This window comes from Brevibacterium linens (genome assembly GCF_003999335.1).
Lineage (GTDB): Bacteria > Actinomycetota > Actinomycetes > Actinomycetales > Brevibacteriaceae > Brevibacterium > Brevibacterium linens.
The window spans coordinates 3,100,293-3,330,978 of record NZ_CP026734.1 but is presented as its reverse complement, the minus strand read 5'-3'; the positions used below and the strand labels follow the sequence as shown (position 1 = coordinate 3,330,978).

The 230,686-nt window shown below is 65.6% G+C and carries 208 protein-coding genes, 3 tRNA genes and 1 pseudogene (2 of these 212 only partly in view); 130 read left to right on the top strand and 82 right to left on the bottom strand.

Translation table 11 applies throughout. From position 1 onward, the window contains the following. From CXR29_RS15090 to CXR29_RS15065, 6 genes are all read left to right on the top strand, one after another. On the top strand, positions 1 to 908 hold the 3' portion of the coding sequence (locus CXR29_RS15090; RefSeq protein ID WP_241241489.1) for a CPBP family intramembrane glutamic endopeptidase. The gene continues 259 nt to the left of window position 1, outside the view; the window shows 908 of its 1,167 coding nt (coding positions 260-1,167); its start codon lies beyond the left edge, outside the window; its stop codon occupies positions 906 to 908. A gap of 136 nt (positions 909 to 1,044) precedes the next feature. Continuing rightward, a complete protein-coding gene (locus CXR29_RS15085; RefSeq protein WP_241241488.1) occupies positions 1,045 to 1,482 on the top strand; it encodes a DoxX family protein in 438 nt (145 codons plus the stop codon). A gap of 188 nt (positions 1,483 to 1,670) precedes the next feature. Next, positions 1,671 to 2,237: an isochorismatase family protein gene (locus CXR29_RS15080; protein WP_127364982.1), complete on the top strand. Its 567-nt coding sequence runs from the start codon at positions 1,671 to 1,673 to the stop codon at positions 2,235 to 2,237. A gap of 139 nt (positions 2,238 to 2,376) precedes the next feature. Beyond that, a complete protein-coding gene (locus CXR29_RS15075; RefSeq protein WP_127364981.1) occupies positions 2,377 to 4,686 on the top strand; it encodes an MMPL family transporter in 2,310 nt (769 codons plus the stop codon). Between the two features lie 205 nt (positions 4,687 to 4,891). Further along, positions 4,892 to 6,259: a sensor histidine kinase gene (locus CXR29_RS15070; protein WP_241241487.1), complete on the top strand. Its 1,368-nt coding sequence runs from the start codon at positions 4,892 to 4,894 to the stop codon at positions 6,257 to 6,259. Beyond that, positions 6,256 to 6,876, top strand: coding sequence for a response regulator (locus CXR29_RS15065; RefSeq protein WP_101554544.1), 621 nt, complete (start codon positions 6,256 to 6,258; stop codon positions 6,874 to 6,876). The genes CXR29_RS15070 and CXR29_RS15065 overlap by 4 nt, the downstream gene beginning before the upstream one ends. A 121-nt stretch (positions 6,877 to 6,997) precedes the next feature. Here CXR29_RS15065 and CXR29_RS15060 read toward each other — a convergent pair whose 3' ends face one another. Together CXR29_RS15060 and CXR29_RS15055 are read right to left on the bottom strand one after the other, a co-directional pair. Continuing rightward, on the bottom strand, positions 6,998 to 7,459 hold the full coding sequence (locus tag CXR29_RS15060; RefSeq protein ID WP_127364980.1) for a VOC family protein: 462 nt from the start codon (positions 7,457 to 7,459) through the stop codon (positions 6,998 to 7,000). Then, complete coding sequence (locus tag CXR29_RS15055; RefSeq protein WP_127364979.1) at positions 7,449 to 7,865, bottom strand: hypothetical protein; 417 nt, start codon at positions 7,863 to 7,865, stop codon at positions 7,449 to 7,451. Before CXR29_RS15055 ends, CXR29_RS15060 begins: the two co-directional genes overlap by 11 nt. A gap of 314 nt (positions 7,866 to 8,179) precedes the next feature. Between CXR29_RS15055 and CXR29_RS15050 the strand changes: the two genes are divergently transcribed. The 4 genes from CXR29_RS15050 (at position 8,180) to gap (ending at position 13,039) form a co-directional block, all read left to right on the top strand. Beyond that, entirely contained in the window at positions 8,180 to 10,147 is a 1,968-nt protein-coding gene (locus tag CXR29_RS15050) for a serine hydrolase domain-containing protein (protein ID WP_127364978.1), read from the top strand. Between the two features lie 176 nt (positions 10,148 to 10,323). Continuing rightward, entirely contained in the window at positions 10,324 to 10,665 is a 342-nt protein-coding gene (locus tag CXR29_RS15045; protein WP_101554588.1) for a carboxymuconolactone decarboxylase family protein, read from the top strand. 44 nt (positions 10,666 to 10,709) lie between these two features. Then, on the top strand, positions 10,710 to 11,807 hold the full coding sequence (locus tag CXR29_RS15040) for a GlxA family transcriptional regulator (RefSeq protein ID WP_127364977.1): 1,098 nt from the start codon (positions 10,710 to 10,712) through the stop codon (positions 11,805 to 11,807). A gap of 236 nt (positions 11,808 to 12,043) precedes the next feature. Next, complete coding sequence (gap, locus tag CXR29_RS15035) at positions 12,044 to 13,039, top strand: type I glyceraldehyde-3-phosphate dehydrogenase (protein ID WP_127364976.1); 996 nt, start codon at positions 12,044 to 12,046, stop codon at positions 13,037 to 13,039. 213 nt (positions 13,040 to 13,252) lie between these two features. Here gap and CXR29_RS15030 read toward each other — a convergent pair whose 3' ends face one another. After that, the gene (locus CXR29_RS15030) at positions 13,253 to 13,570 is read right to left on the bottom strand and encodes an XRE family transcriptional regulator (RefSeq protein WP_180956951.1); all 318 of its coding nucleotides are present in this window, start codon (positions 13,568 to 13,570) and stop codon (positions 13,253 to 13,255) included. 203 nt (positions 13,571 to 13,773) lie between these two features. Here CXR29_RS15030 and CXR29_RS15025 point away from each other — a divergent pair, with 203 nt between their 5' ends. Then, complete coding sequence (locus tag CXR29_RS15025; protein ID WP_127364975.1) at positions 13,774 to 14,571, top strand: hypothetical protein; 798 nt, start codon at positions 13,774 to 13,776, stop codon at positions 14,569 to 14,571. A 24-nt stretch (positions 14,572 to 14,595) separates the two neighbouring features. On the opposite strand, the gene CXR29_RS15020 is transcribed toward CXR29_RS15025, so the two are convergent. Together CXR29_RS15020 and CXR29_RS15015 are read right to left on the bottom strand one after the other, a co-directional pair. After that, a complete protein-coding gene (locus tag CXR29_RS15020) occupies positions 14,596 to 16,563 on the bottom strand; it encodes a bifunctional sugar phosphate isomerase/epimerase/4-hydroxyphenylpyruvate dioxygenase family protein (RefSeq protein WP_101554551.1) in 1,968 nt (655 codons plus the stop codon). Then, positions 16,560 to 16,934: an MFS transporter gene (locus tag CXR29_RS15015; protein ID WP_241241486.1), complete on the bottom strand. Its 375-nt coding sequence runs from the start codon at positions 16,932 to 16,934 to the stop codon at positions 16,560 to 16,562. Before CXR29_RS15015 ends, CXR29_RS15020 begins: the two co-directional genes overlap by 4 nt. Positions 16,935 to 16,967: 33 nt before the next feature. Between CXR29_RS15015 and CXR29_RS15010 the strand changes: the two genes are divergently transcribed. From CXR29_RS15010 to CXR29_RS15000, 3 genes are read left to right on the top strand one after another with little or no spacing between them, the layout of a single operon-like run. After that, positions 16,968 to 17,114: a hypothetical protein gene (locus CXR29_RS15010; protein WP_206516228.1), complete on the top strand. Its 147-nt coding sequence runs from the start codon at positions 16,968 to 16,970 to the stop codon at positions 17,112 to 17,114. Further along, positions 17,111 to 17,587 (top strand): type II 3-dehydroquinate dehydratase, encoded by a 477-nt coding sequence (gene aroQ / locus CXR29_RS15005; protein WP_241241485.1) that lies wholly within the window; start codon positions 17,111 to 17,113, stop codon positions 17,585 to 17,587. Before CXR29_RS15010 ends, aroQ begins: the two co-directional genes overlap by 4 nt. Further along, a complete protein-coding gene (locus tag CXR29_RS15000; protein WP_127364974.1) occupies positions 17,584 to 18,444 on the top strand; it encodes a shikimate dehydrogenase in 861 nt (286 codons plus the stop codon). The genes aroQ and CXR29_RS15000 overlap by 4 nt, the downstream gene beginning before the upstream one ends. 3 nt (positions 18,445 to 18,447) lie before the next feature. On the opposite strand, the gene CXR29_RS14995 is transcribed toward CXR29_RS15000, so the two are convergent. Continuing rightward, positions 18,448 to 19,278 carry a DedA family protein gene (locus CXR29_RS14995; RefSeq protein WP_127364973.1) on the bottom strand — a complete coding sequence of 277 codons (831 nt, stop codon included), beginning with the start codon at positions 19,276 to 19,278 and terminating at the stop codon, positions 18,448 to 18,450. A gap of 129 nt (positions 19,279 to 19,407) precedes the next feature. On the opposite strand from CXR29_RS14995, the gene CXR29_RS14990 reads away from it, so the two are divergent. The 10 genes from CXR29_RS14990 to CXR29_RS14945 all read left to right on the top strand — a co-directional run bounded on the left by CXR29_RS14990 (position 19,408) and on the right by CXR29_RS14945 (position 31,299). Further along, on the top strand, positions 19,408 to 19,800 hold the full coding sequence (locus tag CXR29_RS14990; RefSeq protein ID WP_127364972.1) for a hypothetical protein: 393 nt from the start codon (positions 19,408 to 19,410) through the stop codon (positions 19,798 to 19,800). Further along, a complete protein-coding gene (locus CXR29_RS14985; RefSeq protein WP_241241484.1) occupies positions 19,736 to 21,289 on the top strand; it encodes a sensor histidine kinase in 1,554 nt (517 codons plus the stop codon). Before CXR29_RS14990 ends, CXR29_RS14985 begins: the two co-directional genes overlap by 65 nt. After that, a complete protein-coding gene (locus CXR29_RS14980; RefSeq protein ID WP_101554556.1) occupies positions 21,286 to 21,945 on the top strand; it encodes a response regulator transcription factor in 660 nt (219 codons plus the stop codon). Before CXR29_RS14985 ends, CXR29_RS14980 begins: the two co-directional genes overlap by 4 nt. 63 nt (positions 21,946 to 22,008) lie before the next feature. Then, positions 22,009 to 23,370 carry a glycosyltransferase family protein gene (locus CXR29_RS14975; protein WP_127364970.1) on the top strand — a complete coding sequence of 454 codons (1,362 nt, stop codon included), beginning with the start codon at positions 22,009 to 22,011 and terminating at the stop codon, positions 23,368 to 23,370. Positions 23,371 to 23,476: 106 nt separating this feature from the next. Then, on the top strand, positions 23,477 to 24,724 hold the full coding sequence (locus CXR29_RS14970; protein WP_420897599.1) for a glycosyltransferase family 4 protein: 1,248 nt from the start codon (positions 23,477 to 23,479) through the stop codon (positions 24,722 to 24,724). Continuing rightward, positions 24,721 to 26,055, top strand: coding sequence for a glycosyltransferase family 4 protein (locus CXR29_RS14965; RefSeq protein WP_127364968.1), 1,335 nt, complete (start codon positions 24,721 to 24,723; stop codon positions 26,053 to 26,055). Before CXR29_RS14970 ends, CXR29_RS14965 begins: the two co-directional genes overlap by 4 nt. After that, the gene (locus CXR29_RS14960) at positions 26,052 to 28,034 is read left to right on the top strand and encodes an ABC transporter ATP-binding protein (RefSeq protein ID WP_127364967.1); all 1,983 of its coding nucleotides are present in this window, start codon (positions 26,052 to 26,054) and stop codon (positions 28,032 to 28,034) included. The genes CXR29_RS14965 and CXR29_RS14960 overlap by 4 nt, the downstream gene beginning before the upstream one ends. Next, a complete protein-coding gene (locus CXR29_RS14955; protein ID WP_127364966.1) occupies positions 28,031 to 29,404 on the top strand; it encodes a phosphotransferase family protein in 1,374 nt (457 codons plus the stop codon). Before CXR29_RS14960 ends, CXR29_RS14955 begins: the two co-directional genes overlap by 4 nt. Continuing rightward, entirely contained in the window at positions 29,401 to 30,654 is a 1,254-nt protein-coding gene (locus CXR29_RS14950) for a phosphotransferase family protein (protein ID WP_127364965.1), read from the top strand. The genes CXR29_RS14955 and CXR29_RS14950 overlap by 4 nt, the downstream gene beginning before the upstream one ends. A gap of 9 nt (positions 30,655 to 30,663) precedes the next feature. Then, positions 30,664 to 31,299 carry a hypothetical protein gene (locus CXR29_RS14945; protein ID WP_127364964.1) on the top strand — a complete coding sequence of 212 codons (636 nt, stop codon included), beginning with the start codon at positions 30,664 to 30,666 and terminating at the stop codon, positions 31,297 to 31,299. Positions 31,300 to 31,406: 107 nt separating this feature from the next. Here CXR29_RS14945 and mgrA read toward each other — a convergent pair whose 3' ends face one another. Then, the gene (gene mgrA, locus CXR29_RS14940; RefSeq protein WP_127364963.1) at positions 31,407 to 32,447 is read right to left on the bottom strand and encodes an L-glyceraldehyde 3-phosphate reductase; all 1,041 of its coding nucleotides are present in this window, start codon (positions 32,445 to 32,447) and stop codon (positions 31,407 to 31,409) included. 188 nt (positions 32,448 to 32,635) lie between these two features. After that, on the bottom strand, positions 32,636 to 32,956 hold the full coding sequence (locus CXR29_RS14935) for a 4a-hydroxytetrahydrobiopterin dehydratase (protein WP_127364962.1): 321 nt from the start codon (positions 32,954 to 32,956) through the stop codon (positions 32,636 to 32,638). Between the two features lie 314 nt (positions 32,957 to 33,270). On the opposite strand from CXR29_RS14935, the gene CXR29_RS14930 reads away from it, so the two are divergent. From CXR29_RS14930 to CXR29_RS14910, 5 genes are all read left to right on the top strand, one after another. Beyond that, positions 33,271 to 34,062: a GntR family transcriptional regulator gene (locus tag CXR29_RS14930; protein ID WP_127364961.1), complete on the top strand. Its 792-nt coding sequence runs from the start codon at positions 33,271 to 33,273 to the stop codon at positions 34,060 to 34,062. Continuing rightward, positions 34,059 to 35,282 carry an anhydro-N-acetylmuramic acid kinase gene (locus CXR29_RS14925; protein WP_127364960.1) on the top strand — a complete coding sequence of 408 codons (1,224 nt, stop codon included), beginning with the start codon at positions 34,059 to 34,061 and terminating at the stop codon, positions 35,280 to 35,282. Before CXR29_RS14930 ends, CXR29_RS14925 begins: the two co-directional genes overlap by 4 nt. Positions 35,283 to 35,421: 139 nt before the next feature. Further along, complete coding sequence (locus tag CXR29_RS14920; protein WP_127364959.1) at positions 35,422 to 36,933, top strand: sodium:solute symporter; 1,512 nt, start codon at positions 35,422 to 35,424, stop codon at positions 36,931 to 36,933. Further along, entirely contained in the window at positions 36,930 to 37,934 is a 1,005-nt protein-coding gene (gene murQ / locus CXR29_RS14915; RefSeq protein ID WP_127364958.1) for an N-acetylmuramic acid 6-phosphate etherase, read from the top strand. The genes CXR29_RS14920 and murQ overlap by 4 nt, the downstream gene beginning before the upstream one ends. Then, positions 37,931 to 39,040: a BadF/BadG/BcrA/BcrD ATPase family protein gene (locus tag CXR29_RS14910; protein ID WP_127364957.1), complete on the top strand. Its 1,110-nt coding sequence runs from the start codon at positions 37,931 to 37,933 to the stop codon at positions 39,038 to 39,040. Before murQ ends, CXR29_RS14910 begins: the two co-directional genes overlap by 4 nt. A 7-nt stretch (positions 39,041 to 39,047) precedes the next feature. On the opposite strand, the gene CXR29_RS14905 is transcribed toward CXR29_RS14910, so the two are convergent. Further along, entirely contained in the window at positions 39,048 to 39,566 is a 519-nt protein-coding gene (locus CXR29_RS14905; protein ID WP_206516227.1) for a GNAT family N-acetyltransferase, read from the bottom strand. A gap of 654 nt (positions 39,567 to 40,220) precedes the next feature. Between CXR29_RS14905 and CXR29_RS18080 the strand changes: the two genes are divergently transcribed. Both CXR29_RS18080 and CXR29_RS14895 read left to right on the top strand, forming a co-directional pair. Further along, on the top strand, positions 40,221 to 40,586 hold the full coding sequence (locus tag CXR29_RS18080) for a GNAT family N-acetyltransferase (RefSeq protein WP_241241483.1): 366 nt from the start codon (positions 40,221 to 40,223) through the stop codon (positions 40,584 to 40,586). A gap of 10 nt (positions 40,587 to 40,596) precedes the next feature. After that, positions 40,597 to 40,848 carry a PspC domain-containing protein gene (locus tag CXR29_RS14895; RefSeq protein WP_101554697.1) on the top strand — a complete coding sequence of 84 codons (252 nt, stop codon included), beginning with the start codon at positions 40,597 to 40,599 and terminating at the stop codon, positions 40,846 to 40,848. Positions 40,849 to 40,863: 15 nt separating this feature from the next. On the opposite strand, the gene CXR29_RS14890 is transcribed toward CXR29_RS14895, so the two are convergent. Then, positions 40,864 to 41,865, bottom strand: coding sequence for an aldo/keto reductase (locus CXR29_RS14890; protein WP_206516226.1), 1,002 nt, complete (start codon positions 41,863 to 41,865; stop codon positions 40,864 to 40,866). A gap of 101 nt (positions 41,866 to 41,966) precedes the next feature. Here CXR29_RS14890 and CXR29_RS14885 point away from each other — a divergent pair, with 101 nt between their 5' ends. Beyond that, positions 41,967 to 42,806, top strand: a complete 840-nt coding sequence (locus CXR29_RS14885) for a helix-turn-helix transcriptional regulator (RefSeq protein ID WP_127364955.1) — start codon at positions 41,967 to 41,969, stop codon at positions 42,804 to 42,806. A 137-nt stretch (positions 42,807 to 42,943) separates the two neighbouring features. Here CXR29_RS14885 and CXR29_RS14880 read toward each other — a convergent pair whose 3' ends face one another. The 4 genes from CXR29_RS14880 to CXR29_RS14865 all read right to left on the bottom strand — a co-directional run bounded on the left by CXR29_RS14880 (position 42,944) and on the right by CXR29_RS14865 (position 45,561). After that, on the bottom strand, positions 42,944 to 43,342 hold the full coding sequence (locus CXR29_RS14880) for a hypothetical protein (protein WP_127364954.1): 399 nt from the start codon (positions 43,340 to 43,342) through the stop codon (positions 42,944 to 42,946). A 65-nt stretch (positions 43,343 to 43,407) separates the two neighbouring features. Further along, positions 43,408 to 44,082: a hypothetical protein gene (locus tag CXR29_RS14875; RefSeq protein WP_127364953.1), complete on the bottom strand. Its 675-nt coding sequence runs from the start codon at positions 44,080 to 44,082 to the stop codon at positions 43,408 to 43,410. 281 nt (positions 44,083 to 44,363) lie between these two features. After that, positions 44,364 to 44,436, bottom strand: a tRNA-Lys gene (locus tag CXR29_RS14870). Between the two features lie 186 nt (positions 44,437 to 44,622). Then, complete coding sequence (locus tag CXR29_RS14865; protein ID WP_240812065.1) at positions 44,623 to 45,561, bottom strand: hypothetical protein; 939 nt, start codon at positions 45,559 to 45,561, stop codon at positions 44,623 to 44,625. Between the two features lie 175 nt (positions 45,562 to 45,736). On the opposite strand from CXR29_RS14865, the gene CXR29_RS14860 reads away from it, so the two are divergent. From CXR29_RS14860 to CXR29_RS14850, 3 genes are all read left to right on the top strand, one after another. Beyond that, on the top strand, positions 45,737 to 46,324 hold the full coding sequence (locus CXR29_RS14860; RefSeq protein WP_240812066.1) for a hypothetical protein: 588 nt from the start codon (positions 45,737 to 45,739) through the stop codon (positions 46,322 to 46,324). Positions 46,325 to 46,665: 341 nt separating this feature from the next. After that, positions 46,666 to 47,286: a phosphate transport regulator gene (locus CXR29_RS14855; protein WP_025777585.1), complete on the top strand. Its 621-nt coding sequence runs from the start codon at positions 46,666 to 46,668 to the stop codon at positions 47,284 to 47,286. A gap of 3 nt (positions 47,287 to 47,289) precedes the next feature. After that, the gene (locus CXR29_RS14850; RefSeq protein WP_101554681.1) at positions 47,290 to 48,303 is read left to right on the top strand and encodes an inorganic phosphate transporter; all 1,014 of its coding nucleotides are present in this window, start codon (positions 47,290 to 47,292) and stop codon (positions 48,301 to 48,303) included. A gap of 60 nt (positions 48,304 to 48,363) precedes the next feature. On the opposite strand, the gene CXR29_RS14845 is transcribed toward CXR29_RS14850, so the two are convergent. Next, a complete protein-coding gene (locus CXR29_RS14845) occupies positions 48,364 to 48,834 on the bottom strand; it encodes a DUF4383 domain-containing protein (RefSeq protein WP_127364952.1) in 471 nt (156 codons plus the stop codon). A gap of 125 nt (positions 48,835 to 48,959) precedes the next feature. Further along, complete coding sequence (locus tag CXR29_RS14840) at positions 48,960 to 49,520, bottom strand: dihydrofolate reductase family protein (RefSeq protein WP_127364951.1); 561 nt, start codon at positions 49,518 to 49,520, stop codon at positions 48,960 to 48,962. 127 nt (positions 49,521 to 49,647) lie between these two features. Between CXR29_RS14840 and CXR29_RS14835 the strand changes: the two genes are divergently transcribed. After that, positions 49,648 to 50,301 (top strand): winged helix-turn-helix transcriptional regulator, encoded by a 654-nt coding sequence (locus tag CXR29_RS14835; RefSeq protein ID WP_127364950.1) that lies wholly within the window; start codon positions 49,648 to 49,650, stop codon positions 50,299 to 50,301. 178 nt (positions 50,302 to 50,479) lie between these two features. On the opposite strand, the gene pstB is transcribed toward CXR29_RS14835, so the two are convergent. The 8 genes from pstB to CXR29_RS17865 form a co-directional block, all read right to left on the bottom strand. Next, positions 50,480 to 51,259 (bottom strand): phosphate ABC transporter ATP-binding protein PstB, encoded by a 780-nt coding sequence (gene pstB / locus CXR29_RS14830; protein ID WP_101554677.1) that lies wholly within the window; start codon positions 51,257 to 51,259, stop codon positions 50,480 to 50,482. 55 nt (positions 51,260 to 51,314) lie between these two features. Next, positions 51,315 to 52,454, bottom strand: coding sequence for a phosphate ABC transporter permease PstA (pstA, locus tag CXR29_RS14825; RefSeq protein WP_127364949.1), 1,140 nt, complete (start codon positions 52,452 to 52,454; stop codon positions 51,315 to 51,317). Between the two features lie 14 nt (positions 52,455 to 52,468). Continuing rightward, a complete protein-coding gene (pstC, locus tag CXR29_RS14820; protein ID WP_101554715.1) occupies positions 52,469 to 53,359 on the bottom strand; it encodes a phosphate ABC transporter permease subunit PstC in 891 nt (296 codons plus the stop codon). Between the two features lie 244 nt (positions 53,360 to 53,603). Then, positions 53,604 to 54,719, bottom strand: coding sequence for a phosphate ABC transporter substrate-binding protein PstS (gene pstS, locus CXR29_RS14815; RefSeq protein ID WP_164742892.1), 1,116 nt, complete (start codon positions 54,717 to 54,719; stop codon positions 53,604 to 53,606). Positions 54,720 to 54,939: 220 nt separating this feature from the next. After that, positions 54,940 to 55,914: an NUDIX hydrolase gene (locus CXR29_RS14810; protein WP_127364948.1), complete on the bottom strand. Its 975-nt coding sequence runs from the start codon at positions 55,912 to 55,914 to the stop codon at positions 54,940 to 54,942. After that, a complete protein-coding gene (locus tag CXR29_RS14805; protein ID WP_241241481.1) occupies positions 55,911 to 58,055 on the bottom strand; it encodes an RNA degradosome polyphosphate kinase in 2,145 nt (714 codons plus the stop codon). Before CXR29_RS14805 ends, CXR29_RS14810 begins: the two co-directional genes overlap by 4 nt. Positions 58,056 to 58,059: 4 nt before the next feature. Continuing rightward, a complete protein-coding gene (mshD, locus tag CXR29_RS14800; protein WP_101554674.1) occupies positions 58,060 to 59,061 on the bottom strand; it encodes a mycothiol synthase in 1,002 nt (333 codons plus the stop codon). After that, the gene (locus CXR29_RS17865; RefSeq protein ID WP_101554673.1) at positions 59,058 to 59,948 is read right to left on the bottom strand and encodes a winged helix-turn-helix domain-containing protein; all 891 of its coding nucleotides are present in this window, start codon (positions 59,946 to 59,948) and stop codon (positions 59,058 to 59,060) included. The genes mshD and CXR29_RS17865 overlap by 4 nt, the downstream gene beginning before the upstream one ends. A 140-nt stretch (positions 59,949 to 60,088) precedes the next feature. Between CXR29_RS17865 and CXR29_RS14790 the strand changes: the two genes are divergently transcribed. The 20 genes from CXR29_RS14790 to CXR29_RS14695 all read left to right on the top strand — a co-directional run bounded on the left by CXR29_RS14790 (position 60,089) and on the right by CXR29_RS14695 (position 82,268). Continuing rightward, positions 60,089 to 60,892, top strand: coding sequence for an ammonia permease (locus CXR29_RS14790; protein ID WP_241241480.1), 804 nt, complete (start codon positions 60,089 to 60,091; stop codon positions 60,890 to 60,892). Between the two features lie 274 nt (positions 60,893 to 61,166). Then, on the top strand, positions 61,167 to 61,769 hold the full coding sequence (locus CXR29_RS14785) for a heme-binding beta-barrel domain-containing protein (RefSeq protein WP_206516224.1): 603 nt from the start codon (positions 61,167 to 61,169) through the stop codon (positions 61,767 to 61,769). Position 61,770: 1 nt separating this feature from the next. Further along, positions 61,771 to 62,976, top strand: coding sequence for a CAF17-like 4Fe-4S cluster assembly/insertion protein YgfZ (gene ygfZ, locus CXR29_RS14780; protein WP_127364946.1), 1,206 nt, complete (start codon positions 61,771 to 61,773; stop codon positions 62,974 to 62,976). Positions 62,977 to 63,206: 230 nt separating this feature from the next. Continuing rightward, complete coding sequence (gene gabT / locus CXR29_RS14775) at positions 63,207 to 64,571, top strand: 4-aminobutyrate--2-oxoglutarate transaminase (RefSeq protein WP_164742843.1); 1,365 nt, start codon at positions 63,207 to 63,209, stop codon at positions 64,569 to 64,571. Positions 64,572 to 64,675: 104 nt separating this feature from the next. Then, on the top strand, positions 64,676 to 66,247 hold the full coding sequence (locus CXR29_RS14770) for a sensor histidine kinase (RefSeq protein ID WP_127364945.1): 1,572 nt from the start codon (positions 64,676 to 64,678) through the stop codon (positions 66,245 to 66,247). Further along, positions 66,247 to 67,008 (top strand): response regulator transcription factor, encoded by a 762-nt coding sequence (locus CXR29_RS14765; RefSeq protein WP_240812070.1) that lies wholly within the window; start codon positions 66,247 to 66,249, stop codon positions 67,006 to 67,008. The genes CXR29_RS14770 and CXR29_RS14765 overlap by 1 nt, the downstream gene beginning before the upstream one ends. Positions 67,009 to 67,126: 118 nt before the next feature. Further along, on the top strand, positions 67,127 to 68,908 hold the full coding sequence (locus CXR29_RS14760; protein WP_127364944.1) for a PucR family transcriptional regulator: 1,782 nt from the start codon (positions 67,127 to 67,129) through the stop codon (positions 68,906 to 68,908). 121 nt (positions 68,909 to 69,029) lie between these two features. Beyond that, the gene (locus tag CXR29_RS14755) at positions 69,030 to 70,529 is read left to right on the top strand and encodes a type III PLP-dependent enzyme domain-containing protein (protein ID WP_127364943.1); all 1,500 of its coding nucleotides are present in this window, start codon (positions 69,030 to 69,032) and stop codon (positions 70,527 to 70,529) included. A 172-nt stretch (positions 70,530 to 70,701) separates the two neighbouring features. Beyond that, positions 70,702 to 71,694 carry a TAXI family TRAP transporter solute-binding subunit gene (locus CXR29_RS14750; protein WP_164742842.1) on the top strand — a complete coding sequence of 331 codons (993 nt, stop codon included), beginning with the start codon at positions 70,702 to 70,704 and terminating at the stop codon, positions 71,692 to 71,694. Then, a complete protein-coding gene (locus CXR29_RS14745) occupies positions 71,691 to 73,763 on the top strand; it encodes a TRAP transporter permease (RefSeq protein ID WP_127364942.1) in 2,073 nt (690 codons plus the stop codon). Before CXR29_RS14750 ends, CXR29_RS14745 begins: the two co-directional genes overlap by 4 nt. A 308-nt stretch (positions 73,764 to 74,071) precedes the next feature. Next, on the top strand, positions 74,072 to 74,188 hold the full coding sequence (locus CXR29_RS17860; protein ID WP_127365357.1) for an ABC transporter ATP-binding protein: 117 nt from the start codon (positions 74,072 to 74,074) through the stop codon (positions 74,186 to 74,188). Beyond that, complete coding sequence (locus CXR29_RS14735) at positions 74,181 to 75,377, top strand: S66 peptidase family protein (protein ID WP_127364941.1); 1,197 nt, start codon at positions 74,181 to 74,183, stop codon at positions 75,375 to 75,377. Before CXR29_RS17860 ends, CXR29_RS14735 begins: the two co-directional genes overlap by 8 nt. A gap of 28 nt (positions 75,378 to 75,405) precedes the next feature. Continuing rightward, the gene (locus CXR29_RS14730; RefSeq protein ID WP_241241479.1) at positions 75,406 to 76,206 is read left to right on the top strand and encodes a serine hydrolase; all 801 of its coding nucleotides are present in this window, start codon (positions 75,406 to 75,408) and stop codon (positions 76,204 to 76,206) included. Between the two features lie 59 nt (positions 76,207 to 76,265). Beyond that, positions 76,266 to 76,574: a DUF3870 domain-containing protein gene (locus CXR29_RS14725; protein ID WP_101554661.1), complete on the top strand. Its 309-nt coding sequence runs from the start codon at positions 76,266 to 76,268 to the stop codon at positions 76,572 to 76,574. A gap of 129 nt (positions 76,575 to 76,703) precedes the next feature. Continuing rightward, on the top strand, positions 76,704 to 77,861 hold the full coding sequence (locus CXR29_RS14720; RefSeq protein WP_127365356.1) for a DUF819 family protein: 1,158 nt from the start codon (positions 76,704 to 76,706) through the stop codon (positions 77,859 to 77,861). A gap of 217 nt (positions 77,862 to 78,078) precedes the next feature. Then, positions 78,079 to 79,335, top strand: a complete 1,257-nt coding sequence (locus CXR29_RS14715) for a dipeptidase (protein WP_127364939.1) — start codon at positions 78,079 to 78,081, stop codon at positions 79,333 to 79,335. After that, the gene (locus tag CXR29_RS14710) at positions 79,332 to 80,033 is read left to right on the top strand and encodes a type 1 glutamine amidotransferase (protein WP_127364938.1); all 702 of its coding nucleotides are present in this window, start codon (positions 79,332 to 79,334) and stop codon (positions 80,031 to 80,033) included. Before CXR29_RS14715 ends, CXR29_RS14710 begins: the two co-directional genes overlap by 4 nt. Before the next feature lie 126 nt (positions 80,034 to 80,159). After that, the gene (locus tag CXR29_RS14705) at positions 80,160 to 81,593 is read left to right on the top strand and encodes an APC family permease (RefSeq protein ID WP_241241478.1); all 1,434 of its coding nucleotides are present in this window, start codon (positions 80,160 to 80,162) and stop codon (positions 81,591 to 81,593) included. 67 nt (positions 81,594 to 81,660) lie between these two features. Beyond that, positions 81,661 to 81,876 carry a hypothetical protein gene (locus tag CXR29_RS14700; protein WP_101554656.1) on the top strand — a complete coding sequence of 72 codons (216 nt, stop codon included), beginning with the start codon at positions 81,661 to 81,663 and terminating at the stop codon, positions 81,874 to 81,876. Then, positions 81,873 to 82,268 (top strand): universal stress protein, encoded by a 396-nt coding sequence (locus CXR29_RS14695; protein WP_101554655.1) that lies wholly within the window; start codon positions 81,873 to 81,875, stop codon positions 82,266 to 82,268. Before CXR29_RS14700 ends, CXR29_RS14695 begins: the two co-directional genes overlap by 4 nt. 103 nt (positions 82,269 to 82,371) lie before the next feature. On the opposite strand, the gene CXR29_RS14690 is transcribed toward CXR29_RS14695, so the two are convergent. After that, complete coding sequence (locus CXR29_RS14690) at positions 82,372 to 83,457, bottom strand: NAD(P)/FAD-dependent oxidoreductase (RefSeq protein ID WP_101596339.1); 1,086 nt, start codon at positions 83,455 to 83,457, stop codon at positions 82,372 to 82,374. A gap of 222 nt (positions 83,458 to 83,679) precedes the next feature. On the opposite strand from CXR29_RS14690, the gene CXR29_RS14685 reads away from it, so the two are divergent. The 4 genes from CXR29_RS14685 (at position 83,680) to CXR29_RS14670 (ending at position 89,720) form a co-directional block, all read left to right on the top strand. Further along, positions 83,680 to 84,279: a helix-turn-helix domain-containing protein gene (locus CXR29_RS14685; protein WP_127364936.1), complete on the top strand. Its 600-nt coding sequence runs from the start codon at positions 83,680 to 83,682 to the stop codon at positions 84,277 to 84,279. 444 nt (positions 84,280 to 84,723) lie between these two features. Continuing rightward, positions 84,724 to 86,997 carry an HNH endonuclease signature motif containing protein gene (locus tag CXR29_RS14680; RefSeq protein WP_127364935.1) on the top strand — a complete coding sequence of 758 codons (2,274 nt, stop codon included), beginning with the start codon at positions 84,724 to 84,726 and terminating at the stop codon, positions 86,995 to 86,997. Between the two features lie 173 nt (positions 86,998 to 87,170). Beyond that, entirely contained in the window at positions 87,171 to 88,286 is a 1,116-nt protein-coding gene (locus CXR29_RS14675; protein ID WP_127364934.1) for an LLM class flavin-dependent oxidoreductase, read from the top strand. A gap of 345 nt (positions 88,287 to 88,631) precedes the next feature. After that, positions 88,632 to 89,720: a C40 family peptidase gene (locus CXR29_RS14670; RefSeq protein WP_101554651.1), complete on the top strand. Its 1,089-nt coding sequence runs from the start codon at positions 88,632 to 88,634 to the stop codon at positions 89,718 to 89,720. A 410-nt stretch (positions 89,721 to 90,130) separates the two neighbouring features. Here the strand turns inward: CXR29_RS14670 and pepN are convergent, their stop codons facing one another. Next, entirely contained in the window at positions 90,131 to 93,397 is a 3,267-nt protein-coding gene (gene pepN, locus CXR29_RS17735) for an aminopeptidase N (RefSeq protein ID WP_241241477.1), read from the bottom strand. 85 nt (positions 93,398 to 93,482) lie between these two features. Between pepN and CXR29_RS14655 the strand changes: the two genes are divergently transcribed. Beyond that, positions 93,483 to 94,631, top strand: coding sequence for an FUSC family protein (locus CXR29_RS14655; protein WP_101554650.1), 1,149 nt, complete (start codon positions 93,483 to 93,485; stop codon positions 94,629 to 94,631). A gap of 156 nt (positions 94,632 to 94,787) precedes the next feature. Here the strand turns inward: CXR29_RS14655 and CXR29_RS14650 are convergent, their stop codons facing one another. Further along, positions 94,788 to 95,441, bottom strand: coding sequence for a helix-turn-helix domain-containing protein (locus CXR29_RS14650; RefSeq protein WP_127364933.1), 654 nt, complete (start codon positions 95,439 to 95,441; stop codon positions 94,788 to 94,790). Between the two features lie 66 nt (positions 95,442 to 95,507). Between CXR29_RS14650 and CXR29_RS14645 the strand changes: the two genes are divergently transcribed. The 6 genes from CXR29_RS14645 (at position 95,508) to CXR29_RS14620 (ending at position 100,283) form a co-directional block, all read left to right on the top strand. Then, the gene (locus CXR29_RS14645; RefSeq protein ID WP_127364932.1) at positions 95,508 to 96,359 is read left to right on the top strand and encodes an AzlC family ABC transporter permease; all 852 of its coding nucleotides are present in this window, start codon (positions 95,508 to 95,510) and stop codon (positions 96,357 to 96,359) included. After that, positions 96,356 to 96,832 (top strand): AzlD domain-containing protein, encoded by a 477-nt coding sequence (locus tag CXR29_RS14640; protein WP_127364931.1) that lies wholly within the window; start codon positions 96,356 to 96,358, stop codon positions 96,830 to 96,832. Before CXR29_RS14645 ends, CXR29_RS14640 begins: the two co-directional genes overlap by 4 nt. A gap of 193 nt (positions 96,833 to 97,025) precedes the next feature. Next, a complete protein-coding gene (locus tag CXR29_RS14635) occupies positions 97,026 to 97,337 on the top strand; it encodes a DUF2516 family protein (RefSeq protein ID WP_101554646.1) in 312 nt (103 codons plus the stop codon). A 73-nt stretch (positions 97,338 to 97,410) separates the two neighbouring features. Beyond that, entirely contained in the window at positions 97,411 to 98,220 is an 810-nt protein-coding gene (locus tag CXR29_RS14630) for an alpha/beta fold hydrolase (RefSeq protein WP_127364930.1), read from the top strand. A 102-nt stretch (positions 98,221 to 98,322) separates the two neighbouring features. Beyond that, positions 98,323 to 99,657 (top strand): glycosyltransferase, encoded by a 1,335-nt coding sequence (locus tag CXR29_RS14625; RefSeq protein ID WP_241241476.1) that lies wholly within the window; start codon positions 98,323 to 98,325, stop codon positions 99,655 to 99,657. A 50-nt stretch (positions 99,658 to 99,707) separates the two neighbouring features. Then, a complete protein-coding gene (locus CXR29_RS14620; protein WP_127364929.1) occupies positions 99,708 to 100,283 on the top strand; it encodes a YbjN domain-containing protein in 576 nt (191 codons plus the stop codon). A gap of 27 nt (positions 100,284 to 100,310) precedes the next feature. On the opposite strand, the gene CXR29_RS14615 is transcribed toward CXR29_RS14620, so the two are convergent. Both CXR29_RS14615 and CXR29_RS14610 read right to left on the bottom strand, forming a co-directional pair. Further along, positions 100,311 to 100,946: a GNAT family N-acetyltransferase gene (locus tag CXR29_RS14615; protein ID WP_127364928.1), complete on the bottom strand. Its 636-nt coding sequence runs from the start codon at positions 100,944 to 100,946 to the stop codon at positions 100,311 to 100,313. After that, positions 100,943 to 101,986: a bile acid:sodium symporter family protein gene (locus CXR29_RS14610; RefSeq protein WP_241241475.1), complete on the bottom strand. Its 1,044-nt coding sequence runs from the start codon at positions 101,984 to 101,986 to the stop codon at positions 100,943 to 100,945. The genes CXR29_RS14615 and CXR29_RS14610 overlap by 4 nt, the downstream gene beginning before the upstream one ends. Positions 101,987 to 102,189: 203 nt before the next feature. Here CXR29_RS14610 and CXR29_RS14605 point away from each other — a divergent pair, with 203 nt between their 5' ends. Continuing rightward, entirely contained in the window at positions 102,190 to 102,933 is a 744-nt protein-coding gene (locus CXR29_RS14605) for a phosphoglyceromutase (protein WP_062241266.1), read from the top strand. A 108-nt stretch (positions 102,934 to 103,041) separates the two neighbouring features. Here the strand turns inward: CXR29_RS14605 and phoU are convergent, their stop codons facing one another. Then, positions 103,042 to 103,704, bottom strand: a complete 663-nt coding sequence (phoU, locus tag CXR29_RS14600; protein WP_127364927.1) for a phosphate signaling complex protein PhoU — start codon at positions 103,702 to 103,704, stop codon at positions 103,042 to 103,044. A 267-nt stretch (positions 103,705 to 103,971) separates the two neighbouring features. Here phoU and CXR29_RS14595 point away from each other — a divergent pair, with 267 nt between their 5' ends. Together CXR29_RS14595 and CXR29_RS14590 are read left to right on the top strand one after the other, a co-directional pair. Beyond that, a complete protein-coding gene (locus CXR29_RS14595) occupies positions 103,972 to 105,384 on the top strand; it encodes a sensor histidine kinase (RefSeq protein WP_240812079.1) in 1,413 nt (470 codons plus the stop codon). Beyond that, positions 105,381 to 106,064, top strand: coding sequence for a response regulator transcription factor (locus CXR29_RS14590; protein WP_025779031.1), 684 nt, complete (start codon positions 105,381 to 105,383; stop codon positions 106,062 to 106,064). The genes CXR29_RS14595 and CXR29_RS14590 overlap by 4 nt, the downstream gene beginning before the upstream one ends. A gap of 150 nt (positions 106,065 to 106,214) precedes the next feature. Here the strand turns inward: CXR29_RS14590 and CXR29_RS14585 are convergent, their stop codons facing one another. Beyond that, entirely contained in the window at positions 106,215 to 106,778 is a 564-nt protein-coding gene (locus tag CXR29_RS14585; RefSeq protein ID WP_127364926.1) for a hypothetical protein, read from the bottom strand. Between the two features lie 352 nt (positions 106,779 to 107,130). Here CXR29_RS14585 and CXR29_RS14580 point away from each other — a divergent pair, with 352 nt between their 5' ends. The 4 genes from CXR29_RS14580 (at position 107,131) to CXR29_RS14565 (ending at position 110,183) form a co-directional block, all read left to right on the top strand. Beyond that, positions 107,131 to 107,613 carry a CarD family transcriptional regulator gene (locus CXR29_RS14580; RefSeq protein WP_025779034.1) on the top strand — a complete coding sequence of 161 codons (483 nt, stop codon included), beginning with the start codon at positions 107,131 to 107,133 and terminating at the stop codon, positions 107,611 to 107,613. Next, positions 107,607 to 108,470 (top strand): 2-C-methyl-D-erythritol 4-phosphate cytidylyltransferase, encoded by an 864-nt coding sequence (locus CXR29_RS14575; protein WP_206516286.1) that lies wholly within the window; start codon positions 107,607 to 107,609, stop codon positions 108,468 to 108,470. The genes CXR29_RS14580 and CXR29_RS14575 overlap by 7 nt, the downstream gene beginning before the upstream one ends. Continuing rightward, on the top strand, positions 108,467 to 108,952 hold the full coding sequence (gene ispF / locus CXR29_RS14570) for a 2-C-methyl-D-erythritol 2,4-cyclodiphosphate synthase (RefSeq protein ID WP_127364924.1): 486 nt from the start codon (positions 108,467 to 108,469) through the stop codon (positions 108,950 to 108,952). The genes CXR29_RS14575 and ispF overlap by 4 nt, the downstream gene beginning before the upstream one ends. A gap of 100 nt (positions 108,953 to 109,052) precedes the next feature. Further along, positions 109,053 to 110,183, top strand: coding sequence for a hypothetical protein (locus CXR29_RS14565; protein ID WP_127364923.1), 1,131 nt, complete (start codon positions 109,053 to 109,055; stop codon positions 110,181 to 110,183). A gap of 120 nt (positions 110,184 to 110,303) precedes the next feature. On the opposite strand, the gene CXR29_RS14560 is transcribed toward CXR29_RS14565, so the two are convergent. From CXR29_RS14560 to CXR29_RS14540, 5 genes are all read right to left on the bottom strand, one after another. Beyond that, positions 110,304 to 111,722 carry an amino acid permease gene (locus tag CXR29_RS14560; protein WP_241241474.1) on the bottom strand — a complete coding sequence of 473 codons (1,419 nt, stop codon included), beginning with the start codon at positions 111,720 to 111,722 and terminating at the stop codon, positions 110,304 to 110,306. Positions 111,723 to 111,852: 130 nt separating this feature from the next. After that, positions 111,853 to 112,524 (bottom strand): MBL fold metallo-hydrolase, encoded by a 672-nt coding sequence (locus CXR29_RS14555; protein WP_127364922.1) that lies wholly within the window; start codon positions 112,522 to 112,524, stop codon positions 111,853 to 111,855. Beyond that, complete coding sequence (locus tag CXR29_RS14550) at positions 112,524 to 113,615, bottom strand: S-(hydroxymethyl)mycothiol dehydrogenase (protein ID WP_127364921.1); 1,092 nt, start codon at positions 113,613 to 113,615, stop codon at positions 112,524 to 112,526. The genes CXR29_RS14555 and CXR29_RS14550 overlap by 1 nt, the downstream gene beginning before the upstream one ends. A gap of 309 nt (positions 113,616 to 113,924) precedes the next feature. Then, complete coding sequence (locus tag CXR29_RS14545) at positions 113,925 to 114,038, bottom strand: methionine/alanine import family NSS transporter small subunit (protein WP_081770452.1); 114 nt, start codon at positions 114,036 to 114,038, stop codon at positions 113,925 to 113,927. A gap of 1 nt (position 114,039) precedes the next feature. Beyond that, a complete protein-coding gene (locus CXR29_RS14540) occupies positions 114,040 to 115,599 on the bottom strand; it encodes a sodium-dependent transporter (protein ID WP_127364920.1) in 1,560 nt (519 codons plus the stop codon). Between the two features lie 249 nt (positions 115,600 to 115,848). Between CXR29_RS14540 and cysS the strand changes: the two genes are divergently transcribed. Continuing rightward, positions 115,849 to 117,300, top strand: a complete 1,452-nt coding sequence (cysS, locus tag CXR29_RS14535; RefSeq protein WP_127364919.1) for a cysteine--tRNA ligase — start codon at positions 115,849 to 115,851, stop codon at positions 117,298 to 117,300. A 61-nt stretch (positions 117,301 to 117,361) separates the two neighbouring features. Then, positions 117,362 to 118,300 carry a 23S rRNA (guanosine(2251)-2'-O)-methyltransferase RlmB gene (gene rlmB / locus CXR29_RS14530; RefSeq protein WP_127364918.1) on the top strand — a complete coding sequence of 313 codons (939 nt, stop codon included), beginning with the start codon at positions 117,362 to 117,364 and terminating at the stop codon, positions 118,298 to 118,300. A gap of 72 nt (positions 118,301 to 118,372) precedes the next feature. Here the strand turns inward: rlmB and CXR29_RS14525 are convergent, their stop codons facing one another. The 4 genes from CXR29_RS14525 to CXR29_RS14510 all read right to left on the bottom strand — a co-directional run bounded on the left by CXR29_RS14525 (position 118,373) and on the right by CXR29_RS14510 (position 123,011). Then, the gene (locus tag CXR29_RS14525) at positions 118,373 to 119,872 is read right to left on the bottom strand and encodes an amino acid permease (RefSeq protein ID WP_127364917.1); all 1,500 of its coding nucleotides are present in this window, start codon (positions 119,870 to 119,872) and stop codon (positions 118,373 to 118,375) included. A gap of 100 nt (positions 119,873 to 119,972) precedes the next feature. Next, positions 119,973 to 120,836 carry an SDR family NAD(P)-dependent oxidoreductase gene (locus CXR29_RS14520; RefSeq protein ID WP_241241473.1) on the bottom strand — a complete coding sequence of 288 codons (864 nt, stop codon included), beginning with the start codon at positions 120,834 to 120,836 and terminating at the stop codon, positions 119,973 to 119,975. Between the two features lie 132 nt (positions 120,837 to 120,968). Next, complete coding sequence (locus CXR29_RS14515) at positions 120,969 to 122,300, bottom strand: DUF4032 domain-containing protein (protein ID WP_241241472.1); 1,332 nt, start codon at positions 122,298 to 122,300, stop codon at positions 120,969 to 120,971. A 3-nt stretch (positions 122,301 to 122,303) separates the two neighbouring features. Beyond that, on the bottom strand, positions 122,304 to 123,011 hold the full coding sequence (locus CXR29_RS14510) for an ABC transporter ATP-binding protein (RefSeq protein WP_241241471.1): 708 nt from the start codon (positions 123,009 to 123,011) through the stop codon (positions 122,304 to 122,306). Positions 123,012 to 123,238: 227 nt separating this feature from the next. Here CXR29_RS14510 and CXR29_RS14505 point away from each other — a divergent pair, with 227 nt between their 5' ends. Then, entirely contained in the window at positions 123,239 to 124,267 is a 1,029-nt protein-coding gene (locus tag CXR29_RS14505; protein WP_127364916.1) for a LacI family DNA-binding transcriptional regulator, read from the top strand. Then, positions 124,264 to 125,319: a substrate-binding domain-containing protein gene (locus CXR29_RS14500; protein WP_127364915.1), complete on the top strand. Its 1,056-nt coding sequence runs from the start codon at positions 124,264 to 124,266 to the stop codon at positions 125,317 to 125,319. Before CXR29_RS14505 ends, CXR29_RS14500 begins: the two co-directional genes overlap by 4 nt. A 119-nt stretch (positions 125,320 to 125,438) precedes the next feature. Here the strand turns inward: CXR29_RS14500 and CXR29_RS14495 are convergent, their stop codons facing one another. Together CXR29_RS14495 and CXR29_RS14490 are read right to left on the bottom strand one after the other, a co-directional pair. Next, positions 125,439 to 126,341, bottom strand: a complete 903-nt coding sequence (locus CXR29_RS14495; protein ID WP_164742841.1) for a trehalose-phosphatase — start codon at positions 126,339 to 126,341, stop codon at positions 125,439 to 125,441. A 10-nt stretch (positions 126,342 to 126,351) separates the two neighbouring features. Then, positions 126,352 to 127,941: an alpha,alpha-trehalose-phosphate synthase (UDP-forming) gene (locus CXR29_RS14490; protein WP_101554628.1), complete on the bottom strand. Its 1,590-nt coding sequence runs from the start codon at positions 127,939 to 127,941 to the stop codon at positions 126,352 to 126,354. 65 nt (positions 127,942 to 128,006) lie between these two features. Between CXR29_RS14490 and CXR29_RS14485 the strand changes: the two genes are divergently transcribed. The 3 genes from CXR29_RS14485 to CXR29_RS14475 all read left to right on the top strand — a co-directional run bounded on the left by CXR29_RS14485 (position 128,007) and on the right by CXR29_RS14475 (position 131,389). After that, positions 128,007 to 130,082: a serine/threonine protein kinase gene (locus tag CXR29_RS14485; protein WP_127365348.1), complete on the top strand. Its 2,076-nt coding sequence runs from the start codon at positions 128,007 to 128,009 to the stop codon at positions 130,080 to 130,082. A gap of 209 nt (positions 130,083 to 130,291) precedes the next feature. Continuing rightward, entirely contained in the window at positions 130,292 to 131,152 is an 861-nt protein-coding gene (locus tag CXR29_RS14480) for a DsbA family protein (RefSeq protein ID WP_127364913.1), read from the top strand. A 164-nt stretch (positions 131,153 to 131,316) separates the two neighbouring features. Next, positions 131,317 to 131,389: transfer RNA gene (locus CXR29_RS14475), tRNA-Thr, on the top strand. Between the two features lie 521 nt (positions 131,390 to 131,910). On the opposite strand, the gene CXR29_RS14470 is transcribed toward CXR29_RS14475, so the two are convergent. Further along, a complete protein-coding gene (locus CXR29_RS14470) occupies positions 131,911 to 133,923 on the bottom strand; it encodes an ABC1 kinase family protein (protein ID WP_101554625.1) in 2,013 nt (670 codons plus the stop codon). A 236-nt stretch (positions 133,924 to 134,159) separates the two neighbouring features. After that, the gene (locus CXR29_RS14465; protein ID WP_127364912.1) at positions 134,160 to 135,509 is read right to left on the bottom strand and encodes an MFS transporter; all 1,350 of its coding nucleotides are present in this window, start codon (positions 135,507 to 135,509) and stop codon (positions 134,160 to 134,162) included. Between the two features lie 92 nt (positions 135,510 to 135,601). On the opposite strand from CXR29_RS14465, the gene CXR29_RS14460 reads away from it, so the two are divergent. Genes CXR29_RS14460 through CXR29_RS14450 form a run of 3 tightly spaced genes read left to right on the top strand, consistent with a single transcriptional unit; the run spans position 135,602 to position 137,987 of the window. Next, positions 135,602 to 136,726, top strand: coding sequence for a M4 family metallopeptidase (locus CXR29_RS14460; RefSeq protein WP_127364911.1), 1,125 nt, complete (start codon positions 135,602 to 135,604; stop codon positions 136,724 to 136,726). Next, on the top strand, positions 136,723 to 137,049 hold the full coding sequence (locus tag CXR29_RS14455; RefSeq protein ID WP_127364910.1) for a protealysin inhibitor emfourin: 327 nt from the start codon (positions 136,723 to 136,725) through the stop codon (positions 137,047 to 137,049). The genes CXR29_RS14460 and CXR29_RS14455 overlap by 4 nt, the downstream gene beginning before the upstream one ends. A gap of 17 nt (positions 137,050 to 137,066) precedes the next feature. Then, positions 137,067 to 137,987, top strand: coding sequence for a tryptophan 2,3-dioxygenase (locus CXR29_RS14450; protein ID WP_127364909.1), 921 nt, complete (start codon positions 137,067 to 137,069; stop codon positions 137,985 to 137,987). A gap of 11 nt (positions 137,988 to 137,998) precedes the next feature. On the opposite strand, the gene CXR29_RS14445 is transcribed toward CXR29_RS14450, so the two are convergent. Next, entirely contained in the window at positions 137,999 to 138,763 is a 765-nt protein-coding gene (locus CXR29_RS14445; protein ID WP_101554622.1) for an alpha/beta hydrolase, read from the bottom strand. Continuing rightward, positions 138,760 to 139,695, bottom strand: coding sequence for an SGNH/GDSL hydrolase family protein (locus CXR29_RS14440; protein WP_101554621.1), 936 nt, complete (start codon positions 139,693 to 139,695; stop codon positions 138,760 to 138,762). The genes CXR29_RS14445 and CXR29_RS14440 overlap by 4 nt, the downstream gene beginning before the upstream one ends. 285 nt (positions 139,696 to 139,980) lie before the next feature. Here CXR29_RS14440 and CXR29_RS14435 point away from each other — a divergent pair, with 285 nt between their 5' ends. Beyond that, on the top strand, positions 139,981 to 141,261 hold the full coding sequence (locus CXR29_RS14435; RefSeq protein WP_025780440.1) for an amidohydrolase: 1,281 nt from the start codon (positions 139,981 to 139,983) through the stop codon (positions 141,259 to 141,261). Further along, on the top strand, positions 141,258 to 143,135 hold the full coding sequence (locus CXR29_RS14430; protein ID WP_127364908.1) for a threonine/serine exporter family protein: 1,878 nt from the start codon (positions 141,258 to 141,260) through the stop codon (positions 143,133 to 143,135). Before CXR29_RS14435 ends, CXR29_RS14430 begins: the two co-directional genes overlap by 4 nt. 41 nt (positions 143,136 to 143,176) lie before the next feature. Here the strand turns inward: CXR29_RS14430 and CXR29_RS14425 are convergent, their stop codons facing one another. Continuing rightward, complete coding sequence (locus CXR29_RS14425; protein ID WP_127364907.1) at positions 143,177 to 143,878, bottom strand: uracil-DNA glycosylase; 702 nt, start codon at positions 143,876 to 143,878, stop codon at positions 143,177 to 143,179. Between the two features lie 289 nt (positions 143,879 to 144,167). Between CXR29_RS14425 and CXR29_RS14420 the strand changes: the two genes are divergently transcribed. From CXR29_RS14420 to CXR29_RS14395, 6 genes are all read left to right on the top strand, one after another. Beyond that, the gene (locus CXR29_RS14420; protein WP_101594705.1) at positions 144,168 to 145,634 is read left to right on the top strand and encodes an aldehyde dehydrogenase family protein; all 1,467 of its coding nucleotides are present in this window, start codon (positions 144,168 to 144,170) and stop codon (positions 145,632 to 145,634) included. Between the two features lie 296 nt (positions 145,635 to 145,930). Then, on the top strand, positions 145,931 to 146,197 hold the full coding sequence (locus CXR29_RS14415; RefSeq protein WP_025780444.1) for a DUF3263 domain-containing protein: 267 nt from the start codon (positions 145,931 to 145,933) through the stop codon (positions 146,195 to 146,197). Positions 146,198 to 146,199: 2 nt separating this feature from the next. Further along, complete coding sequence (locus tag CXR29_RS14410; RefSeq protein WP_101554616.1) at positions 146,200 to 146,763, top strand: LytR C-terminal domain-containing protein; 564 nt, start codon at positions 146,200 to 146,202, stop codon at positions 146,761 to 146,763. Positions 146,764 to 147,214: 451 nt separating this feature from the next. Next, positions 147,215 to 147,418, top strand: a complete 204-nt coding sequence (locus CXR29_RS14405) for a cold-shock protein (protein WP_025780447.1) — start codon at positions 147,215 to 147,217, stop codon at positions 147,416 to 147,418. A 493-nt stretch (positions 147,419 to 147,911) separates the two neighbouring features. After that, the gene (groL, locus tag CXR29_RS14400; RefSeq protein ID WP_025780449.1) at positions 147,912 to 149,555 is read left to right on the top strand and encodes a chaperonin GroEL; all 1,644 of its coding nucleotides are present in this window, start codon (positions 147,912 to 147,914) and stop codon (positions 149,553 to 149,555) included. 202 nt (positions 149,556 to 149,757) lie between these two features. After that, entirely contained in the window at positions 149,758 to 150,141 is a 384-nt protein-coding gene (locus CXR29_RS14395; RefSeq protein ID WP_127364906.1) for a nuclear transport factor 2-like protein, read from the top strand. A gap of 84 nt (positions 150,142 to 150,225) precedes the next feature. Here CXR29_RS14395 and CXR29_RS14390 read toward each other — a convergent pair whose 3' ends face one another. Then, positions 150,226 to 150,993, bottom strand: a complete 768-nt coding sequence (locus CXR29_RS14390) for a DUF1707 SHOCT-like domain-containing protein (RefSeq protein WP_127364905.1) — start codon at positions 150,991 to 150,993, stop codon at positions 150,226 to 150,228. Positions 150,994 to 151,069: 76 nt separating this feature from the next. On the opposite strand from CXR29_RS14390, the gene CXR29_RS14385 reads away from it, so the two are divergent. The 3 genes from CXR29_RS14385 (at position 151,070) to CXR29_RS14375 (ending at position 153,117) form a co-directional block, all read left to right on the top strand. Further along, positions 151,070 to 151,819 (top strand): sulfite exporter TauE/SafE family protein, encoded by a 750-nt coding sequence (locus CXR29_RS14385; protein ID WP_127364904.1) that lies wholly within the window; start codon positions 151,070 to 151,072, stop codon positions 151,817 to 151,819. Between the two features lie 261 nt (positions 151,820 to 152,080). Continuing rightward, complete coding sequence (locus CXR29_RS14380) at positions 152,081 to 152,899, top strand: hypothetical protein (protein ID WP_127364903.1); 819 nt, start codon at positions 152,081 to 152,083, stop codon at positions 152,897 to 152,899. Then, on the top strand, positions 152,899 to 153,117 hold the full coding sequence (locus CXR29_RS14375; protein ID WP_025780455.1) for an RNA-binding S4 domain-containing protein: 219 nt from the start codon (positions 152,899 to 152,901) through the stop codon (positions 153,115 to 153,117). The genes CXR29_RS14380 and CXR29_RS14375 overlap by 1 nt, the downstream gene beginning before the upstream one ends. Before the next feature lie 90 nt (positions 153,118 to 153,207). Here the strand turns inward: CXR29_RS14375 and pspAB are convergent, their stop codons facing one another. The 10 genes from pspAB to CXR29_RS14325 form a co-directional block, all read right to left on the bottom strand. Next, entirely contained in the window at positions 153,208 to 153,807 is a 600-nt protein-coding gene (pspAB, locus tag CXR29_RS14370; protein ID WP_127364902.1) for a PspA-associated protein PspAB, read from the bottom strand. Between the two features lie 47 nt (positions 153,808 to 153,854). Beyond that, entirely contained in the window at positions 153,855 to 154,766 is a 912-nt protein-coding gene (gene htpX, locus CXR29_RS14365) for a zinc metalloprotease HtpX (RefSeq protein ID WP_127364901.1), read from the bottom strand. A 79-nt stretch (positions 154,767 to 154,845) separates the two neighbouring features. Next, the gene (gene pspAA / locus CXR29_RS14360; RefSeq protein ID WP_025780459.1) at positions 154,846 to 155,130 is read right to left on the bottom strand and encodes a PspA-associated protein PspAA; all 285 of its coding nucleotides are present in this window, start codon (positions 155,128 to 155,130) and stop codon (positions 154,846 to 154,848) included. Next, entirely contained in the window at positions 155,127 to 155,876 is a 750-nt protein-coding gene (locus CXR29_RS14355; protein WP_025780460.1) for a PspA/IM30 family protein, read from the bottom strand. Before CXR29_RS14355 ends, pspAA begins: the two co-directional genes overlap by 4 nt. Before the next feature lie 224 nt (positions 155,877 to 156,100). Beyond that, positions 156,101 to 156,388 carry a WXG100 family type VII secretion target gene (locus CXR29_RS14350; RefSeq protein ID WP_035321190.1) on the bottom strand — a complete coding sequence of 96 codons (288 nt, stop codon included), beginning with the start codon at positions 156,386 to 156,388 and terminating at the stop codon, positions 156,101 to 156,103. A gap of 259 nt (positions 156,389 to 156,647) precedes the next feature. Then, positions 156,648 to 158,735 (bottom strand): trypsin-like peptidase domain-containing protein, encoded by a 2,088-nt coding sequence (locus CXR29_RS14345; protein WP_127364900.1) that lies wholly within the window; start codon positions 158,733 to 158,735, stop codon positions 156,648 to 156,650. After that, positions 158,732 to 160,675 (bottom strand): HAMP domain-containing sensor histidine kinase, encoded by a 1,944-nt coding sequence (locus CXR29_RS14340; RefSeq protein ID WP_127364899.1) that lies wholly within the window; start codon positions 160,673 to 160,675, stop codon positions 158,732 to 158,734. Before CXR29_RS14340 ends, CXR29_RS14345 begins: the two co-directional genes overlap by 4 nt. Positions 160,676 to 160,705: 30 nt before the next feature. Further along, positions 160,706 to 161,464: a response regulator transcription factor gene (locus tag CXR29_RS14335; RefSeq protein ID WP_025780466.1), complete on the bottom strand. Its 759-nt coding sequence runs from the start codon at positions 161,462 to 161,464 to the stop codon at positions 160,706 to 160,708. Between the two features lie 216 nt (positions 161,465 to 161,680). After that, entirely contained in the window at positions 161,681 to 162,442 is a 762-nt protein-coding gene (locus CXR29_RS14330; RefSeq protein WP_127364898.1) for a hypothetical protein, read from the bottom strand. Between the two features lie 30 nt (positions 162,443 to 162,472). Beyond that, the gene (locus CXR29_RS14325) at positions 162,473 to 163,084 is read right to left on the bottom strand and encodes a CGNR zinc finger domain-containing protein (RefSeq protein WP_231488723.1); all 612 of its coding nucleotides are present in this window, start codon (positions 163,082 to 163,084) and stop codon (positions 162,473 to 162,475) included. A 310-nt stretch (positions 163,085 to 163,394) separates the two neighbouring features. Here CXR29_RS14325 and CXR29_RS14320 point away from each other — a divergent pair, with 310 nt between their 5' ends. Beyond that, complete coding sequence (locus tag CXR29_RS14320; protein WP_101554605.1) at positions 163,395 to 164,360, top strand: EamA family transporter; 966 nt, start codon at positions 163,395 to 163,397, stop codon at positions 164,358 to 164,360. A 61-nt stretch (positions 164,361 to 164,421) separates the two neighbouring features. Here CXR29_RS14320 and CXR29_RS14315 read toward each other — a convergent pair whose 3' ends face one another. Both CXR29_RS14315 and CXR29_RS14310 read right to left on the bottom strand, forming a co-directional pair. Then, positions 164,422 to 166,056 carry a DNA repair helicase XPB gene (locus tag CXR29_RS14315; RefSeq protein WP_127364897.1) on the bottom strand — a complete coding sequence of 545 codons (1,635 nt, stop codon included), beginning with the start codon at positions 166,054 to 166,056 and terminating at the stop codon, positions 164,422 to 164,424. A gap of 136 nt (positions 166,057 to 166,192) precedes the next feature. Further along, positions 166,193 to 168,337 (bottom strand): helicase-associated domain-containing protein, encoded by a 2,145-nt coding sequence (locus tag CXR29_RS14310; RefSeq protein WP_127364896.1) that lies wholly within the window; start codon positions 168,335 to 168,337, stop codon positions 166,193 to 166,195. Positions 168,338 to 168,411: 74 nt separating this feature from the next. Between CXR29_RS14310 and CXR29_RS14305 the strand changes: the two genes are divergently transcribed. From CXR29_RS14305 to CXR29_RS14285, 5 genes are all read left to right on the top strand, one after another. Continuing rightward, entirely contained in the window at positions 168,412 to 168,642 is a 231-nt protein-coding gene (locus CXR29_RS14305; protein WP_025780328.1) for a hypothetical protein, read from the top strand. A 434-nt stretch (positions 168,643 to 169,076) separates the two neighbouring features. After that, positions 169,077 to 169,457 (top strand): cold-shock protein, encoded by a 381-nt coding sequence (locus CXR29_RS14300; protein WP_101594737.1) that lies wholly within the window; start codon positions 169,077 to 169,079, stop codon positions 169,455 to 169,457. Further along, entirely contained in the window at positions 169,457 to 170,416 is a 960-nt protein-coding gene (locus CXR29_RS14295) for a DUF3027 domain-containing protein (protein WP_101594740.1), read from the top strand. The genes CXR29_RS14300 and CXR29_RS14295 overlap by 1 nt, the downstream gene beginning before the upstream one ends. An 8-nt stretch (positions 170,417 to 170,424) precedes the next feature. After that, the gene (locus tag CXR29_RS14290; RefSeq protein ID WP_127364895.1) at positions 170,425 to 171,702 is read left to right on the top strand and encodes an MFS transporter; all 1,278 of its coding nucleotides are present in this window, start codon (positions 170,425 to 170,427) and stop codon (positions 171,700 to 171,702) included. Between the two features lie 142 nt (positions 171,703 to 171,844). Further along, positions 171,845 to 172,342: a DUF456 domain-containing protein gene (locus CXR29_RS14285; protein ID WP_127364894.1), complete on the top strand. Its 498-nt coding sequence runs from the start codon at positions 171,845 to 171,847 to the stop codon at positions 172,340 to 172,342. 40 nt (positions 172,343 to 172,382) lie between these two features. Here the strand turns inward: CXR29_RS14285 and CXR29_RS14280 are convergent, their stop codons facing one another. Together CXR29_RS14280 and serC are read right to left on the bottom strand one after the other, a co-directional pair. After that, positions 172,383 to 173,513 (bottom strand): NAD(P)/FAD-dependent oxidoreductase, encoded by a 1,131-nt coding sequence (locus CXR29_RS14280; RefSeq protein WP_164742840.1) that lies wholly within the window; start codon positions 173,511 to 173,513, stop codon positions 172,383 to 172,385. A 10-nt stretch (positions 173,514 to 173,523) separates the two neighbouring features. Beyond that, positions 173,524 to 174,705, bottom strand: coding sequence for a phosphoserine transaminase (gene serC / locus CXR29_RS14275; protein WP_127364892.1), 1,182 nt, complete (start codon positions 174,703 to 174,705; stop codon positions 173,524 to 173,526). Between the two features lie 174 nt (positions 174,706 to 174,879). Between serC and pdxH the strand changes: the two genes are divergently transcribed. From pdxH to CXR29_RS14245, 7 genes are all read left to right on the top strand, one after another. Next, positions 174,880 to 175,551, top strand: coding sequence for a pyridoxamine 5'-phosphate oxidase (gene pdxH, locus CXR29_RS14270; protein ID WP_127364891.1), 672 nt, complete (start codon positions 174,880 to 174,882; stop codon positions 175,549 to 175,551). Between the two features lie 75 nt (positions 175,552 to 175,626). Further along, a complete protein-coding gene (locus CXR29_RS14265; protein ID WP_127364890.1) occupies positions 175,627 to 177,099 on the top strand; it encodes an aldehyde dehydrogenase family protein in 1,473 nt (490 codons plus the stop codon). Positions 177,100 to 177,363: 264 nt separating this feature from the next. Then, positions 177,364 to 178,050 carry an iron-dependent transcriptional repressor DtxR gene (locus CXR29_RS14260; RefSeq protein ID WP_025780343.1) on the top strand — a complete coding sequence of 229 codons (687 nt, stop codon included), beginning with the start codon at positions 177,364 to 177,366 and terminating at the stop codon, positions 178,048 to 178,050. A 434-nt stretch (positions 178,051 to 178,484) separates the two neighbouring features. Next, complete coding sequence (locus CXR29_RS14255) at positions 178,485 to 179,303, top strand: C40 family peptidase (protein WP_127364889.1); 819 nt, start codon at positions 178,485 to 178,487, stop codon at positions 179,301 to 179,303. 150 nt (positions 179,304 to 179,453) lie between these two features. Then, positions 179,454 to 179,621, top strand: coding sequence for a hypothetical protein (locus CXR29_RS17375; protein ID WP_164742839.1), 168 nt, complete (start codon positions 179,454 to 179,456; stop codon positions 179,619 to 179,621). 285 nt (positions 179,622 to 179,906) lie between these two features. Continuing rightward, positions 179,907 to 180,407 (top strand): HNH endonuclease, encoded by a 501-nt coding sequence (locus CXR29_RS14250; protein ID WP_127364888.1) that lies wholly within the window; start codon positions 179,907 to 179,909, stop codon positions 180,405 to 180,407. A 145-nt stretch (positions 180,408 to 180,552) separates the two neighbouring features. After that, complete coding sequence (locus tag CXR29_RS14245; RefSeq protein WP_101556099.1) at positions 180,553 to 181,617, top strand: universal stress protein; 1,065 nt, start codon at positions 180,553 to 180,555, stop codon at positions 181,615 to 181,617. A 659-nt stretch (positions 181,618 to 182,276) separates the two neighbouring features. Here the strand turns inward: CXR29_RS14245 and CXR29_RS14240 are convergent. The 3 genes from CXR29_RS14240 to CXR29_RS18075 all read right to left on the bottom strand — a co-directional run bounded on the left by CXR29_RS14240 (position 182,277) and on the right by CXR29_RS18075 (position 184,815). Then, positions 182,277 to 182,813: a hypothetical protein gene (locus tag CXR29_RS14240; RefSeq protein WP_096159710.1), complete on the bottom strand. Its 537-nt coding sequence runs from the start codon at positions 182,811 to 182,813 to the stop codon at positions 182,277 to 182,279. A gap of 86 nt (positions 182,814 to 182,899) precedes the next feature. Beyond that, positions 182,900 to 183,466: a DUF2510 domain-containing protein gene (locus tag CXR29_RS17370; protein ID WP_164742838.1), complete on the bottom strand. Its 567-nt coding sequence runs from the start codon at positions 183,464 to 183,466 to the stop codon at positions 182,900 to 182,902. 71 nt (positions 183,467 to 183,537) lie between these two features. Further along, positions 183,538 to 184,815, bottom strand: a complete 1,278-nt coding sequence (locus CXR29_RS18075) for a DUF4126 domain-containing protein (protein ID WP_420897598.1) — start codon at positions 184,813 to 184,815, stop codon at positions 183,538 to 183,540. A gap of 654 nt (positions 184,816 to 185,469) precedes the next feature. Here CXR29_RS18075 and CXR29_RS14225 point away from each other — a divergent pair. From CXR29_RS14225 to CXR29_RS14205, 5 genes are all read left to right on the top strand, one after another. Continuing rightward, positions 185,470 to 186,186: a hypothetical protein gene (locus tag CXR29_RS14225; protein WP_127364885.1), complete on the top strand. Its 717-nt coding sequence runs from the start codon at positions 185,470 to 185,472 to the stop codon at positions 186,184 to 186,186. A gap of 244 nt (positions 186,187 to 186,430) precedes the next feature. Beyond that, entirely contained in the window at positions 186,431 to 187,021 is a 591-nt protein-coding gene (locus CXR29_RS14220; RefSeq protein ID WP_127364884.1) for a recombinase family protein, read from the top strand. 16 nt (positions 187,022 to 187,037) lie between these two features. Next, the gene (locus CXR29_RS14215; RefSeq protein WP_127364883.1) at positions 187,038 to 187,610 is read left to right on the top strand and encodes a hypothetical protein; all 573 of its coding nucleotides are present in this window, start codon (positions 187,038 to 187,040) and stop codon (positions 187,608 to 187,610) included. A gap of 83 nt (positions 187,611 to 187,693) precedes the next feature. Continuing rightward, complete coding sequence (locus tag CXR29_RS14210) at positions 187,694 to 188,599, top strand: hypothetical protein (RefSeq protein ID WP_096159703.1); 906 nt, start codon at positions 187,694 to 187,696, stop codon at positions 188,597 to 188,599. Between the two features lie 11 nt (positions 188,600 to 188,610). Beyond that, on the top strand, positions 188,611 to 189,987 hold the full coding sequence (locus CXR29_RS14205; RefSeq protein WP_096159701.1) for a class I SAM-dependent methyltransferase: 1,377 nt from the start codon (positions 188,611 to 188,613) through the stop codon (positions 189,985 to 189,987). A gap of 483 nt (positions 189,988 to 190,470) precedes the next feature. Here the strand turns inward: CXR29_RS14205 and CXR29_RS14200 are convergent, their stop codons facing one another. The 3 genes from CXR29_RS14200 to CXR29_RS14190 all read right to left on the bottom strand — a co-directional run bounded on the left by CXR29_RS14200 (position 190,471) and on the right by CXR29_RS14190 (position 194,235). Then, on the bottom strand, positions 190,471 to 191,217 hold the full coding sequence (locus tag CXR29_RS14200) for an ATP-binding protein (protein WP_009883781.1): 747 nt from the start codon (positions 191,215 to 191,217) through the stop codon (positions 190,471 to 190,473). Beyond that, a complete protein-coding gene (gene istA, locus CXR29_RS14195) occupies positions 191,214 to 192,764 on the bottom strand; it encodes an IS21 family transposase (RefSeq protein ID WP_009884100.1) in 1,551 nt (516 codons plus the stop codon). Before istA ends, CXR29_RS14200 begins: the two co-directional genes overlap by 4 nt. Positions 192,765 to 192,933: 169 nt before the next feature. Then, positions 192,934 to 194,235: an ISL3 family transposase gene (locus tag CXR29_RS14190; protein WP_127364882.1), complete on the bottom strand. Its 1,302-nt coding sequence runs from the start codon at positions 194,233 to 194,235 to the stop codon at positions 192,934 to 192,936. A 2,080-nt stretch (positions 194,236 to 196,315) separates the two neighbouring features. Between CXR29_RS14190 and CXR29_RS14185 the strand changes: the two genes are divergently transcribed. Next, positions 196,316 to 197,362 carry a tyrosine-type recombinase/integrase gene (locus CXR29_RS14185; protein WP_096159699.1) on the top strand — a complete coding sequence of 349 codons (1,047 nt, stop codon included), beginning with the start codon at positions 196,316 to 196,318 and terminating at the stop codon, positions 197,360 to 197,362. A 48-nt stretch (positions 197,363 to 197,410) separates the two neighbouring features. On the opposite strand, the gene CXR29_RS14180 is transcribed toward CXR29_RS14185, so the two are convergent. After that, positions 197,411 to 197,483, bottom strand: a tRNA-Arg gene (locus CXR29_RS14180). A 107-nt stretch (positions 197,484 to 197,590) separates the two neighbouring features. Between CXR29_RS14180 and CXR29_RS14175 the strand changes: the two genes are divergently transcribed. Both CXR29_RS14175 and CXR29_RS14170 read left to right on the top strand, forming a co-directional pair. After that, positions 197,591 to 202,621, top strand: a complete 5,031-nt coding sequence (locus CXR29_RS14175; RefSeq protein ID WP_127364881.1) for a DUF4011 domain-containing protein — start codon at positions 197,591 to 197,593, stop codon at positions 202,619 to 202,621. Beyond that, positions 202,614 to 202,898, top strand: a complete 285-nt coding sequence (locus tag CXR29_RS14170) for a hypothetical protein (protein WP_127364880.1) — start codon at positions 202,614 to 202,616, stop codon at positions 202,896 to 202,898. The genes CXR29_RS14175 and CXR29_RS14170 overlap by 8 nt, the downstream gene beginning before the upstream one ends. A 136-nt stretch (positions 202,899 to 203,034) precedes the next feature. Here the strand turns inward: CXR29_RS14170 and mscL are convergent, their stop codons facing one another. Together mscL and CXR29_RS14160 are read right to left on the bottom strand one after the other, a co-directional pair. Then, on the bottom strand, positions 203,035 to 203,496 hold the full coding sequence (gene mscL / locus CXR29_RS14165) for a large conductance mechanosensitive channel protein MscL (RefSeq protein WP_101594760.1): 462 nt from the start codon (positions 203,494 to 203,496) through the stop codon (positions 203,035 to 203,037). A 239-nt stretch (positions 203,497 to 203,735) separates the two neighbouring features. Then, positions 203,736 to 204,251: an SAF domain-containing protein gene (locus CXR29_RS14160; protein ID WP_241241470.1), complete on the bottom strand. Its 516-nt coding sequence runs from the start codon at positions 204,249 to 204,251 to the stop codon at positions 203,736 to 203,738. A gap of 252 nt (positions 204,252 to 204,503) precedes the next feature. Here CXR29_RS14160 and CXR29_RS17950 point away from each other — a divergent pair, with 252 nt between their 5' ends. Next, entirely contained in the window at positions 204,504 to 204,644 is a 141-nt protein-coding gene (locus CXR29_RS17950) for a hypothetical protein (RefSeq protein ID WP_338142548.1), read from the top strand. Positions 204,645 to 204,706: 62 nt separating this feature from the next. Here the strand turns inward: CXR29_RS17950 and CXR29_RS17945 are convergent. Together CXR29_RS17945 and CXR29_RS14150 are read right to left on the bottom strand one after the other, a co-directional pair. Next, a pseudogene (locus tag CXR29_RS17945) lies at positions 204,707 to 204,799 on the bottom strand (FmdB family zinc ribbon protein); the annotation flags it as partial. 123 nt (positions 204,800 to 204,922) lie between these two features. After that, positions 204,923 to 205,690, bottom strand: coding sequence for a 5-formyltetrahydrofolate cyclo-ligase (locus CXR29_RS14150; protein ID WP_241241469.1), 768 nt, complete (start codon positions 205,688 to 205,690; stop codon positions 204,923 to 204,925). A gap of 45 nt (positions 205,691 to 205,735) precedes the next feature. Between CXR29_RS14150 and galU the strand changes: the two genes are divergently transcribed. The 3 genes from galU (at position 205,736) to CXR29_RS17365 (ending at position 209,674) form a co-directional block, all read left to right on the top strand. Further along, positions 205,736 to 206,638 (top strand): UTP--glucose-1-phosphate uridylyltransferase GalU, encoded by a 903-nt coding sequence (galU, locus tag CXR29_RS14145; RefSeq protein WP_101556104.1) that lies wholly within the window; start codon positions 205,736 to 205,738, stop codon positions 206,636 to 206,638. Positions 206,639 to 206,775: 137 nt separating this feature from the next. Further along, positions 206,776 to 207,372 (top strand): GNAT family N-acetyltransferase, encoded by a 597-nt coding sequence (locus CXR29_RS14140; RefSeq protein WP_101556105.1) that lies wholly within the window; start codon positions 206,776 to 206,778, stop codon positions 207,370 to 207,372. Positions 207,373 to 207,490: 118 nt separating this feature from the next. Then, complete coding sequence (locus CXR29_RS17365; RefSeq protein WP_164742837.1) at positions 207,491 to 209,674, top strand: hypothetical protein; 2,184 nt, start codon at positions 207,491 to 207,493, stop codon at positions 209,672 to 209,674. Between the two features lie 189 nt (positions 209,675 to 209,863). Here CXR29_RS17365 and CXR29_RS14130 read toward each other — a convergent pair whose 3' ends face one another. Beyond that, complete coding sequence (locus CXR29_RS14130) at positions 209,864 to 210,373, bottom strand: putative immunity protein (protein WP_127364877.1); 510 nt, start codon at positions 210,371 to 210,373, stop codon at positions 209,864 to 209,866. Positions 210,374 to 210,624: 251 nt separating this feature from the next. On the opposite strand from CXR29_RS14130, the gene shiA reads away from it, so the two are divergent. Next, a complete protein-coding gene (shiA, locus tag CXR29_RS14125) occupies positions 210,625 to 211,989 on the top strand; it encodes a shikimate transporter (RefSeq protein ID WP_101556107.1) in 1,365 nt (454 codons plus the stop codon). A gap of 42 nt (positions 211,990 to 212,031) precedes the next feature. On the opposite strand, the gene CXR29_RS14120 is transcribed toward shiA, so the two are convergent. The 3 genes from CXR29_RS14120 to CXR29_RS14110 form a co-directional block, all read right to left on the bottom strand. Beyond that, positions 212,032 to 213,489: an NAD-dependent succinate-semialdehyde dehydrogenase gene (locus CXR29_RS14120; protein WP_101556108.1), complete on the bottom strand. Its 1,458-nt coding sequence runs from the start codon at positions 213,487 to 213,489 to the stop codon at positions 212,032 to 212,034. 173 nt (positions 213,490 to 213,662) lie between these two features. Beyond that, positions 213,663 to 213,935, bottom strand: coding sequence for a hypothetical protein (locus CXR29_RS14115; protein WP_101555937.1), 273 nt, complete (start codon positions 213,933 to 213,935; stop codon positions 213,663 to 213,665). 201 nt (positions 213,936 to 214,136) lie between these two features. Continuing rightward, positions 214,137 to 214,463, bottom strand: a complete 327-nt coding sequence (locus CXR29_RS14110) for a GNAT family N-acetyltransferase (RefSeq protein ID WP_101555936.1) — start codon at positions 214,461 to 214,463, stop codon at positions 214,137 to 214,139. Between the two features lie 197 nt (positions 214,464 to 214,660). On the opposite strand from CXR29_RS14110, the gene CXR29_RS14105 reads away from it, so the two are divergent. After that, a complete protein-coding gene (locus CXR29_RS14105; protein WP_127364876.1) occupies positions 214,661 to 215,248 on the top strand; it encodes a GNAT family N-acetyltransferase in 588 nt (195 codons plus the stop codon). A gap of 93 nt (positions 215,249 to 215,341) precedes the next feature. On the opposite strand, the gene CXR29_RS14100 is transcribed toward CXR29_RS14105, so the two are convergent. Together CXR29_RS14100 and CXR29_RS14095 are read right to left on the bottom strand one after the other, a co-directional pair. Continuing rightward, positions 215,342 to 216,727: an SLC13 family permease gene (locus CXR29_RS14100; protein WP_127364875.1), complete on the bottom strand. Its 1,386-nt coding sequence runs from the start codon at positions 216,725 to 216,727 to the stop codon at positions 215,342 to 215,344. Between the two features lie 237 nt (positions 216,728 to 216,964). Next, positions 216,965 to 218,143 (bottom strand): YeiH family protein, encoded by a 1,179-nt coding sequence (locus tag CXR29_RS14095; RefSeq protein ID WP_127364874.1) that lies wholly within the window; start codon positions 218,141 to 218,143, stop codon positions 216,965 to 216,967. 104 nt (positions 218,144 to 218,247) lie between these two features. Here CXR29_RS14095 and CXR29_RS14090 point away from each other — a divergent pair, with 104 nt between their 5' ends. The 5 genes from CXR29_RS14090 to CXR29_RS14070 all read left to right on the top strand — a co-directional run bounded on the left by CXR29_RS14090 (position 218,248) and on the right by CXR29_RS14070 (position 224,056). Continuing rightward, a complete protein-coding gene (locus tag CXR29_RS14090; protein WP_241241468.1) occupies positions 218,248 to 219,147 on the top strand; it encodes a LysR family transcriptional regulator in 900 nt (299 codons plus the stop codon). Positions 219,148 to 219,296: 149 nt separating this feature from the next. Beyond that, entirely contained in the window at positions 219,297 to 220,544 is a 1,248-nt protein-coding gene (locus tag CXR29_RS14085; protein ID WP_127364872.1) for a trans-sulfuration enzyme family protein, read from the top strand. Next, positions 220,544 to 221,116 (top strand): GNAT family N-acetyltransferase, encoded by a 573-nt coding sequence (locus tag CXR29_RS14080; RefSeq protein ID WP_127364871.1) that lies wholly within the window; start codon positions 220,544 to 220,546, stop codon positions 221,114 to 221,116. Before CXR29_RS14085 ends, CXR29_RS14080 begins: the two co-directional genes overlap by 1 nt. A gap of 283 nt (positions 221,117 to 221,399) precedes the next feature. Then, the gene (locus tag CXR29_RS14075; RefSeq protein WP_127364870.1) at positions 221,400 to 222,161 is read left to right on the top strand and encodes an enoyl-CoA hydratase; all 762 of its coding nucleotides are present in this window, start codon (positions 221,400 to 221,402) and stop codon (positions 222,159 to 222,161) included. A 263-nt stretch (positions 222,162 to 222,424) separates the two neighbouring features. Continuing rightward, positions 222,425 to 224,056 carry a long-chain-fatty-acid--CoA ligase gene (locus CXR29_RS14070; RefSeq protein WP_127364869.1) on the top strand — a complete coding sequence of 544 codons (1,632 nt, stop codon included), beginning with the start codon at positions 222,425 to 222,427 and terminating at the stop codon, positions 224,054 to 224,056. A 73-nt stretch (positions 224,057 to 224,129) separates the two neighbouring features. Here CXR29_RS14070 and chrA read toward each other — a convergent pair whose 3' ends face one another. Together chrA and CXR29_RS14060 are read right to left on the bottom strand one after the other, a co-directional pair. Further along, positions 224,130 to 225,353, bottom strand: coding sequence for a chromate efflux transporter (gene chrA, locus CXR29_RS14065; RefSeq protein WP_127364868.1), 1,224 nt, complete (start codon positions 225,351 to 225,353; stop codon positions 224,130 to 224,132). 44 nt (positions 225,354 to 225,397) lie between these two features. Further along, entirely contained in the window at positions 225,398 to 226,261 is an 864-nt protein-coding gene (locus CXR29_RS14060; protein ID WP_127364867.1) for a hypothetical protein, read from the bottom strand. Between the two features lie 175 nt (positions 226,262 to 226,436). Here CXR29_RS14060 and CXR29_RS14055 point away from each other — a divergent pair, with 175 nt between their 5' ends. Beyond that, a complete protein-coding gene (locus CXR29_RS14055) occupies positions 226,437 to 227,357 on the top strand; it encodes a 3-hydroxyacyl-CoA dehydrogenase NAD-binding domain-containing protein (protein WP_127364866.1) in 921 nt (306 codons plus the stop codon). Between the two features lie 89 nt (positions 227,358 to 227,446). Here the strand turns inward: CXR29_RS14055 and CXR29_RS14050 are convergent, their stop codons facing one another. Continuing rightward, positions 227,447 to 227,800, bottom strand: a complete 354-nt coding sequence (locus CXR29_RS14050; RefSeq protein WP_127364865.1) for a nuclear transport factor 2 family protein — start codon at positions 227,798 to 227,800, stop codon at positions 227,447 to 227,449. 182 nt (positions 227,801 to 227,982) lie between these two features. Between CXR29_RS14050 and aztD the strand changes: the two genes are divergently transcribed. Continuing rightward, positions 227,983 to 229,245 carry a zinc metallochaperone AztD gene (gene aztD / locus CXR29_RS14045; RefSeq protein ID WP_206516223.1) on the top strand — a complete coding sequence of 421 codons (1,263 nt, stop codon included), beginning with the start codon at positions 227,983 to 227,985 and terminating at the stop codon, positions 229,243 to 229,245. Between the two features lie 228 nt (positions 229,246 to 229,473). Then, positions 229,474 to 230,686, top strand: the 5' portion of a protein-coding gene (locus CXR29_RS14040; RefSeq protein WP_127364864.1) for an NAD-dependent succinate-semialdehyde dehydrogenase. The gene runs 167 nt beyond the window's last position; only the first 1,213 of its 1,380 coding nucleotides appear in the window; it begins with the start codon at positions 229,474 to 229,476; the stop codon falls past the right edge of the window.

Here is a 230,686-nt window from a genome sequence, read left to right as displayed (position 1 = left end):
TGGCCTGCCTGCCGCTGTGGACTTCGGGCGAGGGCATCAACGACCCTCTCGCCGTGACGGTCTTCGGCGGACTCATGATGTTCACACCTCTGGTCGCCAGCATCATCGCCTCCATCGTCCAGCGCCGCCGCGCCCGTGCCAGGGGGGAGGTCTTGGCCAGCGCTCCGCGCTACTTCGGCTTCTGGCCGTTGCGTCCCTTCGGTCGAGTCATCGGGGTGACCGTCGCGGCCTTCTTCGGCATCATGGTTCTCGTCGTCCTCGGCTATCTGGTCAGCGCTGCGTTCGGTTGGCTCACGCTCGACCTCACCGGGCTGTCCGCGTTCAAGGAACAATTGGCCACACTCCCGGGTATGGAGTCGGTGCCGATTGCGGTCGCTATCCTCGGTTATCTGCTGCTCATGCTCGCAGGCTCGATATCCAATTGCTTCGTCACGATCGGTGAGGAATTCGGCTGGAGAGGATGGCTGCTCACCAGCCTCCGCCCCCTGGGCGCCTGGCCGGCTCTGCTCATCGTCGGTGTCGTCTGGGGTCTGTGGCACGCACCGCTCATCCTGCTCGGCTACAACTTCAACCGCCCCGACATCACCGGCCTGGGACTCATGGTCGGCGGCTGCATCATGGTCGGCATCCTCTTCGGCTGGTTGCGCCTGCGCACCGGATCCGTCTGGCCGGCGGTCTTCGCTCACGCGGCACTCAACGGATCCACCGGCATGTTGTTGGCCTTGGTCATCGATGCGGGGGCCTCGATTCCCGACCCGGCGCTCATGACTCTCCTCGGGGCTTCGGGCTGGATCGTCTCCGCTGTCGTCATCGCCGCACTCGTTCTGACGGGGCAGTTCCGGAGGCAGCCGGAGCTGGGAATCAAGAAGGCCGCCCCCGCCGCACCTGTTCCCCGGCAGACCGTCTGATCACCATCGAAATATGACGCCGGGGCCGGCCTCGAAATTGAGGCCCGGGCCCGGCGTCCGTTAGGCTCAGAAACCCCATAGACCTAAGGAGTCTCTTGTGATTTTTGGCCCATCATTGCTGCAGACGGCAGGACGCATGCTCACCGCACCGATCTTCATCACCGGCGGACTCTCGGCTGTGAAGGATCCCGCGGGTAAGGCGGCGATGGCCGAATCGACCCTGGACTCCATCCGCGAATACGTGCCCGGACTTCCCGATGACAATGAGCTGCTCGTGCGCGTCAACGGCGGCGTGCAGATCCTCGCCGGTGCCACCCTGCTGCTCGGCATCAAGCCGCGACTCTCGGCACTGGCGCTCGCAGGCTCCCTCATCCCGACCACTCTGGCCGGACACTCCTTCTGGGAGATGGAAGGCGGCGACGCGAAGGCCCACCAGACCCAGTTCTCGAAGAACCTCGCGGCCCTCGGCGGACTGCTCCTCATTGCCGGAGACGGCGACAACAGCAAGGCCATCGAGAAGGCCGCGAGGAAGGCAGCGAAGAAGGCCGAGAAGCGCGCCCTCAAGCAGGCCTGAGGTCAGTGATGGTCTGTGCGCTCGAAGTTGCGGACGATCCGTGCGGGCAAACCCGGTGAATTTCAGCACAGATCGTCCGCATCTCGGCGTTCGCCCATCGCCTGACGCGCCCACCACCAGTCGCACCAGCCTTCAACCGAATCCAACGCACCCCTGGAAATCGGCCGGGAAACGCCTATGCTCGAGGCATGGCCAAGGCACTTCTCATCGTCGATGTCCAGAATGATTTCACCGAAGGCGGCGCGCTCGGCGTGACCGGCGGCGACACCGTCGCCGAAGGCATCACCGCTCACCTCGCCGCGCATGCCGGCGACTATGACGCCGTCATCGCCTCCCGCGACTGGCACGATGCCGACAATGACAACGGCGGCCACTTCAGCGACACTCCGGACTTCGTCGACAGTTGGCCCGTCCACTGCGTCGCCGGCACCGATGGTGCGGCCTTCGACCCGCTGCTCGTCACCGCGGCCATCACCCACGAGGTCCGCAAGGGGCAGGGCAAACCCGACTATTCGGCGTTCCAGGGGATCACGGACACGGGGAGCCGCCTCGGCGAGCTTCTCACCGAACTCACCATCACCGAGGTGGACGTCGTCGGCATCGCCACCGACCACTGCGTACGTGCTTCCGCCCTCGATGCGCTGAGCGCGGGACTGAGCGTTCGAGTGCTCACCGACCTCATCGCGGGCGTCGGAGAAGACTCGAGCACGGCGGCACTCGCGGAGGTCGAAAAGGCAGGGGTCGAGCTCGCCTGAGCCGCTGACTCTCCACCCGTGCCGTAACCTCAGCCGCAAGCATCACTCCAGGTCAGTGCGCTTTCTCCATCGAAAGTTGCAGACCGAATCCGAACTCTTCGGCGATGTGTGTGACTCCTGAGATTGATGGACTGGAGTCATGAACTCACCACTGGCGAAAACCGCACATACGCTGACATCGAAGCGCGGTTCGTGGCTCGTCCTCGGCGGGGTCGTCGTCCTCGTCGCTCTGCTCTTCGGACTCCTGTCCGGGGCAGGGGAGGACCGACCCAGCGAAACCGCTCCGGCCGACTCCGAATCCACTCAAGCACATCAGATCCTCGACAAGTTCCCCGAGGCGGACAAACAGTCCGTCATGGTCGTGGCGTCGAACGAGGACGGATCGGAACTCTCCGCCGACGACCAGGCCGAGCTGGAGAAGCTCGGCGGCTCGCTCGGCGATTCCGGCGGCGATGAATCCACTGCGGCCGTGACCGGGCCGATCCTCAGCGACGACAGACAGGCCGCGCTGCTCATGGTGCCCATCACGGTGGGCCTGACGAACTCCGACACAGCCGATACCGTCGACGAGCTGCGCACCGCCATCGCCGACGACCCGACCGCCCAGTCGCTCACCGACGACGGTATGTCTCTGCTGGTCACGGGCGGTCCCGCGATCGGTGCCGATATCGCCTCGGCGTTCAACGGTGCGGACTTCACCCTGCTCATCGTCACCATCGTCATCGTCGCCCTGCTGCTCATCATCACCTACCGCTCGCCGGTCCTGTGGCTGCTGCCGCTCATCGTCATCGGCACCGCCGACGGACTCGCCTCGACCGTGACCGCGGCCGTGGGCGACTTGCTCGACCTGCAGTTCGATGCGGGCATCATCAGCGTCCTCGTCTTCGGCGCGGGAGCGAACTACGCACTGCTGTTCATCTCCCGATACCGCGAGGAGCTGCGCCGAATCGCCGACCACCGCACCGCCCTCGCCGAGGCCTGGACCCACACCGCGTCGACGATCCTCGCCTCGAACCTCACCGTCGTCCTGTCCCTGCTCAGCCTCGTCTTCGCGATCATCCCCGGCACCCGCGGACTGGGCATCACAGCGGCAGTGGGCCTGCTCATCTCCGCAGCCGCCGTCCTCTTCGCGCTGCCGCCCGTGCTCGCGATCTGCGGCAAGACGATGTTCTGGCCCTTCATCCCGAAGGCAGAAGCGACCGCGGATGAAGAGCTCACCCCCGCCGAGGCGGCCGCCGCCACTCGTGCCACCGCACCTGCGAGTGCGGCCAAACCTTCGATCTGGCGCACGATCGCCACTCGGGTGGTGCGCAGACCGGGGCTCCACCTCGGTGCCGGGATCGTCATCCTCGGTGTCTTGGCCACCGGTTTTATCGGATCGTCGATCGGTCTCGATCAGACCGAGAAGTTCCGGGTCCAGTCCGAATCGGCGCAGGGACTCGACGTCCTCGCTGACCATTTCCCACCCGGGGAATCCCAGCCGATCTGGATCGTCGCCGATACCGACCATGCGGATGACGTCGTCGATTCGGTCAGCGATATGGACGGCGTCGTGCGCGCCTCGGCGATCGAGGAAACGACAATCGACGGCACCTCAGTCACGAAGATCATGGTCACCGGAGAGCTCGAACCCGACAGCGCGAAGGGACTCGAGCTCGTCGAGGACATCCGCACCGATGTCCACGCCATCGACGGAGCGAACGCCCAGGTGGGTGGTGCCGCGGCCACGGAGCTCGACGCCCGCGACGGTAACCGGACGGACTTCGTCACGATCGTTCCGATGGTGCTGGCGATCAGCTTCATCATCCTGCTCGGCATCCTCCGCGCACCGATCGCAGCGTTCACTCTGTTGCTCGTCAACGTGGTGTCCTCGGCGGCGGCGATCGGACTCGGTGCGTTCCTGTCACGGACGATCTTCGGCCAGTCCGCGCTCGATGCTCAGGTGCCGATCCTCGCGTTCCTCTTCCTCGTGGCGCTCGGCATCGACTATTCGATCTTCCTCGCCCACCGCGCGAAGAAGGAGTCCGTCCTCCACGGCGGACGCCAGGGAATGGTCGAAGCCGTCGCGCACACCGGTGGAGTCATCACCAGCGCCGGCATCGTCCTGGCCGGAGTGTTCGCGGCACTGGGCATGCTGCCGCTGATGGTCCTCGGCCAGCTCGGCCTCATCGTCGGAGTCGGCGTGCTCGTCGACACGATCATCGTCCGCACCGTCATCGTGCCCTCGATCTTCGGGCTCGTGGGCGACAAGATGTGGTGGCCGAACAAGGTGATCACTCATTTCGATGAGGGTGGTGCTGATGGTGGGACCGGTGGCGCTGTCCGCGCTGCCGGTTCCGGTCAGGCGGACGACGCCGACGATTCCGCCGTCGACTCGGTGCCGACTCACCTGCTCGCCGAGCAGGAGCACGTAAACAGTGGTTCCGGCTCACACCACGGTCGGCACTGAGCTCGCGGGCCGAGCCTCGATCACATGTCAATGTGACTTGCCGGGCCCGGGTGGAGGGGAGACTCATCGCCCGGGCCCGGCTCGCCTGAGCCGCACCGCCGGCGGAGGCCCGGCCTACGCACCACTTCGTCGCCCGGCGTGCCACCGACCGCGGGCATTCACACGACTTCGCCACCGGGATGTGGTTGAGTTGGCAGGGAGAATCGTGAGTACGGAACAACGTACGCAACAGCATCGCCTCGGCACCAACGCCTACGAGGCGGATCTGCAGGAAGGTGGCAGCGTGGGCGCACGCAAGTGGACGGAACGCACGATGGAGATCGGCCAGCATGCCATCGCGCTCGTCCTCATGCTCATCTCCTGCATCCGCGCGATCACCACCGGCGCCCCGATGCTCGCCGCGATCGCAGTGAGCATCGTCTTCCTCGCCTGGTACGCCCTGGGCGCGGTCCGCGCCGCCCGAACCGGTGCGCTGGTGCTGGCGAAATGGTGGCTCATCGTCCTCGCCGCAGCGTGGCTGTGCACCCTGCTCGTCTCCGCCGAGTTCATCTGGGTCGCCTTCCTCCTCTGGCTGCTCGCCGGCCACCTCTTCTCCCTGCGCATCGCCATCGTCTTCACTGCCCTGACCTATATCGCGACCATCGTCGCGCCGCTGGCCCACTATGGTCAGGTGCTCCCGCCGAGCATCATCGGCTCCCTCATCGGTGCCGTTTTCGCCCTCGGGCTCTCCCGCGGCTACATCGAACTCCTCCGTGAAGGTCGTCGCCGGGAGGAGCTGCTGCGCTCCCTCGAACTCGCCCACCAGAACCTGCTCGACCTCCAGGACGAACTCGCCCTGACTCAGCGGCATGCCGGCGAGATCCAGGAGCGGACCCGCGTCTCCCGCGACATCCACGACACGATCGCGCAGTCGATCTCGTCGATCCGCCTCATCGCCCACGCCGAGGCGGAGCGCACCACCGATGACCACGCCGGGCAGGTCCTCGCCCAAGTCGAGGGCCTCGCCGCGCAGAGCTCCCGCGACGTCCGCCGCATCATCGCCGCTCTCGCCCCGGCCGAACTCGAGGACGGTGCGCTGACTGCGGCGATCCGCCGGCTGCTCGCCCGCCTCGAGGCGGACAGCTCGATCACGGGCCGGCTCGACGTCGACGAGACCCTGCCGACCCTGTCCGCCGAGGTGGAGGTGGCGCTGCTGCGTACCGCGCAATCGGCTCTGGCCAACGTTCGCCAGCATTCGCAGGCCACACGAGTGATGGTCAGCCTCATGGACCTCGACGGGGCGATCAGAATGGACATCGTCGACGACGGGGTCGGAATGGCCGATCCGCACAACCGACAGCGGAACCCCGATTCGGGATTCGGCCTCGACTTCATCGGCTCGAGGATGCGCGAACTCGGCGGGGAACTCGTCATCGAGTCGAGCCCGGGCTCCGGGTTCGCGATCTCCGCGACCCTGCCCAGCCAATCCCAGCTGCACACTCGGGGTGCGGGGCTCAACCCCGCCGTCGAGGGCACGGATGCGGACTCGGACCGCCGCCTCGGCGAGGGTGAGGGCACAGGAGAGAACGCATGAGCATTCGAGTCATCCTCGTCGACGACCACCCGGTCGTGCGGGCCGGTCTGAAGTCCGTCATCGACGCTCCGGACCACATCGCTGTGATCGGCGAGGCCGGCAGCGGAGAGGAAGCGCTGATGATCGTCGACGAACTCGACCCCGACGTCGTCCTGTGCGACCTGCGGCTGGGGGAGGGGATCGACGGCATCGAGGTGACGAAGCGGTTGCGCGCGAAGTCGAACCCGCCGGCGGTGCTCATCCTCACCACCTTCGACCTCGACTCGGAGATCATCGCCGCGATCAACGCCGGGGCCTCGGGGTACCTGCTCAAGGACATCGACCCGGGGGACATCTCGACGGCGATCGAGAAGGCGGCGAAGGGGGAGACCTATATGCCTCCGGAGATCTCGTCGAAGGTCTTCGCCGCGATGCGCAATCCCAGCCCGAAACTCACCCGGCGTGAGCGTGACGTCGTGAAACTGCTGGCCACGGGAGCGTCGAACGCGCAGATCGCTCAGGAGCTCTTCGTCACCGAGGCGACGGTGAAGAGTCACCTCGTCAATGTGTTCACGAAGCTCGGCGTGGATTCCCGTGCCCGCGCCATCCGCGTCGCCGAGGACCAGGGGCTGGTGTAGAGGCCGCGCCTCTCGCGGTCTCCGCCGAGAAACGGGCTGAGTGTCGAAAAACGGGTGTGCACATGCGTTTCTCGACACTCAGCCCGTTTCTCGGCGATTCTCACGCGCCGGCCGAGCTCGCTTACTCGTTCGCGAACCGGGTGAACTGCGCTTCATACTTGACCGAGGTGCCTCTGTACTCCTGTTGCTGCCCACTCGGCACCAGGTCTTGGTAGTAGCCGAGTCGGTTGTCCCAAGGATCTGTGAAGTCAACAAAAGCGACGTCACCAGGCAGCTGTGACGGTTCGGACCGTTCTATCCCGGAGGAATCGAGAAACGACAACGCCTCGGCCAGATCGAGAACGCGAAAGCGGACTCGGTTGAGCAATGGGGATGCTGGGTCCTTCCCTGACACCTGAAACCAGCATTCTTGACCGGGGATCGGAGCCCATTCGAAGAAGTCGTCGTGCGGCTCGAACTTCGGCTCGCGACCGGACAGCGAGCTGGAGAACGATCGCGCTGCGGCGGTCTCGTCGGTCGGCACGTAGACCTGCAACGTGAAACCCGTAGTCTTCACAGCAGAAACTCCCGCATCATTTCCCATGGCTCTTGCCCTCCTCGCAATCAGCTGTCTCGTGCGGGTCTCCGAACCACGCGCGCGGAACGCTGTCCTCCAGCTTCGTCAGATCGAGGTAGCGGAGAACGGTACCCTCTCGGCTCAATGCGGCATAATTGCCGACCGGCACCACTACTGGCGAAATGATCCAAGAAGAAGAGTCATCCAGGCCGAACCATGTCACATCGTCGACCAGCAGCACCGGACCGGGCCCGAGTGCACGTTCAGCCGGATCGTCTTCGACCATCACGCAGGCGCGGTCGTTGACTCCTAACAACGCAGTCCGCGGATCGGGCCGCCAATAGACGTGGAGCCCGCCCGCCACGTGGGCGGAGACTGCTCCGGCGAGATCATCTGTGGGGACCATGGTGAATGCGTGCGCGAGTATCGTCATACTCAGCTCTCATTCTGTTGAGCATCGAATCGGCATTGATGTCGCGGTTCTGACAGTCAGTGTACTTCGAGGCTATCTGTCAGGAGGTTATCTGCCCGGTTCCGAACCCAACTGTCAGGTGAATAACTGATTGGTAATGATTCGTGGCATCGTAGCTGGTGACGGCTTCAGGATGCCGGCGTGAGTCGAGTGATCTCGCCCGGACCCGCTTCTTTCGGCTACGGAGTCTCACCTCGTACCGGTAGTGTGTTCCCTGCGCAACGGGACAGCCCGAGCGCGCGCAGGATCATTCGGATCGAGACAGCGGAGGTGACATGGCAGGCGAAGACGAGACTCTTCCGCCCCGCCCGGCGGCCCCTCCGAACCGTCGCATCGGCGCCCTGTCCGGCAACACCAAGGGCATTTCCACCACTGCAGATACCTCCGCCGAGGCGGCGCCGGACGTATCGACGAACGCGAACTCCGACCAGAATCCCGACCCTCGGTCCGCACCAGCCGGACCGTCGGAGGAGAACGCCGCAGCCGCCTCGGCGCCGGACATCACCCTCCCGCATGTCGGGGAACTCGAATCGGCGAGTGACGACGCCATCGTCGACCCCTCGGAAGCGGTGCTCGAGAGCATCGACCTCGACACCTGGAAGTGGCCCGAGTTCTTCGCCTTCGCGCTCACCCGCATGCAGGAGATCTTCCCGACCGGCGGCATCCCGCGCGGCATCGGGCCTGTGCGCGAATACGTGACCGGTGACAACGACTTCCGCCCGCTGACCATCGACCGCGAGAAGTGGCCGGCGATCGACGAGGACTGGACCACCGTCGGCGACGTCCTGGCCAACACCCACACCGACGCCTGGCTCGTCACCCGAGGCGGGGTGGCGCTGGTCGAGGAATACGCGTGGCCGATGAAGCCGGCCCGCCAGCACATGCTCTTCTCCGTGAGCAAGTCCATCGTCGCCACCGTCATCGGAGCGCTCGCCGACGCCGGACTCCTGCGCACGACCGATCTCGTCACCACGCATGTGCCCGCACTCGCCAAGAGCGGATACGTGGGAGCGACGATCCGTGACCTGCTCGACATGCGCTCGGGCATCAAGTTCTCCGAGGAATACCTCAAGGAGGGCTCCGAGATCCGAGCCCTGTTCGAAGCGGTCGATTTCGCGCCGCGGACGGCCACCTCGGCGAAGGGGATCAAGAATTTCCTCACCCGGCTGACCAGCGACCGCGAACACGGATCGGCGTTCGTCTACCGCAGCTGCGAGACCGACGTGCTCGCCTGGATCGCCGAGGCGGTCACCGGGCAGCCGTTCTCCATCGTCGCCAGCGAATACGTGTGGTCGCGCATCGGCGCCGCCCATGCCGCCCAGGTCTGTCAGGACCGGTGGGGCGGGTCGATCGCCGACGGTGCCATCAGCGCCACCCTGCGCGACCTCGCCCGCTTCGGCGAGATGATCGCCCGCGGCGGCACCACTGACAACGGCGAACGGGTGCTGTCATCCGAATGGGTCGACGACGTCTTCACCGGTACCGAGGACTCGGCGAAGATCTTCGCCGCGTCCCCGTCGGGGCGCTCCTATCCGGGCGGCATGTACCGCAGCCAGTTCTGGCTGCCTTCGGCCAGCCGAGACGTCGTCATCGGCATCGGCATCCACAGCCAGATGCTCTACATCGACCGCGCCACGCAGACCGTCGGAGTCAAACTCTCGAGCGACCCCGAGCCGGTGAGCCTGGCCGCCCAGCACGGCACCCTGGCCATGTTCGAAGCCATCGCCGAGGCGGTCCCGACCACCGGTCGGACGCCTGCCGATCCTGCCCCCACCGAGGCGGCTGCCCGGAATGCTGCACAAAGTGCCTCGCCTGTGGTGCCGACAGCAGCTGCTTCCGCCAGACCGACAGCGGCCGCTTCCGCCGACCCGAGCATCGGCAGTCCCGAGGCCGAGAGCGCAGAGGCCCTGGCCGCGGAGGCCGGCCCGGCCGCCGTAGCACCGGCCGACGCTGTGGCGGCAGCCGCGACATCCGTCGAATCGGTTCCTGCGGACACCCTGCCCGCACCGGCAGAGGCCGCACCGGTGGCACCGGCTCCCGCAGACCCGGCTCCGGCAGCCCCTGCCGCTGCAGACCCTGCATCTGGAGACCCTGCATCGGCAGCGCCCGTGCCTCCGGCGAGTGATTCCGCGCCTCCCGCCGCCGCACCTCCTGAGGCCACGACTTCCGCGGCCGCGCCCCAGACACCACCTCTGCCAGGAACTCAGGCGGCTCCTCTCGTCGGCCAGAACACTCTCTACTGAGTCCACGCGATTCGAGTGCCTCCTGCGGGTGGATCCGCCTCGAAACAGCGTGCGGAATCGAGGCGGATCCAGCCGCAGGAGACATTCCGCGTCACCATATGACGAAACAGGTGCGACCGGAGAACGGGATCGGTAGCGTGTGGAACGGAACGACGCCGATCACAGGAGGCAACACGATGTCAGACTTCTTCGACCGCGAGACCGACGGCAAGTACGACAGGGCCTACAAAGAGACCACTCCCGACATTCTCAAGGCCTTCGGCGAGTTCAACAACGCCGTCTTCGCTTCCGAAGGTCGTGAGATCCCGCTGAAGTACCGTGAACTGATCGCCTACGCCGTCGGCTTGACCACCCAGTGCGCCTACTGCATCGATGCGCATTCGAATGCCGCCGTCAAAGCCGGTGCCACGGAGACCGAGCTGGCCGAGACCGCCTGGACCGCCTCGGCGATCCGCGCCGGCGGAGCCTTCACCCACGGTCGTCTGGGCTTCAAGCTCACCGGAGTCCACGAGCACTGAGTCCGCCCCGGGACGAGCCCTGATCGCTAAACTGAGAGGCGATCATGAGTGACGAGCCCCGCACCCTTCCGCGCAGAACACCCCGTTCCCGCCCGCACCGCATCCTCGTGCTGGCGTTGGACGGGGTGTCTGCTATGGATCTCGGCGTCCCCGTCCAGGTCTTCGGGCGCGAGTCGAACGCCGCCACCGACCGCACCCGCACCGAGGCGGCTCCGCGCTCCCAGCCGAACCCGAGCGGTGAGGCGGCTTCCGCCGTCCCCGGTGCACGAACGACGACCGTGCCCGCGGGCAGCTGGCCCTATGAGGTCGAGGTCTGCGGCATCACCGCAGGCAAAGTGGTTGGATCGGACGGCCTTGACTATTCCGTCGATCGAGGTCTCGAAGCGTTGGAGACCGCGGACACGGTCATCCTGCCCGGCGCCACCTCGGCCGTGGCAGACGAACCACCCGCTTCGGTCATCGGGGCCCTGCTCTCGGCGTTCGAGCGCGGCGCGCGGATCGCCGCGATCTCCACCGGCACGTTCGTCCTCGCGCGCACGGGGCTGCTCGTCGGGCGACGCGCCACCACGCACTGGTCGACGGCGAAAGAGCTTGCTCGACGGTTCCCCTCGATCAAGGTCGACGAGAACGTCCTCTTCATCGACGAAGGACAGCTGCTGACCTCGGCCGGAGCCGCCTCGGCGATCGATCTCTGCCTCCATCTCATCCGCAGCGACCACGGGGTCGGCCTGTCCAATCAGGTCGCCCGACGCCTGGTCGCCGCCGCCTACCGCAGCGCGGGCCAGGCACAGTACGTGCCGCGCAGCGTGCCCGACCCTCTCGGCGACGACTTCGCCGATACCCGCGAATGGGCGCTTCAGCACATCGGCGAGAAGATCACCTTGCGGGATCTCGCCGCCCATGCCGGAGTCTCCGTGCGCACCTTCTCTCGCCGCTTCGTCGAAGACACCGGCTACACCCCGATGCAGTGGGTTCTCAGGGCCCGAGTCGATGTCGCCCGAGAGCTGCTGGAGAATTCCGACCTGGGCATCGAGCAGATCGCTGACCAGGTGGGACTCGGGACGGGGGCGAATCTGCGGATGCACTTCCAACGCATCCTCTCGACCTCACCGAACGACTACCGCCACTCCTTTCAGGGTTGAAAAGGCACTCTTCCCAGGGCTGAGTACAGGCCGCTTCCAGTGGTGAGGGCTGGGCGCTTTTCGGTGCATTCCAGCGACCCGGATCACACGTCAACGGCCATGGCCAGAAACTTTCGGCATCTGGCAATACGACTGGCGAAAACCTTGCGCAGATTGACTGTCTGGCCACTGTTGTCACGCGTGGAAGTCGCCCATGATGGAGATATCAAGACGAATCCCGTGTAAAAGGAGTGACATTGACTCGCATCGCCATCAATGGTTTCGGTCGCATCGGACGCAGCACCCTGCGGGCCCTGATCGAGCGCGGCAGCGAGCTCGAGATCGTGGCCATCAACGACCTCGGCGCCGTCGACGATCTCGCTCGGCTGCTGAAGTTCGACACCACCCTCGGACGCTTCAATCACGACGTCGAGGCCACCGAGGATTCCCTCATCATCGACGGCAAGACCATCAAAGTCTTCGCCGAGAAGGATCCGGCCAAGCTGCCCTGGGGCGAGCTCGGCATCGACATCGCCCTCGAATCGACCGGCCGCTTCACCAAGGCCGACAAGGCCAGCGCCCACATCACTGCCGGCGCGAAGAAGGTCCTCGTCTCCGCTCCCTCGAAGGGTGCCGACGTCACCCTCGCCTATGGTGTGAACAGCGAGGCGTACAAGCCCGAGCACACCGTCATCTCCAACGCCTCGTGCACGACGAACGCCCTGGCTCCGCTGGCCAAGGTCCTCGATGACCTCGCCGGAATCGAGCAGGGCTTCATGACCACCGTCCACGCCTACACCGGTGACCAGATGGTTCAGGACGGCCCGCACAAGGATCCCCGTCGTGCCCGTGCCGCTGCCGAGAACATCATCCCCACTTCGACGGGTGCGGCCAAGGCCATCGGCCTCGTCCTCCCGCAGCTCGACGGAAAGCTGTCCGGCGACGCCATCCGCGTTCCCGTTCCGGTCGGCTCGATCGTCGAGATCAACACGACCGTGTCCCGCGAGGTCACCCGCGACGAGGTGCTCGACGCCTACAAGAAGGCGTCGGAGGGCGAACTCAAAGGCATCCTCGAGTACGAGGACGAGCCCATCGTCTCCTCCGATATCGTCGGTCAGCCCGCTTCGTCGATCTTCGACTCCGCGCTCACCCGCGTCGTCGGCAACCACGTCAAGGTCGTTGCCTGGTACGACAACGAGTGGGGCTTCTCCAATCGTGTCGTCGACAACCTCGAGTTCATCGGCAAGAACTGACGTTCTCCGCTGATGTTTCCCGGCGCTCGTCGCCGGCGACATTTTCGGCACCGAGGTGGTCCCTCGGAGTCAACGGATGCACCTGTGGCCTCGAATCCGCTCAATGCGGATTCGAGGCCACAGCCTTGTGATGACTCAGCCGCCCTTGTGATGACTCAGCCGCCGGATCTTCACTGACGACGCCTGGTCGCTCGGCATCCTTTAGCGGAGGGCTCAGACGTCATCGGAGCCGGGGGTGCCGCCTTCGTCTTCCCAGCGTTCGATCGCGCGGACTTTTGCGCGGCTGAACTTCAGACGGACGCCGTAGCCACCCTCTGCGCCGTCGGGAATGAACCGTGCACCATACTCCTCGAGGGCGAGGATGAGGCGACGTTCCTGCTCGGCGGTGATGTCCGCGATTCCCTTTTCGTAGTCCTTGAGTTCGGACTTCTTGATCTCAGCCTTGTCTGCCACATGCTTGGCTGACACCTGGCAGAGGATCCGCGATGCGCGTGCCAGGGGACCGTCGATGATGATCTCTGCTGTGCTCATGGCTCCACCATGCCAGAGCCCACCATCCCTGCCAAGGCCAGTCGCCTGAGACATTTCGCAGGTGGGAGCGGATTATATATATGTTCGATTCATGACCGAGCATGTTGTGTCAGTGCCGGTGTCTAGTGTTCTCCTCAAGCTTCCGACATCGGAGTCGGCGGCATCGCGTCGCAAGGTGCGGCGCATGACGGAAGGTCAGAACAATGATGATCACGACCAACAGCGTCGCTCGATTGGCGCAGAGGTGCGGAGAGTTCCTCGGCGACTTCGGTCAGGCGATGACACCGAGCTACCCGAGTAGCCTCGCTCTGTGCATTCTTGACGCGATCTATTCGACGGGCTCCCACCCGACAGCGGTGGATAACATCGTCGCCCGGTACATCGCCCGACACGGGAGCAGTGACGGTGCGAAATCGCTTCGCTATTCGATCGCCGCGGCTGGAGGGGCGGACGTATGGGCGCGGGAGGTGATCTGCAACCTCAAACCGGCCAGTACCCGCCCCGGGGCAGTTCTCAAGGCTGAGGTCGTCGACAGCGCCGTCCGAGTCATGGCCGACCATGGAATCGATGATGTCGGTGATCTGCGGGAGGCGGTCGGTGAGGGAGTCGGCAGCATTGCGTTCTCCAGCGACGTGTCGAAGGGGTGGCGAGCTCTGCCCAGCCAGAGCTCGGGCATCACCTGGCTCCACCTGTTGATGCTCGCCGGGTCCACCCATTTCGAAGTCGACCACAAGGTGGTCGGATACCTCGCCGAGGTGGCCGACCCCGCAGCCGATCTCACCGTCGACTACGTGCACGCTGAGATCGACGCGGTCGCCCGCGTGCTCGATGCCGAGGTGCCGACCGTCGAAAGGATCGTGTGGCAGGCCTCACACGGTCGCATCCTCTCACAGCTCAAGGACGAGGACCTGCTACCGGTCAGCGGTCCAGTTGAAGGGCCTGAGACGTCCAGTGCGGTCTGGGAGTTCTGTCCGGAACCGCTGGTGAGCAGACCCGTCTGAACCGTGTCGAGCGGTGCGCTCGGCTCAACTCTCCGTATTGCGCCGGTGCTGAGCGGCCAGCCGCACCGGCGCGTTCGGGGCACCGTAGCCCTGGTAATCTCCTCGGCGCTCAACCATCTCGAAGAAGACCGAACCGATCGTCGACGTATAGAAATGGAGGAACTCGCCCCGGTCGTCACGGTCGTAGAGGATATTGTGCTCACGCAGCCGGCCAAGCAGCTCAGGTTCGAGGTCGAAGCGCGCGGCAAGGTCCTCATAGTAGTTCTGCGGCACTGCCAGGAACTTCAAACCACGAGCGACCGCGGCCATTGCGGCAGTGAAGATGTCATCGCAGACGATAGCCACATGCTCCGGGTAGGTCTCTGCGGGTGAGCCGGCGCCTCGGCTCAGTGGGTTGGGGCTGTGGTCGGGAGAGACGTTGAGCGGCATCCTCACTGCCCCATCGGCACTCGACATCACTTGGGAGCGCACAAGACCGGAGGGGCTCGGCACGTCCTGGGACGGCAGAGCGGTCAGGGCGAGCAGGGAGGTGTAGAAAAGCACTGCTTCGTCGTAGTGATGAGCAGGCTGAGCGAGGTTGATGTGGTCGATCGCCGACTGCCGCTCGTCCGGGACGGTGCCGAATTCGTCGGTCCACTGCGGATCCACGCCGTTTCCGTCACCGAAGAAGACCTCCGATCCGTCGGGCGCGAAGACTCCACGCAGCACCTCTTCGTCGTGTGCCTGATCGCGGGGGACTTCGGTAGCCGAGAGCAAGAGCGCACGTTCCATTGCGGCGTCGGCATCGTCGACGGCGAAGCCGATGCCGCGCAGGAATGTTCCGGATCCGGGGGAGTCTGCTGCCACGGCGGCGGCTTCGTCAGCCGGGTCGGTGCTGTCGATGGTCACGGCGGTGGATTCGTCGTGCCGACTGGTGGGTTCGGTGACGACGATTCGAGCCTGACCGCGTCGCCACAGCTGCACATGCGGTTTCGTGCGATGGAAGCCGACGAACCGGAAGCCGAGCTGGTGGAGCTGCCGGGTGAGCGCGCCCAGATCATCGGTGCTCAGTTCGACGTAGTCGATGCCGCGAGGCTCCGAGACCTGGGGCAGAGGGCGCAGACTCAGCCGCGCGCGATTGCTTTCCGGCCCAGCACCGGGCGCCTCGGCCTCACCAGCGGCAGATGCCTTGGCCCCACTGGCAGCCGACACGTTGGCTTCGAGCCACCGCAGGGAACGCAGTCCGTCGACAGCGGTGCGCTGAGTGTCGGCCTGCCGGAAGGAATCGTTGAAGACCTCGAGCGACACCGGTCCGGCATAACCGGTCCCAGCGACGCGAGCGAGGAAGTCGGTGAGATCCCACGAGCCTTCGCCGGGGAAGACTCGGTGGTGACGGGACCAGCTGAGCACGTCCATCGACAGGGCCGGGGCATCGGCGAGCTGGAGGAAGAAGATCTTCTCTCCCGGGATCTCGGCGATGCGTGACAGGTCCGTGTCACGGGAGAGGATGTGGAAGCTGTCCAGGCAGGTGCCGATGCGCGGATGATCGGCGGCCTTGACGAGGTCCCAGGCGCGATCGTATTCGGAGACGAACCGCCCCCAGGCCAGCGCCTCGTAGGCGACGTCGATGCCGTATCTCTCGGCCAGATCGCCGAGGCGGCGCAGCTGATCGACGACGACCTGATCATCGTCGACGGTTGCGGTGGCGACGTTCGAGCACAGCAGCATCGTGGTCATGCCGAGCCGCTTCATCAGCTGGAACTTCGCCTCGGCGCGGGCCAGGTTGGCGGCGAACAGCTCGTCCTCGACGCCTTCGAAATCGCGGAAGGGCTGATAGAGATCAAGACTCAACCCGAGTTCTGCAGCCAGTCCGGCGATCACCTCGGGGGAACTGGGCGAGACGATGAGATCCTGCTCGAAGATCTCGACTCCGTCGAACCCGGCCGTCGCGGCAGCCTGCAGCTTCTCCTCAAGCGTGCCGGACAGACACACGGTGGCAATCGAGGTTCTCATCGTGACCTTTCCTCGTGGACGACATCGATCTCTTCCAGACTCAGTCCCTTCGTCTCCTTCGCCGTCATGGCGACCAGGCCGACGACGATGCAGACACCCGCGGTGAATGCGGCCCCCGAGACCCAATTCTCTCCTCCGGCGCCGGCGACAGCGGACGCGAGGACCGGAGCCAGACCGCCGGAGACCGCGAAGCCGACCTGAGTGCCCAGGGCCAGACCTGTCACGCGTGCCGTCGTCGGGAACATCTCGGCGTAGAACGAGGGCCAGATGGAGTTGGCCAGCGAGTACGCACAGCCGGACATGATGGCGCCGAAGACGAAAATGAGCGGCCAGTTCCCGGCCGAAACCGCACCCAGGTACGGGAACATCATCAGACCCGACCCGACGGCCCCGGTGCCCTGGCCGTGCCCGTCTTCGACCTCGACGGCACACTGTTGGCCTCGCTCGCTCTCGCCGCACCGGTCTTCCGCAGCAGCCTCGACGCGCTCATCGAATTCGTTCCCCAGTTGACCGAGACCGCGACATCCATCGCCGCCCGATTCCCGAGGTGACCATCGTCGAACCGCACACCGAGCCCGAGATCCTCATCCTCAACGGCCCCAATCTCAACCTCCTCGGCGAGCGCGAACCGGAGATCTACGGCCGCACCACCTTGGCCGATATCGAGGCCATGTGCGCCGACACCGCCGCCGAGGCGGGGCTGAGCGTCCGCTGCATCCAGTCCAACCATGAGGGCGGGCTCATCGACGCCGTCCACGACGCCCGGCACTCCACGGTCGGCGCGGTCATCAACGCCGGAGCGTACACGCACACCTCCCTGGCCCTGCACGATGCGCTCAAATCCTACGACCACCCGATCATCGAGGTGCACCTGAGCAACCCGCATGCCCGGGAGGCCGTGCGCCACCATTCCTACCTCTCACCCGTGGCCGCGGCCGTCATCGCCGGAGCCGGCGCACAAGGCTACGTCCACGCGGGCGAGATCCTCATCGACCTCCTCACGAATGCGAAAGCGAAACTATGACCTCATCCCTCCTCCTCGGCCTCATCGGCGACGGCATCTCCGCCTCCCGCACCCCGCGGATGCACGAGAACGAAGGCGCCGCGCACTCCATCCCCACGATCTACCGCACCATCGACATCAGCAGCCCCCGCCTCGCCGAGGCGACGCTGACGGAGCTGCTCACCGCAGCGGTCCGGCTCGGCTTCGACGGACTCAACATCACCCACCCGTTCAAGCAGCAGGTCATCGGCCTCCTCGATGAGGTCGATCCGGTGGCTGCGCGCATCAACTCGGTCAACACCGTCGTCATCGGCGATGGCGGACGAACGACCGGATACAACACCGACGTCACCGGTTTCTCCGCCGGATTCCGTGCCGGACTGGACGGTGCCGCCACCGAGGCGGTCGTGCAGATCGGTGCGGGCGGTGCCGGCCGTGCGGTCGGATTCGCTCTTGCCGAACTCGGGATCGGCGACCTCATCATCGCCGACACCGATGTGCGGCGTGCCGAAGGACTCGCCGCGGACATCGTCGAAACGTCATCGGTCGGGACCCGGGCGCGAGCGATCGGGCTCGATGAGCTGGACGGGGCGGCCGCCTCGGCGCAGGGGATCGTCAATGCCACCCCGATGGGGATGAAGGCGTACCCGGGAACTCCGGTCGACACCTCGGTGTTCGGGTCGGAGACCTGGGTGGCCGACGTCGTGTACTTCCCGCTCGAGACGCAGCTGCTCGCCGAAGCCAGGGCCAAGGGGTGCCGCATGCTCGACGGATCGGGGATGGCGGTCAATCAGGCCATCGACGCGTTCGAGCTCTTCAGCGGCCGGAAGGCGAACCCCCAGCGTATGCGCGAGACTTTCCTGTCCTTCGGAGCCTGATGCTCAGACCTGTTCCTTCTTCTGCTTGCGGTATTCCTTGAAGAAGCTGAAGGCGAAGATACCGACGATGAGGGCCAAGGTCAGCCACAGGGCGTACTTGTCGATGACCTTGAGGATGTCGACGGCGGCCTCTCCGAGCTGATAGCCCAGGAATGTCCAGATGAGCGTGAAGATGAGGCAGCCGAGGAGATCGGCGACGAGGAACAGCGACAGCCGCATCCGCGTCCATCCCGCGACGAGATAGACGAGGGTGCCCGGGATACCCGGGCAACGCGAGATCAGCGTCATGAGGAACAGCGCCCAGCTCGGGATCTTCTTCAGCTGGTTGATGCGTTTGAGCTGGCGCTCGTTCTGCGCGAAGAGCCGCAGCACACCGTCGCCCCAGCGGCGACCGGCCAGCCAGAACGCCCAATCGAGTTTGGCCATGCCGACGAAGCCTGCGACGACGACCAGCCACAGCGGAATCTCACCGACCCGGGCATAGGCGGCGGCAGCGACGATCGAGGTCTTCGCGCCGTTGATGAATTCCTGGACGACCGGAGCATGGACGAGCATCCACGGTCGCAGCGGCATGAGGCCGAGGTAGATGAGCGGGACGCCGATGATGATGAACAGCAGCAGCTTGTCGAGGCCGGCAGCCTTGCCCTGCCAGGGTTTGATCGCCGCCCACGGATTCTCCTTGGGGTCAGTCTCGGAGCCGGCATCCGGCTCGGTAGTCGCGGAACCGTCTGTCCATGCGGAACCGGTGTCCGGCTCGGTGGGCTCGGACGTCGTCGATGAGGAGTCTGCGGATACGGGCTCTGCCTCGTCGCGGTCCGCGCGATCGTCGCTCATCGGTGGGCTCCTGCGGGTCGTCGGTGCGGTCGGCGCTTACGGTATCACAGGCGCCCGAACATCCCGCTTAAGAAGACTCTCATCGCCTCCGGCTCGACTTTGCCGCAGGCCTTGGGCAATGTGGTCGGTATGGGTGGGCGATCGAAGATCCTCGGCTGGGTTGTGGCCGGTCTCGTCATCATGCTCGCACTGCTGACCGTCCTCATCGTGCGCAATACCGCCCAATCCGAACCGCCGGATCTCAGCCCGGTGGAAGTCACCCCCGAACCGACGGAGACCTCCGAGCCGACGATGCCCGATCCAGACGCCGACAGCTCTGCCGAGGCAGACTCCGGTGGCAGCGCCACCGACGGCCGCACATCGGACGGCAGAGAGTCCGGAGATGCGGACCCGCAGGAGATCGAGCACTCCTACGAACCGGTGCCCAACCCACCTCGCGAAGTCCCCGACGACGACGATGACGATGACGGCGACGATGATGACGATGACGATGACGATGACGGGGACGACGATGACGACTGAGCGGCGCGTCGGGCTGACCGTTCAGAACCGGCTGACCATCACCGTCGCCGCGCTGTCCGTGCTCACACTCTCTATCGTCGGCCTCATCCTCTACACCGTGGAGTCGAACAACGTGTCCAGCCGGACCACCGCCTCGATGTCCCAAGAGATCGACGAGATGCGGACGTTCTCCGAGAACGGAATCGACCCGCAGACCGGCAGACCATTCGCCTCCGTCGACGAGATCCTCAGCAATTTCCTCGCCCAGAACAGGCCGGACGAGGACGAGGTGCTCTTCGCCTTCCTCACCGACGGCAGAGTGCTCTATCAGGGCGAACCGGAGGACCTCCTCGGCAGTTCGAGCGCCTTCGAGAAGGCCGTGGCTGGTGCGGCCGAGAAAGGCGGGGAGATCCGCCTGACCGTCGGCGACGTCGAGTACGAAGGCTTCGTTCTGCCCATCACCGGCGCCGAGGCGGGAGCCGCCACGACCACGGACACCCAGACCGCGCCCACCGACTCGACGACCCGGACGAAGGGCGTCGGCGAAGTCGCGGGCGGAGCGGCCGCGACGAACGGGGCGGGAGCCTTCGTCGTCGTCCACAACGTCTCGGCCAGCCACGCCGACCTCGTGCAGATCATGCAGATCTATGTCGTCGTCGCGCTCGCCGCCACCCTGCTCATCGCCGGTCTCTCCTCACTTCTGGCGCGACGGCTGCTGTCACCGGTGACCGAGCTGAGGCGGACCGCACAGTCGATCTCCGGCGGTGACCTCAGCAGTCGCCTGAAGACGAAGGGCCATGACGACATTGCCGAACTCGGGCACACCTTCAATGACATGCTCGACCGTCTCGAGGCGGCTTTCGAAGCTCAGCGGCGGTTCCTCGACGATGTCGGGCATGAGCTGCGCACCCCGCTGACCATCCTCGGCGGTCACCTCGAGACGATGAATGCAGAGGACGTCGGTGACGTCGAGGAGACGCGGGCGATGCTGCTCGATGAGACGGATCGGATGGGCCGCCTCGTCGAAGAGCTGCTCCTGCTGGCCCGTGCCCGACGCCCTGATTTCGTGCGTTTCGCCGAGGTGGATATCACTGTGGTCGTGTCCGATTCCTTGGCGAAGGCCAAAGGACTGGGAGATCGGGAGTGGGGCCTCGAGGTGCCCGAAACGCTGAGTTTCCACGGAGACAGACAGCGCCTGACACAGGCGCTTCTCCAGCTGGCGTCCAATGCCGTCGAGCACACCGAGGACGGTCAGGTGATCGTCTTCGGTGCCCGCGACGACTCCGAATCCGTGCACATCTGGGTCCGCGACGAAGGCAAGGGCGTGCCCGACGAGATCGCCGAGGACATCTTCGATCGTTTCTGCCGCCGGTCGACCGACGGGGCCGGCTTCGGGCTGGGGTTGTCAATCATCACGGCCATCGCCGAGGCGCACGGAGGCACGGTCGTGCTCGACCCGACCACCATCGGTGCACAGTTCCGCATGATCCTGCCGAAAGGACAGAAGTGAAGAGCATTCTCGTGATCGAGGACGAACAGCGGATCTCCGCCTTCATCTCGAAGGGCCTGACCGCCGCCGGATTCGGTCCGCAGACCGCCGCCGACGGCCTCACCGGGCGAGACTTGGCCTTGACGGGAGACTTCGCACTCGTCATCCTCGACATCGGTCTGCCCGGACTCGACGGATTCAGCGTGCTGAGACATCTGCGCGAGCGACGACCCGAACTGCCGGTGCTCGTGCTCACCGCCCGGGACAACCCGGACGACACGATCTACGCTCTTGAGTCAGGGGCGGTCGACTATATGATCAAGCCCTTCCGGTTCGCGGAACTGCTGGCTCGGGTCCGTCTGCGGCTCAAGGAGAGTCCGCAGGAGCAGGAGGTCACGGAGCTCATTCGCGACGAGGTGCGCATCGACCTGCTCAAGAGACAGGTGTGGGTCAAAGACCGTCTCGTCGAGCTCTCCGCTCGGGAACTGTCCCTGGCCGAGATCCTGCTGCGCAACCGCGGCAACGTCCTCTCCCGCGGACAGCTGCTCTCCCATGTGTGGGGATTCGACTTCGACCCCGGCTCGAACGTCGTCGACGTCTATATCGGGTACCTGCGCAAGAAACTCGGCTCCGATTTCGTCACTACCGTGAGGGGCTTCGGATACCGCGTGGACTGAACCTAAGATCTTTCTCATCCGCGTCTTAACTTCATCTTAAGCACAGCCGACAAGCTGAGATGTATGAGAAGACGCTTGAGAGTCGCACTGTTCTCCCACGACTCGCTGGGACTGGGCCACATCCGCCGCAACCGGGCACTGGCTTTTGCGCTGGCCCGGGACCTGCCGGCACTGACCGGCCGTGAGGTCTCCGGTCTGCTCATCGCCAGCAGTCCCGAGGCCGCGCGATTCGACCTGCCGGATGGGTGGGACTGGGTGATCCTGCCCGGAGTCACTCCCGCACCCGGCGGCTACGTGCCCCGGGCGCTCGCCTCCTCGATGCAGGGGCTGAGGGCACTGCGGGCGGCGGCGATCTCGGCGATCCTCGATCAGCAGCGGCCCGAGCTCTTCATCGTCGACCGGCACCCCTTCGGCATCGGCGGCGAACTCGCCGAGGCCATAGACCGGGTTCGGGGCCACGGCTGCCGCACCGTCCTCGGCCTGCGCGAAGTCCTCGACACCCCGTCCGTCATCGCTGCCGAATGGGAGAAGGTCGGAGGGCCCGCACGCGTGGCCGAATCCTTCGACACGGTCTGGATCTACGGTGACCCGGACGTCTACGATCCCCGGTCCACCGGGGAAGTGCCGGCTCCGCTTGCGTCCAAGGCCGTGACCACCGGCTACCTGTCACAGGGCCGCCCCGCTGACGGCGGCCCACTGCCAGTGGGCGCCGACGCAGCGAGCGCGCAGCCGGTCGGTGCCGAAGCAGCCGACACCGCGGAGGCAGAGTTCGGTTCCGAGCGGTTCCTCCTCACCTGCCTCGGCGGGGGATCCGACGGCGGAAGCCTCGCCTCCATCGCCGTCGACGCCGATCCGCCCGACGGCCACCGTCACCTCATCGTCACAGGTCCGCAGATGGCCACCGAGGAGTTCGACCGACTGCGTGCACGTGCCGGTGGGGCCACCACCGTCATCCGCCACTGCGACGACATCCCCGGACTCGTCGCCTCCGCCGAGGCGGTCGTGTGCATGGGCGGCTACAACACTCTGGCCGAGCTCATGGCCACCGATACTCCCGCGCTTGTCGTCCCCCGCAAGGGTCATCGGGCCGAGCAGCCCAGGCGGGCATTCGCCCTCTCCGCAGCCGGAGCGGTCGATGCCCATACGATCGAGCGCCTCGACGCCGATGTGCTCAGCGAATGGTTCGCCGGCCGGGTCGGGCGACCCACAGACCGCTCCCATATCGATCTCACCGGATTGGCCACCGTTCCCCGCCTGGCAGCGGACCTCATCGCAGATGACCGCGCCGAGGCAACGGCACTCGCATCCGAACCGGCACCGACGACGGCGGCCCTGCCGATCTCTGCGACCGCACCGACCGTGACCGACACAGCACCGTCCGCCCGTCTGTCCATCGCTCTGGAGGAGACCAGCCATGCTGTCTGAACAGACACCAACCATTTCGACGCCGGCCACGCCGACACCGCGTCCACCGGCAACCACGACCGCTCCGACGGAAAGACATCCCGGCCGCCGTGCCTATGTACTCAAGATGTACCCGCGGTTCTCCGAGACCTTCATCGTCTCCGAGATCCTCGCCCGCGAAGCCGCCGGAGAGGACCTCGTCATCTTCTCCCTGCGCCCGAGCACGGACACCCGCTTCCACCCCGAACTCGCCCGCGTCCGCGCCGAGGTCATCCACATCGACCGGCCCTCGAGTGCCCGCAGCTTCTGGCAGACCTTCGCCGAGGCGGCAGCGGAACCGCGCATGGCCGCGGCAGTGCCCGGCCGCCTCGGCGAGCTCATGGAATTGGGCCACGATGATGCGATCCAAGCTCTCACCCTCGCCCGGTTGGCCCTCGACCACGAGGTCACCCACCTGCACGCGCACTTCGCATCGGTGTCGACAACCGTGGCCCGGGCCGCCTCGGCGCTGACGGGGATTCCCTACTCCTTCACCACGCATGCGAAGGACATCTTCCACGAGGATGTCGTGCTCACAGATCTGGCCCGCAAGACCGCGGACGCCGACCATGTCGTCGCGATCAGCGAATACAACCGCCGCTATCTGTCCACGGTGCTCGGCCCCGAGCTGGCCGACCGGATCCTCGTTGTGCGCAACGGCCTCGAACTCGACCGATTCCCGTACCGGCCCAGGCAGGAAACGACGGGGGAGGTGCCCTCACTGCTGGCCGTCGGCCGCCTCGTCGAGAAGAAGGGGTTCGCCCATCTCCTCGACGCGCTCGCCCGCCTCCGCAGGGAAGGAACGGATTGCCGCCTCGACCTCGTGGGCACCGGCCCCCTCGAGGAGGATCTGCGGTCCCAGTCCCACGCACTCGGACTCGACGACCTCGTCACCTTCCACGGAGCGCTGACTCAGGCCGAGGTCCGCGACATGCTCACCGACCATGACATCCTCGTCTCCCCGTTCGTCATCGGCTCCGACGGCAACGCCGACGGCCTGCCCACCGTGCTGCTCGAGGGCATGGCCACCGGAATTCCCTGCATCGCCGGGGCCGTCACCGCCGTGCCCGAGGTCATCGACCATGGCGGGACCGGGTGGCTCGTCGACGGCACCGATGAGGCGAACATCGCCTCCACCATCGCCGAGGTGGCCGCCGCCCTCCGCACGGATCCCGCCCGCATCCGTGCGGTCACCGATGCCGCCCGCGACCGGGTATGCCGTTTGCACGACTCGGCCGTCCAAGCGGGGCAGCTCGCGAGCCTGGCCGACGCTGCGGCGGTGCCTGGGGCAGTCCCTGCCGTTCCGACCGTCCGTGAAATGGAGTCAGTGTCATGAGAATCGCCTATGTCCTCCTCGACCCCGGCATCGGAGTCTTCGGCACGAAAGGTGCCAGCGTCCACGTCCAGGAAGTCGTGCGCACCTTCCGAACACTCGGTCATGAGGTCAGCGTCTTCTGCACCCGCACCGATGACGACGTGCCCGCCGATCTCGCCGACCTCGATGTCACCCGGCTCGAGGTGCCGCGCGGTCTCGACCGCTCCCAGCGTGAGATCGCTCTGCTGCGACTGTCCGATATGCTCGCCGACCTGGTCACGGACACGGCGGTCGCCCCGGGGCAGGGGTTCGACCTCGTCTACGAACGGTATTCGCTGCTCTCCACGGCCGGGGCTCGGATCGGTCAGCGCCTCGACGTGCCTTTGATCATGGAGGTCAATGCGCCTCTGCTCGACGAGCAGCGGACCCACCGCGGACTCGTCCACGCCGAACACGCCGCCCGTGCCACCGCGGCGAGCTTTGCCGGAGCCGCACGCATCGTGTGCGTGAGCGAACTCGTCGCCGACTGGGTCCGCACCGACTATCCCGGCCTCGACGACGTCAGCGTCGTCCCGAACGGAGTGAACACGCAACGCATCACCCCACGGTCAGATCACGGCCGCCTCGGCGGGGAAGGATGCGGGTCGCCCAGCGGTGACGCGATACGAGAGGACCGCCCCGGTGGGGGACCTGCGAATGTTCACGGTCCGGTGCGGATCGGGTTCGTCGGCACGCTCAAACCCTGGCACGGCACGGATCGGCTCATCGCCGCCTGCGCCGGACTGGTCGGGGATTTTCACGTCGACATCGTCGGCCACGGCCCCGAATCCGAGGCGCTCGAGAACCGGGTGCGTACGCTCGGGTTGGACGGACGTGTGCACTTCCACGGTGCCATCGCCCCCGAAGCCGTGCCGGAGGCGCTGCGAGAATTCGACATCGCGGTCGCCCCCTACCCGGCGGGGGAGAACTACTTCTCGCCACTCAAGGTCTACGAATACCTGGCCGCCGGACTGCCCGTCGTTGCCTCGTCGGTCGGCGCGATCCCCGGCGTGCTCGCAGGAACCGGAGCCGCGATCCTCACCGACCCGGCCGACACCGCTGATCTCACCCGCGCCCTGCAGAGACTCATCGACGACGCCGAACTGCGCACGACGATGGGAGCACGCGCCCGCGCAGAGGCCCTGACCCGCCATTCCTGGACCCGTCGGTGCCAACAGATCCTCGCACCGGTGACGGGAACCGCCGGCGACACAGCCGCCGGAGAAACCGCCGCCGTCGATGCCGGTGCCGCCCCCATCGACATGAGGATGCCGGTGTCAGGACGGCACCCCGCCTCGGCGGTGATCTCATGAGCGGCAAGAAGCTCACGGCCTCGGCGCTGCGGCGGACCCTGCGGATCATCCGTCCGCACCTGCGCCGGCACACGTGGCTGATCATCGGCGGGATGGCCGCACTGCTGGCCGACGTCGTCTTCCGCATCCTCGAACCCTGGCCGATCAAGATCGCCGTCGACGCCGTCACCGCGGCCCTGGGCGCCCAGATCGCCCCGACGTTCGGTCTCGACGCCGGAGTCGGCACGACGCTCGCGGTCGTGGCCATCGGCCTGGCCGTCATCGTCGGCGGACGGGCCGCGGCGAACTACGCCTCGACGATCTGCTTCGCCCTCGCCGGCGCACGCGTGGCCACCCAACTGCGCTCACGCGTGTTCGACCACGTCCAGTCCCTGTCGCTGCGCTACCACTCGAAGGCCTCGATCGGAGACACCTCACAGCGACTCGTCGGTGACATCGGACGGCTGCAGGAGGTCGCCGTCACCGCGGGCCTGCCCCTGGTCGGCAATGTCATCACCCTCGCCGTCCTGCTCGTCGTCATGGTCATCCTCGACCCGGTGCTCAGCGCCATCGTGCTCGTCACGGCGGCGGTCTACGGACTGCTGTCGAAGGCGGCGACCCCGAAGATCACGAAGGCCTCCCGGTCCACCCGCAAGGGCGAGGGCCGACTCGTCGGATCCGCCGCCGAGGCGCTCGGTGCCATCCGCGTCGTCCAGGCCTACGGACTCGAGAAGACCGTGGCCCGCGACTTCGCCGACGGCAACGAACGCGCACTCAAAGCTGGGGTGCGGGCACGCCGTCTGGCCGCCGGGCTCGAACGCTCCACGGATGTCCTCGTCGGCATCTCGCAGGCCCTCGTTCTCGCCTTCGGCGGGTGGCAGGTGCTGCGCGGGGCGATGTCCCCGGGTGACCTCGTCCTCTTCCTCCTCTACCTCAAGATCGCGATGAAGCCGCTGCGGGACATGGCCAAATACACCGGCCGGATCGCCCGCGCGGCCGCCTCGGGGGAGAGGATCGCCGACCTCCTCGACGAACCCGTCGAGATCGCCGACGCCCCCGACGCCGTGTCCATGGGCCCGGTCTGCGGCGACGTCGTCTTCAACCGCATCACCTCGACCGATGGGCACGGCAGGCCGCTGTTCGACGAGCTCGATCTGCTCATTCCAGCAGGACAGAAGATCGGCATACTCGGTGCCTCCGGGGCCGGAAAATCGACCCTGATGAGCTACCTGATGCGGCTGTCTCAACCGGACTCCGGTTCGATCTACCTCGACGGCTACGACACCCACAACGTCACCCGCGCCTCCCTGCGGCAGAACGTGTCCGTCCTCCTCCAGGAGTCCGTGCTCTTCGCCGCGAGCGTGCGTGAGAACATCCGGTACGGCCGGCTCGACGCCACCGACGCCGAGGTGGTCGCCGCCGCCCGTGCGGCCCGTGCCGATGAGTTCATCCGCTCTCTTCCCGACGGCTACGACACCGAGCTCGGCAACCGCGGAGACACGCTCTCCGGCGGGCAGCGGCAGCGCCTGGCCATCGCCCGGGCCCTGGTCCGCGACGCCCCGGTCGTCGTCTTCGACGAAGCGACGACGGGGCTCGACCCGCAGACCCGCGCCGAGGTGGCCGACTCCGTGACCGCGCTGACACGGGGGCGCACGAGCATCGTCATCAGCCACGACGTGGCGATGATCCGCGACCTTGACCGGGCGGTGTGGCTCGAGAACGGGCGGATCGTCGAAGACGGTACGCCGAGCGAACTCGCGGCGGCCGAGGGCAGCCGGTTCGCGCGGTGGATCCGCTCGCAGGCCGACGAGGCCGACAGCGTGCCCGGTGGGATGTCCGACCCGATGTCCGCGGGACCGCCAGCGCCCGCGGCGTCCGACGCCCCGGTTCAGGCCCCGGTGCTCGACTCGGTTCCGGTCGCGGCTCCTGACGTGGTGCCGCGACCGGCAGAGCCGCCGACCATCGGCAGAGCATCCGTCCAGGTAGGAGCCGCATCATGACCGCATCGGCAGTCGACACCGTGGACACGCGGTTCGCGCAGCTGCCCTTTATCGACCAGCTGCGATCCGGGGAGGAGCTGTCCCGGCAGCTGGGCTTCGCGGTTCGGCCTCTTCGGATCCGCGTGAAGCCGGGGCGCGGCGCCATCGTCGCATGGCGGCGAGAGGTGGCCGGCCACCTCGGCGAGTTCGCCGACTGGGGGTTCACCGCGGTGCTGACGAGCCCGGACAAACTCGCCAATGCGCGGCGGCGTGCCGCCCGGAACAAACAGGAGCTGACCATCCACGAGGCGGCCGAACCGCAGTCGGCGGGTGCGACGGGCGCCGTGCTGGTCAGCGGTGGGGTGCTTGCCGACCCCAGGCTCGGCAAGCCCGTCGCGCGGGCGCTCGACCACCTCGGCGGGGATTTGGAGATCATCGGCTACAACCCCGCGCGGCGGCTGCTGCTCAAACACACCCCGGTCGGCGAGGCGCCGGAATTCGTGCGGATCAGTGCGGAATCCCAGACCCACCTCGCCGAGGCGGCCCAACGGTGGCAGAGGGCCCAGCTGCCGAGCCTGCCGGTCGAGTTCGTCGGCCGTCGCCGCACCGCCACCCGTTCGCCGTGGTGGGGGACCGGTGACCTGCACGGACACCCGAACCCGACTGTCGCCGAAGAGGTCGGCGTGATCGTCGCCGAGCTGCACCGAGGTGGTCCGGCAGAGGAGGACGGGCGCGCGACTGGCAACCCGATCGATCAGGGCGAGGCCGTCGAACAGGGCGAGACAGTCTGCCGGTCACTCGTTCGGCTGCTGCCGGAACGAGAGGCGGATGTCGCCGGGTTGCTCGACGGACTGCGACCGCGCGTCGGAGCGGAGCCGGATCTGCGGGAGATCCACGGAGACCTCAGCCCCGACCAGGTGCTCATCGGCCATTCCGAATGCCGGATCATCGACCTCGACCGAGCCGGAAGCGGGCCGATCGGGATGGACCTGGGCCGGTGGATCGCCGCCTGCCGCGGCAACACCGAGCTGCACGAGCTCGAGCAGCCCTTCCTCGACGGCTACCGTGCGGCCGGCGGAGAGGAGACCGACCTCGGCGCGTGGGCGGCCTGGGCGATGCTGGTGTCCGCCCTCGAACCGTGGCGCAGCTGCTCTGCGACCTGGAAGGCCGAGACGATGCGGATCATCGACTCTGCGATCGGCGCACTTGCGAGCGGGACGCACAGTCCGTGTGGTGGGACGTGCAACCCGGAGGGCGGGACGCATAACTCGGCGGGCGGGGCTCGCAGTCAAGCTGACGGGACACACAGTCCGGAGGGCAGGACGCACAGCGCGGGCGACGGGCCCGTCAGTCCGAGTGGCGGCGCTTGCCGGGAAGGAGCGACGGCATGAGCACGGAGGATGCCGACACCGCTGTGCACATCCCTGACACGGTCACGATCGACGGGCTGGACTGGCCGGTGCGACGTGCTTGGCCGGCGAGTCGAGGTCGCATTGCGTGGGAAGCGGTGCATCCGAGTCACGGGATCCGGGTCGGTTACCTCGACGAACAACGCGTGAGGGTCCTCGACGCGGCCCGCGACCCGAAACTGCCCGGACTCACCGGGCAGCTCGAGCGGGGAGGCCGACTGGTCTCGCACCGGCCGGGCAAGCGTGCCGTCGTCCGACTGCCCGACGGCACCTTCGCGAAATGCGTACGCGACGGCAGGGCCTCTGATGTCATCGCCGGGCAGCGCCGCGCAGCGGGATTCCTCCCCGGTTTCACACTCCCGCAGGTCCTGCGGTCCGACACCTCGACGGTGGTGCTCAGCGGGGTGCCCGGAGTCGAACTCCACGATCCTGCCGAGCTCGGTGGAAACTGGTCGCGAGCCTGGGCCGAGTCCCTCGGCGCCTGGGCGAAGGCGACGCCCCCGACTGCGACGATGCCCGTCCACGACGCCGCTGCCGAGGCCGATGTCCTCCGCACCTGGCGCGACCGTGTCCGGTCCGTGCTCGGCGCCGACTCCGTGCCCTGGACGGGCGCTCGCAGGACTGCCACAGACCGGACGAGTACTGATCGGACGGGCACCGATCGGACGGCCAGACGTAGGACTGGCACTGACCGGACGGACACAGACCGGGCTGGCACTGACCTGGAAGCGATCGACGAGCTCATCGCCGAGGTCACGAACGAGCTCACCGCTGGGGCTGCGGCTGAACCTGATGGCCAGGCCACGGTCGAACGAAATGGCGGGGCCGCCTCGGCGAGGGACGGATCTTTCGGACTCATCCACAGGGACCTGCACGACAAACAGATCATGTGGGATCCGGTCGCCGGACCGGGGCTGCTCGATGTCGACACGGCCTGTATGGGCGAACGTGCACTCGATCTCGGCAACCTTCTAGCCCACGCGCGGTGGCGCACCGACCAGGGTCTGTGGACCCCCGCCGAGGCGGCCGTGGTCATCGAAGAAATCGCCAGGGTCGCCTCGGCGATAGGGATCGATCCGGGCAGGGTGAGCGTGTATGAGCGGGCCACCCTTATCCGACTCGCGTGCGTCTATGCGTTCAGACCGCGGTGGCGCGATCACACGGGGGCGCTGCTCGACGCTGTCGAGGCCAGCTGGTCCGAGGCGGTGGGGCGGCAGGCGTCGACACGCTAGTCTGGACGCATGTTGGTGCGTGACCGGAACGCGTGGGTGCTGCCGGCGAATCCCCGCGCCGTGTCCAGGATCTCAGGGTATTCGCGGATCGTCGGGATCGTCTGCGCGATCATCGGTGGGTGGGCGCTGCTCTGCGGTCTCGGTTTCCTGCTGTTCGGAGGCTTCCTCCTCGACGCGATCTCCACAGCTGATTCGGGCAACAAGGCCATCGCCCGATGGGCGATCGGCGGAGGGGTCACGGTATGCGGAGTCGTCTTCACGACTGTCGCCGTCGTCATTCTCCGGCGGGTCCGATCCCTGCGCAAGGTCGCGCGGCAACCGGTGCTCACCGTCGACGTGCACGGGATCTCGGTGGTTGGTATGGGCTCGGTGGCCTACGCAGATCTCGTCTCGATCCACGCTCGCATCGGGCCCCGGCCGATCCTGTGGTCGACGACCATGGGCAAGACCGCAGGCAATGAGCTGGCAGCCACGCTGGTCGGCAGATCGCGCATCATCCACGAGCTCGTCATCCGTCGGCGCGACGGCCCGGACATTCGGGGCGACCTGTCCATGCACACGAGCCCAGCAAGCTTCACGCAGCTTATCGATCAGCTGCGGGGGCTCCTCGCTCCGTACTCGATCCCCGTCGAATTTCACCGCTGAACGCGGCCGCGCCTCATTCCGCTGTGCTGCGGCCGCGTCTCACTCTGCGGTGCTGCGGTCGCGCTTGACTCCGGCCGCGCCACACTCCGGGGTGGTGCGGCCGCGCTTCATTCCGCTGTGCTGCGACGGGCATCGCCCCAGATGTCGACACCCGAGTCGACAGCGAACTCGTCGATCGCCTTCTCTTCATCGGCTCTCAGCGGCGCGGCATCGAGGGCCGCGACATTGTGCTCGAGCTGTTCGACCCGGCTGGCCCCGATGACCAGCGAGGACACCCGTTCGTCGCGCAGCGCCCAGGCCAGTGCCATCTGCGCCAGGGACTGTCCGCGGGCGGCGGCGATGTCGCCCAGCGACCGGATGCGGGCGAGGTTGCCCTCACTGAGGAACCCGTCCCTGAACGACGGCGTGGACCTGCCGGCACGCGAATCCGCAGGCACGCCTCCGAGATACTTGCCCGTGAGCAGACCCTGCGCCAAAGGGGAGAAGCAGATGACGCCGAGACCTTCGTCGTCGGTGGTCTCGAGCAGCCCGTCGTCTTCGATCCACCGGTTGATCATCGAGTAGGAGGGCTGGTGGATGAGCAGCGGGGTGCCGAGGTCGCGCGCGATCTGTGAGGCACGGGCAGTGTCGGCCGCGGAGTATGAGGAGATGCCAGCGTAGAGGGCGCGACCCGATCGCACCGCGGTGTCGAGAGCACCGATGGTCTCCTCGAGAGGAGTCGTCGCATCGGGACGGTGGGAGTAGAAGATGTCGACATAGTCGAGGCCGAGCCGGCGCAACGAGGCATCGAGGCTGGCCAGCAGGTATTTGCGGCTGCCTCCCGGACCTCCATAGGGACCCGGATGCATGTTCCAGCCGGCCTTCGTCGAGATGATGAGCTCATCGCGGTAGGGGCGGAGGTCCTCGCGCAGCAGCCGACCGAAGTTCGTCTCCGCCGAACCCGGAGGAGGGCCGTAGTTGTTCGCCAGGTCGAAGTGCGTGATGCCCAGGTCGAAGGCTCGGCGGACGATGTCGCGCTGGTTCTGGAACGCGACGTCGTCGCCGAAGTTGTGCCACAGGCCCAACGACAGGGCGGGCAGGACGAGCCCGGACCGGCCGACTGGGCGATAGGTCATCGAGTCGTAGCGGTTCTCGGCGGCTTGGTACACGCTGTCTCCCGGGATACGCAGGGTTGGTCGGTCTCAGGTTAGTACAGTCCGTGTCCGCAGGCATGGAGCGTGTGCGACGGCAGTCTCCGCGTTGTGATCCGCCCGGTGCTTGGACCCGTCCGGTGAACGAACGGTCGGCTGACCGGCAATAAGGAGCGGTCGGTCAGGCGGCGATGGGGAGCGGTCGGTCAGTCGGCGATGGGGTCCGCCTTCACCCCTGCCGAGGCGGCCAGCTTGCTGATCGTCACGGCGAGGTCGAGGTCGCGTTCGGTCACGGCGTCGGTGTCGTGGCTGGTCAGCTGAATGTCGACGTGCGGGAACGTCAGGGTGATGTCGGGGTGGTGGCCGGCCTCCTCGGCGGCGGCACCGATCTTGTTGACGAGGTCGAGGCCGGTGGCGAAGTCGCCGGTGAGCAGCCGCGTTCCGATCGAGTCATTGCGGGCCTGCCAGTCGGCCAGGCCCTTGTCGTTGAGTGTGTCGAGCAGTTCCTGTCCGGTATATGCAGTCATATCCCCATGCTAGGAACCTCAACGGCATTCGTGAACCCCTCTCCCCTCCAGCCTTGCGCAGGCCGACAGCGCCTCAGGTAACGCGAAACTCGAAAAAGGCGTCACTGGCGACGACATTTTCGAGTTTCGCGTTACCTGAGCAGGAGCGCACGGAGGCGGGCGCGCACGGAGGCGGGCGCGCACGGAAGCGGGCGCGCACGGAGGCGGGCGCGCACGGAATTCGCGAGCGCGGCGATAGGTCGAACTCCCCGCTCCCGACATAAAATAGACCAGTGGTCTTGAAATCAGGGTGTGTCCTGTGCCTCAATGGTGGTGTGACGAAATTCCACGCCATCCGCGACCAGCTCCTCGACCGCCTCGAGAGCATGGCCGCCGGTGAGCAGTTCCCTCCGGAACGACAGCTCGCCGAGACTCTCGGCATCTCGCGGATGACCCTGCGCCGCGCCATCGACGAACTCGTCGCCAAAGGCATGGTCCGCAGGCGTCACGGCACGGGAGTCTTCGCACTCGGTCCGAAACTCGACCAACCGCTTGCGGCGAGCTCCTTCACCGAGGACATGCTCGCCCGCGGAATGCGTCCCGGGTCCCATATCCTCAGCTTCGACACCGCCGAGGCGGGCGCGCACGTCGCTCGCCGACTCCACATCGCCGAAGGCGACGAGGTCATCGCGATCCTGCGCCTGCGCCTGGCCGACGACGAACCGATCGCCCTCGAAGAACTCCATGTCCCCTCGGTTCTCGTGCCGGGGCTGAGCGCCGACGACCTCGAGGACCAGTCCTTCTACGAACTGCTGCGCCGGAACTTCGGCATCCGCCTCAACCACAGTGTGCAGACGATCGAACCGACCCTCCTCGACGCCGCTGAAGCGAAGCACCTCGGCGTCGAAGAGCTCTCACCGGCGCTGCTGTTCGAACGCATCTCCCGCGGAGCCGATGACCGCCCCTTCGAGTTCGTCCGCTCCGTCTACAGAGGCGACCGTTACAAGGTCCGCACCGAACTCACCGTCCCCGCCCCGGCCGCAGCCGAAGCCGTTCCCACCGACACCGTCCCAACCGGCACCGCTCCGGCCGCCGTTCCCGACCACACAGGAGGATTGCAGCCATGATCATCGCCGGACTCATGACCGGAACCTCCGCCGACGGCCTCGACCTCGTCATCGTCGAATTCCGGCCCGACCCCATCAGCGACACGGAACCCACCCCCACCTTCGACCTCGTCGGCGCCGACCCCACCACCCTGACCGTGCGGATCCTCGCCGAACGCGAAACCCCGTTCGACGACCGGCTCTCCGCCGACATCCTTCGCCTTCTCGAACCGGCAGAGCTGCCGTTGTCGCTGGTCAGCAGCGTCGACGCCCGGCTCGGACGCTTCTGCGCCGACGCCCTGTCCGAACTCTGCACCGACCACGACCTGACTCCCGACCTCATCGTCAGCCACGGTCAGACGGTCCGCCACGACATCTCCGACGGACACGTCACGTCGACCCTCCAGCTCGGACAGCCGGCGTTCATCGCCGAACGCCTCGGCGTGCCCGTGCTCTCCGACGTCCGTTCCCGTGACGTCGCTGCTGGGGGACAGGGCGCCCCGCTCGTCGGGCTGCTCGATTCCCTTCTGCTCTCCGACGCCGAGGCGCCGGCCGCGGTGCTCAACCTCGGCGGAATCGCGAACATCACCGTCATCGCGCCAGGCCAGGATCCCATCGCCTTCGACACGGGACCGGCCAACGCCCTCATCGACATCCTCGCCCGCCGCATCACCGACGGTCGGCAGGGCTATGACCGCGACGGCACGCTCGCCGCGGCCGGCGCCGTCGACGAGGATCTGCTCGCCGCACTCCTCACCGAACCCTTCTACGCACGTCCCGCCCCGAAATCGACGGGCAAGGAACTCTTCCACGCCGCCTACCTCGACTCATACCTCGAAGCCCACCCCCACCTCGGCGAGCATGATCAGATCGCCACGGTCACCGCGCTGACCGCGCGCACCATCGCCGAGGCGGTCCGAGACCACAATGTCACCACCGTCATCGCCTCGGGAGGTGGGACGAGGAATCCGGAGCTGATGCGCCGCCTCGGCGAGGAATTGGGTGACGGTGTCACCCTCACGAGCACCGACCAAGCCTTCGGGCTGCCCGAAGGCAGCAAGGAAGCCCTGCTCATGGCACTCCTCGGATGGCTGAGCTGGCACGGACTCGACGGCACACAGCCCAGCCTGACCGGGGCGATCGGGCCGCGCATCGCGGGTCGGTTCACCCCCGGTGACGGACCGCTGCGGCTGCCCGAACCCCTCCACCGACGACCCGCTCGGCTGAGACTGACCGACTGAACCGCGGCCGGACTGAACCGCAGCCGGCACCGTCCGCGCGATCTCACCGGCACACCGACCACGACTGACCAACCCAACCCGACACACTCCACCACCACCAAGACACCCCCAACACAACACCCCCAACAAGGAGAGACCAATGCAGATCATCGACCTCCTGGTGATCGTCGCCTATCTCGTCGCAACGGCGTGGCTGGGACTGGCACTGAGCGGAAAGCAGAGCAGCCTCAAGGGCTACTTCCTCGGCGGGCGCGACCTGCCGTGGTGGGCCGTCTGCCTGTCCGTCGTCGCCACCGAGACGAGCGCGCTGACCGTCATCGGCATCCCCGTCATGAGCTACCTCGGCGACCTCAACTACCTGCAGCTCGGACTCGGCTACATCGTCGGCCGCGTCATCGTCGCCTACTTCATGCTGCCGCGCTACTACGACGGTGAGATGATCACCGCCTATGCCTACCTGGGCAAACGTTTCGGCCAGTCGACGCAGACCACGGCCGGCGTGACCTTCCTCTTCACCCGACTGCTCGCCGACGGCATCCGCGTGCTCGCCGCGGCCATCCCGCTCAAGGTCATCCTCGACGGGCTCGGCGTGCACACGAACTACTTCGTCATCATCGTCGTCCTCTCCCTGGTCACGATCGTCTACACGTTCATCGGCGGCATCAAGGCCGTCATCTGGGTCGATGTGGCACAGATGATCCTCTACGTCCTCGGCGGGATCCTCGCGATCATCATCATCTCCGCCTCGGTCGGAGGCGGCTGGTTCGCCGAGGCGGTCGAGGCCGGGAAGACGAACATCTTCGTCTTCGAGGGCAATCCGATCAACGCGGCGAACTCGTTCATCCCCTCCCTGCTCGGCGGCGCCGTGTTCGCGATGGCCTCACACGGTTCCGATCAGCTCATCGTCCAGCGACTCCTGTCCTGCCGATCGAAGGTCGAGGCGCAGAAGGCGCTCATCACCTCCGGATTCGTCGTGGTCGTCCAGTTCGCGATCTTCCTGCTCGTCGGACTGGCGCTGTGGGCCTACTACGATCGCGCGCTGCCGGCCGATCTCGGCCTGACTCGCGACGACGAGATCTTCCCGCTGTTCATCATCGAGGGCCTGCCCGCCGGTATCTCCGGGCTGCTGTTGGCCGGTATCCTCGCCGCGGCGATGTCGACCCTGTCCTCGTCCCTGTCGGCGCTGTCGTCGTCGACGGTCAACGACGTCTACGCGAAGCTCAAGCGCACGCCGATGACCGACGAACAGGGCTTCAAGGTCGGACGTTGGGCGACGATCGGCTGGGGCATCGCGTTCATCCTGCCGGCGACGATCTTCGAGTCCGACTCCGGCAACATCGTCATCCTCGCACTCGGAATCGCGGGCATCACGTACGGCGGTCTGCTCGGGGCGTTCGTCTTCGGCATCGTCAACAAGCGGGCCCGGGCGCTGGATGCGAACATCGCTTTCGCCCTGGCCGTGGCCGGCAACGCGTTCTTCTTCGTCATGGAGAAGTACGTCACCGGTGAGGTGTGGGTCGCCTGGCAGTGGTACCCGCTGCTCGGCGTCATCGTCACCTTCATCGTCGGCGGCCTGCTCAGCCTGCGCCACAAGACGAAGGTCGTCGAAGAGCCGATCCTCGCCGAGGCGGAAGGAAGCCCCCGTCCATGACCTCCTCCCAGCGGCCGCTGTCCCCGACCGAGCAGCGCAATCCGGCCAGCTCCGGACTCGACGACCTCGACACCCTCGGGGTGCTGCGAGTCCTCAACGCCGAAGACCACGCCGTCATCGACGCGGTCGCCACCGCCCTCCCGCAGCTGGCCGAGCTCGTCGACATCGCGGCAGAACGCATGCGCCGAGGCGGCCGCGTCCACTACTTCGGCGCAGGCACCTCCGGGAGGTTGGGCGTCCTCGATGCGAGCGAACTCTTACCGACGTTCAACCTCGAACCGGGCCGGGTCATCGGGCACATCGCCGGCGGCCAGGCGGCATTGGTCAACGCGGTGGAGAACGCCGAGGACTCCGGGGCCGACGGATCCGCGGCCGGTGCGGAGCTCGGACCCGACGATGTGGCCATCGGCATCGCCGCGAGCGGGTCGACCCCGTACGTCGGTGGGGCGCTCGAGGCGGCGCGGGTGAATGGTGCTCACGCCGTGCTCATCTCGAACAACCCGCACGCCTCTCTGGCGGAGAAAGCCGATGACCACATCGTCCTCGACACCGGGCCCGAGGTGATCACCGGATCGACCAGGCTCAAGGCCGGCACCGCGCAGAAGCTCACCCTCAACGGGTTCTCGACCGCGCTCATGGTCGCTCTGGGCCGCACCTGGGACAACCTCATGGTCTCGGTCGTCGCGACGAACGCGAAGCTGCGCGAACGCACCGTGCGCATCCTCCGCGAGGCCGCGGACCTCACCGATGCCGACGCCAGGGTCCTGCTCGAGCGCTGCGACGGCGATCTCAAAACCGCCATCGTCGTCTCCTTCACCGAGGCGGCCCCCGCCCTGGCAGCTTCGACCCTGGAGTCCCATGACGGAACTGTCAGGGCCGCGATCGCCGAGCTCGTCCGGACGGGCGGATCGTCCGATGACGGATCCGGCTCCGGTCCGGACGACTCCGGACCGGACGATTCCGCCCAGGACAACCCCGGGCCGGGTACCGTGGGCGCATGAGCCTGATCCTCGGCATCGACATCGGCGGCACCGGCAGTCGGGCCGCACTCGGTGACGTCGGCGATGCTGCTGACCATCGTGGCAATGCCGTTAGCAGACCGGTCATCGCTGACAGCGCGGGCTTCGTCCCACGCATCGTCGACCAGATCGCCGGACCGCGCATCGAGATCGGGCCGGGCGGCAGCACCGTTCTGCACGTCGTCCGGGACCTCCTGCGATCGGCCGCCGATATCTGGTCGGAGCGCTTCTCCGAGGTGGGCGGCATCGGCATCGGCGCGACCGGTATCGCTTCTCTTGCCGAGGATCCTGCCGAAGCTCTCGCCGAGATCTCGTCCGAGTTCGGCGTGCCGGCAGTCGCCGCCATCGATGCCGTGACCGCCCACCTCGGTGCTCTCGGTGGGACCGGTGGGGCGATCAGCGTGCTCGGGACAGGGGCGATCGCCATCGCCCATCCGGGTCCGGACGAGGCTGGCCATTGGTCAGCTGAATGGTCACGAGCCGATGGCTGGGGTCACCTCTTCGGCGATCGCGGGGGAGGAGCATGGCTGGGACGTCTTGGTCTCGAACTCGCTCTGCGCACTCATGACGGTGTCGACGAACGAGGTCGTGCGCTGCTCGAGGCTGCCATAAGACGATTCGGCCCACCCGCCTCGTGGCCGGGTCAGTTCTATACCCGCAGCGACCGGGCCGGACTCCTCGCCGAATTCGCCGTCGACATCGCCGCTGCGGCCGGCGGCGGAGACCCGGCATCGGCCGATCTGCTCCGCGAAGCAGGGATGGAAGCCGCCCGCAGCGCCGTGGCCGCGCGAGCAGCCCACCGTGGCGACGCTTCGTCGACCTCGGCTCCTGCCGACGCTGTCCCGCGCTCTGTCGCCACACGTGCGGATAACCGAGCCGCGGATAAGCCCGTACGCATCGCGCTCACCGGGGGAGTCGCGGCCGCGGGGAGCCACCTCGTCGAGGGATTCCGCACCGAAGCCGCACGACTGGATCCGACCATCACCATCGTCGAGCCCGCAGGCGGACCGTTGGATGGGGCACTCACGCTCGGCCACCTCGGTGCCGGTGGGAAACTCAGCGCGCAGGACCGGGTCATCTGGGCCTGACAGGCCGTCAGGTGGCGCGATCCACAGCCCGGGCCTCTCGCACCATCCGCACCTCGCACACCCCGTCGTAGTCGTCGGTCTTGACCGTGCCGTCGGCGACGAAGCCATTCTTCGCATAGAACGCCTGAGCACGCGGATTCGGATCGGCCACCCACAGCGCAGTCGTCACGGTCGGATCGACGACCGCATCGAGGAGGTCCTGGCCGACGCCCCTGCCGTGCATGGATCGATAGGCGTAGAGAACATAGAGGTGCCGATCTTCGACGCTTCCGTCGGTTTCCGGCGGTCCGGACATCGCAATGCCGACGATCCGGCCATCCTGTTCGGCAACGGCGCTGACGTATTTCTGCGGGGCCGTCTCGGCGAGGATCTGCGTCCACATCTGTCGGCGTCGATCGATGAGGTCGGGAGCATCGAGGAATTCGTCGGGCATGATCCCGCGGTAGGTCTCTTCCCAGCTGTCGACGTGGACTCGCGCCATTCCGGCGACGTCGGCGATGACTGCGGGGCGGACAGCAGATGTCATGAACCGACTCTACCTCGGGTGCCGATCGTTCACCTGACCTGCGACGTTTCAGAACTGATGGTGGAGGAACGGCTCCGGCACGAATTATTCACCTGACCTGCATCTGCACACAAACAGCTGTCCAGTCGGGGCACCCAGGATCAAGAGAGTGAGAGCGAACCGCGAAGCAGCCACCGCCGTCGAATCACCACCCTCAGCACACCCACTTCATCGCCCGTCCCGACCGTCGCCGCCCAGTCCTCGGAACTCGGGAACAGGAGACGTCTCGTTCGGGCCGGTGGCACCACCGCCCGCCGACCTCGAACTGCCGAGGGGCTCGCGCACCCGGCCGTACCGATTCTTCGAGGCCCTACCGGCGGCGATCAGCTTCACTGCGGTCGGGCTCGTGTTCATCCTCCCGTTCGTCGATGTGATGCTCGGGGTGGTCTACGTGCTCTCCATCGTCGGGCTGATGTTCGTCCGCGCCATGCTCGGGGCGATCGACGTCGCTCGCGGCTTCGTCCGCTTTCGCCGCAGCGCTCGGGTCGACTGGGCGGCACGCCTGACCGACCTGGAACGGGCCCTGGACGGGCGCCCCTCCTTGGCACACCCGCGCGGCGGATTCCGCGCCGCCGACCACTCCGCCCCCGTCGTGCGGAGTTCCTTGTCGCCGAGGTGGACGGCCGACCCGTCGGTCGCACCTCCATCCGGTACGAACTCAACGATTTTCTGTTCACCCTGGGTGGTCACGTCGGGTATGCGGTCGCTCCTGAATTCCGTCGCCGAGGATACGCCCGGCAGATCCTGTCACTTTCGATCGAACGACTGCGCTCGGCCGGTGTCGAGAGCGTGCTCGTCACCTGCGATGAGACGAACACCGCCTCGGCGAGTGTGATCGAACAGTGCGGGGGAGTCCTCGAGGACGTGCGCGAGAACGGTGACGGACCACCCAAACGCCGCTACTGGATCGGCGTAGATTCCGGTTTTCCTCAATCGGCCTCGACGGCCAACACCAGTGCCGCGGTGACGGCGGATCCGTAGAGTCGAAGACATGAACTCACTCTTCGACTCCATCCGCAAACTCGGTTTCCGTCGCGGTCCCGACCGCATCCTCGGCGGTATCGCCGGAGGCCTCGCCGAGTTGACCGGCATCAACGTCTGGATCATGCGACTCATCGTCCTCGCCTCGTTCCTGCTGCCCGTGCTCGGAATCGGCGCCTATCTCGTCGCATGGATCCTCACCCCGTGGCAGGACGAATCGATCCCGCTGCAGCAGATCTTCGGCGGTCGCTCGATCGAGTGACGACGCCTGAGCCGATCAGCGTTCGCTGTCCAGCTGCGCCATGAGTGCGCTCGGGTAGCGATCGCCGCGCACCTCGGTGCCGGTCAGCACCTCGTCGATCTCGGCGAGATCATTCGGACTCAGCACCACCTCGGTGCTGGTCAAAGTCGCACGCACCTGCTGGACGGTCCGCGAACCGACGACGGGGACGATGTCCTCGCCTTGGGCCGCGACCCAGGCGATCGCCAGCTGGGGCAGTGTGATCCCCTTCGCCGAGGCGACCTCACCCAAGGCCGTGACGATCGTTTCGTTGTGGGCGAGGTTCTCCCCTTGGAAGCGGGGGAACATCGCCCGATTGCCGCCGGTCTTGCCGGCGAACAGCCCCTTCGCCAGCGCCCCGTAGGCAGTGATGCCGATGCCGAGGTCGCGGCAGGCGGCAAGGATCCCATTGGACTCGATGGAGCGGGTGAGCAGGGAGTACTCGATCTGCAGGTCGCTGATCGGCGCGACGGCTGCCGCCCTGCGGATCGTCTCCGCCCCGACCTCGCTCAAACCGATCGACCGGACATATCCGGCCTCGACGAGTTCGGCAATCGCGCCCACAGTTTCCTCGATCGGGACATCCGGGTCCAGCCGGGCGGGCCGGCAGACGTCGACATAATCCGTTCCGAGACGGCGCAGGGAATAGGCCAGGGAGTTGCGGACTGCGTCGGGGCGTCCGTCGAATCCGATGAACGCGCCGTCCGGGGAGAGCACGGCACCGAACTTCACCGACAGGACGACATCCTCGCGGCTGCGAGTCCGCAGAGCCCTGCCGATGAGCATCTCGTTGTGTCCGGCTCCGTAGAAGTCCCCGGTGTCGATGAGGGTTCCCCCGGCATCGAGGTACGCGAGGATCGCGGAGACTCCTTCGTCATCGGTCGTCGGTCCATAGGCGCCGGACATGCTCATGGCTCCGAGCCCCGGTGACGTGACAAGGGGTCCGGACGCTCCGAGTCGGCGGTGGTCGATGGTCTGTGCTTCGCTGTGTGTGGTCATGACTGAGAGTCTGGTCGCAACGGTCTCCATCGGGAAGGGCCGATCGAACCAGGGACAACCTATGCCTGGAAACTCAGCGTCCGCGGGCGGACAATGGGCGGATGACCGATCGTTCTGAGCTCGCCGATTTCCTCCGCCGACGCCGTGAGCAGCTGCGACCCGAGGAGATCGGTGTGGGCGGCACGGTCCGTCGGCGCACGCCCGGGCTCAGGCGTGAGGAGGTGGCGATGCTCGCGGGCGTCTCCGTCGACTACTACGCACGCCTGGAACAGGGCAGGGGAGCGACACCGTCCGCCGGTGTCGTCAACGCTGTCGCCCGGGCTCTTCAGTGCGACCGGGATCAGAGGGATCATCTGCTCCATCTCGCAGGGCATCCGGTGCCGCCGCACAGTTCGGACGGGCACATCCGACCCGGACTCATCGCCGTGGCCAACCGGCTCGTCGATGTGCCGGCCGTGATCGTCACCGATCTCGGCGAGGTCGTCTGGCAGAATCCGCTGGGGCGAATTCTGTTGGCTGACCTGCCGGAGGAGCCTGGACGAGGACGGAACCTCATCTGGAGATGGTTCGAGGACCCCCGGTCACGACCGATGCCGGAAGAGGCCTGGTCACGGATCTCGGCATCACATGTGAGTGACCTGCGGGCGACGTACGCCCGCAGGTCCAGAGACCGACGAGTGAGAGAATTCGTTGCCGACCTCATCGCCATCAGCGATGAATTCGCAGGCCTGTGGGCACAGCACGAAGTCGCGGTGCGGCGTTCCGACATCAAGGTCTTCACCAGCAGGGAACTCGGTCGGCTCGAATTCCGGTGCGAAGTGCTGCTCACCGCGGACGACGACATCTCGCTGCTCGTGTTCTTGCCGCTCGAAGGCACCGAGACCGCGAGTCGGTTGGAGCTGCTCAGCGTCGTCGGGACGCAGAAGCTGACTTCGGAATGAGCCGCGCGACGAGTGGGCCGATCGCGGTTTGCAGTCGACGCGCAGAATCTATCTGGCCTGCGGTGTTCTGCGGAAGACCTTGATCGGAACGGAGTCGAAGGTTGGTGCGTCGAGAAACGTCCAGATGACGAGGATGATCACGATCGGGAAGAACGCGACAGCGAGGTAGCGGCCCATGCCTCTCCAGAAGCCGACGCGTCGACCGAAGTCGGCCTGCAGCGACACGACCCCGCACAGTGCCTGGCCGGGGGGGAGACGGTGCAGCCGTAGAGGGCACCGAAGACGAGAGCCATGAGCGGGTAGCTGGCGAGGCAGACGCCGGTCGCGGCATCGAGTGAGATCACACCTACTGCCGAGAGTGCCAGAGCGATGCCGATGACGACCCCGGTGAAGACGAGGACGAAGACGGCGTCGAGGATCCTCGCCCACCAGCGCCTGCTCGTCGACGCCGGCTGCAGGAGCACGCCGTTGCGCAGTGTCCCATTCGCGTGGTCGTACATCCTGGCACGGACGTGGGAGCCGTAGTTTGCACTCATGATTCGATTAGACCAGCAATTCTTCCCGACTGCGAGCCGCGGGGCTCGGCCATCGGCTCGTCGGATCAGGACGCGGGAACGTCGAACTCGGAGCGGAACTCAGGAACCTTCTTGTCCTCGCCGATGACTTTCGCTTCGGGACGGACGTAGGCGCCCTTGAGGGAATCGGCAGTCTCGCTGATGTAGATCGGCACGTATCCGGTGTGCTCTCCCTCGCGACGCGGATCCGAGTCGAAGTACTCGTACCCGGCCTCTTCGACCTCGTCGTCTGCGCTCGCCGCATAGTTGACCTCGTCCCCGCCGTCGTCGAGGTAGAAGTCCGAGGCACTGATCGTTCCGCCGTATTCCTTGCCGGGAACGACCTTCACCTCGAGGTAGACCATCTCTCCATCGGGGTTGTCGCTCGCCTCATAGTATTCGGTGGGGTTGTTGCGCACGGCCGAGACGATGGTGATGACGTCGCCTGTCTCGTCGTCGGTGAACTCGGTTCCGACCTTGACCTCGGTGCCCTCACCGGACGTTGTTGCGTCCTCGGTGGCTGCCGCCTCCTCGGCTTCTTCGGTCTCCTGCTCGAGCGGAGCCGAATCGGTCTCCTCGGTCTGTTCCTGCTCGCTGGAGTCTGCCTCTTCGGCGGTGTCCGGCTCGTTCGTTCCGCAGGCTGAGAGAGCGAGCACCGAGGCGACCGCGACCGCGGCTGAACGGGTGAGCAGTGTGGTCGGGCGGAGTCGGATGCGGTTCATGGTTCTTCCCTGCTTTCGAGTGGCGGAGCCGACCGCGAACAGTGTCGTCGGCGTCCGTGGGTAGCTGACGACCTCGACTCTATGCGGGTCCCAGCCCGCAGATGGTGCTCGTTAGGGCACATGATGTGTCAGTTCTGCGACAACTGCTGTATTGAACCCGGCTCGGTCGACGCCGAGGGGCCCGTCCCTGATCCTGTGCTCGTTGGAAATCTCGTGAAAACAGCGCAGCCCCGAAGCGATGAGCTTCGGGGCTGCGGCGTATTGTGCCTGGTCAGGCTGGGTGGGCCCCGTGGGGATCGAACCCACGACCCGCGGATTAAAAGTCCGCTGCTCTACCAACTGAGCTAGAGGCCCCGCCCCATCACCACTGCAGGACACCGGCCTGCTGACACATGATGGAGACGAACTAATAGTAGAGGTTTGCGCCCGATTTACTCAAACCCGCAGCCCGCTCTAGACGGGCCTTGGCCGGCAACCGGAAGTCGGAACCGGCACCCGGAAGCCGGAACCGGCAACGGGCTGATCGGCTCCGGGCCGACCCTACTTCTCCAGTCCGCGACGATCCTCTGCGGTGTACGTGCGAGGCGGACCGTCCGGCGATTCGAGCTCTTCGTGATCAATGGGTTCGATGACCTCGGACTCGATGGCTCTGTCCTTCTTCAGCTTCCCGGCCAGCGCACGGACATTGCGCAGCCCTGCGAGCAGCTTCCGGTCCTTCTTCGGCGCCACGTATTCGGGATCTGTCTCGATGGGGAAGATCGTCGGCGCAGCACCGAAGGCCTCTTTCGATTCCGCAGCGACCTTCCGCGCCATCTGCGCATTCACCACGGCACCGATGACCGCCCCGACGCCGAAGGGCAGCAGCCGACCGACGAACGACCCACCGGCACGGGCGGCGAACTTGCGGATGAAGGTCTTGCGCAGCTTGCGCACGAGCAGATCGACAAGAGGGGTAGGCAGCTGCTTCGTCACGGTGGCGCCCCAGCTGCCGAACATCGACTCGACGCCGCCGTTCTGCTTGCTGAACTTCTGGACGAGGTTCTTCCCGTCCTTGCCCAGCATGAGGCCGAGGACCAGGGCGTTCGCCCGCTTGGCGTCGGCCACGGGCAGACCATGGATCTCCGAGATCGCCTGCGCGAACAGCGCTGTGCCCTCGAGGAATCCGGCGGTCTCCGCCCCAGCCACTCCGAGTGCCGCCGTTGTGCCCAGTCCCGGAACGGCGGCAGTCGCACCGACTGCCGCACCTCCCGAGGTTGTCAGGGCCAGGTAGTGCCGACGAATGATCGTGATGAGCTCTTCCGGGGTCGCGTCAGGGTGCCGGCGGCGCAGACTGCGCACATAGGCCAACGCGACGGGCCGCTGCACGGACAGCAGACGCGACAAAATCGACTGGGCGCGGGGATTGAGGGTGCCGTCGTCATTGACTGCCAACTTCGCAGCCTTGTCGAGGCCCTTCTTCGCCACTGATGATTGTGCCACGAGAGTTCCTCCTCGTTTCGGTCACTCGCGACTGCGGGTCGCAGTCACGAATCATCCTCAAGTTTAATGGCGTCCGTTGTGAGTCCCGGGAGCAGAACCTGACCGTGCGGAGAAAACCCGAATGTGCTCCACGTCCTAGTCCGCGCACCCCGGCAGGGACTAAACTGCCCTGACCATGTCACAGCGCGCTTTTCACCGTCCCGTTCCCCTGGCCGACCTCGACTCCGTCGGTGCCGTCGACGATCCAGTCGCCCGGTCGGAGACCTCGCACGCGACCGCAGCATTGCTGCTCGGCGATTCAGACGGCAACCGCGACGAGGCTGCCACCAGGCGCTTCGTCGAACTCGCCGATGACATCGGCTTCGAGGTCATCGCCGAGATGTGGTCCGCCGCTCCCGCCGTCTCCGCACCCGGCGCACTGTGGCGCCTCTACGCCCTGCGCCAATGGATCAAGTCCGCACCCCGCGAACTCGCCGAGATGTTCTCCGACGGCCAACGCCGCACCACCGAGGGCATCGGCTACGACGAAATCCTCGCCGGCGTCGAACTGCCCGCCGGCCCCGACGAGGTGGCCCACGCCATCGACGAGATCCTCGTCGGCGCCTTCCGCGGCGACGTCGTCATCGCGCTGCTGCGCGCCGCCGCCTTCGTCGGCATCTGCGCGGCGGGCACCGATGACCACGACACCGCCGTCCGCCTGCGCCAGCTGTCCCAGGACCTGTCCGACGCGGCCGTCGCCCATCGCCGAGGCGGTCTCGACTGATCCTCAGCCCGCCGGCAATCCCCTCGCCGAGGCGGCCGTCGCCCAATGAAATGAGCGCGGTCCCCGTCGGGACCGGATATTCCCTTCCGACCACGACATCGACTGTGAGATTCTCAACGGACGAAGAGCCGCCTCGGCGGTGGACTCATGAGCACGAACGAGTATCGTAGGGGGTGGCCTTCGGGCCACCGGACGCTGGATCGCTGAAGCCCCGGGCTCCAAATTCAGCCGCTTCGAGCGGCCTTCCGCCGAGAGGCGCTCTCGGTCCAGTGTCCGGCACATATCATTGAGACATCATGCATATTCGTCCGGCTTGTCCGGGCCCCGGGCAGGAGGATCGCATGCGGCTCAAGCGGGTACCGCAGGACAAGGTGTTCTATGAGCGGCTGTCCGATCTCGTCTCTCAGATGCGTCAGTGCAACCTGGTTCTCGCCGAACTCTCCGGGATCGAAATCAGCGAACGACGCGACGTCGCCGACCGCCTCCGCGAGATCGGGGACAGGGCCGATGAGGACATGGGCGCGATGCTGCGTGCGCTGCGCGAGAACTACATCACCCCGTTCGACCGCAACGACCTCTACCTGCTCAGCCACCATATGCGCGAGATCTGCCACCGGCTGCACGGAGTCGGATACGTTCTCGCCTCCGGAGCCTTCGACCCGTTGCCGTCCGGCGTCCCCGAGACCCTGGCCGTGCTGTCGAACCAGACGGACCACACCTCGCGGATGATCACCCGACTGCCGGGCAAGCTCGACCAGTGGGACTACGTCGACTCGATCAACCGGCTGACCTACCAGGTCGAGAGCCTGCAGTGGCGGATGTCGGACGCGGTGCCGAACTCCAAACGGGGACTGACCTATATGGCGGCGGTGTCTCAACTCGGGCAAGCCTTCGTCCGGGCCGCACATGGGTTCACCGAGCTCGGCAAGGTGGTCGCGGCTATCGCGATCAAGGAGTCGTAGTCCGTGGAGCTGCTCTTGGCGGCAGTCATCGTCGCCGCGGTGATCTTCGCCGGCTCGAACGGATTCCACGACGCTGCCCTGACCGTCGGCAATGCGGTCATCGGGCGGGCGATGCGACCCGGGTGGGCGCTCAGCCTGGCCGTCGTCTTCAACTTCATCGGCGCGCTCCTCGGTGAGGGAATCGCCATCGTGGTGGCCAACCAGATCGTGCTGTTCTCCGGTTCGACCGACCTCATTCTCACCACCTTGATCATCGCCTTTGTGGCGGCGACGACGTGGAGTCTGTTCACCTACTACCTTGCGCTGCCGGTGTCGTCGACTCACTGTCTCATCGGCGGCCTGCTCGGTGCGGGAATCGTCTTCGGCTTCTCCGTCAACGCCGAGCATGCGATGAACAACGTCGTGTGGCCGCTGGTGCTCTCACCCATCCTCGGTTTCATCCTCGCGTGGGTGCTCACGCTCATCCTGTCGAAGTCACTCGCGTCCACCCCGCCGAAGCCGTTGTTCCGGGGCGCACGCATGGTCGATTCGGTGCTCACCGCGTCTCTGTCGCTCGTCCACGGAGTCCAGGACGCGCAGAAGGTCGCGGCTTTGGTCATGGTCGGCATTCTCGCGGTCGACACTCAACCGCACGATGTCCTCTCCGTGGTCGAGATCTCCTGGCCGGTGCGCCTCCTCATCGCCGCGGCACTGGCTCTGGGTACCGGACTGAGCGGATGGCGAGTGGTCCAGACGCTGTCCGTGCGCATGGTCGGCCTCGACCCACTCAAATCCTCCATCGCCGATGGCGCGGCCGCGATCCTCATGTACACCGCAGCCCTGATCATGCGTGTTCCTGTGTCGTTGACCTTCGTGCTCGGCTCATCGATCCTCGGCACCCAATACGCCGGACGCAAGGGCCACGCCAGAGCGAGATACTTCCTGCCGATGTTCGGCGTTTGGCTGCTGACGATCCCGGCCGCCGCACTGTTGGCCGTGCTGCTCGGGTGGATCGTCAAGGCGGCCGCCGGGCTCTGAGCCCCTCAGCTGGAGCCCAGAGCCCGGCGACCGCCGACGACGGATCGATTCAGCGCGGGTTCACGGACGCGAGCGGCGACCGAACACGATGCCGGTCGTCACCATTGCCACCGCGAGCACGAAGTGCAGCCAGTTGTCAGCGGTGTTGAGCGGCACGAAGTTGCCCATCGATTCCATCGGCACGATGAGACCGTAGATCCACAGCACCGCATAGATGATGCCGCCGACGATGAGATAGCTCTTCGCCAGTCCGCGCGATCGCAGAGCCAGCAGACCGACGACTCCGAAGAGCAGGTGGACGACATTGTGGAGCACGGAGACCTGGAAGATCCCCAGCAGTGCCGCTTCGGAATGATGCCCGGCGAACATGATGGTGTCGAAGTTCGCTGTGATTCCCGGAACGAAGCCCAAGATTCCGACCAGGAGGAACACGGCGCCGAAGACGCCGGCGACGAGTTGGACCGGGGTGCGTCCGGCATGGGACTTCGCGAGCAGCGGCTCGGAATGAGAGGCGGAGTCTGGCGTGGTCATGACAGTCCTTTCGACGAGATGTTCTCTGTACTCGTCGATTCGGAGCCGGGCCGTCGCCGGATGGGTGAGCGGGCAGAAAGTCTTCGCGGCAGGCACGCTCGGTGCCGTTCCGGGGCGCCGTGAGGTCAGTCTGCGAACGGACCGTAGGTGGCCAGCAGGTTGCCCTTGCTGGTGCGCTGTACGTCTGTGAGAGTCAATCTCGTCGTCGTTCCTCCCTCGAAGAGGGACCTTCCGCTGCCGGCGACGACCGGGTGGATGGCCACGGTCAGTTCGTCGACGAGGTTCGCTTCGACGAGCTGCCGGACGATCGACATCGACCCTTCGACGGCGATCTTGCCGCCGTCGCCCGCTTTGAGGTCGCGAGCGACGTCAACGAGGTCGCCCTGAATGAGCATCGAGTTCTCCCACCGGAGGTCGGCCTGCGACAGCGTTGTCGAGGCGATGTGCTTGGGAGTCGAGTTGATGAAGTCGGCGAACGGTGCGTCCTCGCCTTCTGTGTGTTTCGGCCAGTAGCCCTCCCACTCCTGATAGGTGACACGGCCGAGAATGCAGTCGTCGACTCCTCCGATGGCAGTGGTCATCCACTCGCCCATCTCTTGGTCGAAGGAGTCGAATTGGAAGTTGAACGGATCGGATGCGATCCCGTCGAGTGACTGGAACAGTGCGGCGATGACGGTGCGGGGCATGGTGATCTCCTCATTGAGTGCAGTGTGGGCCGTTGAGTTTCGTGCGGGCCTGGCCCTCGTCGTCCACAACAGTTCAAAAAGTGAACTGTAGTTTCAATAGTGAACTGCAATTGCTAAGCTGTCAACCATGAAGTCGTACGGACAGTACTGCGGGCTGGCTCGGGCAGCCGAGGTGTTGGGGGAGCGGTGGTCACTCATCCTCCTCCGCGATCTCCTCGTCGGTCCGAAGCGCTTCAACGACCTTCGGCAGGGAAACCCCGGCATCCCCTCGAACCTCCTGACCACGCGACTGCGCGAACTCGAATCTGCCGAGATCGTCGAACGCAGTATCGATGGGCGCAGCGTCGTCTATCGCCTCAGCGACTACGGATCGGATCTCGGTCCGGTGCTCATCGAGCTCGGCCGCTGGGGCTCACGCCGCATGCACGCTCCGAGGGAAGGCGAGATCCCGACAGACAGTTCCTTGGCGGCCGCGCTTCTCACCTCTCGAACCGAGGTTGAAGTGCGCCCGTTCAGTGTCGAAGTGACGGCAGGCCCGGCAGTCGCTCACGCTGAGGTGAACGAGCCGGGAGTGAGCGTGGGCGAAGGCGCCGATCCGACCGCGCAGCTCTTCATCGGTGGGCCGGGCCTGCGTGGACTTCTTTCCGACGGCGACGCGGAGGCGGCCATTGCAGCCGGGGCAGTGACGGTCGACGGCGACGAGTCCCTGGTGCCGGAGTTCGTCCTCGCTTTCCGTGCTCCCCTCGATGACAGCGTCGGCGGTGCACCGCCCGGGATCTGAACAGTCCGAGCGGCCTGCCTCGCCTTTCGATGACATGGCGAAGGGCAGGACGCTTCCAGTCAGGCGCCTCCGGCGGGAGACCTGACCACGGACCTTCAGTCGACAGGGAGTCCAGCCAACGACATAGCCCCGGCGTACCCACTCAAGGGTTCGCCGGGGCGTTCGCCGCGCGGTCAGATCATCCGAAGCGACCGGAGATGTAGTTCTCGGTCTCTTCCTTGTCCGGGTTCGAGAAGATCGTCGAGGTCTCGCTGAACTCGATGAGCTTTCCGGGTTTGCCGGTGCCGGCGATGTTGAAGAACGCGGTCTTGTCGGACACGCGAGCGGCCTGCTGCATGTTGTGCGTGACGATGACGACCGTGTACTTGTCCTTGAGGTCGTTGATGAGATCCTCGATCGCCAGGGTCGAAATCGGGTCGAGGGCCGAGCACGGTTCGTCCATGAGCAGGACCTCGGGCTCGACGGCGATGGCACGAGCGATGCACAGACGCTGCTGCTGACCGCCGGAGAGACCCGAACCGGGCAGGTTGAGACGGTCCTTGACCTCGTTCCACAGATTCGCGCCACGCAGGGCGCGCTCGGTGAGATCGTCGGCTTCGGTCTTCGACAGGCGCCGGTTGTTCAGACGCACGCCTGCCAGCACGTTCTCTTTGATGCTCATCGTCGGGAACGGGTTCGCCCGCTGGAAGACCATACCCACCTCGCGGCGGACGTTGACCGGGTCGACGCCGGCGCCGTAGATGTCAGTGCCGTCCATGAGGACCTCACCGGAGACGCTGGCGCCGGGGATGACTTCGTGCATGCGGTTGAGCGTGCGCAGCACCGTGGACTTGCCGCAGCCGGACGGGCCGATGAAGGCAGTGACGGAGCGCGGCTTGATCTGCATCTCCACTCCGTCGACGGCGCGGAAGTCGCCGTAGAAGATGTCGAGATCCTTGATGTCGATCTGCTTGGACATTGTGTTTCCTATCCGTGGAAATGGGTGAGTCTGGAAGTCTGCGGGCAGTCGCCGGTCAGCGGCCGGCCTTCGGCGCGAGCACCTTCGCGATGATGCGGGCGAGCAGGTTGAGGACCATGACCAGGGCGACGAGCACGAGGGCTGCTGCCCAAGCGCGCTCCGAGCTGGCCAGGGCAGCGGCTCCCGGGGAGACCGGGCGCAGCTGCGAGTCGTAGATGAACGTCGGCAGCGTCGACATCCAACCGGAGAAGAGGTTCCAGTTGAGTGTCTTCGCGAACCCGGCGGTGACCATGATGGGGGCGGTCTCACCGATGACGCGGGCGATGGCGATGGTGACACCGGAGAGGATTCCCGACACCGAGGTGGGCAGAACGATCTTCACGATCGTCTTCCACTTCGGCACGCCCAGAGCGTAGGAGGCCTCGCGCAGGTCCATCGGCACCAGGCGGAGGATCTCCTCCGTATTGCGCACGACGATCGGAATCATCAGCACCGACAACGCCACCGCCGCAGTGAAGCCGGTCTTCGCGCTGCCGACGGAGTCCGGTGAGAAGAATCCGGCGATGGTCGAGAACAGAGCGAAGGCGAAGAGACCGGCGACGATTGAGGGGATGCCGGTCATCACATCGACGAGGAAGGTGATGGCCTTGCCCAGGCGGTTCTTGCCGGCGTATTCGACGAGGTAGATGGCGGTGAGCACGCCGATGGGGATCGAGATGATGCAGGCGGCGAGCGTGATGAGCACGGTGCCGACGATGGCGTGATAGAAACCACCGGCCAGAGAGGCCTCACCGGCGACGTACTGCTGGTCGAGGACGCCCTTCATGCCGAGCATGGTGCGGGTGAGCAGATCGCCGCTGATGGCGGACCCGCCCTTGGACACCGTCAGCCACAGCAGCGATGCGAGGGGAACACATGCGAGGACGAATGTCGAGGTCACGACGGTGGTCGCGATCCGGTCGACGGCCTTGCGGCGACCTTCGTAGGACGCGGAGACCGCAAAGACGGCGACCGCGTTGATGAGTCCGGCGACGACGGCCACGACGGGGATGTTGAAGCCGCCGAACGCGATGAAACTGATGACGATCGCCACAAGGATCGACGCGATGGCGACGATCCACGGGGTCGCCTTCGGCAGCTGTTTGGAGGTCAGCTTCGCGGGTTTCGAAGCAGCCGCCTCGGTGGTGGTGTTCATGGTGGTCATTGGTCTCAACTTCCCTTCACCGAGGTGCGGGCGACGATCGCGCGGGCTCCCATGTTCACCAACAGGGTGATGACGAAGAGCACGAGGCCGACCGTGATGAGTTCGGACAGGCGCAGACCCGCGGCCTCGGGGAAGTTCTGCGCGATCTCGGAGGCGATGGTCTGGTTGCCGCTGACGACGAGCGACGCGGTGAGGACGCCGGGTGAGAGGATCATGGCCACGGCCATGGTCTCGCCGAGCGCGCGGCCGAGCCCGAGCATGGTGGCCGAGACGATGCCGGACTTGCCGAAGGGCAGCACGGCCATGCGGATCATCTCCCAGCGGGTGGCGCCGAGTGCCAGGGCCGCCTCTTCCTGCAGCCGCGGGGTCTGGAGGAAGATCTCGCGCGTGAGGGAGGTGATGATCGGCAGGATCATGATCGAGAGCACGAGCGAGGCGGTGAGCATTGTGCGTCCGGTCTGCGACACCGACCCGTCCGCCCCGGGAGCGAAGATCGGAATCCAGCCGAACCAGGTCGACAGCCACAGGTAGAAGCCGGTGAGGTTGCCGGCCAGGGCGATGCCCCACAGACCGTAGACGACCGAGGGGATGGCCGCGAGGAGGTCGATGACGTACCCGAGCATCGGGGCGAGCCTGCGCGGGGCCATGTGCGTGGTGAACAACGCGATGCCGAGAGCGAAGGGAGTGGCAACGAGCAGTGCGATGGCTGCGGAGATGAGCGTGCCGATGACCAGCGGCCAGACGTAGGAGAAGAATCCCTTGCCGCCCGTGATCTGTGAGGGATCGCTGATCTGGGCGGCGATGGTGTCCTTCGACTGCGCCAGAAGGAACAGGGCGACTCCGGCGAGGATCACCAGGATCAGAATGCCGGCGATGAGTGTGGCGGCGGAGAAGATGCGGTCGCCGGGCCGGACGACGGCCTTCTGCTGCCGAGAGGCGGGGGGCTGCGACGGCTTCTGCCCGGACTCGGACGTGGAGCCCGGCCCTGTGGGGCCCGACTCAGTGGTCTGTGTGCTGATCGGCACAAGTACTCCTCATGTGACTTGTGGTGAAACCGGGACGGTTCCACAGGCGCGGAAAAGCGGCGCAGGGATTCTGCGCCGCTCCCGACTGGCTATTTCTCCAGGTCAGAGGCTGAAATCAGCCTTCGACCTTGATCGAGTCGATGACTTCTTCGATCTGCGTGCGCAGGTCATCCGACAGAGGTGCGGACCCGGCGGAATCGGCAGCGGACTGCTGTCCCTCTTCCGAGACCACGAACTTCTCCCACGCCTTGACCATGTCCACGGTCTCCTGATCGGAGTAGGACGAGCAGACGAGGTGGTAGGACACGAGCACGATCGGGTAGGCGCCCGACTCGGTGGTGTCGCGAGCCAGGTCGAAGGCGAGGTCGCCTTCGCTGCGGCCTTCGACCTTCTCGGAGGCGTCGACGACCTTCGCAGCGGCTTCGGGGGAGAGCTCGACGAACTCTTCGCCGACCTTGACCTTGGCGGTGGAGAGTTCACCGACGGCCGAGGCGTCCGCGTAGCCGATTGCTCCGTCGGTGTCCGAAACGGTCTGGATGACACCGTCGGTGCCCTGCGCGGCCTCGCCGCCGAACTCCTTCGGGAAGTTGCCGCTGACCTCGGCGTCCCAGTCCTTCTCGGCGGCGGCCTTGAGGTACTCGGTGAAGTTCTCCGTGGTGCCCGAGTCGTCGGCACGGTGAACCGCGGTGATCTTGAGGTCAGGCAGGTCGGCGTCCGGATTGTCGGACTTGATGGCGTCGTCGTTCCAGTTCGTGACGTCGCCCTTGAAGATCTTCGCGATCGTTGCGGGGGAGAGGTTGAGTTCGTCGACTCCCTCGACGTTGAAAGTCACGGCGATGGGGGAGATGTAGACGGGGAACTCGTAGGCTCCGTCGGCGCCGCAGGCTTCCTCTCCGGCCTTGACCTCTTCATCGTCGAGGTGGGCATCGGATCCGGCGAACTGCGCGTTGCCGGCGAGGAACTGTTCACGGCCGGCACCCGATCCGTCGGGGGAGTAGTTGACGGTCACACCGGAGTTCTGCGAGGTGAAGTCCGCAGTCCAGGCATCCATGGCGGCCTTCTGCGAGGAGGCGCCGATGCCGGTCAGGGTGCCCTGCAGGTCGCTGTTGCCGCCGGAGGCCTCTTCACCGGTGGCGGACTGACCGCCGCAGGCCGAGAGGGTGATGGCGCCGACCGCGAGGATCGCAGCGGAGGGGGCGAGATGCTTCATCTTCACGTAGATGCCTTTCATGTTTGTGGACACAGCTCGAGAGTTCTCGATTGCTCGTCATCCACGCTAAGGATCACGCGTGAAGTGCAAGGAGTTGGAACGTGAATGGCAGGTGAACGAGCGGCGAAGGGTTGGAACCGCCGTGAGTGCTCGATCACAGCCCGCGCCGTTTTCATGAAAGGATCATTGTCGGGACCGGCAGTCCCTCACCGAGGCGGCCCGCCGTGGCTGCGAACCCCGATCAACTGTCGATGGGGCGGACGCGTTCGATCTCGACGATGCGCGGCACCGGTCCGGGGCGCACATAGGCGATGAGGACCTCGCCGGGTTTGAGGTACGGATCGTCCTTCGGCAGCTTCGCCTCGACACGTTTCGGGGAATGGGCGGCGTAGACGGAGAAGATCGTCGGCAGCACCGGCCGGTGCGTGCAGTAGATGATCGGTTTGCCCTTTGCCAGCAGCTTCTCGATATAGCGGACGGTCTTGTCCGGATTCGCAGCGGTCGCCTTCTCGCTGAGCGTCGACACCTTCTTGATCGATTTTCCCGTCGCCGCGGACAGCGGGGTCAGCGTCGCCATGCACCTCTTCCACGGACTCGAGACCAGCTTGCGTACGCCCCAGGCTCCCAGCAGTCCGGTCAGCGCCATGGCCTGTCGGGTGCCGAGTTTCAGCAGCGGACGCACATGCTCGGTCTCGTACCACTTCGCCCGCGGGAACGCCTTCCCATGGCGGACGAGGATGAGCGGCCACGCCCGCAGCGCGTCCGTCTCAGCGAACTTCTCCAAAGCGTCGAGCTGCTCCCGATCCGAGTACGACGTCAGCTTCGCCCGCGCCTTGTCGACCGGGAACCACGCGGCAGTGTCGACCTCCCGAGCGTTCAGCGGGGCGAAGTCAGCCTCGTCCTTGACTTCGGCCGACCAGTAGAAGACCTTCTTCAGCGTGTTCCTGCCGACCGTGTATTCGGCAGAGGGGAGCGGGATGCCGAGGTGGATGTCGAAGCCCGTCTCCTCCTTGACCTCGCGGATCGCGGCCTCCGGCAGTGTCTCGCCCGGGTCGACCTTGCCTTTGGGCCACGACCAGTCGTTGTACTTCGGGCGGTGGATGAGTGCCACCTCGAGTCCTTTCGGGCCCTGCCTCCAGCACACGGCCCCGGCCGCAAGGACATCGGCGCTCACGCGCGATGACGCCTGTGCCGAGGCGACCTCGGACTGACTCACGCCTCATCCCCGATTCGCCGGCGTATCCGGTGCCGACGGATGAGCTCCGTCTGATAGTCGCCGAGGAGGTTGCCCTCGTCGTCGTGGGTCCGCCGTGCCCATCGGCCGTCGCCGGCTAGGTCGAACGCCGAGGTGGTCGGGGCGAAGGCGAGATCGAAGAGTGCGATGATCTCCGCCCGGTGACCGTCGTCGACGATCTGCACGAGTGCTTCGACCCGTCGGTCGAGGTTGCGGTGCATCATATCGGCCGAACCGATGTAGACGATCGGGTCGCCGCCGTTGCCGAAGACGAAGGCGCGGGAGTGTTCGAGGAAGCGTCCGAGCACGGAACGCACGGTGATGTTCTCGCTCAGACCTGCGATGCCCGGGCGCAGGGCACAGATCCCGCGGACGAAGACTTCGACGGTGACCCCGGCCTGCGACGCCCGGTAGAGGGCATCGATGACGGCCTCGTCGACGATCGAGTTGACCTTGATCCGCACCTGTCCCTGTCCGCCGGACTGTGCGATCGCGATCTCGGATTCGATGAGGTCGATGAGTCCGGTGCGCACATTGCTGGGGGCGACGAGGAACCGGGAGTATTCGGACTTGGGTGCGTAGCCGGAGAGCTGGTTGAACAGCTTCGTCAGATCATCTGCGACGGCCCGATCGCGCGTCAGCAGTCCGAAGTCCTCATAGCCGCGGGCGGTCTTCGGATGGTAGTTGCCGGTGCCGACGTGGCAGTACCGGGCCAGCCCGTCGGCCTCCTGGCGGACAACGAGGGAGAGCTTCGCATGCGTCTTGAGCCCGACTATTCCGTAGACGACGTGGACGCCGGCGCGCTCCAGTTTGCGGGCCCACGTGATGTTGGCCTCCTCGTCGAACCGAGCCTTGATCTCGACGACGGCGAGCACCTGGATTCCGGACTGCGCGGCATCGACGAGGGCGTCGATGATCGGCGAATCTCCGGAGGTGCGGTAGAGCGTCTGCTTGATCGCCAGCACGTTCTTGTCCGACGCGGCCTGCTCGAGGAAGGCCTGCACGCTCGTGGAGAACGAATCGTAGGGGTGATGCAGCAGGATATCCCGGCTGGCGACGGCGTCGAAGACGTCGACCTGGTCGCTGGACTCCCGCAGCGACAGGTCCTTGTTCATCTGCGGGACCATCTTCGGATAGTGCAGGTCATCGCGCGGCACATCGGCGATATCGGACATGCCCGACAGGTCCAAGGGGCTGGGCAGGTGGTAGATCTCCGAATCGTGGATGCCCAGTTCGTCCTTGAGCATCTCGAGGACCCGGGGGTGGATGTTCTCCGTGATCTCCATCCGCACGGCAGGACCGAAGCGCCTGCGCAGGAGCTCCTTCTCCAGTGCCTTGAGCAGGTTCTCCGCATCGTCCTCCTCGACCTCGAGGTCCTCGTTGCGGGTGACGCGGAACGTCGAATGGTGGACGATCTCCATGCCGTCGAAGAGGGTGCCGAGGTGCTCGGCGATGATGTCCTCGAGGGCGACGAAGCGGGCGGGGACGTCGCGTCCGGCGGGTCGGTCGGTCGCCTCGGCGACGTTGAAGAACCGGGGCAGACGCGGGGGAACCTTGACGCGGGCGAAGAACTCCTTGCCCGTCTCCGGCGCGCGCAGGAGCACACCGAGGTTGAGCGAGAGGCCCGAGATATAGGGGAACGGGTGGGCCGGGTCGACGGCCAGCGGGGTGAGGACGGGATAGACGTGGCCGAAGAAGAATTCGTCGACGCGGTGCCGCTCATCCTCGGTGAGGTCTTCGACCTGGACCTTCGTGATCGATTCCGCGTCGAGGCGGGGCCCGATATCGTCTTTGAGCAGGGCGGCGTGCCGGCTCATCAGTTCGAATGCGCGCACTCCGATATCGTGCATGACCTGCGCGGGCATGCGGCCGGTGACGCTGGGCACGGCCAGTCCGGTGTTGATGCGGCGTTTGAGGCCGGCGACGCGGACCATGAAGAACTCGTCGAGGTTGGTCGCGAAGATCGAGAGGAACCGGACGCGTTCGAGCAGCGGGATCTCCGGATCCGAGGCGAGGTCGAGGAGGCGTTCGTTGAAGGCCAGCCAGCTGAGTTCGCGATCGAGGAAACGATCTGCCGGTGCGGGCAGACCCAGTTCCCTGCCCGAGGCTGCGATGTCGTACAACGCTCTACTCCTTCTCGTTCGGCGCGGTGCCGGAATCGGTGCCGGTGGACTCCGCGGAGGCCGGTGCATAGGCCACGTGCGCGACCGCGACATGGAATCCCAGCCGCTCGTACAAGCCTAGCGCCGGGGCGTTGTCCGATTCGACGTAGAGTTCGATTGTCTGAGCTCCGGCGGCCACCATCCGTCGCATGCCCTCGACCGTCAGCGCCTTGCCCACGCCCTTGGCGTGAATGCGCGGATCGACACCGACCACATAGACCTCGCCGAGGCGGCCCTCGGTCTCCGTATCCGTGATCTTCGTCTGGTGGAATCCGATCACCTCACCGTCGCGGGCGGCGATGATGAAGGTGTCGGGTTCGAAGTCCGCGGCGGTGACGACGGCGTCGATATCGGCGCGGGTCTGGCCGCCCTGTTCGGGATGCCAGTCGAATGCGGAGTTGTTCACCGACAACCAGCCGTCCTCGTCGCCGGGAGCGAAGGAGCGGATCTCGACTCCCTCTGGACTCTGGGTCTCGGGCAGGGCGTCGAGGCTCAGTCCGGTGTCGGTGCGCATCTGATAGAGCACCCGGTCACGGCCGAGCCCGTGCTTCTGCGCGAGGTGCTTGGCCGCTGGATGGTCACCGTGCGACCAGCACCAGGCGTCGGGTTCTTCGTCGAGGATCGTCGCCAGCAGCCGCTCGCCGAGGCCCTGGCCGCGGTGGTCGGGGGCGATGAGGAATTCGGCGGCGTGACGATCGCCTTGCAGGGCGCGGATTCCGAAGCCGATGAGGTCGCCGGCGCTGTTACCGGAGCTGTCGCGAGTGTCGTCGCCGGCATAGAAGCGCCACACGCTCGAGGCGGTCTGTGCTTCGTGGGCGGTGTCCTCACCGGTGGCGATGGCCATGAGTCCGCCGGAGATCTCGGGAGCGCCATCGGTCGCCGCCACATCGTCGAGGAATTTGAGCTCATCCTCGGTGAGGGTGTCGATCGGTGTGGAGGTAATTGCCCCGCTGGCCTGGATTCTCATGCCGTCACGTCCTCTGAATCTGTGTCCGTGACGCTGTCGGCGCTGAAGCGGTAGCCGACGTTGCGTACGGTGTGGATGGCGTTCTCAAGGTCTTTGCCGAGTTTCGCACGGAGGCGGCGAACATGCACGTCAACGGTGCGGGTGCCGCCGAAGTAGTCATCGCCCCACACCGTGAGCAGGATGTCGTCGCGGGTGAAGACGCGTTCGGGGTGCATGGCGAAGAACTTCAGCAGGGCGAACTCTCGGTAGGTGAGATCGAGGCTGCGTCCGCCGAGTTCGGCGGTGAAGGCGGTCTCGTCGATGCGGAGGTCTCCGGTGACGACGACCATCGGCTCGCCGTCGGCGTTCAACAGCTCCTCACCCGCTTCGCCGAGGCGGCCGGACAGTCCGAGTCCGCTCTGCCTGGTCGTGCCGACGGGCCCGCGGCCCGTGCGGACCGGTCCCCAGCCCACTGCCCCGCCCTTCGCTCCCGGACGGCCGGATCCGGCCGTCCCGCCGGGGAAGCCGCTGGCGTGGGCGGCAGATGACGCTGTGTGACGGTCACGCGCCACGCGCAGCCGCGCTTCCACCTCGGCGGGGCCGGCCGTGGTGAGGATGAGGTCGGCCACCTGCCATTTCGCCGAGGCCGTCGCCAGTCCGCCCTCGCCGAGGACGACGATGACGGGTGCGCTGATCCGCGCCTCGGCGAGGAGCTCGGCGATGCGCGGGGCCAGGGACAGATCGAGACAGGCATCGGCGATGACGACATCGACCGCAGCGGCGTCGGCCTTGCGGTCGGGCAGATCCTCGGTGCCGCAGCGGTCGATCCGGTGGCCGAGGTACTGCAGGGATTCGGGAGCCAGGGGTGCATCGAGCCTGGCCGTGGGGCAGATGTGCAGGATCCGCATGTGCTGCCTCCACCTCCTCGGCGCCCGTCGTCTCAGCCTGTTGTCTGAGGAAGATTATAGCGATGCCTCAGCCGGGGCCGCTCCGCCGCACAACCGCCGATGGTTACCGCGGGTGCCATCCGATAAGGCACGATAGTGCTGTGATCAGATGGATTCGAGTAGCCGTCGCCCTGGTGTTGGTGCTGGCCCTGAGCGCCTCCGTGTACTGGGGCTATACGCTGTTCCTGCTGGCGACCGGGCTCATCGTCTTCGGCGTCGCCTACGGTTGGCCGCGCCTGACGGACTCCCCGCAGCCGCGGGCGACGTCGATCATGCTCGCCCTCTTCGGAATCGGCGGACTCTACGCCGCCTGGCACGACTCCACGGCGCCCTACCTCGACTGGCTGCCCGTGCTCGCGGGCCTGGGACTGCTGTGGACCTTCGTACAGAACCTCACCCGCGGAATCGGCGCCTCCTATGCCGTGGCGAACGTGTCCGCGCAGGTCTCCGGCCTCGTCATCGTCCTGTCGGCGAGCACCTGGGTCGCTGCGATCACGATCCCCGGTGACAAGGAGGCCATCGTCATCGGCCTCGCCTCACTCATCGTGGCGCAGTGCATGACCGCGATGCCGTGGCCGGCGATCTACACCTCGCCGCTGGCCATCGTCATGTCCACGGCCGTAGCGGGAATCCTGTCGGTGCTCGTGTTCGCACCGGCGCTCTCCCTGGCCTCGGCGCTCAGCCTCGGTGTCGTCATGGGGCTGCTCGTCGCGGCGGTCGATCGGATGCTCGGGCTCGTCGCCTATGCGAAGTTCCAGGCCGCCAACCTCGAGGCCTCGCAGAACATCGAGGTGAAGAAGAACGTCGAGAAGGCGCGCAGCTTCGCCGTGCAGCTCGCCCTCGGTGCCGCTCCGATCGCCCTCGGCGGAGTCGTCGTCTACGCTCTCGAACGCCTCGCCTCCTGATCTGCACGCCGATCTGCACGGCCGGGGTCAGTGTCGCTGCACGGCCGAGGACTGCCTCGCCGCACGGCCAGAGTCAGCGTCGCCGCACGACCGGGGCCAGCGGCCCTGGGCTGGATGCACATCACTTTGTCAGGAACTGTAGACTGGGAGCATGGAAAATCTTGTTGCTCTCGAAATCGTCTTCACCAGCCTCGTCGGCGTTGCCGCTCTCGGTGCCCTGGGTGTGGGGATCAAGGTCGTCACGGCGCTGTTCAAAGACAACCGCTGATCCCTTATGGTGATCGAACTCGATACCTCGGTCCATCCCGAGCTCGTCCCGCTGTCCTGGCTGATCGGGTCGTGGGAAGGCGTCGGTGTCGTCGGCTATGCGGACACTCCTGAGAAGCAGTTCGGCCAGCGCATCGACTTCGTCGCCCATGAGGGCACGCCCTTCCTGCAGTACACCGCGCATGCGTGGCTGCTCAGCGAATCCGGTGAACTCGAGTCGACTCTGACTCTCGAGACCGGAATCTGGCAGCTCGTGCGCCAGCACGACGACGGCGACGTCGGCCCGGGGATGATGGTGCCGACCGAACCGCAGAGCTTCACCTCGGCCGCCGCGGTCGAGACCCTGCGCACGAACGATGACGCCTTCGAGATCGAAGCCGAGATCGTCCATCCGCACGGTGTCATGGAACTCTATGCCGGCACCGTCAAGGGCCCGCGCATCGACCTGGCCACCGATGTGGTGGCGCGCACGAAGACCGCGAAGGAGTACACCGCTTCGACGCGGATGTACGGCCTCGTCGGCGGCGAACTCATGTGGGCCTGGGACATGGCAGCCATGGGCCACGAACTCGCCTCCCATTCCTCTGCCAGATTGAAGAAGCTGTCGTAAGATGACTGATCCCGTGTCGCCGAATTCTGAAACCTCCGATTCGCCGTCGCCGGAGAACACCCCCACTCAGCCGGTGCGGCGCTCGTCGCTGGCTCGCGGACTGAGCTCGACCGCGGTGCTCGGGGCCGGCGACCTCGCCGAGACGCCCATCCACTACGGAGCCTCCCTGCGTGAGCAGCGGGTGCTCGCGGAGAAGGACGGTCTCGTCGACCTCGCCCACCTCCGCGTGCTGCGTCTGAACGGACCCGACCGTCTGACCTGGCTGAACTCGATCACCACGCAGAAGATCGACAACCTGGCGCCCGGTGTGTCCACCGAAACCCTCGTGCTCGACCCGAACGGTCGCATCGAGGGCTGGCTCAGGCTCGTCGACGACGGTGAGGCCCTGTGGGCGATCAGCGATCTCGACACCGACGCAACCCTGGACTTCCTGCGCAAGATGGTCTTCATGATGCGTGTTGAGATCGAGGACCTCAGCGACGACTACCAGTGCTTCGGCGCCATCACCTCACTGCCGGAAGCTCTGCCCGTCACCCGGACCTGGTCCGACCCATGGCCGCATATCGGCAGCGGTTCGGCCTCCTATGCGCAGATCGACATCGGCAAGGACGTCGCCGGCACCGACCACCCCGGGCTCGAGACTCCGTTCGTCATCGGCATCGTCAAGCGCTCCGACCTGCAGGGGCTGTCTGCGAACAGCTTCGACATGGCCGGCTTCGACGCTTGGGAGGCGCTGCGAATCGCCGCGTGGCGGCCGGGCCGGAACGAGATCGACCACAAAGCCCTCGTCGGCGAACTCGACCTGCTGCGCACGGCCGTGCACCTGGCCAAGGGCTGCTACCGGGGTCAGGAAGCGGTGGCCCGCGTTCACAATCTCGGTCAGCCGCCTCGGCGATTGACCTTCGTTCATCTTGACGGGTCCGGGCATATCGCCCCGGATCCCGGCACCGAGGCGCTCGCCGAGGTCCGCGGGTCCGAACGCTCCGTGGGCGCTCTGACCTCGGTGACCGTGCATTGGGAGCTCGGACCGATCGGTCTGGCCGTGGTCAAGCGGAACCTGGCCCCCGAGGCGCAGCTGAGCTTCGAAATCGGCGACGGCGAACGCGTCATCGGTGCTCAGGAGACGATCGTCGTGCCGATGCGCGAACACGAGAGCGTGCTTCCGGCACGTAACAAGGACGTCGACGCCCGCAGCCAGAACCGCTGATTCCAGGCGTGCGACCGCAGTTCTAGGCGACCGTCGGGCGCGGTTCGAAACGACGATTCGAGGGCCGATTTCCGCGGCCCGAGACGAGGAATCTGAGGTTGCGGAACGGCAACGGATTCCGTACCCGATCGGTGCCGAATCAACGGGTTCGTCTCGCCGCGGAGAGCGGTTGTGCTCAGCCCTCGGACGGCAGGTGACAAAAACCGTCGTTTGCCCCTATTCTTCCCCTTATGACAGCTTTGGAGATTGGCGGCGAAGCTCTGCCGCAGGAACGTAAGATCGTCACCGAGATTCCGGGACCGAAGTCCCGTGAGATCGAGGAACGTCGCAAGTCAGCAGTGGCGACCGGTGTCGGCTCGAGCCTGCCCGCCTACGTGGTGGCGGCCGGCGGCGGCATCCTCAAGGACGCCGACGGCAACCAGCTCATCGACCTCGGATCGGGAATCGCCGTGACCACGGCCGGCAACTCGAACCCCCGCGTGGTCGAGGCCGCGAAGGCCCAGCTCGAGGCCTTCACCCACACCTGCTTCATGGTCAACCCGTACGAGAGCTACGTCGAGGTCGCCGAAGCTCTCAACCGTCTGACCCCCGGTGATCACGAGAAGCGCACCGTGCTGCTCAACTCCGGTGCCGAGGCTGTCGAGAACGCCGTGAAGATCGCTCGCGCCCACACCGGCCGCGATGCCGTCGTCGTCTTCGACCACGCCTACCACGGCCGGACGAATCTGACCATGGCGATGACCGCGAAGGCCGCCCCCTACAAGGCCGGCTTCGGTCCCTTTGCCGGTGAGGTCTACCGTGCACCCATGTCCTACCCGTACCGCGACAACGACGCGGCCGGCACGAAGATCAGCGGTGAGGACGCGGCCAAGCGCGTCATCACGATGATCGAGAAGCAGATCGGCTCCGAGTACGTCGCCGCGATCGTCATCGAACCCATCCAGGGTGAGGGCGGCTTCATCGTCCCGGCCGAGGGCTTCCTGCCCACGCTCGTCGACTACGCCCGTGAAAAGGGCATCGTCTTCGTCGCCGATGAGGTGCAGGCCGGATTCGCGCGCACCGGCAAGATGTTCGCCTCCGAATGGGAGGGCATCGTGCCCGACCTCATCACCACGGCCAAGGGCATCGCCGGCGGTCTGCCGCTGTCGGCCGTGACCGGTCGCGCGGACATCATGGACTCGGTCGGACCGGGTCGCCTCGGCGGAACCTACGGCGGCAACCCCACGGCCTGTGCCGCTGCCCTCGGTGCGATCGCCGCGTACGAAGAGGACGGACTGGCCGATCGGGCCGGGCACATCGGTGAGATCCTCGTCGACCGTCTGACGAAGCTGCAGTCGAAGTACCCCGAGGTCGGCGACATCCGCGGCCGCGGGGCCATGATCGCCGCCGAGTTCGTCGAGCGCGACTCGATCGAACCGAACGCGGACCTGGTGAAGAAGATCGCGGACTACTGTGCGAAGAACGGCGTCCTCGTGCTCGTCACGGGAACCTTCAGCAACATCCTGCGCTTCCTGCCGCCGCTGACGATCTCCGACGAGCTGCTGAACGACGCCTTCGACGTCATCGAGGCCGGCCTCGCCGACCTCCTCAGCTGAGAAAACCCCCAATTACTACCTGACGGCGGCCCAGCAACCTCGCGCAAGGTTGCTGGGCCGCCGTCAGGTAGTTCGGGGGGTGCAGTTGTAGCACAATAGGGGCCATGACATCAGAGATCGACGGCGCGACCGGCACGTCAGCGAGCGTCCCGGCCCGACTGTGGCACTTCCTCCGGGGACCGCGCTTCATCGATCTGCCGATCCGTCTGCTCGCCCTCATCATGGGCCTGACGATCCTTGTGCCCGGCTCCTTCGAGATCACCGAACCCCGCTATTCGACGCTGCTCATCCTCGCCTACGCACTTATCGTCTTAGCCAGCTTCCTGCCGCTGAGCATCGTCATCGCAACGACCGGTCTGGGCATCGCGTTCTCCATGCTCTACCCGGACCTGGAGAACATGTTCCCCGAGGCGCTCATTCTCGCCACCGCGGTCCTCATCAGCCGCCGCCGCTGGATCGGCTTCGCCCTCGGCACCATCGGACTGGCCGTCTACCTCGGCGCCTCGACCCGGCTCGGATCCTATGACGCCGGCTTCGAAGGACTCACAGACTTAGGCTACGGCTGGCTGACCTACTCGATCCTCGGTCTGTGCGCATCCTTCGTCGAGGCCCGTATCCGCAGCGAGATCGACCGCCGCGAACGTGCCGCAGTCGAACACCAGAAGTCCCTCGATGCCATGCGTGCCCGCTTCACCAGCGACATGCACGACACCATCTCGCACTCGCTGACCACCGAGTCCGCGATCATCCGCACCCTGGCGAGGGAAAGCGATTCCGAGACCGCGGACCGCCTCCTCGCCGAGCTGGCGCTGGTCAACGCCGAAGCCACCAAGCGACTCCGGCAGCTGGTGACGAGCCTGAGCAAGTGGGAGACCGAAGGCTGCACCGGGGACTCCGCGACCTCCCGGATCCGATTCCGCGCCGAGGCGGAGCAGCTGACGACCGCGATCGAAGACGGGTGCGCGGCCGGTTCCGTTCCGCTGACCACTGAACTCTCCCCGCTGCCGACCCATGCGACCGGCACCCTGTCGCACCATTTCCGAGCCGTTATGCTCGAGCTCGCCACGAACGTCATCCGCCACTCCGTCCCGGGCACCCCGTCCACCCTCGCCGTCGAAATGCGAGACGGCAGCGGCAGCCGAGCCGAACTGCTCTGCCGCAGCACGAACGCATCCCCGACCGCGCTGACCCGGGCCCCGCGGTCTCTGTCCCGCCGTGCCACGGCCATGGGCGGCGTCTGCCGGGTGGACGAGGATGAACGGAGGAGAGCCGTCGTCGAGGTGGCCCTGCCGATCCGTTTCATCACCCATTCCGCATCGGCTTCCTCGAAATCGGATACCGCGCGGTCTTCCTCGAACGCGGACACGATCGACGTCGTCGATGACGACTTCGACACCAGCGCTGTGTCGTCAAGTGCAGAGAATCCTGGTGCCACCTCGGCTGAGGCACCGGGAGCCGATCACAGTGCCGATTCGGCCTCAGGCGCAGGCGGGGTGGGCGCGTTGGAGGCGACCGGTGCCGAGGCTCCCGATCGACTCACGGGCACGGACACCGCTGGATCCGGCATCTCGGGCGAGGCGACCTACCGCCTCAGTAACGGCAGCCACAGCCACGGCAGCCACAGCAGCGGCAATGCCCGCCGTACGAAGGGCGGCCGGGGCAAGGTCGACGCCTGATGACGGCGCACACTTACCCGGCCCCGCACCGGATCTCGGAGGCGACCCCTCACGTGAGACCGGAGGCGACCATGCCGCAGGCCGACCAAGACGTGAGCCCTGAACCCGCCGCACGCACCTCCGTCCTCGTCGTCGATGACGATTCGTGGACGACACGAGCGGTGGCCGCGACGCTGGAGGATGCGGGTTCCTTCCGTGTGCTCGACCCCGTCCACTCCGGCGAGGAGGCCATCGCCGCCTTCGCCGCCGAGCGTCCCGACCTCGTCCTCATGGACGTCAACATGCCGCCGGGAATGAGCGGCGTCGATGCAACGGCAGCGATCATCGACCTCGACCTCGACGCCCGAGTCGTGCTCCTGACGACCGTGTCGCCCGGGCCCGGAATCGCCCGCGGACTCGAGGCCGGCGCACTCGCCGTGGTCAACAAGACGGCAGGGGAGAGGGAACTCGTCTCGATCGTGGGGGCCGCCTCGGCAGGCGAGAGCCCCGAACTGCTCAAAGGCTTGGCCGAGGACATCGTCATCAGCGGTGACCAGCTGCCCGACGCCCCCGGCGCGGCCCCGCAGCTGACCGCGCGCGAGATGGATCTGCTCACCCTGCTCTGCCAGGGACACGGCTACGAAGAGATCGCCGACGCCCAATCGGTGGCCATGTCCACCGTGAAATCGCACGCCCGCAACCTCCGCCTCAAACTGGGCGCACGCAACCTCGCCCAACTCGTCGTCCGTGCCCTCCAGTTCAAGTTCTTCTCCCCGGAATGACCCATCCCGCCGAGGCGGCTCGTCCGGTTCCTTCCGCATCGCCGAGGCGCGCGGTCCTGACGACGCAGACCCTCCCGGCCGCAGCCGACCATGGTCGGCCGTTGACTACAGTGGGAGCATGACCGACACCGCGAGTCCGCGACTGTCCCGACTGATCCGGGACACGGAGGGGTTCCTCCTGCCGCTGACCGAGATGGCCGGCGACGCCGTAGTCGCTCGAGTCGAATTCGGCTTCGACCTGCCGACGACTCCCACGCAGACGTCGGCTGCACTGCACGCCGGCTCGCCTGCCGGCCCGCCCACCGCTTCGCCCACCGAGGCGGCCGGCCGCGCTTCCCTGGCCGGCACCGTCGTCCTCGCCACCGAACCGGTGAGCAGTCCTGCCGGACTCGACGCGGTGCTGGCAGGCTATGCGGGCGCCGCCGCCCTCGTCGTTCCGCCCGGAACGCACGGCCACCTCGGCGACGGGATCGAACTGAGGGGGAGTGAGGGCCGGGTTCCGGTCCTCCTCGAACGCTCGCCGCATGTGACCTGGTCGGAGATCCTCGTGCATCTGCGGCAGCTCACGGAGGGCGCGACGAGCGCCCTGGCCCGGCCCGATGTCGACGACCTCAGCGCACTGGCCGCCGTCATCGCCGAGACCACGGGCGCATCGATCACGATCGAGGACCCGGCCTCGCGTGTGCTCGCGCATGCCAACCTCGGCGGCGAACTCGACGAGATCCGACGCGAGACGATCCTGTCCGGAGCCATTCCCGACTGGCGGATCGCCGAGCTCGAGGCATCGGGGTTCCTCGACACGATCCGCCGTTCGACCGACGTCGTCGAACGGCCCGCCGAAGGCACATCACCGGCCCGGTCGGTCATCGCGCTGCGCAGCGAAGGCGAGCTCATCGGCACGATCTGGGCGGCCTACCCGGCGGAGGTCGACCCCGAACCGCTGCGCGAGGTGCTGCGCGACGCCGCCCGCGCGGCCCTGCCCGTGATGCTGCGGACCCTGCGCCGGTCGCCGTTCGAGAAGCGCCTTCGTCGGGAGGCGCTCGGTGCGATCCTCGCCGGTTCGGCCGACCTCGGTCCGTCGGCGACCCTGCTGTCACTGCCGTTCTCCGGCAGCTTCTGCGTCCTCGCCTTCACCGAGGCGGCCCCCGACCGAGAGCCCGTCCTGCGGTTCCATCTCCGGGCCGCTTTCGCCGATGCCGTGGTCTCTCGGATCGAGTCGAGCACAGGGGCATATCTCGCAGCGCTCGTGCAGATGAGCGAGCCGACGGATGCGGCGCAGATCCGCGACCACGTGCTCTCTGCCCTGCGGCGATCGCTGCCGAGCGACGAGGCGCTCAGCTTCGGTGTCGGCTCTCCCGTCGACCGCCTCGACGAAGTGCATCGCTCGTGGTCCGAGGCCGTATACGTCGTCGACGCCGTGCACGGCAGGAGGCGCGGCCTCGGCTGCCGAGGACGGGGTGCCATGAGCGGAGGCCCTGCGAGCGGCGGCGACGAGGAAGCCCCGACCATCGTCGGAGCGATCGTCGGAGCGACCGTCGAGGATGCGGCGGCCGAAGTCATCGGACTGCGCGTGGCCGATACGCTGCTGGCCGTCGAGCGCGATGCGCACGGCGGAGAACCCGCTGGTCGCAGCGGCGATATCGGCAGCATCGCACGGCCGGCTCGGGCGCTGGCCGGGCATGACGCGCAGCACAACGGCAGCCTGCTCGAGACGCTGCGGGTCTATTTCGCCACGGTCGGCAACTCCGCCGAGGCGTCCCGTCGGCTGCACGTGCATACGAATTCGCTGCGGCACCGCCTGGGGCGGATCGAGGAGATCACGGGTCTGTCGACGGCCGAGCCGGCCGAGAGGCTGTGGCTCGAGCTCTCGGTGCTCGCCCACGATCGCGCGGGCGGCTGAAGGCTTGAGGAGTCGTGTCGTGGGAAACCGACAATCGATCCCCGGGAAGTTTGGTGAATTATTGTTCGTTCGTCGAGGTCGACCGTCCTAGAGTGACAGCAGATCACAAACAGAGGACGTCATGCCCAACAGTCACCACTCGATCGCCGACGGTCGAGCACAGGCGATCAGAGCGATCGCCGAGAACAGCCAGCCCCTCACCGACCGCACCCCTGCCGTGGCGGGGCGAGCCAACCGCACCGACGACACCCCTGCCGAGACGCGCGGAGTCGATCGCACCACCGCAAGCGGTTCCGCTCCCGCGGGCGTGCCCTCCCTGTCGGACGGCGTGCCTGCCCTATCGGAGGGCGTGCCGGCCCTGCCGGATGGTGTGCCGGCGCTCTCGGATCGGGAGCCCGTGCTCGGGCTCATGGATCTCGATGCCATCGATACCGCGTTCGAGCGGCTCACTTCGGCGTTCGATTCGGACCATGAGGTGCTCCACGCGGTGGCCTGCAAAGCCGTGCCGCTGCGTTCGCTGCTCGAGCGCTATGCACAGCAGGGCGCCGGATGCGAAGTCGCCAGCCCCGGCGAACTCGAACTCGCCCTGGCCGCCGGGTTCGCTCCCGAACGGATCGTCTTCGACTCCCCGGCCAAGACCTGGACGGAACTGCGTCGGGCCGTCGACCTGGGCGTGTCGATCAACGTCGACAACTTCGACGAACTCGCCCGCCTCGACCTGCTTCTGGAAGACAGACGACCGACCGTCGACGAAGTACGGATCGGAATCAGGATCAATCCGCAGTCGGGCACCGGCACGATCGGGGCGCTGAGCACCGCCACAGAGACGTCGAAATTCGGCATCGGACTCGCCGATCCCGGAGCCCGCGAAGCTGTGATCGAGGCCTATCTGGCGCGGCCCCGACTGACTCAGATCCACGTGCACTCGGGTTCTCAGGGCATCAGTCTCGAGCGCGCCGCCGTCGGAATCCGCACCGCGGTCGACCTCGCGCAGGAGGTCAACGCGCGTGCCGGGACGCGGCAGATCACCCGCATCGATATCGGGGGAGGCCTGTCGGTGAACTTCGACGGCGAGGACATCACCCCGACCTTCGCCGACTACCGTGCGGTGCTCGAACAGCAGGTCCCCGACCTGTTCGACTTCGACATCGTCACCGAATTCGGGCGTGCTCTGCTGGCCAAGGCCGGCACCGTCCTCACCCGCGTCGAGTACGCGAAGACCAGCGGCGGGCGGCGCATCGCCATGACTCACGCAGGCGTGCAGGTCGCGACCCGCACCGCCTACGCCCCGCACGACTGGCCGCTGCGGATCCTGCCGTTCACCGCCGACGGGGAACCGAAGATCGCCGAGGCGGTGCCCACTGATGTCGCCGGGCCCGCGTGCTTCTCCGGGGATCTGCTCGCTCGGGACCGTTCGCTGCCGCGCCTCGACGTCGGCGACCTCGTCGCCGTGCCCGAGACCGGCGCCTACTACTTCTCCAACCCCTTCTCCTACAATCTGCTCCCGCGCGTGCCCGTCTACGGGTACCGCGCCGGGGACGGGGGCGAACCGCGATTCGTCGTCATCCGACGGGGCCAGACGATCGACGAGATCCTCGCCGAGGCGGGGCCGCGGTGGTGATCGGCGCGGACCTGAGGACTTCAGGCGACGCTCAGGCAAGGCGGCTAACAATTCAGCAAACTTTCATGATTGAGCTGTGCGAGAGTGTATGGTGCCTTTAGTCTCGACAGCAGGCGGCTGAACTCTGAGCAGCTCGCCAAAGTATCTTGACCCCCGAAGAGGAGATCAGAAGATGAACATCAGACGGATGACAGTTGCGGCAGTCGCCGCCGTGGCGCTGGCGCTGACCGGGTGCGGCTCGGACGGCGGCAGCGGTGGAGGCGGTGGAGGCGGTGAGACCACCGACGACCTCACGCTCGGCACCGGTGGCACATCGGGCACGTACTACCCTCTCGGCGGTGAGCTCGCTTCGATCTTCGAGGACAACGTCGACGGCGTGACAGTCAACTACGTCGAGTCCGGTGCCTCGGCCGAGAACCTCGGCAAGATCTACCAGGGCGAATGGCAGCTCGGCTTCACGCAGAGCGATACGGCCAACACCGCGGTCAACGGCGAGCTCGAAGACCTCGACGGGACGAAGATCGACAACGTCGGCTGGCTGGCCTCGCTCTACCCTGAGGCCGCTCACATCATCGTCCGCGAAGACTCGGGAATCGAATCGGTCGAGGACCTCAAGGGCAAGAAGATCGCGGTCGGCGACGCCGGTTCGGGCACGCGCGCCATCTCCGACGCCATCCTCGACGCCGCGGGCATCGGCGAATCCGACTACACCCCGGAGATCACCGACTTCGGCGCTTCGACCGACATGCTCGCCGACAAGCAGATCGATGCCACGATCTTCGTCGTGGGCACACCCGTGGCCGGACTGACCCAGCTGGCCGCGACGACCGACGTCAAGCTGCTCGGGCTCGACGACGATACGACGAAGACGATCGAAGAGGGATCGGGTGCGGAGTCCTACGACATCCCCGCCGACGCCTATGACTTCCTCGACGAGGACGTCCCGACCGTGTCCGTGTTCGCCTCCTTGGTGGCCTCGACCGATCAGGTCAGTGAGGACACCGCCTACAACCTCACGAAGGCGCTGTTCGAGCACACCGACGAGATCACTCTCGACGTCGGCAAGCTCATCACGAAGGACACCGCCATGCTGGGCGTCGGCGACGTGCCGCTGCACCCGGGCGCTCAGAAGTACTTCGAAGAAGAGGGCATCGAGCTGCCGTGAGCGAAGATTCGACACCGGCCCGGCCGTCCTCCGCGACGGCCGGGCCCGGCGCCGAAGAGGTGGCTGCCGGAGAACGCGCATCGGCCGACGTACTCGCAAAGCATGACACCTCCAGCCGCTACCGCAAGGATCTCGGCTGGTGGGTCTGGGTGGTCGGCGGACTGTCCATCGCCTTCACCGTCTACCACCTCTATGCCGCCCTCGAACGGCCCTTCAACACGTGGATGCACACCTCGCTGCATCTCGCGGGCGCCACCGCGCTCATCTTCTTCCTCTACCCGCCGAGCCGTCGCCTCATCGATGCGCCGGCGACAGGCAACCGCGTCGCCGACGCGCTCATCGGGCGCGGCAGCCGCATCCCCTGGTACGACGTGCTCCTCGGCTTCGCCGGACTCGGCTGCAATCTCTACGTATTCGTCGAGTACACGCGCCTGGTGAGCAACTCCGTCCAGATCCTCGGCTATTCGAACCTCGACTACTTCGTCGCGATCCTCGGCGTTCTCCTCATCCTCGAAGCCACCCGGCGGTGTGTGGGCCTTCCCATCGTCATCATCGGCGGCATCGCCATCCTCTACGGACTCTTCGGCAACTACAGTCCCATCTTCACGCATTCCGGGATGAGCCTCGAGGACTTCGCGACGACGATGTTCCTGTCGAACGGGTCGGGCATCTTCGGCACGCCGATCCAGGTCTCGGCGAACTTCATCTTCCTCTTCCTCTTCTTCGCCGTGATGCTCGTGCACACGAACATCGGGCAGTTCTTCAACGACCTGGCCTTCCGCCTCACCGGCCGATTCACCGGCGGTCCCGCCAAGGCAGCGGTCGTGGCCTCCGGTCTCCAGGGCATGGTGTCGGGGTCGTCCGTGGCCAATACCGTCGCCTCGGGGTCGTTCACCATCCCGCTGATGAAGAGGTCGGGCTTCAAGCCCCACTTCGCCGCGGCCACCGAGGCGACCGCCTCGACGGGCGGACAGCTGATGCCTCCGATCATGGGTGCGGCCGCGTTCATCATGGCGCAGAACGTTCCGGATCTCGAATACAACGGGCTCATCGTCATCGCGATCATCCCGGCGGTCCTCTACTTCCTCGGGGCCTTCCTCTCAATCCACTTCGAGGCGAAGACCGACGGGATCCTCGGGCTGTCCAAGGCGAGCCTGCCTGACGGCAAGGAGCTGCTCAAACGCCTCGATCTCCTGCTGCCGCTGGCCGTCATCATCCTCACGCTCCTGTCGGGGATGTCGCCGATCCGCGCCGCGCTGTTCGGCATCGGCACCGCGTTCTTCCTCAGTTTCCTGCGCAAGTCGACGCGGATGGATCCGCGCGGATTCGTCACGCTGCTCGTCGAGGGCGCCCGCACGGCACTGCCGGTGATCGCGGCCTGCGCGACGGCGGGCATCGTCGCCGGCACGGTCACGGCGACCGGACTGGGCGGACAGCTCGGCAAGGGGCTGGTCGATCTCGCCGGAGGCAACTTCTTCATCGTCCTGGTCATGGTCATGATCGCCTGCATCGTCCTCGGCATGGGCCTGCCGACGACCGCGAACTACGTCGTCACGGCCACTGTCGCCGCACCGATCCTGTACAACAACTTCGATGTGCCGCTCATCGCGGCGCACATGTTCGTGTTCTTCTTCGGGATCCTCGCCGACATCACCCCGCCGGTCTGCCTCGCCGCCTATGCCGGTGCCGGCATCGCCAGGGCCAACCCGATGCGTGCGGGTGTCACCGCCGTGCGGATCGCCATCGCCGGATTCCTCATCCCCTACGTGTTCATCCTCGAGCCGGCTCTGCTTCTCCAGGGCACGTGGCAGGAGCTCCTGTTGGCGCTCGTGACAGTGATCCTCGGCATGATCGGAGTGTCCTCGGGCCTGGCCGGGTACTTCATGGGGCGGGCCAACATCGTCGAGCGGGTGCTGCTGTTGGCCGCCGGGATCACCTTGATCTACCCGAACATCTGGGTCTCTCTCGTCGGTCTCGTCGTGCTCGTCGCAGTCGCGCTCATCCAGCGGCTGCGGAAGGCCACGACCACCACCGAGATCGCCGCCCAGAGGGCCGCGGCCACGGCCTGAAAACCTCGTCGGTCCGCGATCCGTGCCGAGTGCACGGTCCGCGGACCGTTGTCATGTGTTCCGAGTCGCATGCGTCCTCCCGACCGTCTCGTACGAGCGCTTGCCGATTGTGCGGATCGTACAAGGCGACACGCCAGAAGTTGTGAGGTAGTGCTGCGATTTCACACCCGTTCCGGCATAGAGTGACAGACAACACATTTCGGCGGTCGCGGGCGGGGAACTCGTGACCTCGGTTCGGCCGCCGCAGGCAGGAGCCGCCTCCGGCGGCCGGAACCGAAGGGGTCCTATGGTCACTCAACACAGGGGAGATCGTCGAATACGGTGAGGTCGAGAAGGTGCTGTCTGATCCGCAGCACGAATACACGCAGGAACTGCTCGCAGCGGTTCCCCGACTGGGAGGTCAGAGTCTGGTGAGGAATGAGTAGGCAGGATTCGGCCGGAGCCGTCGGCGCCAGCGGTGCTGCGCCCGCGGACGACCGTGTGGGACTCCCTGCACCGAGTCCGTATCTTCGCACCGCGCCCCTGGCCGCCGGTGACACCGTCCGGCTGATCGCGCCGTCGGGGCCCACCGACGAGGAATCACTCCAGCGCGCCATCGCTCAGCTCGAATCCTGGGGTCTCACCGTCGTGCCGGGCGAGAACATCCGCGGCCGGCATCCGCGGGTGACGTACCTGGCCGGCACGGACGCGGAGCGTCGCTCCGACCTCGTCGACGCCTGGTGCGATCCGGACACGGACGCGGTGATCGCGCTGCGCGGAGGCTTCGGGGCGATGCGGCTGGTCGACGGCATCGACTTCGACCTCATGCGCAGGCATATGCTGCGCCGGGACGGACGCCCCAAACTTCTCACCGGGTCCTCGGACATCACCGCCCTCCACCAGGCATGGGAGCACTACCTCGGGGTGGCCACTCTGTTCTGCCCGATGGTCGGCAACGACCCGTTCAAGACCTCGACGGTCGTCCCGGACGAAGTCGCCTCATGGCTGTTCCAACCGTGGGGCGGCCGCGAACTCGGCTTCCCCGCTGACATCTCGTCGGGGGCTGCCGCTGCCGCCTCGGCGGACGACAATAGGTCACCATCGGACATTTCAGACGCCGAAAAGTCTCCGAAAGCGACCAACTTTCTGCCGGACACCGCTGCGGACGACGCAGCACTCCCGCTCAGCCGGGCACAGACGTTGGTCCCGGGGTCGACGAAGGGCCGCCTCGGCGGGGGAAATCTCAGTCTCATCGCCGCTGGAATGGGCAGTCCCGAGCTCATCGACGTGCGGGAACGACGCGAGCGGCGGGGCCCGAGCATCCTCATGCTCGAAGACGTCGACGAAGAGCTGTACCGGCTCGACAATCTCATGGTGCAGCTGGTCCGCGGCGGGTGGTTCACCTCGGCGGATGCGGTCGTGCTCGGCTCGTGGCAGGACTGCGCGCCCGTCCACGAGGTGGAGGCGCTGATGATCGACTACCTCGGCGGTCTGGGAATACCCATTGTGTCGGAGATGGGCTTCGGCCACGATCCCGATGCGCCGAGTGCCCCACTCGGCGTCGACGTCACGCTCGAGGCCGAGCCCGGGGAGCGGCCGCGGCTGTGGGTGGATCGCGCGGCTGGGCAGGCATGAACGAAACCAGACGGATAGGAGCATGATGATGAGCGATTTTAAATTCGATGGACTGCCCGGAGTGCGCTTCAGCGCTCTGGCCTTCGACGTCGACAGCGGTGAACGGGTGTTCGCCCACAATGAGAACGACGAACTCGACACCGCCAGCATGGGCAAGGTCTTCCTGCTCCACACTGCCTTGCAGATGTCTAAGGACGGCACGCTTGACCTGGAAGAACGCCTGCACCGACGGCCCTCGGAGAGAGTCGACGAATCGGGGATCTGGTACCTCATGGAGCAGGACGACCTGAGCATCTTCGACATCGCTCTGCTCATCGGGGCGTTCAGCGACAACTTCGCCACGAACGTGCTCATCCGCCGGGTCGGACTGGCGAATGTCGCAGATCAGGTGGTCAAGCTCGGGTACCGGAACTCGGGTCTGCATGACTTTCTGCGCTGGCCGCGTCCGGCCAAGGCACCGCGGACACTGTCGACGGGCACGGCCGCGGAGCTCAGTGATTTCATGGCCAGGCACGCCAAGGAGGAGTTCTGGGACGAGTCGACGAACGAGGTCTTCCGGCGCTGGTTGGGAGCCGGCGCGGACACCTCGATGGTCGCCTCGGCGTTCGATCTGGACCCGCTCGCTCACTACAACTACCAGCGGGATGTGTGGGTGTGGAACAAGACCGGCACGAACGGGACGATCCGAGCAGATGCCGGGATCGTGATGACGCGGACGCGCCGCGTCGCCTATGCGGTGTTCGCGAACTGGGAACCGGGCACCGACCGCGTCGTCGACGTCATGCCGATCATGCGGCAGGCCGGAGACGCGATCCACCGGTTCCTCTGAATGTCGATCGATTCGCAAGCACCCTCTGCACGGACGGCCGTGGGGTAGTCTGGTGGGCGATGTCCGATACGATCTACCTCACAGGCGAAGCGAAGGCTCCGTCGAACAACCCGATCACCAACCAGTTCGGTCTGTTCTACGTGGCGTTCGAGATCCAGCCGGACACCCACCGAATCCTCGATGTGGACTGCACGGCGACGTTGGCTCTGACCCGGAACTTCATTCGGAGCCTGTTCGTCGATGCCGACATCACGGACCCCGGTCGACTGATCGAGCGCATCCAGCGCCGCTACCACGGATCCTCGCAGAAGGCGCTGATCACAGCAGTGAACAACGCCGCGAAGAAGTTCCGCGAGGTCACCGCTTAGGCAGCACGTTCGACCACCCCGATTGCCCGGCCCCTCACCGGACCGGATCCGATCGACAACTGCACATTGCTCCACCCCGGAGGCATGCCCCGCACCGGGATGGACGTTTTCAATGAGGAAGTGTCGTTAGTGATCACGGACGGTTTTCTATTCATCAGCCTGCTTCTGGCTATCTCCGCTGTACTCGTCGTCGCGGATCGGAGCGGGCGCTTCAAGCTCTTCAAGTATGTGCCCGGCTTCGTCATCCTCTACATCGTGGCGGCGCTGCTCAACACCTTCGGCGTATTCGACCACGACGGCGGAGACATCACCGCGGTCGGTGACACCCTGCGCGAGGTGATGCTGCCCGCGATGATCCTGCTCATGCTGTTCAAGTGCGATATCCGGCAGATCATCAAGCTCGGGCCCAAGCTGCTGCTCACCTTCGCGGTGACCGCGGCGAGCATCATCGCAGGCTTCATCATCAGCTTCCTCATCCTGCACTCCAGCCTCGACCCGGAGGCGTGGAAGGCCCTCGGCGCCCTCAACGCCTCCTGGACGGGTGGTTCGGCGAACATGGTCGCGGTGCAGGAGGTCCTCCAGGCGCCCGAGAACGTGTTCGGCTACGTCCTCATCGTCGACACGGTGCTCTACTCCTTCTGGCTGCTGCTCGTCTTCTCCTCCGTCACGGTCTCCGACAAGTTCGACAAGTGGACGAGGGCTGATATGTCGAAGCTCGACTTCACCGACAGAATCGCCGCTGAGGACGAGAAGCCGATGACGCTGCCATCGATCTTCGGACTCATCGGGTTCGCACTTCTGGCCTCGGCCCTGGCGATCCGCCTCGGCGAACTGCTGCCCGAGGTCGGAGCGGTCATCGACGGCACCGCGTGGACGATCCTCATCGTCAGCGTCCTTGGTCTGGCCATCGGATCGACTCGGTTCGGCAAGACCGCCGGATCCAATGAACTCGCGACGATCCTGCTCTACCTCATCATCGGCATCATCGCCTCCGGCTCGGACTTCACCTCCCTGGCCGAAGCGCCGCTCTACCTGGTGGCGGGAATCATCGTCCTGGTCGTCCACATCGTCATCATGCTCATCTACGCGAAGCTCACCCGCACCGAACTCTTCAGCATCGCCGTGGCCAGCACCGCGAACATCGGCGGAATCGCCTCGGCACCGGTAGTCGCGGGCGCATTCAACCGACAGCTCGTCCCAGTCGGCGTGCTGTTCGCGCTCATGGGCACGTTCCTCGGCACGTTCCTCGGCCTGTGGTCGGCGCAGATCCTGTCCGGGCTGGCATGATGAACGGATCGACCCACCTCGCCGAGGCGGCCGACCTCCCCACCGTGGGCGTGCCGCTCCGGGCGCGCACCGTGTATGCCGTGTCCGGTCCGACCGTCTCGACGGCCCCGGCAGTTTGCACGTGCCCGCCGCGGTAGCTCGCATCCGCCCGCTCCGGCGGACTGCATCCGTCCACCCCCCGCACCGACCCAATCCGCCCGACCGGAAGGACCCGACCATGACCGCACCCACCACCGAATCCGCGCCGGACACCGAATCCGTCTCCAACGCTGAAACCGCACCCGCCACTGAAACCGCACCCGCCACTGAAACCGCACCCGCCGTCGACGTCTTCGACGGCCACAACGACCTCGCCTGGTACCTGCGCGAGGAACGCGACTACAGCGTGGAGGGACTCAACGATCCGGACGTCTCCCCGTTCACCACGATGGACCAGCTGGCGGCCGGCCACGTGGCCGCGCAGTACTGGTCCGTCTACGTCCATTCCTCGATCACCGGTCCTGATGCCGTCAAGGCCACATGGGAGCAGATCGACGCGGTCCAGCGCGTCGTCACCGCCTACCGCGAACGACTCGCCTTCGCCCGCACCGCAGCCGACGTCCGCGCCGCCCGCGCTGCCGGCAAGGTCGCCTCCCTGATGGGCGTCGAAGGCGGTCAGCAGATCGACGAGTCCTTGGCCGTGCTGCGGTCCTACGCCCGCGCAGGGGCCCGCTACATGACACTGACCTGGTCGACCACTCATTCCTGGGCCGACTCGGCCACGGACGAACCGGTCCACGGGGGCTTGAGCGCCTTCGGCCGCGAGGTCGTCGCGGAGATGAACCGGATCGGGATGATCCTCGACCTCTCCCACGTCGCGCCCACCGTCATGCACCAATCTTTGGACCAGAGCACGTTGCCGGTGCTCTTCACTCACTCCTGCGCGTTCGGTCTCAACCCGCACCCGCGCAATATCCCCGACGACGTCCTCGACCGCGTGCCCGGCAACGGGGGAGTGGCGATGATGACCTTCGTGCCGTCGTTCGTCTCGAACGCTCGCCGCGAATGGGTCGACGCCGGAGAGCAGGGAACCGCCCCCGAGGTGACCGTGGCCCAGGTCGCCGACCACTGCGATTACGTACGCGAGCGGATCGGCATCGACCACATCGGACTCGGCGGTGACATCTGCGGAGTCGATGAGCTGCCGACCGGACTCGGGGACGCCGGTCAGTACCCGACCCTGTTCGCTGAGCTCGCCTCGCGCGGATGGTCGCAGTCCGACCTGCGCAAGATCGGCTTCGACAATGCGATGCGCGTCCTCGACGCACACGAGGACGCGTACACGGCATTCCTCGGCTCCGCAGACGACGCACCGTCCGTGGCCGCCGGCCCGGCCGCCTCGGCGGGGGACGGCGGCGTCGGCAGCGGCGGTCATGCAGACCACGCCGTTTCCGCAGGCAACGGCCCGGCCGCCTCGGCGGGGGCGGAATCATGACGCGGCTGCTCGTCATCGTCAATGACATCGAATCCCAACCGGGGCTGCTGACACGGTGGATGATCAGCGAGAACGTCGAGTTCGATCTGCGCATCGGCGGGGTCTCCACCCTGTCCGGGCCCGCCGCTCTCGACGCCTATGACGGGCTCATCATGCTCGGCGGAGGGTACATGCCGGACGAGACGGACCGTGCGCCGTGGTTGGCCGATGAGGCCGCACTCGTCCGCCGTGCGCTGGAGGTAGACCTGCCGCAGTTCGGGATCTGCCTCGGCGGGCAGCTCATCGCGCACGTCATCGGGGGTGATGTGCGTGCTCGGACCGGGGCGCCGGAGAAGGGATACACGCGGATCGACACCACCGCCGAGGCGGCCGCGGACCCGGTGTTCTCCGCGATCCGGCCACGGACGTCGTTCGTCGAAAGCCACGTCGACCGCATCGTCGCCCTCCCCGAGGAGGCGACCCTGCTGGCGACGAGCGCAGCGTGTGAATTCCAGGCGTTCCGAGTGGGCCGGGCGTGGGGGACACAGTTCCATCCGGAGTCGACGCGGGCGAACATCGAGCGCTGGGACGCGGAGAAACTGCAGACATTGGGGTTCGATAAAGATACCCTGTTGGAAGAAGCGATGGAGCTCGGGCCCGAGAGCGAACGTGACTCGCAGGCTCTGTTCTCGGCGTTTCTCGCAGTGGTCCGAGGCTGAAGGATGTGCCTGAGGGCCTCGTCTCAGGCATAATCGGCGAGGCTCTGACCACAGTCAGGGCTGCCAGGTATGCGGGACAGCCGCCGTATCGGACGGGACAGGCGCCGCATCGGACACGGAGGAATCGTGAGCGACAACGAACTCACGACGACGATCGACCCCGGTGACGGCCACCAGCCCGAGACTCTCAAGCGAGTCATGGGGCCGAAGCTGCTGCTTCTGTTCATCGTCGGTGACATTCTCGGAACCGGCGTCTATGCTCTGACCGGCAAGGTGGCAGGGCAGGTCGGCGGTGCCGGTTGGGCACCGGTGATCCTCGCCTTCCTCATCGCGCTGATCACCGCGTTCTCCTATATGGAGCTCGTGACGAAGTACCCGCAGGCCGCGGGTGCCGCGCTGTACACGCACAAGGCGTTCGGGGTCCACTTCGTGACGTTCCTCGTCGCCTTCGCCGTGCTCAGCTCCGGAATCACCTCGGCGTCGACGGCATCGAACGTCTTCGCCGCGAACCTCGTGGCCGGCTTCGGTTGGGACGTCTCCGGCACAGGGGTGATGTGGATCGCGCTGGCGTTCCTCACCCTCATCGCGCTGATCAACCTCCGCGGAGTCGGGGAGAGCGTCTGGTTCAACGTCGTCCTCACTCTCATCGAGCTGAGCGGTCTGCTGCTGGTCATCGTCGTCGGGTTCTTCGCCCTCGGCGCGGGCGATGCCGATTTCTCACGCGTGATGATCTTCGAGACCGAAGGCGACAAGAGCGTCTTCCTCGCGGTCACCGGCGCCACTGCGCTCGCCTTCTTCTCCATGGTCGGCTTCGAGGATTCGGTGAACATGGTCGAGGAGACGAAGGACCCGCGGATCTTCCCGAAGATCATGCTCTCGGGTCTGACGATCACCGGCATCATCTACGTTCTCGTCTCCCTCGTCACCGTCGCGGCCGTGCCCATCGGCGTGCTCGCCGAGAGCGAGACACCGCTTCTCGAGGTCGTCCGCGAAGGCGCTCCAGGTCTGCCGATCGATACGATCTTCCCGTTCATGACGATGTTCGCCGTCGCGAATTCGGCGCTGATCAATATGCTCATGGCCAGCCGTCTGCTCTACGGTATGGCCAAGCAGAACGTGCTCCCTCCCGTGTTCGCGAAGGTACTGGCCGGACGCCGGTCACCGTGGGTGTCGATCATCTTCACGACGCTGATCGCCTTCGCGCTCATCTTCTTCGTGACCTCGATCCTGCCCGAGACGGTGACCGCGTCCCTGGGCGGAACCACCTCGCTGCTGCTGTTGGCCGTGTTCGCCGTCGTCAACGTTGCGGTGCTCATCCTGCGCAAGGACAAGTCCGGCAATGCCGAGCACTTCACAGCGCCGACGGTTCTGCCGTGGATCGGTGTCATCAGCTGCGTGTTCCTCGTCGGTCCGTGGGTCCGTCTCGATGAGCTCATCCAGTATCAGATCGCAGCGGCGCTCGTCGGCATCGGTGTCGTCCTGTGGGCTGTGACCTGGTTCTGGAACCGTTCGACGAAGGGCACGAGCACCCGATTCCGCAATCCCGAAGAGCTGACGTGACCTCATCCTCTCGCCGAGGCGGTGCCGTCCCTCCCGGGAACGGTGCCGTTCTTCCCTGGGAACGGCGGTGCCGTTCTTCGCCGAGGCGGTGCGTTCTCTCGCCGAGGCGGTGCGTTCTCTCGCCGAGGCGGCCCCGCCGTCTCGCGTGGACGTGCACCGCAGCTCCGGTGCGCTCGGGATCACCCACCGAACCATGTCCGTACCGCTCGATATGCTTGAACGGCGGGTTCCCGACCTGCGCACTCGGATCTGTACAGCTCAATCCAATGAAGGTGAAAAATGACAGTACTCGTCGGTTATGTCAACAATCCCGCCGGACACGCTGCTCTCGATGCCGGCATCGCGCAGGCGAAGAAGGACGGGAAGGAGCTCGTCGTCGTCAACGCGTCACGATCGGCTCAGCGCAACGACTCCTACCGCCTCGGCGAAGGGGAACTCAGGTCTGTCAATGACTACCTGACCCGGGCGGACGTCGAGTTTCGCGTGCTGACGTCGGGCAGCGAATACGACCCCGCCGAGCAGATCCTCGACACCGCCACCGAGGTGGGGGCCGAGCTGATCGTGCTCGGAACCCGGAAGCGCACCCCGGTTGGAAAGTTCCTGCTCGGGTCGACTATTCAGAAGGTCATTCTCGACGCAACAGCTCCGGTGCTGTGCGTCAAAGCCGCGCACTGAGGGCTCGACGGCAACGGCCGCTGCGTGCTTCACTCAGCGGCAGCGGCTGTTGCGTACGTGCCTCAGCGGCAGCGGCAGCGGCTCCGGCTCTTGCGTACGTGGCTCAGCCGAGCCGCTCCATGATCAGGTCGGCGTTGATATGGGCGCCGGCAAGCACGCCGCTGGCGGTGCTGGCCACGACCATCGCTGACACGTCGGCGCTGTTGCCGACCGCCCAGACGCCGGGCACGTCGGTCTGTCCGGCCATCTGCGTGGGAATATAGGTGCCCATCCCGCTCGGGTGGGCAACGACGTCGCCGCCGAGCTGGGAGAACAGCTCGGCGTTCGCCCGCGCATAGGCACCGACGGCCAGCGCGTCGAAGGTGCGAGCGCTTGCGCCGTCCGCGGATTCGTCGGCCGTCAGCGAAACGACGGTGTCGGAGTCGGTGCGGGCCACCTCGGTGACGGTGGAATCGATGTACTCGATGCCGAGCGTCTCGAGCATTGCCGCTTGCTCGGAATCGGGAGCGGGAGCGGCGTGTCGGATGAAGCTGACATGGTCGCTGAGCTGGGAGAACAACATCGCCTGGTGGTACGACATGGCCGTCGTGCCGATGACTCCGATGCGCTGCCCGCGCACTTCGTAGCCGTGGCAGTAGGGGCAGTGCAGGACGGTGTCGCCCCACCCCTCGGCCAGACCCGGGATGTCCGGAAGTTCGTCACTGAGACCGGTCGCGATGATGATGCGGCGGGCCCTGACATCGACCCCCGCCGAGGTGGTCAGTTCGAATCGATGCCGCGGAGCCTCCTCGGCGAGGTTGGGGTCCGAATCGATCGTGCGCGCTTGCTGCACAGTCGCATCGATGAAAGCGACGCCGTATTCCGCGGCCTCGGCGCGGCCTTTCGCCACGAGATCCTGGGGCCTGATGCCTTCGTGGCCGAGGACGTTGTGTGCGTGCGGGCTCGGCGAATTGCGCAGTTGGCCGGCATCGATGACGACGACGGATCGCAGCGAACGAGCCAAGGCGATGGATGCGGCGAGGCCTCCTGCGCCACCGCCGATGATGGCAACATCGACGCTGGTCTGCGCGGATTCGGCGGATGAAGCGAAGGTCTCGGATGAGGAAGTGCGTGACCCCTCTGGTGCGGAAGGTTGTGACCCTGCTGAGGCGGAAGGCCGTGAGTTCTCGGGGATGGATGGGGCAGTCATGATTCTCCTGTGTGCGGATGAGCGGTCGGAACGTGGGCGGTGCTCCTGTGGGGTGCCGGTGTTGGACCGGTGGGATCCTCGGCGTCGATTCGAGTGTGCTCTCGGCCCATGCAAATCTGCAAACCTATTTGCAGAAACAGCAAATTCTCTCATGGTGAGTGCATGGAAGAGTCGAGGGAGCCGGCGGAGAGGGGCGCCCATGCGGCGGATCGAATATCGGGGATGTTTGCTGACGGGGCCGCCTCGGTCGAGGCGCGGGAAGCCGTCAGGCAGTCGTTGGCCGGCGTCGGCGCCCGGCTGCGGAGTCTGCGACAGGAGCAGAACCGCACCCTCGATGAGGTGGCCGAGCTGGCCGGAATGTCGACGAGTACGCTGTCGCGGCTGGAATCCGGGAAGCGCAAGCCGAGCTTGGAGCTGCTGCTGCCGCTGGCCGGGGTCTACGGCCTCCCGCTCGATGAGCTTGTGGGAACCCCGCCGATCGGGGATCCACGCATACATATCTCGCCGCGGAAGTTCCATGACCAGACCATCCTGCCGCTCAGTCGCGGAGCGATCGGTGTGCAGGCCTTCAAGCACATCGTCGACGGGCGGCAGGCGCCGAAGCTCGGTGCGCTGAAAACCCACCCGGGATTCGAATGGGTGTATGTGATCCGCGGTCGGCTCACTCTCATCCTCGGTGATCGGACGATGATCCTCAGCGCAGGTGAGGCCGCCGAATTCGATACTCGGACTCCGCATTGGTTCGGGGGAGCCGACGACGATGGCGTCGAATATCTCAGTCTCTTCGGCCCCGAGGGGCAACGGGTTCACATGAAGAGCTGACTGGGGCTGCGAGCCGGAGCGGGCGTTCGCAGCTGCGGTGGGGCGGCGGTTGTGCGCGCTTGAGTGCGGCGGGATGCGAATTCTTCCTGCGCGACTGTGGTGGGGCGCTGGTCCTGCGCGCTCGCGTACGGCGGGGCGCTGGTCCTGCGCGCTTGCGTACGGCGGGGTGCTGGCTCTGCGCGCTCACGTCAGTGGCGAGAAGCAGTCTTGGTCCACTTCGTCGGCACGAACTACGAGAGGCTTCTCGTCTGACCGTCGCCGGCGATCATGGTCAACCATCGCGCTCCGGGCGCAATCTCGATCTGACCAGCATAAATCGTACACAATAGAACGAAAAGAAAATTGACTCAATAAAATCGCACAAAACTATGGACTCTGTTCGATTGACGAATTAGAATAAGGGCAAGCCGAAGGCATCAACGATGATGAACGGACACAGAGAAAATGGCTCTCATCCCCGACCGAAGGTACGACGAGCACAGCGACCGCGATGCAGGAAAGGCTTCGCAGGCACCACCACCCCCTCAAGGTTCACCGCCCAGTGGCCTCCCTCCAACTGCAGCTGGCTCTTCTGTCCGGTCTGCCGACAGCGGCTCCTCCAGGTCGACCTATCGGGAGCTGCTCGCTGAGGCCGGATTCGATCTGACCGGTCATCCGCTTGCCGACAGGTTCGACGGGATCGCCGACAACCTGGCCGACTGCGAGGACGGTGCCGAAGTGGGCACGGCCGACGACGGCGTCGCGGCCGTCGAGGGAGTCGCAGCTGTCCAAGGTGGCAGCGAACCGGCCGCTGTTGAGGCCGATGCAGAGGTTCTTCCTCTCCCGGGCGGCGATATCCGCGCCGGTCAGGGGCTCTGGACGAGTCGGACGACGATGCCGGAGACCGAGGCAGAAGTTCAGGAATGTATCAAAGAGATCGAAGCACGCCAAAGCGCGTGGATGAAGGCGAAGCGCGAGGAACGCGAGGCGCAGAAAGCTGCGGAGCGTGAGGAATTCCTGCGGAAGAACCCGCAGGCTCGTGCAGAGGACGAAGAGCTCGCACGGGAAAGAGCGGAGTGGAACGCCCGTGTTGAACGGTACGAGGCGAAGAAGCGAGCGCAAGAAGAAGCTGAACGTATCGCTGAGGCGGAACGCACTGAGCGACACAAGGCTCTCGCCGAACGCTATGACTCCGATGCTGACGCGCATCCCCTGCTCGACGAATTTCGCTGGTCAGACCTGAAGCACGCAGCCCCAGAAGTCACGGAAAGCATCTGCGCTCTGCAGAGCCTGCTCGATGGACTGCACGACTTCACCCGCCCCATGGGGCCGGATGACGCGGTGACTCTTCTCGACGGTCTTGAGACCTTGAACCGTCTGACAGAATCCCTGTCGATCGTGACGCTCTCCGTGTTCGATCGTGTCGGCACGCCCCGCGACTACGGCGCGAAGACGACGAAGGCGCTGGTCCAACATCGCCTGAACCTGTCCGCACACGAGGCCCACCGCCGCACTCAGCTCGCTGAGTGCCTGGGGAAGCGGACCAGCATCAGCGGGGAATCGATCGAAGCGCAGTTTCCGATTCTCGCGGCGGCCCTCCGTGAAGGAGTGCTCTCGGCAAACCAGGCGTCGACCATCTCCAAATGCTTGAAGAACCTGCCGGTGAACGTGTCCGAAGACGACAAGATCAAGGCTGAAAGTCTGCTTGTCGAAAAGGCTCAGACTGTTCGCGTCTGCGATATCCATACACTCTTCGAAGAGATTCTGGGCTGGATCGATCCCGATGGTCAGGAACCGAAGGAAGCAGCGGACCGGGACAGTTTCGCTGTCAACCTGCGCCAAGCGAAGGACGGAACGTGGACCCTCAAAGGTCGCCTCGACGAGGAGACCGGAGGGATCCTCAACGGACTGCTGACCTCACGCATCAAGACTGACTCACCGTCAGATGAAGAAGGCTGTGACGATACGGCAGTCGGCGGGGCCGATCGTGACAGAGAAATCGTGGACACCTTCTCGGAAGTCCTACGCGGCGACCGCTCGGACTGTCTCGACCCCTCCCTCGACTTCGATCCTCCGCAGGTCGGCGAGAATGGAGAGATCCCGCAGGGAGCCGGTGTGAAACAGGACGGCACTCTGGTGGCCATGGCCGCTGAACAGCCGAGTGTGCGCCGTCGCATCTACGAGCGCTTCTCCAGCGTGATCGGCAGCATCGAGATGAATCGCATCAAAGCCGGAGCGGCCTACGCGCTGGTCGTCACAGCCAAGGCTGAAGACGTGGCGAACCAGACCGGCAAAGCCGTGACCGGGGTAGAAGCGCCGTTCCCGATCGACGCCGCGGTTCTGGAAGGGCTGAACGGTTCGGTCTTCTTCCACCTCATGGGCGAGAAAGCGAAATCGATGGCACTGGCGACAGAACGACGCTTGGCCACCGAGAAGCAGCTGGCGATCCTCGCCAGTCGCGACCAGGGATGCACATTCCCCGGGTGCGACACTCCTCCCGGCTGGTGCGAAGCGCACCATATCGTCCCGTGGGCGGAGAACGGAAAGACCGACGTCAACAACCTCACCTTGGCCTGCGGCGCGCACCACCACCTGCTTGATTACACCGATTGGGACTGCAGAATGCTCATCGACGGTCGGCCCGCATGGGTGCCACCAGCGACCATCGACCCAGCACAAGAGCCGGTGCTGCATGCACGGTTCATCGCGCGGGAAATCGGAGAGACTCTCTTCGGCTGACCGTCAGGCAGGCCGACTTCGGCTGGCCGCCGGGTCGGTGGGGAACGGATGGCCCCTCTGCGGCTGACCACCGGGCCGGCCACCTTCGGCTGACCGCCGGATGAACCCTCTTCAGCCGATCCCCAGGTCGGCGCGGATCGGAATGTTCCGCTCGCACGTACTGTTGCCCCGGTATGAAGCTTTCGATCCTCGATCTCGTCCCGGTCCGCGCAGGACAGACGACAGCAGACTCCTTCGCCGCCTCGAAGCAGATCATCGACACGGCTGACAAGCTCGGATTCACCCGATATTGGGTCGCCGAGCACCACAACATGCCCTCCATCGCATCGACGATGCCTGGTCCGGAGCTCATGTACCTCGGCCAAGGAACACAGCAGATTCGCCTCGGTTCCGGTGGGGTCATGCTTCCCAACCATGCTCCGCTGGCCGTCGCCGAACTCTTCGCCCTCTTGTCGGCGGTCTACGGCGACCGTATCGATCTGGGAATCGGGCGCGCACCGGGTACGGACCCGATCACCTCGGCGGCAATGCGAGGCCACCTCGGTGAGGGACGGATGGTCGACCGCGAAGGGCGAGCAATCGATCCCGTCGAACAGTTCCCCCAACACGTGATCGACACGCTCAGCCTCATGCGGCCCGAGGGGATGCGAGTTCCGCTCCACGGTGGGCGCGAACACGTGCTCAAGGCGACTCCCGCTGCAGTGCCGGGAACGCAGCCGCTGCCCTGGCTGCTCGGATCGTCCGGATACTCTGCGCGGCTGGCAGCTGAGCTCGGCATGCCCTATGTCTTCGCCAACCACTTCGCATCCGGTGCCACCACCGGAATGAAGATCTACCGCGACAATTTCACTCCGGGTGCCTACGGTGACACGCCCCAGACTTTCGTCACGGCCAACGTCGTCGCAGCACCGACCGAGGAAGAAGCGCAGCTGCGTGCGGAACCCTTCATGCTGCAGATGGCTCGACTGCGCACGGGCGGGCCGATGGAGAAACTGCACCTGGTCGGCGACGACGTGCGATCGGTGATGACCGACCAGGAGCGTATGGTCGGCGAAGAGCTTTCCGGCAACTGGATCATCGGCGACACGGAATCCGTGTCCGCGCAGCTCGAGGAACTCGCGGAGCGCTTCGACGTCGACGAAATCATGATCCAGCCGATCGCCGGCGCCATGGAAGGCGAACACCTACGCGAAGACCCGGGGCGGATCCAGACGATCGAATTGCTCGCCGCAGAAGTCCTCGGCTCCACCGGTGCCTCCGGCGTTGCTGGCGCAGGCACCGATAAGTGAGAGCTGATGCAGGCACCGATATGTGACACCTGACTGAGGACTGTCTCCGGCCCCGGTCGGGCCCGATATCGGCCGGCGATACCGGGCCGAAGTCTCAGCTGAGCATCGATTCGAGCAAGTGGACTTCAAACCATGACCAGTCCGCGTTATCCTGTCACGGTGTCATGAATACCGCCGGTCGTGTGACAGCCGGTAGAATCGACACCGTGCAGAACCTCGTTTCCGGCGAGGCCGCTCCTGACGGAGAGGCCGAATCAGAAGCGAAGACAGTACGCCGAATGCGCTTGCGCACCTTCGGAGACTTCCCCCACGCGGGCCTGCCGCCCGCAGACCGAAAGAGAAATAATGCGTACCAAAATTGCTGTTTCGGCAGCACTTGGGGTCGGACTGGTTTTCGGCGCTGGTGCTCCCGCACTGTCGAGCAATCTGTCCTCGACCGACGCCGCAAATACGTCCGGCATCTCCGCTGGAGTCGTGCCCGGCCAAGAACTCGAACGAATCACCGACGGCACGATCGAGAAGGGCGAGACCGCCTACGTCGATGTCACGGTAGCGACGCTGTGGACCGACCCTAAGGCTCCGCGCAAGGTGGACAAGCCTGCGCTCCAGCACCCCGTCGCCCTCAAGAAGTGGAACAAGAACCTCGAATCCACCGATGCCCGCCGCGGACTGACTGGCAAAACCGAGACCCAAGCGACGTACGGTTCGGAGGTCTCCGTCCTCGATGTCAAGGGCAGCTGGGCCAAGGTCGCCGTGACCGACCAGCAGACCCCGAAGAACAAGAAGGGCTACCCGGGCTGGCTGCCCAAGAAGCAGCTGGTCGAAAACGACCGCTTCGGGAAGCTCCGCGAGGACCAGCCCCGAGCCGTGGTCACGAAGCCCAAGAGCGAACTCGAAGGCATCGAGTTCACCAAGGACACCGGTGCCGACATCAGCTTCAACGTCGATCTGCCCCTCATCGCACAGGACGTCGACGACGTCCGCGTCGCACTCCCCGGAGGCGGAGCCGCCTGGATCGACATCGACGATGTCGATGTCTACGATGTCGGCGGCAAACCCGAGAAGCCCAGCGGCAAAGACCTCGTGAAGACCGCGAAGCAGTTCGACGGCCTGCGCTACCTGTGGGCCGGAGTCTCGGCCTACGGATTCGACTGCTCCGGATTCACCTACTCCATCTTCAAAGCCCACGGCATCGACCTGCCCCGCGACTCCGGCGAACAGGCGAAGGCCGGCAAGGCAGTCTCCTCGTCGAACCTCAAACCCGGTGACCTGCTGTTCTTCTCAACCAGCTCGGGAACGGTCCACCACGTCGGCATGTACGTCGGCGACGGCAAGATGATCCACTCGCCGAACGCGTCGAAGGACGTCTACGTCACCGACTGGAAGAAGTGGGATTCCGGAAACGAATTCTCTGGAGCCCGCCGGATCCTCTGACCATGACCGAGTCGGAGCGACCCGGACCGAGTCGGAGCGACCCGGACCGAGTCGGAGCGATCTGGACCGAGTCGGAGCGACGAACAGCCGGTGCAGGTTGAAACTGCGACGAGCCGACACCCTGATGGCCGGTGCCCCAGGAAGGGCGCCGGCCATCAGCGATTTCAAGTGAACCCTAGCTGGGGAGCCCCGCCAGGGGAGTGGCGCTAACCGAGGCCGGTATCGAACAGAGTTGACCGGGACGACCGTCGGCTCGGTTTCACCGGTACTCGCCCGCCGAGGCGGCTGCGGAGCTGATTCGCCCAAGGTCCCCTCGCCGAGGCGGCTGTTGAGCTGATTCGCCCCAGCCCCCTCGCCGAGGCGCCTGTTGAGCTGATTCGCCCCAGCCCCCTCGCCGAGGCGCCTGCCGGTCAGTGTCGCGAACTCTGAGTCGATTTCAGGAAGATGGCACGGGCCAGATCATCCCGACGTTCGATGACCAGGCGGCGCAGGGCCGCGGGCGCATCGACGTTGGCGGCCAACCACGTGTCGGTCTTCTCCACCACAGCTTCCTCGTCGACTGACCAGCGGGGATAGAGGCCGAGCACCAGGCGACGGGCGATCTCGATCGAATTGTCCATCCAGAACCCGAGCAGACCATCGAAGTACTCATCGACATACTCCTCGATGAGCGGCATCGCACTCGGCGCGATGAACCCGGAGATGATCGCCGACAGCACATCGTTGCTCAGCGCGCCCGCCTCGCGGATCGCCTCCCACGCACGGATCTTGACGATCGGCAGAGGCAGAGCCGCACTGGCCGTCTCGGCGTGGAGCCGACCCGAAGAGCTGGGATCCGAATGATTCTCCCGTGCGATATCCGTCTGGTCGGCCCACCCGAGGCACACGAGCGCCGTCAGCGCATTCCACCGCAGCGCATGATCATTGATGAGGCCGCGGAACGGCAGCGTCGCAGTCGAATGCTCGGCACCTCGGCCCGAGCGGGCATCGCCGGACGCTTCGACCGACTGTCCCGCCGCGCCAGCCTGATCCGCCGCGCCGGCTTGATCCACTGCGCCGGCCTGATCTGTCGTACCAGCCTGACCGGCAGCATCGACTCGCCCGGACTGCCCGGGAGCTCCGGCATACATCCGGTCGACCTCCCCGCCGACGGGCACCGCAAGGATCTGACTGGCGAATCCACGCCCCATGGCCACCGCGGAACTGCCCGCCGCGCATCGCGCCGTCCGCGAGGTCAGCGCCAACACCAGATTGGCCAGATGCAGCTGCGCATCCGACCCGGCCTTCGCCGCAGCCAGCGCATCCAGTGCCGCTCCCAACAGCCCCGTGATCGCGGCATCGAAATTCCGGTCCGCCACCCACTGATCGATGCAGGTCAGAGCGGTCTGGCTGAGTCCCGCCATGATCCCTGCGTGGCTCTCCTTGCCCAGGCTGCGGGCATAGGCAGTGAGGTACTTCTGGACCGGCATGAGCCCATCGCGGACCGCATTGTCCAACGCCGACCACACCAGGGCCCGCGACAGCGGGTCCGTGATCCGCGACGCCGAGGTGACCGCCGCCTCCGTCGATTCCGGATCCAGGCGCACCCGCGCATAGTCCAGATCGTTGTAGTTGAGCAGAGTGATCAGGCCGGCCCTGCGGCCGATCAGCTGCTCGACGTCGGCAGACTCGGTTGAGAACTCGAAACGGAAGGAATCGAGGGGCACGATCTCCCGCCCCGACCGCCCGAGCGTGGCGATCTCGATCGTGTGCGGCCGCAGCAGAGACGCGCCCTCGGCCGAATCGGCCTGAGTGATCGTGGCGCCCGTGACCTTCTCCGACCCGGACCGTCGCCGAGGCGGCTGAACACTGCCGCTTGCCCTGGACCCGGCCGCGTGCGCAGCTCCGCTTGCCCCGGACCCGGCCGCGGACGCGGCTCCGGTCGCACCGTCGACGCTGTCGTCGACCGCATCGGGACTGCGCAGCCGAGCTCCAGAACTCGAAGCCACGAGTCTCCCGCCTCCAGCGCCCCGCGAAGCGGCAACGGAATCCGTCGGTGCTCCGCAGCTGGCGAATCCAGCCGACCCGGCCGTTCCAGCCGACCCGGCCGTTCCAGCCGCCCCGGCCGTTCCAGCCGACCCGACCGCTCCAGCCGACCCGACCGCTCCAGCCGACCCGGCCGAACCCGCAGACGCACCATCCGAAGGCCCAGCCGCACCATCCGAGGTGGTCAGCTGCAGGGACAGCTCCGAGACTCCGGACGTCCCCAACCACGCGGCCGCCCACTTCGCGATGTCCCGGTCGGGAGCCGCCTCGGCGAGGCATTCGAGGAAATCCGCGAGCTCGGTGTTGCCGTACTCGAACCGTCTGAAATACAGCCGCGACCCGGCGAAGAACGCCTCCCGGCCGACGAACGCGACGAGCTGCTTGAGCACGGACGCGCCCTTGGCATAGGTGATGCCGTCGAAATTGAGCTTCGCGGCCTCGACATCGGGGATGTCAGCGACGATCGGATGCGTCGTCGGATACAGATCCTGTGTGTACGCCCACGCCTTGCGCCGCAGCGCGAAGGTCACCCAGCCATCGGTGAACCGGGTCGCCTCGGCCAGCGCGAGCCCACCCATGAAATCGGCGAACGACTCCTTGAGCCACAGATCATCCCACCACTTCATCGTGACGAGATCGCCGAACCACATATGCGCCATCTCGTGCAGGATGACATTGGCACGTGACTCGTAGTTCGCGTCCGTGACCTTGTCGCGGAAGATCAGATTGTCCGTGAACGTGACCAGACCGGGGTTCTCCATCGCGCCGAGGTTGTACTCGGGGACGAAGATCTGATCGTACTTGCCCCACGGGTAGGGGTAGTCGAATTCGGAGGTGAAGAAATCGAGCCCGGCCTTCGTGACGCCGAAGATATCGTCCGCGTCGAGGTGATCGACGAGGCTCGCCCGCGTCCATGCGCCCAGCTGCACGGTCTGTCCGGTGCGCGGGTCCGTCCACTCATCCGTCGCCCCTTCGTATGGGCCCGCGGTGATGCAGGTGATATAGCTCGACTGCTTGAGCGTCGGTTCGAAGTGATGGGTGATCACGCCCGGTGCGCCGGATCCGGCCGACGTCGCGAAGTCGGATCCGTTCGCGGCCTCGGATCCGTTCGCCGAGGCGGCCCCCGCCGCTGCCTCGGCCGGTTCCGTCCTCGCTTCGGCCCGGTTCGACAGGACCTGGAAATGCGCGGGAGCCGTGACCGCGAAGACGAACTCCGCCTTGAGGTCGGGCTGGTCGAAGTTCGCGAACACGCGACGGGCGTCGGTGGGTTCGTACTGCGTATAGAGGTAGGTCTTGCCGTCGGCAGGATCGGTGAACCTGTGCAGTCCCTCGCCCGAGGTGGAATAGCGTGCCTGCGCTTCGACCGTCAGAGAATTGCGGCCGGCGCGGACGGGGAACGTGACCCGGGCGCCGTCGAACACCTCGGCAGGGGAGAGGCTCTCACCATTGATCAGAACGGAGGTCACGGAGTCGGCGATGAGGTCGATGAATGTCGAATCGACGAAGCGAGCGGAGAAGTCGACGACAGTGCGAGACAGGTACGTGTCGGCATCGGTTTCGGCGTTGCTGACGTCGATATGGACTGAGTAGGAATCGACCTCGAGCAGCTGTGTTCGACTCTGCGCTTCGCTTCGGGTGAGATTCGTTGTCATTCGTTAGCCTCCTCGGCGGACAGACTTTAGCATGCCACATTTCCGGTATTCTGAGTACAGCACCAGCAAGCGGCAGAGGGGACTGATGGCGGACAAACGGGTCAGCGAACTGCCTCGGCGAGGGTTCAACGTCGTCGCCCACCGCCTGCGCTTAGGACTCAAGCGGGTGTGGGTGAACTCCGGTCAACTGATCCAGATCCCCATCGCCGCGACCGCCGCCTACGCTTTCTGCGTCTACGTGCTCGGCCACCCGTATCCGTTCCTCGCTGCGGTCGCCTCTGCCGTCGGCATCGGCCCCGTCGCTGACCGTCGTCTGCGCCGGGCGATGGAAATCGGCATGGGTGCGACCTTCGGGGTGCTCGTGGGCGAGATACTCGTCAACCTCTTCGGCTCCGGCATCTGGCAGCTCGCCCTGACCCTGATCGTCGGCCTGGTCATCGGCACGATCCTCAACTCCGGCGGCATCTTCATCACGCAGATCGCCGTCCAATCCGTCTACGTCGTCGTAGTCCCGGCCACCGCCACCACCATGCCGTTCCCGCGCACTCTCGACGCTCTCACCGGGTCCGTCTGCGCGATTCTGCTGGCCCTGCTCATCCCGCGCGACGCTCGCAAGGTCCCGCGGCGCCTGGCCGCAGACATGCTCGAGGAGGTCGACGCCGTCCTCAGGATGATGAAACGAGCCCTGCGCGAAGCCGATGTGACGATGGCCGGCCGAGCCCTCGAGCGCGCTCGCGAAACCCAGGACATCATCGACTCCTGGGGCTCATCCCTGCGGATCTCCCGTGAAGCCGCGAAGATCAACGCACGTGCCCGCCGGCATGCGGCCGAAGTCACCCGCCTGTCACGTGCCCACACCTTCTCCGACCGCGCGATGCGGACCATGCGAGTCATCGCCCGCCGCGTCGTCGGCATCACCGAGCTCGGCGTCGCCAAACCCGTCATCGCCGACTATGTCGGATCCTTGGCCGATGGTGCGAAGAAGCTCGAGATCGCTCTGCGCCGCGGCACCGACCGTTCCCTCGCCGAGGCGGCCCTGTCCGAAGCGGCGGGGGCTCTGGATCCGCGGGCGAAACCCGATTGGGACATCCACGACGAGTCGATGGTCCTGCTCCTGCGCACAGTCGCCGTCGACCTGCTGCAGGCCGCAGGGCTGACACGCGAGGAGGCACAGTCGCGGCTTCCGCCGCTGGCGGAGAACGCCGAAGACGATGACGGTCCGGTCGTTGAATAGTCTGTGATACCGCTGTCGATCTGCGGATAGTGCGCTTAAAGCGCTGGGCGTCGCGCGTTGTGTGGGCCCACTCTGCCGGCCGTGCGCCGAACGGGGCGGAGCTCGAATGGGGTCCGCGACTGACAGGCCGTGCTACGAATGGGCTTTGAGGTGCGGTCAGCTGCTTTCGACGACGAAGACGGCGTTCGTGCCCGGCGCCAGAGCCGTGAATCGATGGGGCTGATCGCCCGGGTGAGTGAGGTAGTCGCCGACCCCTAAGTCATAGGACTTCCCGAGGACCTCGATGCGTGCGGACCCGCGGCCGAGGATGACATGTTCGATCGTGCCCTGGGGATGCGGCTGAGATTCGCGCGGCTCGCCCGGTTCGGCCTGGATGAAGTAGACATCGCGACGGGCATTCGTCGGCGACGGTGAGAGCAGGGTGGCCACATAGTTCGCGGTCGTCGACGGCAGGCTGGGCATATCGCCGACGTGCTGCAGCGCCACCTCATGCGGGGGAGGGTCGAGCAGGCGAGCGAGAGGGATATTGAGCGCAGCGGCCAGTGCCCACATCGTCTCCAGGCTCGGATTGCCGCTTCCCGTCTCGAGTCCGGACAACGTCGACTTCCCGATTCTTGCCCTTCTGGCGACTTCGGACAAAGAGAGTCCGGCACGCAGCCGTTCGCGTTTCAAGGCCGCAGCGATCTGCTGACTCGGCGAGAGCCCGGTGCCGGCAACAGGGGCGGAAGCGGGGTCGGAATCTGAGGCGGAAGCGGGGTCGGCACTGCCGTGCGAGTCGTTCAGCGAATCATCGTTGCTTCGAGAAGTCATGGGTTCACTATAGCGCGTCGGTCGTTCGGGTTGACGAACGATTGCCGAGGGTGCACTGTATAGAACATGGGTTCATTATTTCGCACGATTGAGCGGAAGCCTCGCGTCGAGCGAGTTCTTGCCGGCTCGACCTATCGTGCGGTCGCCATCGTCACCATCACGATCATCGCAGTCGCGCTGTCGTACGGGGCGATCTCCGCGGTCTCCGGTTTCGCCTGGTGGCAGACGCTGCTGCTGGCGATGTTCGCTCTCGGCGGTGCCGCCGAGTTCACCTTCGTCGGCGTCATCACAGCCGGCGGTGCCCCGATTCTCGCGGTGCTCGCGGGGCTCCTCGTCAATTCCCGGAACTTCGCCTTCGGCGTTGCCGTCGGCCCCTTCTTCCCACAGGACTGGCGAGCTCTCATCGCCTCCCACTGGATCAACGACGAATCCACCGCGATCTCGCGCACCGGGCACAACGATCGCGCGAAATGGCATGCGTTCCTGCTCATGGGAGCCGCAATCGCCATCATGTGGCCCGGCGGCGCCATGGTCGGACAGTGGCTGGGCAATGTCATCAACGCGGACCTGCTCGGACTCGACGCGGCCTTCCCCATCATCCTCTTCTGCCTCATCCGCGGGGATCTGAAGAACAAGGTCACGCTCTCGCTGACCGCCATCGGAATCCTCATCGCCGTGGGGCTGACCCCGCTGCTGCCGCTCGGGCTGGGGGCAGTGACCTCGCTGTCCGTGTTCGTCTTCGTCGCCGCTGGCTGGGCCGTGCGCTCATTCATCCGCCGCCGCTCCGGAGACAACGGTGCCGAACTGCACGGTGTCGATCAGCGCAGTGCCGATCAGGGCGATGCTGAACTGCCCGGTGCCGAACAGCGCAGTGACGACCGAACGCAATCCGCGACTCGAGAGGAGGGGCACCGATGAGCGCAGTCAGCTTTCTCATCGCCCTGGCCGGGCTGAGTCTCGGAACCTATCTCATGCGCTTCGCCGGAGTGAAGGTGGGAGCGGCGATCGCTGTGAGGGGTCGTCGACGTACTCCGTCGACCGCCTCGGTGGGGGCCGGATCTTCCGAGCATGGAGAATCCTCGGCGTCCGTCCAGTCCGTCCCGTCTGGCGAATCCTCCGCACTCGCCCAGACTTCCGCACCCGGCGAGTCCTCGGACTCAGCCGACTCGACCGAACGCGTGACGATATGGATGGACCGAGCCACGGTCGTGCTCATCGGTGCCGTCTTCGCCACGACCGCGGTCTTCGACGGCAAGGACATCGCGGATCCCGCCCGCCTCATCGGCGTCGGTGCCGGAGTGCTCGCCGCGATCCTGCGCGTGCCCATGCTGGTCGCCGTGGTCATCGGCATGGGCGTGTGTGCCCTCATCCGCACGACCGGGATCCTCTGAGCAGGGGCGGCGGCACCCGCTGACTGCGGTCGCGAGGAACCGAGCCGCCACCGCAAACGTGGGACGGCACCTGCCGACTGCGGCCTCGAGGCAGTGCCCACCCACTGTGAAAGCCGTGGGATGCGGGTGGGCAATTGCCGAGGATCTCCCGCCCGGAACTGCCCCGACAGCCCGAGATTGCTAGGCTGGGACCATGGAATACATCGCGGGCTTTCAGCGTCTCGTCTTTCTGGCACTGACGGTGGCCGCATTCATCGTCCAACTCTGGGCGTTCATCGACTGCCTCCGCTTCAAGGACGAGAACTACCGCGCCGTGGACAAACAGAGCAAGAAGTTCTGGGTCATCCTCCTCGGCGTCGGACTCGCGCTCGCCCTCATCGCCCTGCCGCCGATGGGTATGAGCATGATCTTCCTCAACATCATCGCCCTCGTCGCCGGCATCGTCTACCTCACCGACGTCCGACCGAAGGTCCGCGCCGTCGACCCGCGCTACCGCAACCGCTGACCGGCGTGACGCCGCAACAGCATTCGCGAACCCGATCGGCACGCGCCCAGCACACGCTGACTAGACTCGCCCTATGAGCACCGACCTCAACCTGCCGGGCCCCGAATCCGGCTATATCGCCACGTTCGGAACCGGCGACCCGCACACCCTCTTCGGCCACGGATTCGCCGGCGCGATCCGCGACACCCGCCCCTTCGGCACCGGCATCACCGGCACTCGCCACTTCCTCCACCTGCCCGGCCACGGCGGCCGACCCTCACCCGGCCCCGGGTGGACCTACCCGCAGATCGCCGAAGTGCTCGCCGACGCCGTGAGCACCACCTCGGCGAGCCGAGCACTGGGTGTGTCGATGTCCGCCGGCGGACTCCTCCACCTGCTCAGCATCGCCCACCCCGTGACCCGCGGCCTCGACAAGGTCGCCCTCGTCCTCCCCGCCTCCTTCACCGGATTCCCCGCCGAGGTGGCCGCCGCCAACCGCTGCTACCTGGAGAGACTGCGTCGCCTCGTCGCCGATGAGGACATCGACGGCATCGTCGAACTCATGCTCTCCCGCGAGCCCGCCGAGGTGGCCCAGATGATCCCCGTGCGGGCCTGGACGAAGGCGAAGGCCGAGAACCTCGTCCGCACCGACATGTCCGACGGGCTCGGACTCGCCCTCGAGAACGCCGTCGCGGACACCGAGTCCGCCGCCGAGAATCTGCGTACCTTCCCCGGCGACGTCCTCGTGCTCACACACGAAGACGACCCGGCGCACCCGGTCGCCGTCGCCGAGGACATCCACCGTGCGATTCCGACCTCCCGTCTCGAAGTGCTCCCCGCAGGATCGATCCTGTGGCGCGGACGACACGACGTGCGCCGCATCCTCGGCACCTTCTTCGATTAGACGTTGACTTCGGTGAGGGGCCGGCTTCGGTGAGGGACCGGCTTCGATGAAGAGCCGGCTTCGACTGGTCACCCGACTGAGGTCGTTGGCTAGACTGTCTCCGTGCGCATCTCCGTCCTCTCCCTCCACACCTCGCCCGTCGCCCAACCCGGCCAGGGCGACGCCGGAGGGATGAACGTCTATGTCGACCAATCCGTGCGCGCGCTCGCCGCGGCCGGACACCGAGTCGACGTATTCACCGCCGACCCCGGCGGGCTCGACGGCACGGGAGCCGGCGCGGGCACGACGCTGGAGATCACCGAATCCATCACCCTCCACCACCTGCCGGTCGGCGCTGCGACGAAAGACGAACTCGCCGACGCGATCGACGAACTCGCCGAACTGCTCACGGTCCATCCCGACTTCTGCGCCGCCGATCTCATCTGGACCCACTATTGGATCTCCGCCGAGGCGGCCCTGCGCGCCCGTGACATCGCCGACAACACCGACGCCGACCCCGAGTCCGCCGGCGCGCTGGGGCCGGGCAGAGCAGTGCGGGCGCCGATCGCGGTGAGCATGCACACGATCGGTGCCGTGAAGAACCGCGATTCGGAGACCAGCCACGAACGGCCCCAGCGACTCGACGCCGAAGGACGCATCGCCGCGCAGGCCGACCTGCTCGTCGCGGCCACCCCTGCCGAACGCCGCGACCTCGTCACCGAACTCCACGCCGATCCCGACTCGGTCGTCGTCGCCCGGCCAGGGGTCGACCATGCCCTCTACACACCGGGCGCTCAGGCGGACGCGCGCGAGCGTCTGGGATTCGCCGCGAACGAGGCGATCGTCCTCTACGTCGGGCGGATGCAGTTCATCAAGGGCACGGACGTCGCCGTCGACGCCTTGGCCGAACTGCGGGAACGCAACCCCCACCTGGCTTCTCGAACCCGGGGAATCCTCCTCGGCGCCGCCTCGGGGGCAGGTGTCGAAGCAGGCGGAGGAGCGGTCCGCCCCTCCTCGGCGTATCTGCGGGAGCTGACCGCGGCGATCGGGAACGAACCCAGCGTCGAGGTCCGCCCGCCCGTTCCCTCCCGCATCCTCGTCGACTACTACCGGGCCGCGGACGTGCTCATCGTCCCCTCCCGCAGCGAATCCTTCGGACTCGTGGCCGCCGAGGCAGCCGCTTCGGGGCTGCCGGCGATCGCCTCGGCGGTGGGCGGACTCCCGGAGATCGTCGAACACGGGCATTCGGGACTGCTCATCGCCGATCACAACCCCCACCACTGGGCGACGGCGATCGAAACCCTGCTCGAGGACACGCAGCTGCGGACGGAACTCGCCGGCCACGCCGTCGACCGTGCCGAACGTTTCGATTGGGCTCGGACCGTCGCCGCCGTCCTCGACGCCGTGCCGGATATCTCCGGCGCATCATCTCGGAAGTCGGACGCGCTGGGAGCTTGAGGGACTAGAGTCGGCGGTGAGCACGAGAGCCGAGCGAAGGGCGTGAGAGCATGAGCACCGACACCGAGGCGATCTTGACCGGAGTGCGCACCTGGGCCGAGAACAACGAGGTCCCCGTGGACTCGATCGAGGACACGGAGATCGTCGTCACCCTGCCGGGGGAGAAGAAGCTCAAGACGAACGTGGCGATCAGCGTCTTCGCTCGCACCGCCCATCTGCAGGCCTTCGTCATCCGTCATCCCGATGAGAACTCGGCCGAATTCAATCGGTGGCTGCTGCAGAAGAACCTCCGGCCCGGGCCGGTGTCGTTTGCGATCGACAGCCTCGGCGATGTCTATCTGCGGGCGAGCGTGCCACGCGAGCATCTGCTCGATGAGCTCGACGGGCTGCTCGGTGCCATGCTCGCCACGGCGGATTCCTCGTTCAACGAGCTCCTCCTCATCGGTTTCCTCACAGGGATGAAGAAGGAATGGGCCTGGAGGGTCGGTCGGGGTGAGTCGACGCGCAACCTTGCGGCCTTCGAGAAGGTGCTCAGCGGGGAGGACAACGAATTCATCGGCACCTTCGGCGACGCCGATCCCGAGCCTCCGGCGGTGTCGGCCGATCGGGAGAGTAAGGGAGAGTAAGGGCCCGAGCTCATGAGTGCGGCGAACTCAGCCGAGCGGGCGCTTCAGTCCCTCATGGCTGGCGACATAGCCGAGCCGGTCATAGAAGCGCTGCGCGTCGGTGCGTGACTTGTCGGTTGTGAGTTGAGCGAGTCCGGCACCGACGCGACGTCCGCATTCGTGAGCCCACTCGAACACCGCTGTCCCGAGCCCCACTCCCTGAGCCGCGGCACCGATGCGCACCGCTTCGATCTGAAGACGGAGAGTGCCTTGGCGTGACAGGCTGGGCAGCAGACTCAGCTGCAGGGTGCCGACGACGGTCGAGCCGACGTGGTCCTGAACCGCGGCTTCGGTGACGGCGACGAGGAGTTGGTTGGGATCGGCATCGATGAGTGCGAAGGCACGAGCATAGGGGTCTGCCTCCTCGGCGCCGGGGGAGGCAGATGCGGAACCGGACGCGGCTGCCGCACGGCCGACCGCAGCGGCGGCGGTCTCGCGGGCAGCTCCGGTCTCGCGGGCAGCCCCGAGGACGTCATCGCGCAGCAGTGCGACAAGCGCCGGCACATCGGCCTCGGTGGCGCGGCGGATGATGAACGTCCGGCCGGCCGACACCAGGGTCTCCGGGGAGAAGCCCCCGAACCCTCGGCCCGACCGGCCCCCGTGCGCGGCCGCCTCGGCGGTCATCGGCCTGTGGTCTCAGCCGATGACGCACTCGCGGCTGCAGGATCATGGTCGGGCGCATCGACCGGTGGCTTGCCGTAGGGGCGACGAGCGAAGAGGGAGGCGACCACGGCGCCGGAGACGTTGTGCCACACGCTGAAGACCGCCCCGGGCAGTGCGGCGAGCGGCGAGAAGTACGTGGTGGCCAACGTCGAGGCGAGACCGGAGTTCTGGAGTCCGACTTCGAAGGACAGCGCACGTCGCGTCGGGGTGTCGAGACGGCAGGCCGTGGCCACACCGTAGCCGATGCCCAGTCCGAGCAGATTGTGTGTGACGACGGCCAGCAGAACGAGCACACCGGCTGTGGCGATCGAACCCGCCGAGCCGGCCACGACGATCGCGACGATGTAGGCGATGGCGATCGAGGCGAGCCATGGCAGCACGGGCGAGATCGTGTCGACGAACTTCGACGCGAACACTCGGACGAGGACGCCGACGATGACCGGCACGAGCACGGTCTGGCAGATCGAGACGAACATCGACCAGAAGGGCACATCCATATACGAACCCGCCAGCCACAGGGTCAGCAGCGGGGTGAGCACGGGAGCGCACAGCGTCGACAGGGTCGTGATCGACACCGACAGTGCCGTGTCGCCCTTCGCCAGATAGGTCACGACATTCGAGGCGGTGCCGCCGGGCGCGCAGCCGACGAGGATGACACCGACGGCGATCTCGGGAGGAAGCGAATACACGGTCACGACGAGGAGACCGAGCAGCGGCATCACCACGAACTGTGTGGCGACGCCGAGCGCCGCAATCCACGGACGCTTCGCGATGCGGGCGAAGTCGGGCAGCGTCAGGGTCAGCCCCATGAGGAACATGACCACGCCGAGCGCCCACGTGATCGACGGGGCCAGAGGCGTGAAGGCATCGGGCAGCAGGAATCCGAGCACCCCCGCAATGACGACGAGGACCGGCAGAGCCGTGACAGCGATGATCGAACTGCGGTCGGCGGCGGGAGCGGCAGTGCCCCCGGAAGCCTGGTGTGCTGGCGTGTGTGACATGGTTACAGACTATTCCGCTCATATTGTCATGCGAGACACATGCCCAGACATTGAGACCCTGTCTGCGGCCTGACGGACCCTGTCAGCGGGGAGACATGACCTTGTGTGCGGCCGGACAGCGAAGACTGTGTCTGCGGGGAGAGGGCCGCCGGCGACGACGGTCGCCGGCGCCCCCATCGGAGCGGTCGTGTCAAAATGGAGCCATGACGTATAACCTGATCCTGCTGCGCCACGGCGAAAGCGAATGGAACCAGAAGAATCTGTTCACCGGATGGGTCGACGTGACCCTGACCGACAAAGGCCGTGCCGAAGGCAAACGCGCCGGCGAGCTGCTGCGCGAGAAGAACCTCATCCCCGATGTCGTCTATACCTCGCGGCTCAAGCGCGCGATCCTGACTGCGAACATCGCGCTCGAAGCCGCCGACCTGTCATGGCTCGACGTCCACCGCAGCTGGCGGCTCAACGAACGCCACTACGGCGCACTGCAGGGCAAGAACAAGAAAGAGATCCGCGACGAGTTCGGCGAAGAGCAGTTCATGACCTGGCGCCGCTCCTTCGACACCCCGCCGCCGGCACTGGCCGACAGCTCGGAATTCTCGCAGGCCGGTGAAGCCCGCTACGCCAACCTCGGCGATGCGCTGCCCCGCACCGAATGCCTCGCCGACGTCATCGACCGCCTCCTGCCGTACTGGTACGACACCCTCGTGCCCGAACTCACCGTCGGCAAGACCGTGCTCGTGGCCGCCCACGGCAACTCGCTGCGCGCACTGGTCAAGCACCTCGACGGGATCTCCGATGCCGACATCACGGGGTTGAATATCCCCACCGGCATTCCGCTGCACTACGAACTCACCGAGGATTTCACTCCGGTCACCCCCGGCGGCACGTACCTCGACGCCGAGGCGGCCGCGGCGGCGATCGGCCAAGTCGCCAACCAGGGACGCTGAGCCGGACACAGTCGCTGAGCCGGACACAGACGACGATCGCCGAGGTGGAAGAACCACCTCGGCGATCGCCGTCTGTGCGCGCGTGCGTGAGTCCGTACGACGCGGGCCTCACTTCTTCGACAGGTAGGGCTCCCAATTGCCGGTGAGCAGGTACTCGACCTTCTGCGACACGGACACCGCGTGATCACCGAAGCGCTCGTAGTAGCGCGAGAGCAGGGTGACATCGGCGATATGGCGGGGAGCCAGCGAACCGGCCGGAGCCTCGCCGAGCTTCCCGAACACGCTCAGGTGGAGTTCGTCGAGCTCCTCGTCGATGGCGTTGATCGTGGGCACATCGGACAGGCCGGGGTTCGAGAGCAGGCTCTGCGTCGCCTCGGCGATCTTGTCACCGGATTCGCCCATCCGCGAGAACACGGATTCGAAGCCTTCGGGGATCGCGGACTCCGGATAGCGGATGCGCACCTGCTGGGCGATGTGACGGGCGAGGTCGCCCATGCGCTCGAGCGATGCCGACATCCGCAGCGAGCCGATGACGGCGCGCAGATCCGCAGCCACCGGAGCCTGCAGGGCAAGCATCTCGGCGGCCTGCTGATCGAGGGTGAACTGCATGTTGTCGATGACGGAGTCGGCCTCAATGACCTGCTCGGCCAGCTCGAGATCATTCGAATGCAGCGCCTGATTGGCCACGCGGATGGCGTCGAGGACCTTGGTGGACATGCCGACCAGCTGGGTGGCCAGATCATCCAATTCGTTTCTGAAGACTTCGCGCATGAACTGCGGTTCCCTAACTCTTGATCGTGACAATCGGGAGTGACTGTCGGCGGTGCTTGGCGTCCTGAGGGGTGCCTGCGATTCCGGTCCGCACCCTCAGCGGGGGAAAGCAGAGGGCAGGAACGACGGGGAACGCAGGCACACAGACGTCAGCATCGCATGATCGAGTGAACTACTCCAGACGAGAAGGTGAATTCCTCGGCAAATACTGCCAGCAGAAGTGAATTCGGTGCGCCGGGACGATGGACAACGCCTAAGCTTGAGACTGTGGATCTGTTAGTCGTGGCGGTCCTGACCGGCGTCGTCGGCCTGGGCCTGGGTATAGCCGGAATTCTTGCGTTCCGATTCAGCGAACGCTCCCGCGATGCTGCCGATCTGCATTCCGAGGACGACCTGCCCGAGGGCATCGCCGAAGTTCTGGCCGTCCTGCCCTCGGCCGCCATCGTCATCGACGCCGGTGACGATGTCGTCAAAGCCTCCCCTGCCGCGTACACGTTCGGCCTGGTCAGAGGCCACTCGCTCGCCTCGCCCGAGATGCTGCGGGTCGTCGGCCGCGTCCGTGCCCGCGGTCTCATCGAAGAGATCGACCTCGAGCAGACACGGGAGAACTCCGATTCCGTGCTCCGCTACCTCCACGCCCGCGTCGCCCCCTTGGGCACCTCCTTCGTCCTCGTCCTCTGCGACGATCAGACCGAATCCAAACGCGTCGACGCCGTCCGCCGCGACTTCGTCGCCAATGTGTCCCATGAACTCAAGACGCCGATCGGTGCGATGGCTCTGCTCGCCGAGGCTGTCACCGACTTCGCCGACGACCCCGCCGCAGTCGAGCGCTTCGGCGGGAGAATGCAGCGGGAGTCGAAGAGGTTGACCCAGCTGGTGCAGGAGATCATCGACCTCTCCCGCGTCCAGGACCACGCCGCTCCCGCGACGACCGACAAGATCTCCGTCGCCGAGGTGGTCGACGATGCCGCTGACCGTGCCCGGACCGGGGCGGAGGGCAAGAACATCCACATCGAGGTCTCCCCGCCGAGCGACCTGCTCATCGAAGGCAACTACGAACTGCTCGTCAATGCGGTGCGCAACCTCATCGACAATGCCGTGAACTACTCGCCGGAGGGCACTCGAGTCGGCGTCGGAGTCGACCTCGTCGACGAGCGCATCGAGATCGCCGTGACCGACCAGGGCATCGGCATGACCGCTCAGGACACCGAGCGCGTCTTCGAACGCTTCTACCGGGTCGACCCGGCTCGCTCCCGGATCACCGGAGGCACGGGGCTGGGCCTGAGCATCGTCAAGCACATCGTCGCCACCCATGGCGGTGAAGTGCGCGTGTGGAGCCGACTGAACAAGGGATCGACGTTCACGATCGTCCTCCCGTTGGCCGGAACCGCAGCCGATGCCGCCGCCACCGATTCGGCACCGGCAGGGGTGCTCATCGAACACTCCGCAGATTCGACCGGAGTCACGTCGGCAGGGGAGGACAGGACCGCCTCGGCGGACGACGACGGGAACGGTGCCGCCTCGGCGGAAGACGTTGGGCACGGCACCGCCGCCTCCGATGCGGACGACTCGGCCGACGACAACGGCAAGCCCGCCGGTGATAATGGAGACGGCGGGGCGACCGCCGACCCATCCAAGGATCTGACCGAAGAAAGCGAACAAAGGAAGCTCACAACGTGACTCGTATTCTGCTTGTCGAGGACGAAGATTCGTTCTCGGACCCGCTGTCGTACCTGCTCGGTAAGGAAGGGTACGAGGTGACGGTCGCCGATGACGGGCTCAAGGCTCTGGCGGAGTTCGACCGCACCGGCGCCGATCTGGTCCTGCTCGACCTCATGCTGCCCGGTGCTTCCGGCACCGAGGTGTGCCGCGAACTGCGGGCGAAATCCAATGTGCCGATCATCATGCTCACGGCCAAGGATTCGGAGATCGACAAGGTCGTAGGGCTCGAGCTCGGCGCCGATGACTATGTGACGAAGCCGTACTCCTCACGTGAGCTGCTGGCTCGTGTGCGGGCGGTGCTGCGACGCAATGTCGAGACCGAGGAGTTCGACGACGAGTCCGTGCTCGAAGCCGGGGGAGTGCGCATCGACGTCGAACGCCACGTCGTATCCGTGCGCGGTGAAGAGCAGTCCATGCCGCTCAAGGAGTTCGAGCTCCTTGAGATCCTCGTGCGCAACTCCGGCCGCGTGATGACCCGCGGTCAGCTCATCGACCGGATCTGGGGCGAGGACTACGTGGGCGATACGAAGACGCTCGACGTCCACGTCAAACGACTGCGCGCGAAGATCGAGGAGAACCCCTCGGAACCGCGCCTGCTCACCACGGTGCGCGGACTCGGGTACAAGTTCGAGGCCTGAGGGCGACTGCCGGCGCCGGCCGGAATCGCACGGTCGGTGAAGTCGGGACCGACGGGGCGGCGGTGAATGCGGAAGGAGCCGCTCACATGATGTGAGCGGCTCCTTCCGTGCTCTCGCGAGGGACTGGGTCCGGTGCGAGAGAAGGGCTGATCAGCCGTTGGCCGCTGCGGCTCCCTCTGCCGCACCGGCATCCTCGCTTGGCATGTCCGACGGGGACTCGGATGGCGACTCCGACGGAACGTACTCTTCGTAGTACGGCAGGGCGTCGGTGAGGAGCTGAGTCTCGATGACCTTCTCGTCGCTGCCGTTCTTGACGGTGACGTCGACGAGGTCGCCGGGCTCAGCCTTGAGGCTGTCGACGGTGACGACTTCCTTGGAGGAGGTCTCAGGGCTCTTCGGATCCTGGACGAAGGTGTCGCCTGCCTTGACCGACTCGCTCACCGTGGTGTCGCCGACCTCGATGGACACCTTGGCGGTGGAGTCGCCTTTGTTGATGAGGGTGAAGAACAGCTGAGCCGGGCCGGAGGCTTCCTGGTCCGTGATGAGCAGGAGCCCACGGACGTCGACGTCGCCGACGGAACCCGAGGCTCCGTCGCCGCCGTTGTAGTGGTATTCGGCGGTCTGATGGGGAGACAGCAGGCTTGCACATCCGCTGACGGGGATAACGAGAGCGAGTGCGGCAACGGCGAGAGCCGCGCGGTTGTGCCGTTTCATTATGCTCCTTGAAGTGGCAATACAAGATCAGTCTGTATACTACCCGGTTTTTGACCCGCTGTAGAACCGGGCGGTCGGAGTCGCAGAGGTTCTGAAGCGCCCGGGCGCGTCGCGGCTGAAGATTCGGTGAAGAGCGAGCGAAGTCTCTCCCGCATCGCAGTCGGTCGAGGTCCTCATTCGAGCATGAAGGCACTGCGTCCTCTCCCGATGTTCTCGCTGACAGAGGCGGCAATGGGCTCGATCGCAGTGCGAGTCAGGGGCGGAGCCTAGCATGAAGAATCGCTGCCCTGAACGATTTCTGTGGCGAGCCTCATGGTAAACTGGGATTCCGCGAAAGGGGTTTGAAGAGAATATGAGTTTCCAGGTCGGCGACACTGTTGTCTATCCACATCACGGTGCAGCGACAATCCAAGAAATCAAGAAACGTGCCATCAAAGGTGAGGAGAAGCTGTATCTCAAGCTCCAGGTCGCCCATGGCGATCTCGTGATCGAGGTCCCCGCAGAGAACTGCGATCTGGTCGGTGTGCGAGACGTCGTCGGTGAAGAAGGCGTTGAGAAGGTCTTCAACGTCCTGCGTGCCGAATTCGTCGAAGAACCCGCTAACTGGTCCCGCCGGTACAAGGCCAATGTTGAGAAGCTGCAGTCCGGTGACGTCATCAAGGTTGCCGAGGTCGTCCGCGATCTGTGGCGTCGCGAGCAGGACCGCGGCCTGTCGACCGGTGAGAAGCGCATGCTCTCGAAGGCCCGTCAGATCCTCGTCTCTGAACTCGCACTGGCCGAGAAGAAGGAAGAGTCCGAGGCGGAAGCTCTGCTGGACGAAGTGCTCGCATCCTGAGCACCTGTGTCATCATCCCGGCCGCAGGGTCGGGATCGCGTCTGGGCCGCAGTGAGCCGAAGGCCTTCGTCCATGTGAATGGACGGACAGTTCTGGCTCGCAGCCTTGAGACGGTCATCTCCTCGGGAGTCGCCTCCACAATCGTGGTGGTCGCTCCCGAGGATTTTCTTATGCGCGCACGTGAAGAAATCGCCGAAGTGGCTGCAGGGCAGAAATGCGAAATTTCAATTACAGCCGTAGCAGGAGGAGAGGATCGCATTTCCTCGGTGCAAACAGCCTTGAAACGTGAGCGTGTCGCGGAATACGTTCTCGTCCATGATGCTGCGAGGTGCCTGACCCCACCCGATGTGTTCACTCGAGTGGTTGCCGCACTGCACTCCGGCGCCGAGGCGGTCGTCCCGGTCCTGCCGATGATCGATACCGTGCGGCGAGTCGTTTCGCACGAGACCGACGGCGCGGATCCGAGCGGAGGTACAGGCTCGGACGCGAATGGCGTACCCGAAGGGATTGCGAGGGCTGTGAGCGATGGCGCGCGTGAAGTGGTGCGAGGAGACCTCGATCGGGCCGAGCTGCGACGAGTCCAGACGCCTCAAGGATTTCGCGCCGAGGTGCTCCGGCGGGCCTATGCCACGATTGCAGCCGACTGGGCCGGCCCGTCGGGTCGAGCGCTTCCGACGGACGATGCGGGGCTGGTGGAACGCCTCGGTGGCGACATCGTCGCCGTCGACGGTGACGACGAGGCGCTGAAGATCACCTATCCGCTCGACCTCGTCCTTGCGGAACAGCTCGCCCGAATGCGTGACGGAGCTGCAGTCCCTGGAGCAGATACGTTGGATTCGGCGAAGGAGCCACGATGAATCAGATCATTCCCCGTATCGGCACCGGTGTCGACGTGCACGCCTTCTCGGCCGATCCCGCACGCGGGCTGTGGATTGCGGGACTGCTGTGGCCGGGCGAGACCGGACTCGTAGGACACTCGGACTCCGACGTGGCCGCCCACGCGTGCTGCGACGCCTTGTTCTCCGCCGCGGGGCTCGGCGACCTCGGTGAGCACTTCGGCGTCGACCGCCCGGAATTCGCCGGTGCCTCGGGTTCGGCGCTGCTCGCCGAGGCGGCCCGCATCGTCCACGTGTCAGGCTTCGAGATCGGAAACATCTCCGTTCAAGTGATCGGCAACGGGCCGAAGATCGGCACGCGTCGTGCAGAAGCCCAGCAGGCACTGTCGGCGGCAGCAGGCGCACCGGTATCGGTATCGGGCACCACTTCTGACGGTCTCGGGCTGACCGGCCGCGGTGAAGGAGTCGCGGCCATCGCCACCGCGCTGATCCACCCTCGCTGATCTGCCCGACCCGAACCATTCGACCCGAACCATTCGAACCGGGCCACGAGAACCGAGTCACGAGAACCGCGCCACGAAAGCTGAATGAGGAGAGCCAGCAGTGAGAGTCCTCTTCCAGGGAGCCGGCGCCATCGGCCTCGCCGGAGCCGCGCTCTTCACCGACGCTCACGAGGTCGCCGTTGTCTCCCGCTCGCCCGGCGCCGACGGACGGGCGGCCTTTCCGCGACGTGTGAGCATCGCCGATCCGACCGATTTCGGCCAGGCGGGCTCCCGACACAGCAGCTGTGCGGGAGGACGCGTGCGAGCCGATGGCAGACGAGCGAGTTCGAGCGATGGCTGGTCGGTGACCCGTGTGGCCGCGACTCGGCGGGTGACGATCACAGCCTGGACTGCTGCTGCCGCTGATGGAATCTGGGACCTCATCGTCCTCACGACTCGCCCGGGTGATCTCGACGCTGAGGTGGTCTCGGCGATTCGGGAGATCTCACCCGCGTTCATTGCGACGACGAGCCAGGTCGAAGGAGACCTCGAACGAGCACAGGCCGTTTTCCCCGGTGCCCAAGCCGTCATTGTCGGACCCGCGTTCCTGTCCGAACGACTGGACCCGGGTGCGCCGGCTGACGGTGTGCGCACAGCCGGCAACCGGGTCGGGGAGGCCGACAGGGGTCTGCGCACAGCCGGCAGTCGGGCCGGGGAGATCGACAGGGGCGTGCGCACAGCCAACGGGCGCGACGGAGAGCTCGGCAGAAGAGTCGAACCCGGGCACGAAGTGAGGTTCTGGGCACCGGCCGGCGCACCGCGTTTCCTCGTCGCGGGGCCGAGGGGCGCGGTGCGTTCGCTTGTTCGCGGGCTGGGCCGACTCGTTCTGCCGGTGCCGATGGAGGCCGTGCTGCTGCCGCCGACGGTGTTCATTCCCTTCGTCGCCGAACTCAGCGTCCGCGACGGCGACTGGGCCGCACTGAAATCCCATCTCGACCGGCCCGCTGGTGCCGCGGCCGAGGCCGTGCGAAGCCGCCTCGGGGTGCCGGTTGCCGTGTTCGGCAGCGCCGCACACGTTGTGCTCGCAGCCTTGGAGAGGATCGTGCCGATCGACGTGACGAGCTATGCGGGCCGACACTTCAACCGGCACGTGGGCCAGACGAGGGACATGCTCGTCGGCTGGGCGGGATCGGCCGATTCGGCTCACGCCCTGCGGGAGCTCATCGCCGCATTGGACCCACTCGACGATTGAGGCTTGACGAGTTCAGATGCCTGGATCGGACGAAGGCTGCGACTGAACACCGGCCGCGGGGGACTGCCGCGGTCCGGGCACGGAGGCCGGCAGCCGCCTCGGCGGAGGTGATGGGCGGTCTCAGACCTTCGCGTCCGGGTGGCGCTTCGTAACGACGAGGCCGACGAGGTAGAGCGCGACGACGAAGATGAGCGTGCCGACGATCTGGAAGCGCACGGATTCGACGGTCAGGCCGAGCCCGATGATCACGGCGATGCCGGCCAAGGTGACATACGACAGCCACGGGAAGCCCCACATGCGCAGGGGCAGGGACCGGCCGGCCGCCTCGGCGCGACGACGCAGGACGATCTGCGAGACGAGCGTCACGACCCAGGTGACGATGAGCGTCGAGCCGACGATGTTGAGCAGGACCCCGAGGACCTCGGCCGCCCAGAAGTAGTTGAGTGCGACGGCGACGAAACCGAACGCCGAGGTGGCCAGCACCGCAGGCACGGGCACGCCGCGGCGATTGGTGCGGCCGAGCCCGCGGGGAAGCATGGACCGCTGTGACATCGAGAACGACATCCGGGACGCTCCGTAGATGTTCGCGTTCATCGACGACAGCAGCGCGATGACGATGACCGCGGCCAGCAGCGAGGCGATGAACGGCAGTCCTGCAGACTCGAGGACGGCCACGAACGGGGACTCGGCCAAACGGTCGTCCGTCCACGGCAGGACGAGGACGATGATCGCCACGGAACCGATGTAGAGGAACAGGATGCGCCACACGATCGTCTTGATCGCCTGCGAGACGCTGCGTTCGGGGTTCGCGGTCTCGGCCGCGGCGACAGCGACGATCTCGATGCCGCCGAAGGCGAAGGCGACGACGAGCAGACCGGCGGCGATGCCGGAGATGCCGGTGGGCATGAACCCGTCGGCGAAGATCTGCGCGGGCGGCTCGGCCGGGGTCCACCCGAACAGGTATGCGGCGCCGAGGACGACGAAGAGGACGACGAAGGCGACCTTGATGAGCGAGAACCAGAACTCGAACTCACCGAAGCTGCCGGACGTGGTGAGGTTGATCGCCGTGAAGATGAGCATGATCGCCAAGGCGATGACCCACTGGGGGACGGCCGGAATATAGGAGGCCGCGATCTGCGCGGCGGCGGTGGCCTCGGCGGCGACGACCAGGCACAGCTGCACCCACCACAGTGCACCGACGGCGAAGGCCGCGGCCGGACCCATGGCCTTGCCCGCATAGTGCGAGAACGCACCCGGATTCGGGTCGGCGGCGACGAGTTCGCCCAGCGCCCGCATGACGAAGATGACGATGAGGCCCGCAACGATGTAGGAGATGAGCACGGCAGGGCCGGCAGCCTGCACGCCGGCGCCGGAGCCGACGAAGAGACCTGCGCCGATCGCCGAGCCGAGGCTCATCATCACCAGGTGGCGGGGTTTCATCCCCACCTTGAGGCCGTTGGACGTGGCGGCGATGTCGCTGGTGGACGGCACCGAGGCGGACGCGGACTCGGCGGGCTGCGAAGACTGTGATTCTGGCACCCGAGAAGTCTATCCGTCGGGGCCGGAGAGCGCAGACGCGGGTCGCGGACCCGTAGGGGTCGCGACCCGCGTCTGCGAGGTGTATTGCGCGCACAGCTGCGACTCAGCGCTTGGGCTGTGGCGCGCCAGATCAGTGGCCGCGCTTGATCCAATCCTCGAGGGCCGGGCTCTCGGCGCCGATCGACGTCGAATCACCGTGCCCGGTGAGCACGACGGTCGCCTCGGGCAGGCGGAAGAGCACGTCGCGGATCGATTCGATGATCGTCTCGAAGCTCGAATGCGAACGCCCCGTGGCCCCGGGGCCGCCGTTGAACAGAGTGTCCCCGGAGAACAGCACCGGACCGACGGCCCGACCGGCACCCGCCGAGGCCGGAGCCGGCAGACCGGTCTCGACGAAGAAGCACGTCGAACCGGGGGAGTGGCCTGGGGTGTGCAGAGCCTTGAGTTTGATTCCGCCGACGGTCCAGGTGTCGCCGTGGGCGATCTGTCCGTCGGGACGGTAGTTCTCATAGGTCATATCCCACAGCACATAGTCATCGGGATTGAGGTACACAGTGGGGTTGCCCACCCGCTGTGCGAAGTCGCGGACGACTCCCACGTGGTCGTCGTGACCGTGCGTGAGCAGAACGGCCCTGACGTCTCTGGATCCGACCGCCTCGGCGATCGCATCGACATCATGGGCCGGGTCGATGACGATGACCTCGGAATCATCACCGATGATCCACACATTGTTGTCGACGTTGTGCGTCTCCCCATCCAGGGAGAACGTACCCGACGTGACGAGATGCTCAATAGCTGTCATTACAGTTCCACCACCGATCGCAGGACTTCTCCCTTGCCCATCTTCTCGAATGCGGATTCGACATCGCCGATGCCGATGCGTTCGGACACGAACTTCTCGAGCGGGAAACGTCCCTGCTGGTAGAGGTCGACGAGCATCGGGAAGTCGCGGTCGGGCAGGCAGTCGCCGTACCACGAGGACTTGAGCTTGCCGCCGCGGCCGAACACATCGAGCAGCGGAACGGTGAGCTCCATCTCCGGGGTCGGCACGCCGACGAGCACGACGGTGCCGGCGAGGTCGCGGCCGTAGAAGGCCTGCCGCCAGGTGGCGGGGAGCCCGACGGCGTCGATGACGACATCGGCGCCGAAGCCTCCGGTGCGCTCCTGGATCGCGGCGACGACCTCGTCCTCGCTCATGCCCTTCGTATCCACGGTGTCGGTGGCGCCGAGTTCCTTCGCCCACTCGAGCTTCTTCTCATCGATGTCGAGGGCGATGATCGTGTTCGCCCCGGCCAGAGCCGAACCGGCGATCGCCGCGCAGCCGACACCGCCGGCGCCGATGATGGCCACGGACTTGCCGCGGGTGACCTCACCGGTGTTGATGGCGGCGCCGATTCCGGCCATCATTCCGCAGCCGAGCAGACCCACGACAGCCGGGTCCGCCTCGGGGACCTTCGTGCACTGTCCGGCGGCGACGAGCGTCTTCTCGGCGAACGAGCCGATGCCCAGTGCGGCCTCGAGCTCGGTGCCGTCGGGCAGGGTCATCTTCTGCGAAGCATTGTGGGTGTCGAAGCAGTACCAGGGCTCTCCGCGCTTGCAGGCACGGCAGTCGCCGCAGACGGCGCGCCAGTTGAGGATGACGAAATCGCCGACCGCGACCTCGGTGACCCCATCGCCGACTTCGGAGACGACCCCGGCGGACTCGTGGCCGAGCAGGAACGGGTAGTCGTCGCTGATTCCGCCTTCACGGTAGTGGAAGTCCGTGTGGCAGACGCCGCACGACTTCACATCGACGACGACCTCGCCCGGACCCGGATCCGGAATGACGATGTCGGTGAGTTCGACTGGGGCTCCCTTGCTGCGGGAGATGACGCCCTTGACTGTCTGTGGCATTGCGTCTCCTAAATGTCTTCGGCAGCGGGTGTCCGCGGATACGGAACCCGAAGTGGAACTGTTGCACCCCGGCAGGGGTGCTCACACCCCCCCCCCACCCTAACCAGGCCGGACGTCCGCGACCAGTGGGTGATTCAGGAGTGAGACGATGCGTTCGACCTGGGTGGGATGAGGGTGGATAGGCGAAGGCGGCCCGATGCTTGGATTGCATCGGACCGCCTCGGCGGGGGTGAGCCGATCCACGTCGCCGAGGCGGCGCTGCGGATCCGACTCAGCCGGTCGTGAACGGGGTGGGGTTCACCCGGACCGTCAGTCGGCGACGTCCTCGTCGGGATGCTTGCGCAGGTGCAGCATTGCGGCTCCCAGGCCGCCCCAGACGGTGACCATGGCGATGACCATCATGACGATTGCTGAAGTGCCCATGTCAGACTCCCTTGGTCTCGTTGCGGAGGTTCTCTTCGGCTACGGAGTCGGCGATCGCCTCGTTCATGTCGTCGATCGTCTTCTTCGGCCATCTGACCAGTGTGAGGACGATGGAGGCGACGACGAGCAGAGCGATCATGCCCCAGCCGTAGGTGCCGATGATGACGGCCGGGTAGTCCTCGTAGCCGTCGGTGGCGTAGGTGATGATCTGTGTGACGAGCATGTAGGCGAGCACCACACCGGTGATCGAGATGAGGATCATCCAGGTCCACCCGAGCTTGAAGCTCGAGACTGCGTTGAGGTGACGCTTGAACACCGGCAGCTTGCCCAGCAGCCATGCGACGACGACGATCGCGAGGACGGCCGAGCCGACGATGCCGATGTTGTTCGCCCAGGCATCCATGGTGTCGAGTGCGTAGAGTCCGGTCACCGTGGGCATGAGCACCAGCGAGACGATCGCCATCGCTCCGCCGACGGTCGCCGTCGAGGTCTTGTTGCTGAGACGGAACTTGTCCCGCAGAGCCTGGATCGGGACCTGCACGATCGAGATCAGAGAGGTCAGACCGGCGAAGACGAGGCAGGCGAAGAAGACGAATCCGAAGATCGCTCCGCCGGGCATCTGGGAGATCAGCGTCGGGAAGCCGACGAAGGCCAGGCCGATGCCCGACGATGCCACCTCGGAGACCTCGACGCCCTGCGCAGAGGCCATGAACCCGAGGGCCGCGAAGATTCCGATGCCGGCGAGGATCTCGAACGCCGAGTTCGAGAAGCCGACGACGAGACCGGAGCCGGTGAGGTTCGTCTTCTTCTTCAGGTAGGAGGCATAGGTGATCATGATGCCGAAGGCGATGGACAGAGAGAAGAAGATCTGACCGTACGCCGCGATCCACACCTTGTGATCTGTCAGTGCCGAGAAGTCGGGGGTGAACAGCGCATTCAGTCCCTCCGCGGCGCCGGGCAGGAACAGCGACCGGACGACGAGGGCGAGGAAGAGGACGATGAGCAGCGGGATGAAGATCTTCGAGAACCGTGCGATGCCGTTCTGCACACCGAGCAGGAGGATGCCGAGGACGATGGCCCACACGATGATGAGCGGGATGAGCACGCCGGGGACGAATTCGAAGGAGATGCCGGGGTCTGCGAGCTTGAGGTACTCGCCGAAGAGGAAGCCCTCCGCGTCATCGCCCCAGGCCTCGCTCAGCGAGAAGAACATATAGGAGCCGGCCCAGCCGATGATGGCGGCGTAGTAGATGCCGATGATGATCGCGATTCCGGTGGCGAACCAACCGATGGGCTCGGCGGCTCGGTGGGTCATCCGGTAGGCCAGCGGAGCCGATCCGCGAGACCGGTGGCCCATCGCGTAGTAGAAGAACAGCAGCGGGATGCCTGCTGTCAGCAGAGCGACGAGGTAGGGGATGAGGAAGGCGCCGCCGCCGTTCTCGTAGGTGACATACGGGAAGCGCCAGATGTTGCCGAGGCCGACCGCCGAACCGATGGCCGCGAAGATGAACGCGCCGCGGGAGACGAAGACCTCCCTCCGGGGTGATGACGTGGGTGACATGATGTCCTTTCTTGACTGGCCGCGGATCATCGCGACCGAGTGTGGCCACCGAAGTTTCGTCTGTGAGACCGGTGGTCCGATGTGAAGTCCGTGATGTGAGAACGAGTCTCTTGCTGCGGCTTCAATGCTTGGCTCCAGTTTACTGTGAAAACGCTGGGCAACGTGCCCGTCGTCACGTGATGCGCATAACAGTCGTGTGTCGAATAATGGCAAACCGGGAAATCTGCCATGCCCGGTAGACTTGGGGGCGTGACTATCTCGCTCTACAACACCGCCAGCCGCACGACCGAAGAACTGCGTCCCGTCAACGACGGTCAGGTCGGTATCTACGTCTGTGGTGCCACGGTGCAGGGCGAACCGCATATCGGCCACCTGCGCTCGGCGTCGGTGTTCGACACTCTGCGCCGCTGGCTGCTCTACAGCGGCTACCGGGTGACCATGATCCGCAACGTCACCGACATCGACGACAAGATCCTGTCGAAGTCCGTCGAGGAGGGGCGGGAATGGTTCGCTCACGCGTATAAGTACGAACGCGCCTTCACCGCCGCCTACGATGCGCTCGATGTGCTGCCACCGAGCAGCGAACCCCGCGCGACGGGGCACATCACCGAGATGATCGAACTCATCTCCCGCCTCATCGAGGCCGGTCATGCCTACCCCGCGCTCGACGGCAGCGCCGATGTCTACTTCGACGCCGCCTCGTGGAGCGAATACGGGGCACTGACGAACCAGAAGCTCGAGGACATGGAACTGTCCGAAGGGGCCGAGCTGCGCGGGAAGAAGGACGCCAGGGACTTCGCGCTGTGGAAGTCGCACAAGGACTCCGAGCCGATCACCGCCTCGTGGCCGTCGCCGTGGGGACGGGGCCGCCCGGGCTGGCACATCGAGTGCTCGGCCATGTCGACGAAGTACCTGGGGTCGAACTTCGACATCCACGGCGGCGGACTCGACCTGCGGTTCCCGCACCACGAGAACGAGCTCGCCCAGTCCCGAGCGGCCGGCGACCAGTTCGCGAACATCTGGATGCACTCCGGCCTGCTCAATGTGGGCGGGGACAAGATGTCGAAGTCTCTGGGCAACTCTGTCTTCGCCTCCGACCTGTTCGACACGTTCAGCCCGCTGGCCGTGCGCTACTTCCTCACCGGCGCCAGCTACCGGTCGATCCTCGACTTCTCGGACGAGGCGATGGAACGCTCGGCGGCCTCGCTCGAGCGGCTTCAGAACTTCCTCCAGCGCGCCCGCCAGGCACTCGGGGCGGACGCGCCGGCGCTGCCGGACGTCAGCGACTCCTACGCTTCACGCAGCGTCGACGTACCTGCCGAATTCGCCGCCGCCCTCGACGACGACCTCGGTGTGCCGCGGGCGCTGTCGGTCGTCTTCGCCTCCGTGAGCGAGGGAGCGAAGCTCCTCGACTCCGGCAGCGACCGAGCGGAGCTGACGCGAATCGTCGCCGAGGTGGAGCTCATGCTCGACATCCTCGGAGTCAATCCCAGCGCCGCTGTCTGGGCCGGATCGGCGAGCGATGCCAAGGCGGAGTCCGCGCTCGACTCCCTCGTGGCCACCATGGCCGCACGGCGGGCCGAGGCGAAAGCGGAGAAGGACTTCGCCACCGCCGACGCGCTGCGTGACGAGCTGGCCGCGGCCGGCGTCATCATCGAGGACACGGCCGACGGGTACCGCTACCACCTCGGCGAGGGCTGAGGTCGACGAATTTAGGTCACGGGCATGAGCTCGCGACCCCAACGCATCCGATAGGAAATACATGGCTTCCAATCCCCGCTCCGGCGGATCGAAGAAGGGCCCGACCAAGGGGTCGGGCGGCAAGAACAGGCGCGGCCTGCGCGGCAAGGGGCCGACGCCCAAGGCCGAGGACCGCGTCTATCACAAGGCGCACAAGGCCGCGCAGCAGCGCAAGAGTTCGAACGCCTCGGCGCAGGCGAAGCGGAAGAAGAAGGAGCTCGGACCGAATATGGTCGCCGGACGCAATTCGGTCCTCGAGGCTCTGCGCGAAGGTGTTCCGGCCACCGCGATGTACGTCTCCGGTCGCATCGACTCCGACGATCGGGTGCGCGAATCCATCACTCTGGCGACGCAGCGCGGAATCTCGATGCTCGAAGCGAGCAAGGCCGACCTCGACCGGCTCACCGACGACGCGATCCACCAGGGGATCGCCCTGCAGGTTCCGCCGTACGACTATGCCGACCCCGCCGACCTGCTCGAATTCGCGGCCGAACGAGCCGAGACTCCGCTGCTCGTGGCCCTCGACGGGATCACGGATCCGCGCAACCTCGGTGCCATCGTCCGGTCGACGGCGGCCTTCGGTGGTCACGGTGTGATCATCCCGGAGCGTCGCGCCGCCTCGATGACGGCCGCGGCGTGGAAGACTTCCGCCGGTGCCGCTTCACGCATCCGCGTGGCACAGGTGGTCAACCTGGCCAGGGCGATCGATGAGCTGAAAAAGCAGAATGTCTTCGTCGTCGGCCTCGACATGGACGGTGACGTCGAGCTGCCCGAACTGACCTTCACCCGCGACCCGCTGTGCATCGTCGTCGGCTCCGAAGGCAAGGGTCTGTCGCGGCTCATCTCGGAGAAGTGCGACCAGATCGTGTCGATCCCGATCGCTGCGACCACCGAGTCGCTCAACGCCGGCATCGCCGCAGCGGTCTCCCTCTACGAGGTGGCACGAGCCCGCCGCCCCTGAAAACCCCCAATTACTACCTGACGGCGGCCCAGCAACCTCGCGCGAGGTTGCTGGGCCGCCGTCAGGTAGCAATCAGAGGGTGGCGCGGTACGTTGCCTCGTCCATGGCCCCGACCGTCGAGTGGCGGCGGCTGTAGGTGAGATAGACGATGGCGCCGACGGCCATCCACACACCGAAGACGATCCACGTCCGCCCGCCGAGGTTGACCATGAGGAACGCACACGCCACGGCTCCCAGCGCGGGGACGACCGGCCCGAACGGAACCTTGAACGAACGGTCGAGGTCAGGGCGCTTGAAACGCAGGTAGATGACGGCGATATTGACCAGGCAGAACGCGAACAGGGTGCCGATGCTCGTGGCATCGGCGAGTTCGCCGAGCGGAATGAGCGCCGCCGTGACGGCCACGAGGCCGCCGACGATGAGAGTGCCGATCAGGGGAGTGCCGGTGCGCTGGGAGACGACACCGAAGATCTTCGGCACCATGCCGTCCCGTGCCATCGTCAGCAGGATCCGCGACTGACCGTAGAGCACGGTGATGACGACGGAGAAGATCGCGAGCACCGCGGCCACGGCGAAGGCCAGCACCGCGATATTCGACCCGGTGATCTCCTCGACGATCTGCACCAGCGGAGCGTGAGCGCCGTCGAACCACTGCCACTGCCGTGCCCCGATCGCTGTGACGGCGACGAGGACGTACATCGAGGTGACGATGAGCATGGAGAAGATGATCGCCCGCGGCAGGTCCCGGCGCGGATTCTTCGCTTCCTCACCGGCTGTGGACGCAGCATCGAAGCCGATGTACGAGAAGAACACGCTGGAGGCGGCCGCGGTGACACCGGCGGCGCCCATCGGCAGCATCGGCGCGAAGTTGCCGGCCTTGAACGCGGTGAACGCGACGACGGAGAAGAAAACGAGGATGCCGATCTTGACGAACACGAGGACGGTGTTGACGACACCGGATTCGCGGGCGCCGCGCATGAGCAGCACGGTCGCCAGGGCCACGACGACAAGCGCCGAGACGTTGATGATCCCCTCCGGATTCTCGGCCAGGCCCGGTCCCGTGGTCAGGGACGCCGGCAGCTCGAGGCCGAATACGCGCAGGGTCTCGTTGACGTAGTCGGCGGCGCCAACGGCGACCGCGGCGATCGAGACCGCGTATTCGAGGACGAGGCACCAGCCGCAGACCCAGGCGACGCCCTCACCCAGAGTGGCATAGGAATACGAGTAGCTCGACCCGGACACCGGCACCATTCCCGCCATCTCGGCGTAGCTGACCGCCGACAGCAGCGCCGTGATTCCGGCGAGGACGAAGGCGAGCCAGACGGCCGGGCCGGCCACAGGCACTGCCTCGCCGAGGATGACGAGGATTCCCGTGCCCAGGGTGGCCCCGACGCTGATCATCGTCAGCTGGAAGACGCCGAAGGTCCGCCGCAGCCCACCCTGCTGTGCGGACTGCGCATCGGTGTGGGCCTCGGCGGTCATGGCGCTGATCGACTTGCGTCGCCCCAGCTGCCGCAGCACTCCGGTGGGAGTGTGCGTCGGCGGGGTGGGCGGTGTGTGCGAAACGGTCATATGAATATTCTTGCATGGCTATGAATATTGTCTCGCCGGGCTCCCCGTGATCACGGGCGAAACCGTCCCGCGGCGTCGTCGATCTCACACGGCAGAGGTCTCACACGTCGGGGGTGAATCGTCCGTCCTGGGCCATCCAGCCGCCGTCGACGAGCTGCGAGTGGCCGGTGACATAGCTCGATGCGTCCGAGGCGAGGAAGAGGACGGGCCCGGCGATCTCGTGCAGGCGACCCCACCGGCCCAGAGCGGTCTTGTCCGCGTACGCGTCCCACCACTTCCCGTCGGCCTTGATCTGCTGGGTCAGGGGCGTGTCGAAGGGCCCGGGCAGGATCGCATTGACGCGCACGCCCTTGCCTCCGAGCTCACTGGCCATCGTCTTCGTCAGCTGCACCACCCCGGCCTTGGCCGCCGCGTACAGTCCCTGCCCGGGTTCGATGGCCAGTGCCCGGAACGAGGCGTAGGTGACGATCGAGCCGCGACCGCGCTCGCCCATCTCACGGCCGAACCCGCGCATCAGCCGGTAGGTGCCCTTGAGATTGATGTCGATGACCCGGTCGAACTCGTCATCGGAGGTGTCCGTCAGTCGTTTGCGCACATTCGCCCCGGGGGTGATGACGAGAACCTCGGCATCGGCCCATGCGTCCACGAGCGCGTCGACGGACGCCGTGTCCGTGATGTCCACGGCCACCGCCGAGGCGGACCTGGCCCCGGATCCGCCATCCGCGGCACCGTGCGCAGCCGATCTCGTGCGACGGGCGGCGATGAGTTCGGCTGTCTCCTCGGCGCCGGCGAGGTTGAGATCGGCGACGACGACGTGCGCCCCCGCATCGGCCAGCCCGATCGCGCTGGCCTGCCCCAGTCCGGAGCCGGCCCCGACGACGACGGCCGTGCGGCCGCTCACGTCGAACAGGGACGGGATCGACGGGTTGTTCTCGTTCGTGGGCATCGGCTCGTTCGTCGACATCGGGAATCCTTCCGGGCGGGGTTCGGTTCCGGAGCGACACCGGTGTCGCTCCGTGGACTTCCAAGGTATGCCCGCCGAGGCGGCCCCGCCGTGCCCGTTTCACCTTGTGGAACATCGGCTGAGGTGGGAGCGTCAGAACTTCTCGCTGTCGACGTAGCGGATCTCGTCGGGGAGGTTCGCTACGTCGACGATGAAGTAGGCGATGGCCTCCATCGTGGGGATGTCGCGTTGGCGGGCGCGAGCCATGGTGCGGCGGTGCTCGGCGAACTCGTAGAAGATCTGCCCGGGTTCGAGTTTGCGGGTGAGGTTCTCCGGGATCGCCTGGATGAGGGGTTTGTACACTTCGTCGAGCCATCGGCGGGCGGCCTGGGATTCGTCGAGTTCGTCGACTTCGGCGATCTCGGGGGCCGAGCGGAACGAGTCGAGGTCGTTGAGCATCGCCCGCGCCTGGTTCTCGTTCGCGCCGATCCCGGTCAGTCGCAGCAGACGCCTCGAATGGTGGTTGGGTTCGACGACCTTCGGGGACACGAGCAGGCTGATGCCGTCGATATCGGTCGTCACGGTCAGCTCGCCCAGGTCGAAGCCCAGGTCGTTGAGGCGGCGGATGCGTTCGTCGATGCGCCAGCGTTCGCTGACGCTGAATTCCTCGACCCGGGTCAGCTCCGCCCACAGGGCGTTGTAGGACTCGCACAGTCGCTCACCGGCCGCGAGCGGATCGGTCTCGGGAGCGACGAGTCCCGCGGCCTGCAGATCGAGGAAGTCCCCGGCGATGTTCATCCGCGCGATCCGCAGGTCCATGTTCCGCTGCCCGTCGGAGAGCTGGTCGTGCAGCTCGCCGGTCTCGGCGTCGACGACATAGGCGGCGTAGGCGTCGGCGTCGCGGCGGAAGAGCGTGTTCGACAGCGACACGTCTCCCCAGTAGAAGCCGACGAGGTGGAGGCGGACGAGCAGGACCGCCAGAGCGTCGACGAGGCGACCGCCGGTGTCCTCGGCCAGGTCCCGGGAGAACAGTGCGCGGTAGGGCAGGGAGAACTCGAGATAGGCGGTGATGAGGGCGCCCTTGAGCGCCTCGCCCGATGCGGTCCGGCGGCCGCCGACGACGGCGCGGGCCTCGACGAGGGGGACGTCGAGGTTGCCGAGCGCACCGAGGATGTCGAACTCACGCGTGGCCTGCGCGTCGTCGGTCTCCTTGATCGCAAGCACTTCGTCTCCGATCTCGACATAGCGCACGACGTGGCGGGAGATTCCGCGGGGCAGACCGCCCAGCAGCGTCTCCGGCCACTGAGCCAGCGGCAGATGCCAGGGGAGTTCGGCCAGGGCCGCATGATCGGCGTTCCGGACCGTGTGGATCTCCGGTGCGCTCGCGCCGACCGATGCGGCCGCACCGACCGATGCGGCCGCGCCGACCGACGTCGACGGTGCAGGGTGTGAGGACGGGTCCGGCGGGGGCAGGGTTCCCGGCACGGCTCAGGAGTCCGAGTCGGAGACCGAGGCCGCGAGCGCCTCGGCGAGGTCGGGTGTCTCCACCCCGATCAGACGTCCGTGGTCGAGGAACGCGATCCGGTCGCCGAGGACCTTCGCATCCTCGAGATCGGAGGTGGCATAGATCGTCGTCAGCCCGAATTCCTGCTGCAGGTCCTTGATCAGCGACAGGGTCTCCGTCTGCTGTTCGGGGACGAGGTTGACCACGGGCTCGTCCATGATGAGCACCTTGGGCCGGCGGACCACGGCGCGGGCCAGGGCCACGGTCTGGCGCTGCAGCTGAGTGAGGTCGCCGGGAACCGAGTCGAGGATGTCGCTGAGCCCAATCTTGTCCATCACGGATTCGACGCGCTCTTGGATCTCATCGGCGGGCAGACCGTCGACGCGCAGCGCAAAGCCGAGATTGTCGCGCACGCTCAGATGCGGGTAGAGCGCGTAGCTCTCCAGCGCCAAAGTGACATCGCGGTCGTTGACGGCGGCGTGGGTGATATCGGCGCCGTCGATGAGGATGGTGCCGGTCTTCGGGGTCTCCAGGCCGTGGAGCATCCGCAGGATCGTCGACTTGCCCGACGCGGCGGGACCGTAGAGGACGAGGAACTCGCCGTCATCGACGAAGAGATTGAACGGGTGGACGGATTCGGACGTCGTGTTCTCGTAGACATGACTGAGGCCATTCAACGACACCGTTGACATAAGTCCTCCTAAAACTTCTGAATAACTCCGTGAGCAGCTGGTCGTCGGTGACCTGGCAGGGATGCTCAGTCACTCTCATCCTAAGGGGTGGAAGGTTGGGGTGCTCTGTGAATTCGACAATGCGTAGAGTGATTCTCAGCACGCTGGCTGTGCGCCGACGCATACCGCGGCGTCCACCCCGTCGGCTGCGCCGACGCATACCGTGGGGCGAAAGTAGACTGACGTCTATGAAGGTCACGTTGGACGAGGTCGCCGCCCGGGCCGGGGTCTCTCTGGCCACGGTCTCCCGCGTGCTCGGCCGCCGCGGTGCCGTCGCCGAGTCGACCCGGGCGAGGGTGCTGGAGGCGATGAACGAGCTCGGCTATTCGCGGTCGACCCTGCTCCATGATGCGCCGAGGCGGCTCGTGGCCGTCAGCGCCCCCGGCAATCCCGAACATTGGCAGGTCCAGGTCTGCACCCGTGTGACCAAGGCCCTGCAGGATCACGATCTCCTCGTCACCCGTCCGCTGGTCGAGACCGATCCGGAACCGCTGCAGACCGCGATCGACGCCGGCGCCGTAGCTCTGGTGACCACGACGATGACGAGCCTGAACACGGAGATCCCCTGCATCCGCGTCGCCGAACAGTCCGCCGCCGAGGAGGCCGTCACGTCCGGGACTGAAGTTTCCGTGGCGGGTACGCCCGGAACCGGGCCGGGAAGTGCCGATGTCATCGCAGCGCGGCTCGACCTCGGCGGGGGGATGACCACAGCGTTCGAACATCTGCGGGCGATCGGACACCGGAGGATCGGGCTGATCTGCAATGACAGCGGTGAGCTGGCCGTCCAGCTCATCCGCCGCTTCTTGGCCGAACATCCCGCCAGGAATCTCGGGCTCCACCTGGAGGACTGGATCTCACGGGTGCCGAAGTCGTTCTCCGGCGGGTCGCGTGCGGTGCTCGAGCTCAAGGATGCCACGTGCACAGCAGTGATCGTCCAATCGGCTCTGCAGCTGCACGGCGCCCTGCACGGTCTGCGGAATCGGCATCTGCAGGTGCCGCGGGACATGTCGGTCGTCGGGTTCGGCGATTCCCCGACGATGAAGTTCACGGGCCCTCCGGCCACGGTCCTCGGCCTCGACGTCGAGGGACTGTCGAACGCCCTCATCGCGGCGACCCTGCAGACGCTGCGGATCTCGACGACGGGTCTGCCCTCGGTGCCGCCGGTGTTCCGTCCCCGACTCGTCGCCCGAACCTCGACGACGGCGGCCCGCCGATGAACGATCAGCCGCCCGAGCACCGGCACGTCCGCCTCGCCGAGATCGCCGGCACCGCCGGGGTCTCGAAGGCCACCGCCTCACGGGCCCTGCGTGACCCCGAATCGGTCTCGGCCGCCTCTCTCGCGAAGGTGCGGCAGGCGCTGGCGATCCTCGGCGCCACCGGGCAGTCCCCGACGACAGGCGCCGGGGACGGTGCCGGTTCGTCGCTCATCGCGCTCATCAAACCCGCGGTGTCCGCGGGAAATGTCGACCCGTATTCGCGGCTGGCGGAGATCCTGACGAACCGGATGTTCGGACTCGGCATCGCCGTCGTCCACATCGAGGCCATCGCCGAACGCAACGCGGCTCTGCTCGAGACCATCCTCGGCAGCGAACACGGCGGGCCTGCGATCTCAGGAGCCATCGTCGTCGGCGGTGGTGCCGCCGGTGTGCTCGCGGGAATGCTCGCCGAACGCGGACTGCCGCTCATCCGCATCTCGAATGCCCGCCACGACGACGGGATCTCGCGCATCTACCTCGATGCGACCGGCGGAATCGAGACCGCAGTGGCCCACCTCGTCCACCTCGGCCACAGACGCATCGGACTCGCAGTGCTGCGCGATTCGGCGGCCCCGGCTCGCATCGCCGGCTTCCGCAGATCGATGGCCGGAATCCTCCACATCCCCGCCACCCGTGATCAGGCCCCCGTCGTCGAGGCCGCCGGCGGAGCCATGGCCGGAGTCGCCGCCGCCGAGGAGCTGCTCGACCTGCGCTGCACCGCCGTCATCGCCTGCGCCCCGTCCCTGTCCTTCGGCCTGCTCGAAGCCGCCCAGCGGCTGCGGCTCGACGTGCCCCGCGACCTGTCCCTGCTCACGGTCGGCGATGTCCCCGACGCCGATGTCGTCCAACCGCCGCTCTCGCAGGTGGTCTACGACTGGGCGACCGTGGCGCAGTCGGCGATCGACGAGATCCGCGCGATGATCGCCGCCGGGCACGCGCGCGTGCACGTCGACTACACGGTCGACCCGGACCTCGTCCTCCGTGCCAGTGCCGTTCCCCCGCAGCGCCGCTGACCTCGGGGTTCGATGACAATCATCCTCGCCGAGGCGGCCCTGACGTGACGTGGATCCGACCGGTGAGTCGGGTCGAGCGGAGTCCGCCGAGGCGGCCCGACCGTGGCAGTGGACGGCCCTCAATTGTGGACGGTGCGGAGGAATTCCGTGCGTTCGGCAACGAGGCGACCGAGCAGTACGGCCACAGCTGCAGGGTCGGCGATCCGCCACGCAGCGCGAGTCTGCGCGGACCCGACCTTGACGGTCAGACCGGAGTCGAGGACGTGGGAGTCCGTGAGTTCGTCGAGTGCCGCGAAGGCGTCCTCATCGGTGACATCGTCGCCGAGGTAGCCCATTGCCGTCGGTTCGCCGGCGCGGGCGAGCAGCCGGATGCCATCGCCTTTCGTCGCCTGCTTGACGGCGAGTTCGGTGATGTCGTGGCCCTCGATGACACGGATGTCCGGGAACTCCTCGACCACCTCGGTGGCGTGCTCGTGCAGGGCCGCGGCCGCCTCGGGGGCGATTCCGCGAGTATGGACCGTCCGCGAATAGGGTTTGGACTCGATGAGGAAATCCGAGGCACCGTCGGCATCGCCTGAGCCGTCGGCGCCCGGCAGCGTGTGTTCGAATGCGTCGAGATGAGCATCGATGGCGGCGAGTCTGTCCGCCTCGGCCGCGGTGAGTTCGGGAGGCCGGAACTCAGCAGTGTCGCCGTCACCGTCAGCGTCGATTCCGAGTTCGGCCTCCGCGCCGTGCGAACCGATCAGCCACGCCGAGTCCGGGGCTGCGGACAGCCGGCGCAGGGTCGCGATATCGCGACCGGACACCAGCGCCACCCGCGTGCGCGGCAGGCCGGCGAGCGCCGCGATGGCCGCAGCCGATTCGGGGACCATCCGGGAGGTCGACGGATCGTCTTGCAGGGGTGCGAGCACCCCATCGAAATCCAAGGCCAGCAGCAGCGATTCGGCGGTGGCGAGATCACGCAGGACCACCTCGGCGGGGGTGGAGCGGGCAGGACCGAGCGCGGTCGGCTTCGATGTCACTGTGCTTCTCCTAGCGGGCGGTGGAGATATCGTCTGTCCACTCGGCATCATCGGGTCGCTCGGCGCGATCGGACGGGGCCGCCGGCACGTCCGGCGGCGGTGCGGTCCGCTTCTTCTGCACCACGGGCTGTTCGGGGACGATGGCCTCGGGATTGTCCTTGATGTGTTCGAGCTCGGCGAGGAAGTTCTTCGACCACCGGCTCACGGTGTCGGTGGCGACCCTCTTGCGCATCTGCTTCATCCGGCGAGTGCGAGTCCTCTCGTCCATCTGCACGGCTTCGAGGATTCCCGCTTTGAGGTCGGCGATGTCGTGGGGATTGACCATCACCGCGCCCTTGAGCTGTTCGGCCGCGCCGGTGAATTCGGAGAGCACGAGAGCGCCGTCGTCGCGCCTCCGGCACGCCACATACTCCTTGGCAACAAGGTTCATTCCGTCGCGCAGAGCGGTCACCAGCATGACATCGGCGGCGAGGAAGAACGCCGTCATCTCATCGCGCGGATAGGAATGGTGGAGGTAGCGCACGGGGATCGACCCCACGTCGACCTGCTCTCCGTTGATCCGCCCGACGGCCAGTTCGACGTCGTGGCGGATGATCTTGTACTGCTCGAGCCGCTCCCGCGACGGGGTCGCGATCTGGATGAGGACAACATCTTCGACATCGAGTCGGCCTTCGGCGAGCAGCTCCCCGAACGCCTTGAGTCGGTGGCGGATGCCCTTCGTGTAGTCCATCCGGTCGACGCCGAGCATGACCACCCGCGGATTGCCGACCTCCTCGCGGATCTGCTTCGCCCTCTCGACGATCTTCGGATCGCGGGCGAGCTCCTCGAGATAGGGAGTGTCGATCGAGATCGGGAACGACTCGGCGCGGACGAGGTGGGCCGGGAGGAAGTCACCCGGCGGAACCGATACCGTCGACCCCTTCGTCGCATATCCCAGACGTCCGCGGACGGCGCGACGGAAGTTCGCTGCGTCCGCCGGCCTCTGGAACCCGATGAGGTCGGCGCCGAGGAGCCCGCGCAGGATCTCGTCGCGCCACGGCAGCTGAGCGAAGAGCTCGTAGGGCGGGAAGGGAATGTGGTTGAAGAACCCGATCGCGAGGTCCGGGCGCAGGCGTCGGACCATCTGCGGGACCAGCTGGAGCTGATAATCGTGGATCCACACGGTCGCGGACTCCGCGGCCACCTCGGTGACCTTGTGCGCGAAGCGCTCATTGACCCGCACATACGCATCCCACCAGGTGCGGTGGTACTCGGGCGGGACGATGACGTCGTGGTAGAGCGGCCACAGCGTGGCGTTGGAAAACCCTTCGTAGTACCTGAGGACATCCTCACTTGTCAGGGTCACCGGGGTCAGGTGCATGCCGTCGATCGTGAAGGGTTCGAAGTCCTCGTCGGCGACGCCCGTCCAGCCGATCCACGCCCCCTCCTGGGCCTTCATCACGGGAGCCACCGCGGTGACCAAACCTCCTGGTGAGGTACGCCATCCGTGGTTCGCATCATGAGGATCACGGTCGACGGGCAGGCGGTTGGCCACGACGACGAAATCGCTGTCGCCGAAGGCGGTGTCGGTGCTGGGCTCGGCAGAGTCGACGGTGCTCATCTGCGCCTCCTCCTTTGTCGGTCCTTGGAATGAACTCTACTCGCTCGACTAGGCTTGGCCAGGTGATGGATCAGGAACTGGGAGGCTACCGCCTCATCGAGGAGCTCGGCTCGGGCGGCATGGGTGTCGTCTACCTCGGTGTCGACGGCGGAAACCACCCGGTCGCCGTCAAGGTCCTCCATCCGCACATCGCCAATGATGAGACCGCGCGCAAGCGTCTGGCTCGCGAGACCCGCACCCTGCGCCGGATCCGCCACCCCCGCATCGCCGAGGTCCTCGACGCGGAGCTCGATTCCGCGCAGCCGTTCATCATCACCGAATTCGTCGACGGGCAGACCCTGTCCGATGATGTCCGTGACAACGGCCCCTTCGCCGAGGATGAGCTCGTCCACTTCGGCCATGCCCTCCTCGACGCCCTCAACGCCGTCCATGATGCCGGCGTCATCCACCGTGACCTCAAACCCGCGAACGTGATGATCATGGACGGAGAGCCGATGGTCATCGACTTCGGCATCGCCCAGGTCGCCGACGAAGTGCGCGTGACCGCCACGGGGTTGGTCATGGGCACCCCCGGCTATCTGTCCCCGGAGATCGCCGACGGCAAGGCCTCGAGTGAGAAGACCGACTGGTGGGGGTGGGCCGCGACGATGGCGTTCGCCGCCACGGGCCGCAACCCCTATGGTTCCGGACCCTTGGAGGCCGTGCTCGGTCGTGTGGCCATGGGCAAATTCGACCTCGACGGGGCGCCGAAGAACTTCGCTCCGCTCATCTCCGCCTGCCTCGACCCGAAGCCCGAACGCCGACCGTCGGGGCAGATGATCCTCGACGCTCTCGTTGACATCGAGTCCGGGCGGATGCCGCAGCTCGGGTCGGGGCCCAGCGGCGGAGCCGGCCCGGGTGGTCCGCAGCGGTCACCGAGCGGAACCGCGGTGATGCCGGCCGTCGATGACGACGGCGGTCGTAAAGTTTCTGGGCACGGTGGTGCCGGGGCCGCTGGGGCAGCGCTCGGGGGTGCGGCTATCGGTGCAGGCACCGGCTACCCGGGAGCCGGACCGTCTGGAGGCGGGCAGCCGCAGTACCCCGGATCCAGCCGGCCCACCAGTCATGCCGGGTCCGGCCACAGTGCGGGGCCCGGCCACAGTGCGGGGCCCGGCTACAGTGCGGGGCCCGGCCAGGGGACGGGCTATGGTCCCGGGCAGATGCATGGCCAGCCCCCGCAGCAGGCGACCGCGCCGCCGATCAGCAACCCCAACGGCGGCATTCAGGCAGGTCCGGGATCGCCGATGGCAGGCGCCGACCTCGGCCGTTCCGGCTTCGTCCAGCCCGGTCAGGGGCAGAACCTCGTCGGGCCGAGCGGTCCCGGTGGTCCGCATGGTCTGGCTCGTCAGGGGCAGTGGGGCGACCGGCCCGGTCCCGGCGGTCAGCTCTTGGGGGCCGGCGGGCAGCCGATGCAGCCAGGCGGGCAGCCGATGCAGCCCGGTGGACAGCCGATGCAACCAGGCGGGCAGCCGATGCAGCCAGGCGGGCAGCCGATGCAGCCGATGGGATACCGACGGGTGCAGTCGGGCGGCTGGGTCGTCTTCGGACTCGTGGCTCTGGCCGTGGCCGTCATGCCCCTCGGGCCGCTGGTCATCTGCCTCGTCGCTCTGCTCTGGTCGGTTCTCGCCCGCACCGGCACGCGTCTGGATCGGAAGGTCCAGCGGTATCGATTCGACCGCGGAACCGATTCGGGCGGGTTCTTCCGGGCGCTCGCCTCGGCGCCGGGGGCCGTGCTGGCCTCGACCCTGACCTCGGTGGCCTCACTCATCCTGCCGGCGATCGCCGCTGCTGCCGCGCTCGTGCTGACCCGGCTCGACATCGCCGGGATCGTGCCCAGCGGGTCGTCCGAACAATGGTCGGTGTGGGCGGCCGGCGCCGCGGGTTCGCTGGTGCTGTGGGTCGGGCCGGGAGCCTCGAGCCTGCGCTTCGGCTCACGTCTGCTCGTCTCTGGAGCCACTCGCAATCAGCTCGGTCGCCTCATCGCCTTGGCGGTGATCGCGCTGCTCGTCATCCTCGCCGTCATGGTCATCCAGTCGGGGGCGGCCATGTCTTGGTGGCCGCTGACGATCAACCCCTTCGACTACCTGCCCGGACCGGTGTGAGCCGCGCGGTGTGGCTGCCTGGTCCGGTGCGCGCCGGAAGCTACCGGCGCAGTGTTGAGGTAGTTGAACGTCGTAGTTGAACCTTGAATGTTTCTGGGAGTCGGCGCAGCACCTGTTTCGGTACAGTGGTGCCGTCGGGTCGCGGAAGCCGTCCCGCACCGTTCGGGCCACAGGCCGCACCGATGTCAGACGATCCAACGTGAGGAACAATGGCGAAGAACAACTCCGCGGACGACAAGCGGAACCGCGCACGCGAGAACGCCCGCCAAATCGCGGCGAATCAGGCGAAGAAGGAGAAGACCGCGAAGACGATCCTGTACACCGGGATCGCAGTGGTCGTCGTCGCCGTGCTCGCCGTGGTCGGTGTGCTCGTATTCCAGCAGAGCAAGCCCGCTGTCAGCCCCACGAACTATGTCTCCGACGGAATCACCGTGGGCAAGGACAACACGCTCGTGCAGCCGCTGAATATGCCCGAAGGCGAGGAATCGGATCTGCCGGCTCCGACCGAGGAGGGTGCGAAGAAAGGCGCCGCCACGGTCACCGTCTACCTCGACTTCCAGTGCCCCGGGTGCAAGGCCTTCGAGGAAGGCAATGCGAGCATGCTGCGCAAGCTCGCCAACGAGGGTTCGATCGTCGTCAACTATAAGCCGGTGTCGTTCCTCGACCGTATGTCCAGCGGAAACGAGTACTCGACCCGCTCGGCCAACCTCGCCGCCTGCGTCGTCGACAGCCAGCCCGAGGTCGCCGTCGATCTGTTCGACGCACTCTTCGCTCAGCAGCCGGAGGAAGGCGCCGAGGGCCGCACCGACGCTGAGCTGCTCAAGGTCGCCGAAGAAGCCGGAGTCGACACCTCGAAGAAGCTCAAGGCCGACCCCGAGCAGACCGTGAAGTCCTGCGTCACGGACCGGACCTTCGACAAGTTCGTCGAGCAGTCGAGCCAGACCGCTCTGGACGACGGAGTCGAAGCCACCCCGTGGGTGCTCATCAACGGCAAGCACACGGACAAGACCAGCGACTCGCAGGCCCTGGCCACCGAGATCCTCAAGGCCACCGGAGAGTTCAAGGGCTGATCGCCCGAGACACCCGGCCGGAGCCGTGTGAGTCACGGTCCTGAGCGATTGAAGGCTGGACCCCGCCGAGGTGGGGTCCGGCCCTCTTCGTCTCCCACCGGTTTTGTGGCCGGGCCCGGCCATGGACTACTATCGTGTAGGCGCGCACGCTCGGTGCGCACCACGCCTCCTTAGCTCAGTTGGTAGAGCACCGCTCTTGTAAAGCGAAGGTCGTCAGTTCGAGTCTGACAGGGGGCTCACCTGACCAGGGCAGACACTCGATTGTCTGCCCTGGTTCTTTGCGTGATGACATTGTTATGACTCGTGGTCCGTTGGAACCAGCGGTACGCGGGGCGTCTTCTTGCCCGGGCGAGGGCGGAATCAACGCTGCGCTCGTATTCCCACGGGGCATCGCCCTTTTCGCTGCCCGGCTCCAGCTTCGTCCGCCCGGCTCCCGAGTTCCGGACGATCCGTGCGGACTTAGGCCACGAAATCCCGCACGGATCGTCCGGAACTTCACCAGCGACTCGCTCCGACTGAGGTGTGACTCCCAGCAGACGGACTAGCCGGGCTGGCCGGAGCGCTCACTGTGGGCCCACAACGGCGCAGTCTCGGCCGGCCAGCCCACGTCGGAAGACGGGCTGTGCAACCACGATTGCGCCGGACGCCCGTAAGTCCCGCCGGCGGCACATGGATGAGGGGCGCGACAGCGGAGTGGCGATGGCCGAGTGGCAACGGTGGAGGTTGGTGGACGGGCGCAGCGACGGTCGAATGGCAGGCTAGGTCTGGCCGTCGCGTCTGAACACGAGCATGAGGGAGCGCATGCTCAGCACGAAGCCGCCGAAGAGCAGCACGAAGCCGAAAAACGAGTACAGGTGGATGTCCTTCGTCAGCAGCGGACCCTCATCACTGGTGATGAGCATGATCGCTCCCACCACGGCGGCCCCGGCGAGGACGGCGACGATGAGCTGTTGGAACAGGCTGGTGAGGAAGCTGCGGTCGGACGGATTCTCGAGTACACGCATGTTCATCGAGAACCGGCCCTGCTCGAGATCCTCGGTGATCTTATTGATCCGGCGCGGCATGCGGTCGATCATCGGCATCAGCTGCAGAGCCCGGCGCTGCAGCTCATCGGTGATCTTCGTGCCCTTGAGCTTCGACCTCACGAGCCTATTGCCCTCCTTCCGGGACACGGCGACGACGTCGAAGTTCGGATCGATCGTCAGCAGCGCACCTTCCACAGAGGCCATGGCTCGGAAGGCTGCGCTGATCGGCGCCGGCACGGAGAAGCGATGAGCGAGCACGAGGTTGAACAGATCGTCGAAGAGCTTCTGGCCCTGCGTCGCGCGGGTGCCGCCGCCGTAGCGCAGCAGGAGTTCGCCGACGGCGCGCTCGACCTCCCGATCATCGAGCCCGTCGGGACGTCCGAGGAGTTCGATGAGGGCGTCGGTGGCCCCTGCGCTGTCGTTCTGGTCGATGGAATAGAGCATCAGGCCCAGCGACGTCTGCGTGGCAGGGTCGAGTCGTCCGACGGCACCGAAGTCGAGCAGCCCCAGCTTCCTCTCGGGAGTGATGAAGATATTGCCGGCATGCAGATCGGCGTGGAAGATCCCATCACCGATGATCTGCTCGAGCGTGGCGCCCAGCAGAGTGGTCGCCAACCGGGACCGTTCGGCATCGCTGAGCCCGGTCAGCAGTGCCCCCGCACGCGAGACCGGCTGTCCGGGCAGCCGGTCCATCACCAGCAGGCGTTCGCCGCTGAGGCCCGGATAGCCGTGCGGAACGGTGACGTCGAACTTGCCCGATCGTGTCAGTGAGGCCTCGATGCTGGCCATGTTGTCCAGTTCGATCCGATAGTCGAGCTCCTCCTCGAGCGTGTTCGCGAATCCTGCGGCCAGCGACTGCACACCCAGGTCCCGCCCCCATGTCGTGGTCTTGTTCAGCCAGCCCGCCAACCGCAGGATGATATCGAGATCCTGTGCGACCTGATTGAGCGCCTTCGGTCGCTGCACCTTGACGATGACCTCCGTGCCGTCGAGCAGAGTCGCCTCATGGACCTGCGCCACCGAGGCGGCCGCCAGCGGCGTGGAGTCGATGCGTGCGAAGACCTCTCCGATCGGCCGACCGAGTCGCTCGGCGATGGCGGGCTCGATGACCGACCACGGTTCGGGGGTCACCTGCGTCTGCAGGGTCTCGAGTTCACGGACGAACACCGGCGGGAGGATGTCTCGGCGGGTCGAGAGCATCTGTCCGAGCTTGACGAAGGTCACCCCCGCCTCGGCGAGGGATTCCTTGAGCGCCCGCGCGGTCTTGACCTCTCGGCCCGGCGAATCCCCGCCGAAGCCGCGCAACTGGGAGCCGAGCCCGTGCCGCACCGCAATGGATACGACCTGGGCATAGCGGCGGGCGCGGCGACGGCGGGACCTCCACCCGAAGAACAGCGACTGCGGGCTCGGCAGGGATCCGGTCGGAAAGGCGGCTTCGAGCATGACGAGGGCGCCGACGCCCAGGGCGAAGATCCACCCGAGGGCGAGCACCATGAATAGCACCGCCACTCCGGGGGAGACGTCGAGGCCGTCGACGTTCTGCCCGGTGCCGGCCCGGTAGAGGTACTGGACGGTCACGGCGACGACGGCGCTCATGACGAGGCCGACGGCCAATGTGCGCGGCCAGCCGGTGGGCACACCGACGACGCGACGGACCACGGTGGCGGCGAACCATGACTGGAGGAAGAGGAAGACGAGTGCGGCCAGGCTCACCAGCGCATATCCGCCGACGTCCAGTGCTTCCATCGATGACTCTCCTGATCCTGGTCGGACTCTCAGCCGTGGGCCGACCCCTGCGGGCCTTCGGCTCCGGCACGCCGGCCCCTACGGGCCTTCAGCATCGGGCCGCCGGCCCCTGCGGGCCTTCGGCATTGAGCTGTCAGCCGAACCTCGTCGAATCGGTCGTGTCCAGCCTAGTCCGTCGGGTCGGTCCGTGCGTGAGTGTGGGCCGTATGCGCGGAGACGTGAGGAGCCGCCCGGAGTCAGTCCGTGCGCGGCGGGTCGAGGCGCCTCCTGCGGCCGGGCAGCCCCACCTGACGGGCCCAGATGAGGATCCACACCGCGCCGAGGAGGGCGAGCAGTCCTGGGAAGAGCACGCCGAATCGCAGGGTGGTCACGGTGATGATGAGGGACAGCAGCGTCGGCCCGCCGAGTTTGCCGCCGTTGTTGAAGATCGCCCAGATGCCGAGGAACCGCGGCCGGCCGACGGCGGGGGAGAGGTCCGCCCCGATCGTCATATTCACGCCCGCTCCGAGGCCGTTGCCGAAGGCCATGACCGCGGCGGCGATGACCATCCCGGCGAGATCCGGCTTCGCGACCATGATGACGAACCCGGTGCCGAAGATGGACAGGCAGGCGACGAGAGTCGCCACCCGGCCGAGGCGATCCTTGATGTACGCGCCGAGGAACATGACGATGAGTTCGAGTCCGGCGCCGAAGGCGATGATGAGCGAGATCGAGGACTTGTGCAGGCCGATCTCGACGCCCCACAGCTGAACGACGACCGGCTGGGCGGCTCGGGCCGCCGCCAGTGTGATGATCGTGACGCCGGTGAGGACGACCGATTTCCACCGCACATCCAACGGCGGCCGACGATCCGTCTTCTTCCCGCGCCGAGGATGGGTGTCGTCTCCGTGTGCGGGATCGTTCGCTGGGGCGGGGTCGGCCGCCTCGGCGGGGTGAGGACCATCGGCGGGGGAGGGGCCGTCATCGTCGGCACGGGAGGTCGGGGCCGCCTCGGTGCGGTGGGGATGGTCGTCGAAACCGGGGATCTGCGCGATCGGCAGGGCCATGATCGCGATCGCTGCGACGGCGCTGAGCCCGGAGAAGACGAACACGGACCAGATCGGGAAGGCGAGCATGAGACCGGCGCCGATCATCGGCCCGACGAGGTTGCCGACCCGCTGCGTGCCGCCGAGCGCGGTCATCGCCTTGGCGAGATCGGCCGGCGGCATCACCTCGGCGACGACGGCCTGCCGGGCCAGGCTCCATACATCGGAGACCGGGCCGAAGACCATGAGCGCGATCGTGTAGACGAGCAGTGAGTACGGCGAATCCCAGATGAAGGCGGCGACGATGGAGCCGAGCACAACGATGGCCGCGCAGGTGGCCACGGTCATCGCCCGGAAATCGCCGAGGCGGTCGATGAGGATCCCGGCCGGCGCCGTGGCCATCAGCGATACGGCCCCCATGATGCCGACGATGGCGGCGGCGAAGGCCTGCGTCGACCCCAGCGAGAGCGCGCCGAGCACGAGGATCGGCATGATCGCACCCAGGCCGACGGCGAAGAGGGCGAACGGCACGAGCACCGGCCACAGGATGGGTTTGAGCACGTGACAAGTTTAGTTGAGGTCGCGGCGGGCCGCCCGCCTCGGATGTGCCGGGTTCTCTATCGGTTCGTCGCCGGACGTGGCACGCTGGAGCCATGGTCTCTCACAACGTCGTCCCATTTCACAGTGTCGTCCCGCCCTATCTCCTCGATGCGATCGCCGAGCGCGGCACCGAGCGGTTCCCGAAGGCCGCGGCCGCCGCGGCCAGCTGTCGGATGTCCGATGAGAGCTGCCGGAATCTGCGCCTGGCGGGTCTGCGGTACACGCCGCCGGCCGATCTCGGCAAGGACGAGACCGCGCTCGCCGCCCCCGGATCGGCAGGGCTGCAGCGCCTCATCCACGATGCGCAGAACACCGAGGTGCTGCCCGGCGAACTCGTCCGTTCCGAGGGCGAAGAGCCCGTCAGCGACGAACCGGTCAACGACGCCTATGACGGGCTCGGCGCTTCATATGCGCTGTTCTCCGAGGTGTTCGGGCGCGATTCGCTCGATGGGGCGGGAATGCCGCTCATGGCCAGCGTCCACTACGGCACGGACTACGACAACGCGTTCTTCGACGGCCGACTCATGGTCTTCGGCGACGGCGACGACGAAGTGTTCACCGGGTTCACCGGTTCGCTGTCGATCATCGGCCACGAACTCTCCCACGGCGTCATCAGCCACACCGCCGACCTCGAGTACTTCGGCCAGCCGGGAGCACTCAACGAGCACTGCGCCGATGTCTTCGGGGCACTCACCCAGCAGCACGATGCCGGACAGAATGCCGAGGACGCGGACTGGCTCATCGGCGCCGGAATCTTCACCCCCGAGATGACCGGCCGTGCCCTACGCTCCATGGTCGAACCCGGCACGGCCTATGACGACGACGTCCTCGGCACGGATCCGCAGCCGGCGCATATGAACGACTTCGTCACCACCGACTCCGACAACGGCGGGGTCCACCTCAACTCCGGGATCCCGAACCGTGCCTTCGCGCTCGCAGCCACCGCCGTCGGCGGTCCGGCCTGGGAGAGCGTCGGACAGGTCTGGTACTCCGTCCTCACCGGGTCCGAGATCACGCAGCGCACCGATTTCGCGGAGTTCGCAGAACTCACCATCGCCGAGGCGGCCGACCAATTCGGCACCGGATCCGACGTTCACGATGCGATCGTCTCCGGGTGGGAAGCCGTGGGCATCTCCCACTCCGGATCGGCGCGCGGAAATCAGGGGAGCAGCTGGTGAGCGAGAAGCCGGCCGGGGGCTTCGGGCGTCTGCTCGTCGAACGCTCGGGCGGGATCGGCGGGATGCTGCTCGTCTGGGAAGTCGACATCGACGCGAGCAGTCGGCGCGATGACCTCGGCCCGCGCATCGCCGATCTTCCCTGGTCCGACGACGGGCAGAGAGACGATGCGCCGCAGTCCACGGGTGCCGACCGTTTCGCTTATCTCGTCGAGAGCCGGTTCGGGCGAGTGCGCTTCGGCGAATCTCAGATGCCGCCGGAATGGAAGCAACTGGTCGACGAGGTGCGGGACGTCGCCGAACCGCAGAGGCGGCAGCCCGGCTGACCCCTATGCTGGAGGTCATGACCGACACCAACCATGGCCCGGGCAGCGACGCTCGGACGACGGCCGAGAAGAACGAACGAGACCTCGAAGCCGGGGTCCACACCGACCTCAAGGAGTCGATGACCTACGGGTCGTATCTCGACCTCGACCGGCTCCTCGGCGCCCAGCACCCCGTCAGCAGTCCCGAACACCACGACGAGCTGCTCTTCATCATCCAGCACCAGACCACGGAGCTGTGGTTCCGGCTCGTCATCCACGAACTCCTCGATGCCCGGCGACTCATCGCCGACGATGAGCTGCAGACCGCGCTCAAGCGCATCGCCCGCGTCAAACACATCCAGAAGACTCTGACCGAGCAGTGGTCCGTGCTCGCCACGCTGACGCCGAGCGAATACGTCGGGTTCCGCGACCAGCTCGGCCGTGCCTCCGGCTTCCAGTCCTGGCAGTACCGAGCCGTGGAGTTCCTGCTCGGCAACAAGAACCGCGCCATGCTCCCGGTCTTCGACGGAGAACCCGAGGCGCGTGCGGCTCTCGAACAGTACTTGGAGGAACCGAGCATCTACGACGAGTTCCTCGCGTGCCTGGCCCGGCGCGGACTTCCGGTGCCGCAGCGGCTGCTCGACCGGGATAAGTCGGTCGCCCACACCTTCGACGAGGAACTGTGCGATGTCTTCCGCATCATCTACGAGAACCCGCAGAAGTACTGGCAGGAATACGAAAGCTGCGAAGAGCTCGTCGACCTCGAGGAGAACTTCCAGATCTGGCGCTACCGGCACATGCGCACGGTGCTGCGGATCATCGGCATGAAACGCGGAACGGGCGGTTCGAGCGGAGTCGGATTCCTGCAGAAGGCGCTCGATCTGACGTTCTTCCCCGAACTCTTCGATATCCGCACCGGCATCGAGAACGGGCCGGGCATCAGCCCCGAAGGGGTCTGAGACGCCGCCCTTCAGCCGAGCAGCAGGTTCCTCACCTGTGGGAAGAACGGAGAATCGGGGTCGATGACATCGGCATGGTTCGCCCCGGCCAGCTCGGTCAGGGCGGCGGGGAAGACTCGGGAGAATTCGACGTCGACGGTGGCATCGGCATCTCCGTGGAGCGAATGCACATCGACGCGCGCCGGGATGAGAGCCGCCCGTGATCGCGGATCGTGGCGCAGATACGCCTGCCGATCATCCTCGGGGCGCGCCCCCATATAGTCCAGCACCGCACCATCCCCGAGGCCTGCCTCGACTTCCCGCAGCAGATCGGTCACCGGCGCCAGAGGGCGCAGACGGATCCGCGGTCCCTCCGCGGGCAGATGCGAGGCCCAGGCGAGGACGAGGCAGCCACCGGCCGAATGCCCCGAGACGATCAGATTCTGCCGTGCCTGTTCGCTGACGCCCCAGCGCGGCAGTTCGGCACACACCGAATCGATGCCCGCGGTGACATCGTCGAGCAGGAGCGGCTGACCGCCGAGCCGTCGATACTCGACGGAGGCGACGAGCACCCCGGACTCGGCCAACGCCCGAGCAAACGGCCGGGCGTGGGCCAGGTCGGTGCGGGGCCGGAAGTAGCCTCCGTGGACGAAGATCACCGTCGCCGAGGCGGCCGCCGGGTCACCGAAGACCTCGACGAACTGCTCGGGGAAGTCCCCGTAGACGTGGCGGAAGGACGGCACCTGGGCGGTCCCGACGGCTGAGAGTTCGGGAATGCGCACGGACTCGACGCTCATCGGTCGGAATCCCGAGGTGCGTTCACCCCACCGGTGCCGCTCTCGTCGGGGCGAGTTCCGCCTGAGTCGGTCAGATCGGCCCCGCCCGACCGGCCGGCCGCGTCGTTCTTCTGGGCACGGTCGACCTCGCGCGAGCGTTCGACGAGGTCACGGACGCGGGTGAGTTCGGGCAGCTTCGGATCGAGGGTGTCACCGGAGGACTGTCCACGCAGTCGGCGACCGACCCATGGGGCCAGGTACTCACGGGCCCACCGCGACTCCTCGCTCATCACCTCGCGGATCGCCCGCGTCGGACGAGCGGGAACGCCGAAGCCCTTGACCGGCAGGGAGCGGCCGCTCTCCAGGGTGGCCAGAGCCTGCTCGGCGACGAGGTGGTGGCCCTTCGTCGACAGGTGGATGCGGTCATCGGCCCACATCTGCGCGGCATAGAGCGACCGCAGCCCCCACAGATCGACCATATGGCAGCCGTGCCGCTGCGCGATCGACCACAGATGAGCGTTGTAGATTCCCACTCGAGGTCGCACGGCACGGATGAGCGGGGTGCTGAACTCGGTGTCGAAGCCATTGCACATGAGCACTTCGATGCCGGCCTCACGCATGGCGATCACAGCACGTTCGAACTTCGCGGCCAGGGCATCGATATCGGCCTTCGGGCGCAGGCAGTCGTTGCCGCCGGCGCACAGGCTCACGAGGTCCGGCTTCATCTCGAGAACCTGCGGCACCTGGTCATCGACGATGCGGTCGAGCAGTCGACCTCGGATGGCCAGATTGGCGTAGGACAGGTCCGGGCTGCCCACTGCGGACTCGGTGAGCATGAGCGCGAGGCGGTCGGTCCATCCGCGGTACCGATCCTCGGCCCGTGGGTCGGGATCCATCAGACCCTCACTGAACGAGTCTCCGATTGCGACGTATGAGGTGATCGGCTCAAGCATCAGGGATCCTTCTCTCTTCGGACGATGCATCCAGACTATACGCCGCGCCGGACACGTCCTACCCCACGGTAGCCCTCAGAACTACCTGACGGCGGCCCAGCAACCTCGCGAGGTTGCTGGGCCGCCGTCAGGTAGCAAATGGGGAGGGAAGAGGGTGAGAACTCGCCCTGCCGGAAGCGTCCCGCCAACGCGGCGAACGGCCCCGAGGTCACCGTGTCCACACATCGAGTGGCGTAGACTCGAGACCGCACAGACGTCGTCGCCGACCCCCTCGCTAGGAGCAGAATGTATCGCTCAGTCCCGGTCCCCGCAGCCACAGATTTCGTCATCACGAACGCGCGGATCGTGCCCGTGGCCGATGCGTCCGGCAACCGCGCCGAGGCGATCGGATCGGGCACGCTCACGGTCAGGGACGGTCGCATCACCGAGGTGGCTGCCGGCCCCGTCGACACCTCTTCCCTCCCAGCGGACACCGAGGTCATCGATGCCGGCGGACGCTGGGTCCTGCCCGGTTTCATCGAAGCTCACGGCCACCTCGGCGTGCATGAGGACGGTGAGGGCTGGTCCGGTGACGATACGAACGAGATGACCGATCCCAACGGGGCGGGCCTGCGCGCGCTCGACAGCATCGATCCCACCGACCTCGGATTCAAGGATGCGCTGCGCGGCGGCGTCACCTCGGCGCTCATCAAACCCGGTTCCGGCAATCCCATCGGCGGTCGCACCGCCTTCCTCAAGACCTGGGGCCGCATCGTCGACGAAATGCTCGTGACGCAGGACCTGTCCGTGAAATCCGCGCTCGGCGAGAACCCGAAACGCGTGTACGGGGAGAAGAAGGTCACCCCGTCGACGAGGATGGGCACCGTCAAGATCATCCGCGACGCCTTCGTCGAGGCGCGGAACTACCAGGCCAAACGCGCCCAGGCGGAAGCCGAGGGCACCCCGTTCGACCGTGACCTGGTCAAGGAGACCCTCGCCGACGTCCTCGACGGCAAGCTCGCGTTCGACCAGCACTGCCACCGGGCCGACGACATCGCCACCGCCATCCGCCTGTCCGAGGAATTCGGGTACCGCCTGGTCATCAACCACGGGACCGAAGGCCACAAGATCGCCGACTTCATCGCCGCCAAGGGCATCGACGTCATCCTCGGACCTCTGATGACCTCCCGGTCGAAGGTCGAACTGCGCGACCGCACCCTGGCCACCGCCGCTTCCCTCGCCGAGGCGGGAGTGCGCATCGCGCTGACCACCGACCATCCGGTCATCCCGATCAACTTCCTCATCCACGAAGCCTCCCTGGCCGTGAAGGAGGGCCTCGACCCGGTCGTCGCGATCGAAGCGCTGACGATCAACCCCGCCGCGATCTTCGGCCTCGACGACCGCCTCGGCTCCCTGGCCGTGGGCCGCGACGCCGATATCGTCATCTGGTCGGGCGATCCGCTCGATCTGAACTCCCGCGCCGAGACCGTCTTCGTCTCCGGTCGTCGCGTCTTCGACTATGACGCCGCCTCGGGAACCGCGCACGTCGCCGACCCGCTCGGCCCGACACTCATCAGCGAGCCGTGAGCGACAGAGAACTCGAAGACGCCACCACCGCCGAGGTTCGGGTCGATCCGCCGACCGAACCCGGTCCTGTCCGCGGCTCATCCCCGGCGCCGGTCTCCGGCGGCAACCCGGAAGCCGGATCCCAGGCCCTGCGGGAGCTGCTCGAGCGCACCCGTCTGCAGCGTCTGGCCGAGCTGCGGGAGTCCTCACCGGAACCCCAGCCCGACGACGTCGCGAAGGCCGCGGCAGCGAAGGCGGCGAAGCCCGAACGCAGCGGCGGACGGTCGAAGGCCCGCACCGACCACCGCGGGGCGTCTCAGCGCATCGCCCAGAGAGTCGCCCGGCGCACCGTCGGCAAACTCGTCTCGGGCACGACGGAGAACACGCAGCCGGTGCCCATCGTCACCGCGCTCAAAGGCACCCCCTACCAGGCGCCCGTGCAGGCGAAGGAGCCGAGCGAAGACGAAGCCCGGATGATCCTCGACCTCGCCGCCGATATCGCGGCGATGATGATGCGTGCCGGTGCCGGCACCAGCGATGTCGAGGTCTCCGTCATCGCCGCCTGCACCGCGTGCGGTCTGGCCACCGTCGAGATCGATCTGACCTCGAACACTCTCGTCGTGCACTATTCGACCTCGGACGGACGTCTGCTGACGGTGATGCGGGTCAACCGCGGTGAGTCCACGCATTTCGCGAAGCTCGCCTCAGTGCACAAGCTCGTCACCGACCTCGTCGACGGGCGTCTGGAATTCCATGAGGCACGCAGTCGTCTCGACGCGATACGCACGCAGCGGCGGCCGTTTCCCGAATGGTTCACCACCGGTGCCTGGGGCTTGATGGTCGGTGCCCTCGTCCTGCTGCTCGGGGGAGGGGCGGTCGCGGTGCCCCTGGGCATCACGATGGCCATCGTCGTGTTCCAGGTCGGCAAGCTGATCGGGCGCACCCACCTGCCGTCGTTCTTCATCACGGCGCTGCAGGCCGCCTCGGCGACGCTCATCGCCACCATCGCCGGCGACGTCGGTATCATCGCCTCACCGCAGTACCTGGTGGCGGCCGGAATCGTTCTGCTGCTGCCGACGCAGTCGCTGTATTCGGCGGTTCAAGATGCGCTGACGAACTTCCCGCTGACCGCGGCCGGTCGAGTGGTCGGAGTGTTCATGACCCTGGCCGGCATCGTCTCCGGAATCGCGTTGGGCATCGTGTGCGGTCAGGCCATCGGGCTCAGCCATATCGAGGTGCTCGTGCCCAAGGCGAGTCCGCACGTGGTCACGGCGATCCTGTCGATGGTTGCGGCGGCCGTGGTGGCGATGTCCGGTGCCGTGGCGATGTCGGCCAGGCGCCGGTTCATCCTTCCTGCTGCGCTGGTCGGACTCGCTTCGCACATCACGATGATGTCGCTGACCCTGCTGCACATCGACAATGTGCTCGCCAGTCTTCTCGCCGCGACCGTCACCGGGTTCCTCTCCCGGCCCTTGGCCCTGCGGCTGGGAGCACCGGCAATCGTGCTCATGCTTCCGGGCATCTATACCCTGCTGCAGGGGCTGTCGATCTTCACCGCCGTCTATCAGATCGCGTCGGAGTCGGAGAACGTCTCCTTCGCAGTGGGGCTGTCCTCGCTGTTCACCGCGATCCTGGCGAATGCGGCTCTCGCAGTCGGGGCTGTGCTCGGCAGCTATCTGGCGCTGCCCCTGAAGAACCTCAAGAGCCGGAGTTCGGCCGAGGAGAAGGTCGAGGAGGTGCGCAGCGGCGAACCCACGACCGCAGTCATCGACTCGGTGCAGCCCGGAGGAGCGAAGACCCAGTCGAGCGGACCCGGAGGAACGAAGACCCAAACGGGTGAGCCCGGAGGTTCGGGAACATCGGAGGCGACCGAGACCGGCCCGATTCAGATCTGATTCGGACTCGGGCCTGACGCGGACTCAGCCCTGATCCGGACTCACCCCTGATCCGGCAGCGCCCAATCGATCGGGTCGATGCCCTTCTGAGCGAGCAGCTCGTTCGTGCGCGAGAATGGATGGGAGCCGAAGAATCCTCGGCGGGCCGACAGGGGCGAGGGATGTGCGGATTCGATGATGGCCACCTCGGCGGTTCCTGAGGTCAGCAGGGGAGCGAGGTTCCTGGCATCGCGGCCCCAGAGGATGGCGACGAGCGGCTGATCGCGTTCGATCAGCGCTGTGATCGCCCGTTCCGTGATCTCCTCCCACCCCTTGCCGCGGTGGGATGCGGGTTCGCCGGGGGAGACGGTCAGCGCCCGGTTGAGCAGCATGACTCCCTGGCGTGACCAGGCACGCAGATCTCCGTGCGGAGCCGGCGAAATGCCGAGGTCGGACTCGAGCTCCTGATAGATGTTGCCCAGCGACCGCGGCAGGGGTCGCACATCGGGGTCGACGGCGAACGACAGTCCGATGGCGTGGCCGGGCGTCGGGTAAGGATCCTGACCGACGATGAGGACCTTGACCTCGGACAGCGGCTCGGCGAAGGCGCGGAAGACGAAATCCCCGGAGGGCAGGTAGGAGCGGCCGGCAGCGATCTCGCCGCGAAGGAAGTCGCCCATCGAGTGGATCCGCTCCTCCACTCCGGCCAGGGCACTCGCCCAATCGGGGGACATGATCTCGGTCAGCGGAGGCGTCGACGTCATGGGCACGAGTGTAGCGATGCCCGGCCGCAGGAGTCGCGCTGGGACGACGGAGCCGCCTCGGCGAGGCCGACGACAACGTCAGCGCCGCCTCGGCGAGGCCGACGACAACGTCAGCGCCGCCTCGGCGAGGCCGATGGCAACGTCAGCGCTGCCTCGGCCCAGGCACTGCGCGCATGTGCACCGAGCGCAGATCGGGTGTGCGCGATCGCCTATCGAACGGGTGTATTGCCGCCCAGTGCCACGCGTTATGCTCGGCCTAAGGAGTTCATCGTTGAACGAAAGGACCGAAATGTCGGAATTCCCAGAGGCCAAGAACTGGAAGATGCTCATCGGCGGTCAGTGGGTCGACGCCGCTGACGGCGACACCACCGATCTCATCACCCCGATCGACCGCAACGTCGTCATCGCCACGGTGCCCAACGGCAAAGAGGCCGACGCCGACCGCGCCGTCCAGGCCGCACGGAAGGCGTTCCCCGAGTGGGCGGCCCTGCCGTTCAAGGAACGCCAGAAGAAGCTTCTCGCCTGCGCCGATGCTCTCGACGCCGCCTCGGAGGAGCTCGCCCAGCTGACCGCTCTCGACACCGGCAACGCGATCCGCACCCAGGCTCGCCCGGAGACGATCATCCTGGCCGACCTGTTCCGCTACATGGGCGGCGTCGCCGGTGAGGTCAAGGGCAACACCCTGCCCGCCGGAGACAAGCAGCTCCAGTACACCAAGCGCGTGCCGCTGGGCGTCGTCGCCGGCATTCTGCCGTGGAACTCCCCGTTGATGATCGCCGCCTTCAAGACACCGGCCGCGATCGCCGCGGGCAACACGATCGTCCTCAAATGCGCCGAGGATGCGCCGCTGACCATCCTCAAGATGGCCGAGATCATCGCCGACATCCTGCCTGCTGGCGTGCTCAACGTCGTCACCGGCAAGGGGTCGGTCATCGGTGAGGCTCTCAACGTCCACCCGGACGTCGACAAGGTCTCATTCACCGGATCGACGAGCGTCGGCCGACACGTCGCCGAGGTGGCCGGCGGCCGTCTCGCGCATTCGTCGATGGAGCTCGGCGGCAAGTCCCCGAACATCATCTTCCCGGACTCGAACGACGACGACACCCTCGAGCAGGTGCTGCTCTCGACCCGCTTCGCCCGCCAGGGGCAGTCGTGCACGATGGGTTCGCGCCTGTTCCTCCACGAGGACATCTACGATGACTTCCTGGCCAAGCTCGTCGACGCGGTGTCGAAGATGAAGGTCGGTGACCCCCGCGATGAGTCCACCGACATCGGCTGCATCATCAATGAGAAGCAGTACGACCAGGTCGCCGGCTACATCGAGATGGGCAAGTCGATGGACGGCGTCGAGATCGCCTATGACGGCTCCGATTCGCTGGAAGTCGGCGAGCCCGGCTTCTACCACGCACCGGTGATCTTCTCGAAGGCGAAGAACGACTGGCAGACCAGCCGCGAAGAGATCTTCGGCCCCGTCCTCTCGGTCATCCCGTGGAAGGACATCGACGAGGTCATCGACATGGCCAACGACTCCGACTTCGGTCTCGCGGCCTTCGTCTTCACCAAGGACGTCGACGCGGCCCTGACCATGGCCAACCGGATCGAATCCGGCTGGGTCCAGGTCAACCAGGGCGGCGGTCAGCTGGCCGGACAGTCCTACGGCGGCATGAAGACCTCCGGTTTCGGACGCGAGGCTTCGCTGGAGGGCATGCTCGAGGGCTTCACCCAGATCAAGCAGGTCAACATCCGCATCCGCTGATCCGATTCCGCCGATGCGGCCCCGCACTCTCGGTCGGATGTGGGGTCGGTCCGATCCTCGAGATCGGGTCACTCGATCCGCCGAGGCGGCCCCGCCTCGGCGGAGGTCGTTCCCTTCACCCCGTCGTCACGGTCACCGATCCGGTGTCATGCGGCGGGGTGATGCGGTTGGTGCGGGGCTGACGTGGGCCGTTCGGGGACCGACCTCACATCCGCGGCGGCGCGCCGGAAATTTCGGTACCGTCGTTCGGGCGATAATATAGAAGCACAGACACCTCTCGAAGGAGCACAACATCTATGCCGCCGAATGACGACACCTCAGAACTGAGCGAGCTCGAGGTGGCCGTTTTGGAATTCGAGCGGCGGTGGTGGAAATACGGTGGAGCCAAGGATCACGCGATCCGTGAGCGCTTCGACATGTCCGCCACCAGCTACTTCCAGATACTGAACTCGCTTCTCGACAACCCTGCAGCACTGGCCAGCGACCCCATGCTGGTCAAGCGCCTTCGCCGAATCCGCAGCACGCGGCAGAGCGAACGCGCCCAAGCCCGCGTCTCGAGGTAGACATGACCGACGAATTCGACGAGATCGAGCCCGGCCGGCGCAGCGGTGCCCATCGACAGGAATCCGCGGCGTCGTCGAACGTCGGTGCCATCTCGCTGGTCATCATCCTCGCCCTGGTCGCGGTCCTGCTGGTCGTGGCCGCCATCAACATCATCTTCTCCTCGATGGGTAACCCCGAATCGAAGATCGCCGATCCTCCGGCGTCCGAATCGGCATCGGCCGAACCCTCACCGAGTGAGAGCGAGGTCAGCGTCGCAGACGACTCGATCACCGTCGACGTCCTCAACGGCTCCGGCGTCTCCGGCGCCGCGAAGAAGTTCTCCGAGGCGGTCGAAGAGAAAGGCTGGACGCTCGGCGAGGTCGGAAACTACTCGACCGCACTCACCGTTTCGACCGTGTACTACAACGGCGAGGAGAACGCCTCGCAGGCCAAGCTCGTCGCCGAATCGTTGGGAGTCTCGGCCACGGAGGCCTCGTCCGACTTCGAAGCCGATATCACCGTCGTCATCTGCTCGGACATCGCCGATCGCGGACCCGAGCCCAGCGCAGGCGGGGACTCGGAGTGATCCGAAGCGATTCGGCCGCGCGGCAATGTGACTGCGTCGGCCGGATCGGTTCGGCCTCGACCGATGTGGCTGCGAGCCCGTCATGAGTCGGCAGGACGCCTCGGTTGCGGTCGGGGATGGGACGGTCGGCCACCTCGGCGAATTTCTGACCGAACGGTCTGATTCCATTCTTAGCGATCCCCGCAGTGAACAGGACAGAAACCCTTAGATAACGAATCTATAACAGTGTTGAACCACTCTAGGTGGGATGCGCGCCTGCGGTAGAGTTGCAACAGCTAGGCAAGCACAGCACCTTGTGTTCTATTCGTGCTTCACCGAGATAATTCTCTAGAGGTCAATGAGAGAAGTCGCGGGGTCAGTTGAGTTTTACTAGCTTCCGTATCTCAGGTGTGGTCATCTGATAGCGGCTGCGATGCGGGATTTCAATGGCACTGCACTGTATGGAGAAGTAATGGCACAAGGTACCGTCAAGTGGTTCAACGCTGAAAAGGGCTACGGATTCATCACCCTCGAAGGCGACAACCAGGACGTGTTCGTTCACTGGAGCGCAATCCAGATGGACGGCTACCGCTCTCTCGAAGAGGGCCAGCAGGTTCAGTTCGAAGTGGGAGAAGGACAAAAGGGTCCTCAGGCGGAGTCCGTCACCCTCCTCTGAGACTGGCTGCTGTCAGCACAGTTTTCTGATCCGCTGCGGCGGGTGGTCGGAACGGCCTTCGGGCCAACCGGCACCAACCGCACGGGGGAAGCGCCGAGCAGGCAACTGCTCGGCGCTTTTCAGTGCCCGCGGCTTCGAAATTCATATGCGCCGCTCAAGGTCACCTCGTATGAATCTTGAAGCCGTTCATGCGAACTGCTCGGGGCTGCAGGGCGTTTCGCGCTGGGCCGAAATGACCTCTGCGCCTTCCTCCGGCGCCCAGAACTCGTGGCTCGCACCCCCGCGTGCCCGTCATGGCAGGCAATGAATATTTGCACTCGCATGGGGAGAGTGCTAAATCTAGTACTGGTGAAAACCGATGGGTTCCCACCAGTCGTCTCGAGAGCGTGGTCCATATGTGGAATGGAACATGCGGACACACTCTCTGCCGTCGCGGGCGTTGACGACTGCTCTGGATTCCCACTCCACTCCATCAGGGAGGATCTAAGCCACTATGGCAAAGATGATTGCATTCGACGAAGAAGCTCGTCGAGGACTCGAAGCTGGCCTCAACCAGCTTGCGGACGCGGTCAAGGTGACCCTTGGACCCCGCGGTCGCAATGTCGTGCTCGAAAAGCAGTGGGGCGCACCGACCATCACCAACGATGGTGTCTCCATTGCCAAGGAGATCGAACTCGAGGACCCCTACGAGAAGATCGGCGCCGAGCTCGTCAAGGAAGTTGCCAAGAAGACCGACGACGTCGCAGGCGACGGAACCACCACCGCTACCGTGCTCGCACAGGCTCTCGTCCGCGAAGGCCTGCGCAACGTGGCAGCCGGTGCTGATCCGCTCAGCCTCAAGCGCGGCATCGAGAAGGCCGTTGAGGCCGTCACGAATGTCCTGCTGAACAACGCCATCGACATCGAGACCAAGGAACAGATCGCCGCCACCGCAGGCATCTCCGCCGGAGATCCCGCCATCGGTGAACTGATCGCCGAGGCCATCGACAAGGTCGGCAAGGAAGGCGTCGTCACCGTCGAGGAGTCCAACACCTTCGGACTCGAACTCGAACTGACCGAGGGTATGCGCTTCGACAAGGGCTACATCTCCGGTTACTTCGTCACCGACACCGATCGCCAGGAAGCTGTCCTTGAGGATCCCTACATCCTCATCGTCAACTCCAAGATCTCGAACGTGAAGGACCTGCTGCCCGTCCTCGAGAAGGTCCAGCAGTCCAACAAGCCGCTGTTCATCATCGCCGAAGACGTCGAGGGCGAAGCCCTGGCCGTCCTGGTGCTGAACAAGCTCAAGGGCACCTTCAAGTCCGTGGCCGTCAAGGCTCCGGGCTTCGGTGACCGTCGCAAGGCTCAGCTCGCCGACATCGCCATCCTCACCGGTGGCCAGGTCGTGTCCGAGGAAGTCGGGCTCAAGCTCGACAGCGTGACCACCGACCTGCTGGGCACCGCCCGCAAGGTCGTCATCACCAAGGACGAGACCACCATCGTCGAGGGCGCAGGAGACGCCGAGGAGATCGCCGGACGGGTCGCTCAGATCCGCGCCGAGATCGAGAACTCGGACTCCGACTACGACCGTGAGAAGCTGCAGGAACGTCTGGCCAAGCTGGCCGGCGGTGTTGCAGTCATCAAGGCCGGAGCCGCCACCGAGGTTGAGCTCAAGGAAACCAAGCACCGCATCGAAGATGCCGTGCGCAACGCCAAGGCTGCTGTGGAAGAGGGAATCGTCGCCGGTGGCGGCGTCTCGCTCATCCAGGCGGGCAAGGCCGCATTCGCGGACCTCGCACTCTCCGGAGACGAGGCCACCGGTGCCAACATCGTCAAGGTTGCCATCGAAGCCCCGCTCAAGCAGATCGCCACGAACGCCGGCCTCGAAGCCGGTGTGGTTGCCGACAAGGTCGCGAACCTCGAAGCCGGATTCGGTCTCAACGCCGCAACTGGTGACTACGAGGATCTGCTGGCCGCCGGCATCAACGACCCGGTCAAGGTGACCCGCTCTGCCCTGCAGAACGCCGCCTCGATCGCCGGTCTGTTCCTCACCACCGAGTCGGTCGTCGCCGACAAGCCCGAAAAGGCCCCCGCAGGTGCAGACGCAGCTGCCGGCATGGACGGCATGGGTGGAATGGGCGGCATGGGCTTCTGATAGCCACCGCTCGTTCGATCGGCCGTGCCGGTGCCCGCAAGGGCGCCGGCACGGCCGTTTTCGCGCCCGGGCTCCCGGGTCCCGGCCCCACGGTCAGATCGTTCAGGCGGACGTGTCCGCCCGTCGTGAGTCGGCGACCATCTTCGCCGAGGCGGCCCGCCGACCCGTTGTTCTGGATCCTCCACCCGCATAGGCTGGGCCTATGACCTTCACCGGCACCGATGCCTGCGGAAACAGTCCGAAGAATGTCTTCGTCGCAACGTTCGAAGACAATCTCTTCAACGGCGACCGAGACGCGCTGACCGAGGCGATAGCCGACGACTGCGTCCTCCAGATCGTCCACCCCTCCGACGTCGAGACCCACACGGGCCGGGAAGCCGTCGTCGAGGCACTGCTGCAGCTGTGCGCGCATTCGCCCGAGGTCGGTCACCTCGAAGCGGCGATCACTCACGGCAAGGCCGCTGCGGCGTGGGGATACTGGCAGGCCGAGGCGGACGGCGACGACCTGAAGCACTTCTCCCACACCATGTGGTTCACCACGCACAAGGCGCAGGCGTTCGGCCAGATGAGGATCTTCCAGGCCTGAGCCGGAACTGGACAGGTCGGGAATGAGCTATAACCGAACCAACCTGAGCCAATTCAGAACGGAACCGACCGTGGACGTCAGCGCTCAGTCCCAGGGGTTGTCGCGGTGATGACGGCGCTGCCCCCGGCCCTGGTCCCTCTCATCGCGGCGGGAATTCTGCCCGGGAGAGTACGGCGGGTGGGACGGATGCGGCGGCTGCAAGCCCGTACCGAAGTCGGCTTCATAATCTCGTTCGGGAGGCTCGCCGTCGTCGAGCTGTCGTTGGGCCTCGGCATCGCCGAGGTGCGCCCGGGCCCGACGCGTGAGCTCCTTCTTCCGATTGCGGATGATCTCGTCCTTGTGCGCGATGCGCCCCAACCCGCCGAACAGCATGGGCACGATGACGAAGATCGGCCAGAAGAAGATGAACTCGCCTCGTGCGATCGACGTGATCGCCCAGATCGCCAGCACGATCCCGACCGGACCCGCGACGGCACCTAGCAGTGACTGGCGCACCCGATCCCGGTAGTACTTCTGCGCCGCAGCATCGATCTGCTCCGGCGTGATCGGCACCCGATCTTCCGCGAGGCGGGCCAACGCCTGTGCGCGCCCCGCATCATCGAGCTGGCTGGGTTCGGTCTCTGCAGGATCAGTGAGGACGAGGTCCTCGATCAGTACTGGGACTTCACCGAGCGTTTTGATCTTCGCGGCAGCCTCGGTGCGTTCGTCGAACTCGTCGGCGTCGAGCTGGCCGCGGGCATAGGCTTCGGAGAGGACATCACTGACGACCGCGCGATCGGCATCCGATGCCCGGACCTGCCCATACGATCGCGGATCTGCGCTGAACCTCGACCAGAGGTCAATGGCGTTCATGGTGAATACTCTAACCCCGCGGTCAGCGGTGAGACTGAGGATCAGCCGGGAATCGGGCTGGACTAGACTCGACCGCGTGGAACCCGTCGTCGTGCTCATCTTCTTCGCCGTGTTCCTCGGCGCATTGTCCCAACGCGTCACCGGGATGGGATTCGGCCTGGTCAGCGGTCCCTTCCTCGTGCTCCTCCTCGATCCGTTCAGCGGCGTCATCCTCGTCAACATCTGCGGAATCGTCGCCTCATTCTCCGTCTTCGTCCGCACCTTCGCCGAGGTGGCATGGCCGCCGTTCCGACACCTTGCCTTGGGCGCGGTGATCGGCGCCGTCGCCGGCGCGCTTCTCTCGTCGTCGATGCCCACTCCACCGCTGCAGATCCTCATCGGCGCACTCATCATCGTCTCCCTCATCAGTTCACTGACCTTGGGGAAGCTGGGCCGGTCGATCCCCGCGAATTTCGGCACACGGATGACGGCCGGACTCGTCTCCGGGGCGATGTCGGCGGCAGCCGGCGCCGGGGGACCGGCGGTGAGCGCCTACGCAGTGCTGACGAACTGGGAGCAGCGGTCGTTCGCGGCCACCCTGCAGCCGTTCCTCGTCGTCGGGAACGTCTCGGCGGTGGTGATGAAAGTGGTCGTCGACGGAGGGGCCTGGTCACATATGGAGATCGGAGTCTGGGCCGGGCTCGGTCTCGTCCTCGTGGCAGGCCTCCTCGGCGGTGATCGGCTGGCCCGTCACATCGACGTCGGCATCGCGCGGATCGGGATGCTCGTCCTCGCATTCGGCGGCGGAATCGCGGCCTTGGTCAAGGGCTTCCTGGGGCTTGTGTGAGGCGGTCGCCCATGGGACGAGCGACGGGGTCGCATGACCGGCGCGCACCGGATGTTGAGCGCCTGCAGCTGCGCCGTCGTCGATGGTCTGGGATTGAGGATTGAGCTGTCGTCGATGGTCTGGGATTGAGTTGTCGTCGATGGTCTGCGACTGCGTCGCCGATCGCCTGGAACTGAGCAGATGTGGGGCACAGGCTCAGACGCCTGTCAGTTTCATCGGGCATACTGTTCGAGGACAAAGCTAGCCTGGGAGGCATGGATCGTGACTGAAGTATTTCTGTTGCTGCTCGTAGTTCTCGGGGCCGTCTTCTTCATCGGCCACCGCAAGGAGAAGAAGCGGCAGCGGGAATTGCACGCCGCTGAACTTCAGCAGGTGAAGAAGACCGCTGAAGAAGACGTCACCTCATTCGGCGAAGAAGTCGCCGAACTCGACGTCATCACCGCGGGAGTCGACCTCGATACGGGCGGAGCGCAGGACTACAAGCAGGCGCTCGACTCGTACGACGTTGCCAAGGAGACGCTCGAGAAGGTCTCCGAACCCACTGACATCCGACACGTCACCGAGGCGCTCGAAGACGGCCGCTACGCCGCAAAATGCGTTCGCGCCCGAGTCGAAGGCAAACCCCTGCCGGTGCGTCGTCCGCCCTGCTTCTTCAACCCCCAGCACGGTCCCTCGGTCGAAGACATCGACTGGGCCCCGGCCGGCGGTCAGCTTCGCCCGGTGCCCGTGTGCGCCGCCGACGCCGAGCGCGTCGCTGTCGGTGCCGATCCGCTGGTGCGCAAGGTCGTCACCGGTGACGGACACACCCGCCGCGCCTACTGGGAGGCCGGACCGGCCTACGCCGAATACAACCGCGGCTACTTCAACTCCTATGCAGGTTCCGGCCTGCTGCCCGGCGTCCTCATGGGTGCCATGATGTTCGGCGGAATGGGCGGCGGCTGGGACGGTGTCTACGGAGGCGATATGGGCGACGCCGGTGGAGACGCAGGCGGAGACATGGGCGGCGACGGCGGTGGCTTCTTCGGAGGCGACACCGGTGACGGCGGCGGCCTGTTCGACGGATTCGGAGACCTGTTCTGATGGACACGATCGAGATCCGCGGCGAGTCGATCAGGCTCGGTCAGCTGCTCAAACTCCACGGAATCGCCGAACACGGTGCCATGGCCAAGGACATGATCGCCGACGGTGAGGTCAGCGTCAACGGCGAAGTCGAGACTCGTCGTGGTGCCACGATCCGCCCGGGCGACCGCATCGAAGCCCTCGGCGAAGTCATCGAGGTGGCCGCCGAAGAAGGCTGACAGCCTCAGACACGAGTGGAGGGCGTCCCCGCGGGGACGCCCTCCACTCGTCTGTCCGGACTGACATGCCTACCACCCGGACTGATATGCCTACCGCAGCTCGGGGGCACCCGGGGTGTCGTTCATGCCCGGGGCATCCCACAGCGCCGACCAGTTCGACGTGTCCTCCTCGAACGGCAGCTCATTGGAGAGGACACCCTTGACCTGGATCTCCAGGGGGTTGTCCCGCTGCTTCGGGCCTGACTGCACGAACGGGTAGAAGGTTCCGCGCTTGTATTGGTAGACCAACGCCATCCGACGTCCATCGGGATGGACGAAGTACACGGTCGTGCACAGCAGCATCGTGTCGAAGCCCTGATTGACCAGCGCCGAGTTCACGGCGTGGATGTTCGTGACGAGGTTGACCACCTCGGCGTTCCCATCGGCCACGACCTGCCAGGTGAACCCGAAGCCGTCGTTCTCCTGCCGCACCGAGGCGGCCGGGTCGGAACCGATGAGGGCGACGCTTTCGGACTCAGCAGTTTGGAATGCGGCCCCCTCGACCTGGCGGAACGCGACGGCTCCGACGCCCGTGGGAGTGAAGCCGGTCGCCGCCTGCAGCGTCAGCGCCGCCGGCGGCAGGGCGAAGAGGTCGTCGAGGTTGGCCCGTTTCGGTTTGGACCGGCCGAGCAGTGCGTCGAAGAATCCCATGGAGCTCCTAATTCGGTGATGCGCAGTTCAAAGGGTGCGGTGGGTGCTCACTCTGGCCGGGAGAGCTGGGCGGAGATCTTCGCCAGCTGATCCAGGCGTTTCTCGAGCGAGGGGTGGGTGGAGAAGAGCTGGCCGAATGCGGCCTTTCCGCTGATGGCGGGGATCAGGGCCAGGTGATTCGCCGAGGCGGAGGACCGCAGGTCCTTCTCCGGAATCTTGGCCATGTCCCCGCTCAGCTTCGTCAGCGCCGAGGCCAGGGTCGACGGGGCGCCGGTGAGGATGGCTGCCGCACGGTCGGCGGCCAGCTCACGATATCGCGACAGCGCGCGGATGAGGACGAACGAGAGACCGTAGACGACGGCTCCGACGAGGATGAACAGCAGCTGGATCGGAATGCCGTTGTTATTGTTGTTCGACCGACCGAAGCTCATGTAGTACCCGGCGCGCATCATCAGTGCGGCGACGACTCCGGTGACGCCGGCGACGGTCATCACAGTCACGTCGCGGTGGGCGACGTGGGAGAGCTCGTGGGCGAGGACGACCTCGACTTCATCGCGGTCGAGCTTCTCGAGCAGACCACGGGTCACGCACACCACCGAGCGTTCGGGGGAACGACCGGTGGCGAAGGCATTGGGGATCGGAGAATTCGAGACGGCCACGCGGGGTTTCGGCGCATCGGCCAGCTGGCAGAGTCGGTCGACGATCGTATGCAGCTCCGGAGCCTCCTCGGGGGAGACCTCCCGGCCGCCCATCGCACGCATGGCGATCTTGTCGGAGAAGTACCACTGGAAGAAGAACGCGCCGGCGCTGATGAGGACGGCGATGATGACTCCGCCGACGCTCTGCCCGACGATCCACCAGATCGCGAGGATGAGCACGACATAGATGAGGCCGTTGAGGAAGATCGTCCATCCCATCCGCATGGTCAGGCCGTTGTCTTTGACGAAGCGGTTCTTCATCGTGGTTCCTCTCTGGCAGTGGCAGAACCGGCCCACTGTCGAAGACAATGGGCCGGGTGCATTTCGGTACTCTGTGGTTTCAGGCCGGGTCCGGGATGAAACCCTCGCCGGTGAGCAGTTCGGCGATCTCGGCCAGGGTGGCGTCGGCGAACGGAATGACGACGTCGGAGGACCCGAGGTAGTCATCGGCGACCGGCTGGCCGTTGGCCGTGACGTAGTCGTGCAGGGACGTCAGCGCGGTCCGCACTGCTTCCTCGTCTCCGGCATTGACGGCGTCTTCGACCTGGTTGTCGTACTTCTGCAGCAGGTCCTGGTCGACGTCGGCGACGTCGAACTGTCCTTCGCCCATGATGCGGATGATCATTGCTGATCCTCCCCTTCGAGCGACTTCTGGTCCTTCGCCTCGGAACCGGCAGGCAGGGACTCGCGCATCCGCTGGAGTTCCATCTCCACATCATTTTCGCTGGAGAGGGAGTCGAGCTGGGCGGTGATGTCGTCTTTCTGGGTTCCCGTGACATCGTCGAGGGCACCCGAGGCGAGAAGCTCATCGACGGCCCCGGCGCGCGCTTGCAGATTCGCGGTCTTGTCCTCGGCGCGCTGGACGGCGAGTCCGACGTCGCCGAGCTCTTCCGAGATGCCCGAGAACGCCTCGCCGATCTTGGACTGTGCGTCGGCGGCGTTGTACGTGGCCTTCAGCGTCTCCTTCTTCGTCCGGAAGGCGTCGACCTTGGCCTGGAGGCGCTGCGAGGCGAGGGTGAGCTTCTGCTCCTCACCCTGCAGTCCCTCGTGCTGGGTCTGCAGGTCGGTGATCTGCTGGGTCAGTCCGGACTTGCGGGTCAGAGCCTCGCGGGCGAGGTCCTCGCGACCGATCTGCATGGCCTTCTCGGCCTGACCGGAGAGCTTGTTCTGCTGCTGTTCGAGCTGGTTGATCTGCAGCTCGAGGCGCTTGCGGCTGGTGGCGACATCGGCAACACCTCGACGGACCTTCTGCAGCAGCTCCAACTGCTTCTGGTACGAATAGTCAAGGGTTTCGTTGGGGTTCTCGGCCTTGTCCAGAGCTTTGTTGGCCTTGGCACCGAAGATCGTCGCGATCCGTTGGAAGATACTCATCCGTAGTCGACTCCTGCATTGGTTTGACCCGACGCTGCCAACCCGATCCACTCCGGTCCGGAGATTCTTGGCCAACACCGCCGCGAACTATCGTTCTCAAGTCTACTGAGAAAGGCTGATAGTTTGCCAGACGCCGACTACGAGAACAGACAGATCCCGGCCGCTGTATCTCGGGGGATGCGCGACCGGGGCCTGTGACCCTCGGCGGGTGGGACTCGATCGGCTCAGGGGGCGAAGAGCCGCGAGTTCGCCGCCTCGACTTCGGAATACTGCCGGGCAGCAGTGTGGAGCGCACCGTGGACGGAGTTGAGCGATTCCATGAGCTGCTTCTGCGCACGTTCCCACTGGTTGACCACGGCTTGGAAGTTCTGTGCCGCACTGCCGCGCCAGCATTCCTGGAGGGCGAGCAGATTGCGCATCATCGTGTCGGATTCGGACACGAGGTTGCGGGAGGTGTTCGCAGCGGCGGTGGCGGCGGACTGGACGCGTTCGGCGTCGACTTCGAAACTCATCATCACTCCTCTTGGTCAGGATCGCCCCGCCACGGTCGGGCGAGACGAGATCAGTGTCGACGGCAGGAGGCGAAGACCGGAAGGGCACGGAAAGAGGGTGTGGACAGCGTTCGGCTGCCCACACCCTCCAGGTGGCGCAGTCGCGGCAGTGTCCCCAGGCTCTGACGCATGAGTCGCTGACTCGGGAGTGCGCCGGCGCGGGAGTGCGCCGGCGCGTGAGTGCGCACTCGCGCGAGTCGTCGACGGGTCAGCCGCGCCCCTACTGCAGCACGAGCGTGACGTCGAGCTTCTGTTCCTTCCCTCCGCGGACAACGGTGACCTCGACCGGAGTGTTCACCGGCTGCGCGCGGACGAGGGCGCGCAGGGCGATGGCGTTGTTCACCTTGGTTCCGGCCACCTCGACGATGTCGTCTCCGTCCTTGAGTCCGGCCTTGTCCGCCGGGGATCCGCCGGCCACGGACTGCACCTTGGCGCTGCCGCGGCTGATGCCGCCGCTGTTGATGTGCCCGTCGGTGAGGGTGATGCCGAGGAACGGATGCTGGGCCTTGCCGGAGGAGATGAGCTGATCGGCGATCATCACGGCCTGGTTCGCGGGGATCGCGAACCCGATGCCGATCGATCCGGACTGTCCTCCCTCGCCCTGACTCAGCGATGCCGCGGCCGAGTTCACGCCGATGAACTCGCCATCGCCGTTGACCAGCGGTCCACCGGAGTTGCCGGGGTTGATCGCCGCATCCGTCTGGATGGCGTTCGTGATCGTCATCTCCTTCTCCTGCGAGGTCGCATCCTCGCCGATGTTCTCCGTCGACACCGGGCGGTCGAGCGCGGAGACGATGCCGGTGGTCACGGAGTCGGCCAGGCCGAGGGGGTTGCCCAGGGCCATCACCGGGTCGCCCACGCTCAGCTTCTTCGAATCGCCGATGACCAGCGGTTTCACACCGTCGGGCACCTGCTCGAGCTTGATGACGGCGATATCGGTCGAGGGATCACGGCCGACGATCTTCGCTTCCGTCGTCTCACCGTTCTTCATGGTCACGGCGATCTCGCCGTCGGGGGTGTCCGCCGGTGCGACGACGTGGTTGTTCGTGATGACGTGGCCCTGATCGTCGTACAACGCGCCCGAGCCGAGTCCCTGGACCTGACCGCCTGTGCCGACCTGGATCGACATCACACTGTCCGAGGTCTTCTCGGCGACCTGCGTCCAGTCCGGGGTCTCGATCGTCTCCTCGGCGACCTTGCGCGGCTCATCTTCCTGCAGCGATGAGAGCGCATAGTTCCCGCCGAACGCGAGAGCCCCACCGAGGAGGGCAGCTACCAGTCCGATCGCGATCGTCGCGCCCCAACCGGGTCCCTTCTTCTCTCGCCGAGGCGGCTGCTGAGCTCCGTACGGACCGAACCCGTCCGGTCCGTACGGCCCACCGGGTCCACCGGGTCCGACCGGCCCACCGGGTCCTGCCGGTCCTCCCGGTCCGGGCTGTGAACCGACGGCCGCGGATTCCGAAGAATAGGGACCCGGTGCGGGCACCGCGGAATAGGAGTTCGAACCGGTCGGCTGGCCCGGAGAGTTCTGCTGGCCGGGCCCGTTGTGCTGCCCCGGATACGACTGGGACCCACCGTGCTGCCCCGGATACGACTGGGACCCACCGTGCTGCCCCGGATACGACTGGGAGCCGCCGTCGTGGCCCGGATACGGTTGGGAGCCGCCGTCGTGGCCCGGGGACCCGCCCTGCTGAGGCTGACCGTACGGGGGTTGGTGTTGAGGCTGAGTCGGCTGGACATTCTGCCGATCCGGCTGCGACTGGTCGCCGAAATTGCCCTGGGCGCTGTGATGCCCGTGCTGGCCCGGCTGACCTGCCTGCTGTTGGCTGCCCGACTGATACGGAGCTGACTGCTGCCCGTTCGGTGGATACGGCGACGTCTGCTGGGGCTGACCCGTCTGCCCCGGCTGGCCCGGCCGGCCCGGCTGACCGGTTGGCTGGCCGGGCTGTTGCCCGCCGGCCTGCCCGGCCTGCTGCCTACCGGGCTGGTAGGGGGAGGACGGCTGGGAGGGGGAGCCTCCTCGGTGAGGGGAACCGTCCACAGGGTTCTGTGCCTGAGTCGGCGGCACATCCGGGCGCCGTTCGGGAGGTGCGACCGGTGGACTGACCCGGGCAGGGCCGTTGGACTGGGAGGGGAAGGTGCGCGGAACCTCGGCCCCGGACCCGCGGTAGCCCCCGGCCGACGGGCTGCGACGCCCCTCGGCGGCGGAACCGCTGTGCTGATTCGCCGACGGGCGCGGAGTCTGATCGTCCGATCGGGCGCTGCGGGACACCTCATTCGGATCCTGGGAGTCGTTGTTCTCGTTCATCGCTCATCCTTTCGCGTGTCCGCAGTGGTGTCGCCGTTGTCGGAGATGGGCAGGTCGATGCGGAACGTCGCACCGCCGCCCGGAGTTTCGTGGACGGAGATCGCACCATGGTGGTTCTCCACGATCGCCTTGACGATCGACAGCCCGAGCCCCGAACCGCCGGTGTCCCTGGTCCGGGACACATCGAGACGGTAGAAGCGCTCGAAGATGCGCGGAACCACCTCGGGGTCGATTCCGTCGCCATGATCCCTGACCTCGAAGCGGACCCGGCCGTTGGGGAATCCGCGCAGCGACTCATCGACCGTGATCGACCCGGCGGCGGTGACGTCGGGGACGATGTTGGCCGCCTCGGAGCCCTCGGCCTGATCCTTCGACTGCTGGTCGGGTTCCGGACCGGTCGGCAGGTCCGTCTGCGCAGTGCCCTGTGGGTCTGTCTGTTCCCCGGGCTGAGGTCCGGTCGGCGGGGTGGGCTGGGTGTCGGCTTGATCGTTTCCGGCAGAGTCGCCTCGGCGGAATATCCGGACTCCACCGGTGACGAACCCGCGCTCACGCAGTTTGTCCTTCGCGCCGTTCTTCCCACCGTTTCGACCGTTGTGACCGCGAGTGCCGCCCTCACGGATCTCGCCGGTGTCCGCAGAGTCCGGGTCGACCTGTTCGGGGAGGCCGACGACGCCGACGGCGAATTCGATTGCGGTGTGCTCGGGCGTATGGCGCACGGCATTGCCGGCGAGGTTGACGATGACCTGGCGGATCTTCGACTCGGAACCGCGGATCATCGGCACCGGCTGAGCATCCTCACCATCGAGTCCGATGAAGCTGATATCGCGGTCCGGCGCCTGTGCCGCGGCATCGGCGGCGGCATCGCGGACGACCTTGTGCAGGTCGATCGGACCGATCTCGGCGGCACGCTGCTCGTCGAGGCGGGCGAGGACGACGAGATCGTCGACGAGGACGCCCATGCGCTTGGCCTCGGACTCCATCCGCTCCATCGCGTTGGCGATGTCATCGGACTTCGTGATCGCACCCTGCCGGTACAGCTCCGCATATCCGCGGATCGTGACCAGGGGAGTACGCAGCTCGTGGGAGGCATCGGAGACGAACTGGCGGATGCGCTTCTCCGACCGGGTCTGCCCGTCGAAGGAGTCCTCGATGCGTCCGAGCATCGTATTCAGCGCCGCCGACAGACGCCCGAGCTCCGTGTTGCGCGGATAGCTGGGCACACGTTGGGACAGGTCGCCGGCGGCGATGCGGGATGCGGTCTTCTCGATATCGCGCAGCGGTCGGAACGTGTTGTTGATCGCCCAATAGCCGACTCCGGCGACCATCGCCAGGGCCAGCAGGCCGATGCCGATCATCGTGTTCCGTGCCCGTTCGTTGATGTTGTCGACCTCGCGGTCGAAGGGCACCGCGATGGACACGAGCACGTCGGTGTTCTTCACCTTCATCGCCCGCGCCCGCCACTGCGAACTCGTTCCGGCGACGGTGAAGGGCTCGCCGCCGCGGGAATAGACTTCCTTCTCATCGATCTTCGGCAGGATCGGATGGTTCTGCGGCTCCGGAGCGACGGGGTCGCGGATCGGATCCCCGTTCGTGTCGTAGAACTGCACATAGAACCCTCCCGGCAGCAGGCTCTTGAGCTGATCCCAGGAATTCGAATCGATCGTCGTCGACGACGGCGCCTCCTCGGCGTCATCGTCCCCGGACTGGAGTTCGGCCGGTTGGAACACATCTTGGTAGGCCTGCTTCGCCAGGGTCTCCGAGGCGCTGATGAGTCGCTCATCGGTGCGCTGGACGAGGCTGTCGCGCAGGTTCTCCAACACCCACGCGCTCGTCCCCGTGAGGACGAGCAGCATGAGCAGCATCATGATGGCCAGCAGCTTGGTGGTCAGAGACCATTCTTCCCAGAAGCCGGGACGGGAGGGACGGGATTCTATCGGCACGTATGTAATCTATCGCCCTTGCATGGACGACTACTTGGATTCCGGTGTGCGCAGCATGTAGCCGACCCCGCGCTTGGTCTGGATCATCGGCGTCCACTCCATCTCGACGGGGTGGCCGGCGGCATCCGTCTCCGGGGTGACGTCGATCTTGCGGCGCAGGTAGGAGATATAGGACTCGACGATTCCGGTGTCACCGCCGAAGTCGTACTCCCACACATGGTCGAGGATCTGCGACTTCGACAGGACGCGGTTCGTGTTGAGCATGAGGTAGCGCAGCAGCTTGAATTCGGTGGGGGAGAGGTCGATGAGGATGCCGGAGCGGCGGACCTCATGGGTGTCGTCGTCGAGTTCGAGGTCGCCCGCCACGATGACGGCGTTCTCTTCGTCCTCGAGATTGCGGGTGCGGCGGAGGACCGCGCGGATGCGGGCGACGACCTCTTCGAGGCTGAAGGGCTTCGTCACATAGTCGTCGCCGCCGACGGTCAGTCCCGTGATCTTGTCCGAGGTGTCATCACGGGCGGTGAGGAACACGACGGGGGCGTTCATGCCGATCTGCCGCAGACGGCGGGTGACGGTGAAGCCGTCCATGTCCGGGAGCATGACGTCGAGGACGAGGAGGTCGATGTCGGTCTGCTCGGCCAGACGCAGCGCCTCGGCGCCGTTGGCGGCGGAGACGACGTCGAAGCCGGCGAAGCGGAGACTGGTGGACAGGAGTTCGCGGATATTGGGCTCATCATCGACAACGAGCAGGGTGGCTTCGATGTCGATGTCGTTCTGTGCTGTAGTCATGAATCCAGTCTGAGACCCGTGTCTGGGAGTCAGCTGGAGAGTAGCTGAATGCGAATGTGATGTGCGCCACTGAAAAACTCTCAGGAAAGTCGTTTTGGACTCCGGATCGGGCTGTCGTTCTCAGGAACGGAAGCCCGATTTCAGTGAAAAATGTGGTCGCAACCAGTTTACGTTCAGAAACGATCGTCGGGGCGAGCGTGGGTAGGGCGGGTTCGGTCAGCGTGGGTGCGGCGGGCGAGGGGCGGGTGGCATCGGGAAGACGGTGCCCGACCGGGATGTCGGATTCTCTCGGATCTCACGCGGTGGGCGGAGGTCGAAGAGCTGCTGGGTGACGGCGAAGCGCTGAATCCGCTCGGGGCGGTGGCGGTCATAGATCACCTGACCGATAGTGCCTAGTAGTGACGGGTCCTGCTGGACGAGGTGACGGGCCCAGCGGTCCCGGCCCTTGTTGTCGACGAAGTGAACCACGGTCAGGCTCGGTGCTCTTGCCGAGGAGCCGGACCAGTAGTCGATAACGCTGCCTTCGGCCAAGGCTGCATTGGGGTAGGGAGGGCGGTCGAGAATCGGATACCGGGCGCTACGGAATGCGAGCAGGGAGACGGCGATGAGTCCGGCGCCGGTGGCAATGGACACGACCCACCAGGCAGTCGCGGCGTCGGTCGCGGCGGGGACGAAGCCGAGGCCGAGTCCGCCGCCGCACCCGAGTGCTGCCAGCTGATACCGGAAGAAGCGAGTGAGACCTCCGCCGGTGCGGATTCGACCGAGAGCGGCGCGCATGAGTGCGTGGCTGAAGATGACGGAGAAGATGGCCGTGATGGTGGCGAGGGCGAGGAAAAAGAGCTTCTCAGTCAGCTCTCCGCCGACGCCGGTGGGGAGGAAGACGAACAGCATGATGGCGAAGCCCGACGTCAGCGTGGCCGACATGGTGATGATGCCTGCAATGCCGGCGGCGAGCTTGCGTCCGGCTGTGATGCGCAAGGGCTGAAGTGAGATGGGCGGCTCCTCGGGTCAGTTGTGGGAGTCGGCGTCGGAGTGACGGGCGCGGAAGGCCGCGACGTGCGTGCGGGTGGCGCAGCTGCCGGTGTCGCAGAAGCGCTTCGAACGATTGCGGCTGAAGTCGGCCAGATAGGCGCGGCAGTGCTCGGCGGCGCAACGTCCGAGTCGGTCGAGGTCCCCGGAGCGGATGAGGTCGATGAGGACCAGGGCGACATCGGCGGCCACTCGGTCGGCCAGGCTGGCGTGAGTGCCGGTGGCGTGCAGGTGCCAGTCCCAGTGGTCGTGTTTGACCAGTTGCGGCACAGACCCCGAGTCACTCAGTGTGAGATTGATCTCATCGACGACGGCGATCGTGCCCGCTTCGAACTCGTCGGCGGTCTCGGCATCGATGCTCGCATCCAGGGCTGCGGCGAATCTGCGGCGCAGTTCGAGGGTCTCATCGACATCGCTTTTGGTGGCGGTCAAGGGGCCGGAGAAGTCGTGCCGGGCCGCGAACTCGCGGAGTTTCGCGGTCGTCGTCAGCTCGTCGCCGCCATCGGTGATGTCGCCGGAGGTGTTGAGGAGGTCGACGAGCATCGTGAGGTTCGCGCGAATGTCGTAGATGAAGGCCATGGTGAATACCATTCTGCCACAGCATGTAAGGACCAAAATGCACTTGACCCATTTCAGTTCCCAGGTCGATACTGAAATCGGACATCTCGCAGGGCATGCCGAGGCGCTGCTCGACCCGACGATGTGCAGACCCGGCAGAACGACGAATCGGTCACGCCGATGTCGACGTCGGGCCACCTCGGTGAGGGGATCTGTCCATCGTCGGGTCGCCTCGGCGAGGGAATGATCCGTCACCGCACCATCGACTCAACACCGCACCACCACCTCGGGGACGTCTGTCCTCGTGCGCCACTCACCGTTTCACCACATCAGGAGGTCAAGAATGAATCGCACCATCGTCGCAGGGTTCCTGCTCACTCTTGCCTCCGCATTCTTCTTCGCGGTGTCGGGGCCGATCGCGAAGACGATGTACCAGGTCGGGTGGACGCCGGGCGCGGTGGTGCTCATCCGCCTGGCCGGATCCGCGGTCCTGCTGCTCATCCCCACCCTCATTGCCCTGCGCGGACGCTGGGGCGAAGTGCTCACGCACTGGCGCACCGTTGTCACCTACGGCCTGGTCTCGATGGCCGGCGTTCAGGGGTTCTACTTCGTCGCCGTCGAACACCTCACCGTGGCCGTGGCGCTGCTGCTGGAGATGACTGCGCCGATGCTCATCGTCTTCTGGATCTGGGCGCGGACACGGACGCGGCCGGCGACGGTGACGTTCATCGGGGTCGTCGTCTCGATGATCGGGCTCCTGCTCGTGCTCAACCTGCGCGGATCGTCGATCAGCATTCTCGGCGTGGTCATGGCCATGGCCGCAGCGGTCTGCCTGGCCAGCTACTTCCTCGTCTCGGCGAAGGACACGATCACGATCCCTCCGGTCGCGCTGACCGGTCTGGGCATGGGCATCGGGGCGCTGGCGATGTCGGTCATCGTGCTCGTCGGGGTCATGCCGTGGAACGCTGTGACTGCGGACGTCGACTTCGGTGGGGTGCCGATGTCGTGGGTCGTGCCGATGGCGATGATCGTCGTCTTCACCGTCGGCGCGTACATCACCGGGATCCTCGGTCTGCGCTATGTCGGGGCGACGGTCGGATCGTTCGTCAACCTCGTTGAGGTCCCGTTCTCCGTCATCGTCGCCTGGCTGGTCCTCTTCGAGATGCCTGCCCCGATCCAGCTCTTTGGCGGAGTCTTCATCCTCGGCGGCGTCGGCTTCATCAAGTGGGGCGAATCCCGGCTGGCCCACCGCGTCGCCCGCCGCGAGGTCGTCGTCACCTCCGACGCAGACACCCTCATTACTACCTGACGGGGGCCCAGCAACCTCGCGCCAGGTTGCTGGGCCCCCGTCAGGTAGCAATTGAGGGGAGTCAGCGGACTTCGATGCTGTAGCTGTAGCCCTGTTCGGTGAGGAAGCGGCGGCGCTGAGCGGCGAAGTGCTCATCGACGGTGTCGGCGGCGACGACCGTGTAGAACGTGGCCGACCCCTGGTCTTCCTTCGGGCGCAGAATCCGCCCGAGGCGCTGGGCCTCCTCCTGCCGGGATCCGAAGGCTCCGGAGACCTGGATCGCCACCGAGGCGGCCGGCAGATCCACGGAGAAGTTCGCGACCTTCGAGACCACGAGCACGGGGATCTCCCCGGACCGGAACTCGCGGAAGAGCTCCTGGCGCACCGATTCAGGGGTCTGCCCGGTGAGCACGGGCGCACCGAGTTCGGCTCCGATCTCCTCGAGCTGATCGAGATACTGACCGATGACGAGGATCTGCGCATCCGGATGATCGGCGACGAGTTCGGACACGATCGGCAGCTTCGCATCCGACGTCGCCGCCAGCCGGTATCGGTCCTCTCCGTCGGCGCGGGCATACGCAGTTCGAGTTCCGCCGTCGAGGCGGACGCGGACTTCATGACAGGCCGCCGAGGCGATATACCCGAGCCGTTCGAGCTCCTTCCACGGCACTTCGTACTGCTTGGGTCCGATGAGGGAGAACACCTCGTCCTCGCGTCCGTCCTCGCGCACCAGAGTTGCGGTCAGGCCGAGGCGACGACGCGCCTGCAGGCTTGCGGTCAGCCGGAAGATCGGCGCCGGCAGGAGGTGCACCTCGTCGTAGATGACCAGGCCCCAGTCCTTGGCGTCGAGGAGTTCGAGGTGGAGGTACGAGCCCTTCCTCCGGGTGGTGAGCACCTGATAGGTGGCGATGGTGATCGGGCGGATCTCCTTCGTCGATCCCGAATATTCGCCGACCTCGTCTTCGGTCAGGGTGGTGCGGCGCAGGATCTCGTCCTTCCACTGCTTCGCCGAGACCGAGTTCGTCACGAGGATGAGCGTCGTCGTCTGCACCCGCGACATGGTGGCGACGCCGACGACCGTCTTCCCGGCCCCGCACGGCAGAACGACGACCCCGGACTCACCGGACAGCGACTGGTCGATCGCCTGCCTCTGATAGCCGCGCAGATGCCATTGACCGCCGTGAGCATCGTCGGACAGTGAAATCTCGTGGGCTTCGCCGTCGACATAGCCGGCGTGGTCGGACACCGGGTGCCCCAGCTGCAGCAGTGCGTGCTTGAGTTCGCCGCGCTCGGAGGGGTGGACGAGGACGGATTCGGCATCGATGCGTTTGCCGAACTTGCCGGCGAGGTCGGGCTGACCGACGAGCTCATCTAGCAGTCCCGTCTCCGTCGAGGTCAGGGTCAGTCCGTGGATCGGGTGGTCGATGAGGGTGAGCACACCGAACCGGTCCATGATGTCGACGATGTCGACGAGGAGCTCATGCGGGACCGGATACTTCGCGAATTCGAGGAGCACATCGACGACGGATTCGGCATCATGGCCGCTGGCGCGCGCGTTCCACAGTCCCAGCGGGGTGATCTCATAGGTGTGGATGTACTCCGGGGTCCGCGACAGCTGCGCGAACGGGGCGATCGCCACGGCCGCCTCGACGGCCTGCGGATGTCCCGATTCGAGCAGCACAGTCCGATCGGACTGCACGATCAACGGACCATTCATTCAATAATTCCCTTCCCGAAGTGTGATGACACCAGAGGACACAACACGTCCATCACCCCGATTGTTCCCGCTCCGAGCTACCTGACGGGGGCCCAGCAACCTGGCGCCAGGTTGCTGGGCCCCCGTCAGGTAGCAATTAGGGGGAGGGGGTGACGGAGACGATGCGGGCGACGGACAGGGACGCCTCGGCGCCGGTGGTCGTCACCACTCCGCGGACGCGGCCGGCGTTGAGGGTGGCCGGCAGCATCTCGATCGTCCGCTCCTTGCCGTGGGAATCCGCGATCCGAATGAGCACGCGCTGCTTCGTCTCCGCCGCTTCCCGCAGTCGGTCCATATGACCCAGAGGCTCATCCGTGCTCACCGGTGCGGCCGTTGCGGGTGCGGACCGCAGGATCCGAATATATTCGCCGAGGTGGCCGTCACTGACCCGGGGACGTCGCCTGACGCTGACCTCGGGTTCCGATTCGGTGATCACCCGGCGTTTGCGCACGGGGCCGGCCGCCGAATGCAGCAGAGCGTGATGATCGGAGGCCTCGAGCAGATGCATCGTCCGCTCCGGGCCCAGTTGGGCGATCGCCACGGTCGGGGCCAGACGTTCGAGTCCGGCGGGCATCATCGCCTGATCGGAGAGGATGACATCGAGGTCGACCGGATCGTCGACGATGAGCACCGACCGGGCACCGGCCACCCGCACCCTCCGCAGCTTCGAAGCCGTGTTCTGCACGAGGAACTCCAGCGTCGACGGCAGCTCTTCGGCACTGATCTCGGCGAGTTCGGCCAACGCCTCCTCCGGGGTGAGCCCGGCCTGCATCGTGTCCTCGATGGTCTCGGCGTCGATGCGATAGACGGTGCCCTGGCCGCGCGCCTCGACGACGGCGTACTTGCGCAGAATATTGTGGACCCGCGGTTCGATCGGGCCGGTGGCCACGGCGGTGAGATCGGACTGGATGAGCACCGTATCGACCTCGGCGCCGAGCCCCTCGGTGACCGCGGCGATGACGTCGCCGGGTACGGTCAGGGCCTCGACGGACACGCCCAGGGGCAGGATCGAGGGGTCCTGTACGGCGTGCTCGGCCATCGCCCGATCCAATCCGGCGGCCAGGCGGAGACCGAACCGGCTCGGTCCGAAATGATCCGGCTGCTGCAGCGGTGTCGTCGCCAGCCCCACGGTGACGCACGTGTGGAGAACGGCTTCGGTCATCGCGAACTCGTGAGCCGGCAGCAGCGGATGACGACGCAGCACCTCGGCATGGATCCACCCTGCCGACCGTGCCGTACCCAGGCCGATGTCGTGCAGGACCGAGAGCACGGCGAAACGCAGCAGCGGCATCGCCGGCACCGACAGCCCGTACCCCTTGAACAGGGACTTCTTCGGGGCGGCGAGCACGGTCAGCCGTTCGTTCTCGCTTGCGCCGGCCGCCAGCTGAGTGACATCGAGCAGGTCGCGCAGCCAGGCCCCGACCAGGCCCGCCCACAGGTCGGCACGATCACCGGCGAGGGCGGAATCGGCATCATCGGCCGCCGTCCACTGCGGGTCGAGCGCATCGTCGAGGACTCCGATGAGGTGGAGCGATTTCGCCGCCTGCAGCAGGGTGATCGTCTGCTCGAGACCCAGTTCGAGGGTGCGGGCGAGTCGGGAGACATCGCGTTTCGAGATGCCGCCGCTGGTCAGCCGGGAGATCGGGGAGGCAGCGAGCTCATCGACGAGCCCGCGCAGAGATGAGATGACTTCAGCCACGGCGGCCTGTTCGCTGTTGTGGATGAGCGGTTGGCCGATCGTGGCCGTGCTCGAATCGATCGACGACTCATCGATCTGCCACGGATGGGCCCGGGAGGATTCGGCTGCCGAGGTCGGCAGCAGGGTGATGGCCTCGGACTGGATCTTCCACACGCCCGCAACCGCAGACCCAGCAGACCCAGCAGACTCAGCAGATCCCGCCGACCCAGCACCGCCCCCGTCCCCACCGGCCGGCCATGCCAGGCCGAGGTCGCGCAATCGGGGCACGGCCGCCTCGGCGAGGGCAGGATCGATATGCGGAATGCTCGCGACCTCGACCTCCGGCGTCGTCCGGGCCGCCTTGGCCAAGGCGATGAAGACCTCGAGCGTGCCCGCGTCGAGGGCTTCGACGCCGCGGGAGACCCCTATGCGTGAGGACGCGGCCGCGGCCAGGGCCGCCATCGTCGGGGACTCGGGTTGGAGGAGGTCGCGTCGCGTCCGGACGAAGGACTCGAACTCGGCATCTGCACTGTGGGACAGCCACTGGCTGAAGGTCATGGACATCGCAGATCAGTCTATCGCGAGGGGTACAATGGAGGGGCAGATTACGGATCAGAGATCGGACGGAAGGACGCGCATTGTCAGCCACTCGAGTCGACACAGCCATCGTCGTCGCCGCGGTTGCCGCCGCAGCCATCGGGGCGCTCGGTCTCATCGGCGTCCTCGGTCAGGCCTGGATGGGACTGACCCCCAGTTCGCTGCTGACCTATCTGCCCATGATCCTCGTGCCCATCGCCGTCATCCTCGCCTGCGTGGCCATGATCCGAGCCGCCATCCGACGCAGACAGACCGGGGTGGGCCACCGCTGATACCACCGTTCATGCCGCTCACCTCGCAGGGTCGGGGACGGGCATGAACCCCGTCTGCACAGTGTGATCGAGGCGGTGCGAACCCCCACCGCGCCGAGGCGGCCGACCACCGGGTCGCGCATGTGCCCGTGATCTCCCGCCGCCGATCAGGCGCTCACCAGCACAGTGCTCACGGCCCCAGCGGGTGAGCGAGCCGGAGATCTCATCGCCGATACGATGCCCTCAGCCCCACGGACGGCACCGCCGGCCGACGGCCATCAGGGCACTCGATCACACTGACCTGCAAACTCACACTGACCTGCACACTGACCCACCATCCGACCAGCTTCCCGGCTGCGGAATCCGATTCCGCAGCCGACCGACACACAGCCCGCACCAGCGGGCACCGTATGATCAGCCCGCCACCGCGGGTACGACCAGACAGAAAGGACATCATGCCCACCGGACGCGTGAAATGGTTCGATGCCGAGAAGGGCTTCGGCTTCGTCATCGCCGAGGACGGCTCGCAGGCCTTCCTCCATTCCTCCGTGCTGCCCGAAGGGGTCGACGTCACCAAGGGCACCCGACTCGAATACGATGTCGTCGATTCCCGCCGCGGAGCGCAGGTGCTCAAGGCCCGCCCCCTGACCACTCCGGCCAAAGTTGCCAAGGCCCGCCGACGCCCGGCCGAGGACATGGCAGTTATGGTTGAAGATGTCATCAAAGTACTGGATGACCTCAACAACGGACTGCAGCACGGTCGTTACCCCGACCCCACCCATGGGAACAAGGTCGCCAGCCTGCTGCGGGCGATTGCCGACGATTTGGAGTCCTGATGTCATCACTGTTCAGTGATTGGCTGGCCCGGCAGACCGCCGCGCCCGTCGAGAACGACGCCGAACAGACCACCGAGGCGACCCCCGGCGCTGATGTGCCCGCCGCCGCGGTCGAGCCGACCGCCGCGGGAAGCGCGGTCGCCGCGGATTCCGCCACGACCGCCTCGGCGAAGGGGACGAAGACCGGGCGCGCACGGTCGGGCACGGACAAGGTCGTCCTCGACACCCAGCTGGCCGCGGCGATCGACATCGCCCGCACCGCCATCACCGAGGTGGCCGGCACTGCCGTCGTCGGCGAACACCTGGGCACGGTGGCCGAGGCGACCCGTCTGGTCACCCACTACTTCGTGTGCACCGACCCGACCTATCGCGGGTGGCGGTGGGTGGCCGTACTCGCCCGCGCACCGCGGGCGAAGAAGGTCACGGTCTGCGAAACCGCGCTGCTGCCCGGCCCCGACGCCCTCGTCGCCCCCGAATGGGTGCCGTGGGAAGAACGGCTCGAACCCGGCGATATGGGTCCGCGCGACACCCTGCCGAAGCTCGACCAGGATCCGAACCTGCAGCCGGGCTTCCAGCAGACCGAGGACAATTCCGCAGACAACGTCGACCAGATCGCGAACTTCGAATTCGGTCTCGGCCGTGAACGCGTGCTCTCCTCCGACGGGCTGAGTGCGGCGGCGAGCCGGTGGGCGGAATCCGACGCGGGCCCCGACAGCGAGTTCGCCTCACGCGCGGCCGGACACTGCGGCAGCTGCGGCTACCTCATGCCGATCGCCGGATCGCTGCGCCAGAAGTTCGGGGTCTGCGCCAATGCGTGGTCGCCGTTCGACGGGCGCGTGGTCGGACTCGAATCCGGGTGCGGGGCGCATTCGGAGACCGATGTGAGGCGGCCGAATAACGAGCCTGCCGAAGCCGTCGTCGACGACTACTCCGGCGAGCTCGAGTTCCAGGAGGGCTGAACCACTCGATGTCCCAGATGTTCCGGTCGCTGTCGGAGCCGAACTACCGGCACTGGTTCGCCGGTGCCCTGATCTCCAACACCGGGACATGGATGCAGCGCACGGCGCAGGACTGGATCGTCCTGACCATGCTCACGGACAACAACGCATCAGCCTTGGGCATCACCATGGCTCTGCAGCTGGGCCCGCAGCTGATCATGTTCCCGTTCGCGGGCAACCTCGTCGACAAGTTCGACAAACGGCGTCTGCTCATGGTCACCCAGGCGCTGCTGGGATTCATCGGACTCGTCCTCTTCGTCCTCACCATCACCGACGTCATCGTCCTCTGGCACGTCTACGTGCTCGCGTTCACGCTCGGGATGCTCACGACCCTGGACAATCCGGCCAGGCAGGCCTTCGTCTCCGAACTCGTCGGAGAGAAGCTGCTGCCCAACGCCGTCAGCCTCAATTCGGCGTCCTTCAACGGCGCTCGGATGATCGGTCCGGCCGTGGCCGGTGTGCTCACCGCTGTCATCGGCCCCGGTCCCGTCTTCCTCATCAGCGGGCTCGGCTTCGCGGCGACGCTGACCGTGCTGCTGCGGTTGGACCGATCGCAGCTGCATCCCTCTGGTCGGCGCGGTGCGGGCGGGGTGCTCGGCGGATTGAAATACCTGCGCCGGCGCCCGGACATCACGGTCGTGCTCGTCGTGCTGTTCGTCATCGCGACCTTCGGATTCAACTTCAACATCTACACGGCGACGATGGCGAAGATCGAGTTCGGCAAGGATGCCAGCGGCTTCGGTCTGCTCAACTCCGTCATGGCCATCGGGTCCGTGACCGGAGCACTGGTCTCGGCCAGGCGGGAGAAACCCCGGCTGCGCTTCGTCTTCGGCGCCGCAGGCGGCTTCGGAGTGGCGGTGGGTGTGGCATCGCTGATGCCCGACTACTACCTCTTCGCCGCCTCGCTCATGTTCGTCGGTTTTTCGTCACTGACGATGATGACTTCGGCGAATGCCTACGTGCAGACGACCACCGCTCCGAACTACCGCGGTCGAGTGATGGCGATCTACGCGGCCGTCGTCATGGGCGGCACCCCGATCGGCGCCCCCTTGGCCGGCTGGGTCGCCGATGCCTTCGGACCGCGGATGGCGCTCGTCGTCGGAGCCGCCTCGGGGATCATCGCCTTCGCCGTGGGCCTGCTGTGGATGATCACGGCCAAGGAGCTGCGACTCCACCGGGACCCCAAGTCGCGGATCCGGCTGCACCTGAGTTACCACGGCCGGCCGCCCGGCGGCAGCGCACACTGAGGGCACGAGCGGGCGGGCTGATGCTCGTGGGGCGGCATTGGCAGGAGCCGGCACTCGGCGGGCCCGGAGGTTCGTGTCATAGAATTTCGGTCGACCGCCTCGGCGAGGGATTCGAGGGTCGCCCAAAGGAAACGGACGGACTGTGACAACTGACATCATCACCTCGGCGCTCGTGGGCCTGGCGATCCTCGTCGGCTGCCTGGGCATCATCGTGCCGGTGCTGCCCGGGTCGATTCTCATCGCCATCGCGGTGCTCATCTGGGCGATCATCATCGGCGGACCGGCCGCGTGGATCATCTTCGCCATCGTCGCCGTGTTCGTCGCGGCCGGAATGAGCGCCTCACTCGTGCTCACCGGTCGCAAGCTGAAATCCATGCAGGTGCCGAACTCCTCGGTGCTGTTGGGCGGGGTGCTCGCCATCATCGGCTTCTTCGTCATCCCCGTGCTCGGCCTGCCCATCGGCTTCGTCGGCGGCCTCTACCTCGCCGAGTATGCCCGCCTCAAGGACGGGAAGACGGCGTGGAACTCCAGCTGGGAATCGATCAAGGCGATCGGCCTCGGCGCTGCCATCGAGTTCATCCTCGCCATGCTCGCCGGAATCACCTTCGGCATCGGCGTGCTCATCCACTTCTTCGGCTGAGGGCAGCTGGGACCCTTCGCTATCACCGGCAGAGCACCGCTCACGGAGCCAGGTGGGCGATCTCCGGTGCTTCTTCGCCGAGGATCAGTCTGGCCACACCATCGCCGATGAGTGGGCCCATCGTGAGTCCGCCGGCGCCGAATCCCGAAGCCAGCCACAGTCCGTCCGCGCCCTGCACCGCACCCGCGTACGGCAGTGCCCCCTCGCGCGTCGACATGGGGCGCACTCCGACGCGGGTCTCGAGAACGGTAGCCTGTGCGAGGCCCGGGGCGATCCGCAGCGCGTCGTCGAGGACCTGCTGCGTTCCGGCGGCAGTGGCGCGGACGTCGAAGCCGACCCCGTCCTCCCTGGTGGCGCCTGCGACGATGCGGCCTCCGTCGAAGGGTGTGATGTAGTGATGGTCGAGAGGGTGAATCGTCGGCCACGGCGATGTGTTGACTCCGCGCAGCTCCAGATGGAGCAGCTGACCACGTTGAGGGACGATCCCCACAGCGTGGCCGAGTCGTCCGAGGAGCTCGGCACTCCGCGCCCCACCTGCGATGACGAGGGCGTCGAAGTCCTCCGTCGCCGAGGTGGTGCGTACCGACCATGTGCCCGCGCTCGATGCGGTGACATCCTGTGCAGAATCTGCGACCGTTCTGGCGCCATGCAGGCGCGCTCCGGTGAGGATCGCATCGCGCAGAACCCGCCCGTCGACACGGCCGCCTCCGGTGATGAGGAGTCCGGTCATGTCCGGAGCGATCGGCGGAAAGATCTCGCGAAGCTCCGCAGCATCGAGGTCATGGACCTCGCCCGCGACGGTCCCCGCGGGCGCGACACGAGAACGGATGGTCGCAGCCGCCTCGGCGAGGGTCCCCGGGTCGTTGTTGACGACGAGGGCACCGGACCTGCGATAGCCGAGGTCGGGGATGCCGAGCGTACGCAGCGCCTCGAGGAACGCCGGATAGAAGTTCCCTCCCGCCGCGTACTTCTCGTAGTAGGCACCGGTGCTCGTCGACACCCACGGTGCGATGATCCCCGCGCTGGCAGCTGTCGCCTGCCCGGCCATGGCATCGTCGACGATGGTGACGTCGACCCCGCGGGAGGCGAGGCCGAAGGCAACACTGGCCCCGGCGATTCCGCTGCCGATGACGCCGACGCGGGCGGAGCTGTCGACGGTGTGTGCAGGCATGTCGGTCGCGTTACTTGAGTGCGTCGATGACGAAGTCGATGCAGGCCAGCAGGGCCCGCACATCGTCGGGGTCGACGGAGACGAAGGTCGCGATGCGCAGCTGATTGCGGCCGAGCTTGCGGTAGGGCTCGACGTCGACGACGCCATTGGCTCGCAGCACCTTGGCCACAGCCGCTGCGTCGACCGACTCATCGAAGTCGACGGTGGCGACGACCGATGAGCGGTCGGCCGGCTCGGCGACATAGGGGTGGGCCGCCTCGGCGGATTCAGCCCACTCGTAGACGAGCCCGGAGGACTCCGCGGTCCGCTCGGCCGCCCACGACAGGCCGCCGTTGCCGTTGATCCACTCGATCTGTTCGGCGAGCAGCAGCAGGGTCGCCACGGCCGGGGTGTTGTAGGTCTGGTCCTTGCGCGAGTTCTCGATCGCGGTGACCAGATCGAGCGAGGTCGGGATCCAGCGCCCGGAGTCCTTGATCTCCTGCGCGCGGGCGATCGCGCGCGGCGACATAATCGCCACCCACAGGCCGCCGTCGGAGCCCATGTTCTTCTGCGGGGCGAAGTAGTAGACGTCGGTCTCGGCGATGTCGACAGCCAGCCCGCCGGCACCGGAGGTCGCATCGATGACAACGAGGGCATCCTCGGCGATCCCGGCCGGACGTGTGATCTGGGTGGCCACACCGGTCGAGGTCTCATTGTGGGGCCATGCGAAGACGTCGGCGGCGGAAGCGCCGGTGGTCGCCCCGGCGGGGGAGGAGACGAGACCAGCGGCAGCCAGGGCCTCCGGAGTGGGGATCGCAGCCGTGCCCGGTTCGGCATTGAGGATAAGGGAGGAAGCCAGATGCGGGGCAGTGTCGGTGGCCTTCGCGAACTTCTGACCGAACTCGCCGAAGGTCGCGTGCGCGGCCCGCTCGCGGACGAGGCCGAAGGCCGCGACGTCCCAGAACACGGTGGACCCGCCGTTGCCGAGCACCACTTCGTAGCCCTCGGGCAGGCTGAACAGCTCGGCCAGTCCGGAACGGATGCGGCCGACGAGGTTCTTCACCGGCGCCTGGCGGTGGCTGGTGCCGAGCACCTCGGTCGCGGCCGAGGTCAGCGCCTCGATCTGGGCAGGGCGGATGCGGGCCGGGCCGGACCCGAAGCGTCCGTCGGCGGGCAGAAGGTCGTTCGGGATCTCAATATTCGTCGCAGTCACGCTCGATATTCTACGGCGGGCCCGTCCGCCGCTCGGGACCGGTCCGTCATGTGACGGACGGCGGACGTCGACTGTCACTCCCTGTGACGACTGCACGACGTCGTCCGTCTCGACCGCACCCGCCGAGGCGGGACCCGGCTGACTCGTGTCCGTGCCGCGTCGTAGAGTGAAGACATGAGTGAGCCCGTCGATCGCCTCCCGCAGACCCGGAAGTCCTATGACTCAGCCGTCTTCGAACACCCGGATACCGCACCCCTGGACCTGCTGCGCCAGTGGTACGACGAAGCGGCCGACCACGTCCGCGAGCCGAATGCGATGACCGTCTCGACCCTCGACGAATGGGGCCCGAGCTCGCGCATCGTCCTGCTCAAAGGCCTCGACGAACGCGGACTCCTGTTCTTCACCGACTACTACTCGGCGAAAGGCCGGGCGCTGCGGGCCGACCCCCGCATCGCCGTGAACTTTCCCTGGCAGGACATGGAACGACAGGTCCGCATCCGCGGCCTCGCCGAGGTGGCCGCCCCCGAGGACTCGGACGCGTACTTCGCCGTGCGCCCCCGTGGATCGCAGATCGGGGCGACCGTGTCCAAGCAGTCCCAGCCGGTGACCAGCCGCGAGCAGATGCAGGCCGAATACGATGCCGCGGCGGCCGAGCTCGAAGGCCAGGATGTGCCGCGTCCCGATCACTGGGGCGGGTTCCGCGTGCGCGTCTTCGAGATCGAATTCTGGCAGGGCCAGCAGAACCGGTTCCATGACCGGTGGGTCTTCCGCCGCGCCGACGGCAGCCACGAAACGGCCGGCCTCGACGACGCCTCGGCCTGGGAGGTCGTCCGCCTCTACCCCTAGGCCAGACGATCTCTACCCCCAGGCCAGACGATCACCGGCGCTCACCGACGAATACGCGAATACGAAGGAGTATCGATGACCTCGACCCATACCTCTGCTCAGTACGGACCCGACGCGGTCTTCGACAACCTCATCGGCGGCAGGCGGGTGCCCAGTGAGGACCGATCGACGAACACGAATCCGTCCGACCCCTCCGATGTGATCGGTCTCTTTGCTCGCGCGGATGCCGCCACGGTCGCCTCGGCGATCGATGCCGCCCGTGCGGCCGCTCCCGCCTGGGCGGACCTCGGCTCACAGCAGCGCTTTTCGATCCTCGACAAGGCCGGAAGCCTCATCGCCGACCGCGCCGACGAACTCGGCGACCTCCTCGCCCGGGAAGAGGGCAAACAGCTCGCCGAAGCCAAGGGCGAGGTGCTGCGCGCCTCCCAGATCTTCAAGTTCTTCGCCGGTGAGACCATCCGCAACACCGGCGAGATCGTCGACTCGGTCCGCCCCGGACTCATCGCCGAGATGACGCACGAACCCATCGGCGTCATCGGCGTCATCACCCCGTGGAACTTCCCGATCGCCATCCCGGCCTGGAAGATCGCCCCGGCGCTGGCCTTCGGCAACACGGTCGTGGTCAAACCCGCCGAACTCGTCCCCGCCAGCGCCTACGCGCTCACCGATATCCTCGCCGAGGCGGGACTGCCCGACGGAGTCCTCAACCTCGTCATGGGGCCGGGTTCCGTGGTCGGGGACGCCCTGACCACCTCGGCGAAGATCGACGCCGTAACCTTCACCGGGTCCGTCGCCGTCGGACGATCCGTCATCGCCTCGGCTGCGGCCCACCAGATCAGGGTGCAGTGCGAAATGGGCGGGAAGAACCCGCTCGTGGTGCTCGGCGACGCCGATCTCGAAGCGGCCGCCGACGCCGCGATCAATGGTGCCTTCTTCTCCACCGGGCAGCGCTGCACCGCGTCCTCCCGTCTCATCGTCACCTCCGATGTGCACGATGAATTCGTCGCCCTGCTCAAGGAGAAGATGGCGGCACTGACCGTCGGCGATGCCCGCGCCGAGGGAGTCGCTATCGGTCCCGTGGTCTCCCGGACTCAGCTCGACCAGGATCTCGGCTACATCGCCACGGCCCGAGCCGAGGGTGGGGAAGTCACCGGCGGTGAGCTCATCGAATCGGGCACGGGTGGGTACTTCCTCGCACCGGCTCTGGTCACAGGCACGAAACCGGGCGACACGATCAACGTCGACGAGGTCTTCGGCCCGGTCGCCTCGGTGATCGAGGTCGCCGACTACGACGAAGCGCTCGCGGTCGCCAACGACACCGAGTTCGGGCTCTCGGCCGGCATCTTCACGACCTCCCTGAAATATTCGACCCACTTCAAGCGTTACGCCCAGGCCGGGATGGTCATGGTCAACGCCCCGACGGCAGGCGTGGACTATCACGTGTCCTTCGGCGGACGGAAAGGGTCGAGCTATGGTCCTCGCGAGCAGGCTCGGGCGGCACGCGAGTTCTTCACGGTGCACAAGACGACCTATACGAACGCGGGCTGAGTGGGCCGGTGCGCAATCCTGCGCGGACGGGCCGAAACCCATGCGGGCCGAGCCGTCCGGCGGCGGCCGATGTCGGGCGCGGACCCAGGCGATTCCTCGACTCACGGGATTCGCTGAACGCACGATAGGATTGGTCCAGATCGCAACGGCCGCGAACGGGTTCGCCTGCGCGGGGCGGGACAGGGTCGCAGCGACCCGAATTGGTGACAGCGCCTGAAACGGTCGAAACGACCTGAAGACGAAGAGTGGAGTGGCTGGTCAGAAGTGAACGACCTCATTGATACAACCGAGATGTACCTCAAATCGATCATCGAGCTCGAGGAACAGTCGATCGTGCCTTTGCGTGCCCGCATCGCCGAGCGCCTGGATCATTCCGGTCCCACCGTGTCACAGACCGTGGCGCGGATGGAGCGCGACGGTCTGCTCCACGTCGGCAACGACCGTCATCTCGAGCTCACCCCGGAGGGGCGTCGGATCGCCACCGACGTCATGCGCAAGCACCGTCTGGCCGAGCGCCTTCTCTCCGATGTCGTCGGACTCGAGTGGGAACTCGTCCACGACGAGGCCTGCCGCTGGGAACACGTGATGAGCGAGCAGGTCGAACGCAAGCTCGTGAAGCTGCTTTCGGAAACGTCCACCGGGCCCTACGGCAACCCGATCCCCGGCCTCGACGTCATCGGCGGCGAAGCCTCGACGGCCACCGAGGTCATCGACCTCGCCACGGCGGTCGGTCGGGACGGCGCGAAGAAGCTGACGATCGCCTGGCTGGCCGAACCCCTGCAGGTCGATATTCACCTGCTTCAGCAGTTCCAGGTCGCCGGCGTCCTGCCGGGCAGCGACGTCGAGATCTCGCGCAACGGCGAATACATCACCGTGCAGGTGCCCGGTGCGCAGGACGTGCTCGATCTGCCGGTCGAGACTGCCTCGCACGTCTTCGCCTACCGGAGCTGAGGCGTACAGAAGTCTCAGTTCCCCACGCTCGAGGCTGGAGTTCCGTAACATCGAGACGGTGGCTCGATAACGGCGAGGACGAGCCGCGGTAACGAAGGAGCGGGTGCCTGAGTCCCGATTCGTTACAAATCACTGTGATCTCTGACCCGGGGAGCGGATCTCCGCCCCCTGGGTCGCGTCGTATAACGAGAAAATGTTACGAATGTTTCAAGCTGTTTTAGGCCTCTGACCTGCACGTTTATGGAAAACATCACGGTTTCCCTCCGGCGGTTGTGACAAAAACGTGACAATCAGTCACCGATTGGTTACAGTTGTTGAGGTCGTTCACGCACTGACGACCTCACAGCGAGATCCGAGCGCCGCGCTCGCTGTGAGATACCAAGGACCGATAGCGGCGGTTGGCTGAGATTGCCAATAGGAACGAGAGGGAAAACGTGGCAACTAAGCAGCATGGCCGCCGCGCCGCCGATGCCAAGGTCAAGACTCCGCTGACCGAACTCACTGAACTTCTGAACGCCAATTCAGGCGTCTTCGGCCGTCGTGCAGCTGTTGTCGCTGCCAGCGGTGGTCTGCTGACCGCCGCAGTGATGCCGGCCGCCGGCCAGGGTGCCGACGACCAGAACAAGGTCTCCGCAGAAGCCGAGACCACCCAGAAGGTCGACTTCGAGAACCAGACCGTCACCATCGGCGACGACTCGAACAGCAAGAAGGACGACAAGAAGTCCGACTCCTTCGGCGTCGAGAGCAAGGCCATCACCGCCGAGGCGGCCCCGAAGCCCGAGCCCAAGCCCGAGCCGGTCGAAACCACCTCCGCTGACTCCGACGAGTCGGCCGGAACCTCCGACGACACCGCCAACAGCGGATCGTCCGATTCGGGCGAATCCGACTCCAAGGGCGCCGGATCCATCAACGGATCCAAGGCTGAGCAGGTCCTCGCCTGGGCGGCCAAGGGCGTCGGAACCCCCTACGTCATGGGTGGAACCAGCCCGAGCGGCTGGGACTGCTCCGGATACACCTCCTGGGTCTACAGCCACGTCGGCGTGAACCTGCCCCGCACCTCCGGTGCCCAGAAGGGTGCAGGCCAGATCGTCTCGCAGTCCGAAGCTAAGCCCGGTGACCTCATTTGGCACCCCGGCCACGTCGGCATCTACGCCGGTGGCGGACAGATGTACGATGCCGGTTCGCGGAGCTCGGGAACCTCGAAGCGCAGCTACAGCTGGATGGGCAACGTCACCTTCATCCGCGTTCTCTGATCTTCATCACCGAAAAGCTCCCCGTACGACTCGACGGTCCTCGAGTCGCACGGGGAGCTTTTCGTATGCCCGGAAACGTCGGGCGCGCACCGGCGGTGTGCCTGCATTCGCTAGTCCGAAATTCATACGCACTGATCAAGATCACCACATATGAATTTCGAAGCAGTTCATGTGCTCAATTCGGCCGACAACGTCGCCGAGGCGGCCGCCTGCTTGCGCCGGCCCGCCTGCGACCACCCGTGCACCCGCCTGCTTGCGGCCGGTTCGGGGAGTGCGCTGAACTCCCGGTTCGGTGAACGCAAGCCGAAGATTCCGTGACGCGAGCAGTATGAATTGGGTCACGGGCGCGCGCGGCGTTACTCTGGAAAAGATTGAGTTCCATGATAGGTGGGCGCCGAATGGTGTCGACCGCTGATGCGAAGGAAAGCAGATGGGGCATAGTCGAATAATTCGAATAGCCGCTCCAGTCTCTGGTGCGGAGCACATATCTGTCTCCGTGCCCTCTTTCCCAGGCGTCGTGCCCATGAGCACGGCGCCTTTTGTGTTCCCTGGGGTCGGGGCAGCCGGTTTCGGCCCAGTAGAGAAGAAGATGAGGGGCGAGATATGAAGACTCTCGTGCTGAACGCCGGTTACGAACCGCTGTCGATCGTTCCGTTCACACGGGCCGTGGTGCTCGTGCTGACCGGAAAGGCGACAGTCCTGGCCGCAGAGGACATTCCGGTGAGATCCGAGCACATGAGTCTCGATCAGCCCTCCGTCATCCTGCTCACCCGCTATGTGCGCCCGCCGAGCAACCGTCGCGTCGCACTCTCCCGCCGGGGAGTCCTGCGCCGGGACGGCCACCGCTGCGCCTACTGCTCCAAACCGGCATACACAGTCGACCACGTGCTCCCACGCTCCCGCGGGGGAGCGAACACCTGGGAGAACCTCGTCGCCTGCTGCCGCGAATGCAACAACCGCAAGGGCAATCGCACTCTCGGCGAGATCGGGTGGGAGCTCAGCTTCCTCCCGCAGGAGCCCCGTCTGGGGCAGCTGTGGATGCGCGGGATCGACAAACCCGTCGAGAAGTGGCGCCCGTTCCTCGAATACTCCAGCGCCGCCTGACAATCCGGCATCGTCCCAGATAGGGGACGGTGCTGTCCGAATGCTGACGGGATTCGGATAACGATGTGACATAGGCGAAGTTCTCACAGTCAATGTGTTCTAGGGTGGACGAAACAGAAGTTCGCGTCGACCCAAGGAGTTTGCGATGAGTGAGCAGGATCGCCCCCAGAATTCCGACCCGGCACCGGTCGGCGAGACCGAAGCGGTCATCGTCGGAATCGACGGCTCTCCGCCGAGTCGCAACGCCCTGGCGTGGGCGATCCAAGAAGCACGCTCCCTGGGGCGTCCCATCCGCCTTGTCGGTGCCTACACGATTCCGAGCGTGGCGGCTGCCGCCATCGACGTGTCCTATGTGCCCATCGATGACAGTTCGATCCGTGCGGCCGTGACGAACACCCTCAAGGAGGCGGCTGCCGAGGTCAAGGCAGCAGGAGTTCCCGTCGAGGCCGTCATCGAGATCGGCGATGCCGCCGGCGTGCTCATCGACGAATCGAAGACCGGTTGCCTCACCGTCGTCGGATCCCGCGGTCGCGGCGGTTTCGCCGGTCGTCTCCTCGGGACCGTCTCGAGCGCACTGCCTGCGCACTCGGCATGTCCGACGGTCGTCGTCCCCGCATGCTGGGACAACCAGGCCGAGCGTCCCGCGCATCCGACCTCGTCACGGCCGATCCGGCAGGACGGCATCGAGGTCGAAACCCATGATCCCGATGCCGAGTCGATCGAAGGCCTGCGCTTCGACGGCAAGGTCGTCGTCGGTGTCGACTCCCTCGGCGCCGAGTCCCCGGCGCTGTGGAAGGCTGCGCGACTGGCCGTGCGCCGCGGTTCGCCGCTGCACATCGTCGCCGTGATCACCACGACGGTCATCGGCCCCGAATGGCTGCCGAGCACCGCCGATCTCGAACGCCTCGTCAACGAGGGGGCGGACAAGCTCGTCGTCGCCAAACAGCGTCTGGCCGAGGAGTTCCCGGATCTCGACGTTACCTGGACGCTCTTCGACGGCCAACCGGCCGAGGTGCTCGTCCGGGCCTCCGACACAGCCGAGGTGCTCGTCATCGGGTCGCGCGGTCGCGGCGGATTCGCCGGCCTCCTGCTCGGTTCCACCTCGCAGTCGGTGCTGCCGTACTCGCAATGCCCGACGATGGTCGTGCGCGTCGCTCGCGACCACGGTCGCCGCAAGCACAACGAGGCCCCGCCGGAGCCGGGGCTCTAGATGTCATCCTGACCGGGGAGGTCCGAGTCCGCGAGCCGGATCTGGCTGCCGGAGCGGACAGAAAGCGCCGAGGCGGCCGATCGGATCGATCGGCCGCCTCGGCGATGGTGGATCCTCGGTGATCGTCGGTCAGGGCGATGCCGGAAACCGTTTTCGGCTCCGTCAAGTGAGTCTGGCGCCCCCGGGCAGATTCGAACTGCCGACACCCGCTTTAGGAGGTCTACGGCAGGGAGTCGATCCACGTCATCTCTGGGTTCTCTGAGTGCTGGAAGTGCTCAAAACGGCTGGGAAGCCGCTGAGGTGGTCCGCTGGGGGTCCGCACTGCGGACTTGCGGTGGTGGGTGCACTTGAAAAGGATCCAGCAAGTCAGCGAATGAGTCCACGCTTTCAGAGTGATATTCCAGGCCTTGAACGATCTCTTCAGTGTGGTCCGAGAATGTCAAACTATTCCTACCACTACATTACCGCGTCAAAGCTGGGTATCGAAGCGGGCGTTCCAGTGGGTTGAACGATCTGGTGGGAGACGCTCGGGAAGCGGGCGTTCCAGTGGGTTGAACGATCTGGTGGGAGACGCTCGGGAAGGGGGCGTGGAGGCAAGGGCGTTTTTGGATACCGAAGTCTTATGGCTTGACATCTTCCGGCATGTCTTGGCAGATCTTCTAACCGGTCGCAAAGTCGTAGAGTTCTTGCATGTTTCCTCTAATCCATTCCTGATCGACAATGACTTCGCTTCCTTCGACATAGAGTCCCTTTGGGTCAACTACGTATCTGATCCCGCCGCTAGAGGCTTCGAGGTATGGATTGCCCATACTGTCGAAATTCATATCTGCGGGGAGTACGGTGAATCCGTTCTCCGAGTTTCCGCCGACATAGGTGACATGGTCGGCTGAGGCGGCTCCCTCGTATAGGCAGAGTTTGACTTTGTATTCCTGAGTTTCTCCGCTGACCAGTTCGTCGGGGGCGTCCACGGGACATTCGCCGGTTTCCCCTGGCGAAGGTGCTGCTTCCGTGTCTTCGTTGACGAGGTCATCGCTGGGTGAAGGTGCCTGCTCACTCGGTTGAGCTTTCGGTGTTCCTGTGGATTCGGCAACTGGGGCCTTATCGGCCGTTTGTGGGTTGAAGGCGAATAGGCCGATGCCAACTCCGGCTCCGAGTACGACGATCACAGCGACCGCGATGAGACCGACTGTGCGCAATCGACTGAGCATTCGTCCGGGCGGAGGCGGCTGAGGAGGATGCTGGCCGCTGGGTGGTGGCAGGTGCGAGAGGTCTGGGTGATTGCTCACGATGTACTCCAGTCCGCAGCACTATTGTTATTGCCCGCATCGAGGTCTGCACCATGAGAGTTGAAGCGCAGAGGTTCAGAACCATGACGTGCGTGGTCGACAAGGTATGCCGTGTGTTGAGCCGTGCGGATGTTTGCGAGCACGAACTCTAGAAGTACTCGCACAGCGGCAATGAATGCCACGACCGCGATCGCTCCGGCGACGAAGATGATGATGCCGATGACCGCGAATTCCGGCATTCCTGACGAAGCTGCTGCTAGGAACGCGACAACAACGAGTCCGAACCAGAGGAAGAGGGTGGCGAGGCTGACCGCGACGTAGACGAATCGAGCGATCTTGATGGTCGCGACGCGGTCGGCGCGCAACTTGAAGTCAAAGATGGTGCGAATAAGTCCCGGAGCCCGTTGCTCGGTGGCTCTATGTCGTTTTGCTGACGTATTTGGAGATGAGGACTGGATGGGGTGGACGTGGTTGGTCCAGCTCTGTCCGTTCCAGTATCGAAGTTGCCCATCGTTTGTGGGGTCGGGGTGCCAACCCGCAGAGGGAAGGTCGTGATCGTTCATAGGTCTCCTGTGGGTTCGGGAATCCCTTCTCAGGCAAAGTGACTAGATGGCCAGTGCAGAGGGGAGGCAGGCTAGTTTTCCGGGGGCGGGGTTTGATCTCTGCGAGGGGTATCGTCGCCTGATTGTTTGAGGCCCTGCCTGAAGCCATCGAACTGTCCGCGTAGCTTACCCATCTGCCCTTTGACGTTCGCGACGGCTTGTCCGGCTCGTTCTCCGGCGACCTGTGCTCGGCGCGAAGCGGTCTGGGGCGGCGGTGGTGTTGCACCGCGGTTTTGGCCGTCGGGGGTCCATGTGGGCGTCTGCGGCGGTTTCGGCGGCTCGGCGGGGGCAGGTGGCGTACTGGGGTAGTTCGGGCGTTCTGTGGCCTCCTGTGGCGGCATAGGTGGTCGCGGCGGGGTCTGCGGGTACGCGCCAGGGGTCGGTGTAGCCATTCCGTCCGCGTTAGGCGCGGGCGGTTGAGGTTTTGGGTTGGGTGAGGGAGGGGTCTGTATTCGTGTTTGAGCGGTTTTGAAGGCTGATGATGCAGCGCCGGAGGCGCGTCGATAGCTGGCGGAGCTGAAGTGGGTGGCGTTAGCGGTGGCCGATTTCGCCCACGATGTTGAAACGGCGGCTCCGGTGCGCATCACGCCGGCAGACGTCACTACACCTGTAGCCAATGCAGGGGTTGCGCCCGCTGCGAGCCGCTTAAGGGCCTGGATGGTGGACACACGCTCTCCGGAGGCTATCTGTGCTTGTCTTTGGGCTCGCGCCTCCGCCTGCCATTGCTTCATATCGCTGACCTTCATCTTCATCGCTCGATAGGCCTTACGGAACATGAGGAAAAGAGTGATCCCAACTCCGACTGCGAGGAGCCCCAAGAACGCGGCGAGGATCGGTAGGACAATTGCGGCGATCACAAGGATGAGGGCACTGGAGTCCTCGAACAGGCTACGTATCCAGTCGGCTGTGCCTGCGCTGGCGCCTGTAGTAGCGAGAGTAGTGGATGCCTTGCCGAGACTGACAGGCAGTGACGTGCTTGCTCCGAGGACGGTAGTGAGGGCAGCGGCTGCCGAACCGGAGTCCACCCCGAGCTGCATTCCGACGAGACTGCCTAGGATCGGGCGTAGCCAAACAGAAGCGGACTCCAGGAGGGCGTCTAACCCCGGAAGCTTGCCGCCGATGAACTCGGCAAGGGCAAGGATCCCACAGATAGCCAACACCCAGGGATTGGCGATGCTGTCGGGTATCTGATCGATAGCCGTCGCTACGACGGATGGGGCGTCATCGGGTACCGCGAGGGCTGCGAAGCCGAGACCGAAGACGGTGAAGTACGGCCGCAAGCCTGACGCCGATCCGCTACCGATCGCCATGAGCGATGCTGTCGCTGGGTCCATCGGGTGGTCCTTTCAAGGAGACGAGAAGAGAATCGAAGCGGAGATGCAATCCTTGGCCTCCCCGCTACTACAAGAGTCTGATTCGGAGCATACTATATAAGACCTTGTATATAGGGTGTTGTTTCCCGGGTCTGGTCGAGACGATTATTTGGTGGCCTGGGACGGTAAGAGCGCAAAAGAGCTTGGAGATGCAGTCCGTGATCTTCGGACCTTTAGGGGGATGACACAAGAGTCACTGGCCTATCAGGCGGGGATCACTACGAACCAAGTTTAGCTCATCGAGTCGGGCCGATCCTCGGGACGCAAGGAAACAACTGGCCCCTCAAACCCAAGGCTGTCGACGCTTGTGGGTTTATGCGAGGTTCTTAATGTACCGGTTTCAGAATTGCTCCACGCCGGGGGCTTGAAGTTGCGTTCAGTCGACCACGCCTGCATGCCGTTGATGATTCTGGAAGCGCAATCTTGTCTGCAAAAGCAGGTCCTGCGACATCGTCTACTTGTTACCGTGATCTGCTGGTTCAGGGATGTGTCAGTACGACTATTTTCTGCCTAAGATATTCCTTGTTTGTAATCGGATTCGACATAAACTCGAAACGTCCGAGTCGGTACAATTCGGATATGCTTGGCTGCATGGTCAATGAGTGGATCGCCGTACTGGCGGCAGCAACAGGAGCCGGAGGCGCTATATTCGCGCAAATATTTGGTTCAATTTTCACTGCTAGGCGCGAGGCCAAACGCCTAAAATGGGAAAAAGAAACGAAACAACTTGAGTGGAATTTTAAGCGGGCAGAGCGGTTCCTTGACCTTAAGCGGGAATTATACAGCCGATACCTGAGTCTCACCTACAAGCCTATTAGCGACTTGATCCTAAAACTCAACGAGGAATTTAGGGCAGGTGAATGCCAGACGCTCGATGTTAAAGCGACCGAATACATAGACGAATTAGATGACTTGAGGTGGAATCTCCAGCTAATCGCTCCGGGATCTATATCCTCCGGAGCTGAGGTTGTCTACGCTGCAATATTTGCAACTACAGTAGTATATTATCGGCCAGATGAGTACTCGCAGGAGCATAGGAAAAAAGCGGCAAACGATACGCTGGATAGTTGGCAAGAGATGAAACATCTGATGCGCTCGGACCTGGATTCAACACCGGATGCACTTGAAGCGCAAGAACTGTTTCAACGTGAAATTCGTGCGGGAAAAGACCGCGTGGCAAAAGATCATGTTCAGTCCAAATCAAAATTCACTGAGGATCTTGATATGAAAATAGACAAATTGCGGGATGGGCCCGATTTTTTTCCGCAAATTTATCCCCATGCTGAAGGTCGGAAAAGAGCTGATTGAGCGGGAAGGCGATGACCGTGTTCTATCTTTGGTTTGGAGCGGGTGTTGAACTGTTCCCTTCCTGCGTTGGATAGGTCTACAAATAAGTAGTATCGAAGGTGGAGTCAGCTATTGGCTATAAATTGAGTTCATTCTCGGTGTAGTTAGGTCTACCTCGTTGCTCTGTCGATTTCCTGCGTTGAGTTCCTGTTGATTGAGGTCCGAGATCGTCTCGGACTACAGATCTGTTCAGGAGGTCATAGGTATGGATCGTCAAGTAGAGGGCCAAGTGGTTGGTTATGTTCGAGTATCGAGTGTTGATCAGAACCCTGACCGTCAGTATGAGGCTATTGGGGACGTTGACAAGTGGTTCGAGGACAAGCTTTCCGGCAAGACACGTATACGCCCCAGTCTCGAAGCGATGTTGTCCCATGTCCGCGACGGCGACTGGGTAAAAGTTTCATCGATGGACCGGCTTGCCAGGTCCGTGATTGATCTTCACTCGCTTGTTGATGGTCTTGTCGCGGACGGTGTGACGGTCGAATTCTTGAAGGAAAGCGTGGTCATCGGACCGGGCACTAACCGGCCTATGGATCGGCTGCTGTTGACGGTGCTCGGGGGTATCGCAGAGTTCGAACGCAGCATCATCCGTGAGCGTCAGGCGGAGGGTATCGGCGTGGCGAAGAAGCGTGGGGTCTATGAGAAGCCACTTTCGCTGACCCCGGCGCAAATCGATACTATTCGCAAACGAACGGACCTCGGGGTCCCGAAAGCCGTGATTGCGCGCGAACTAGAGGTGTCTCGGTCAACGGTATACAACGCGTTGGCTGGTCGCGGGAGGTACAGCGATGCCTAAACAAAGAGCCGAGGGCATGCCAACATGGGTGTCCCAGCGACTAGAGCAAGTCCAGGCATACCGCGACGCAGTTGAGAAGGCACGCGAGTCGTTAGAAGCACGGCGCGGGCTGATGCGGGAGAAGTACTGGTTCCAGGTCCATGATTTCGACGGCGCGTTTCTCGACTTCGTTGAGCGGGCAGTCGATCTTGAAACCATTGTCCTTAAGCACCGGTTCTGGGCGTGGGCGAGTGACGCGGCACGATTTACGGACTCAGCGGGTGAAGGTATGTCATCACTGCCCGGTCCGCAGACGCTCGCCCGACTGAACCGTTACGAGAAGCTGTCGAAACAGGTTCCATCTGGTCGCCGGGAGACCGTAGCAAAAGAGGTACAACAACGGTTCACCACGATAATGGGACGACTTCATACTTTGCTGCATGCCCCAGGAGTATTGGTCGGAATGGGTATCGATGTCTACCGGGTACAGCAGTGGCTTGAACCTGAGTACAGTCGACTATTTACACACGCCCCGGACCATCATCAGCTCGTCCTTGTCGAGAACCTTGAAAGAGTGGTCCACACGGTGGAGCAAACACGGCGACACTGATCAGCCAAGCTCCGTCTAGAAGCCCCGCCAGAGCGGGGCTTCTTCGCGTTCGCACCTTGATGGATGTGAGCGAGAATGGGGGCATGAGATTCAGGGAGCTTGCTGAGCGGATTGAGCAAGAGACTGTTATGGTCACCGCTGATGGGTGTACGTACCTGTGGACTGCCGAGCAGGAGCGTCCGCGCCGGTCCGAGGATTTGGAGATGACCGCGCGGGAAACAGCGAAGTTCTTGTGGGAGGCGAGACGCCGACGTTCTGAGATGGCGTTCAATGAAGAATTTGACCTGCTGCGTCACTTCGTCAATGATCGGCATCATCAGAATTCTGAGAAGTTTGTGCGTGGAAATCCGGCGGTGTCTTCGCGGATATTTCCTGCCGTGCTTGAAGCTCCGTCCCGTAGCCACATTGTGGTGGCTGTCGAGATGGGCTTGTTGATGCCTCACTGGATTGTGAGGGTATCGAAGCAGAAGTATCAGGTGGGTTGGTGGGTGATGCGAACCAACAAGCAGATGAAGAAGCTACTGGAGCCTCAGAGACGAGCGAAGAAGGCAGGCTCGACCCCGATGACTGCTGTTGATAGAGCTGCGGTGAAACTCAAGTGGAACAACACTGAAGACAGTATTCGCAATCCCTTTCATGAGCATGCAGAACTGGAATTCTTTTCGTTCCTGCAGGGCTACGTGTATGGTGCTGAAGCTCTGGTTGTCGAGGGTATAGAGGAATATCAGTCTTTGATCGCTGCGTCCTCTGGTGGTGCTGGCGGCCGGATATCTTCGGCGAGGAAGTCCCAGGCGAATAGGGCTAACAGCGCACGCGGTGTTCAATCGCGTCGTGTCATCCGGGACAGACGGCGTGATGCAATCCAGTTGATCATCAACGAGAGCGGGATTCTTCCCGTCGCGGAGTTCGTAGAGGCTCTGTTGCCGGATTTTCGGGTGAGTGCTGACACGGTGCGGAAAGATTTGCGAGAGATGGGCCAACGCGGGTGAGTCACCGTCATGTGCTCGCTGCAACTGGCGACAAGGGTGAGTTAATTTCCTCGGGTCAAGGGCACCCGTGTGATGACGGGCGGCTACACAGGTTAGTCGTTGAGATTGAGACTCTCGTCGAGGATTTGAAAACTTTATGTGCGGCCATTGCGAACGTTCAGAGGGTTCTTGATCGGCAGAATGAGAACGCTAATTGGAATCGAACCGTTTTCGGGCCGAGACTGCCGAACCTCTATGAAGTCGCCAATCTTTCCCGAGAAGCGGACCGAATCAAGCAGCGAATTGATGATCGCGCGGGAACAGTGATGGAGCTTTACCGCGAGTGGGGCGTCATGCCGCTTAATAGGTGGTTCTCCTGGCCGGGAGCGGCTTTGGAGGTTCTGAAGTGTTGGGACGCGGAAATTGAAGTCTTCGACGGGCGAGACAGGCTGCTGACGAATATCGAACAGCCCGAACAAGTCGTGGAACTACAGTGGATTCTTCCGATGCGGCCCAAACAGTACACACTTGGCCAAGATTTGTGCACGTGGATGTTTCCGCACCTGGACCAGAGTAGATCGAAGAGTGGTCAATCGATGCGCCAATTCTTCGATGACGACACAAAGTTGAAGTCTGCCATCGAGGCAGCCGCCAAATCGGGGACGGTAAGCCCGCGTAGTGTTCGGGCGAAATTGAAAGGTGGGCGAGCCATCCCCACGAATTTCCCTCCGATGGTCGCGCAGGCGATCTTTGAACGGTATACCCCCGTTGGTGGAACGATCTGGGACCCCTGTGGAGGGTGGGGTGGACGAATGTTAGGGGCGCTGACCAGCCGGAACGATTACACGTACATCGCTACCGAGGTCGATACTAGAACTGTGGACTGCTTGCGTGAACTGGGTGCGTTGATCGAAAACGTCACGGGAAGGGATGGTTCGTTTCGCATCGTTAAGTCAGGGTCCGAGGACTACTCGGACCGTTGTGGCGATGTGGACTGCGTCTTCACGAGCCCCCCGTATTACGACGCTGAAGACTATGGTGCTGACAGCGACAATGCAGAGGAGCAGTCCCACAACAAATACCCTACTCTCCAGACGTGGGTCGACGGATTTGTCCAGGGCACAGTGCGCAACATCGCGAAGGCTCTGCGTCCGGGAGGCCGGGCAGTGATCAACATTGCCGACAGGACGAACAATTCCATCGATATTGTCGACGAATGGGTCAGAGCAAGCTTAAGCGAGGGCCTAGTTCTTGAAGATGTGTCAGTGTTATCGCTCACGAAACGTCCCAGCCGAGACGAAGGCGGCCGGCCGAAGAAGCGGGAGCCGGGTAAGAAGAGTGCTCAGTCTCTTGCCGACTATAAGGCTGTCGGGTCTCACGAGCCTTTGCTTGTCTTCCGCCGACCCTGACCATGTGGACCAGCCGCAGTGGGCCGGGGTAACGAACGACGACCATGCCGCGAGGATCATTCGGCGGCCCATTGATGAGATTTCCTGCAGAGCGGGCAGGCTGGGGTTACATTCGTCCCCTGGCTGCTCTAGACCCTTTGATGCCCGGGGTATGTAGAGGCATATATACGTAGACGGGTATACGTCTATATTCGCCTTTCGCGCCGTGTGCCCGCGTATTCTCGGGCCAGGTAGGCCACTACGGTCCTCTCTCCGGCAGTGTATGGGCAATTTCAGCTTCAGGGGCTATGTTCCCCGTACTCGTGTCCAGGCGGTCATCGCTACTTGCAAGCTGTCGCACTGGTGCCGAACCCTTTGTGGGCTCTTCGCTGAGTATTTGAAGCTTTGGGGACCACCCGATCGTGCGGTTGGGGACCACCGATATTGCCTGTGGGGGCCAGCAGCCGTGGACCTCGGGGCCACTGGCCGCCCATCAGCTCATCGTCACGGGTTCAAAGCAGCATGTTCTCTCATGTTGTGACTGCCGGTCTCGACCCAGACCGTGTTGTGCACGATCCGGTCCATGATCGCATCCGCGTGGACTCCGGATCCGAGTCGTTGATGCCAGTCCTTCTTCGCATACTGGGTGCAGAACACCGTCGACGCACAGTCGTAGCGGCGTTCGAGCAGTTCCAACAGCATGCTGCGCATCGACTCATCCGGATGATCGAGCAACCATTCGTCTATCACGAGAACGCTGAACGCGGCGTACTTCTTCAAGAACTTCGTCGTGCCCATCGGTTTGTCCAACGCCTGCGCCCAAGCTTCTTCAAGATCAGGCATGCGAATATAGTGCGCACGGATCCGGTGCTGGCAGGCCCGTTTGGCCAAGGCGCACCCCAGGTACGATTTCCCGGAACCGGTGAACCCTTGGAACACGACGTTCTGGCCCCGCTCGATGAAACTGCAGGTCCCCAGCTGGGCGATCACGTTCCGATCCAGGCCGCGTTCATCGACCCTATCGAGTTGACGCAGGTCGGCTGCCGGGTAGCGCAACCCGGCCCTGCGGATGAGTCCCTCGATTTTGGCGTGATTGAATACCGAATGGGCTTCATCGACGACCAGTCGCAACCGTTCGTCGAAGCTCATTCCCATGGTCAGATCCTCGTCTTGGGCCTCGAGTGCCTCCAGCAGGGCCATCGCGCCCATTTCGCGCAGTTTGCGCTTGGTCTCTGTATCGATCGAAGTCACCGAGTCCCTCCTGCATAGTAGGAGGCACCGCGGACGTAGCCGCCGTGCTCGACAGGTTCGGTCCGGGCGGGTCTGGTCTGGTCCTGACCGGTGGCAAGGAGCGGTTGCACATGCGCATACCGTGGCGACCGCACCGGCCCCGCCAGCGTAATCCGGCAAGCGGCTTCGACCCGGTCGGCAGAGTAGCGGCGAGAGAGTCTCAACACCGCCAACGCCGGGTTGACCCCTTGCTCGTCGATGGCTACGGACTCGAAGATGCGATTGATGACGACCAGCGTCGACGCCCCGATCCTCTCGGCCCATTGGCGTATCCGGGCCGCGTCCCACTGCTGGTATCTGTCCCCAGCAGGAAGGTCAGCATCATTCGTGCGATACTCATTGACCGCAGTCTCTGGCAGCAGCAGGTGAGTCGTGACTCGCTGGTCCCCGCGGTAGACTTCGAGGCTGCGGTCGGTGATGCGCAGATCGACTTTGGATCCGATGTGCTCAAACGGCACCGAGTAATAGTTGCGCGCCCAGCTCACATGCCCGTTCCTGGCCACACGCCGCCCATAGATCCACTGACTGATCTCGTAGGCCACCTGCGGCAGCGGTGTCAACAGCGGTTCCTCCTCCGTGGTGAAGACACTGAGCCTGGATCCGGGCCGCTTCTGGAAAGGTTCAGCATTATAAGCGCAGACTCTCTCCTCGATCGCGGCCGTCAACGTCGGCAGCGATGTGAACCGCCGGTCACGTAGCCCTGCGATCACCCATGTGGCGACATGTCCAACAGTATTCTCAACACTCGCCTTGTCTTTTGGTGCCCTGATTCTGCCCGGTAGAACAGCAGCCGAATAGTGGGCAGCCATTTCCCGATAGGCGTCGTTGAGCACGATTTCACCGTCGCGAGGATGAGTGATGACTCCGGTCTTGAGATTGTCGGGCACGATCCGCGGTGTTGAACCGCCGAAAGCGGTGAACATCGCCACATGCGCCCGGAGCCACGAGTCCTGACTCATGTCCAGGCTCGGGTGCACGAATGCGTACCTGCTGAAGGGCAGACACGCGACGAACAGATAGACCGTCTTCGGCTTGTCTGCCCCCGTGTGCAGTTGCATTGTCGGACCGGACCAGTCGACCTCGATGGTCTGGGCGGCTTTGTGTCCCACACGAGAAGCTGCACCGGTGACGAGGACGTGGCGCTGATAGGTGCGGCAGAACCGGTCATAACTCATCGCCGGATCACCAGCCGCAGCGCACTCATCGGCGTACTCGCCATGGAGGAGCTTCAGCGTCACCCCGACCCGGGCCATTTCCTTATGGATTGCCTTCCAGTCAGGTTGGGCGAACACGCTGTGATGGTCCCCGCGGCCCGGAAACAGGAGGCCATACACTTCACTGTCAGCACGGTCCTTGACATCATCCCACCCGAGTCCCGCAGCGTCGGCGGCCTCGAGGACCTGCGTGACCGATTTGCGTGACATTGCCTGGGAGCCAGCGATCGCTCTGCCCGAGAGCCCCTCGGCTCGAAGCTGTAACACCAGCTTGGCCCTGATCTTGCGTACCATTGATAATCTCCTTTCGCCGCGTGCCCAATACACGCGGTGAAAGGAGCTTATAGTTCGTGGCCCCCGCACACGCCATAGATGGTCCCGACGCCCACGATCACGCGACCAAGCAACTGGCCCCCGAGCTCACGATTGACGGCCCCCAACAAGACGGATATTCACTTCGCAGTTAGGGGTGTAATCGGGGTCTGAATCCTCCCGTCTCGAGCAAGCTTCGGGCGATGTAGTGGGTGAGGTTCCGGAACCCCAGCGCCGATCCACGTAGGTGTTCCAGCCTGCCGTTCAATGCTTCCGTCGGACCGTTCGACGTCCCCGGCCGATCGAAATACGCCAACACATCCATAGCCCGCTTCTTCAACGTCCGCCCCAGCCGGCGCAGCTCAACAAGACCAGCAGGCACCCCGGACGAGATGGAGTCGATGATCGACTGCAGCGACTTCTTCCCCGCGGTTCGGTCCGGGTTGCGGTAGGCGGTGATGATGTCTTGGAACACGCTCCAGGTCACCTCCACATCAGCATGATTCTCATCAGCAAAGAGAGCGACGATCCGTTGCTGCTGCCGCTCGGTGAGTAACTGACACCCGGTGTGCAGAGTCCGCCGGGCCTGATACAACGGGTCGCCCTTCTTCCCGCGGTGCCCGGTCGTTTCCTGCTGAACACGCCTGCGGACCTCGTCCAGACTGTCCCCGGCGAGCTTGACGACATGGAAGGGATCCATCACTTCCACCGCGGCCGGCAGCTCTTCGACAGCAGCGGTCTTGAACCCGGTGAACCCATCCATCGCCACGACCTCGATTCCATCGCGGAAGGCCTTCGACTGCCGGGCCAGCCACGATTTGAACACGGCCTTCGATCGTCCCTCAACCATGTCCAGCAATCTCGCTGGTCCTGTCTGATCGCGGATCGGGGTGAGATCGATGATCACGGTCACGTACTTGTCACCCCGTCTGGTGTGCCGCCAGACATGTTCGTCGACGCCGATGACGCTCACGTTATCGAACCGGGAAGGATCGTCGATGAGAGCCCGATGTCCTTCGGCCAGGATCGCGTCATTAGCGGTGTGCCAGGATACAGCGAGCTTGGCCGCGATGACGGAGATCGTGGCGTGATCGACAACGAGTGCTTTCAAAGCCCATGCGAGTCCGGTGCGCGAGATCTTGGCCCTGGCTGGGGCTGCTTGGTCGGTGTCATTGCGCCACACGCGCCCACAGAGTTCGCACTTGTAGCGACGGAGTCGGATGAGCAGGGTGGTGGGACGGTGCCCGAAGGGTTCGTGAGCCAATTTCCGGGTCACAGTATCGCGGGGCCGGCCATGTCCGCCGCATCGGTGGCACCACTCATCGTCAGTGGTTGGGGTGCACAGGAGAACTGTTTCTGAATCGGTGACGTGTTGGCCCGTGCAGTGCAGGCCGAGTGTGTCGAGGTGGCAGAACGTGGTGAGGTCAGGGGTGGAGAACGTAAGGTGGTGCACGTCGAGGTCTTTCGGATGGTTTGTCTAGGAAATTCCATCTTCGAAAGGCCTCGACCTATTTCTGTGTAGCGACGCGCACCGGTTCTACACCCTCAACTGCGAAGAGCCCCTTTGTGGACTGTTGACATGGCTCCACCCAGGCAGAGGTCTCGGAGCTGATGTTGACAAATCATCGAGATCGTCACCGCGTGCCGAACAAGGATTGACAGGCCTGTGGGAACGCAAACGCGGGTCGAGGCGGGGAAGTACCTGCATCGGTAGGTTCGAGAGTTTGCGTAATTCTTTGAACATGTTTCAGGACTACCGATGACCCCTACGCTTCTGAACCCGACTATGGGTGGAGCTGTCGAGGCTGACTTCTTTTGCTCGATCTGATTATGCGGGTATGAGATTGATGGAACATCGTTAAATAGTGAGGGTGATCGTACACGCGGGAACGTACATACAATTCACGGCAGTCATGTGTCCATTTAGAAACAACAATTGCATAATTATATTATGCATTTTCAGGTTTTAGAAAAATGATTTGTACGGTTAGATAATTCATTCTCTAAACTAGAAGTGGAAATCGGTAGAGAGTCTTCGAAATTGTTGGTTCCGACGAGCGAAATACTGTCTGCGTTATGGCGAGATGGTGAAGCGTCGACATGCAAGCGATCGGTCAGTCGTGTCGCGGGATTGAAGATGCCGGTGCTCAGTGTGAGTGAGTCGAGTCTGCGATAGGCGCAGAAATCGCCTCCGCCCGCCACATGAGGAAGATGAGTCAACCCAACGATATAGGCTGATCTACCGAAGCGACTCGCCCATATTTCTGCTCGATTGCAGCACGTTTTGAGACGCAGGGTCGGCCGGATGGGTCCGGCAACCTGTTGCCTCTGTGCTGGAGTGCTTGCCTTTGAGAACGGCAGGCGAGGCCGTCATTGGCTGCGTTGAGTAGTACGTTTGGCCTGTTCAGCCGGGGTGATGGGCGTATTTCGTTGGTGGTTGCGCAAAGCTACCCGAAGGCCACGTGGTGGTCGACATGGGTGGGTGCGGTGTAGTCGAAGTTCGCGGGGACATAGACAATTTTTGACACCTGGATCGATGTGCCACGTAGATCGGAACTCAGACAACAGCAGGAGTCACGGAAAAAGCCAAGGTAGGGAAAACTTCAGAAGTGTGTTGTCCGCCTGGAGATGTCTCGAGGTTGTCCGCCTGGAGATGTCTCGAGTCGGGACGGGTGGCGGTGATTCTCCCCGCAGTGTGGTTGTCAGCCCTGGTCAGGGTATCGCTCGATACGAGCCCCAATTGTCTTCGCAGGGTTGGTGGTTCGTCCACGACGCCGATTTGGGCCGATTCCCACAGTCGTGTTCCGCGGCCCGAACCGGTGGCGGGTATCCAATTACGCAATGGTTTGTGTTGGCTGCAGCGACCATTTTGGCTGTCCTCTGCCTGGGTGCGGTGTTCGTCCACGAGCTGAACGATCCACGATGACCCTGTGGTATCAGGTGCCGCTTCATAGGTCTTCTACTGGGTTGATATGGCAGTAAGTATCTTGCACGGGTATCGCAAGCGTTTCGCTACATCGGTACGGAGTCAACCGTCGCAATCACATTCCAGAATCCAACTGCCAACGGTTTGAATCTGCGTACAACCCCGAGATGGTTCTCCTGGTGGCGGTTCGTCTCCGCATCCAGTCATGACATTGCTGTGCAAACTGTGTAAATTCCGGACACCACGCACCGAAGGCCGGTTATCGTTCGGCTTCGCTTTTCGGGTGCGGTATCTCGGTGTCGGATAAGAAATAGACACCAGGACCGGGTATCGCTAAATTTCAGCAGCATCAGATATGCGGCTAATTAGCGAAGCCATGAACCTCGAAAATTCGTGGTTCGTGGAAAGGAATCCCAATGTTAAATGAAGGGCTAATGACGACGCAAGACTTGTCGGTCTTGTTGTGTGTGAGCAAATCAACGATTTGTAGATGGCGTACTGATCAAAAAGGCCCGCGGGAAATCAGCGAGGCTTTAGTTTGGCTGGATTCGGGAATACCTCGGTACCGCACAAACGAGGTTATTGCTTTCGTGAGAGGAGACGTGGCATGAGCATTTCAAAACTGCAGAATGAACGATACCGAGCAAAGTTCAAGGTCGGGCGAGCCCAAATTGCCTCCAGAACATTTGACACTAAGAAGGAGGCAAGACACTGGCTCGCAGCGCAAAGTGTACTTCATTCGGAAGAATACGATCCTCGTCCTGGCAAAAGGACCACGGTTGAAACTGCTGTCAAGCTATTTCTTGAAGCTCGTCAAGGAAGTGTTGCAGAGTCAACCGTTGCACGGGACAAGGGTATCGTGGGGAAGCTCGGCACTGCGATTATGTGTCGGCCAGTGGGTGAGGTTACGCCTGCTGAGTTAGCCAAGTTCCTGACAAAGTCGGGGGAGACTGCGGGAACACGGAATCGAGCGAAGATCACGCTCTCTGCCTTCTTCAAGTGGACCGTAGAAAACAAATTTCGGCGTGACAACCCGGTGCTTGGGATCAAGTTGGCTAGCGGACCGGCGCGTACGATGACGCCGATGACGGCTGAAGGTGTGGAGGCGCTTGCGGCGAAGATTAGGCAACCGGAGTATCAGCGTCTAATCCGGGTGCTCGGCTACACAGGCTTAAGGTGGGGTGAAGCCCGAGCGCTTAAAGTCTCGGACTTGCGAGACGGGACATTGCATGTGACCCGCTCCTGGTCGGAAGGCCATAGCGAGAAAGATGTGAAGCAACATGGGGAACGCTGGATTCCGATCTTCGACGTCATCGCGGAGGACCTGGAAGCCGCCATTGGCGAACGCGCCCACCATGAGCGGGTCTTCCTCAGCCCTAGGGGTCGACTGATCAACAGCCGAAACCTTCGGCGTGAGGTCGGCTGGGAAAAGATCGCACCGGGGTACCGTCTGCACGATCTGCGACACTCGGCCATTACGGAGTGGGTACGGCAAGGAGTTGAAGTTGGGACTGCGCAGCGTTGGGCTGGACACGAATCGCTGAAAACTACCAACCGGTATGTTCACGCAACCGGACGGGCAGACCGCGATTCCGTGAGGCGATTGAACCAAGTATGGAGAGGGTCCGCCGGTGGTCCGCGTGCCGCGGACTAGCGGTTGCTGGGCGGGGTGTGGCTGGGTGTTTCCCCTGGTCATACCCCGCGCCCCCGGGCGGATTCGAACCGCCGGCACCCGCTTTAGGAGAGCGGTGCTCTATCCCCTGAGCTACGGGGGCCAGGTGGTCGTCCTCAACCACGATCACCCAGTGTAGCGTAGAAGAAACCTCACTGTTCCACGGTGTGCCAGCACCTATTGGGGACAGTTTCTCGTTAGGGTCGAATTGTGTCGGATTCCGTTAGAGACGAACAGTTCCCAGAGCTCGGAGATGTCTTCGCCGAGTGGAAGAAGCAGGCTGCCCATCTGGGCGGTCGCGACACCATGCTTCATTTCCGGGACTCCCGTGACGGCAGCATCGACCTCTCCGGCGCCCACCCCTCCGGCCTGGCGCAGCTGCTGGCCGGACGCGCCACCCGGCTCTCCAGCCTCATCCGCGACCACGACATCCTCACCGATGCGCGCCGTCGCGCGAAGTCGATCCGCTCGAAGGCGGAGCAGCTCGACAACGAACGCGGCATCCGCACCGCACACCTGGCGATCGGATTCGCCTCGTGGACGGAGAAGGACGCGAAGTACAAGTTCAACGCGCCGGTCGTTATGCGCCACATCACGCTGGTGCCTCGCGGATCCCGCGTCGAAGACTACGAGATCGTGCTCGACAACGAGATCACGATCAACCCGGCGCTCGTTCAGCACCTGCACGCGGAATACGACCTCGAGGTGCCCGTCGACGACTGGGTCGACGCGACCGGTGGCCCGCACGGCTTCGACCCGGGACCGGCCCTCGACCGCCTGCGCGATCTGGGGCAGAGCGTGCCCGGTCTGCGGATCAACCACCGCCTGATCATCTCGACGTTCGCGAACATCGCGAGTCCGTTCTCCACCGACTACCTGCCCACCCAGCACCCCGTGCTGCGGGCGCTGGCCGGCGACGAAGACGTGCGCGCCTCCCTCGGGGGCCCCTCCTACGTGCCGCAGCCGGGAGTCCTCCCCGACGAGAAGATCGCCGCAGCAGAGGAAGCCGAGAAGAAGCGAGCCGAAGCGAAGAGAGCCGCCGACGCCGTCGACGAGACGGAAGCCGATGGTGCATCCGATGCGGCCGAGAGTCAGACGAAATCAGCGCCTGAGGCGAAGAGCACGGACACTGCAAAGGCCGAGGCAGACGACAGCATCGCCGAGGCGTCTTCCGATACTGCTGGAATGTCCGCTGGCGAGTCGGCGACCGGTGGCGAGTCAGCGGCCGGCGACGAGAAGGCCGGCGCCGACGACGAGAAGGCGGGCGAGAAGACGTCGGCCGATGCGGACGCCGGTGCCGCTGCCGGCACCGTTCCCGCTGGCGGCAACGATGATGACGAGGACTACGGTCAGCCGACCGTGCCCATCACCGACGAACCGCTCGATGTGGCAAAGCCGAGAACCGGCACCGAAGCCGCCAGTGCCGAACCAGCTAGTGCCGAAGCCGCCGGTGACAAGGCTGCCGGTGGCAAGACTGCCGGTGGCAAGACTGCCGGTGACACGTCGGCCGACGGCGAGGAGCCGTCGACGACTGACGCCGAGGCCGATTCGGCCGTCGAGTCCGATAAGAGTGCGCCGGCGATCGATGCTGCCGCAGCCGCAACCCCCGATGCAGCAGCCACAACCCCCGATGCTGAGGGCACAGCCGACCTCGGCTCGGAGACGTCCGAGCCCGGCTCAGCTGCAGACGGCGAAGCGCCACCAGCATCCGCGACCGGCGGCGACGGCGAGGACGTCGTTCCCGCCGCACTCCAGGAGCCGATCACTCCGCTTCCCGACCGGAAGCCGCAGGAGGAGTTCCTCGTCATCGACGTCGACGGAGACCAGCAGGCTGTCGTCGACGCCGCCGTGTCCGGTCACTCCGTCGTCGTCGACACCCCACCCGGAACCGGCGCCACCCAGGTCGCCGTCGCCGTGGCCACCACTCTGGCGCACACCGGCAAGAGCGTGCTCTTCCTCGCTCAGACCTCCGATGCGCTCGACGATTTCTCCGCCCGCCTCGGCGAGGTCGGACTCTCCGACTTCGCCGTCGACACCCGTGCCGGCACGGAAGACATCCGCAAGCAGCTCATCGGTCTCATCGGCTCGGCCGAGAAGTCCGAACGCCCGGACCTCTCCCGTCTGCTGACCGAACTCAACGAACAGCGCGCGACCCTGGCCGACCACGTCTCCTCCCTGCACCGCAGGCGCGAGCCGTGGGACGTCTCCGTCTACGAAACCATGCAGCACCTCGCCGAACTGACCTCCGGCGACAACTCCCCGCAGACGCCGGTGCGCTTCGACGACGACATCCTCGGCGCCAGCGATGACCGCCGGAACATTCTGCGGGGCAAGCTCGGCGAACTCGCTCGACTCGGCGCATTCACCCTCGACGTCGAAGACACCGTGTGGTTCGGCGCCGACCTCAAATCCGTCGAGGAGGCCGAAGCCGCACGCACGGTGGCCGAACGCATCGGCCGGATGATCCCCGACCTCGTCGCGGCGACCGAACCGGTGCTGCAGAAGGCGAAGCTCAACCCGCGCCGCAACATCGACGACTGGTCCCGCGCCATCCGCGTGCTCCTGCGCGTGCGCAAGACGCTCGACAACTTCGCCCCCGATATCTACGACCACCGCCTCGACGACCTCATCGCCGCCACCGGCACACCCGAATATCGGGTCGAAGTCGGCGTCGAGATGGGAATGATGCAGCGTCGTCGACTGAAGAAGTCGGCCGCGGAGTTCCTCCGCCCCGGCGCCGAGGTGACTGACCTCCACGCGGCCCTCATCGACGTCCGCGCCCAGCGAGTCATCCTCTCCGATCTCGCCGGGCACGACGGTCGCCCGCAGATTCCGCGCGGCGTCCTCGAAGCCGATGAGATCCTCCAGAGCGTCGAAGCCGATATGGCCAAGCTCGCTCCGATCCTCGAGACCACCCCGGACGGCGGCGACCTCGGCTCGATGCTAATCGAGGAGCTTCAGGCACGTGCCGAAGCGATGGGCAGCGACTCGGAGAACCTCGCGGAACTGCCCGAACGTTCCCGCCTGCAGCGTGAGCTCGACGGTGAGGGCCTCGGCGACCTCATGGCCGATCTGCGCCGGCGCAAGGTCGACGAGTCACTCGTCGGTCCCGAATTCGACCTCGCCTATTGGGCCTCCGTGCTGCAGACCATGGCCGGCGAAGATCCCGCGATCGGCCGCCACGACGGTGACGCTCTCCACCAGGTGGCCGAAGGCTTCCGCGAGAACGACCGCGCCTTCGTCGCCGCCGGCGCCTCCCGCCTGCGCTATAACCATGCACAGGCATGGAAACGCGGAATCGACTCCGACCCCATCGCCGCCGGAGTCATCAAACAGGAGCTTCTGTCGAAGCACACCTCGGTCAACCGGATCTCCACTCAGGCACCCGAACTGCTGACGACTCTGGCGCCGGTGTGGATGGGCAGCCCGTACACGGTGCCCGAACTCTTCTCCGCCCTGCCGCTCTTCGACGCGGTCGTCATCGCCGACGCCGGACGACTGTCGGTCGCCGATGTCGTTCCCGGAATCACCCGTGCCCGCCAGGTCATCTCCCTCGGCGACTCCCGGCTGCTCGGACCGCGCCCGTTCTCGGTCGCCGTCGATCGGTTCGGCATGGACGATGGGAAACATCCGCGATCGGTGCAGGACCGCCTCGGCGAGTTCCTGCCGCGGATGCGGCTGTCGAACTCCTACCGACTGTCCCCGGTCGGACTCATCGACCTGGCCAACCGGCACTTCTACGATTCGACGATTTCGACGCTGCCAACCGCGCACACCGGTGAGGGCAGCGGCCTCGAATTCTCCTATGTCGCCGACGGCCGAGGTCCCACCGACATCGGCACCGGTCGGGTCGAGAGCCCCGACGCCGAGGTCAAACGGGTCGTCGACCTGGTGCTCAAACACGCGCGGAACCGGTCGCGGGAGTCACTGGCCGTCGTCGCGCTCACCCCGCATCACGCTCAGCGGGTGGCCACGGCGATCTCACGGGCGATGAAGGATCTGCCGTATGTGGCGGCGTTCTTCAACGACTCGACGAAGGAGCCGTTCGTCGTCACCGACGCCGAGCGCGTTCAGGGCATGTCGCGCGATGCCGTGATCTTCACCCTCGGCTTCGGCCGCACCGTCCACGGACGGGTCATCCACGACTTCGGACCGCTGTCCGGGCCGGACGGGCGACGCATCCTCGCGGCCACGATGACGCGGGCCCGGAAGCGGCTGACTCTCGTCTCGAGCATCGAGGCCGACGACTTCGACCGCAGCAAACTCAACGGGGGAGCGGTCATGCTGCCGCGCCTGCTCGAGGAGATCGCGACCGGCGGCGTCCACCAGCCCGGACCGCACGGCGAGATCTACGATCCGCTGATGGGTGACATCGCCGATCGGCTGCTGCAGCTCGGCGTCGTCGCGCACGAGCATTACAACGGCATCGATCTGGCCGTGGCGAACTCGACCGAGGATGAGCACGGAATGATCATCGCCGTCGCCGGCGACGGACCTGAGTACGCCTCGATGCGCAGCCTGCGTCAACGCGACCGGGTGCTGCCCGAACAGCTGACCCGCCGCGGCTGGAAGTTCATGCGCGTATGGTCCACCGATGCGTTCGTCGACCCGCAGACCGAGACCGAGAAGATCTTCGAGGCCTGGCGAGCGACCGTGGAGACGATGAGCCCGCAGGCCGTGCTCAATGCGGCACGCGCCGCCTCGGTGGTCGTCGGCCGTACCGGCAGCCGCCCGAAGCTCGTGCCCGGTCTGCCGATGCACAAGTACTCCGCCGAGGGCCTCGACCAGATGATCGACTGGATCCAGTCGGATGCGGTGGTCCGCGGCGACGGCGAGATCAAGGATCTGCTGCGCACCGCTCTGGCGCAGAAGGGCAATTCGAGCCGAGGCGACTCCCGTCTGCAGGCCGCCGTGGATCGGTACCGCGAACGCCATGCTCAGGCGAAGAAGGTCACGGGCGCTGAGGTGTTCATCCCGCGGTCGAACTCCGCCGGGCCCGTCGAAGACGACATCCTGCCGACCTTCGACACCGGCAAGATCCGTGCCGATGAGCTCCGGTCGGCCGGACTCGTCCAGACCGCAAGCAACGACCAGGTCCCCGAGGCGGCCGATGACTCCGCCAGCACCGAATCGGTTGGTGCGGGGCCCGACGGCACCGATGACAACGGCGCGGATTCGGCTGAGGACGAGCGCGGCGGGGCCGCCTCGGCGAAGTCGGGGTCGAAGAACGACGATGCCTGACCGGCCCTCCGGCGCCGAGGAGGCTGATCGCGACCGAGAATCGGTCGACAGCGACCGCGGACCGACTGGTCCCAGTGACGACGGGGCCTCCACTGATTCCGACAGCACATCGTCAGAGGATGACGATGCCGAGGCCGAGGCCGACGGGTCTCGGAAGGCCCGGATCGCAGCGGCGAAGCGGCGATACCGAGCGACTCTGCGCAACGAAGCCGATACCGGTGGTGGCGGCTTCAGCGAGGACTACTACCGTTCGCAGAAGCCCCCGCACTGGTCGTAGCCTTCTCTCCGACGAGAGCACCGGCCCTGTCTGATCGCAGCCACTGATCCCTCCGGCCACAGCCCTCGACAGGGTTCAGGTGCGCAGAAGGCCCGCTCTCGAATGAGAGCGGGCCTTCTGCGTGATCGGCTGGTGATCAGTGCCGCGGAGGCTGGTTCGGATCGACCGGGCCGTCGGTCGCAGGACCCTCGGCGGGGCCGGCGACGGAAGCGGTCTGGTTGCGCAGGATCTCGCGGATGTCGCCGAGCAGATCCTCGGTGGTCGGAGGAACTTCTTCCTCGGGAGCTCCGCGCTTGCGCAGCTCGTTGAGCTTGTTCATCGGCACGATGATGATGAAGTAGACGATGGCGGCAACGATGAGGAAGTTGATGGCCGCAGTGATGACCGCACCGAGATCGATGGTGGTCTCGGGGACGTTCTCCTTGATCCGGAACGCCAGAGCCGGACCCTCGGCGCCACCGACGGCGGCTATGAGCGGGTTGATGATCTTGTCAGAGAAGGCGGTGACGATGGCGGTGAATGCGCCGCCGATGATGACCGCGGTTGCGAGTTCGACGACATTCCCCTGGAGAATGAAGTCCCGGAATCCCTTAAGCATTAGCGAAACCCTTTCGGTGTGTGATCACTGAAATGCTGCTGATGAATAGCTCAATTACGTTCCAATAGTACACACGGGTAACACATCGTCAGCAGAAATATTCTGCGAGTCCGATCATCGTATCGGCGCATCAGGGAATCGGAATGACAGACGAAAGCAGGCTCGGCATGTTCAGCAGTCGCCGGCCGCCGCGGTTCAACAGGATCGATGACCCTCAGCTGGCAGGCCGGTGGCGGGGATCAGCGGGGAAGGATAGCAAAGCTGATCGGGAGTCCGGCGAACTCGGCGACACGTCTGGCATCCTCTGCGGAGAGGATGACGGAAACAAGTTGGCCTGACTCTGCGGTGATTCCTTCGGGTTTGTCGACGAGGCGGGCGATCGTCACCTCTTCGACGACGATTTCCGATCCGCCGTCGGGAAGGGACGAGAAGAGGCGGATCTTCTGCCCGGGTTGGAGCAGCGCGGCCGAGGCGTCATCGGCCAACCGAATCGGCATGAGAAGGTCACGGCTGCCCTTCGGCAGCGCCTGCTGATCGAGCACGGTCGACGAGGTCAGCGGTGACCCCTTCGACAATCCCGCCGAGGTGGCCCGCCCCTTCACCTCGTCAACAGACCTGAATGCCTTGTCGGGGACCACGTCGGACGGGAACTGAGTGAGGGTGAGGTCGTCAGCCTTGAGCTCGGTTCCCGGTGCCAGGTCCGACTTCGCGACGACGATCGCTGTTCCCCCGCTGTTCGGCGTGAGTGTCCACACGGTCAGAGCACAGGCACAAGCCAGGCAGATGGCGGCGAGAACGCGCTGGGGCCGAACGCGCGACGATCGTGTCCAGCCGGGAGACGAGGTTCGGATGCGGTGGAAGAAGCCCATGCACCGAGCCTGCGGTGCCATGCAGCCGGCGGCAAGGGTGCGGAAATCGCCTGTGGACAGTTCGTGCCGTCCACAGGCAGTCGGTGTCTGAGTGACGAGGGCCGGAGCGGTCAGCTCGCGGCTGGAGTGCTTGCCGTCGTGGAGGAGCTCGACGACGAATTCGACGTCGTGGAGGTCGAGCTTTCCTTCGCAGACGAGCTCGAAGACTCCTTCGAGGAGGAGTCAGAACTCGAGGAGCTGACGGTGCTCGACTTGCTCGAGCGGGAGTCGGTGGCGTAGAAGCCGGATCCCTTGAAGCTGATGCCCACAGCGCCGAAGACCTTCTTCAGGCGGCCCTGGCATTCCGGGCAGACGGTGAGCGAGTCATCGCTGAAGTCCTGATGAATATCAAAGGCGTGACCACAGCTCTTGCAGGCGTAGGAGTAGACGGGCATTCGAGACCTTTCTTCGACGACAAGATTATAGTGCACACCAGAACCTCCCCGGAGCACCGGTCCGCGGTATGCACAAGGTTATCCACATATCAACACGCGCGAGTGGGTGCTGATTCCCGCCGATCAGGCCCTGAAGATATGTGTTCCCTCCTCGGTGACGGCCGCAGGGATGCGCAGGTCCCAGTCTTCGGCGACGAGGCCCGTCAGATCGAGCTCATCGGCGAAGCACACCCCGACGATGCGGGGCCCCGACAGTTCGGGAGCTCCCGAACTGTCGGGGCCCGAACCGAGAGGCTTCTGCCCGTCTGGGCCGAAGGTCCTGTCGTAGAAGCCGCCCCCATTGCCCAGGCGGGCGCCGTCGGCACCGAAGCCCAGGGCGGGGACGAAGATGAGGTCGAGGCCGACCGCGGGGGAGAGCAGCTGAGCGGCGGTCAGCATCGTGCCGTCCTGGGCCGGCTCGCGGATTCCCCATCTGCCCTGCGGACTCAGGCTGGTCATCGATTCAGTGACCCGGCCGAACATCAAAGGCTCGCCCATTCTCGTGACGATCGGCAGGTAGACGGTGCCGCCCGCGGCGAGAAACCGATCGAGCGCCGGTTCGAGGTCCGGCTCTCCGGGCAGTGCCGCATAGGCAAGGAGCGAGCGAACCGGTGCGTTCCGAATGAGCGTCCACGCGGCGTCGGCCACGGAGCCTGCAGGTGCCACGGTGTCCGGGGCCGCGGCGGAGGCCGGGTGCGGGGTCGAGTCCGGGGCCGCCTCGGTGGGAGTGACCTGCGGCGACGCCGTCGTCGTTGACGACGATGCGGCGGGAGTCGCCTCGTCGACGGGTCGGTTGGCGCGAGCGGCGCGGATGCGGGACCGCAGCTGCGCCTTCGAAGTTCCTGGGTCCACGCATTTCAGACTAACTGGGGTGGGCGGATTCGTTAAGATGACTTCATGAGTGATGAAGCGCAGCGCACCGTTCGCAAGGCCGTGATCCCCGTCGCCGGTCTCGGAACTCGGTTCCTCCCCGCAACGAAGGCCACCCCCAAAGAGATGCTCCCCGTCGTCGACAAGCCGGCGATCCAGTACGTCATCGAGGAAGCCGTCGATGCCGGTCTGCAGGACGTCCTCATGATCACCGGCCGGAACAAGCGTCCGCTGGAGGATCATTTCGACCGGGTCGACGGGCTTGAGGCGGCACTCGCTCAGAAGGGCGATGACAAGAAGCTCGCCGCCGTGCGCCATCCTTCTGAACTCGCCGATATCCACTATGTGCGCCAGGGCGATCCCAAGGGACTCGGGCACGCCGTTCTCAAGGGACGCCAGCATGTCGGCACCGAACCGTTCGCGGTCCTGCTCGGTGATGACCTCATCGACGAGCGCAGCCCGATCCTGCCGAAGATGATCGAGGTCGCGGAGAAGACCGGCGGCAGCGTCGTCGCGCTCATGGAGGTCCCGCCCGAAGCGATCCACCTCTACGGCTGCGCGGCCGTCGAGACGACAGAAGATGACGAGGTCATCAAGGTCACCGGCCTCGTCGAGAAGCCCGCCACCGAGGATGCTCCCTCGAACTTCGCCGTCATCGGCCGCTATGTGCTGGCTCCGGAGATCTTCGACGTCCTCGAGACCACGAAGCCGGGACGCGGCAACGAAATCCAGCTCACCGATGCCCTGCAGGAACTCGCCGGAGACGATGAGGGCCACGGCGTCTACGGAGTCGTGTTCAAAGGCGCTCGCTACGACACCGGCGACAAGCTCGATTACCTCAAAGCGGTTGTGCAGATCGCCTGCGACCGCGAGGACCTCGGCGACGACCTCAAGGCGTGGCTGCGCGACTTCGTGCCGACGCTGGACTGAGTGCCGACACACGAGTGGGCCGACCGACCTGGTAGCCCGTCCGGGCCGACCGACGTGGTGCGGCTTGTCCGAGCCGACCGTCCTGGTTCGGCCTTTCAGGGCCGACCGACTTTGAACCCGAGAGCGAGGGCAGCCGCGTGTGGCCTGTCATCCTGACTGATCGACAGTCCGATATCGTGCTGCGACCGCTGCGCCGCCGTGACGAGGAGGCGTGGCGAGAGGTTCGCCGATTCAACCGCGACTGGCTGCGCCCATGGGACGCGACCCTGCCCGCGCCGGGCCAGGAGCTGCCGGGGTTCCGCACGATGGTGCGGATGCAGGACAAACAGGCCAAGCGCGGACAGACGGTGCCGTTCGCCATCGAGGTCGACGGGAGCTTCCGCGGCCAGATCACCGTGTCGGGACTGAGCTGGGGCTCGATCCTGTCCGGGCAGATCGGGTACTGGATCGACTCGCGGGTGGCAGGGCGCGGAATCACCCCGGTCGCTGTGGCCATGGCCGCCGATCACTGCTTCTTCGCCCTCGGAATCCACCGGATAGAGATCAACATCCGCCCGGAGAACACAGCGAGCCTGCGTGTGGTCGAGAAGCTGGGCCTGCGCGACGAGGGGCTGCGCGAGAAGTACATGCACATCGACGGACAGTGGTGCGACCACCGCACGTTCGCCCTCCTCGCCGAGGAGGTCCCGCAGGGGCTGCTCGCCGCGTACCGGCACGGCACCGGTGCGTGGTAGGAGCGCCGGTCGGGCGGGTTCAACCACCACCTGGGAATTCGGTGAACTTCACTCTTGTTTGACCGACACACCTGGCGCCTTCACAACTTCCCCGATGCCTGCAATTTAGGGTGGCATTGTGGACACCAGCATCATCGTCGTCATCGCCATCGTCGTGGTCTTCGCCGTTGCTGTGCCCGCAATGATTCGGAAGTCCGCGACGGATCTCTCGCGCGTCGAAATCGATACGGTCCCTGACAACGCCGCTGTCGTCTCCGCCGAGACAGCCGTCCCCGGACACGACCATTCGGAGCGCATCCAGGTCTTCCACGACAAGCCCCGGAAGGTGCCGTCGGTTCCGACCCCGGACATCTCGGAAGAAGCCGAGGCCCCGAAGCTGAGTCTGTCGGTCTCCGGCCCCGAGTTCGCCGTCATCGACGGTCACGCCGAAGCGCACACCGTCACCGAGACTGCCGAGCACACCCAGCTCGATGTCCTTCCCGTTGCAGTCGGTGAAACCTCCTCCCTGTCCAGCGACCACGGTGTCGGCGGTCGCATTGTCGGAATGTCCAGCGTAGGCGTCGGCACTGACACAGGATCTGGTGCAGGAGCTGCCGCCGACAACGTTCGACTGCTCCACCCCGCCGTCCACGCAGTCTTCGACGACAGCGGCCGCTCCGCCGGGCAGTCGGAACGACAGAGTCGTCCACTTCAGGCACATCCGCCGCACGCGACCGACGCCGGCCGCGACGCGTCGGCGAACCGGACACGGTCGATCAGCGCCGGTCCGGCCCCATATGGAGGCGGACCACGCGAGGGCCGGTCCCGGACGGGACGCGGCGGCCACCTCGGCGAGGGGACGGCCAGCACCCACGGACACGACCGACAGATTTCCAATCCGACCATCGGAACCGACGAGGAACATGCGATGACTGACCAAGCCACGACCCTGCGGGAGTCACTGAAGTCGCTGAACACCATGGTCAGGGGCTTCTCTTCGGTCTTCCTCGCCTCGGTCCTCGGCATTCTTGTGTCGAGTGTGCTCGCAGCCTTCTCGGTCGTTCACATCGCCTTGGCCGGGGTCTTCTTCGGACTCGCGGTCGTCACTCTGTTCCTCGTGCGCACGCTCAACCTGCGGAAGCGGGACACGAAGAAGAAGCTGCGACGCCTGCAGGAGGCAGCCCGGTCACGGACGGCCAAGCCGGCCCGCGCCACCGACCCGGAGCGTCCTTCCGTGCCGGCTCGCACCAGTCACCAGGACGGCGCCAGCAAGCCGGAGCGTGTCACCAAGCCTGAGCCGGCCGGGCAGCCGACTGCCACGACACGAGCGACTGCCACGGCACGATCGAAGTCGAGCGGTGCGCCTGCAGCAGAGACGCAGATACCGGCCCGGACGGGTGCGAATGCGCAGACCGTTGCCGTCAAGCGGCAGCCTCGCACGGCACCCGCACCGACCTCGAGCGGCACCGCTGCCCGGATCGCCGCAGCGGCGCAGGGAACGGGCGCGGCGGCGAAGGCCGCCCAGGCGCGCGCCGCGATGAACCGCTCCGCCGAGGCGAAGAAGTCCCGCGAAGAGGCCGACACCGGTGAGATCCCACTCGTGCGCATCCGCAAGGAAGCCGCCGAGGGCCACACCACGCGTCAGGTCCTCCTCACCGGACCGATCCCGATCGTGAAGGAGAACGCCACCGGGGACTGTGACTCCACCTCCGCCGAGGCGACCGCTGACTCCGAGACCGCGTCGACTTCGCATTCCGCTGTCACGGCAGAATCGACCCAGACGGCTGAGACCAAACCTGAGCCGACGGACACCACGACCGCTGGCGAGAACGACGCCTGGGCCACCTCGGCGACGTCCGCGGAGAAGGCCCGGACCGAAAGGACCGGGGGTACGGTCTCGCTCGGTGCCGACCTCGTCGCTGAGTCCGACGCCGACACAGCCGACCGGGAGGACGCCGATGCGGATGTGCACGCTGCGCTGAACGCGGCGACTCGCACGGTCGATGACCCGTTCATGCAGCGCCTGAAGTCGCGTGACGGATGGTCGCCGACCCCGCTGCCCGTTCCCAGCTACGTCGACGCCCCCGAAGCCGAGCATCCGGTGCCTTCGGCATCGGCGGCTGATGCCAGCTCGTACGAGACCGAGGCTCGCAGTCGTGAGGACATCGCCGCTGAGTTCGCCGAAGAGCTCGGCTACCGGCCGGAGCTCAGCGACTCCGCCCGCGAGGACGGTCCGCTCGGCCACGGGCGCAAGGCGATCCGGACGACGAAGGCCGCCGACCTCGGCGCTGTCAACGACGTCCTCGCTCGTCGTCGCGCCTGATGCCCCGAGGCGGCTGACATTCGGGCGGCACGGAATTCGCGATGCAGACGCAGAAGCCCCGCACAATCCGTGCGGGGCTTCTTCACGTCTGGGGTGATGGTGTCCAGGGTATGTCGCGGGCAGCACAGTTCACGACAGATAGCATCCGTTTGAAAGCGTGCTATCTGTCGTCGATGGTGCTGCCGGCGATCAGGCGCTGAAGACGAACCAGCAGATCGCGTCGCGCCGTGCCTGATCGTCCAGTACGAGTTCGCGGACATCGGTCGGCAGCTGCTCGCGCTGCCAGTCGCGTTCGGCACGACCGGCCGCGAGGTCGTTGCCCGACCGTCCGCGGGCCGCTTTGATCGCGTAGGCCGCCGCCCCGAGGTCGTGCTCGGCGACGTGTCCGACGCAGGCCGCCTGTCCCGCCGCGTAGGCTGCGAACCGGGCGGGCCCACGCAGGGGTCGTGCGGCACCCATGGCATGACCGCCGAGGGCACGAGCCTCCATCATCGGCATCTCACCGGCTGCCCACGCCCGTGCGGCGGCATTGGCGCTGCGTGGTCGCTCATCCTCGGGGCAGGCGGATTCGAAGTACGGCAGGACGTGTTCCGCACAGTCGGCGGCCCACAACGCGAGAAGCCGGTGGTCGGCATCGGTCAGCGAGCCGCCTCGGCGAATCGTGATCATCCGTGGATCGCGGACCTTCGGCAGGATCATGGGCGCCGACCGAGCACGGACGGCGGGCGCAGGCGATGAAGCACGCGGACGTTCACAGTTGCCGATTCTAACGCCCCCACCGACCGGGCCGATCTGGGGAAGGTCGGAACCGAGACACGAATCTGCCCGGGCTGTGTGTTCCCCTGCTGGACACGGCCGACTCGGCAGTCTTTGACCGTGCTAGATTGCTCACCGTCGACCACGCGAGGACGGCCGGCAGAGAGCAGCACCAGCGTTCAGGGGAGGAACCGATGGTCGGTATCGAAGACCGAGTCAACGCCGACAGAGTCGGGGCACGGCGCGCCCGCCGCGCGGCAGCCGGGTCGTTCATCGGCGCCGTCGTGGAATGGTACGACTTCCTGCTCTACGGAATCGTCGCAGCGCTGGTCTTCGGCGAACTCTTCTTCCCCGACTACAGTTCCCACGCCGGAACGCTCGCCGCATTCGCTACCTTCGGCGTCGGTTTCATCTTCCGTCCGCTCGGCGGCATCATCTTCGGCCACTTCGGCGACCGCCTCGGTCGCAAATCCATGCTCGTGTGGACGATGACGATCATGGGTGTGGCCACCGCCCTCATCGGATTCCTGCCGACCTACCAGTCCGTCGGCTGGCTCGCTCCTGCCTTGCTGGTGCTGCTGCGTTGCATCCAGGGCATCGCCGTCGGCGGGGAATGGGGCGGTGCCGCGCTCATGGCCGTCGAAAGCGCACCGTCGAAGCTGCGGGCCTTCTTCGCCAGTGGAGTCCAGATCGGCTATTCGTTCGGACTGCTGCTGGCCACCGGGTTTGTAGCCCTGCTCAGCAGCAATTTCTCCGCCGAGGCCTTCCTCGCTTGGGGATGGCGCATTCCGTTCTTCTTCAGTGCCGTCCTCGTCATCGTCGGGCTGTGGATCCGTGCCGGTGTCGAGGAGTCCGGGGAGTATGTCGAACGCGTGAAGAATGCGAAGACCGACAAAACCGCGAAGCTGCCGATCCTCGAAGCCTTCAAACGCTATCCCGCACAGATCTTCCAGATCGTCGGCCTGCGGTTCATCGAACTGCTGACCATGTACATCGTCACGACCTTCGCACTGTCCTATTCGACAGAGCAGCTCGGCCTCGATCGGCAGGTCATGCTCAACATCACCCTCCTCGTCGGCGGTCTCGGCATCGTCACGATCCCCGCCTTCGCCTACCTCTCCGACCGCTACGGACGCCTGCGGGTCTACCTCACCGGAGGGGTTATCGGCCTCGTCAGCGCCGTCCCGTTCTTCCTCTTCCTCGAGGCCGGGAACATCGTCGGCATCGTCATCTTCGCAGTGCTGCTCATCAACATCGCTCACGATGCCGTCGTCAGCGTGCAGCAGCCGCTGTTCGCCGAGATGTTCAGTCCCGAATTCCGCTACAGCGGAGCGGGAGTCGGATACCAGCTCGCCAGCGCGATCGCCGGCGGCTTCACCCCGTTCATCGCGACGTTCCTCGTCGGACTCGGAGACGGGACTTGGTACCTCGTGGCGGCCTACCTCGGCGGCGGGTGCCTCATCTCGATCTCGATCGCCATGTTCCTTGTGCGCAAGTGGCAGGTCGGCCGCCGCACCGAATGCTCCACCGCCGACGCCGCACGGATCGTGTCCGCCTGATCGTTCGGCTGAGCGTTCGGCTGACCGGACTCCGGTCTCGTGTCAGCTGCGGGGCAGGGCCACGTACTTGACCTCGAGGAACTCGTCGATGCCGACGCGTCCGCCCTCGCGGCCGAGGCCGGACATCTTCACTCCGCCGAACGGCGCCGCCGGGTTCGAGACCAGGCCGGTGTTGAGCCCGACCATGCCGACCTCCAACTTGTCGGCGAGTCCGAGGGCGCGTTCGACGTTCTCGCTGAACAGGTAGCCGACCAGGCCGAACTCGGTCTCATTGGCCAAGGCGATGCCTTGTTCGTCCGTGTCGAAGGTGACGATGGGGGCCACGGGGCCGAAGATCTCCGTCGTCCGGATCTCGGCGTCAGCGGGAATGTCGGTCAACACTGTCGGGGTGTAGAAGAAACCGTCGCCGTCGATCCTGGTTCCTCCGGTGAGGACCTTCGCTCCCTTGGTCACTGCCTCATCGACGAGGCCGGCGACCTTGTCGAGGGTGTCCTGGTCGACGAGCGGACCCATCTCGGTTCCTTCGTCGAGGCCGTTGCCCACCTTCATCGAGCCGATGCGTTCGGCCAGTCTCGAGGAGAACTCCTCGGCGAGAGAGGAATGGACGAACATGCGGTTCGCCGCGGTGCAGGCCTCACCGCCGTTGCGCATCTTCGCGACCACCGCGCCTTCGACGGCCTTGTCGATGTCGGCGTCGGCGAAGACGACGAACGGCGCGTTGCCGCCGAGCTCCATCGATGTCTTCATGACGCTGTCGGCGGCCTGCTTGAGCAGGCCCACCCCCACCTCGGTGGACCCGGTGAATGTGACCTTGCGGGCGATGCCGGACTCCATCCAGGCAGTGACGACGCGGCGCGCGGAGTCGGAGGTGACGAGGTTGAGCACGCCGGCAGGCAGGCCGGCCTCGACGAGGACGTCGACGAGCATGAGCGAGGTCAGCGGGGTCAGCTTCGCGGGCTTGAACACCATCGTGCAGCCGGCGGCGACGGCGGGTCCGATCTTGCGGGCGCCCATGGCCAGCGGGAAGTTCCACGGGGTGATGAGAATGCAGGGTCCGACGGGCTCGCGCGAGATGAGCATGCGGTTCTTGCCGTCCGGTGACTGCGAGTAGTCGCCCTCGATGCGCACAGCCTCTTCGGAGAACCAGCGGAAGAATTCGGCGCCGTAGGTGACCTCGCCCTTGGACTCGGCGAACGGCTTGCCCATCTCGGCGGTCATGACCGCGGCGATGTCATCGGCGCGGTCGTGCAGCAGTTCGAAAGTCCGGCGCAGGATCTCGGAGCGTTCGCGCGGCGAGGTGGCTGCCCACTCTGCCTGTGTGTCACCGGCGACCGCGATGGCCTCTTCGGCATCGGCGGCGGAGCCGTCGGCCACGGTGGTGATGATCTCTCCGGTTGCGGGATTGCGGACGTTGATGGTCTTGCCGCCCTCGGCCTCGCGCCACCGGCCGTTGATGAACAGGCCGGTGCCCAGTTTGTCGATGATCGGGGTGATGTCCACGACGCGTCCTCCTTGAGTGTCGTCGGTGCAGAACCGCGTGGTCGGCGTGAGAACGTCCCCGCCGCAGTACCGGAGCGCGGCCGCTTCCAGTCTAGTGCTCTTCGGCCCGAAGCGTCGTGGGGAATTCGCCGCCGACGCCCGTCCCGTGGGGGACTCGTCAGGTGGGGGACTCCTCAGGCGGGGGACTCGTCGGGCCCATCGGCTGCTGAGCCACCGTCGACCGCCAAAGCGCGGGCGATTATCGACAGTGAAGCGTGGGCGAGTGCACTGATGGCGATGAGCTGGCGGTTGTGCATCGTGATGCCGCGGATCACTCGGAGGCAGACTTCATCGCGACTGAGCTCAGTGCCGATCGGTCGGATGTTGTCGCGGGCCGTTGCGGCGATGGCTCGGCACTGATCGACGACCGAATCGGCGCTGACGGAGTAGCCGGCGGCATCGACCATCTCGAGGGTTCGAGCTACGGCTGTCCGAGCGGCGGACTCTTCAGCCGGCCGCAGACGATGGGGGAGGGCGCGAGCAGTATGCGCACCGCGGACGAGGGCGCTGGCGGCGCACCGCTGACGCCCTCGACACTGAGCGAGACCGGCCCGGTCACTGCGCCGTGACGAGACCGGGCAGGAAACTGACGAGACGGAACCGGGTCTTCAGGCGACGAATTTGTCGAACTCGTCGTTCTTGGCCAGGAAATTCTGCACATAAGAGCACGTAGTACGGAACTTCAGTCCCGCCTCGGCGCTGGTCTCGAGGGCATAGCGCACCAGCTTGGCCGCCAGGCCGCGACCGCCCCACTCGGGCGAGACCTCGGTGTGGGTGAAGGTGCGCACCGGACCGTCGGAGGTGTCATCGGCACTCGCCTTACGGTCGACGTAATCGGCGACACCGATGACCTTGCCCGCGTGGGAGACGGTGAAGCGTTTGGCTGCGGCATCCTCGGCGATGGTGAAGGTCTCTCCCGAGATGTCGATGTCCATGGTCGTTCCTCCCGAATGTCGGTGCTCCGAATGTCCGCGTCGGCGGCACTGCGCGATGGTCGTCGGCGATCGGCTGACGCTCGCCGTCGTCCTGACAGTTGACACTATAGTTGTGTTTCTGAGGACGCGACTAGCCTGATCGGATGACTAGCCTGGTCAGTCGCAGCTGCACGGACGATTGTGAAGGAGCCCCACCCATGACCGCACAGCCTTCGGCCTCCCCGGTCGACGCGCACCGCCAGAAGCTGCGCGCAGTCGGCGTCGAGATCGCCGAACTGACGTCTGCCGACATCGCCGACTATGTCGAGCTCGTGTCCTCGGCCTACCGCGGCGAGGGGTCGAAGCAAGGGTGGACGACCGAGGCGGACCTGCTGGGCGGACAGCGACTCGACGGACCGATGGCCGAGGACATGCTCGCCGAGGCGGACTCCCAGATCCTGCTCGCCCGCGATGAGCAGGGCCGCGCCGTCGCCAGCGTCTACGTGCGCGAGCCCGAAAACGGAGCCGCCTACCTCGGCGTGCTCGCCGTCTCTCCGCTGGGGCAGGGCAAAGGCGTGGGGTCAGCGCTCATCGGCCTCGCCGAGGCATGGGTGGCCGAGCACTGGGGCGCGACATCGATGCGGATGAGCGTGATCAGCAAACGCGAGGAACTCATCGCCTACTACGAACGTCGCGGCTACTCGCGCACCGGAGAAGTCGAACCCTTCCCTTACGGCGACGAACGCTTCGGACTGCCGAAGGTCGACGACCTCGAATTCGTGCTGCTGTCCAAGCCCCTGGGGTGAGGGGCGGCTTCGCCGAGAAACGGGCTGAGCGTCGAGAAACGCATGTGCACACCCGTTTCTCGACGCTCAGCCCGTTTCTCGATGAACTCAGCCTCAGAACATCATGGCGGGAACGACGAGGCCGCCGACGAGGGCGATCGGCCCGATGACGACCATCGACATGCCGAACTTCACGAGGATGCGCGTCAGTCGCGGCTTGTCCTCGACCGGGGCGGTCGCCACGACCGTGGCACCCAGCGTCGAGAACGGTGAGACGTCGACGACGGCCGAACACACGCCCAATGCCGCGATGAGCGCCCAGCCGGGCACCCCACCGGCCGCGATGAGCGGCAGAGCCAGCGGCACGAGAGCCGCCAGGATGCCCGTCGTCGAGGCGAACGCCGAGACCAGGCCGCCGACGACGCAGAGGACGAAGGCCGCGATGAGCGGCGAACCGATCGCCTCGGCGCCCTCACCGAGCAGGTCCACAGCGCCCATGTTCTGCAGCACGCCGACGAAGGTGATGATGCCGCCGACGAGCAGCACGGTCGGCCAGTCGATCTTCGGGATCGCGGCCTTGCCCGTCTTCGGGTCGACGAGCGAGAGGATCGCGCCGAACATGAAGCACAGCAGGCCGATGTCCGGTTCCTGGCCGAGTGCCGCGAGCACCACCACGGAGACGATGAGGCCGACCATGAAGATCACGGTGAGGATCTGCACGAAGGTGAACGGAGAGGATTCGCCCGCCTCGTCGGTGGTGGAGGAGTCGAAGAGCGCTTCGTCCTCGTCATCCTCACCGAAGGCCACACTCGACGCCGAGGCGGAACCGCGGGAAATCGTCGACTGCGCGCTTCCGGCGTGCGCCCCGGCCGAAGCATGCGCAGAGGCTGCCACCGTGGTCTTCGAGAACAGCGACCGTCCGTACATGAAGTATGCGGCGGTGAGCATGACGAGGTAGACGGCCACGGCGATGCCGAAGAGCAGGAACGGGGAGAGGTCGATTCCGGCATCGTGCGCGGTCGAATACGTGACGATTCCGTAGAGGCTCGTCGGGGCGAAGCCGCCGGCGCCGATGGCAAAGCAGATCGCCAGGCCCATGAGCGCATAGTCGACGCCGTACTTGCGGGCGACCTGCATGCCCACCGGCATCATCACCAGGCCCGCCAGCGGAGCGCCCATGGCCGCAATGCAGCCTGTGATGACGAAGAACACCGCGGGCAGCAGCACCGCCGAGGATCCGACGCGTTCGAGCGCCCAGTCGATGATCTTGTCGACCGTTCCGTTCTCCTGCGCGATTGCGAAGAAGTAGGTCACGCCCGCCAGCAGGATCATGATGCTCAAGGGGAATTCTGCGACGATGTCGTCAACTGCCATATCCGTGAGGAGGAGCCCGGTTCCGGCTGCGCCGACGAGCATGAGCACGCCGATCTGCACCCCGCGGACCGCGCCGATGGCGAAGAGAGCGATGAAGATGAGCAGAGCAATGATCTGAGTGAGCATGATGTCCTTGCGAAGGCTGAAACGACACTGAGTATCGCTGGCTGATTCGCTGGGAGACTACCAGTGTTACCGATGCGTACAGGTGAGGCGTGTCCGATCCGCCGGAAAGTCCCGTTATCGGAAATCCTCGCCGAGGCGCCCCGTGGGCAGGGGAATCGTCTCAGAACTACCTGACGGCGGCTGAGCAACCTCGCGCGAGGTTGCTCAGCCGCCGTCAGGTAGTAATTGGGGGGGGGGTCAGGTGAGGAGGAGGGCTCCGCCGAGGGCGATGAGGCCGACGATGATCGTGACCAAGGCGGCCAAAGCGATCGGTCGGGCGCCGAGGTTCCTCAGCGATCGCCACTGCACTCCGCGACCGAGGGCGAACATCGCCATCGCCAAGCACACGGTCTGAATCCAGCTGAGGCCGGTGACCGCGAACTCCGGCAGCAGGCCGAAGGTGCGCAGCGCCGCCATGACGAGGAACCCGACGACGAAGAGGGGCACGATCGGCGGGCGCTTGCCCTGAGCCGGAGCCTGCTTCGTCGCGGTCGACACCGACCCCGCGGCCGACCCCGCGGCCGACTCGGAATCGGCGGCTGCCGCGGAACCCGCGGCCGACCCCGCCCTTGCGGAGGTCGCGGCGGAACCCGCGGCCGGCGCGGAACCCGCGGCCGCCCCTGCCCTGCCCGCGGCCGCCTCGGTGACGGTGGAGTTCGCCATCGCCGTGTCCTCACTGCGGCGCACGGCATAGCTGAACACGGCGACGGTGGGCGCGAGCATGATGACGCGGGCGAGCTTGACGAGCACGGCGACCTCGAGGGCCGCGGGTCCGATGATCCCGCCGATCGCGACGACCTGCGCGACCTCGTGCGTGGCGGCTCCGCCCCACATTCCCGCGGTCTCCGGGGACAGGCCCAGAGCAGTCGAGAGCCCGGGGACGATCGCGATCATCAGGGTGCCGAAGAGGACGACGAGGCCGATCGCGGCGGCCACATCCTCCTTCTTCGACTTCAGCGTCGACTCGACTCCGGCGACGGCGGCGGCACCGCAGATGCCGAAGCCGCTGCCGATGAGCACTGCCAGCGGGCGGTCGACCTTGAGCGGCTTGGCCAGTGCCAGGGCGGAGAGGATGCCGGCGGCGACGATGACGGAGGCGAGGACGAGGACGAGCCAGCCGAGTTCGAGGATGTCACCGAGCACCACCTGCGCGCCGAGGGCGACGATGCCCAGGCGCAGCAGCGGCTTCGCGGCGAAGTTGAGCCCGGGCATGAACGCCTCGGACAGGTTGGGCACGAGATTGCCCAGGAGGATACCGAGCACGATCGCCACGAGCAGCGGTGAGAGCACGGGCGCGAGCATGGAGATCGGCCACGCGACGGCCGTGGCCACAGCGGCGACGGCGAGTCCGGGTAAGAGGGAGACGAAGCGGTTCATGACTTCAGTCTGTCAACGCCTGGACGGTCGCAGTAGACGGTGATTTCTTCGCAACCCATATGGATCTGATATGTCATGATGAGCATATGCACGATCTCAGGAGTATGAAGAACTGGCCCGAGCTCCAGGCTCTGGGGCTGCTGGTGGCCCTCAGTGGCAACGCCAGGTCGATCGGCCAGGCCGCAGCGAAACTCGATCTCGCCCAGCCGAATGCCTCCCGCAGCCTGCGCAACCTCGAACGCGATCTCAAGGTGCCGCTGCTGCGGCGCTCTCCGCGGGGCACCGAACTCACCGTCGAGGGCCGCGCCGTCGCCGAATGGGCGTCGAAGGTCATCGAAGCCTACGACACGCTCTACGCCGGGGCCCGCGCGATCCAGGACGCCCGTGCCGGAACCGTCAAGGTCAGCGCCTCGCTGACGGTCGCCGAATACCTCATGCCCCACCACCTCACGACATTCCGCGCCGCACACCCGACAATCGACATCGGACTGTCGGTGGAGAACTCCGCGACCGTCATCGACCGGGTGCGCCGGCAGACCTGCGACCTCGGGCTCATCGAATCCGTGTCCCTTCCGAAGGACCTCAACGCCGAGGTGGTCGGCCGTGACCGACTCATGATCGCCTGCGGCCCGGACTTCGCCCACGCCTGGACGAAGCCGATCACCGCCGAGGATCTGGCGCAGGTGCCGCTGCTCGTGCGTGAGATCGGCTCGGGCACCAGGGAGGCCATCGACGCGGCACTGCTCGGTGTGGGAGGAGTCCGCGTGGCGGGGGAGTACGGATCGAATTCTGCCCTGCGCATCGCCGCAGCCACCTCTGTGGCCCCGGCGGTCTTGTCGGAACTCGCTCTGCGCGATGACTTCCGGGCCGGACGTCTGGTGCCGCTGCCGGTGGCCGACGACGTCGATCTCACCCGCGAACTCCATGCAGTGTGGTCGGGCAGCAGACGGCCGTCACCCGGAGCGCGACTGCTGCTCGAGCACATGGTCGACAGCGTCGAGTAGAAGATTCGGACGACCAGAGAATTCGGACGACCAGAGAATTCGGAACAGCGAGAAGCGGAGGAATCGGCACGCACCTCTGCGGACTCCCGAAACATTCTCGTCATGCGACTGCCGAATTCGTGTGATGGAGTGGGGCATATATTGGGGACATGACACAGCCTGAGCCCTCCACCTCATCCGCCGCTTCGTCCGAGCCCGCCGCTTCGTCCGATTTCGCCCCGGACACCCTCGTCGTCGAAACCGGACGCCCGCAGCGCGCCGACGGTGCCGCGGTGAACCCGCCGATCGATCTGTCCTCGACCTTCGTCAGCGCCGGCGACATCACCGCCTCGCCCTATGCCTATGCTCGCTTCGACACTCCCGCGTGGACGCCGTTCGAAGAGGCGCTCGGTCAGCTCGAACATGCGAGCCTGCCCGGGCTGGTCTTCGGCTCCGGCCTGGCGGCGATCTCGGCGGTGGTCAGCCTCGTGCCCGCCGGCGGCACGCTGATCATCCCGACCCACAGCTATCAGGGGGCGCTCGCCTCCGCGGAGCAGATCGCTGGGCGTCAGAACTTCGACATCGTCACCGTCGACATCTCCGACACCGAGGCCGTCATCGCCGCCCTCGACGAAGCGGGGCACGCGACGCCGGGTCAGGTGGCAGCGGACGGGGCGGCCGCCTCGGCGAGTGCCGGCGAAGCCGGATCCCCGGGAATGCTGTGGATCGAATCGCCGACGAACCCTATGCTCGAGGTCGCCGACGTTCCCGCGCTGACCACCGCCGCCAAGGACCGCGGGTTCCTCGTCTCCGTCGACAACACCTTCGCCACCCCGCTGCTGCAGACGCCGCTCGATCTGGGCGCCGATATCGTCGTGCACTCGGTGACGAAATACCTGGCCGGGCACTCCGACGTCGTCCTCGGCGCGGTCGTCACCGGCAATGTCGGACTGCGCGAGGACCTGCATACGGAACGATCCATGCGCGGTGGCATCGCCGGACCCTTCGAGGTCTGGCTGGCCCTGCGTGGACTGCGCACCCTGGCCGTGCGCCTCGACCGTGCGCAGGCCAACGCACACGCCATCGCCGAACGCCTGGCCGCCCACCCCACCGTCGTCGAGACCCGCTACCCGGGTCTGCCAGGTGATCCCGGCCATGCTCGTGCAGCCGCGCAGATGAACGGGTTCGGAGCGATCATCTCCTTCACCGTCGACTCCGCGGAGAAGGCGACCGCCATCGCCGAGGCGGTCCGACTGTGGACGCCGGCGACGTCCCTGGGCGGGGTGGAATCCCTCATCGAACGTCGCCGCCGGCACCCCGCGGAACCGGCGACCGTGCCCGAGGGGCTCATCCGTCTGAGCGTGGGCATCGAGAACCTCGAGGACCTGTGGGCCGACCTCGAGGCGGCCCTGGCCTGATGGGGCAGGCGCCCGATTACGTGCTCGACCGGCCCAGCACGGACGACCGTGATCAGTTCTTCACCATCGACTCCGACCCGCGGGTCTGGACGCACCTGCCCAGCGGGCGCCTGACCGATGGGGAAGACGCCGTAGCGATCCTCGTCCGATTGGCCTCGCAGTGGGAGCTCGACGGAATCGGGCCGTGGATGGTCAGACGGGTTCCGGGTGGGGAGATCCTCGGCCATTGCGGATGCTCGCTGCGCGGAGTCGCCGGCCCCGGAGCCTCCCGCCGCACACCCGGAGCGTTCTGGAACCTCGGCTACCGATTCCGCCCCGAGGCGCAGGGGCGGGGACTGGCGAGTGCGGTCTCGCGCGATGCGATCGGAGCGTCCGAGGACGTCGACCCCGAACTGCCGGTCGTGGCGTATCTGCTCGAGGCCAACACCGCCTCGGCGGTGGTCGCCCGCAAGCTCGGCCTCGAACTCGTCCACCGGGTACCCGACGCCGGCAATCCCGACCCGTCTGCCATCCGGCTGGTCTTCGCCGACCGGGAGCTCACCGCCGCCCAGCTCGAGGCAACGTTGGCCTGACGCTCGTCGCATTCTGCCGAAAAACGGGTCAAACGTCGAGGCACGCGGGTGCGCCCACGTTTCTCGACGCTCAACCCGTTCTTCGGTGAAGCAGCTTTGCCACAACCCGTTTCTCGACGCTGAGCACGTTTCTCGGCAGCGAGCAATCCGCCTCGCTTATGTGACGCAGATCAACTTAACGTACGTTAAAGTGGCGGTAGATGCTTCCGCACTCCTCCCCGACGGACGGAAGCAGTCGCCCCGAAAGCTACTCGGATCATCGGATTCGTACGAAGGAGTCGCATTGTCCACCAGTGTTCTCACCGAAGTCAGCGGCGATGTCACGACCGTGACCATCAATCGTCCGGAGAGCCTCAACGCGCTCAACGAGTCGACGTTCGAGGCCATCGGCACGGCCGTCACCGAGGCGGCAGCGAACTCCCGAGCCCTCATCCTCACCGGCAATGAGCGGTCCTTCAGCTCCGGGGCGGATCTGCAGGGAGGGCTGGAACGACAAGACGGCATCGACCTCGACGGTGCGAATAGGATCATCGCCTCGATCCTCGACCTGCCTATCCCCACGATCGCGGCAGTGTCCGGACCGGCCGCCGGCATCGGCTGTTCGCTCGCGTTGGTCTGCGACTATCTGGTGATGAGCGAGAAGTCCTATCTCATGCTTCCCTTCACGAAGATCGGTCTCATGCCCGACGGTGGGTCGACTGCGCTGGTCGCAGCCTCGGCGGGGCGTCACCGGGCCCTGCGCATGGCGCTGACGGGAGAGAAGCTGCAGGCCGCCGATGCTCTCGACTGGGGGCTGGCCAGCGAAGTCGTTCCGGCCGGAAGCCACCTGGCACGGGCCGAGGAAGTCGCCGCGGTCTTCGCGCAGGGTCCGACTCGCGCCCTGACCGCCTCGAAGCGAGCGATCAATCGGGCCAGCCTGGCTGAAATCGACTCGTCCTTCGGCCGCGAGGTCGAAGGCCAGGATGCGCTGCGGGCGAGCAAGGACTTCGCCGAGGGAGTCGCGGCCTTCCTCGAGAAGAGGGCACCCGGCTTCACCGGGGAATGATCCTGGAGCGGCGCGGATGAGACTGTTGATGACTGCCAGTCCACGGGCCGGTCCATGACCGCCTGGCCACGGATCGGTCCATGACCGCCCGACTACGGATCGGTTGATAACTGTTTGACCACGAATCGACTCAACCGCATCCGCGCCGCCTCCACAGCTGATGTGATGGTGACGACCGCCCACCACGAAACCGGCGATCACGATACTTCTCCCGTCGCAGCCACACCGTCGCGACGGGACCGGAGCACGAACGAAGGAGTCTCATGCTGACAGGAATTCCGTCCACCCTGGGCGACAGCTACCAGCTCAACACCACCAGCCTCATCCGGCACGCAGCGACCGTCTTCGGTGATGTCGAGGTCGTCTACCGCCGTTCTGACGGCTCCTGGGGCCGGTCGAACTACGCCGACGAGTTCAAGCGCATGGCTCAGCTCGCGCAGGGCCTCGCCGACCTCGGCGTCGGCGCCGGCTCCATGGTCGGAGTCCTCGACTGGAACTCCCGCCGCCACCTCGAGCTCTACTTCGCCGTCCCCGGTGTGGCCGCGACCATGCTCCAGCTCAACCTGCGTCTGGCTCCCGAAGACCTCGCCTACGTCGTCAGCCACTCGAAGTCGGACTGGATCTTCGTCGACGAATCCCTGCTGCAGGTCGCCGAATCGCTGGCGCCGAAGCTCGACGTCAAGGGCTGGGTCGTCATGACCGACAAACCGATCGCCGAGATCGAGACGAGCCTGAACAACGTCGTCTCCTACGAAGATCTCATCGCCGACAAGCCCGAGACCTTCGACTGGCCGGTCGTCGACGAGAAGACCGCCGCCTACGCCGGATACACCACCGGCACCACCGGCCGGCCCAAGGGTGTCTACTACTCGCACCGCTCGATCTACCTGCACACCATGGGCGGTCTGGCTGCACTCCACGCGGGCTTCGACGACTGCGTCATGCCCATCACCCCGATGTTCCATGTGCTGTCGTGGGGATTCCCGCAGAACGCGGTGGCCGCTGGTGCCAAACTCGTCCTGCCGGGCAAGTTCGCCGCCGAGGAGTTCGGCGCCATCGCCCAGGCCTTCGTCGAGGAGAAGGTCACCCTGGCCAACGGCGCTCCTGCCATCTTCGGGCCGATGCTGCAGATGATGAAGAAGATGCCGCAGGCCCCGGACCTCAGCGGTGTCCGTCTTGTCTCCGGGTCGTCAGAGCCGCCGCTGTCGATGATGCGCGGGTTCAAGGAGGTCACCGGGGCCGATGTCATCCACGGCTACGGTGCCACCGAGACCACGCCGCTGGCGTCGACGAACTGGAAGATCCGTCCCGGTCTCGACCTCGACGAGGAGGAGAAGTGGGATCTCAAGCGCTCGCAGGGTCTGCCGGTCATCGGCGTCGAGATGAAGACCGTCGACCCCGAGGGCAATGAGCTGCCGCGCGACGGAAAGTCCATGGGCGAGCTGCTCATGCGCGGCCCCTGGATCACCGAGTCCTACTATCAGCTGCCCGACAATGCCGATCGCTTCCTCGACGGCTGGTGGCGGTCGGGCGACGTCGGCACCATCGACGAACACGGCTACCTCAAGATCACCGACCGGCTCAAGGACGTCATCAAGTCCGGAGGCGAGTGGATCTCGTCGATCGACATGGAGAACGCGATCCTCGACAACCCCGACGTCAGCGAGGCCGCCGTCATCGGCGTCCCCGACGAGAAATGGGATGAGCGGCCCGTCGCGTACGTCGTCGCCAACCCCGGCGCCGAGGTGACCAGGGACGCGATCGTCGAGACCCTGAGTTCTCGTTTTGCGAAGTGGCAGATGCCCGATGAGGTCAGGGTCGTCGACGAGATGCCGCGCACCTCGGTGGGCAAGCTCGACAAGAAGCTGCTGCGCAAGGATTGGGAAGAGTCCTGATCTCGGTCGCCAAGGCCGCATGAACCGGCAGGTGTCCTGACCACGGTCATCGCTGCCACGTGAACCGTCCGGTTCACAGCAGCAGCCAGCCGAGCAGCCCGGCGACGATGACCGTCGCCCACGCCGGGACCTTCCACATGGTCGAGGCAACGAAGGCGGCGACGGCCAGGGCCAGGGTCGCAGGCGAAGTGATCCCCGCGACGAAGACGGGATCGTAGAGCGCGGCCCCCAGCAGCCCCACGACGGCGGCATTGACTCCGGTCAGTGTCGCCGTCGCCGGTTCCCAGGCGCGCAGCCGTTCCCAGAACGGCAGGATCCCGATCACCAGCAGACCGGCGGGGAGGAAGATCGCCAGCAGGGCGATGCCGGCGCCGAGGATGCCGGTCGGTCCCGACGTCATCGACGCGCCGAGGAACGCCGCGAAGGTGAACAGCGGACCGGGGACGGCCTGTGCGGCACCGTAGCCGGCGAGGAACGTGTCGTGATCGATCAGCCCTGTGGGCACGAGTTCGGCCTCGAGCAGCGGCAGGACGACATGACCGCCGCCGAAGACCAGCGCCCCGGCCCGATAGAAGATGTCGATGAGACGAATCGTCGCGTCCCCGGTCACTGCGGTGAGCGCGGGCAGTCCGACGAGCAGCGCGACGAAGGCGATGAGGGCGGAGACGCCAAGTCGCCTGGCGCCACGCGAGGCAACGCGGGTCTCGGCGGGGGTTTCCCGATTCTTCGCCCCTCTGTGGGGCCGTTTCAGCCAGACCAGACCGAGCACTCCGCCGAGGACGATCGCGGCGACCTGGACGAGCGCCGTCGGCACGATCGAGTTCGGGATGACGAGCATGAGGACGATGGCGAGACCGGCGATGCTCGCGCGCCGGGCATCCGGGGTCAGCGATTTCGCCATCGACTGCACGGCACCGGCGACGACGGCCACCGCGGCGGCCTTGAGTCCGAGCAGCCATCCGGCATCGCCGAGCTCGCCGAAGGCCGAGAGCCCGAGCGCGAAGAGGGTGAGCAGAATCGCCGACGGCAGAGTGAAGGTCACCCACGCGGCGGCGAGCCCAGGCAGACCTGCTCGGCGCAGCCCGAGTCCCATGCCGACCTGACTCGACGCGGGGCCGGGCAGCATCTGGCACAGGGCCACGAGGTCGGCGTATTCGCGGTCGTCCAGCCAGGAGCGGCGGCCGACGAAGGTCTCGCGGAAGTACCCGAGGTGGGCGACGGGGCCGCCGAACGACGTCAGGCCCAGGCGAAGGAACGATCCGGCCACCTCGGCGGTGCGGGCAGGTGCAGTGGTCATCGGATCAGTGAACACGAATCAGGTGACGCAGAGGTGAACGGGCCTCAGGGGTGGTGGAGGAGATAGGTGCCGCCCTTGAGGCAGGTGTCGACGACCCAACCGTCGCCGACGAGGCCGGTCAGCACGGTGCGCAGCGCCAGTCGCCAGCGGCTGGCGAGGTCGGCATCCTGGCCGCGCAGGTCCTCGATGTCGGAGGGGAAGTCGAGTGAGACGAATTCGGTCTCCTTCGGCACTTCGCTCAGCAGCGGCTCGCCGTCATCATCGGCGCGCAGGCAGGGGAAGGCCGATCCGGGATCGACGACCGAGGCCCGTGCCGGACGGTCGAGCGGCCAGGACACCATCATCCGGTCGCTGGCCTGGCCGGAGTTCACTCCGTCGCGCATCTGCCCGTAGAAGTCCTCGAGGTATTCGACCATGCCGACGCCCAAACGCTGGAAGTTGAAGTACGCGTTGCGTGCGATGAGGGGGTCGAAGGTCCAGGTCATCTCGGTGATGCCCAAGTTGAGGCACCACAGACGCTGGTGCAGCTTCATCGCGGATCCGGCGCCGCGGCCGATGATCTGGTGGCGGACCCCGGCGATATGCGAGTGCATGACCGTGCCCAGAGGCTGGCCGAAGAAGCCGATGGTCACACCGATCATCTCGTCGGGTTCGTCGACGCTGTATGCGGCGGAGACATAGTTGCCGGCGTGGGCGAAGGCGATGATGAGGCTGGGTTCGAACACGTTCGTGCCGGTCTCGTCGACGTTCCAGACTTCGTCGAGCAGCATCGAGGCCCTGGCCGCCTCGTCGGCGGTGTGGATCTCGCGCACGTCGATGCGCGCGGTCTCCGCAGCGGCGGCGTATTCGTCCTCCGCCAGGGCGAGGATCTCCGAGTCCACTGTTCTCAGTTCTGGGTTCGCGCTCATGGGTTCATTGTGCCACCCGATCCCGGCCACGGCGGGAGGTCCAGGGCAACGATTCGACTACGGCGAACGGGCCAGTGCATGCTGAGACGCGGCCGACACGCGCGTGAGTGAACGTCCCCGCACGCTTGAGTGAACTCCGCCGCCGGCCGGGATGGGCCGGGTATAGCCTGGACGCATGAGCTCAACAGTCGCCGTCATCGGCGCCGGAACCATCGGCCGATCGTTCGCCTTCCTCTTCGCCCGCAGCGGGTACACGGTGCGGGTCTTCGACCCGCGATCCGACCTCGCCCAGGTGGTCGCCGGGCTGCAGGCCGAGGTCACCGCCGACGCTTCCGCCCGGAATGAGCTGGCCTCGCAGGTCGGCACCGTCGAAATCGCCGAGACCGTCGAAGCCGCCGTGGCCGGTGTCGTCTTCGTCCAGGAAGCCGGTCCCGAGGACCCCGAATCGAAGCCGGTGCTGTTCTCCCAGATCGCCGAGGCGGCTCCAACCGAGACCGTGTTCGCAACCTCATCGTCGACGATCCCGGCCTCAGTGATCGCAGCCGCGCTCCCGGAGTCCGCAGCACCCCGCGTCATCGTCGGCCACCCGTTCAATCCGCCGCACCTGATGCCGCTCGTCGAGGTCGTGCCTTCCCCGCAGACCTCCCAGGAGACCGTGGACGCCGCCGTCGAGTTCTATCGCAGCTGCGGCCGCGAGCCGGTGGTGCTGCGGCGTGAGATCCGCGGATTCGTCGGCAACCGGCTGCAGAATGCGCTGATGAAGGAAGCGATCTCGCTCGTGCAGAACGGGGTCGTCACCGCCGAGGATCTCGACTCGGTGCTGAAGAGTTCGCTGGGTCTGCGCTGGTCGGCCATCGGCCAGTTCGAAGGCATGCACTTCGGCGGGGGAGAGGCCGGGATCCGCGGGTTCATGGACCATATCGGCCCGGCCTTCGCCGCCATTGAGGATCTGCCCGTCGACGTCGACCCCGCAGCCATGGAAGACGTCTTCGAGCAGGTCGAAGAAGCCTATGGCCCGACGCCGACTCCGCAGGCCGCCGCCGTCCGCGACCGGATCCAGAAAGCGGTCCTCGAAGCCCGCGGTCAGGGGCGCTGAGACGCATTCGTCCCAAATAGAGGTCAGTATCGGATAACTTCCGGGCTCAGAAGTATCCGATAGTGACCTATTTTCGGGGCCGCAGGGACTCAGACCGCTGCTTGGTAGAAGTACGTGGTGCGTTCGGCGATGAGACCCTCGGTGTCGAAGAGGAAGAAATCCGCGAATCCCACCGAGGTCTCCGAGCCGTCCTTGAGGCGGCCGCTGAAGACTCCGCGACTGGATGCGCGGTCGCCGTCGACGATGATCTCCTGCAGCGAATGCGCACCAGTTTCGATGACGCGTTCGCCGTGGTAGAAGTCGGTGATCTGCTGGCCGACCATCGTCGGATAGCCGGGCCGATCATAGCTGGCGTCGGCGGCGAACAGCGCCGAGGTGGCGCCCGCATCTCCGGCATCGACGGTGGAGTAGTAGCGCTTCACGAGTTCAGTCACACTGGGCATGGCACTACCGTAACAGTGACCCATGACATAGTCCGGCCCGGCCCTCGGCGGATCGATCCGGACCCCTCAGGCCACCGAGCTTCTCGTCGACCTCGATCGTCATCTGATTTCGCATATCCATCCTGCATCGGGTTAGTATCGACCTGTTAATGATAACGAGTCTCACTAACTAGAGAGTGCGAATGATGAAACGACACATGCTCGGATCGGCGGTGGTCGCCTCGGCGCTGCTGCTCACCGGATGCCAGGCAGGCGACGACGCCACCGACTACGACGCGGTCGGCAAGGACGAGAAGACCGCGGGCGCCGCAGACAGCAAGGACGACAAAGGGCACGCCCAGGAGCTCGCCGGTGCCCAGCCGCGGATCGTGACTACCTACGACGGAGGGATCCTCACCCTCGACGCGACGACGCTCGAGGTCATCGACGACACGAAGATTGAGGGCTTCAACCGTCTCAACCCCGTCGGCGACGGCCGCCACCTCATGGTCTCCGTCGCCGAGGGATTCCGGCTCTTCGATGCCGGAGTCTGGACCCAGCCCCATGGCGACCACACCCACAGCTACGCCGCCGACCCGCAGCTCACCGACACCGTCTTCGACACCGAGCTGCCCGGACACGTCGTCAACCACGGCGAGACCACCGTGCTCTTCGGCGACGGCGACGGCAAGATCCAGACCTTCGACACCGATGACTTCTCCGACGGCGACCCGCAGCCCGAGGTCACCGAAGCCGCAGAGCCCCATCACGGAGTCGCCGTGAAGCTGGCCGACGGGTCGATGCTGCACACGGTCGGCACCGAGGACGAGCGTTCGGGTGCGAAGGTCGTCGACGACTCCGGCAAGGAGATCGCCGGCAGCGACGACTGCCCCGGAGTCCACGGCGAGGCCGCAGCGAAGGACGAGGTCATCGCGCTCGGCTGCGAGGACGGAATCCTGCTGTACAAGGAGGGCAAGTTCGAGAAGATCGATGCCCCCGATTCCTTCGGGCGCATCGGCAATCAGTCCGGAAGCGATGAATCGCAGTACATACTCGGCGATTACAAAGTCGACGAAGACGCCGAACTCGAACGCCCCGAACGGGTGAGCATCACCGATACGAAGTCGGGCGAACTCAAGCTCGTCGACCTCGGCGCCTCGTACAGCTTCCGGTCGCTCGGCCGCGGACCCGACGGGGAAGGCGTCGTCCTGACCACGGACGGCACGCTGAAGATCATCGACCCCGCCACCGCCTCGGTGACGGAGGAATATCCGGTCATCGACGAATGGGAAGAGCCCGTCGAATGGCAGCAGGCCCGCCCGACGCTCTTCGTCCAGGGCGAAGTTGCCTATGTCAGCGATCCGGCGGGGAAGACGATCCACATCGTCGACCTCGAATCCGGTGAGGTGATGGCCGAAGGAGAGCTGCCGCACGCGCCAAACGAACTCACCGGCGTCACCGGCTGAGGACCCTCGGCAGACACTGACAGCGACGCGAAACCGGACTGGACCCGACCCGGCGGTGCCCGTGAACGCACCGCCGGAGCGGGCCGTCCGCCTCGGTGACGGCTGGGAATCCGCCCAGGAAATGAGCCCCCCGTTGCCGACGCCGGCGTTCGGCCATAGCGTGGGGGATGGACCTGCGATCACACCACAGGAGATCGCACAACCCCGTCGAAGTGAAAGAGGACTGCCATGACCACCATGTATCGCGTGACCGACCCGGCGACCGGCCAGGTCGCCGAAGAATTCCCCACCGCCACCGATGCCGAGATCCTCGCGGCCCTCGATCGTTCGGCGACGACATTCGACGAGTGGAGCCGGACCACGGTAGCCGAGCGCGCCGCACTGCTGACCCGCGTGTCCGAGATCTACGCCGAACGCGCCGAAGAGCTCGCCGAAGTCATCAAGCTCGAAATGGGCAAATCCGTGCCCGAAGGCAAGGGCGAAGTCCAGCTGTGCTCGATGATCTACAAGTACTTCGCTGACAACGCCGAAGCCTTCATGGCCGACGAACCACTGCGCGGACCCAAGGACGCCACCGCCATGATCCGCCGCAAGCCCGTCGGCTCGCTTCTGGGCATCATGCCGTGGAACTTCCCCTACTACCAGGTCGCCCGCTTCGCCGCCCCGAACCTGGCCCTGGGCAACACCATCCTGCTCAAGCACGCCCCGCAGTGCCCCCGCTCGGCACAGATGATGGAAGAGATCTTCATCGAGGCAGGCCTGCCCGAAGGCGCGTACATCAACATCTACGCCAGCAACGAGCAGGTCGCCGGCATCATCCTGCCCGACCCGCGCAACCACGGAGTGTCCCTGACCGGATCCGAACGCGCCGGTGCCGCCGTCGCTGCCGAGGCCGGAAAGAACCTCAAGAAGGTCGTACTCGAACTCGGCGGATCCGACCCCTATATTCTGCTCGACACGGACGACGTCCAGAAGTCCGCGAAGACCTTCTTCAACACCCGCATGGGCAACACCGGCCAGGCCTGCAACTCGCCCAAGCGGATGATCGTCATGGACGACATCTACGACGACTTCGTCTCCTCCATCACCGAGGCGGCCCAGAAGAACACCCCCGCCGTGCCCGGCGAGGAAGGCTCCCGACTGTCCCCGCTGTCGTCGGTGGCCGCCGCCGACCGCTTCGTCGAACAGGTCCAGGACACCGTCAGCGAGGGCGCGACCCTGCTGGCCGGCGGTAAGAAGTACGACGGCGGCGGAGCCTACGTCGAACCCGTCGTCCTCACCGATGTGCAGAAGGGCATGCGCGGATACTACGAAGAGCTCTTCGGACCCGCTGTCATCGTCTACAAGGTCAGCAGCGAGGAAGAAGCCGTCGAGCTCGCCAACGACACCCCCTTCGGTCTGGGGGCCGCCGTGTTCTCGACCGATATCGCCCGGGCCGAAC

Bases quoted from the DNA above. Each gene is read 5' to 3' on its own strand.
- CXR29_RS14100 (WP_127364875.1), bottom strand. From the start codon at position 216,727: ATGCTCACTCAGATCATTGCTCTGCTCATCTTCATCGCTCTCTTCGCC.
- CXR29_RS14545 (WP_081770452.1), bottom strand. From the start codon at position 114,038: ATGGGCACTTCAGCAATCGTCATGATGGTCATCGCCATGGTCACCGTC.
- CXR29_RS14375 (WP_025780455.1), top strand. From the start codon at position 152,899: ATGGACACGATCGAGATCCGCGGCGAGTCGATCAGGCTCGGTCAGCTG.
- CXR29_RS14785 (WP_206516224.1), top strand. From the start codon at position 61,167: ATGGTGATCGAACTCGATACCTCGGTCCATCCCGAGCTCGTCCCGCTG.
- CXR29_RS14630 (WP_127364930.1), top strand. From the start codon at position 97,411: ATGAGCACCGACCTCAACCTGCCGGGCCCCGAATCCGGCTATATCGCC.
- CXR29_RS14655 (WP_101554650.1), top strand. From the start codon at position 93,483: ATGGCGGACAAACGGGTCAGCGAACTGCCTCGGCGAGGGTTCAACGTC.
- CXR29_RS14320 (WP_101554605.1), top strand. From the start codon at position 163,395: ATGAATCGCACCATCGTCGCAGGGTTCCTGCTCACTCTTGCCTCCGCA.
- CXR29_RS14310 (WP_127364896.1), bottom strand. From the start codon at position 168,337: ATGTCCATGACCTTCAGCCAGTGGCTGTCCCACAGTGCAGATGCCGAG.
- CXR29_RS14925 (WP_127364960.1), top strand. From the start codon at position 34,059: ATGATCATCGCCGGACTCATGACCGGAACCTCCGCCGACGGCCTCGAC.
- CXR29_RS15065 (WP_101554544.1), top strand. From the start codon at position 6,256: ATGAGCATTCGAGTCATCCTCGTCGACGACCACCCGGTCGTGCGGGCC.
- CXR29_RS14505 (WP_127364916.1), top strand. From the start codon at position 123,239: ATGAAGGTCACGTTGGACGAGGTCGCCGCCCGGGCCGGGGTCTCTCTG.
- CXR29_RS14500 (WP_127364915.1), top strand. From the start codon at position 124,264: ATGAACGATCAGCCGCCCGAGCACCGGCACGTCCGCCTCGCCGAGATC.
- CXR29_RS14415 (WP_025780444.1), top strand. From the start codon at position 145,931: ATGCCGCCGAATGACGACACCTCAGAACTGAGCGAGCTCGAGGTGGCC.
- groL (WP_025780449.1), top strand. From the start codon at position 147,912: ATGGCAAAGATGATTGCATTCGACGAAGAAGCTCGTCGAGGACTCGAA.
- CXR29_RS14390 (WP_127364905.1), bottom strand. From the start codon at position 150,993: ATGAACGCCATTGACCTCTGGTCGAGGTTCAGCGCAGATCCGCGATCG.
- chrA (WP_127364868.1), bottom strand. From the start codon at position 225,353: ATGACCACTGCACCTGCCCGCACCGCCGAGGTGGCCGGATCGTTCCTT.
- CXR29_RS14620 (WP_127364929.1), top strand. From the start codon at position 99,708: ATGAGCACCGACACCGAGGCGATCTTGACCGGAGTGCGCACCTGGGCC.
- CXR29_RS14130 (WP_127364877.1), bottom strand. From the start codon at position 210,373: ATGATCCTGCCGAAGGTCCGCGATCCACGGATGATCACGATTCGCCGA.
- CXR29_RS14955 (WP_127364966.1), top strand. From the start codon at position 28,031: ATGACCGCATCGGCAGTCGACACCGTGGACACGCGGTTCGCGCAGCTG.
- CXR29_RS14085 (WP_127364872.1), top strand. From the start codon at position 219,297: ATGACACAGCCTGAGCCCTCCACCTCATCCGCCGCTTCGTCCGAGCCC.
- htpX (WP_127364901.1), bottom strand. From the start codon at position 154,766: ATGAAGAACCGCTTCGTCAAAGACAACGGCCTGACCATGCGGATGGGA.
- CXR29_RS15055 (WP_127364979.1), bottom strand. From the start codon at position 7,865: ATGACGATACTCGCGCACGCATTCACCATGGTCCCCACAGATGATCTC.
- CXR29_RS14345 (WP_127364900.1), bottom strand. From the start codon at position 158,735: ATGAACGAGAACAACGACTCCCAGGATCCGAATGAGGTGTCCCGCAGC.
- mshD (WP_101554674.1), bottom strand. From the start codon at position 59,061: ATGAGAATCCAGGCCAGCGGGGCAATTACCTCCACACCGATCGACACC.
- pspAA (WP_025780459.1), bottom strand. From the start codon at position 155,130: ATGATCATCCGCATCATGGGCGAAGGACAGTTCGACGTCGCCGACGTC.
- CXR29_RS14355 (WP_025780460.1), bottom strand. From the start codon at position 155,876: ATGAGTATCTTCCAACGGATCGCGACGATCTTCGGTGCCAAGGCCAAC.
- CXR29_RS14290 (WP_127364895.1), top strand. From the start codon at position 170,425: ATGTCCCAGATGTTCCGGTCGCTGTCGGAGCCGAACTACCGGCACTGG.
- CXR29_RS14735 (WP_127364941.1), top strand. From the start codon at position 74,181: ATGAGTAGGCAGGATTCGGCCGGAGCCGTCGGCGCCAGCGGTGCTGCG.
- CXR29_RS15020 (WP_101554551.1), bottom strand. From the start codon at position 16,563: ATGAGAACCTCGATTGCCACCGTGTGTCTGTCCGGCACGCTTGAGGAG.
- pstB (WP_101554677.1), bottom strand. From the start codon at position 51,259: ATGTCCAAGCAGATCGACATCAAGGATCTCGACATCTTCTACGGCGAC.
- ygfZ (WP_127364946.1), top strand. From the start codon at position 61,771: ATGACTGATCCCGTGTCGCCGAATTCTGAAACCTCCGATTCGCCGTCG.
- CXR29_RS14765 (WP_240812070.1), top strand. From the start codon at position 66,247: ATGACGGCGCACACTTACCCGGCCCCGCACCGGATCTCGGAGGCGACC.
- CXR29_RS14730 (WP_241241479.1), top strand. From the start codon at position 75,406: ATGAGCGATTTTAAATTCGATGGACTGCCCGGAGTGCGCTTCAGCGCT.
- CXR29_RS15040 (WP_127364977.1), top strand. From the start codon at position 10,710: ATGAGTGACGAGCCCCGCACCCTTCCGCGCAGAACACCCCGTTCCCGC.
- CXR29_RS14885 (WP_127364955.1), top strand. From the start codon at position 41,967: ATGACCGATCGTTCTGAGCTCGCCGATTTCCTCCGCCGACGCCGTGAG.
- CXR29_RS14715 (WP_127364939.1), top strand. From the start codon at position 78,079: ATGACCGCACCCACCACCGAATCCGCGCCGGACACCGAATCCGTCTCC.
- pdxH (WP_127364891.1), top strand. From the start codon at position 174,880: ATGAGTGAGCCCGTCGATCGCCTCCCGCAGACCCGGAAGTCCTATGAC.
- CXR29_RS14860 (WP_240812066.1), top strand. From the start codon at position 45,737: ATGTCACAGCGCGCTTTTCACCGTCCCGTTCCCCTGGCCGACCTCGAC.
- CXR29_RS14485 (WP_127365348.1), top strand. From the start codon at position 128,007: ATGGATCAGGAACTGGGAGGCTACCGCCTCATCGAGGAGCTCGGCTCG.
- aztD (WP_206516223.1), top strand. From the start codon at position 227,983: ATGATGAAACGACACATGCTCGGATCGGCGGTGGTCGCCTCGGCGCTG.
- CXR29_RS14245 (WP_101556099.1), top strand. From the start codon at position 180,553: ATGAGTGAGCAGGATCGCCCCCAGAATTCCGACCCGGCACCGGTCGGC.
- CXR29_RS14675 (WP_127364934.1), top strand. From the start codon at position 87,171: ATGAAGCTTTCGATCCTCGATCTCGTCCCGGTCCGCGCAGGACAGACG.
- CXR29_RS14680 (WP_127364935.1), top strand. From the start codon at position 84,724: ATGGCTCTCATCCCCGACCGAAGGTACGACGAGCACAGCGACCGCGAT.
- CXR29_RS14435 (WP_025780440.1), top strand. From the start codon at position 139,981: ATGTATCGCTCAGTCCCGGTCCCCGCAGCCACAGATTTCGTCATCACG.
- CXR29_RS14250 (WP_127364888.1), top strand. From the start codon at position 179,907: ATGAAGACTCTCGTGCTGAACGCCGGTTACGAACCGCTGTCGATCGTT.
- CXR29_RS14550 (WP_127364921.1), bottom strand. From the start codon at position 113,615: ATGCCACAGACAGTCAAGGGCGTCATCTCCCGCAGCAAGGGAGCCCCA.
- shiA (WP_101556107.1), top strand. From the start codon at position 210,625: ATGGTCGGTATCGAAGACCGAGTCAACGCCGACAGAGTCGGGGCACGG.
- CXR29_RS14635 (WP_101554646.1), top strand. From the start codon at position 97,026: ATGGAATACATCGCGGGCTTTCAGCGTCTCGTCTTTCTGGCACTGACG.
- CXR29_RS14460 (WP_127364911.1), top strand. From the start codon at position 135,602: ATGGTCTCTCACAACGTCGTCCCATTTCACAGTGTCGTCCCGCCCTAT.
- CXR29_RS14315 (WP_127364897.1), bottom strand. From the start codon at position 166,056: ATGAATGGTCCGTTGATCGTGCAGTCCGATCGGACTGTGCTGCTCGAA.
- CXR29_RS14490 (WP_101554628.1), bottom strand. From the start codon at position 127,941: ATGAGCACCGTCGACTCTGCCGAGCCCAGCACCGACACCGCCTTCGGC.
- CXR29_RS14420 (WP_101594705.1), top strand. From the start codon at position 144,168: ATGTCGGAATTCCCAGAGGCCAAGAACTGGAAGATGCTCATCGGCGGT.
- CXR29_RS14605 (WP_062241266.1), top strand. From the start codon at position 102,190: ATGACGTATAACCTGATCCTGCTGCGCCACGGCGAAAGCGAATGGAAC.
- mscL (WP_101594760.1), bottom strand. From the start codon at position 203,496: ATGCTTAAGGGATTCCGGGACTTCATTCTCCAGGGGAATGTCGTCGAA.
- CXR29_RS15080 (WP_127364982.1), top strand. From the start codon at position 1,671: ATGGCCAAGGCACTTCTCATCGTCGATGTCCAGAATGATTTCACCGAA.
- CXR29_RS14055 (WP_127364866.1), top strand. From the start codon at position 226,437: ATGAGCTCAACAGTCGCCGTCATCGGCGCCGGAACCATCGGCCGATCG.
- CXR29_RS14875 (WP_127364953.1), bottom strand. From the start codon at position 44,082: ATGAACCGCATCCGACTCCGCCCGACCACACTGCTCACCCGTTCAGCC.
- CXR29_RS14950 (WP_127364965.1), top strand. From the start codon at position 29,401: ATGAGCACGGAGGATGCCGACACCGCTGTGCACATCCCTGACACGGTC.
- CXR29_RS14695 (WP_101554655.1), top strand. From the start codon at position 81,873: ATGACAGTACTCGTCGGTTATGTCAACAATCCCGCCGGACACGCTGCT.
- CXR29_RS14425 (WP_127364907.1), bottom strand. From the start codon at position 143,878: ATGACGTCGACGCCTCCGCTGACCGAGATCATGTCCCCCGATTGGGCG.
- CXR29_RS15025 (WP_127364975.1), top strand. From the start codon at position 13,774: ATGATGATCACGACCAACAGCGTCGCTCGATTGGCGCAGAGGTGCGGA.
- CXR29_RS15085 (WP_241241488.1), top strand. From the start codon at position 1,045: ATGCTCACCGCACCGATCTTCATCACCGGCGGACTCTCGGCTGTGAAG.
- rlmB (WP_127364918.1), top strand. From the start codon at position 117,362: ATGGCTTCCAATCCCCGCTCCGGCGGATCGAAGAAGGGCCCGACCAAG.
- CXR29_RS14965 (WP_127364968.1), top strand. From the start codon at position 24,721: ATGAGAATCGCCTATGTCCTCCTCGACCCCGGCATCGGAGTCTTCGGC.
- CXR29_RS14295 (WP_101594740.1), top strand. From the start codon at position 169,457: ATGTCATCACTGTTCAGTGATTGGCTGGCCCGGCAGACCGCCGCGCCC.
- galU (WP_101556104.1), top strand. From the start codon at position 205,736: ATGAGTGATGAAGCGCAGCGCACCGTTCGCAAGGCCGTGATCCCCGTC.
- pstA (WP_127364949.1), bottom strand. From the start codon at position 52,454: ATGAACACCACCACCGAGGCGGCTGCTTCGAAACCCGCGAAGCTGACC.
- CXR29_RS18075 (WP_420897598.1), bottom strand. From the start codon at position 184,815: ATGGCGATCGGTAGCGGATCGGCGTCAGGCTTGCGGCCGTACTTCACC.
- CXR29_RS14920 (WP_127364959.1), top strand. From the start codon at position 35,422: ATGCAGATCATCGACCTCCTGGTGATCGTCGCCTATCTCGTCGCAACG.
- pepN (WP_241241477.1), bottom strand. From the start codon at position 93,397: ATGACAACGAATCTCACCCGAAGCGAAGCGCAGAGTCGAACACAGCTG.
- pstS (WP_164742892.1), bottom strand. From the start codon at position 54,719: ATGAAAGGCATCTACGTGAAGATGAAGCATCTCGCCCCCTCCGCTGCG.
- CXR29_RS14220 (WP_127364884.1), top strand. From the start codon at position 186,431: ATGGATCGTCAAGTAGAGGGCCAAGTGGTTGGTTATGTTCGAGTATCG.
- CXR29_RS14470 (WP_101554625.1), bottom strand. From the start codon at position 133,923: ATGGAAGCACTGGACGTCGGCGGATATGCGCTGGTGAGCCTGGCCGCA.
- CXR29_RS14080 (WP_127364871.1), top strand. From the start codon at position 220,544: ATGGGGCAGGCGCCCGATTACGTGCTCGACCGGCCCAGCACGGACGAC.
- CXR29_RS14960 (WP_127364967.1), top strand. From the start codon at position 26,052: ATGAGCGGCAAGAAGCTCACGGCCTCGGCGCTGCGGCGGACCCTGCGG.
- CXR29_RS14755 (WP_127364943.1), top strand. From the start codon at position 69,030: ATGCCCAACAGTCACCACTCGATCGCCGACGGTCGAGCACAGGCGATC.
- CXR29_RS14350 (WP_035321190.1), bottom strand. From the start codon at position 156,388: ATGAGTTTCGAAGTCGACGCCGAACGCGTCCAGTCCGCCGCCACCGCC.
- CXR29_RS14210 (WP_096159703.1), top strand. From the start codon at position 187,694: ATGAGATTCAGGGAGCTTGCTGAGCGGATTGAGCAAGAGACTGTTATG.
- CXR29_RS14835 (WP_127364950.1), top strand. From the start codon at position 49,648: ATGAAGTCGTACGGACAGTACTGCGGGCTGGCTCGGGCAGCCGAGGTG.
- CXR29_RS14975 (WP_127364970.1), top strand. From the start codon at position 22,009: ATGAGAAGACGCTTGAGAGTCGCACTGTTCTCCCACGACTCGCTGGGA.
- CXR29_RS14185 (WP_096159699.1), top strand. From the start codon at position 196,316: ATGAGCATTTCAAAACTGCAGAATGAACGATACCGAGCAAAGTTCAAG.
- CXR29_RS17370 (WP_164742838.1), bottom strand. From the start codon at position 183,466: ATGAACGATCACGACCTTCCCTCTGCGGGTTGGCACCCCGACCCCACA.
- CXR29_RS14880 (WP_127364954.1), bottom strand. From the start codon at position 43,342: ATGAGTGCAAACTACGGCTCCCACGTCCGTGCCAGGATGTACGACCAC.
- CXR29_RS14710 (WP_127364938.1), top strand. From the start codon at position 79,332: ATGACGCGGCTGCTCGTCATCGTCAATGACATCGAATCCCAACCGGGG.
- CXR29_RS14690 (WP_101596339.1), bottom strand. From the start codon at position 83,457: ATGACTGCCCCATCCATCCCCGAGAACTCACGGCCTTCCGCCTCAGCA.
- CXR29_RS14670 (WP_101554651.1), top strand. From the start codon at position 88,632: ATGCGTACCAAAATTGCTGTTTCGGCAGCACTTGGGGTCGGACTGGTT.
- CXR29_RS14225 (WP_127364885.1), top strand. From the start codon at position 185,470: ATGGTCAATGAGTGGATCGCCGTACTGGCGGCAGCAACAGGAGCCGGA.
- CXR29_RS14585 (WP_127364926.1), bottom strand. From the start codon at position 106,778: ATGAAACGGCACAACCGCGCGGCTCTCGCCGTTGCCGCACTCGCTCTC.
- pspAB (WP_127364902.1), bottom strand. From the start codon at position 153,807: ATGGGATTCTTCGACGCACTGCTCGGCCGGTCCAAACCGAAACGGGCC.
- CXR29_RS14520 (WP_241241473.1), bottom strand. From the start codon at position 120,836: ATGTCGACGAACGAGCCGATGCCCACGAACGAGAACAACCCGTCGATC.
- CXR29_RS14480 (WP_127364913.1), top strand. From the start codon at position 130,292: ATGGCGAAGAACAACTCCGCGGACGACAAGCGGAACCGCGCACGCGAG.
- CXR29_RS15050 (WP_127364978.1), top strand. From the start codon at position 8,180: ATGGCAGGCGAAGACGAGACTCTTCCGCCCCGCCCGGCGGCCCCTCCG.
- CXR29_RS14615 (WP_127364928.1), bottom strand. From the start codon at position 100,946: ATGACCGCCGAGGCGGCCGCGCACGGGGGCCGGTCGGGCCGAGGGTTC.
- gabT (WP_164742843.1), top strand. From the start codon at position 63,207: ATGACAGCTTTGGAGATTGGCGGCGAAGCTCTGCCGCAGGAACGTAAG.
- CXR29_RS14845 (WP_127364952.1), bottom strand. From the start codon at position 48,834: ATGACCACGCCAGACTCCGCCTCTCATTCCGAGCCGCTGCTCGCGAAG.
- CXR29_RS14555 (WP_127364922.1), bottom strand. From the start codon at position 112,524: ATGACAGCTATTGAGCATCTCGTCACGTCGGGTACGTTCTCCCTGGAT.
- CXR29_RS14335 (WP_025780466.1), bottom strand. From the start codon at position 161,464: ATGACTACAGCACAGAACGACATCGACATCGAAGCCACCCTGCTCGTT.
- CXR29_RS14060 (WP_127364867.1), bottom strand. From the start codon at position 226,261: ATGAGCGCGAACCCAGAACTGAGAACAGTGGACTCGGAGATCCTCGCC.
- CXR29_RS14525 (WP_127364917.1), bottom strand. From the start codon at position 119,872: ATGACCGTTTCGCACACACCGCCCACCCCGCCGACGCACACTCCCACC.
- CXR29_RS14725 (WP_101554661.1), top strand. From the start codon at position 76,266: ATGTCCGATACGATCTACCTCACAGGCGAAGCGAAGGCTCCGTCGAAC.
- CXR29_RS15030 (WP_180956951.1), bottom strand. From the start codon at position 13,570: ATGAGCACAGCAGAGATCATCATCGACGGTCCCCTGGCACGCGCATCG.
- CXR29_RS14095 (WP_127364874.1), bottom strand. From the start codon at position 218,143: ATGAACCGCTTCGTCTCCCTCTTACCCGGACTCGCCGTCGCCGCTGTG.
- CXR29_RS14910 (WP_127364957.1), top strand. From the start codon at position 37,931: ATGAGCCTGATCCTCGGCATCGACATCGGCGGCACCGGCAGTCGGGCC.
- CXR29_RS14450 (WP_127364909.1), top strand. From the start codon at position 137,067: ATGACCGACACCAACCATGGCCCGGGCAGCGACGCTCGGACGACGGCC.
- phoU (WP_127364927.1), bottom strand. From the start codon at position 103,704: ATGCGCGAAGTCTTCAGAAACGAATTGGATGATCTGGCCACCCAGCTG.
- CXR29_RS14070 (WP_127364869.1), top strand. From the start codon at position 222,425: ATGCTGACAGGAATTCCGTCCACCCTGGGCGACAGCTACCAGCTCAAC.
- CXR29_RS14995 (WP_127364973.1), bottom strand. From the start codon at position 19,278: ATGAGCGACGATCGCGCGGACCGCGACGAGGCAGAGCCCGTATCCGCA.
- CXR29_RS14855 (WP_025777585.1), top strand. From the start codon at position 46,666: ATGCGGCTCAAGCGGGTACCGCAGGACAAGGTGTTCTATGAGCGGCTG.
- CXR29_RS14890 (WP_206516226.1), bottom strand. From the start codon at position 41,865: ATGACCACACACAGCGAAGCACAGACCATCGACCACCGCCGACTCGGA.
- CXR29_RS14280 (WP_164742840.1), bottom strand. From the start codon at position 173,513: ATGCCTGCACACACCGTCGACAGCTCCGCCCGCGTCGGCGTCATCGGC.
- CXR29_RS14540 (WP_127364920.1), bottom strand. From the start codon at position 115,599: ATGTCACCCACGTCATCACCCCGGAGGGAGGTCTTCGTCTCCCGCGGC.
- CXR29_RS17865 (WP_101554673.1), bottom strand. From the start codon at position 59,948: ATGCGGATCCTGCACATCTGCCCCACGGCCAGGCTCGATGCACCCCTG.
- CXR29_RS14440 (WP_101554621.1), bottom strand. From the start codon at position 139,695: ATGCTTGAGCCGATCACCTCATACGTCGCAATCGGAGACTCGTTCAGT.
- CXR29_RS14300 (WP_101594737.1), top strand. From the start codon at position 169,077: ATGCCCACCGGACGCGTGAAATGGTTCGATGCCGAGAAGGGCTTCGGC.
- CXR29_RS14115 (WP_101555937.1), bottom strand. From the start codon at position 213,935: ATGGTCGATGCCGCCGGCTACTCCGTCAGCGCCGATTCGGTCGTCGAT.
- CXR29_RS14895 (WP_101554697.1), top strand. From the start codon at position 40,597: ATGAACTCACTCTTCGACTCCATCCGCAAACTCGGTTTCCGTCGCGGT.
- CXR29_RS14110 (WP_101555936.1), bottom strand. From the start codon at position 214,463: ATGGACATCGACATCTCGGGAGAGACCTTCACCATCGCCGAGGATGCC.
- CXR29_RS14840 (WP_127364951.1), bottom strand. From the start codon at position 49,520: ATGCCCCGCACCGTCATCGCCGCACTGTTCCAGTCACTCGACGGGATC.
- CXR29_RS14640 (WP_127364931.1), top strand. From the start codon at position 96,356: ATGAGCGCAGTCAGCTTTCTCATCGCCCTGGCCGGGCTGAGTCTCGGA.
- CXR29_RS14760 (WP_127364944.1), top strand. From the start codon at position 67,127: ATGACCGACACCGCGAGTCCGCGACTGTCCCGACTGATCCGGGACACG.
- CXR29_RS14050 (WP_127364865.1), bottom strand. From the start codon at position 227,800: ATGCCCAGTGTGACTGAACTCGTGAAGCGCTACTACTCCACCGTCGAT.
- CXR29_RS14645 (WP_127364932.1), top strand. From the start codon at position 95,508: ATGGGTTCATTATTTCGCACGATTGAGCGGAAGCCTCGCGTCGAGCGA.
- CXR29_RS14905 (WP_206516227.1), bottom strand. From the start codon at position 39,566: ATGACATCTGCTGTCCGCCCCGCAGTCATCGCCGACGTCGCCGGAATG.
- CXR29_RS14215 (WP_127364883.1), top strand. From the start codon at position 187,038: ATGCCAACATGGGTGTCCCAGCGACTAGAGCAAGTCCAGGCATACCGC.
- CXR29_RS14105 (WP_127364876.1), top strand. From the start codon at position 214,661: ATGACCGCACAGCCTTCGGCCTCCCCGGTCGACGCGCACCGCCAGAAG.
- CXR29_RS14090 (WP_241241468.1), top strand. From the start codon at position 218,248: ATGAAGAACTGGCCCGAGCTCCAGGCTCTGGGGCTGCTGGTGGCCCTC.
- CXR29_RS17375 (WP_164742839.1), top strand. From the start codon at position 179,454: ATGAATTTCGAAGCAGTTCATGTGCTCAATTCGGCCGACAACGTCGCC.
- CXR29_RS14770 (WP_127364945.1), top strand. From the start codon at position 64,676: ATGACATCAGAGATCGACGGCGCGACCGGCACGTCAGCGAGCGTCCCG.
- CXR29_RS14170 (WP_127364880.1), top strand. From the start codon at position 202,614: ATGCCTGACCGGCCCTCCGGCGCCGAGGAGGCTGATCGCGACCGAGAA.
- CXR29_RS14405 (WP_025780447.1), top strand. From the start codon at position 147,215: ATGGCACAAGGTACCGTCAAGTGGTTCAACGCTGAAAAGGGCTACGGA.
- murQ (WP_127364958.1), top strand. From the start codon at position 36,930: ATGACCTCCTCCCAGCGGCCGCTGTCCCCGACCGAGCAGCGCAATCCG.
- CXR29_RS15045 (WP_101554588.1), top strand. From the start codon at position 10,324: ATGTCAGACTTCTTCGACCGCGAGACCGACGGCAAGTACGACAGGGCC.
- CXR29_RS14395 (WP_127364906.1), top strand. From the start codon at position 149,758: ATGACCTTCACCGGCACCGATGCCTGCGGAAACAGTCCGAAGAATGTC.
- ispF (WP_127364924.1), top strand. From the start codon at position 108,467: ATGAATCAGATCATTCCCCGTATCGGCACCGGTGTCGACGTGCACGCC.
- CXR29_RS14685 (WP_127364936.1), top strand. From the start codon at position 83,680: ATGTTTGCTGACGGGGCCGCCTCGGTCGAGGCGCGGGAAGCCGTCAGG.
- CXR29_RS14935 (WP_127364962.1), bottom strand. From the start codon at position 32,956: ATGACTGCATATACCGGACAGGAACTGCTCGACACACTCAACGACAAG.
- CXR29_RS14445 (WP_101554622.1), bottom strand. From the start codon at position 138,763: ATGAGCGTCGAGTCCGTGCGCATTCCCGAACTCTCAGCCGTCGGGACC.
- CXR29_RS14650 (WP_127364933.1), bottom strand. From the start codon at position 95,441: ATGACTTCTCGAAGCAACGATGATTCGCTGAACGACTCGCACGGCAGT.
- CXR29_RS14610 (WP_241241475.1), bottom strand. From the start codon at position 101,986: ATGTCACACACGCCAGCACACCAGGCTTCCGGGGGCACTGCCGCTCCC.
- CXR29_RS14325 (WP_231488723.1), bottom strand. From the start codon at position 163,084: ATGGTATTCACCATGGCCTTCATCTACGACATTCGCGCGAACCTCACG.
- CXR29_RS15015 (WP_241241486.1), bottom strand. From the start codon at position 16,934: ATGATGTTCCCGTACCTGGGTGCGGTTTCGGCCGGGAACTGGCCGCTC.
- CXR29_RS15060 (WP_127364980.1), bottom strand. From the start codon at position 7,459: ATGGGAAATGATGCGGGAGTTTCTGCTGTGAAGACTACGGGTTTCACG.
- CXR29_RS15075 (WP_127364981.1), top strand. From the start codon at position 2,377: ATGAACTCACCACTGGCGAAAACCGCACATACGCTGACATCGAAGCGC.
- CXR29_RS14510 (WP_241241471.1), bottom strand. From the start codon at position 123,011: ATGTCAACGGTGTCGTTGAATGGCCTCAGTCATGTCTACGAGAACACG.
- CXR29_RS14990 (WP_127364972.1), top strand. From the start codon at position 19,408: ATGGGTGGGCGATCGAAGATCCTCGGCTGGGTTGTGGCCGGTCTCGTC.
- CXR29_RS14580 (WP_025779034.1), top strand. From the start codon at position 107,131: ATGAGTTTCCAGGTCGGCGACACTGTTGTCTATCCACATCACGGTGCA.
- istA (WP_009884100.1), bottom strand. From the start codon at position 192,764: ATGGTACGCAAGATCAGGGCCAAGCTGGTGTTACAGCTTCGAGCCGAG.
- CXR29_RS15000 (WP_127364974.1), top strand. From the start codon at position 17,584: ATGACCTCATCCCTCCTCCTCGGCCTCATCGGCGACGGCATCTCCGCC.
- CXR29_RS14410 (WP_101554616.1), top strand. From the start codon at position 146,200: ATGACCGACGAATTCGACGAGATCGAGCCCGGCCGGCGCAGCGGTGCC.
- CXR29_RS14985 (WP_241241484.1), top strand. From the start codon at position 19,736: ATGACGATGACGGCGACGATGATGACGATGACGATGACGATGACGGGG.
- CXR29_RS14265 (WP_127364890.1), top strand. From the start codon at position 175,627: ATGACCTCGACCCATACCTCTGCTCAGTACGGACCCGACGCGGTCTTC.
- CXR29_RS14945 (WP_127364964.1), top strand. From the start codon at position 30,664: ATGTTGGTGCGTGACCGGAACGCGTGGGTGCTGCCGGCGAATCCCCGC.
- CXR29_RS14970 (WP_420897599.1), top strand. From the start codon at position 23,477: ATGTACCCGCGGTTCTCCGAGACCTTCATCGTCTCCGAGATCCTCGCC.
- CXR29_RS14750 (WP_164742842.1), top strand. From the start codon at position 70,702: ATGAACATCAGACGGATGACAGTTGCGGCAGTCGCCGCCGTGGCGCTG.